The 230686-nt window shown below is 35.7% G+C and carries 214 protein-coding genes, 21 tRNA genes and 3 rRNA genes (2 of these 238 cut by a window edge); 144 read left to right on the plus strand and 94 right to left on the minus strand.

Annotation, left to right across the window (positions count from 1 at the left end; translation table 11 throughout):
* Positions 1 to 689, minus strand: the 5' end (the start) of a protein-coding gene (gene clpB, locus KYG33_RS17730) for an ATP-dependent chaperone ClpB (protein WP_219072148.1). The gene continues 1906 nt to the left of window position 1, outside the view; 689 of the gene's 2595 nt are visible here — the first part of the coding sequence; it begins with the start codon at positions 687 to 689; the stop codon falls past the left edge of the window.
* Positions 690 to 1059: 370 nt separating this feature from the next.
* Between clpB and KYG33_RS17735 the strand changes: the two genes are divergently transcribed.
* The 22 genes from KYG33_RS17735 to KYG33_RS17840 all read left to right on the plus strand — a co-directional run bounded on the left by KYG33_RS17735 (position 1060) and on the right by KYG33_RS17840 (position 19779).
* Positions 1060 to 1638, plus strand: a complete 579-nt coding sequence (locus KYG33_RS17735; protein WP_077413754.1) for a TetR/AcrR family transcriptional regulator — start codon at positions 1060 to 1062, stop codon at positions 1636 to 1638.
* A 172-nt stretch (positions 1639 to 1810) separates the two neighbouring features.
* Positions 1811 to 3127, plus strand: a complete 1317-nt coding sequence (locus KYG33_RS17740) for a phenylacetate--CoA ligase family protein (protein WP_077413753.1) — start codon at positions 1811 to 1813, stop codon at positions 3125 to 3127.
* A complete protein-coding gene (locus tag KYG33_RS17745) occupies positions 3127 to 4212 on the plus strand; it encodes a 2Fe-2S iron-sulfur cluster-binding protein (protein WP_219072149.1) in 1086 nt (361 codons plus the stop codon). Before KYG33_RS17740 ends, KYG33_RS17745 begins: the two co-directional genes overlap by 1 nt.
* Before the next feature lie 91 nt (positions 4213 to 4303).
* A complete protein-coding gene (paaA, locus tag KYG33_RS17750) occupies positions 4304 to 5242 on the plus strand; it encodes a 1,2-phenylacetyl-CoA epoxidase subunit PaaA (protein WP_219072150.1) in 939 nt (312 codons plus the stop codon).
* 111 nt (positions 5243 to 5353) lie between these two features.
* On the plus strand, positions 5354 to 5635 hold the full coding sequence (paaB, locus tag KYG33_RS17755) for a 1,2-phenylacetyl-CoA epoxidase subunit PaaB (RefSeq protein ID WP_039364405.1): 282 nt from the start codon (positions 5354 to 5356) through the stop codon (positions 5633 to 5635).
* 88 nt (positions 5636 to 5723) lie between these two features.
* Positions 5724 to 6473, plus strand: a complete 750-nt coding sequence (paaC, locus tag KYG33_RS17760) for a 1,2-phenylacetyl-CoA epoxidase subunit PaaC (protein ID WP_219072151.1) — start codon at positions 5724 to 5726, stop codon at positions 6471 to 6473.
* A 6-nt stretch (positions 6474 to 6479) separates the two neighbouring features.
* Positions 6480 to 7289 (plus strand): alpha/beta hydrolase, encoded by an 810-nt coding sequence (locus KYG33_RS17765; protein ID WP_077413749.1) that lies wholly within the window; start codon positions 6480 to 6482, stop codon positions 7287 to 7289.
* A gap of 3 nt (positions 7290 to 7292) precedes the next feature.
* On the plus strand, positions 7293 to 7757 hold the full coding sequence (gene paaD / locus KYG33_RS17770; protein ID WP_047373936.1) for a 1,2-phenylacetyl-CoA epoxidase subunit PaaD: 465 nt from the start codon (positions 7293 to 7295) through the stop codon (positions 7755 to 7757).
* A gap of 141 nt (positions 7758 to 7898) precedes the next feature.
* Positions 7899 to 8699 (plus strand): enoyl-CoA hydratase/isomerase family protein, encoded by an 801-nt coding sequence (locus KYG33_RS17775; protein ID WP_047382975.1) that lies wholly within the window; start codon positions 7899 to 7901, stop codon positions 8697 to 8699.
* Between the two features lie 93 nt (positions 8700 to 8792).
* Positions 8793 to 9923: a 3-hydroxyacyl-CoA dehydrogenase NAD-binding domain-containing protein gene (locus KYG33_RS17780; protein WP_077413748.1), complete on the plus strand. Its 1131-nt coding sequence runs from the start codon at positions 8793 to 8795 to the stop codon at positions 9921 to 9923.
* An 18-nt stretch (positions 9924 to 9941) separates the two neighbouring features.
* Positions 9942 to 10169 (plus strand): hypothetical protein, encoded by a 228-nt coding sequence (locus KYG33_RS17785; protein ID WP_077413747.1) that lies wholly within the window; start codon positions 9942 to 9944, stop codon positions 10167 to 10169.
* Between the two features lie 21 nt (positions 10170 to 10190).
* A complete protein-coding gene (locus KYG33_RS17790; protein WP_219072152.1) occupies positions 10191 to 10499 on the plus strand; it encodes a hypothetical protein in 309 nt (102 codons plus the stop codon).
* 9 nt (positions 10500 to 10508) lie between these two features.
* Positions 10509 to 10922, plus strand: a complete 414-nt coding sequence (locus tag KYG33_RS17795) for a PaaI family thioesterase (RefSeq protein ID WP_077413745.1) — start codon at positions 10509 to 10511, stop codon at positions 10920 to 10922.
* A 30-nt stretch (positions 10923 to 10952) separates the two neighbouring features.
* On the plus strand, positions 10953 to 11648 hold the full coding sequence (locus tag KYG33_RS17800) for a DUF6624 domain-containing protein (RefSeq protein WP_077413744.1): 696 nt from the start codon (positions 10953 to 10955) through the stop codon (positions 11646 to 11648).
* A gap of 59 nt (positions 11649 to 11707) precedes the next feature.
* Positions 11708 to 12913, plus strand: coding sequence for a 3-oxoadipyl-CoA thiolase (gene pcaF, locus KYG33_RS17805; protein ID WP_219072153.1), 1206 nt, complete (start codon positions 11708 to 11710; stop codon positions 12911 to 12913).
* Between the two features lie 78 nt (positions 12914 to 12991).
* Positions 12992 to 13585 (plus strand): transferase hexapeptide repeat family protein, encoded by a 594-nt coding sequence (locus KYG33_RS17810; protein ID WP_077413742.1) that lies wholly within the window; start codon positions 12992 to 12994, stop codon positions 13583 to 13585.
* 19 nt (positions 13586 to 13604) lie between these two features.
* Entirely contained in the window at positions 13605 to 14432 is an 828-nt protein-coding gene (locus KYG33_RS17815) for an alpha/beta hydrolase (RefSeq protein WP_219072154.1), read from the plus strand.
* A gap of 119 nt (positions 14433 to 14551) precedes the next feature.
* Entirely contained in the window at positions 14552 to 17047 is a 2496-nt protein-coding gene (gene paaZ, locus KYG33_RS17820) for a phenylacetic acid degradation bifunctional protein PaaZ (protein ID WP_219072155.1), read from the plus strand.
* A gap of 334 nt (positions 17048 to 17381) precedes the next feature.
* Positions 17382 to 17867, plus strand: a complete 486-nt coding sequence (locus tag KYG33_RS17825) for an XAC2610-related protein (RefSeq protein WP_219072156.1) — start codon at positions 17382 to 17384, stop codon at positions 17865 to 17867.
* 133 nt (positions 17868 to 18000) lie between these two features.
* Positions 18001 to 18162 (plus strand): bacteriocin-like protein, encoded by a 162-nt coding sequence (locus KYG33_RS17830; protein WP_156118866.1) that lies wholly within the window; start codon positions 18001 to 18003, stop codon positions 18160 to 18162.
* A 154-nt stretch (positions 18163 to 18316) separates the two neighbouring features.
* Positions 18317 to 19081, plus strand: a complete 765-nt coding sequence (locus KYG33_RS17835) for a DUF4241 domain-containing protein (RefSeq protein WP_219072157.1) — start codon at positions 18317 to 18319, stop codon at positions 19079 to 19081.
* 2 nt (positions 19082 to 19083) lie between these two features.
* Positions 19084 to 19779, plus strand: a complete 696-nt coding sequence (locus KYG33_RS17840) for an SMUG2 DNA glycosylase family protein (protein WP_077413737.1) — start codon at positions 19084 to 19086, stop codon at positions 19777 to 19779.
* Between the two features lie 73 nt (positions 19780 to 19852).
* On the opposite strand, the gene KYG33_RS17845 is transcribed toward KYG33_RS17840, so the two are convergent.
* Both KYG33_RS17845 and KYG33_RS17850 read right to left on the minus strand, forming a co-directional pair.
* A complete protein-coding gene (locus KYG33_RS17845) occupies positions 19853 to 20674 on the minus strand; it encodes a T9SS type A sorting domain-containing protein (protein WP_077413736.1) in 822 nt (273 codons plus the stop codon).
* Between the two features lie 37 nt (positions 20675 to 20711).
* The gene (locus KYG33_RS17850; RefSeq protein ID WP_077413735.1) at positions 20712 to 21263 is read right to left on the minus strand and encodes a phage tail protein; all 552 of its coding nucleotides are present in this window, start codon (positions 21261 to 21263) and stop codon (positions 20712 to 20714) included.
* Positions 21264 to 21515: 252 nt separating this feature from the next.
* Between KYG33_RS17850 and KYG33_RS17855 the strand changes: the two genes are divergently transcribed.
* The 3 genes from KYG33_RS17855 (at position 21516) to KYG33_RS17865 (ending at position 27163) form a co-directional block, all read left to right on the plus strand.
* Entirely contained in the window at positions 21516 to 22280 is a 765-nt protein-coding gene (locus KYG33_RS17855) for an enoyl-CoA hydratase/isomerase family protein (RefSeq protein ID WP_077413734.1), read from the plus strand.
* A gap of 414 nt (positions 22281 to 22694) precedes the next feature.
* Complete coding sequence (locus KYG33_RS17860; RefSeq protein WP_257468829.1) at positions 22695 to 25646, plus strand: SusC/RagA family TonB-linked outer membrane protein; 2952 nt, start codon at positions 22695 to 22697, stop codon at positions 25644 to 25646.
* Between the two features lie 11 nt (positions 25647 to 25657).
* Positions 25658 to 27163, plus strand: a complete 1506-nt coding sequence (locus tag KYG33_RS17865; protein ID WP_077413733.1) for a RagB/SusD family nutrient uptake outer membrane protein — start codon at positions 25658 to 25660, stop codon at positions 27161 to 27163.
* Between the two features lie 150 nt (positions 27164 to 27313).
* Here the strand turns inward: KYG33_RS17865 and KYG33_RS17870 are convergent, their stop codons facing one another.
* Positions 27314 to 27502: a hypothetical protein gene (locus tag KYG33_RS17870; protein WP_077413732.1), complete on the minus strand. Its 189-nt coding sequence runs from the start codon at positions 27500 to 27502 to the stop codon at positions 27314 to 27316.
* Between the two features lie 136 nt (positions 27503 to 27638).
* On the opposite strand from KYG33_RS17870, the gene KYG33_RS17875 reads away from it, so the two are divergent.
* The 11 genes from KYG33_RS17875 to KYG33_RS17925 all read left to right on the plus strand — a co-directional run bounded on the left by KYG33_RS17875 (position 27639) and on the right by KYG33_RS17925 (position 34004).
* A complete protein-coding gene (locus KYG33_RS17875) occupies positions 27639 to 28256 on the plus strand; it encodes a hypothetical protein (protein ID WP_219072159.1) in 618 nt (205 codons plus the stop codon).
* A gap of 4 nt (positions 28257 to 28260) precedes the next feature.
* A complete protein-coding gene (locus KYG33_RS17880) occupies positions 28261 to 28869 on the plus strand; it encodes a hypothetical protein (protein WP_219072160.1) in 609 nt (202 codons plus the stop codon).
* A gap of 12 nt (positions 28870 to 28881) precedes the next feature.
* Positions 28882 to 29172: a winged helix-turn-helix domain-containing protein gene (locus KYG33_RS17885; protein ID WP_077413729.1), complete on the plus strand. Its 291-nt coding sequence runs from the start codon at positions 28882 to 28884 to the stop codon at positions 29170 to 29172.
* A gap of 65 nt (positions 29173 to 29237) precedes the next feature.
* Complete coding sequence (locus KYG33_RS17890; RefSeq protein WP_077413728.1) at positions 29238 to 29528, plus strand: hypothetical protein; 291 nt, start codon at positions 29238 to 29240, stop codon at positions 29526 to 29528.
* 26 nt (positions 29529 to 29554) lie between these two features.
* The gene (locus KYG33_RS17895; protein WP_077413727.1) at positions 29555 to 29887 is read left to right on the plus strand and encodes a hypothetical protein; all 333 of its coding nucleotides are present in this window, start codon (positions 29555 to 29557) and stop codon (positions 29885 to 29887) included.
* Between the two features lie 12 nt (positions 29888 to 29899).
* The gene (locus KYG33_RS17900) at positions 29900 to 30385 is read left to right on the plus strand and encodes a ubiquinone biosynthesis protein COQ4 (RefSeq protein ID WP_219072161.1); all 486 of its coding nucleotides are present in this window, start codon (positions 29900 to 29902) and stop codon (positions 30383 to 30385) included.
* 11 nt (positions 30386 to 30396) lie between these two features.
* Positions 30397 to 30714: a hypothetical protein gene (locus KYG33_RS17905; RefSeq protein WP_219072162.1), complete on the plus strand. Its 318-nt coding sequence runs from the start codon at positions 30397 to 30399 to the stop codon at positions 30712 to 30714.
* 37 nt (positions 30715 to 30751) lie between these two features.
* Positions 30752 to 32122, plus strand: a complete 1371-nt coding sequence (locus KYG33_RS17910; protein ID WP_219072163.1) for a DUF4173 domain-containing protein — start codon at positions 30752 to 30754, stop codon at positions 32120 to 32122.
* Between the two features lie 6 nt (positions 32123 to 32128).
* Positions 32129 to 32818 carry a DUF1361 domain-containing protein gene (locus KYG33_RS17915; protein WP_077413724.1) on the plus strand — a complete coding sequence of 230 codons (690 nt, stop codon included), beginning with the start codon at positions 32129 to 32131 and terminating at the stop codon, positions 32816 to 32818.
* Between the two features lie 72 nt (positions 32819 to 32890).
* Positions 32891 to 33430, plus strand: coding sequence for a hypothetical protein (locus KYG33_RS17920; protein ID WP_077413723.1), 540 nt, complete (start codon positions 32891 to 32893; stop codon positions 33428 to 33430).
* 61 nt (positions 33431 to 33491) lie between these two features.
* Positions 33492 to 34004, plus strand: coding sequence for a hypothetical protein (locus KYG33_RS17925; RefSeq protein WP_077413722.1), 513 nt, complete (start codon positions 33492 to 33494; stop codon positions 34002 to 34004).
* 83 nt (positions 34005 to 34087) lie between these two features.
* Here the strand turns inward: KYG33_RS17925 and KYG33_RS17930 are convergent, their stop codons facing one another.
* The 4 genes from KYG33_RS17930 to KYG33_RS17945 form a co-directional block, all read right to left on the minus strand.
* Positions 34088 to 35746 (minus strand): S8/S53 family peptidase, encoded by a 1659-nt coding sequence (locus KYG33_RS17930; protein ID WP_219072164.1) that lies wholly within the window; start codon positions 35744 to 35746, stop codon positions 34088 to 34090.
* Between the two features lie 252 nt (positions 35747 to 35998).
* On the minus strand, positions 35999 to 36595 hold the full coding sequence (locus KYG33_RS17935) for a hypothetical protein (protein WP_139348461.1): 597 nt from the start codon (positions 36593 to 36595) through the stop codon (positions 35999 to 36001).
* Positions 36596 to 36604: 9 nt separating this feature from the next.
* Positions 36605 to 37054, minus strand: coding sequence for a D-aminoacyl-tRNA deacylase (dtd, locus tag KYG33_RS17940; protein ID WP_219072165.1), 450 nt, complete (start codon positions 37052 to 37054; stop codon positions 36605 to 36607).
* 8 nt (positions 37055 to 37062) lie between these two features.
* A complete protein-coding gene (locus tag KYG33_RS17945; protein ID WP_219072166.1) occupies positions 37063 to 37518 on the minus strand; it encodes a hypothetical protein in 456 nt (151 codons plus the stop codon).
* A gap of 109 nt (positions 37519 to 37627) precedes the next feature.
* Between KYG33_RS17945 and greA the strand changes: the two genes are divergently transcribed.
* The 7 genes from greA to KYG33_RS17980 all read left to right on the plus strand — a co-directional run bounded on the left by greA (position 37628) and on the right by KYG33_RS17980 (position 43554).
* A complete protein-coding gene (greA, locus tag KYG33_RS17950; protein WP_047420150.1) occupies positions 37628 to 38098 on the plus strand; it encodes a transcription elongation factor GreA in 471 nt (156 codons plus the stop codon).
* Between the two features lie 55 nt (positions 38099 to 38153).
* Positions 38154 to 38543, plus strand: a complete 390-nt coding sequence (locus KYG33_RS17955) for an HIT family protein (protein WP_077413717.1) — start codon at positions 38154 to 38156, stop codon at positions 38541 to 38543.
* A 67-nt stretch (positions 38544 to 38610) separates the two neighbouring features.
* Positions 38611 to 39798 carry an ATP-dependent Clp protease ATP-binding subunit ClpX gene (gene clpX, locus KYG33_RS17960; protein WP_077413716.1) on the plus strand — a complete coding sequence of 396 codons (1188 nt, stop codon included), beginning with the start codon at positions 38611 to 38613 and terminating at the stop codon, positions 39796 to 39798.
* 74 nt (positions 39799 to 39872) lie between these two features.
* Positions 39873 to 41855 (plus strand): T9SS type A sorting domain-containing protein, encoded by a 1983-nt coding sequence (locus KYG33_RS17965; RefSeq protein ID WP_077413715.1) that lies wholly within the window; start codon positions 39873 to 39875, stop codon positions 41853 to 41855.
* A 5-nt stretch (positions 41856 to 41860) separates the two neighbouring features.
* Positions 41861 to 42082 (plus strand): hypothetical protein, encoded by a 222-nt coding sequence (locus KYG33_RS17970; RefSeq protein WP_047383050.1) that lies wholly within the window; start codon positions 41861 to 41863, stop codon positions 42080 to 42082.
* Positions 42083 to 42143: 61 nt separating this feature from the next.
* Positions 42144 to 43436: a TlpA family protein disulfide reductase gene (locus KYG33_RS17975; protein ID WP_077413713.1), complete on the plus strand. Its 1293-nt coding sequence runs from the start codon at positions 42144 to 42146 to the stop codon at positions 43434 to 43436.
* A 44-nt stretch (positions 43437 to 43480) separates the two neighbouring features.
* Positions 43481 to 43554: transfer RNA gene (locus KYG33_RS17980), tRNA-Met, on the plus strand.
* A gap of 408 nt (positions 43555 to 43962) precedes the next feature.
* Here the strand turns inward: KYG33_RS17980 and KYG33_RS17985 are convergent.
* The 8 genes from KYG33_RS17985 to KYG33_RS18020 form a co-directional block, all read right to left on the minus strand.
* Positions 43963 to 45261 carry an HlyD family secretion protein gene (locus KYG33_RS17985; protein ID WP_077413712.1) on the minus strand — a complete coding sequence of 433 codons (1299 nt, stop codon included), beginning with the start codon at positions 45259 to 45261 and terminating at the stop codon, positions 43963 to 43965.
* Between the two features lie 45 nt (positions 45262 to 45306).
* Positions 45307 to 45501: a hypothetical protein gene (locus KYG33_RS17990; RefSeq protein ID WP_081996761.1), complete on the minus strand. Its 195-nt coding sequence runs from the start codon at positions 45499 to 45501 to the stop codon at positions 45307 to 45309.
* Between the two features lie 60 nt (positions 45502 to 45561).
* The gene (locus KYG33_RS17995; RefSeq protein WP_077413711.1) at positions 45562 to 47757 is read right to left on the minus strand and encodes a peptidase domain-containing ABC transporter; all 2196 of its coding nucleotides are present in this window, start codon (positions 47755 to 47757) and stop codon (positions 45562 to 45564) included.
* 188 nt (positions 47758 to 47945) lie between these two features.
* Positions 47946 to 49457: a thioredoxin domain-containing protein gene (locus KYG33_RS18000; protein ID WP_077413710.1), complete on the minus strand. Its 1512-nt coding sequence runs from the start codon at positions 49455 to 49457 to the stop codon at positions 47946 to 47948.
* A 787-nt stretch (positions 49458 to 50244) separates the two neighbouring features.
* The gene (locus KYG33_RS18005; protein WP_317619657.1) at positions 50245 to 51201 is read right to left on the minus strand and encodes a DUF3810 domain-containing protein; all 957 of its coding nucleotides are present in this window, start codon (positions 51199 to 51201) and stop codon (positions 50245 to 50247) included.
* Positions 51202 to 51295: 94 nt separating this feature from the next.
* Positions 51296 to 52741 (minus strand): MFS transporter, encoded by a 1446-nt coding sequence (locus tag KYG33_RS18010; RefSeq protein WP_077413708.1) that lies wholly within the window; start codon positions 52739 to 52741, stop codon positions 51296 to 51298.
* A 30-nt stretch (positions 52742 to 52771) separates the two neighbouring features.
* Positions 52772 to 53509 carry a lysophospholipid acyltransferase family protein gene (locus KYG33_RS18015; protein WP_077413707.1) on the minus strand — a complete coding sequence of 246 codons (738 nt, stop codon included), beginning with the start codon at positions 53507 to 53509 and terminating at the stop codon, positions 52772 to 52774.
* A gap of 3 nt (positions 53510 to 53512) precedes the next feature.
* Positions 53513 to 53971, minus strand: a complete 459-nt coding sequence (locus tag KYG33_RS18020; RefSeq protein ID WP_219072168.1) for a GtrA family protein — start codon at positions 53969 to 53971, stop codon at positions 53513 to 53515.
* Positions 53972 to 54334: 363 nt separating this feature from the next.
* Here KYG33_RS18020 and KYG33_RS18025 point away from each other — a divergent pair, with 363 nt between their 5' ends.
* The 13 genes from KYG33_RS18025 to KYG33_RS18085 all read left to right on the plus strand — a co-directional run bounded on the left by KYG33_RS18025 (position 54335) and on the right by KYG33_RS18085 (position 73657).
* The gene (locus tag KYG33_RS18025; RefSeq protein ID WP_047373857.1) at positions 54335 to 54598 is read left to right on the plus strand and encodes a hypothetical protein; all 264 of its coding nucleotides are present in this window, start codon (positions 54335 to 54337) and stop codon (positions 54596 to 54598) included.
* A gap of 85 nt (positions 54599 to 54683) precedes the next feature.
* Entirely contained in the window at positions 54684 to 55535 is an 852-nt protein-coding gene (locus KYG33_RS18030) for a BadF/BadG/BcrA/BcrD ATPase family protein (RefSeq protein ID WP_180565116.1), read from the plus strand.
* Between the two features lie 16 nt (positions 55536 to 55551).
* Positions 55552 to 57843, plus strand: a complete 2292-nt coding sequence (locus KYG33_RS18035) for an NADP-dependent malic enzyme (RefSeq protein ID WP_077413704.1) — start codon at positions 55552 to 55554, stop codon at positions 57841 to 57843.
* A 227-nt stretch (positions 57844 to 58070) separates the two neighbouring features.
* Positions 58071 to 58655 (plus strand): Holliday junction branch migration protein RuvA, encoded by a 585-nt coding sequence (ruvA, locus tag KYG33_RS18040; RefSeq protein ID WP_180565117.1) that lies wholly within the window; start codon positions 58071 to 58073, stop codon positions 58653 to 58655.
* Positions 58656 to 58712: 57 nt separating this feature from the next.
* Positions 58713 to 65747, plus strand: coding sequence for a cell surface protein SprA (gene sprA / locus KYG33_RS18045; RefSeq protein ID WP_077413702.1), 7035 nt, complete (start codon positions 58713 to 58715; stop codon positions 65745 to 65747).
* Between the two features lie 107 nt (positions 65748 to 65854).
* On the plus strand, positions 65855 to 66232 hold the full coding sequence (gene gcvH / locus KYG33_RS18050; protein WP_047383072.1) for a glycine cleavage system protein GcvH: 378 nt from the start codon (positions 65855 to 65857) through the stop codon (positions 66230 to 66232).
* A gap of 25 nt (positions 66233 to 66257) precedes the next feature.
* On the plus strand, positions 66258 to 66584 hold the full coding sequence (locus KYG33_RS18055) for a VanZ family protein (RefSeq protein WP_317043595.1): 327 nt from the start codon (positions 66258 to 66260) through the stop codon (positions 66582 to 66584).
* 1039 nt (positions 66585 to 67623) lie between these two features.
* Positions 67624 to 69140, plus strand: a 16S ribosomal RNA gene (locus tag KYG33_RS18060).
* A 197-nt stretch (positions 69141 to 69337) separates the two neighbouring features.
* Positions 69338 to 69411, plus strand: a tRNA-Ile gene (locus tag KYG33_RS18065).
* Between the two features lie 82 nt (positions 69412 to 69493).
* A tRNA-Ala gene (locus KYG33_RS18070) sits at positions 69494 to 69567 on the plus strand.
* Between the two features lie 203 nt (positions 69568 to 69770).
* A 23S ribosomal RNA gene (locus KYG33_RS18075) occupies positions 69771 to 72529 on the plus strand.
* 143 nt (positions 72530 to 72672) lie between these two features.
* Positions 72673 to 72780: ribosomal RNA gene (rrf, locus tag KYG33_RS18080) — 5S ribosomal RNA — on the plus strand.
* The 16S, 23S and 5S rRNA genes sit together here with 2 tRNA genes alongside, the layout of an rRNA operon.
* A gap of 679 nt (positions 72781 to 73459) precedes the next feature.
* Entirely contained in the window at positions 73460 to 73657 is a 198-nt protein-coding gene (locus tag KYG33_RS18085) for a hypothetical protein (protein ID WP_149835059.1), read from the plus strand.
* 83 nt (positions 73658 to 73740) lie between these two features.
* Here the strand turns inward: KYG33_RS18085 and KYG33_RS18090 are convergent, their stop codons facing one another.
* Positions 73741 to 75369, minus strand: a complete 1629-nt coding sequence (locus KYG33_RS18090; protein WP_077413802.1) for an acyl-CoA carboxylase subunit beta — start codon at positions 75367 to 75369, stop codon at positions 73741 to 73743.
* A 286-nt stretch (positions 75370 to 75655) separates the two neighbouring features.
* Positions 75656 to 76177 carry a GNAT family N-acetyltransferase gene (locus tag KYG33_RS18095; protein ID WP_077413803.1) on the minus strand — a complete coding sequence of 174 codons (522 nt, stop codon included), beginning with the start codon at positions 76175 to 76177 and terminating at the stop codon, positions 75656 to 75658.
* A 170-nt stretch (positions 76178 to 76347) separates the two neighbouring features.
* On the opposite strand from KYG33_RS18095, the gene KYG33_RS18100 reads away from it, so the two are divergent.
* From KYG33_RS18100 to KYG33_RS18110, 3 genes are read left to right on the plus strand one after another with little or no spacing between them, the layout of a single operon-like run.
* Positions 76348 to 77226 carry a DMT family transporter gene (locus tag KYG33_RS18100; protein WP_180565119.1) on the plus strand — a complete coding sequence of 293 codons (879 nt, stop codon included), beginning with the start codon at positions 76348 to 76350 and terminating at the stop codon, positions 77224 to 77226.
* Between the two features lie 13 nt (positions 77227 to 77239).
* Positions 77240 to 78322: a PorV/PorQ family protein gene (locus KYG33_RS18105; protein ID WP_077413805.1), complete on the plus strand. Its 1083-nt coding sequence runs from the start codon at positions 77240 to 77242 to the stop codon at positions 78320 to 78322.
* 11 nt (positions 78323 to 78333) lie between these two features.
* Complete coding sequence (locus tag KYG33_RS18110; protein ID WP_077413806.1) at positions 78334 to 79074, plus strand: hypothetical protein; 741 nt, start codon at positions 78334 to 78336, stop codon at positions 79072 to 79074.
* 432 nt (positions 79075 to 79506) lie between these two features.
* Here KYG33_RS18110 and uvrC read toward each other — a convergent pair whose 3' ends face one another.
* Positions 79507 to 81300, minus strand: a complete 1794-nt coding sequence (gene uvrC, locus KYG33_RS18115; RefSeq protein ID WP_077413807.1) for an excinuclease ABC subunit UvrC — start codon at positions 81298 to 81300, stop codon at positions 79507 to 79509.
* Positions 81301 to 81383: 83 nt separating this feature from the next.
* On the minus strand, positions 81384 to 82145 hold the full coding sequence (locus tag KYG33_RS18120) for a hypothetical protein (protein ID WP_180565120.1): 762 nt from the start codon (positions 82143 to 82145) through the stop codon (positions 81384 to 81386).
* Between the two features lie 129 nt (positions 82146 to 82274).
* On the opposite strand from KYG33_RS18120, the gene hutH reads away from it, so the two are divergent.
* The 3 genes from hutH to KYG33_RS18135 all read left to right on the plus strand — a co-directional run bounded on the left by hutH (position 82275) and on the right by KYG33_RS18135 (position 85874).
* Entirely contained in the window at positions 82275 to 83762 is a 1488-nt protein-coding gene (gene hutH / locus KYG33_RS18125; RefSeq protein WP_219072169.1) for a histidine ammonia-lyase, read from the plus strand.
* Positions 83763 to 83854: 92 nt separating this feature from the next.
* Complete coding sequence (locus tag KYG33_RS18130; RefSeq protein ID WP_077413809.1) at positions 83855 to 84301, plus strand: GNAT family N-acetyltransferase; 447 nt, start codon at positions 83855 to 83857, stop codon at positions 84299 to 84301.
* A gap of 91 nt (positions 84302 to 84392) precedes the next feature.
* Positions 84393 to 85874 (plus strand): S8 family peptidase, encoded by a 1482-nt coding sequence (locus KYG33_RS18135; RefSeq protein WP_219072170.1) that lies wholly within the window; start codon positions 84393 to 84395, stop codon positions 85872 to 85874.
* Between the two features lie 78 nt (positions 85875 to 85952).
* Here KYG33_RS18135 and ygiD read toward each other — a convergent pair whose 3' ends face one another.
* Together ygiD and KYG33_RS18145 are read right to left on the minus strand one after the other, a co-directional pair.
* The gene (gene ygiD / locus KYG33_RS18140; RefSeq protein ID WP_077413811.1) at positions 85953 to 86780 is read right to left on the minus strand and encodes a 4,5-DOPA dioxygenase extradiol; all 828 of its coding nucleotides are present in this window, start codon (positions 86778 to 86780) and stop codon (positions 85953 to 85955) included.
* 80 nt (positions 86781 to 86860) lie between these two features.
* Entirely contained in the window at positions 86861 to 87373 is a 513-nt protein-coding gene (locus tag KYG33_RS18145; protein ID WP_219072171.1) for a YceI family protein, read from the minus strand.
* Between the two features lie 341 nt (positions 87374 to 87714).
* On the opposite strand from KYG33_RS18145, the gene KYG33_RS18150 reads away from it, so the two are divergent.
* From KYG33_RS18150 to KYG33_RS18165, 4 genes are all read left to right on the plus strand, one after another.
* Positions 87715 to 89853, plus strand: coding sequence for a S9 family peptidase (locus KYG33_RS18150; protein WP_180565125.1), 2139 nt, complete (start codon positions 87715 to 87717; stop codon positions 89851 to 89853).
* A gap of 228 nt (positions 89854 to 90081) precedes the next feature.
* Entirely contained in the window at positions 90082 to 91107 is a 1026-nt protein-coding gene (locus KYG33_RS18155; protein ID WP_077413813.1) for an LLM class flavin-dependent oxidoreductase, read from the plus strand.
* Between the two features lie 391 nt (positions 91108 to 91498).
* Positions 91499 to 92911: an inorganic phosphate transporter gene (locus KYG33_RS18160; protein ID WP_219072172.1), complete on the plus strand. Its 1413-nt coding sequence runs from the start codon at positions 91499 to 91501 to the stop codon at positions 92909 to 92911.
* Between the two features lie 44 nt (positions 92912 to 92955).
* On the plus strand, positions 92956 to 93783 hold the full coding sequence (locus tag KYG33_RS18165; RefSeq protein ID WP_219072173.1) for a universal stress protein: 828 nt from the start codon (positions 92956 to 92958) through the stop codon (positions 93781 to 93783).
* A gap of 48 nt (positions 93784 to 93831) precedes the next feature.
* Here KYG33_RS18165 and KYG33_RS18170 read toward each other — a convergent pair whose 3' ends face one another.
* From KYG33_RS18170 to KYG33_RS18180, 3 genes are read right to left on the minus strand one after another with little or no spacing between them, the layout of a single operon-like run.
* Positions 93832 to 96867 (minus strand): AAA family ATPase, encoded by a 3036-nt coding sequence (locus tag KYG33_RS18170; protein ID WP_219072174.1) that lies wholly within the window; start codon positions 96865 to 96867, stop codon positions 93832 to 93834.
* A gap of 3 nt (positions 96868 to 96870) precedes the next feature.
* Positions 96871 to 98076: an exonuclease SbcCD subunit D gene (locus KYG33_RS18175; RefSeq protein ID WP_180565129.1), complete on the minus strand. Its 1206-nt coding sequence runs from the start codon at positions 98074 to 98076 to the stop codon at positions 96871 to 96873.
* 42 nt (positions 98077 to 98118) lie between these two features.
* Positions 98119 to 98316: a hypothetical protein gene (locus KYG33_RS18180; RefSeq protein ID WP_077413819.1), complete on the minus strand. Its 198-nt coding sequence runs from the start codon at positions 98314 to 98316 to the stop codon at positions 98119 to 98121.
* Between the two features lie 75 nt (positions 98317 to 98391).
* Here KYG33_RS18180 and KYG33_RS18185 point away from each other — a divergent pair, with 75 nt between their 5' ends.
* Together KYG33_RS18185 and KYG33_RS18190 are read left to right on the plus strand one after the other, a co-directional pair.
* A complete protein-coding gene (locus KYG33_RS18185; RefSeq protein ID WP_077413820.1) occupies positions 98392 to 98640 on the plus strand; it encodes a VF530 family DNA-binding protein in 249 nt (82 codons plus the stop codon).
* 181 nt (positions 98641 to 98821) lie between these two features.
* The gene (locus KYG33_RS18190; RefSeq protein ID WP_219072175.1) at positions 98822 to 99322 is read left to right on the plus strand and encodes a peptidylprolyl isomerase; all 501 of its coding nucleotides are present in this window, start codon (positions 98822 to 98824) and stop codon (positions 99320 to 99322) included.
* A 186-nt stretch (positions 99323 to 99508) separates the two neighbouring features.
* Here the strand turns inward: KYG33_RS18190 and KYG33_RS18195 are convergent, their stop codons facing one another.
* From KYG33_RS18195 to KYG33_RS18210, 4 genes are all read right to left on the minus strand, one after another.
* The gene (locus KYG33_RS18195) at positions 99509 to 99889 is read right to left on the minus strand and encodes a YchJ family protein (protein WP_219072176.1); all 381 of its coding nucleotides are present in this window, start codon (positions 99887 to 99889) and stop codon (positions 99509 to 99511) included.
* Positions 99890 to 99989: 100 nt separating this feature from the next.
* A complete protein-coding gene (locus KYG33_RS18200; RefSeq protein ID WP_077413823.1) occupies positions 99990 to 100421 on the minus strand; it encodes a hypothetical protein in 432 nt (143 codons plus the stop codon).
* A 2-nt stretch (positions 100422 to 100423) separates the two neighbouring features.
* Positions 100424 to 101257, minus strand: a complete 834-nt coding sequence (locus KYG33_RS18205) for a hypothetical protein (protein ID WP_180565131.1) — start codon at positions 101255 to 101257, stop codon at positions 100424 to 100426.
* 3 nt (positions 101258 to 101260) lie between these two features.
* Positions 101261 to 103402, minus strand: a complete 2142-nt coding sequence (locus KYG33_RS18210) for a M3 family metallopeptidase (RefSeq protein ID WP_219072177.1) — start codon at positions 103400 to 103402, stop codon at positions 101261 to 101263.
* Between the two features lie 259 nt (positions 103403 to 103661).
* Here KYG33_RS18210 and KYG33_RS18215 point away from each other — a divergent pair, with 259 nt between their 5' ends.
* On the plus strand, positions 103662 to 104489 hold the full coding sequence (locus KYG33_RS18215) for a GIN domain-containing protein (protein WP_077413825.1): 828 nt from the start codon (positions 103662 to 103664) through the stop codon (positions 104487 to 104489).
* Position 104490: 1 nt separating this feature from the next.
* On the opposite strand, the gene KYG33_RS18220 is transcribed toward KYG33_RS18215, so the two are convergent.
* The 5 genes from KYG33_RS18220 to KYG33_RS18240 form a co-directional block, all read right to left on the minus strand.
* Positions 104491 to 106380, minus strand: coding sequence for a monovalent cation:proton antiporter-2 (CPA2) family protein (locus KYG33_RS18220; RefSeq protein WP_077413826.1), 1890 nt, complete (start codon positions 106378 to 106380; stop codon positions 104491 to 104493).
* 3 nt (positions 106381 to 106383) lie between these two features.
* Positions 106384 to 106905 carry an NAD(P)H-dependent oxidoreductase gene (locus KYG33_RS18225; RefSeq protein ID WP_077413827.1) on the minus strand — a complete coding sequence of 174 codons (522 nt, stop codon included), beginning with the start codon at positions 106903 to 106905 and terminating at the stop codon, positions 106384 to 106386.
* 198 nt (positions 106906 to 107103) lie between these two features.
* Positions 107104 to 107919 (minus strand): TPM domain-containing protein, encoded by an 816-nt coding sequence (locus tag KYG33_RS18230; protein WP_219072178.1) that lies wholly within the window; start codon positions 107917 to 107919, stop codon positions 107104 to 107106.
* Positions 107900 to 108328: a TPM domain-containing protein gene (locus KYG33_RS18235; protein ID WP_175627188.1), complete on the minus strand. Its 429-nt coding sequence runs from the start codon at positions 108326 to 108328 to the stop codon at positions 107900 to 107902. The genes KYG33_RS18230 and KYG33_RS18235 overlap by 20 nt, the downstream gene beginning before the upstream one ends.
* A 3-nt stretch (positions 108329 to 108331) precedes the next feature.
* The gene (locus KYG33_RS18240; RefSeq protein WP_077413830.1) at positions 108332 to 108937 is read right to left on the minus strand and encodes a LemA family protein; all 606 of its coding nucleotides are present in this window, start codon (positions 108935 to 108937) and stop codon (positions 108332 to 108334) included.
* 73 nt (positions 108938 to 109010) lie between these two features.
* On the opposite strand from KYG33_RS18240, the gene KYG33_RS18245 reads away from it, so the two are divergent.
* Positions 109011 to 109508, plus strand: a complete 498-nt coding sequence (locus KYG33_RS18245; RefSeq protein WP_219072179.1) for a dihydrofolate reductase — start codon at positions 109011 to 109013, stop codon at positions 109506 to 109508.
* A 146-nt stretch (positions 109509 to 109654) separates the two neighbouring features.
* Positions 109655 to 110224, plus strand: coding sequence for a hypothetical protein (locus KYG33_RS18250; RefSeq protein ID WP_047382084.1), 570 nt, complete (start codon positions 109655 to 109657; stop codon positions 110222 to 110224).
* 63 nt (positions 110225 to 110287) lie between these two features.
* On the opposite strand, the gene KYG33_RS18255 is transcribed toward KYG33_RS18250, so the two are convergent.
* The 3 genes from KYG33_RS18255 to KYG33_RS18265 form a co-directional block, all read right to left on the minus strand.
* Positions 110288 to 110920 (minus strand): trimeric intracellular cation channel family protein, encoded by a 633-nt coding sequence (locus tag KYG33_RS18255; RefSeq protein ID WP_077413832.1) that lies wholly within the window; start codon positions 110918 to 110920, stop codon positions 110288 to 110290.
* 105 nt (positions 110921 to 111025) lie between these two features.
* A complete protein-coding gene (coaD, locus tag KYG33_RS18260; RefSeq protein ID WP_076356137.1) occupies positions 111026 to 111490 on the minus strand; it encodes a pantetheine-phosphate adenylyltransferase in 465 nt (154 codons plus the stop codon).
* Between the two features lie 81 nt (positions 111491 to 111571).
* On the minus strand, positions 111572 to 112555 hold the full coding sequence (locus KYG33_RS18265) for a D-alanine--D-alanine ligase (RefSeq protein WP_219072180.1): 984 nt from the start codon (positions 112553 to 112555) through the stop codon (positions 111572 to 111574).
* Positions 112556 to 112711: 156 nt separating this feature from the next.
* Here KYG33_RS18265 and KYG33_RS18270 point away from each other — a divergent pair, with 156 nt between their 5' ends.
* The 5 genes from KYG33_RS18270 to murI all read left to right on the plus strand — a co-directional run bounded on the left by KYG33_RS18270 (position 112712) and on the right by murI (position 118020).
* Positions 112712 to 113803 (plus strand): PASTA domain-containing protein, encoded by a 1092-nt coding sequence (locus KYG33_RS18270; RefSeq protein WP_077413833.1) that lies wholly within the window; start codon positions 112712 to 112714, stop codon positions 113801 to 113803.
* A gap of 73 nt (positions 113804 to 113876) precedes the next feature.
* Entirely contained in the window at positions 113877 to 114950 is a 1074-nt protein-coding gene (locus KYG33_RS18275; RefSeq protein WP_180565136.1) for an RluA family pseudouridine synthase, read from the plus strand.
* Between the two features lie 51 nt (positions 114951 to 115001).
* On the plus strand, positions 115002 to 115952 hold the full coding sequence (locus tag KYG33_RS18280) for a PorP/SprF family type IX secretion system membrane protein (RefSeq protein ID WP_047377725.1): 951 nt from the start codon (positions 115002 to 115004) through the stop codon (positions 115950 to 115952).
* A 51-nt stretch (positions 115953 to 116003) separates the two neighbouring features.
* Entirely contained in the window at positions 116004 to 117128 is a 1125-nt protein-coding gene (gene hemW, locus KYG33_RS18285) for a radical SAM family heme chaperone HemW (RefSeq protein WP_077413834.1), read from the plus strand.
* 61 nt (positions 117129 to 117189) lie between these two features.
* Positions 117190 to 118020 (plus strand): glutamate racemase, encoded by an 831-nt coding sequence (gene murI, locus KYG33_RS18290; protein WP_047382099.1) that lies wholly within the window; start codon positions 117190 to 117192, stop codon positions 118018 to 118020.
* A gap of 56 nt (positions 118021 to 118076) precedes the next feature.
* On the opposite strand, the gene KYG33_RS18295 is transcribed toward murI, so the two are convergent.
* Positions 118077 to 118676 carry a nitroreductase family protein gene (locus KYG33_RS18295; RefSeq protein ID WP_219072181.1) on the minus strand — a complete coding sequence of 200 codons (600 nt, stop codon included), beginning with the start codon at positions 118674 to 118676 and terminating at the stop codon, positions 118077 to 118079.
* Between the two features lie 84 nt (positions 118677 to 118760).
* Between KYG33_RS18295 and KYG33_RS18300 the strand changes: the two genes are divergently transcribed.
* Positions 118761 to 119108 carry a winged helix-turn-helix transcriptional regulator gene (locus KYG33_RS18300; protein ID WP_077413836.1) on the plus strand — a complete coding sequence of 116 codons (348 nt, stop codon included), beginning with the start codon at positions 118761 to 118763 and terminating at the stop codon, positions 119106 to 119108.
* Here KYG33_RS18300 and rsmD read toward each other — a convergent pair.
* From rsmD to KYG33_RS18330, 6 genes are all read right to left on the minus strand, one after another.
* Entirely contained in the window at positions 119105 to 119677 is a 573-nt protein-coding gene (gene rsmD / locus KYG33_RS18305; protein WP_077413837.1) for a 16S rRNA (guanine(966)-N(2))-methyltransferase RsmD, read from the minus strand. The genes KYG33_RS18300 and rsmD overlap by 4 nt on opposite strands.
* A gap of 84 nt (positions 119678 to 119761) precedes the next feature.
* Positions 119762 to 120478, minus strand: coding sequence for a DUF3822 family protein (locus KYG33_RS18310; RefSeq protein WP_077413838.1), 717 nt, complete (start codon positions 120476 to 120478; stop codon positions 119762 to 119764).
* Positions 120479 to 120496: 18 nt separating this feature from the next.
* Entirely contained in the window at positions 120497 to 120991 is a 495-nt protein-coding gene (locus KYG33_RS18315; protein WP_077413839.1) for a Smr/MutS family protein, read from the minus strand.
* 82 nt (positions 120992 to 121073) lie between these two features.
* Positions 121074 to 121571 carry a metallophosphoesterase family protein gene (locus KYG33_RS18320; protein ID WP_047382113.1) on the minus strand — a complete coding sequence of 166 codons (498 nt, stop codon included), beginning with the start codon at positions 121569 to 121571 and terminating at the stop codon, positions 121074 to 121076.
* Positions 121571 to 122020: a hypothetical protein gene (locus tag KYG33_RS18325; RefSeq protein WP_219072182.1), complete on the minus strand. Its 450-nt coding sequence runs from the start codon at positions 122018 to 122020 to the stop codon at positions 121571 to 121573. Before KYG33_RS18325 ends, KYG33_RS18320 begins: the two co-directional genes overlap by 1 nt.
* 86 nt (positions 122021 to 122106) lie before the next feature.
* Entirely contained in the window at positions 122107 to 122571 is a 465-nt protein-coding gene (locus KYG33_RS18330) for a hypothetical protein (RefSeq protein ID WP_219072183.1), read from the minus strand.
* 98 nt (positions 122572 to 122669) lie between these two features.
* Between KYG33_RS18330 and KYG33_RS18335 the strand changes: the two genes are divergently transcribed.
* On the plus strand, positions 122670 to 124214 hold the full coding sequence (locus tag KYG33_RS18335) for a serine hydrolase (protein ID WP_219072184.1): 1545 nt from the start codon (positions 122670 to 122672) through the stop codon (positions 124212 to 124214).
* 268 nt (positions 124215 to 124482) lie between these two features.
* On the opposite strand, the gene KYG33_RS18340 is transcribed toward KYG33_RS18335, so the two are convergent.
* The 3 genes from KYG33_RS18340 to KYG33_RS18345 are packed head-to-tail and all read right to left on the minus strand — an operon-like array spanning position 124483 to position 125834.
* A complete protein-coding gene (locus KYG33_RS18340) occupies positions 124483 to 125124 on the minus strand; it encodes an archaemetzincin (RefSeq protein WP_257468835.1) in 642 nt (213 codons plus the stop codon).
* Complete coding sequence (locus KYG33_RS22525; protein WP_257468836.1) at positions 125111 to 125377, minus strand: hypothetical protein; 267 nt, start codon at positions 125375 to 125377, stop codon at positions 125111 to 125113. Before KYG33_RS22525 ends, KYG33_RS18340 begins: the two co-directional genes overlap by 14 nt.
* Entirely contained in the window at positions 125358 to 125834 is a 477-nt protein-coding gene (locus tag KYG33_RS18345) for a SixA phosphatase family protein (RefSeq protein WP_047377738.1), read from the minus strand. The genes KYG33_RS22525 and KYG33_RS18345 overlap by 20 nt, the downstream gene beginning before the upstream one ends.
* A 115-nt stretch (positions 125835 to 125949) precedes the next feature.
* On the opposite strand from KYG33_RS18345, the gene ruvX reads away from it, so the two are divergent.
* From ruvX to KYG33_RS18375, 6 genes are all read left to right on the plus strand, one after another.
* Positions 125950 to 126366: a Holliday junction resolvase RuvX gene (gene ruvX, locus KYG33_RS18350; RefSeq protein ID WP_047382122.1), complete on the plus strand. Its 417-nt coding sequence runs from the start codon at positions 125950 to 125952 to the stop codon at positions 126364 to 126366.
* Positions 126363 to 126935, plus strand: a complete 573-nt coding sequence (gene def / locus KYG33_RS18355; RefSeq protein ID WP_077413845.1) for a peptide deformylase — start codon at positions 126363 to 126365, stop codon at positions 126933 to 126935. The genes ruvX and def overlap by 4 nt, the downstream gene beginning before the upstream one ends.
* 75 nt (positions 126936 to 127010) lie before the next feature.
* Positions 127011 to 127565 (plus strand): DUF5606 domain-containing protein, encoded by a 555-nt coding sequence (locus KYG33_RS18360; RefSeq protein ID WP_077413846.1) that lies wholly within the window; start codon positions 127011 to 127013, stop codon positions 127563 to 127565.
* A gap of 295 nt (positions 127566 to 127860) precedes the next feature.
* A complete protein-coding gene (gene mazG / locus KYG33_RS18365) occupies positions 127861 to 128628 on the plus strand; it encodes a nucleoside triphosphate pyrophosphohydrolase (protein WP_219072185.1) in 768 nt (255 codons plus the stop codon).
* A gap of 56 nt (positions 128629 to 128684) precedes the next feature.
* Entirely contained in the window at positions 128685 to 129560 is an 876-nt protein-coding gene (locus tag KYG33_RS18370) for a hypothetical protein (RefSeq protein WP_219072186.1), read from the plus strand.
* 39 nt (positions 129561 to 129599) lie between these two features.
* The gene (locus KYG33_RS18375; RefSeq protein ID WP_180565147.1) at positions 129600 to 130418 is read left to right on the plus strand and encodes a hypothetical protein; all 819 of its coding nucleotides are present in this window, start codon (positions 129600 to 129602) and stop codon (positions 130416 to 130418) included.
* A gap of 81 nt (positions 130419 to 130499) precedes the next feature.
* Here KYG33_RS18375 and KYG33_RS18380 read toward each other — a convergent pair whose 3' ends face one another.
* On the minus strand, positions 130500 to 131222 hold the full coding sequence (locus KYG33_RS18380; protein ID WP_077413850.1) for a hypothetical protein: 723 nt from the start codon (positions 131220 to 131222) through the stop codon (positions 130500 to 130502).
* Between the two features lie 296 nt (positions 131223 to 131518).
* Positions 131519 to 135235 (minus strand): metallophosphoesterase, encoded by a 3717-nt coding sequence (locus tag KYG33_RS18385; protein ID WP_219072187.1) that lies wholly within the window; start codon positions 135233 to 135235, stop codon positions 131519 to 131521.
* Positions 135236 to 135261: 26 nt separating this feature from the next.
* Here KYG33_RS18385 and KYG33_RS18390 point away from each other — a divergent pair, with 26 nt between their 5' ends.
* Positions 135262 to 136443: a Pycsar system effector family protein gene (locus KYG33_RS18390; RefSeq protein WP_047382145.1), complete on the plus strand. Its 1182-nt coding sequence runs from the start codon at positions 135262 to 135264 to the stop codon at positions 136441 to 136443.
* 52 nt (positions 136444 to 136495) lie between these two features.
* Complete coding sequence (locus KYG33_RS18395; protein WP_257468837.1) at positions 136496 to 137386, plus strand: bestrophin family protein; 891 nt, start codon at positions 136496 to 136498, stop codon at positions 137384 to 137386.
* A 7-nt stretch (positions 137387 to 137393) separates the two neighbouring features.
* On the opposite strand, the gene KYG33_RS18400 is transcribed toward KYG33_RS18395, so the two are convergent.
* The 21 genes from KYG33_RS18400 to KYG33_RS18500 all read right to left on the minus strand — a co-directional run bounded on the left by KYG33_RS18400 (position 137394) and on the right by KYG33_RS18500 (position 160593).
* On the minus strand, positions 137394 to 139706 hold the full coding sequence (locus KYG33_RS18400) for a GAF domain-containing protein (protein ID WP_219072189.1): 2313 nt from the start codon (positions 139704 to 139706) through the stop codon (positions 137394 to 137396).
* A gap of 213 nt (positions 139707 to 139919) precedes the next feature.
* Positions 139920 to 142385, minus strand: coding sequence for a TonB-dependent receptor plug domain-containing protein (locus KYG33_RS18405; RefSeq protein ID WP_219072190.1), 2466 nt, complete (start codon positions 142383 to 142385; stop codon positions 139920 to 139922).
* Positions 142386 to 142864: 479 nt separating this feature from the next.
* Entirely contained in the window at positions 142865 to 143380 is a 516-nt protein-coding gene (locus KYG33_RS18410) for a S41 family peptidase (RefSeq protein ID WP_232539054.1), read from the minus strand.
* Between the two features lie 143 nt (positions 143381 to 143523).
* The gene (locus tag KYG33_RS18415) at positions 143524 to 143940 is read right to left on the minus strand and encodes a hypothetical protein (protein ID WP_139348466.1); all 417 of its coding nucleotides are present in this window, start codon (positions 143938 to 143940) and stop codon (positions 143524 to 143526) included.
* 475 nt (positions 143941 to 144415) lie between these two features.
* Positions 144416 to 145795, minus strand: coding sequence for an NADH-quinone oxidoreductase subunit N (locus tag KYG33_RS18420; protein ID WP_077413858.1), 1380 nt, complete (start codon positions 145793 to 145795; stop codon positions 144416 to 144418).
* A gap of 152 nt (positions 145796 to 145947) precedes the next feature.
* Positions 145948 to 147441, minus strand: coding sequence for a NuoM family protein (locus KYG33_RS18425; RefSeq protein ID WP_180565151.1), 1494 nt, complete (start codon positions 147439 to 147441; stop codon positions 145948 to 145950).
* 2 nt (positions 147442 to 147443) lie between these two features.
* The gene (gene nuoL, locus KYG33_RS18430; RefSeq protein WP_219072191.1) at positions 147444 to 149357 is read right to left on the minus strand and encodes an NADH-quinone oxidoreductase subunit L; all 1914 of its coding nucleotides are present in this window, start codon (positions 149355 to 149357) and stop codon (positions 147444 to 147446) included.
* Between the two features lie 2 nt (positions 149358 to 149359).
* Positions 149360 to 149689 carry an NADH-quinone oxidoreductase subunit NuoK gene (gene nuoK, locus KYG33_RS18435; protein ID WP_002983557.1) on the minus strand — a complete coding sequence of 110 codons (330 nt, stop codon included), beginning with the start codon at positions 149687 to 149689 and terminating at the stop codon, positions 149360 to 149362.
* Between the two features lie 4 nt (positions 149690 to 149693).
* Positions 149694 to 150191: an NADH-quinone oxidoreductase subunit J gene (locus KYG33_RS18440; RefSeq protein WP_047377753.1), complete on the minus strand. Its 498-nt coding sequence runs from the start codon at positions 150189 to 150191 to the stop codon at positions 149694 to 149696.
* Positions 150191 to 150748, minus strand: a complete 558-nt coding sequence (locus tag KYG33_RS18445; RefSeq protein ID WP_040996950.1) for a NuoI/complex I 23 kDa subunit family protein — start codon at positions 150746 to 150748, stop codon at positions 150191 to 150193. The genes KYG33_RS18440 and KYG33_RS18445 overlap by 1 nt, the downstream gene beginning before the upstream one ends.
* A gap of 152 nt (positions 150749 to 150900) precedes the next feature.
* Positions 150901 to 151965: an NADH-quinone oxidoreductase subunit NuoH gene (gene nuoH, locus KYG33_RS18450; RefSeq protein WP_219072192.1), complete on the minus strand. Its 1065-nt coding sequence runs from the start codon at positions 151963 to 151965 to the stop codon at positions 150901 to 150903.
* 176 nt (positions 151966 to 152141) lie between these two features.
* The gene (locus KYG33_RS18455) at positions 152142 to 153140 is read right to left on the minus strand and encodes a 2Fe-2S iron-sulfur cluster-binding protein (RefSeq protein WP_047382170.1); all 999 of its coding nucleotides are present in this window, start codon (positions 153138 to 153140) and stop codon (positions 152142 to 152144) included.
* A gap of 41 nt (positions 153141 to 153181) precedes the next feature.
* On the minus strand, positions 153182 to 154093 hold the full coding sequence (locus tag KYG33_RS18460; protein WP_219072193.1) for a hypothetical protein: 912 nt from the start codon (positions 154091 to 154093) through the stop codon (positions 153182 to 153184).
* A 5-nt stretch (positions 154094 to 154098) separates the two neighbouring features.
* Positions 154099 to 155457, minus strand: a complete 1359-nt coding sequence (gene nuoF / locus KYG33_RS18465; RefSeq protein ID WP_047382176.1) for an NADH-quinone oxidoreductase subunit NuoF — start codon at positions 155455 to 155457, stop codon at positions 154099 to 154101.
* 96 nt (positions 155458 to 155553) lie between these two features.
* Positions 155554 to 156063, minus strand: coding sequence for a complex I 24 kDa subunit family protein (gene nuoE, locus KYG33_RS18470; RefSeq protein ID WP_047377758.1), 510 nt, complete (start codon positions 156061 to 156063; stop codon positions 155554 to 155556).
* A gap of 91 nt (positions 156064 to 156154) precedes the next feature.
* A complete protein-coding gene (gene nuoD / locus KYG33_RS18475; RefSeq protein ID WP_047494369.1) occupies positions 156155 to 157378 on the minus strand; it encodes an NADH dehydrogenase (quinone) subunit D in 1224 nt (407 codons plus the stop codon).
* A 68-nt stretch (positions 157379 to 157446) separates the two neighbouring features.
* On the minus strand, positions 157447 to 157941 hold the full coding sequence (locus tag KYG33_RS18480; RefSeq protein ID WP_077413862.1) for an NADH-quinone oxidoreductase subunit C: 495 nt from the start codon (positions 157939 to 157941) through the stop codon (positions 157447 to 157449).
* A 6-nt stretch (positions 157942 to 157947) separates the two neighbouring features.
* Entirely contained in the window at positions 157948 to 158508 is a 561-nt protein-coding gene (locus tag KYG33_RS18485) for an NADH-quinone oxidoreductase subunit B (RefSeq protein ID WP_002983540.1), read from the minus strand.
* Positions 158509 to 158609: 101 nt separating this feature from the next.
* Positions 158610 to 158981, minus strand: coding sequence for an NADH-quinone oxidoreductase subunit A (locus tag KYG33_RS18490; protein WP_047382179.1), 372 nt, complete (start codon positions 158979 to 158981; stop codon positions 158610 to 158612).
* 252 nt (positions 158982 to 159233) lie between these two features.
* Entirely contained in the window at positions 159234 to 159410 is a 177-nt protein-coding gene (locus tag KYG33_RS18495) for a hypothetical protein (protein WP_167510753.1), read from the minus strand.
* Between the two features lie 52 nt (positions 159411 to 159462).
* Positions 159463 to 160593, minus strand: coding sequence for a GNAT family N-acetyltransferase (locus KYG33_RS18500; protein WP_219072194.1), 1131 nt, complete (start codon positions 160591 to 160593; stop codon positions 159463 to 159465).
* Between the two features lie 105 nt (positions 160594 to 160698).
* Here KYG33_RS18500 and KYG33_RS18505 point away from each other — a divergent pair, with 105 nt between their 5' ends.
* The gene (locus KYG33_RS18505) at positions 160699 to 161409 is read left to right on the plus strand and encodes a zinc metallopeptidase (protein ID WP_219072195.1); all 711 of its coding nucleotides are present in this window, start codon (positions 160699 to 160701) and stop codon (positions 161407 to 161409) included.
* On the opposite strand, the gene KYG33_RS18510 is transcribed toward KYG33_RS18505, so the two are convergent.
* The 9 genes from KYG33_RS18510 to rbfA form a co-directional block, all read right to left on the minus strand.
* Positions 161406 to 162011: an IMPACT family protein gene (locus KYG33_RS18510; RefSeq protein WP_077413865.1), complete on the minus strand. Its 606-nt coding sequence runs from the start codon at positions 162009 to 162011 to the stop codon at positions 161406 to 161408. The genes KYG33_RS18505 and KYG33_RS18510 overlap by 4 nt on opposite strands.
* Positions 162012 to 162130: 119 nt before the next feature.
* Positions 162131 to 162313 carry a bacteriocin-like protein gene (locus KYG33_RS18515; protein WP_180565157.1) on the minus strand — a complete coding sequence of 61 codons (183 nt, stop codon included), beginning with the start codon at positions 162311 to 162313 and terminating at the stop codon, positions 162131 to 162133.
* Positions 162314 to 162354: 41 nt separating this feature from the next.
* The gene (locus KYG33_RS18520) at positions 162355 to 162519 is read right to left on the minus strand and encodes a bacteriocin-like protein (protein WP_172625753.1); all 165 of its coding nucleotides are present in this window, start codon (positions 162517 to 162519) and stop codon (positions 162355 to 162357) included.
* Positions 162520 to 162580: 61 nt separating this feature from the next.
* A complete protein-coding gene (gene ribD, locus KYG33_RS18525) occupies positions 162581 to 163606 on the minus strand; it encodes a bifunctional diaminohydroxyphosphoribosylaminopyrimidine deaminase/5-amino-6-(5-phosphoribosylamino)uracil reductase RibD (protein ID WP_077413867.1) in 1026 nt (341 codons plus the stop codon).
* Positions 163607 to 163669: 63 nt separating this feature from the next.
* Complete coding sequence (locus tag KYG33_RS18530) at positions 163670 to 165472, minus strand: DUF349 domain-containing protein (protein ID WP_077413868.1); 1803 nt, start codon at positions 165470 to 165472, stop codon at positions 163670 to 163672.
* Between the two features lie 74 nt (positions 165473 to 165546).
* On the minus strand, positions 165547 to 166284 hold the full coding sequence (locus KYG33_RS18535; RefSeq protein ID WP_180565160.1) for a shikimate dehydrogenase family protein: 738 nt from the start codon (positions 166282 to 166284) through the stop codon (positions 165547 to 165549).
* A 61-nt stretch (positions 166285 to 166345) separates the two neighbouring features.
* The gene (locus KYG33_RS18540; protein ID WP_219072196.1) at positions 166346 to 168136 is read right to left on the minus strand and encodes an endonuclease; all 1791 of its coding nucleotides are present in this window, start codon (positions 168134 to 168136) and stop codon (positions 166346 to 166348) included.
* An 80-nt stretch (positions 168137 to 168216) separates the two neighbouring features.
* A complete protein-coding gene (locus tag KYG33_RS18545) occupies positions 168217 to 169422 on the minus strand; it encodes an ABC transporter permease (RefSeq protein ID WP_077413871.1) in 1206 nt (401 codons plus the stop codon).
* Positions 169423 to 169425: 3 nt separating this feature from the next.
* Positions 169426 to 169785 (minus strand): 30S ribosome-binding factor RbfA, encoded by a 360-nt coding sequence (gene rbfA, locus KYG33_RS18550; RefSeq protein WP_077413872.1) that lies wholly within the window; start codon positions 169783 to 169785, stop codon positions 169426 to 169428.
* A gap of 93 nt (positions 169786 to 169878) precedes the next feature.
* Here rbfA and mce point away from each other — a divergent pair, with 93 nt between their 5' ends.
* The 7 genes from mce to KYG33_RS18585 all read left to right on the plus strand — a co-directional run bounded on the left by mce (position 169879) and on the right by KYG33_RS18585 (position 176950).
* On the plus strand, positions 169879 to 170277 hold the full coding sequence (gene mce, locus KYG33_RS18555; RefSeq protein ID WP_126653567.1) for a methylmalonyl-CoA epimerase: 399 nt from the start codon (positions 169879 to 169881) through the stop codon (positions 170275 to 170277).
* Between the two features lie 62 nt (positions 170278 to 170339).
* Positions 170340 to 170413, plus strand: a tRNA-Ile gene (locus KYG33_RS18560).
* A gap of 179 nt (positions 170414 to 170592) precedes the next feature.
* Positions 170593 to 171816 carry a site-specific integrase gene (locus KYG33_RS18565; RefSeq protein ID WP_219072197.1) on the plus strand — a complete coding sequence of 408 codons (1224 nt, stop codon included), beginning with the start codon at positions 170593 to 170595 and terminating at the stop codon, positions 171814 to 171816.
* 381 nt (positions 171817 to 172197) lie between these two features.
* On the plus strand, positions 172198 to 173166 hold the full coding sequence (locus tag KYG33_RS18570) for an SMODS domain-containing nucleotidyltransferase (RefSeq protein ID WP_219072198.1): 969 nt from the start codon (positions 172198 to 172200) through the stop codon (positions 173164 to 173166).
* 37 nt (positions 173167 to 173203) lie between these two features.
* Complete coding sequence (locus KYG33_RS18575) at positions 173204 to 173575, plus strand: hypothetical protein (RefSeq protein ID WP_219072199.1); 372 nt, start codon at positions 173204 to 173206, stop codon at positions 173573 to 173575.
* The gene (locus tag KYG33_RS18580) at positions 173568 to 174317 is read left to right on the plus strand and encodes a hypothetical protein (RefSeq protein ID WP_219072200.1); all 750 of its coding nucleotides are present in this window, start codon (positions 173568 to 173570) and stop codon (positions 174315 to 174317) included. Before KYG33_RS18575 ends, KYG33_RS18580 begins: the two co-directional genes overlap by 8 nt.
* A gap of 47 nt (positions 174318 to 174364) precedes the next feature.
* A complete protein-coding gene (locus KYG33_RS18585) occupies positions 174365 to 176950 on the plus strand; it encodes a P-loop NTPase fold protein (protein WP_219072201.1) in 2586 nt (861 codons plus the stop codon).
* A gap of 150 nt (positions 176951 to 177100) precedes the next feature.
* Here KYG33_RS18585 and KYG33_RS22635 read toward each other — a convergent pair whose 3' ends face one another.
* A complete protein-coding gene (locus KYG33_RS22635) occupies positions 177101 to 177220 on the minus strand; it encodes a hypothetical protein (protein ID WP_219072202.1) in 120 nt (39 codons plus the stop codon).
* A gap of 141 nt (positions 177221 to 177361) precedes the next feature.
* On the opposite strand from KYG33_RS22635, the gene KYG33_RS18595 reads away from it, so the two are divergent.
* Entirely contained in the window at positions 177362 to 181156 is a 3795-nt protein-coding gene (locus tag KYG33_RS18595) for a hypothetical protein (protein ID WP_219072203.1), read from the plus strand.
* Positions 181157 to 181441: 285 nt separating this feature from the next.
* On the opposite strand, the gene KYG33_RS18600 is transcribed toward KYG33_RS18595, so the two are convergent.
* The 9 genes from KYG33_RS18600 to KYG33_RS18640 form a co-directional block, all read right to left on the minus strand.
* Entirely contained in the window at positions 181442 to 181867 is a 426-nt protein-coding gene (locus KYG33_RS18600) for a hypothetical protein (RefSeq protein ID WP_219072204.1), read from the minus strand.
* A 1-nt stretch (position 181868) separates the two neighbouring features.
* Positions 181869 to 182252: a hypothetical protein gene (locus KYG33_RS18605; protein WP_219072205.1), complete on the minus strand. Its 384-nt coding sequence runs from the start codon at positions 182250 to 182252 to the stop codon at positions 181869 to 181871.
* A 2-nt stretch (positions 182253 to 182254) separates the two neighbouring features.
* Positions 182255 to 182719, minus strand: coding sequence for a hypothetical protein (locus tag KYG33_RS18610; RefSeq protein WP_219072206.1), 465 nt, complete (start codon positions 182717 to 182719; stop codon positions 182255 to 182257).
* 9 nt (positions 182720 to 182728) lie between these two features.
* Positions 182729 to 183130: a hypothetical protein gene (locus tag KYG33_RS18615; RefSeq protein ID WP_219072207.1), complete on the minus strand. Its 402-nt coding sequence runs from the start codon at positions 183128 to 183130 to the stop codon at positions 182729 to 182731.
* 470 nt (positions 183131 to 183600) lie between these two features.
* Positions 183601 to 184527, minus strand: a complete 927-nt coding sequence (locus KYG33_RS18620) for a hypothetical protein (RefSeq protein ID WP_219072208.1) — start codon at positions 184525 to 184527, stop codon at positions 183601 to 183603.
* 1 nt (position 184528) lies between these two features.
* A complete protein-coding gene (locus tag KYG33_RS18625; RefSeq protein ID WP_219072209.1) occupies positions 184529 to 184717 on the minus strand; it encodes a helix-turn-helix domain-containing protein in 189 nt (62 codons plus the stop codon).
* Between the two features lie 149 nt (positions 184718 to 184866).
* The gene (locus KYG33_RS18630; protein WP_219072210.1) at positions 184867 to 185724 is read right to left on the minus strand and encodes a hypothetical protein; all 858 of its coding nucleotides are present in this window, start codon (positions 185722 to 185724) and stop codon (positions 184867 to 184869) included.
* Entirely contained in the window at positions 185717 to 189037 is a 3321-nt protein-coding gene (locus tag KYG33_RS18635; RefSeq protein ID WP_219072211.1) for a reverse transcriptase domain-containing protein, read from the minus strand. The genes KYG33_RS18630 and KYG33_RS18635 overlap by 8 nt, the downstream gene beginning before the upstream one ends.
* A gap of 249 nt (positions 189038 to 189286) precedes the next feature.
* Positions 189287 to 189793: a hypothetical protein gene (locus KYG33_RS18640; RefSeq protein WP_219072212.1), complete on the minus strand. Its 507-nt coding sequence runs from the start codon at positions 189791 to 189793 to the stop codon at positions 189287 to 189289.
* Positions 189794 to 190014: 221 nt separating this feature from the next.
* Here KYG33_RS18640 and KYG33_RS18645 point away from each other — a divergent pair, with 221 nt between their 5' ends.
* The 4 genes from KYG33_RS18645 to KYG33_RS18660 all read left to right on the plus strand — a co-directional run bounded on the left by KYG33_RS18645 (position 190015) and on the right by KYG33_RS18660 (position 195354).
* Entirely contained in the window at positions 190015 to 191766 is a 1752-nt protein-coding gene (locus tag KYG33_RS18645; RefSeq protein ID WP_219072213.1) for an alkaline phosphatase D family protein, read from the plus strand.
* Between the two features lie 252 nt (positions 191767 to 192018).
* Positions 192019 to 192582, plus strand: a complete 564-nt coding sequence (locus KYG33_RS18650) for a hypothetical protein (RefSeq protein WP_219072214.1) — start codon at positions 192019 to 192021, stop codon at positions 192580 to 192582.
* A gap of 133 nt (positions 192583 to 192715) precedes the next feature.
* On the plus strand, positions 192716 to 194296 hold the full coding sequence (locus tag KYG33_RS18655; protein WP_219072215.1) for a Na+/H+ antiporter: 1581 nt from the start codon (positions 192716 to 192718) through the stop codon (positions 194294 to 194296).
* Positions 194297 to 194307: 11 nt separating this feature from the next.
* Positions 194308 to 195354: an MBL fold metallo-hydrolase gene (locus KYG33_RS18660; protein ID WP_219072216.1), complete on the plus strand. Its 1047-nt coding sequence runs from the start codon at positions 194308 to 194310 to the stop codon at positions 195352 to 195354.
* A 76-nt stretch (positions 195355 to 195430) separates the two neighbouring features.
* Here the strand turns inward: KYG33_RS18660 and KYG33_RS18665 are convergent, their stop codons facing one another.
* A complete protein-coding gene (locus KYG33_RS18665; protein ID WP_219072217.1) occupies positions 195431 to 196270 on the minus strand; it encodes a DUF4822 domain-containing protein in 840 nt (279 codons plus the stop codon).
* Positions 196271 to 196572: 302 nt separating this feature from the next.
* On the opposite strand from KYG33_RS18665, the gene KYG33_RS18670 reads away from it, so the two are divergent.
* From KYG33_RS18670 to KYG33_RS18690, 5 genes are all read left to right on the plus strand, one after another.
* Entirely contained in the window at positions 196573 to 197286 is a 714-nt protein-coding gene (locus KYG33_RS18670; RefSeq protein ID WP_219072218.1) for a DUF434 domain-containing protein, read from the plus strand.
* A 2-nt stretch (positions 197287 to 197288) separates the two neighbouring features.
* Entirely contained in the window at positions 197289 to 197939 is a 651-nt protein-coding gene (locus tag KYG33_RS18675; RefSeq protein WP_219072219.1) for a hypothetical protein, read from the plus strand.
* Between the two features lie 127 nt (positions 197940 to 198066).
* The gene (locus KYG33_RS18680) at positions 198067 to 199431 is read left to right on the plus strand and encodes an SDR family oxidoreductase (RefSeq protein ID WP_219072220.1); all 1365 of its coding nucleotides are present in this window, start codon (positions 198067 to 198069) and stop codon (positions 199429 to 199431) included.
* An 88-nt stretch (positions 199432 to 199519) separates the two neighbouring features.
* A tRNA-Gly gene (locus tag KYG33_RS18685) sits at positions 199520 to 199591 on the plus strand.
* Positions 199592 to 199743: 152 nt separating this feature from the next.
* On the plus strand, positions 199744 to 200529 hold the full coding sequence (locus KYG33_RS18690; RefSeq protein WP_219072221.1) for a TatD family hydrolase: 786 nt from the start codon (positions 199744 to 199746) through the stop codon (positions 200527 to 200529).
* Between the two features lie 56 nt (positions 200530 to 200585).
* On the opposite strand, the gene deoD is transcribed toward KYG33_RS18690, so the two are convergent.
* Positions 200586 to 201296: a purine-nucleoside phosphorylase gene (gene deoD, locus KYG33_RS18695; protein WP_219072222.1), complete on the minus strand. Its 711-nt coding sequence runs from the start codon at positions 201294 to 201296 to the stop codon at positions 200586 to 200588.
* 261 nt (positions 201297 to 201557) lie between these two features.
* Between deoD and KYG33_RS18700 the strand changes: the two genes are divergently transcribed.
* From KYG33_RS18700 to KYG33_RS18875, 37 genes are all read left to right on the plus strand, one after another.
* Positions 201558 to 201947, plus strand: coding sequence for a VOC family protein (locus KYG33_RS18700; RefSeq protein WP_180565167.1), 390 nt, complete (start codon positions 201558 to 201560; stop codon positions 201945 to 201947).
* Positions 201948 to 202239: 292 nt separating this feature from the next.
* Positions 202240 to 202896, plus strand: coding sequence for a hypothetical protein (locus KYG33_RS18705; protein ID WP_180565168.1), 657 nt, complete (start codon positions 202240 to 202242; stop codon positions 202894 to 202896).
* Positions 202883 to 203464: a DUF4919 domain-containing protein gene (locus KYG33_RS18710; protein ID WP_219072223.1), complete on the plus strand. Its 582-nt coding sequence runs from the start codon at positions 202883 to 202885 to the stop codon at positions 203462 to 203464. Before KYG33_RS18705 ends, KYG33_RS18710 begins: the two co-directional genes overlap by 14 nt.
* Positions 203465 to 203476: 12 nt before the next feature.
* A complete protein-coding gene (locus tag KYG33_RS18715) occupies positions 203477 to 204610 on the plus strand; it encodes an AAA family ATPase (protein ID WP_180565170.1) in 1134 nt (377 codons plus the stop codon).
* The gene (locus KYG33_RS18720) at positions 204583 to 205326 is read left to right on the plus strand and encodes a hypothetical protein (protein WP_219072224.1); all 744 of its coding nucleotides are present in this window, start codon (positions 204583 to 204585) and stop codon (positions 205324 to 205326) included. The genes KYG33_RS18715 and KYG33_RS18720 overlap by 28 nt, the downstream gene beginning before the upstream one ends.
* Complete coding sequence (locus KYG33_RS18725) at positions 205317 to 207695, plus strand: hypothetical protein (protein ID WP_219072225.1); 2379 nt, start codon at positions 205317 to 205319, stop codon at positions 207693 to 207695. Before KYG33_RS18720 ends, KYG33_RS18725 begins: the two co-directional genes overlap by 10 nt.
* Positions 207685 to 209382, plus strand: coding sequence for a nicotinamide mononucleotide transporter family protein (locus KYG33_RS18730; protein WP_219072226.1), 1698 nt, complete (start codon positions 207685 to 207687; stop codon positions 209380 to 209382). Before KYG33_RS18725 ends, KYG33_RS18730 begins: the two co-directional genes overlap by 11 nt.
* The gene (locus KYG33_RS18735) at positions 209375 to 210397 is read left to right on the plus strand and encodes a soluble NSF attachment family protein (RefSeq protein WP_219072227.1); all 1023 of its coding nucleotides are present in this window, start codon (positions 209375 to 209377) and stop codon (positions 210395 to 210397) included. The genes KYG33_RS18730 and KYG33_RS18735 overlap by 8 nt, the downstream gene beginning before the upstream one ends.
* A gap of 185 nt (positions 210398 to 210582) precedes the next feature.
* A complete protein-coding gene (locus tag KYG33_RS18740) occupies positions 210583 to 210711 on the plus strand; it encodes a penicillin-binding protein (RefSeq protein ID WP_077413916.1) in 129 nt (42 codons plus the stop codon).
* A gap of 385 nt (positions 210712 to 211096) precedes the next feature.
* On the plus strand, positions 211097 to 211222 hold the full coding sequence (locus KYG33_RS22540; protein WP_257468843.1) for a hypothetical protein: 126 nt from the start codon (positions 211097 to 211099) through the stop codon (positions 211220 to 211222).
* A 63-nt stretch (positions 211223 to 211285) separates the two neighbouring features.
* Positions 211286 to 211353 (plus strand) — tRNA-His (locus KYG33_RS18745).
* A gap of 8 nt (positions 211354 to 211361) precedes the next feature.
* Positions 211362 to 211435 (plus strand) — tRNA-Ile (locus KYG33_RS18750).
* 74 nt (positions 211436 to 211509) lie between these two features.
* Positions 211510 to 211583: transfer RNA gene (locus tag KYG33_RS18755), tRNA-Lys, on the plus strand.
* Positions 211584 to 211590: 7 nt separating this feature from the next.
* A tRNA-Arg gene (locus KYG33_RS18760) sits at positions 211591 to 211715 on the plus strand.
* 6 nt (positions 211716 to 211721) lie between these two features.
* Positions 211722 to 211793: transfer RNA gene (locus KYG33_RS18765), tRNA-Asp, on the plus strand.
* Between the two features lie 68 nt (positions 211794 to 211861).
* Positions 211862 to 211933: transfer RNA gene (locus KYG33_RS18770), tRNA-Pro, on the plus strand.
* Between the two features lie 6 nt (positions 211934 to 211939).
* Positions 211940 to 212011, plus strand: a tRNA-Glu gene (locus tag KYG33_RS18775).
* 5 nt (positions 212012 to 212016) lie between these two features.
* Positions 212017 to 212090 (plus strand) — tRNA-Ile (locus tag KYG33_RS18780).
* A 4-nt stretch (positions 212091 to 212094) separates the two neighbouring features.
* Positions 212095 to 212166: transfer RNA gene (locus KYG33_RS18785), tRNA-Asn, on the plus strand.
* A 222-nt stretch (positions 212167 to 212388) separates the two neighbouring features.
* A tRNA-Cys gene (locus KYG33_RS18790) sits at positions 212389 to 212470 on the plus strand.
* A gap of 130 nt (positions 212471 to 212600) precedes the next feature.
* Positions 212601 to 212687: transfer RNA gene (locus tag KYG33_RS18795), tRNA-Tyr, on the plus strand.
* Positions 212688 to 212764: 77 nt separating this feature from the next.
* Positions 212765 to 212836, plus strand: a tRNA-Glu gene (locus KYG33_RS18800).
* A gap of 351 nt (positions 212837 to 213187) precedes the next feature.
* Positions 213188 to 213263 (plus strand) — tRNA-Leu (locus tag KYG33_RS18805).
* Between the two features lie 68 nt (positions 213264 to 213331).
* Positions 213332 to 213404, plus strand: a tRNA-Phe gene (locus KYG33_RS18810).
* Positions 213405 to 213508: 104 nt separating this feature from the next.
* Positions 213509 to 213580 (plus strand) — tRNA-Gln (locus tag KYG33_RS18815).
* A gap of 8 nt (positions 213581 to 213588) precedes the next feature.
* Positions 213589 to 213659: transfer RNA gene (locus KYG33_RS18820), tRNA-Trp, on the plus strand.
* A gap of 100 nt (positions 213660 to 213759) precedes the next feature.
* Positions 213760 to 214245: a ribonuclease H-like YkuK family protein gene (locus KYG33_RS18825; RefSeq protein ID WP_077413917.1), complete on the plus strand. Its 486-nt coding sequence runs from the start codon at positions 213760 to 213762 to the stop codon at positions 214243 to 214245.
* 78 nt (positions 214246 to 214323) lie between these two features.
* On the plus strand, positions 214324 to 214695 hold the full coding sequence (locus tag KYG33_RS18830) for a cyclic-phosphate processing receiver domain-containing protein (protein ID WP_219072228.1): 372 nt from the start codon (positions 214324 to 214326) through the stop codon (positions 214693 to 214695).
* Positions 214695 to 215258, plus strand: a complete 564-nt coding sequence (locus KYG33_RS18835) for a DinB family protein (RefSeq protein WP_219072229.1) — start codon at positions 214695 to 214697, stop codon at positions 215256 to 215258. The genes KYG33_RS18830 and KYG33_RS18835 overlap by 1 nt, the downstream gene beginning before the upstream one ends.
* 6 nt (positions 215259 to 215264) lie before the next feature.
* Complete coding sequence (locus KYG33_RS18840) at positions 215265 to 216281, plus strand: RNA ligase, Rnl2 family (protein WP_180565175.1); 1017 nt, start codon at positions 215265 to 215267, stop codon at positions 216279 to 216281.
* 199 nt (positions 216282 to 216480) lie between these two features.
* Entirely contained in the window at positions 216481 to 217425 is a 945-nt protein-coding gene (locus tag KYG33_RS18845) for a peptidase (protein WP_219072230.1), read from the plus strand.
* 180 nt (positions 217426 to 217605) lie between these two features.
* Positions 217606 to 218169: a metallophosphoesterase family protein gene (locus KYG33_RS18850; protein WP_077413922.1), complete on the plus strand. Its 564-nt coding sequence runs from the start codon at positions 217606 to 217608 to the stop codon at positions 218167 to 218169.
* 114 nt (positions 218170 to 218283) lie between these two features.
* Positions 218284 to 218727 carry a 3'-5' exonuclease gene (locus KYG33_RS18855; protein WP_219072231.1) on the plus strand — a complete coding sequence of 148 codons (444 nt, stop codon included), beginning with the start codon at positions 218284 to 218286 and terminating at the stop codon, positions 218725 to 218727.
* 193 nt (positions 218728 to 218920) lie between these two features.
* Positions 218921 to 219472 carry a 3'-5' exonuclease gene (locus tag KYG33_RS18860; protein WP_219072232.1) on the plus strand — a complete coding sequence of 184 codons (552 nt, stop codon included), beginning with the start codon at positions 218921 to 218923 and terminating at the stop codon, positions 219470 to 219472.
* Between the two features lie 775 nt (positions 219473 to 220247).
* Positions 220248 to 220664, plus strand: a complete 417-nt coding sequence (locus KYG33_RS18865; RefSeq protein WP_219072233.1) for a hypothetical protein — start codon at positions 220248 to 220250, stop codon at positions 220662 to 220664.
* 91 nt (positions 220665 to 220755) lie between these two features.
* Positions 220756 to 223452 carry a DUF6493 family protein gene (locus KYG33_RS18870; protein WP_219072234.1) on the plus strand — a complete coding sequence of 899 codons (2697 nt, stop codon included), beginning with the start codon at positions 220756 to 220758 and terminating at the stop codon, positions 223450 to 223452.
* Positions 223453 to 223455: 3 nt separating this feature from the next.
* On the plus strand, positions 223456 to 224799 hold the full coding sequence (locus KYG33_RS18875; protein ID WP_219072235.1) for an SWIM zinc finger family protein: 1344 nt from the start codon (positions 223456 to 223458) through the stop codon (positions 224797 to 224799).
* Positions 224800 to 224924: 125 nt separating this feature from the next.
* On the opposite strand, the gene KYG33_RS18880 is transcribed toward KYG33_RS18875, so the two are convergent.
* The gene (locus tag KYG33_RS18880; protein ID WP_077413928.1) at positions 224925 to 225377 is read right to left on the minus strand and encodes a VOC family protein; all 453 of its coding nucleotides are present in this window, start codon (positions 225375 to 225377) and stop codon (positions 224925 to 224927) included.
* Positions 225378 to 225769: 392 nt separating this feature from the next.
* Here KYG33_RS18880 and KYG33_RS18885 point away from each other — a divergent pair, with 392 nt between their 5' ends.
* From KYG33_RS18885 to KYG33_RS18895, 3 genes are all read left to right on the plus strand, one after another.
* The gene (locus tag KYG33_RS18885) at positions 225770 to 227287 is read left to right on the plus strand and encodes a TROVE domain-containing protein (protein WP_077413929.1); all 1518 of its coding nucleotides are present in this window, start codon (positions 225770 to 225772) and stop codon (positions 227285 to 227287) included.
* A gap of 496 nt (positions 227288 to 227783) precedes the next feature.
* Entirely contained in the window at positions 227784 to 228005 is a 222-nt protein-coding gene (locus tag KYG33_RS18890; RefSeq protein WP_077413930.1) for a phosphate ABC transporter substrate-binding protein, read from the plus strand.
* A gap of 1015 nt (positions 228006 to 229020) precedes the next feature.
* Positions 229021 to 229836, plus strand: a complete 816-nt coding sequence (locus KYG33_RS18895; RefSeq protein WP_219072236.1) for a hypothetical protein — start codon at positions 229021 to 229023, stop codon at positions 229834 to 229836.
* A gap of 458 nt (positions 229837 to 230294) precedes the next feature.
* Here the strand turns inward: KYG33_RS18895 and KYG33_RS18900 are convergent, their stop codons facing one another.
* Both KYG33_RS18900 and KYG33_RS18905 read right to left on the minus strand, forming a co-directional pair.
* On the minus strand, positions 230295 to 230630 hold the full coding sequence (locus tag KYG33_RS18900) for a helix-turn-helix domain-containing protein (RefSeq protein WP_219072237.1): 336 nt from the start codon (positions 230628 to 230630) through the stop codon (positions 230295 to 230297).
* An 11-nt stretch (positions 230631 to 230641) separates the two neighbouring features.
* Positions 230642 to 230686: the final stretch of a helix-turn-helix domain-containing protein gene (locus KYG33_RS18905; RefSeq protein WP_077413933.1), read on the minus strand. It continues 384 nt past the right edge of the window; the window shows 45 of its 429 coding nt (coding positions 385-429); its start codon lies off the right edge, out of view — the gene reads right to left on this strand; it ends in the stop codon at positions 230642 to 230644.

Below are 230686 nucleotides of genomic sequence, written 5' to 3' on the forward strand. Positions count from 1 at the left end.
AGATTTTCAGGAACGTCACCGTTGATAATTCTGTGGGCAATTCCTTCGGCAATGGCTGTTTTACCTACACCCGGCTCCCCGATAAGGATTGGGTTGTTTTTTGTTCTTCTGGAAAGGATCTGTAAAACCCTTCTGATTTCTTCATCACGCCCGATTACAGGGTCCAGTTTGCCTTCTGCCGCTAACTCGTTGAAGTTTTTAGCATATTTATTTAAGGACTGGTATGTTTCTTCTGAGCTAGCAGAAGTTGCTTTACTTCCTTTTCTTAATTCTTTGATAGCACCTTCCAGCAGATTTTTGGTTACACCCATATCTTTCAGCATCTTGGATACTTCAGAGCTGGTCTCCAAAAGAGATAGCCATAAATGTTCAATCGTTACATATTCGTCACCCATTTTCTTAGCGATATTGGGTGCATCCAGCAATACTTTGTTGGCAGATTGTGAAAGGTAAATGTTTCCTCCCTGTACTTTTGGAAGTTTTTCTAAATTTTCACGGTTACGCTCTCTTACTAAATTGGCATCTGCTTCAGATTTTTTAAGTAAGAAAGGCGATATATTTTCATCTACCTGGAAGATTCCTTCAAGGAGATGTTGAGGTTCGATACTTTGGTTGCCCAATTCCATAGCAATCTGTTGTGCTGCCTGGATGGCTTCCTGTGATTTTACTGTATATTGGTTCAAGTTCATATTTTATATATTTTTGGTAATGATTTGTTCAAAGTTTAGTTTTTAAAAAACATCAAGAAACTAAATTTTAAGGCTCAGTTTCTTAATGTCATCAATTATTTAATCATTTATTCGATGACTATATCGCAAAAACTGTTCAATTATTAAATTTATAAAAAAATAGGACAAATTTTCCGGATATTGTATTTTTAACGGAAAATTAACTTGACAAAATTTCCGATTTCGTAATTATTTCTTTGAAATTCATGAACAAATAGTCAGAATCAGGTAAAATAGCCAATCAATGAAACTGAAGTTGAAGAGCCTTGTGCTTTTTATGATCAAAAAAGGAGCAGTTTAAATCAGAATAATTACTTTTGCATTTTACCAGATGGAACTAAAAGAAAAACAGAGAAAAATATTAGACGTAGCAGTAGAACTTTTCAAAGAGAAAGGGTATATGGGAAGCTCAGTAAGAGACCTGGCTACGAAACTCAATATCAAAGCAGCATCGCTGTACGCACATATCCGTTCAAAGGAAGAAATTCTGGAATGGATTTGTTTTGGCATTGCTCAGGAGTTTTTTGATGAGCTTCAGGAAGTAAAAAATACAGATATTACTCCAAGAGAAAAACTAAATCTGTTACTGGATAAGCATCTGTCTGTTGTTCTTAAAAACCGTGATGTCACTCATATTTATTCTAATGAATGGAGACATCTGGAAGAAAAGCTTCCCGAGTTCGTAGAGTTAAGAAAAAATTATCAGCAGGAAGTTGAAAAACTCATTTCTGAGATCTACAGTGCAGAAAACTGGGAACTGAAATCACCATCATTTACAACAAGATTTATTCTTCATACTTTAAACAATTCTTATTTCTGGTTCAAAAGAAGCAGTGATTCTACTGATGAAATCACTGAAGAAATCAGGGAGAAAATCCTTTTTGGATTACTTGGAAACCAGAAGATATAGTCTTTCGCAAGTAGAAATCATTAGTACATTTTACATTATACTTTTTACAAGAAAAGAAATCCCGCGTTACTTTTCTTATTTAGAATCATTCAAAATATGACAAAAGTCATAAAAATTTTGCCAGCTTATAAAATCTTTTTAAATTTACACCTAACAAATGTTAGTTAGTTTTATGGATTTTTCAGTTGAATATCTGGAGCTGGGTCAGTTGAGACAGCTTCAATCCGACCGGTTGATGAGTTTGATCAGCTATTTGGGGGAGAAGTCGGAATTTTATAAAAAGAAATTTGATGAATTACAAATATCTCCACAGGATATAAGGTCGATTGAAGATATCAGGAAACTTCCTATTACTTACAAACAGGATTTAAGAGATAACTACCCATTTGGTTTATTTACCGTTCCTAAAAATGAGCTTCAGCGTATTCATTGCTCAAGCGGAACAACAGGAAAGCCAACGGTGGTAGGATATACAAAAGAAGATGTGGACCTTTTCAGTGAAGTGGTGGCCAGATCTTTACATGCTGCAGGAGCGAAACCGGGAATGCAGCTGCACAACGCTTATGGGTATGGAATTTTCACAGGAGGATTAGGGCTTCATTACGGAGCAGAGAAACTTGGAATGAGTGTTCTTCCTATTTCGGGAGGAATGACGGCGAGACAGGTAGATCTGATTGTAGATTTTAAGCCGGAAGTGATTTGCTGCTCTCCATCATATGCTTTGACTATTGCAGATGAATTTGCCAGAAGAGGAATTTCTGCAGATGAAATCAGTCTTCAATATGCTGTGTTAGGCTCAGAACCATGGACGGAAATTATCAGAGGTCATATTGAAGAAAAATTAGGGGTTCATGCAACCAATATCTATGGGTTGAGCGAAATTATCGGCCCGGGAGTTTCAATGGAGGATTTCGAGGAAAAAGGAGGTTCTTATATCTGGGAAGATCATTTTTACCCTGAAATTTTAGATCCGGTTACCAAACAGCCGGTTCCTTTTGGAGAAGAAGGGGTGTTGGTGATTACAACGTTAACGAAAAAAGCAATGCCGCTTCTTCGTTACTGGACCAATGATATCACAAGCCTTTATTATGATGAAAATGCTAAAAGAACGATGGTGAAAATGAAACCCATTGTCGGAAGAGCAGATGATATGCTGATTGTAAGAGGTGTAAATGTCTATCCAAGCCAGATTGAAGAGGCTTTCTCTTATGTGGAAGGAGTAGTGCCTAATTATTATCTAACGCCTATCGAAAAGGAACATATGTGTATCGCTTTGGATATTGATGTTGAAATAGACGATGAGCTGGTAAAGACGCAGAAAATAGAAGCAAATACCGATGATTATTTTAATTTTGTCGGGAACTTTGGAAAAAACATAGAAAACGAAATAAAAAAACGGGTAGGAATCACAACGAAAGTGAAAGTTCATGCCCAGGACAGCCTGCCAAAGTGCGAAGGTGGAAAAATTAATAGAATACTTAAAAAATAATGAATTCATTTTATAAACTTAAAACAGTTAAAGTTCAGAAAGATACTTCCGAAGCAGTCAGTGTGGCGGTAGAAATCCCTGAAGAACTGAAAGATAAATTCAGGTTCAAACAAGGGCAGTATCTGAATTTCCGAATGATGATCAACGGAAATGAAGAAAGACGTTCTTACTCTATCTGTAATGCTCCGAGCGAGAAAAGCAATACGCTGGAAGTATTGGTAAAGCTGCTTGAAGGCGGAAAAGTATCAGGCTATTTCAATGAGCATCTTCACATGGATGAAATCCTGGAAGTAATGCCTCCGATGGGTAGTTTTAATACCTCTTATCATCCTACAAACGTAAAAACTTACGTTGGTTTGGCTGCAGGAAGCGGAATTACTCCTGTTTTATCCAATATTAAAGAAAGCCTTTATCAGGAACCCAACAGTACTGCTTACCTGTTTTACAGCAACAGAAGTATGAATCATATTTTAAGGAAAGCGGAAATTGACAGATTGGTAGAACATTTCAATGGCAGACTGAAGGTGATTTACCTGGTAAGCCGTGAAAAACATGAAGATCCTGTTTTTGAAGGAAGAATTTCTTCCGAGAAATTGGAACAGTTATTTGAAAGATATACAGATATTGATGTAAGAGAAGCTACCTATTTCATTTGCGGACCTGCAGAAATGATTAAAGGGATTGCAGACTACCTGAAAAAAGATAAAAAAGTACCTGCTATCCAGGTATTATTTGAATATTTCACTGCTCCTGATGAAGAAAATACGGAGGAAATGAGTGATGAATTCAAGGCAATTGCCAATATTGAAAGTATGGTAACGGTAATTATTGATGATGATGAATATTCGTTCCACCTTAATTCTAAAAAAGAGAGTATCTTAGATAAAGCATTGAAAGACAATCTTCCTGTACCTTTTGCATGTAAAGGAGGAGTGTGCTGTACGTGTAAAGCGGAAGTTTTGGAAGGAGAAGTTTTCATGGAGAAAAACTACGCGCTTACCGAAGAAGAAGTAGCCAGAGGCTTCGTTCTTACCTGTCAATGTCACCCGACAACGAATGTGGTGATGCTTAATTATGATGTTTAATTTTTTGTAAAATGTAAAACGTATAATGTAAAACGTATATCGAAAATACATTGTACAACCGACATTTTACTTTAGTACAAAAAACAAAAAAATGGACTTAGAAAAATTTGTACAATATGTACATGACGAAAATAAAGTAGAACCAAAAGATGTAATGCCCGATGATTACAGAAAATTATTGGTTCGTCAGATTTCACAGCACGCCCATTCTGAAATTGTAGGAATGCTGCCGGAAGCCAACTGGATCTCCAGAGCTCCTTCATTGAGAAGAAAAATGGCTCTTTTAGCAAAAGTTCAGGATGAGGCAGGCCACGGTTTATACCTTTATTCTGCAACAGAAACGTTAGGAAACGGAACTATCAGAGCTGATAGAGACGCTACTTATGATGATATGCTGGAAGGAAAAGCAAAGTACTCAAGTATCTTTAATTATCCAACGCTAAGCTGGGCGGATATCGGTGCAATCGGCTGGCTGGTAGATGGTGCAGCCATTATGAATCAGGTAATGCTGATGGGGAATTCTTACGGTCCTTATTCCAGAGCGATGGTGAAAATCTGTAAAGAAGAATCTTTCCACCAAAGACAGGGATATGAGATTCTAATGGCACTTTGCCGTGGTACCAAACAGCAGAAAGAAATGGCTCAGGCTTCATTAAACCGTTTCTGGTGGCCGGCTCTAATGATGTTCGGACCTAATGATGACAGCTCGCCAAACTCTAAGATCTCTATGAATTACAGAGTAAAAAGAGAAAGTAATGATAACCTTCGTCAGAGATTTATCGACGTTACTGTTTCTCAGGCTGAATTCTTAGGATTGACTGTTCCGGATAAAGACCTGAAATGGAATGAAGAAAGACAACATTATGATTTCGGAGAACTTCCCTGGGATGAATTTATGGAAATCTTAAAAGGAAACGGACCTTGCAATAAAAAGCGTATCGAAACCAAGAGAAAAGCTCAAAGAGAAAACTCTTGGGTAAAGGAAGCAGCAGCAGCTTTTGCAGAAAAACAACAAAAAGAAGTAATATAATAATGTAACAATATACCAATGTAGAAATGTAACAATCATTGTCATGCTGAGCTTGTCGAAGCATCTCATTGTTAAACTGGTACATTGATACATTGTTAAATTAATTTGACTATGGCAAATTTAGATATGTGGGAAGTGTTTATTCAAACTAAACCGGGATTATCTCACAAACACGTTGGAATTGTACAGGCACCAACAGCAGAAATGGCTTTGCAGAATGCAAGAGACGTTTATACAAGAAGAAAAGAAGGAACTTCTGTTTGGGTAGTTCCAAGTAAATATATTGTGACTTCGGAAGGTGTGGATAAAGAAGCATTCTTCGATCCGGCTGATGACAAGCTATACCGTCACCCGACGTTCTATGATATTCCAAACGATGTAAAAAATATGTAATCAATAAAGATTGTAAGATGTGAGAGATCAGATACCAGACTTTTGTCAATCTGAAATTTAACGTCTGAAATCTGAAATTTACTAAACAATGAACCCATTATATAATTATTTATTAAAACTCGCAGACGACAGTTTCATTATGGGACAGCGTTTGTCTGCATGGTGTGGTGAAGGTCCTTATTTGGAGGAAGATATTGCATTGACAAACATTGCGCTGGATGAACTAGGACAGGCTAATAACTTTTATGTTTATGCTTCAAGAGTAATAGACAATGGTAAAAGTGAAGACGATTTAGCCTTTTTAAGATACGAACACGAATATGTAAATGCACACTGGACGGAACTTCCAAACGAAGATTATGCTCAGACCATTCTGAAAGTGTACGTTTTTTCAGTGTATCAGAAACTGATGTACGAGGCATTGTCAAACTCTGCAGATGAAGAACTTTCGGCTATAGCACAAAAATCATTAAAAGAAGTAAGATATCATTATACTCATGCTGCATCCTGGATGAAAATCTTCGCACAGGGAACAGAAGAAAGTAAATTCCGTGTCGTAAAAGCAATTGAAGATATCTGGGAATATACAAAAGGTCTTTTTGCCAAAACAGAAGGTGAAGATGATCTTATTGCTTTAAACATCGTTCCGAATGCAGATGCTCTTTACGAAGAATTTCTTGTCATTACGAAGAAAGATTTTGCTGATTTCGGTTTAGAATATCCTGAAAACCCCTTCATGCAGCCTAAATCAAGAACAGGATGTCATACAGAATATTTCGGATTTATTCTTTGTGAGCTTCAGTATATGCAGAGAGTGTATCCTGGATGTACCTGGTAATAAGTCATGAAGAAGATGCTTCTGGGGATATTGGCTTTTTTTCTTGCAGCATATGTGATAGTATGTGTTGGAATCTATTTCTATCAGGAGAAAATTATTTTTTATCCTGAAAAATTACCGGAAAACTATAAATTTAAATTTGAGGGTGATTTTGAAGAAATAACAATCAAAACACAGGATAATAAGCATTTGAACTCTGTTCTGTTTAAAGCTCAAAACCCAAAAGGAGTCATCTTTTATCTTCATGGAAATGGAGGATCAATAAATGGCTGGGGAGAAGTAGCTCAGTTATATCGCAGTATGAATTATGATACGTTTATGCTTGATTATCGGGGCTACGGAAAAAGTGAAGATAAAATTAATAGTAAAGATCAGCTTTTCTCGGATGTTGAAAGTGCTTACAAAGAGCTTTTGAAAAAATATCCGGAGAACAAAATTATTATTTTAGGATATTCTGTAGGAACAGGGCTGGCTGCAAAATTAGCATCAATGCATAACGCAAGATTATTGATTTTACAGGCACCTTATTATAGTATAGAAGATGAAATGAGTCAGAAATTCTCATTTCTTCCGAAATTTCTACTGAAATATAATTTTGAAACTGGTGAATATTTAAAAAACGTTAAGTCGCCGGTAGTTATTTTTCATGGTGATAAAGATGAGGTTATTAATTATAAAGCATCTTTAAAACTTAAAGATAATTTCAAAAAAGATGACAGCTTGATTATATTAAAGAATCAGTCTCACAACGGAATAACAGATAATTTGGATTATCAGAACAGAATGAAAGTAATTCTTGATTCTGATAAAAAATAAAATATGAATCAGCTTTTAGATTTATTAAAAACAATTCCCGATCCGGAAATTCCGGTTATTGATATTGTAGAATTAGGAATTGTAAGAGATGCACAGGTCACAGGTGAAAATACATGTGAAGTAATCATTACGCCTACTTATTCTGCCTGTCCTGCTATGTTTACCATTGAGGAGGATATTATCAAAATGATGAAAGAAAACGGTTGGGATGCAAAAGTAGTGACCAAGATGTTTCCGATCTGGACAACAGATTGGTTAACGGATGAAGCGAGGGAAAAACTCCGTGTCTACGGAATCACACCTCCCGAAAAAGGAGCAGACGAACATCACATCGGAAAACCGAAAAAATGTCCGCGCTGTGGTTCTGAGCATACCAAACAGATCAGCAGATTTGGATCTACCTTGTGTAAGGCATCTTATCAATGCTTAGACTGTCTGGAGCCATTTGATTATTTTAAATGTCATTGATGAGTAATCAACCAATCTGCATAAACTTTACGCCTATGCAAAGCATAACGAAGGATTTGTTAGATTGTCAAATTATTAGACTGTTACATTAATTTATATTGTTAAATTAGTGCGTCGTTAAATAATAAATTAATAAAAACTATGTATACACAACTTGATATTGAAACGCATTTTGACGGGAAGCTTAAAATCGCATATCTTAATCAACCGGAAACAATGAACGCCCTTACCAAGCCGGCTTTATCAGATCTTAGAGATTTTGTTAAAGAATGCAGTGAAGACGAAACGGTAAGATGTGTTGCTATTTCCGGAAGGGGAAGAGCGTTTTGCTCAGGTCAGAATCTGGATGAAGCCTTTGTGGTAGGTAAAGAACACCATGATCATGACATCATTAGAAAAATTGTGGTAGACTATTATAACCCTTTAGTGTTAGAAGTTACCCGTTGCAAAAAACCGGTTATCGCTTTAGTAAACGGTCCTGCAGTGGGAGCTGGAGCAATGTTGGCTTTAATCTCTGACTTCGTTTTAGCGAATGAGAAAGCATATTTTGCTCAGGCATTTTCAAATATCGGTTTAATTCCTGATACAGGAGGAACGTACTTCTTACCGAAACTTTTAGGTAGACAATTAGCCAATTATTTAGCATTTACAGGTAAAAAATTATCTGCAGAAGAATCTAAAACTCATGGTCTTGTCGCTGAAGTTTTCACTGAAGAAGAATTCGTTCCAAAATCTATGGAAATCCTTGAAAGAATGGCGAATATGCCTACAGCTGCTCTTAAGCTTACCAAAAAAGCTTTTGCCAATTCTTATACCAATACTTTGAAAGAACAGCTTGAGCTGGAAGGAGATCTTCAGCAGGAAGCTGCAGGCACAGAAGACTTCATTGAAGGAGTAAATGCCTTTTTACAGAAAAGAAAACCTAATTATAAAGGAAGATAAATTTCGTATTAATGTATTCATGTAAAGTGTATTAATGATTTTTAAAACGATTTACATGAATACATTTTACATTAATACATTGTACAAATAAAAATGAATATTGGAATTATTGGGGCAGGAACCATGGGTGTAGGAATTGCTCAGGTGGCTGCAACAGCAGGCTGCAAAGTAGTTTTATTCGACGCTAATGCTCCGCAAATTGATAAAGCGCTTTCTGGTTTAGAAAAGACCCTTCAAAAGCTGGCTGAGAAAGGTAAAATCTCTCAGGAAAAAGCAGCAGAAATCAGAAACAATATCGTAAAAGGTGAGGCACTGCAGGATTTAAAAGATTCTGATTTGGTGATTGAAGCGATTATTGAAAACAAAGACATTAAAACCAAAGTGTTTACAGAACTTGAAAACTATGTTTCAGAAAGCTGTATACTCAGTTCCAATACCTCATCTATTTCTATCACCTCTCTTGGTGCAGAACTAAAGAAACCGGAGCGTTTCATCGGAATTCACTTTTTCAATCCGGCTCCGTTGATGCCTTTAGTGGAAGTTATTCCATCCTTATTAACAGAAAATACATTAGCAGAAAAAATATACAACCTCATGAAAGAATGGGGGAAGACTCCTGTTATTGCGAAAGATATTCCAGGGTTCATAGTCAACAGAATTGCCAGACCTTACTATGGGGAAGGGCTGAGAATTGTTGAAGAAAATATCGCTACACCGGAACAGGTGGATGACGCAATGAAAACACTGGGGAACTTCAAAATGGGACCTTTTGAATTAATGGATCTTATCGGAGTAGATGTAAACTTTGCCGTAACAACAACGGTCTATAAAGATTATTTCTACGATCCGAAATATAAACCATCATTACTTCAGCAAAGAATGTCTGAAGCAAAACTTCATGGCAGAAAAACAGGAAAAGGTTTCTACGATTATAGCGAAGGAGCAGAAAAACCTCTTGCTCAGAAAGATGATTCTTTATATCAGCAGATCTTTTTAAGAATCATTTCCATGCTGATCAACGAAGCGGTTGAAGCCAAAAGATTAGGCGTTGCTAATGACGAAGATATAGAACTGGCAATGCAGAAGGGAGTAAACTATCCAAAAGGATTATTAGGCTGGGGCAAAGAAATCGGATATACAAAAATCTCTGAAACCTTACAGAGCCTTTACGAAGAATATCAGGAAGAGAGATACAGACAAAGTCCTTTACTGAGAAAATTGTAAAGATTAATAACTTTTATTATGAGTAGGTCAAGGAGAAAAACGCCCATAACAGGAATTACAACTGCTGTGACAGAAAAGGAAAATAAAAGAAATGCTAATCGGAAACTGAGAAGATTAAACAAAATCAAAATTCACAAAAGAGATTATGATTTGTTTCTATTAAGAGAGATATCCAATGTCTGGGGATTCGATAAAGATGGTAAACGTTATTTAAAAGATGCCAGCAAAAGATGTTTAATGAAATAAAAAGAAAATATAATTATTTTCATGAATATAGAAGAATTCAGAGCTGAGCTAGAAACCAGGCTTTTAATTGAGAAACAATACTTAACTCAGGAAGCCTCCTCTGTAAATGCTGAGGAAAGGCTTGAGCTGTTAGGAAAGTTTAATGAAAAATATAAGGAGCTGATTAAAAGATTAGCTATTGAAAATGGAATTGATTTAAACGAATCATATTCCTCTGAAAATTCATCAGACTCAGAAAGTCTTTCATATGAGCAAATCATTCTGGGTAAAACGATGGGTGTTTATGACAGATTATCCGATGAGCTGTATGAAGAAATAACAAACATATAATTAACAGAAATGAATCCAAGACAAGTAGCAGATTATATGTTCAATCAGGATTATTTTTCCCAATGGATGAATATCAAGATGATTGAAGTAAAAGAAAATTACTGTTTAATAGAAATGCCCATCAAAAAAGACATGATTAACGGGCTTAAAACTGTTCATGGCGGCGTTACCTTTGCTTTTGCAGACTCTGCGCTGGCATTTTCATCCAACAATACCGGAGATGCTGCTGTAGCACTGAACTGTATCATCAATTTTACCAAAGCAGGAAAAGAAGGTGATGTTTTCAGAGCAGAAAGTGTGTTGGTGAATGACACGAGAAAAACAGCCGTTTATGACATTCAGATTACCAATCAAAATCAGGAGCTGGTTGCAAAATTTGTAGGAACGGTCTACAAAATCGGGAAGAAAGTAACTGATTTATAAAAACTAAAACCAGACACCAAATTAAACAAAATGAGAAAAATAATTACATTGTTTTTCGGGATTTCAACCCTTTTGATCAATGCTCAGCAGAAAGTAAATGAAACTTTAAAAAAAGAACTTGATGGCATCATGAAAGTGGATCAGGGATACAGAATGCTTTTTGATACCGAGATAACTCCGGAGAAAAAAGAACAGCTGCTGAAAGATCTGAATATTGACAAGGAAGAGTTCAAAAAGAAAAGCTGGCAGCTGGTGGCAGAACATGATAGCCTGAATATAAAGAAAATTGAAAGTATTATTGCTCAATATGGTTATCCCGGAAAAACACTGGTTGGAGAACCTACGAATCAGGCAGCTTGGTATGTAATTCAGCATTCAACCAAAATTGGAAAATATCTGCCTCTCATTAAGGAAGCTGGGAAAAAGAAAGAAATTCCGTTCACATGGGTTGCCATGATGGAAGATAGATATCTGATGCAGGAGGACAAAGAACAGATCTATGGAACGCAGGGAAAAGGTGAAATGACAAAAGATAAAGACGGAAAACAAATCTTTGTCAATTTTGTATGGCCAGTCAAAGATCTTAAAAATGTAAATAAAAGAAGAAAAGAAGCAGGGTTTGATTCCACCTTTGAAGAAAGCGTCCAAAGAATGTATGGGAAGGACTTCAAATATGAACCCTATACTTTAAAACAGGTTTTAGAACTAAGAAATAAAAACAAATAAATAAAAAAGATAGCGTATAATTTTCAAATTATCCATCATCCTATTTTCAAAGTAAAATTATGAACAACGTATACATCATAGACTATGTCAGAACTCCCATCTCAAAACTGCAGGGAGGATTATCAGAAGTAAGAGCAGATGATCTGGCAGCTATTGTGATCAAAGAAGTGGTTGCTAGAAATCCTGAAGTTCCTGTAGGGGAAATTGAAGACGTTATTTTCGGATGTGCCAATCAGGCGGGAGAAGATAACAGAAACGTTGCAAGAATGGGACTTTTACTGGCTGGTCTTCCTTATAAAATCGGAGGAGAGACTGTTAACAGACTATGTGCTTCCGGAATGTCTGCTGTAGCAAATGCATTCCGCTCCATTGCTGCAGGAGAAGGGGAAATTTATATTGCAGGAGGAGTCGAGCATATGACGCGTTCTCCTTATGTGATGTCAAAACCAAGTGCTGCTTTCGGAAGAGACAGCCAGATGTTTGATACCACTTTCGGATGGCGTTTCATCAACCCTAAAATGAAAGAATTGTATGGGGTTGACGGAATGGGAGACACTGCTGAAAACTTAGCAGATATCCACCAGATCAGCAGAGAAGATCAGGATAAATTTGCCCTTTGGTCTCAGCAGAAAGCAACGAAAGCTCAGGAAAGCGGAAGGCTGGCAGAAGAAATTGTAAAAGTTGAAATTCCTCAAAGGAAAGGAGATCCTGTTGTTTTCGAAAAAGATGAATTTATCAAGCCGACGTCTTCTATGGAAGGGCTGGCAAAACTTCGTCCGGCTTTCAGAAAAGAAGGAACGGTAACTGCAGGAAATGCATCAGGAATGAATGACGGTGCTGCAGCTTTAATTTTGGCAAGCGAAGAAGCCGTTAAAAAATATGGTTTAAAACCAAAAGCAAAAATTCTGGGATCTTCCGTAGCAGGTGTTGAACCAAGAATTATGGGAATTGGTCCTGTAGAAGCAGCTCAAAAAGTATTGAAAAGATTAAATCTTTCTCTTGAAGATATGGATATCATCGAGCTCAACGAAGCATTTGCTGCACAGGCGCTGGCTGTAACCAGAAGCTTAGGGTTGAAAGATGATGATTCAAGAATAAACCCGAACGGAGGTGCTATTGCGATTGGCCACCCACTGGGAGTTTCCGGAGCCAGAATTGTAGGTTCTGCCGCAATAGAGCTTCAGAAGCAGGATAAAAAATATGCTTTGTGTACCCTTTGTATCGGTGTCGGACAGGGATATGCAATGGTAATCGAAAAAGTGTAATCAATTAAAAAAGATAAAAGATATAGAGTCAGGAAAAATGTCTGACATCTGAAATCTACTATCTGATCTCTAACAAATATGAACATCTACTCATACCATGGGATTCGTCCCATTATAAAACCATCTGCTTACATTCATCCGCAGGCAGTCATTATTGGGAACGTAGAAATAGGAGAAGAAGTATATATTGGTCCCAATGCGGTGATCCGTGGCGACTGGGGAAAAATTATCATTAAAGATGGAGCCAACGTACAGGAAAATTGTACCCTTCATGTTTTCCCGAATATAGAAACCATTTTAGAAGAGTCTGCCCATATCGGACATGGAGCAATTATTCATTCTGGTCACATTGGAAAAAATTGTCTGATTGGAATGAATTCCGTTGTGATGGACAAAGCCTATATCGGTGATGAGAGTATCGTGGGAGCATTGGCTTTTGTACCGGCTAATTTCAGATGTGAACCAAGGAAACTGATCGTTGGAAGCCCTGCAAAAATTATCCGTGACGTTTCCGACGAAATGATACACTGGAAAACAGAAGGAACAAAACTTTATCAGGAGTTGGCAAGAGAAGGAAAAGAAGCTATTCTGCCTTGTGAGCCTTTTACTGAATATGTTCAGCAGATTCCAACGAAAATTGTTGATTACAGCATTTGGGATGATATAAAATAATGACCATTTAAAATTAAATATGATTAAAAAAATTGCACTTATATGCAGCATGGTGTTGGCGATGAATGGTGTGGTATCAGCACAGACTGTTACAACAAAACCGCTTACAATCGGAGAAGTGAGGACGATCAAGTCCAAAACGTTAAATGAAGACAGAACGTTGAATATTTATCTTCCACAAGGCTATGATAAAACAAAATCATACCCGGTGATCTATCTGTTGGATGGAAGTATGAATGAAGATTTTATTCACGTGACAGGATTAGTACAATTCTTTAATCAGATGTATTCCATGCCGGAAACCATCGTGGTGGGAGTTGCTAATGTAGACAGAAAAAGAGATTTTACTTTTCATACAGATTTGAAGGACTTACAGAAAGATTATCCTACAACAGGACACTCAGATAAGTTTATTGCATTTGTTGAAAAAGAATTAAAACCTTATGTGGAAAGTCAGTTCAAAACCACAGAGAAATACCTTTTTGGCCAATCTTTAGGAGGGCTTTTGGCCACAGAAATCCTTTTGAAAAAACCGGAAATGTTCAACAACTACTTTATCATTAGCCCAAGTTTGTGGTGGGATGACGAAAGCCTTTTAAAACAAGCTCCACAATTACTTTCAAAATCTCCGGATACTAAAAAGTTTGTCTATGTGTCTGTAGGGAAAGGAGAACATCCGGTGATGGTAAAAGATGCCGAAGCTTTCTATGATGTTTTGAAAAAAGCAGGAAAGAAAAACTGGACGTTGGAATATAAAATGATGGAAACAGATAATCACGCAACCATTCTTCATAGAAGTTTATATGAAGGATTGGTGAAGATGTTTCCTTATCAGGAACCGAAATAAATAATAAATCTAATAATATGACAATGTAAGCTGTAATAGTCACACTTGTCATGCTGAGCGTAGTCGAAGCACCTCACTGGTAAACTATTACACCATTACATTGATAAATTAAATATTTTATGGAAAAGTTAAAAAACTATATCTACGGAGAATGGGTAGAAGGTACCGGAAACGGAGTTCCTTTGTACAATGCCGTTACAGGAGAGCAGGTAGCTGTTTCCGATACCGAAGGGCTTAATTTTGAGCAGGCTCTTGACTATGGAAGAACAGTAGGATACAAAAACCTTTCTTCAATGACTTTCTACGACCGTGGTGAAATGTTGAAAAAAGTAGCACTTTACCTGCTGGAAAGAAAGAAAAAATATTACGACTTATCATATAAAACAGGAGCTACACATGTAGATTCATGGGTGGATATTGAAGGAGGTTTCGGAACTTTCTTTACCTATTCCGGATTGGCAAAAAGAATGCTTCCCAATACATCATTTTGGGTAGATGGAGATACTCAGAAAATTTCAGCTAACGGAACTTTCTTGGGAACTCATATTTTAACACCTAGTGAAGGTGTTTCTGTACAAATCAATGCCTATAACTTTCCGGTATGGGGAATGCTGGAAAAGCTTTCTACTTCCTTATTGGCAGGTGTTCCTTCTATTGTGAAGCCATCTCCTTTCGGATCTTATCTTACCAATGCGGTATTTCAGGATATGATTGAAAGTGGAGTATTACCTGAAGGAGCTGTTCAGTTAGTTTGTGGAGAACCAGGAAATATTTTGGATTATGTACAGGATGGAGACTCTGTATTATTTACAGGTTCTGCCCATACAGGTAGAAAATTAAAATCTCTTCCTTCTATTGCAGGAAATGCAGTCCGTTTCAATATGGAAGCAGATTCCCTGAACTGTTCTATCCTTGGACTGGAAGCAAAACCGGGAACTCCGGAATTTGACTTATTCATCAAAGAAGTTCGTAACGAAATGACCACAAAAGCAGGACAGAAATGTACAGCGATCAGAAGAATTATCGTTCCGGAACATTTAATCGGTGACGTTCAGAATGCTTTGTCTAAAGCTTTGGATCAGACTAAAATCGGAAACCCATTAAGCAGAGAAACCAAAATGGGATCTTTGGTGGGAAGACAGCAGTACGAAGAAGTTCTGAGAAAAGTAAATATTTTAAAATCAGAAACAGAACTTGTCTATGACGGAAAACACGAGCTGATAGATGCCAATTATGAAAACGGTGCATTTATGAGCCCGAAACTATTCCTGAACGACAAGCCTTTTGAAAAAAATATCTCTCACGATGTAGAAGCTTTCGGGCCGGTATCTACATTGATGCCGTATAAAGATGCTGAAGAAGCAGCTGCGTTGGCAAAAAGAGGAAAAGGAAGTTTGGTAGGTTCAATCATTTCTCATGACGAGAATTTTATCGCAGAAACCTCTTGGAAAATGGCTTCCCAACACGGAAGAATCTTTGTGCTGAACAGGGATAACGCCAAAGAAAGTACAGGCCACGGTTCTCCACTTCCTACATTAATGCACGGAGGTCCTGGTAGAGCTGGAGGTGGTGAGGAAATGGGCGGACTAAGCGGTCTTCATTTCTTCTTACAGAAAACAGCTATTCAGGGATCACCGGATGTACTGAAAGCAATTACCAAGATCTACCAGCAGGGAGCAGAGAAAAAATTCTCAGACAAACATCCTTTCCAAAAGTATTTTGAGGAAGTGGAAGTAGGAGATTCTTTGGAAACCGCAGGAAGAACTGTTACTGATGCAGATATTGTTAACTTTTCCAATGTTTCGTGGGATCATTTCTATGCTCATACTGATGCAACAAGTTTATCAGGAACCATCTTTGATAAAACGGTAGCTCACGGATATTTCATCCTTTCAGCAGCGGCAGGATTATTCGTTTCAGGTAAAAAAGGACCTGTTATTGCCAATTACGGATTAGAAGAATGTAGTTTCTTCAAACCTGTATATGCTGGAGATACGATCACTGTTTATTTAACAGCAAAAGAAAAAATCAACAGAGGAGTAAAAGGAAGAAACATTCCTTCCGGTGTTGTAAAATGGCTGGTTGAAGTGGTGAACCAAAGAGATGAGGTGGTTTGTGTAGCAACAATTTTGACATTGGTTGCAAAACAATCTCCTTTCATTGATCTGAATGTGAAAAATGTTCAGAAAATGTTGAATGGATTAACAGAAAGCACTCCTGCGCTTTGGGGAAAAATGTCTCCACAGCAAATGATAGAACATCTTGAACAGGCTCTTCTGGTAAGTTTTGGTGAACCTGAAGCAGAGAAATGTTTCACCCCGGAGGAAAATCTTGAAAAATGGCAGGATTCTCTTTACAATCATAGAGCAATGCCAAAAGAATTTACAGCTCCTTTCCTTCCGAAGGATGGCTCACTTCCGGAACCAACACACAGAAATCTGGAAGCCGCAAAACAATCATTCATGGATAACCTGAAGAAATTTGTGATCTATTACAAAGAAAATCCACAGGCAGAACACATGAATTATGTATTCGGAAAACTGAATAAAGAAATGTGGGAACTGATGCACAAAAAGCATTTTACGCACCACTTCCAGCAGTTTGGATTGATTTAACTCAGGAAAATATAAATTTAAAATCCCTTTCAGTAATTGAAAGGGATTTTTATTTCAAATATGACCGGAAATATATAAATTCAGGAATATTTTTTTAATCATGAAACCTTTAAACATTTCTATTGTCTTTTGTTCTTTTTTACTTTTACTCTTTTTTTCCTGTTCTGGAAATCCGAAACCTGATAAAAAAGGTTATTTTTCTGAAGAAAAATTTGTTGATAGCTTGAATGTTGGACGGAAGGGTAAAACCAAAGTCGAGATTGAAAAATTCCGGCATGTCAAGAATGGTGATGTGTTTGTTACCTTGAATTTTTATGATCTAAAAGATATCTGGGTGGAAACTAAAGGTTCAATATTTCATACCTGGGAATTAAAGAACAGTTTTAAATTTATCAAAGATGGAGTAACCGGTTTAGACGTTCAGATAAGTGACTTTAATAATGATGGCTTCAATGATATGACTTACCAAAGCGGAATAGCTGGAAGAGGAGGAAATATTGTAATGACCTTATTTTTATATGAACCGAAAAATAAAGATTTTATCCACATCAAAAATTCAGATAATTATCCAAACCTAAGTTTTAATTCAAAACTAAATTGTATCAATTCTGTAATTTTAACAGGCTCTACCACAACCGCATTTCTAAAAATTAAAAAAGATTCTCTGGATGAATTTGCACGAGTAGATGTTTCTGATAAAATAGTGGCGGAAGAAAAAGATTCTACAGGCAAGTTTAAAATTATTGAAGAAAAACTATTCAAAGGAAAGGATAATGATTTTTATAAAATTTTTAGAAACTACAAGCCTTTAGAATATTGACAGGCTTATTTTATATAGAGGAGGATGTTCATTATTTCAGTTAGTTATATTTTTTTTGCTTAAAAATACCTAACTTTAATAGGCGAAATCCGAAAAGCATATAGAGTAGGAGAAAACATCAAAACTGACCACTATGAAAAACTTAAAAAAACTTTCAAGACATGAGTTGAGATCTCTTAAAGGATCCGGGCCAAACTGGTCTTGTGTCCTTAATCCTTGTCCTCCCGGAAGCTGCTGCCTTCCTGGAAGATGGCCTGATATTGCCAGAGCATGTTATATATGTGCCGATTCTTAGATTTTTTTTTAACCTAAAACAATACATAAAGCTGCAATTCCTCGTGATTTGCGGCTTTATTTTATAATCTTTTGTTAAAAAACCTTTCCTGTTTGATGCACTTAGATTTATTCATTACTTTCAAATCTGAAATCAATTCATAAAATAAAAAATAATGAACGAAAACTGGATACAAAAATGGAAAGAAGTGAAAAATATTCTGGTTTGTCCTACAGATCTGGAAGCGTATTTTACTTCTGATGAAATTCTGGGAAAGAAATTAGAGACGATGGAAATTGGAAATGTTTCTCTTCCTTCCGGAAAAGTGGTAGTAAGAGATCCTTTGGTTTCTTTAAATGCAAATCAGTCACCTTATTTTATTCAGACTCCGAAGGGGAATTTTCCTGTGACTATTGCCGTGGTAAAATCTGAAGATTGGGGGGACAGGTATGCTGTTGTAAAGGTTGAATTTACCAAAGAAAAGCCTGTTATTTACAGAGAAGCATTAGTCGGGATTGAAGAATTGGAGGGGGTAACCGAAGATGATTTTTTTGGTTTCGGAGTAGATGCAGGTTTGGGGTGTATTACTGATAAAGAAGTACTTCCTTTTGTAGATAAATTTGTAGATGGAATAGCTGTCGACAATGTTTATGATGATTATTTCGCTGAGCTTTTCTCACAAAGCTATAAAGAACATCCCAATAATCAGAGGGAAGCAGGTGACTGGATCAATTGGACGGTCCCGGGTACCAGTTATCAGATTCCGATGTTTGCAAGTGGTTTTGGCGATGGTAGCTATCCTGTTTACTTTGCTTATGATGACAATGAAGAAATCTGTGGTTTATACATTCAGTTTATTGATATTGAGTTGGCTTTAAGTGATGAGGATGAGGATGAAGATGAGAGTGAACCTGACAATTTTGTTTTTCTTAAAAACTAAATATGAACAAAACTTTTGCAGACCACATCATTGAATTCAATGAAAACCTTAGTTATAAAGGAAGCCTTCCTGAAGGTTTTGAAGTTTTGAATCCCTATCTGGATAATCCTGAAACATTAACGGTGATGCAAAAGTTTTATCACAAGTATTATAATGATTCCACTCAGCGAAAATTTATGATCGGAATCAATCCCAGCCGTCATGGAGCAGGGGTAACCGGAGTTCCGTTTACAGATACCAAAAGACTTGAAAGTATTTGTGGAATAAAAATGAAATCAGCCCATACCCATGAAGTTTCTTCTGTTTTCATGTATGATATGATTGAAGAGTATGGAGGTGTAGATCTTTTTTACAAAGACATTTATATCAATTCTCCATTTCCGCTGGCTATCGTGAGAAAAACAAAAAACGGATGGCTTAATGCCAATTACTATGATGATAAAAAGCTGTTTGAAGCTGTAAAAGACTTTATGATCGAATCTTTGAAGAAACATATCAGTCTTAGTCTCGATACGTCAGAGGTATTTGTTCTGGGTAAAAAAAATGCTGACTTTATTTTAACACTAAACAAAGAAGCAAAACTGTTTGATACCTTGACTGTTCTTGAACATCCCAGATATATTCAGCAGTATAAATCGAAAGAAAAACAGCTGTATATAGACAAATATATTCTGGCATTGAAAAAACAAAACCCTTAAAAAATATTAAGGGTTTTGTCATTCATGAATTAGAATCTTTATGGGATATGGAACTATATAAAATTTTCTGAATTTAGTTTTTAATAACTTTGGTTGATTCTGTTGCTGTTTTGATAATATAAACTCCTTTTGGAAGCTCTGAAATATTGATTTCATTATTTCCCTTCTGAGTTTGTACTGTTTTCAGCGTTTTACCATCCAGACTGTAGATTTTAGCTTCACTGGCTTTTTCTGTTGTGATAGAAATAGGTCCGTTGGTTGGGTTAGGATAAACAGTCAAGTCTTTTTTAATGCTTTTAGCTTCCGAAGTACCCAATACCAGATTGCTGTCTTTTACCCAGGTGAAAGCATCAATGGCTACATATCGGTATAACCCGTTCGCAGTGATCTGCAGCTCATCAATCACAATGTTTGAATAATTTTGTCCATTTAAATTAGTTAGGTCAATCAGGGTGTATCCGTTCGTACTCCCTAAACTTGTCGCAAATCCGCTGGTTTTTGTTTGGGTAAATTTTGTGACTCCGCTGAGTTTTCCGGTTACAGTTAGTGTTCCTGCTACATTGAGATCGAGGTTCAACGCAGAAAGATACATCCAGAATCGGTTTACTTTAAATAAATTAGAAGTTGTTTTAATACTGAAAGAGGGAGGAGACTGGGTATCGTTGGAATTGTCAATGTATCTGTTGTCATTAGCTGTTCCATTCCAGCCTGTACCTGGGTAATTTCCTTGAATATCGAAAACACTTACATGTGAAATGATATTGAAAATGACTCCATTGTCGGTGAAGCTTGTACTTCCGTGCGATTCCGTTTCAAATTGTTCTGTACTGGTCTGCCCGAATGTGATAATTGAAATGAGCAGACTACAAATTGTTAAAAAAGTAGTGCTTTTCATGATTTTTTTTGTTTTAAATATTAGGTTATTGTGAATATTAATCTCTTGGAGGGTAAATGCCTTCAACGCAGATGATATAATTTAAACCCAGATAAGGAGGCATATTATTCACCGGTAAATTTTGTCCTATAAAGGCAATGCTTTGTCCGTTAATCACGGTATCAGGATTAGAATCATTTACAAAGCTGGATACCACATTGAAATCTCTTCCCACCTGTGTTCCTGAGATCGCAATAGATGATGTAGCAGTAGGTGTTGATGAGTTGGCATTCTTATTAGCTACTTTCAATTGGAATCCACCTGCGATGCTAGGAAGATTTGAGGTTAAAAGAGTATTCTGTGTAGTACCGGATACCACTCCCAAAGGATAGAACTGGTTGGCGTTTACATTTCCTGCTCCTAAGGCCATACGCCCTTTTAAGTTAGGTAACGCAAAAGTACTGATACCATCTCCTCCGTAAGTTGTTCCTAAAATAGAGAATAGGGCTGAATTTCTTGAAATGCTTATTAAGCTTCCGTCGCAAAACATCCAGCCTCTAGGTGCGAAATTTCCTGCAAATAATTTTACAATTCCAATGTACTCTTCCATAATAATGATATTTAGTTTTAAATTTCTTACTCTGTTATGGGCTTTTCAGATTCCGCCTTTGGTTATTATTCTAAGCCAAAGGAACGATTAATAAGAAGGGAGTGCTAGAGTAGAAAATACCAAATTATAGATTCCGTATTTCTACGTAAGGGGAATCTTATAAATGGTATATCTATAATAGAAATTATTATCTTTAAGTTTCTCTGAAAGAGCTGTATTTCGTATTTTTGTAAGAATCCAATAAAAATAAAAATGAGCGAATTTGTAGCATCAGAAATTAAAAATAATATTGCTGAGATCAGTTTCGGAACACCCAAAAGCAATTCTCTTCCGGGAGCTATTTTAGAAAAACTGGCAGAAACCATTCTTGAAGAGGGAGCGAAAGATGAGGTGAAAGCTATTTTAGTAAAAAGTGCAGGTGAAAAAGCTTTCTGCGCAGGAGCAAGTTTTGATGAGCTTTTAGCTATTGAAGAACTGGAAGCTTCCACACAATTCTTTGGTGGTTTTGCAAAAGTGTTGAATGCTATGAGAAACTGCGGAAAAATCGTAGTAGTAAGAGTTCAGGGAAAAACAACTGGCGGAGGAGTTGGAATTGCTTGTGGAGCAGATTATTGTTTTGCAACGAAAGATTCGGCTTTAGCACTTACTGAGATCAATCTTGGAATAGGACCTTTTGTAATAGGACCTTATGTAGAGAGAAAGATCGGAAAGTCACAATTCTCTGCGATGGCTATTGATGCAGACTTCAGATCTGCTGAATGGGCTGAGCAGCATAATGTCTATCATTCCGTATCAGATTCTATTCAGGAGATGGATGAGAAACTGGAGAATTTTTTACAGACTTTAGCGTCAAGAAGCAGTGAAGCTTTAGCATTAATTAAAAAAGTGTCATGGGAGGGAACAGACCACTTCAACGAATTGATGCCGGCAAGAATTCATATGAGCGCAAGTCTTATCCTGGAAGATTCAGCCAAGAAAAATATTCAGTCTATTAAAGAAAAGTTGAGAGCGAAATAAATTTCTTCTTTATTAAAAAAATAATAAGATTCTAATCTATACATGATCCGGCGAAACATTTGTTTCGCCGGATTTTTTTATGTCTTTTGTATTTCAATATTGCATTATTCAAAAGTTATTCTTTAGTATTTGTAGAATTGATTTGGTTTAATTATTTGGGTGTTTTAATATTCTTTTGTTAATTAAATCGTTATTTTGGTTTCTATTTGATGTGTTTTTAACTTATTTTACGACATTTTCTTCTTTTTAATAAACTTATTTAACTCAATTTTAACATATTTTTTTAATAAATAGTCAAATTTTGATTAAAATTTTAAATTGATTAAATTTAATTAATTAAAATATCATTTTCTTTACGTTTTCAATAGTTTTTATTGTATATATTTGCTTTCATACTGTTAAAATATGTTAAATATGAAAATGAAATTAATATTGAGTACTGCTGTGCTGTTCTTTGTAGGAGGACATCTGGTGGAGGCTCAAAAAACAAAACGTGACACAATACCGCAGGATACTAAGATTGATGAGATCGTTGTGGTAGCTTATGGAAGCCAGAAAAGGGAAACTATGGTAGGTTCCAATACCGAAGTAAAAGCTAAACAATTTGCAGACCGGCCCATAACGAGTATCGGACAAGCTTTAGACGGAGCGAGTGCCGGGGTTAAAGTAAGTACCGGTACAGGACAGCCGGGAAGTTCGCCAAGTATTCAAATCCGTGGAATAGGTTCTTATGGTATTACAACAAATCCTTTATATGTAGTAGATGGGACCATATATACCGGTTCTCTTGCTGCTATCAATCCCAATGATATTGCTTCATTCAATATCCTGAAAGATGCTGCCTCTACCTCGTTGTATGGTTCTGCAGCCGCTAATGGAGTTGTTTTGATTACCACAAAATCAGGTAGAAAAGGAAAAGATGCTTTCAACTTTAGTATGAGTACCGGAGCGGTAGGAAGATCAATCCCGGAATATGACAGAGTAAATGTTTATCAGTATTATCCTCTTATCTGGGAGTCAATAAGAAATGGCAGAATGACCTCAATACCTGGTACGACTATAACTGATGCGAATGCTTATGCTACAGCACAGTTGATTTCCGGAGTTTTGAAAACCAATGTTTTTAATGTCCCTGATAATCAGTTAGTAGTCAATGGTGTTTTAAATCCTGATGCTAAACTTAAATATACAGATTTAGACTGGCAGAAACCTTTGATGAATACGGGTTTCAGACAGAATTATGAGTTGAATTACAGTGGAGGGAGTAATACAACGACGTACTTTTCTTCAGTAGGATATACCAATGAAACAGGATATCTTATCAAATCAGATTTTGAAAGATTTACAGCAAGATTGAAAGTAGATTCACAAGTTAAAAGCTGGTTGAAATTAGGAACAAGTATCAGTGGAGTATCTTCTAATGGAAACAATTCCGTGGAAGGTGTGGATAATAATTCCGCTTATATCAACCCATACAGATGGACAAGAACGATGGGGCCTATTTACAGTCCTTATGCTCATGATCCTAATACATTTGCAACCCTTTATGACAGTGCAGGGAACATCGTATATGATCCGGGAAGTGCCAGAGGTGCTGATGCAGCGGCGGGAAGAAACGTAATTCAGGAAACGCTTTTAAATAAAGATCTTTCTAAAAATTACTACATCATTTCCAGAGCCTATGCTGAAATCAAAGTAGATCCGTATCTTACTTTATCTACCAATGTAGGGTACGACATCAGAAATAACAGAAGAAGTACCTATGGAAATAAAATTATCGGAGATGCAGCTCCGGGAGGTTCAGCAGAGAAGTATAGCTTTACGGAGCAGACTTTTACCTGGAATCAGCTTTTAAACTATAAAAGAAAATTCAACGATCATAATTTTGAATTCCTTTTAGGACATGAAAGCTATAAATTCATGTATGAATATCTGTACGGATATAAAAAAGGCCAGATTGTTGACGATAATGATGAGTTGATCAACTTTGTAACGCCTGCAACACTTACTTCCCGTACAGACAATTATAGAAAAGAAGGGGTGTTTTCAAGATTGAATTATGATTACAAATCAAAATATTTACTTTCAGGATCTATCCGTTGGGATGGCTCATCCAGATTTGCCAAAGATGTAAGATGGGATTCATTCTGGTCTGTTGGTGCAGGATGGAGACTAAAAGGAGAAGAGTTCTTAAGTAATTCTAACCTTGTCAGTGAACTGAAATTGAGAGGTTCATATGGTGAAGTTGGAAACGACAGAACAGACAGTTATTATATGTACAAAAGTACTTATACCTTAGGGTATAATAATGCTCAGGAACCTGGAATCTTATTTGGTTTCTTAGCAGATCCTACCATAACCTGGGAAGCTAATAAGCAAACTGATGTAGGGATTGATTTTGGCTTTTTAAATAACAGAATTACAGGATCTGTAGAATACTATAACAGAGTTACTGAAGATTTGATCTTCCCCGTTCCTCTTCCAGTTTCTGCAGGTGTTCCGGATAATACGATCAGTAGAAATGTGGGAACAATGTATAATCGTGGATTTGAATTCAGTATTAATGCGGACGTTATTAAAACTCAAAATTTCACATGGAATATCAATGCGAATGCATCAACACTTAAAAACCAGGTTACAGAACTTACTGATGGGATCACGGAAATCATCAATGGAACGAAGAAAGTTTCTGTTGGACACTCAATATATGATTATTGGTTAAGACAGTGGTATGGAGTAGATCCGGCGGATGGTTCACCTTTATTTCTTGTTGCTGATGCGTTTGCTAATACAACAGCTGCTGATATCAGAACCGTGAACGGTCAAAAAGTGACGACCAATTTTAACAAAGCAAAGTATGATTATTCCGGGACCGCAATTCCTGATTTGTTTGGAAGTTTTGGAACAGCGATTACTTATAAGCAGTGGTCATTGTCAGCAATGTTTACCTATCAGTTAGGCGGAAAAACCTATGACTCCAACTATGCCGCACTAATGTCTGCTTACTCACAAGGAGGGGCTTTAAGTACAGATATTCTGGATAGATGGACTACTCCGGGGCAGATCACAGATGTGCCTGCATTGAACTCGTCAACATATACAAGTTCAAATGCCGGTAATTCATCAAGATGGCTGGTGAGCTCAGATTTTATAACATTGAGACAGGCTACATTAAGTTATAGCTTTGCTCCGGAAACTTTATCTCAACTTGGAGTATCAGGATTAAGAATTCTTGTTTCTGGTGAAAATTTATGGAGTAAAACAGCCAGAAAAGGATTGGAACCAGCTCAGGCAGCCAACGGTACTGCATCAAACAGATATACTCCGGCGAGAGTGGTAACTATAGGATTTAATGTGTCATTTTAAATAATTAAGTAATGAAAAATATCAAAAAGCAATATATAAAATGGGCTGTTGTCCTTTCAGTCTTTACAGGAATGGTTTCGTGTGAGAGCGATTATCTTGAAACAGATCCTACGACTGCAGCCTCTGAAGAGGCGGCTTATTCAAGTGCAGCTAACCTTATGGCGATTGTCAATGGGATGCATAGAGATATGTATTCAAGACAAAATGATAGCCAGGGACAAAATGGTCAGGGAGGTATTATGATTATGATGGATGCCTTGGCTGATGATCTTGTATTTCCATCTACAGGAAATGGTTGGTATGTATCAACAGTGAGATGGCAGGACCAGGTGAATGAAAGTGGATCCAATGATTTTTATCCTTACCAGTTTTACTATGCATTGATCAGAAATGCAAATTTGGTTATTGCGAATGGCCCTTCAGTTCCTGCACCAACTGCCGCGGATGCTGCTACTATTAAAACAGCAATTGGTGAAGCATATGCCTTCAGAGCTTTCTGTTATTATATGTTGGTTCAGATTTATGGTAAGAGATATGTACCGGGTGCTAATAATACACAGCTTGGAGTTCCAGTCAGACTAGTGGCGAATGAAATACCTTTAGCAAGAAACACAGTTGAAGAAGTATATACCCAGATCAACAAAGATCTTAATGAAGCAGCGACGAGACTTGCAGGAGTTACCAGAGCTACAAAATCACATTTCAATGACAAAGTGGTTTTAGGATTAAGAGCTAGAATTGCATTGACACAAGGGAATTACGCTGCTGCTATAACGGCTGCTCAGTCGGCTCGTGCAGGGTTTCCATTGATGGATAATGCTACTTATACTGCCGGCTTTAATAATTTGGCAGGTGTTGGTGAGTGGATGTGGGGAGCTACAATCATAGCAGATCAAGGAGATACATTTTCAAATTTTGGGGCGTATATGTCAAGAAACTTTAACTCAACCAATATTCGTCAGGCTCCAAAAGCGATTAATAGTAAATTATTCCTGTCATTCCCATCTACAGATATTAGGACTAAGAATTTTGATCCAACAGGAGCACATACTGGACTAAGTTTACCTTCAACATACTCTAAATTCCCATACACAGGACAGAAGTTTCTTGCGGCAAGTCAGGCAGACAGTAGAGTAGATGTTCCTTATATGAGAGCTGCAGAAATGTATCTTATTGAAGCGGAAGCTTTGGCCAGATCTGGAGACGAAGCTGGTTCTAAAGCTGTTTTCAATATATTTGCGAAAAACAGAAACATTTCTTACACGGGAGCCACTACAACAGGGGCTGCATATATCACAGAAATTCTTGACAGCAGAAGGCTGGAATTCTGGGGTGAAGGTTTCAGGTTCTTAGATCTTAAGAGATTGAATCTTGGTTTGGATAGAACAGGAGCGAACCATTCTTCTGTAGTTACCAATAACGTAATGACCGTTGCTAATACAGACTTACGTTGGGAATTCCTTATTCCTAGAACTGAGATCAACGCTAATCCATTGATTGTTCAGAATCCGTTATAAAAACAACAAATTTTAATATATTCTGAGAACCTCGCTTTTGGCGGGGTTTTCTTTTTGTTAAAACGAATATCAGTTGCTGCAGAGTCATCACAATTTCCTGATAGAAAGGGCTGTTTTGCTGTACTTTAAATAAATAACAACGGCTTTTGTTCAGGTCTTATATTGAGAATAATCTTCAGGGTTCACCAGGATTCCAAAAAGTGAACAGCCACCCTGGATGGCAGGCATTATGCGGGCTAGTTTTCTTTGCTCTTTTTCAATTTTTTTTACTTCCTCATCACTCAGAGGGATATTTTCCTCCAATTGTACCTGCGGACAGTCTATTGGTATTTCTGACATAGTAAGTCAATTAAATTATATTTTCTTAAAGTTAAGAATTGCCGAAATGGGATATGAAAAAAAGATTAATAAAATTTAAAATAAATAATTGGCAGATTCAAAATAAATTATAACTTTGTAATTCAAAGTTCTTTTTATGAAAGCAAAAAACTATCACGAAGACTTATCTCATATCCGTTCTATGATGGAGCGGTCTTCCAGATTCATTTCTTTAAGTGGGTTATCCGGAGTTGTTGCCGGATTAACGGCAATTATTGGGGCTATATATGTGTATTTTGTTTTTCAGAGGGAAGGAATCAGTTATTTTGATGGAGACAGAAATATTCTCGGTCCGGCTTTGGTGAAAGAGCTTGTGCTGATTGGCATCATAATTCTGATTGTTGCCATCCTCAGTGGTTATATTTTTACCGCCAATAAAAGCAAAAAGAAAGGGGTGAAGATCTGGGATGTTACTACAAAACGGCTTTTGATTACCTTTGCAGTTCCTTTAGTGGCAGGAGGCGTTTTTTGTCTTGCGCTTCTTTATCATCATCTTTTTGTTTTCATAGCTCCGGCTACTCTGATTTTTTATGGATTGGCTCTGGTGGCCGCAGAACGATATACATTAACGGATGTGAAATATCTGGGGTATTTTGAGATTGTCTTAGGACTTATTTCTTTATTTATCCTAGGCTGGGGATTAGTATTCTGGGCTATTGGTTTCGGAGTTTTGCATATTGTTTATGGATTGATTATGCATAAGAAGTATAAGTAATCAAGTGAATAGTTTTTTCAAATATCTACTGATAATTTTTTCTGTAATTGGAGGAGTATTTTTGATGGGTTCTATTGTAACGGTTTTAATGATTGGTTGTGCCTTTGGAAGTTTTGATAAAAGTTATTCGGTATCTGAATTAAAGGATGAATATTATTCAAAAGAAACTGAAATTAAAGATCTGATAAATTATTATAACAAAATCAAACCTAAAAATTATTCTGTAGATATAGAATTTAAAAATGATAAAATATTTGAAAGATTAAGGATAACATCTAAAGATTCGTCCAATGTGATTTATCAAGACTGGAATCTAAATTCTAATGTTTTATTTACAGAAAAGCTTAAAGGCTTAGTAGGATGGAACGAAAGCCAGGTTGCAGTTTTAAAAAATAAATTAGATAAAGCAAACTGTATTTCTGTAGAAGATGGAGAACCTTTAAAAATAGGTTTTAAAAGGAGTGGCTTGGGAATGTTTTCTTTTAATGTTTTTCAAGAAATAAATACTGACCGAAGTAAATATAATGACGGTTGTGAATATGTATTGGTAAACAGAAATTTAGCTTTTCAATACGGAGGAGGAGCGATCGGAAATCAATGCTTTCCCCAATAAAAATTAAAAATTATGATCAAAATAAATCAACTCAATAAAGAATTCGAAAGCCGTGTAAGACTGGGCATCATGTCCGTTCTTATGGTCAACGACTGGGTTGATTTTTCAGAAATGAAGGCTTTATTGGAAATTACAGATGGAAATCTTGCCAGTCACAGCAATGCGTTGGAGAAAGCAGGCTATATTGAAGTGAAAAAAGAATTTGTCGGGAAGAAGCCCAAAACATCTTATCGTGTTACACAGAGTGGAAGACAGGCATTTACCGAACATTTGGATGCTCTTGAAAAATTATTGGGACGATAGTCCTATATTTTTTTGAAAATTAACTTTGAATTACAAAGTACTTTATAATTTAAATTTTAAATAAAATGATAACACAAAAACAAAAAACAGTCACAATTTATGCCTTACCACTGGTTTTATTGTGTATTCCATTGCTGGGGAATCTATTTTCTAAAGAAGTAAACTGGTCAGCTTCAGATTTTCTGATAGCAGGAGCGTTACTCTTTACAACAGCTTTTTTAATCAACATGGTTAGAAGCAAAATTAAAAAACAAAGTCAGAGAATTCTGATCTGCATTTTCATTCTGCTGGCTCTTGCGTTGATCTGGGTGGAGCTTGCTGTAGGCATTTTTGGAAGTCCGTTTGCCGGAAATTAATTGGTTGGATTACTTATTAAAAAAAAATGATGAAAGATTCAGAAATAATAAATCAAAAAATGGTAAAAGGCCAGGAAATTCTATACCTCGGGAAGTCTCTGTTTGCAGTGTTTGTGGTGTTGGGGAGCATGTGTCTTATTGGATACCTGACAACAAAGATGGAAGAATTTGCAATAGGAGGATATATGCTGCTAATTTTTGGAACATATTTGAACTTACTGGCAATACTAGGACTGTTGATCTATGGCTTAGTATACAGATCAAGATTGAATGAATGTCTGAAAGCTATTGGAATTCTTTTGATCAATATACCCATTGCAATTCTTTATACAGCCATAGGACTTAATAGTCTGCATTAAAATAAATACACTATGAAAAAAATACGCGTTCAGTTTCTGCTTTTTGTATACGACAAAACTCAAAAATTATACAGAAAATACTTTAAAAAGAAAAAAAGACAATGGCAGTTCAATGAAAAACAGCTGTTGGAATTTCAGGAAGATTCTCTGGGGAGAAAACTTGGTGAATTTTACAGAAAACATGGGTTTTCAATGATTCCCAAAATGGAAAACCACGATGTACACCACCTGATAACCGGTTGTGGAACCAACTTCGAGGATGAAATTGCCATGCAGTATCTGCTCTTAGGAAATGGTAAATTCAATGCACATCTTTTGGCCGCAATCGTATTAGGAACAATTATTCTGCCTGAATATGTGAAAATTTATATCAGGGCCTATAGAAAGGGACAGAATATGCGCGCCTTTTATCACTGGGATTTTGAAGGATTGTTGAACCAGAAGTATGAACACGTAATGGATTTTATTCAACAGAAAGAAACTGTTGTTCTTCATTAAAACGAATTACCATGAAGAAAATAAAATTCAGCCCGCTTGGGAAAAGATCATTCATCATTTCTTTTCTGTTGGGAACGCTTCTACTGGCTGCATTTTGGTTGCTAAGAGCAGAATTTTTTATTGAGCTTGGCTTTTATTATGTACTGGTAACCGCTGTGATTAATATGTTTATTCTTCTGCATGAGCTTATTATCTATCTTACTGATGTTTCAGATCAGAAAGCATCCGGCAATTCAGTTTTACTTTTACTTGTCAATATTCCGATAACAGTCTTGTATCTCTATATATTGACGCAGTTTAGCTGGCTCGATGAGGTTCTCAAAATCTAACTCTTTTAATCTTTTAATTTTTCAATCTTTAAATATCATGAAAACACATCACTATATATTTCTTACCGCCATCCTTTTTGTCATTGTCTTCTACGATCAGGATATGGGACTGAACCTTGGAATTCTGGGAATCATTTATGCCGTATTAACCCTGTTTAAGACTCCGGAGAAAAATAAAACAAGAACCCTGTATATTCTTTTTGCAACAAGCATTTTATCCAGTATTGCATTTGCGTGGTATGGAGATTTCCCTTCCTTTATTGCGGTGGTCAGTTCGCTGCTTTTGCTGGGATATAAATCAAAGAACAGAAGGCTGAAAATTCTCTTTTTGATTCCGGTTTTTATTGTGAATTGCTGCACTTCATTCTACCGTTTTTTCAGTTTTGATGAATGGCTTCCCAAAAAGAATGTTCCCGGATTGTGGCAAAAGACATTCGCTTTCATTGTCATTCCGCTGGTGCTGGTTTCCGTTTTCTTTGGAATTTATTCCGCTGGAAGTGATCATTTTGCTGCCCTTTTCACAGATTATGAACTGGATATTAATCTGTGGCAGGTATTCTGTCTCTTTGTATTGGGTTTTTTTATTGCCTTCAATTACTGGAACTACGCTGTGGAAAAACTCATCTACAAAAACAACCACTTTTTGGATAATGAGTTTCAAAAAGATTCCCGGATACCGAAGGCTACCTATTCTTTTCTTGATCTCAGTGCCGAAAGAATGAGCGGAGTTATCTCTTTTGTTATGCTGAATATTTTACTGGTCTTTTTTATTATTACTTACAATTATGAACAGTTTTATGAAGCCGTAAAAACACCCGTTCAGCTTTCAGAAGAAACCCATGAAAGAGTGAATGCGGTAATTATGTCTATCATAATGGCTATTCTGGTTATCATGTTTTATTTTAAATCAGGATTTAATTTTGATCCGAAAGCAGGATTATTAAAAATCTTAGCCAAAATCTGGATTTTCCTCAATGTTATCCTTGTCGTGTCAGCCGCTGTTAAAAATTATGAGTACATCGTGAATTATGCATTCACTTATAAAAGACTGGGCGTTTTTGCTTTCCTGCTTTTATCAATAGTGGGTCTTGCTTTGACCTTTATTAAAATTCAAAAGAAGAAAAGAAACATATTCCTTGTCAATACAATGGTTTGGTATTTCTATGGAACCATTTTAGTATGCAGTTACTTCAATTGGGGAGGCTTCATTACTTCACAGAATATGAAAAGAAAAGATTTTGCAGTCAACTACCATTTAACTTCTATCAATTTCAGCGAAAAAGCCCTGTTGAGGTATGCAGAAGAAAAAAATGATCAGAAACTTAAAAAGACCTTGCAGGCGAAAGTGAAAAAAGAAACCTCCAAAACATTCCTTTCAAAGATTATTTACTATCAAACCATTCAATAGCCGATCATGAAAAAGCTCGTTGCCTCTTCAAGGTTTAAAATCAATATGCTGCTGATATTGATGACTGTATTCTGTTTCAGTCTCTCTGCCTTCAGATATTATATAAGTGATACAAAGGTGTTTTTGTTTCTCAACTGGAATCTTTTTCTGGCATGGATTCCTTTATTACTAAGCTCTTTTATCCTTGCTTTTAATATCAAAAGTAAAATATCACTGATCTTTATTATTGTCGTCTGGATTTTGTTCTTCCCCAATTCACCCTATATTCTCACAGACCTCTTTCATCTGAGGGCGAGAAATTCAATACCGATATGGTATGATCTGATTGTCATTCTTTCCTATGCGTGGACGGGTCTGATCTGTGGTTTTATAAGTCTTAATGATATTGAAAAAAGCCTTTCTGCTTATGGTAAGAGAAGCAGTATCAATGGGGTGATTATATTCTTTCTTTTCATGAGCAGTTTTGGAGTTTATTTGGGAAGATTTCTGAGATGGAACAGCTGGGATGTGCTCAATAATCCTTTTGGTCTGTTCTCTGATATTATAGTACGGTTTATTTATCCGCTGGAATATACCAAGACATGGGGTGTTACTGTTTTGATGGGAATTATGCTCAATTTTATGTATTTTACATTTAAATGGGTTGAAACAAATAACGAAAGAGAATTGAAGCCAGAAAATAATTTAGTAGAGTAGGATTGGAACAGTTTTAGCATTTAATAGAGCTCACCAGAATGATATGTTGGTACATTCTTAAACTTAATTATTATGAAAAAAAGCTTATTGTTGATTCCATTGATTATTATTTCATGTAAAAAAGAACCTGCCGTGACAGCAGTTAAGGACAAGGATTCTACAATTGTAACAGAAATGCCGGATTCCGTTGTAAAAGCAGATTCTGCAGCATTGAGAAAAAGAGATTCAATTATTAACAATGCTCCCGCTACCAAAGAAGTTTTGCGTAAAGGCGTAATGAGAACTGAAAAAGAAGGGCAGATCATAAGAACTGCGGATGCTACCCAGCTTCCTTTTACATTGGGAGAAGAATTTAAAAAAGATGATCAGGAATTGGTTTTAAAACTGACCCATTACGACCGCCCGAATATCAAAGCAAAAATTTCAACCAAAGAGAAAGATTTCAATATCCGTTTCAATCAGATCAAACTTCCTAATGGAGACTACGATGGACCTTTCGGAAGAGAAATCACTTATGATACTCCGGGAAAAGGCGAAGTATGGCTGATTATCGGGAAAAGTAATATGGCTTCCGGAAATACCAAGGGAAGTTTTACCATAAGTGTGGAGTAAGACCAAATCAATTTGGTACAATTTCTGCAAACTAAACTATGAAGTTTAAAAATTTAAAATTATGAAAAATATAGTTCTAACAGCAATGGCCGCTTCAGCTGTACTCGTAAGTTGCGGAACCGTACAGTCGCTGGTTCAGAATACATTTCCCTACACAACGAATGTTTTAATTTCTACAGGTGTTCCTGCAGATAAAGAAGTTTCTTCCACTGCAACAGCTACCAATGTACAGACATGGTTTGGAGGAAATAACAATGCAAAGATTAAAGACGTAAGAATTTCAGACGCCAAAATTTCTGTGGCTTCCCCTTCAGGAGGAAATCTGAGTGCATTCAAAACGGTTAAAATATATGTTTCATCCAACGGAACAGGAGAAAGATTGATTGCTTCACGTTCCAATATATCGACCAACTCTTCCAGCTTAAATTTGGATCTGAATGATACAGGATTTCTGGATGAAATTGTAAAAAGCTCAGGATTGACAGTAAGAACAGTCTATGAACTGAAGAATCAAACCTCTTCAGACATGAACATTAAAGTAGCCCTGAATTTCAGCAGCGTTCCTGCGAAATAACCGGATAAAAATTGATAATAAAAACCCTCTTTCAGTATTCTGAAAGAGGGTTTAATGTGAAGTAAAATGTATAAAAAATCTTATTATAGTTTTGTGAATTTCTCAACAACCCTTCTTTGGCCTTCATTAATATTGATGATATATTGACCCATTGGCAGTTGTGAAATATCAATTTTTTCATTAGGCAAAACAGCACTTTTGATCACTGTACGCCCCTGAAGATTGATGATTTCAAAATCCAGCTTTTTGTTTTCTGTACTTTGAATAGCAAGAGTACTGCTGGATGGATTAGGGTAGATTTTTACCTCCAGTGCAGATAATGTTTTTACCGGGGTTGCGAATTTACTTTCCAATTGTAGTATCGCATTTTTTACATTAGGAAGAGGACCGATCTTCTGACCGGTTACAGTTCCTCCCTGAGGAATTCCTGTAGAAATCAAGAGGTTTTTCATCGCAGAGGGTGTCAGGTTCTGACCTGTAGTCTGACGATAGAAAGACTGAATTAAAATAGCTGCAGAAGATACTACAGGTGTTGCAGAACTTGTCCCGCTAAAATAATTATAAGTCCTGTTGTTATCATTATCATATTTGGCATAAGAACCATAGCCTGCAGCAAGAACACTGCTTCCCCAGCCCTGAACATCCACTCTGTTTCCATAAGTACTGAAGCTTAATTTTGAATGGGTGGTATTGGGAGACCCTGCTCCTACAATGATAGCACCGCTATTTCCTCTGGCAAGATAAGTTGCATAAAACGGATCATCCAGATTCTGATTTCCGTTACCTGCAGCGGCAATGATAATAATTCCTGAATCGGTAGCTGCTTTCGTAAGATCCCAGATTACTTTGTCATACTCTGCAGGACAATACTGGCCGTCTTTTCCTCCTGTCTGCATTTCATATAAAATAATGTCGCCTGACTGGGAAGCATTAATAGATCTGCTTACGGCAGATGCTCTGTTGTATCCCACAGTGGTCCATTCCATATATCCTTTTATTTCAGAAGTACTGTAGGCAGCACCCGTAAGCCCGATGTTATCTTTTATTGAACCTAAAATACTCACCACTGCAGTTCCGTGGTCACGGTAGTTATTATTAGCTAATCCTGCATTCGGAGAATATCCCGGTTCAAGCTGTATAGAATTTTGGTTGGTAAGCATCTCATGAGTTTTGTAAAAACCATATTCAACATCCCTTACACGAATATTCTGTCCGGTGATTCCTCTTGACCAAGCATATTTTGCATTGATTCCCGGATTGTCATTCAGGTAAGTCTGAATACTTTCCAGATCAGGTGTGGCTACAAAAGCATTTACCAAAGGAGGTTCAATAGGAGCCGCACTCATCACAGATACATATTCTATTTCAGGGAATCTTTCAAGACTTTGAATGATTTTTTGAGTAGTTTCTTCGTTTTGAAGAGGCAGATCAGCCTTATAAATTCTTTTCAGCTTTTCTACAGATTCTGAGGAGTTTCCAATTGCTTTGCTGCTTCTGGCCATTTCATCAAGTTTGCGGTCTGTAAAATCCAGATCGTACTTAAATGAAATGTTATTTTCTCTTGAAAATCTCTCCAGATCAGCATTTCTGCTGAATGCAGTTTTTTCTGAATTGATGCCTTTTGAAAAGCATACATAGATGATTGAATTTTGATCCTGATTAAGTTTGGGCTGGCTTTCCTGACCAAAAGATAGGGAAGAGCAGAACGCAAACAATGCGAAAAGGTTGATTTTTGTTTTCATACGATTTTGTTAAATGGTTGTAAATCAGTTTTGATTTATCCCAAAAATAATAATAAAATAAAAACAAATCACATTTTTGTGAATTTATTTTTTGTTTTTTTATTTCTCCTTTGTATAAAGACTCTTATCAATTTTTTATGATAAACTTCACCGCTTTTGAAACCTGTGGGGTTGGGAAAATAGACCTTCTATGATTACAAAAAACCATCCAGGATCACTGAATGGTTGTGTTGAGGTATGTAGGTTTAATTTTTAAAAATCATCAAACCAGTTTAATGTGTTCTTATGGTAAATTACTTTCTGCTTATTCATGATCCGGTACTGAATACCCATACTGTCCTGATTGACATTGATGAGTTTTGCTTTCTGGATCGGCAGGCTTTTATCATCTAAATAAGTCTCATTAGAAGACCATACTATTTTTTCTATAATGCTTGAATAAGGAATTCTTGAGATTTGTTTTTCAAAGATTCCTTCTTTCTTGTAAATCGTAATAAGCGGTTTGTAAAGTGCTCCCGGACGTCCTCTTTCCATTCTGTAAGTATCATTCAGGTGAATTCGCTGGTCACAGCCTATAGTTGAAAAATAATGGAGGATGCCAAAAAAGGGAATCATCATAGGTAAAATGCTGAGAACGATTCCTGAGATTAAAAGACCAAAATATACTTTAATCACTTTTTTATTCCAAAACCTGATAATGATAAAAATGGTCATCAACAGCCAGAGCCAGTTAATGATTTTATCAACGTAATATCCGGCGAAGCTATAGTTGTTCAGGCTTAATACTATTCCAAACAGGAAAATTAAAGTCACTGCAAGATAAGCAATGACTATATTTTTGTTACTCATTTATGTCATTTAGCCTTTGGTAACCGAATCCATTACGATCGTGACAGGTCCGTCGTTGACCAGAGAAACCTTCATGTCCGCTCCGAAGATTCCACTTTCCATCTTTAATCCGGATTGCGCTATTTCTTCTTTAAAATAATCAAAAAGAGGTATAGCTTTATCAGGTTTTGCTGCTTTTATGAAAGACGGGCGATTGCCTTTTTTGTAATCTGCAATCAATGTAAATTGGCTGATGCAAAGGATTTCTCCTGAAATATCTTTGACAGAAAGATTAAGTTTACCCTCTTCATCTCCAAAGATTCTTAGGTTTAAAACCTTCTGTACAAGCCAGTCTGCATCTGTTTTTTCATCATTTTCATCCACACCTACCAGCAGCATTAATCCTTTTCCGATTTCACCAACAGTTTTTCCGTCTACTTTTACACTGGCTTCAGAGACTCTCTGTATAACGATCTTCATTTTGTATTCTAATAATAAACATTTAAAGTTTTGCTTGGAGCATCATAGTTGGAAGGGTAGGTTTTAGGCGGCAGAGATGTTTTAGCTCCAGCTTCTGGCTGCCCCGTACTTAAGATCCATCTTGTGTTGTCCTGCGGGCAGATAATAGCGATATTATCCTTTACCTCAAGGGTTGTATTATTATCAGGACATATGTGAGGAGCATTTCTGTCGTATACCTTAAATCCATTTGCAGTTCGGACAATAATCAGTCCTCTTGTTCCGGACTGCTGTTCATTCACATAAATCCAGCCGTTAATATTGTTCAAAGCATAGTAGGCAGGCAGGTTTAGATTAAGGGATACATTAATGGGAGTATTGGGGAAACAGTTCACAGTATCTTCTCTGCTTCCACAAGAGTTTATAGTTAAGTTACTGAAAATCAATATACTGAAAATGGATAAGATTGAAAAAGTTTTTTTCATTTCAATTTAAATTTTTATATATTTGTAAAAATAAAACGATTACAACACGAAAACATTGTCCGGCAAATGTCGGATTATTTTTTTATACTAAAACTAAATTTTGAAAATTATGGCAAGCTATGTAACTAAGGAGGGCCTAGAGAAAATGAAAGCTGAGCTGGAACAGTTGGAAACTGTAGAGAGACCAAAAATCACTCAGCAGATCGCGGAAGCAAGGGACAAAGGTGATTTGTCAGAAAATGCAGAGTACGATGCAGCTAAAGAGGCTCAGGGGATGCTTGAAATGAGAATTTCTAAGCTGAAAGACGTTATCTCTACTTCTAAAATTATAGACGAAAGCCAATTAGATACTTCAAAAGTTTCCATCTTAACAACAGTGAAACTTAAAAATAATGCTACCAAGCAAGAGCAGGTATTTACATTGGTACCGGATAACGAAAGTGACCTGAAGACAGGAAGAATTTCTGTAAACACTCCTATTGCAAAAGGTCTGTTGGGAAAAGCTGTGGGCGAAACTGCCGAAATTACTTTACCAAACGGAAACAAACTGTCTTTTGAAGTATTAGACATTTCTTTATAGTCTGATACAGTTTCTATTTCTAAACTTCTAATATCTACCCCTAACTTCTGATAAAATGAGCACTATATTCACAAAGATCATCAATGGAGAGATTCCCTCCTATAAGATTGCAGAAAATGAAAACTTTATTGCGTTCTTAGATGCAATGCCTTTGGTGAAAGGACATACTTTAGTAGTTCCGAAAAAAGAAGTGGATTTGATTTTTGATCTTGAAAGTGAAGAATACAAAAACCTTTGGGGATTTGCCCAAGAGGTAGCCAAGAAGATCAAAACTGCAATTCCATGTGTAAGAGTAGGAGTAGCGGTGGTAGGACTTGAAGTTCCTCATGCACACATCCATCTGATTCCTTTAAACAAGGTGGAAGACATGAATTTTAGAAATGAAAGATTAAAATTAACGAACGAAGAATATACAGAGATTCAACACTCAATTATTAATTCTTAACAATCAGAAAATCGTAAAAAAGTAATTTTTTACGATTTTCTTTAACATATACATATTATTATATCATATGAACTCAAACCAATGTTCTTTCTGTGGCAGAAAAAGAAATGAAGTACAGATGCTGATTTCTGGCCAGAATGGTTTTATTTGTGAAAATTGTATAGAGCAGGCGCACGCTATTGTAAAAGATGGTGCATCCAAAACAGGATATTCACCTGCCGACAGTATGGCTGAACTTAAAAAGCCAAAAGAGATCAAAGAATTTCTTGATCAGTATGTGATCGGGCAGGATCAGGCAAAAAAACAGCTTTCTATTGCTGTATATAATCATTATAAGAGATTACTCCACGCTCAGGACGAAAACAGAGAAGTGGAACTTGAAAAGTCAAATATCATCATGATAGGTGAAACGGGAACAGGTAAAACTCTTTTGGCAAAAACTATCGCCAGAGAACTGAATGTTCCTTTCTGTATTGTAGATGCCACTATTTTAACGGAAGCAGGATATGTAGGAGAGGATGTTGAAAGTATTCTGTCCAGACTTCTGATGGTCGCAGATTATGATGTGGAAAAAGCAGAAAAAGGAATTGTCTTTATCGATGAGATTGATAAGATCGCAAGAAAATCAGACAACCCGAGTATTACAAGAGACGTTTCCGGAGAAGGAGTACAGCAGGGATTATTGAAACTGCTGGAAGGAAGTATCGTCAATGTTCCGCCGCAGGGAGGTAGAAAACATCCGGATCAGAAATATATCCAGGTCAATACTCAGAATATCCTGTTTATTGCCGGTGGTGCTTTTGACGGAATTAAAGAGATTATTGAAAGAAGAATGAACAAGCAGGCAATAGGGTTCAGTTCTGAGAAAATCAATAAAACCGGTGAAGACGAATATATATTAACAAATATTAATGCAATTGATCTTCGTACTTTCGGATTAATTCCGGAACTTTTAGGAAGATTTCCAATCATCACTTACCTCGATAAACTCACGAAAGAGACCTTGGTAAGAATTATGAAAGAGCCAAAAAATTCAATTGTGAATCAATTTGTGGAACTTTTTAAGATGGATGGTACAGATTTGGTAATAACAGATGGTGCAATTGAAAGAATCGTAGAGGAAACTATTGAAAAAGGATTAGGCGCAAGAGGGTTGAGAGGTACTACCGAAAAAGTTCTAGAAGACTATATGTTTTCAATAGGAGAGGACAAAGAGATCACCTTGACGGAAGATAATGTTTTGATTAATAGATAAAATATTTTTTTTTTAAGAAAAATAATAATACCTTTGCGGGTGAAGATTGTATTAACACACAAATAATTTATACAATGAGAAAAAGTTTATTTGCTATAGGTCTTTTAGCAATTAGTTACTCTGTTCAGGCGCAGATACTATGTCATGTTGACACTAATGCTAATATGTATGTGAGCGAAGGCACCCTAGTTTATAGCGGTGGAGGTGTACAGACAAAAGGTAATGGTCTTTTGGACGTACATGGAAATATCATGGTTGTAGGATCTGCTACGGATAGTTTTAAGACAATTGATGCTGGCGGTGCTGATAAGACTGACGGTGGAAATATCATCTTAAGACTTAATACTCCTGCTTCTTTTGCTACTTCCACGTATGGTCAGCTGTACATTGACGGATTATCCCAATCCAACATTTCAGGTATTGTTACCAAAGAATACAGAACTACAAGTAACGGTACAGGTAATTATTTCCAGCAAGTTGCTTTGCCTTTCTCTGGTAAAGCTTACAATTCATTATCTACTGAAGTTGGTAAAACTTTCAATACCGGAAGATATGACAATCCAATTCTTAAGTGGGATAATGCGAATGCTGTTTCTATTACCACGTTGAATCTAGCTCCTACCTCAACTACTTGGGATGCTTCAGGTTATTATATGCTAAAGGTTAAAAATAATGACTGGAATCCAAGCGCTCCTGCATCAGGAACCGTATTCAATATTAACGGGAAACCATATGCGCCATATGCGGGTGCTGTAACATTACAGAACGCAGGGAAGTCTAATGTGGGAGCCTCTAATGTTGTGTTCGGAACTAACGGTAACGCTCTAAACCAATACAATGAGAAGTACAATACTTATCTTGATGATAGTTTTGAGTTTACTACGAATGCATGGTCTGGAACATTCGGCCAAAATTTTTACCAATTCGGAAACCCTTTCCTTACCAATTTAGATTTAGCTAACATTGGATATACTGAAAGTGTTACAGGATCTGATGGAAATGCTGTGAAAAATATCTGGGGTATTGAATATGACCCAGGTACAATTGTGACTCTTCCAAGTGGTTCTACTTATGCTACATCTGCTAAGGTAGTTACTTTCTTACCTACAGGTGACGGAGTAGCTCCAGCTATTGGTGACGTAGATTTACTTGTAATCAAACCTATGCAGTCATTTAAAATAAAGTTAAGAGACAATACGGCTCAGACTTTAAATTTTAATACACTGAGAAGATTCAAATCTACTGCAAGAACAGCAGGTATCAATTATGATGTAACAGCAGCTAGAATGGCTGGCACTGGCAAGAATATAACCAATACTGTAAAACAGCTTGGTGTAATCGGTCTTGATGCTAATGGAAAAGAACTTTCCAGAACATACTATGTTGTTTCTCCATCATTAACAACAGGGCACCAGATTTCTGCCGCAACTTCAGTTCAGTCTTCAGCGGGTAAAAATATCATCGGTACTTTTGAAGAATCATTGAATGGTGGGTATGATAATAATTATACTAACTATTGGTTATATATTAACGAAGCTAATGAGAGTAACTTCCAGGGGAAAAATGTTAAGTTAGTTAACTACTATCTGGATCAGGTGAAATCTTATAAATTCGAGATCAGAGAAAATGCAGTGCTAATCCCAGCTGGTGCACACCAGTTATCTTCAGGACTTGGGTTCTATTATAAAGCCGAAAACGGAAACTTAATAGAAGCTAAACAAGGAGATGTTATAGCGGTGACAAATGAAGAAGCTAATTTGTATTATGGAGAACCAAGTAATATTACTTTAGCAGTAGATAAAAACAATACTACTGCATCAAGAACACTTGTAGTGTATGATCCATCTATTACAAATTACATTGTAAGATTTGATCCAAAATGGAAAAAAGCAGATATTCAAGTTTATGATATGAGCGGTAAACTAGTAATCTCTAAAAAAGCGGTTGATGCATCCAGAGATTTTGTAATCGAGCTTGATGGCTCAGTTAAAAATTCATATGTTGTAAAAATCGTTTCTGATAAGGGAGAAACTGTTAACACTAAAATCTTAAAATAAACCACATGAAAACTATTAATAAACTAGTATTAGCTCTTTTTCTTTTTGCTATAACTTTAGCAAATGCAGCCCCACCACAACCACAACCAGCTCCAACAGGAAGTGGAAATGGAGGAAATGGTACCGGAGCACCAGCGCCTATTGATATGTACGTATATATACTTGGTATTGTAGCAATTGTATTTATTGTTTACTTTACAAAAAAGTACAAAAGCGTAAAAGCATAAAATTTTATTAAAATAATATTAAACTCTCTGATTAATCAGAGAGTTTTTTTATTTTTACTCTATGAAAAAGATTTATACGCTATCTGCGGTTTTGGCTGCATTTGCTCTGCAGGCTCAATTTACAGTTACCATTCAGACTCCGGCAGACTTTAAAGATCAGGACGCTATTCTATATACATTAAACGGTTCGAAAGATATTATTGTTACCAAAGAACAAAGTAAGAATAGTACATGGACTTTTAAATACCCAAGCAGTTATATGGGAATGATGAAAGTCTATTTCCCGGGCTCTAATAATACAGTAAGCTTTATTTCAGAAAATAAAAATGTCAATGTTAAACTGGATATCCAGAATAATAAAGTTAAAGATGTTACCTATCTGGATGAAGCGAACAACCTGATGAGTAAGCAGCAGGAAGGCTCACAAAAGAAAGAGCTTATTTTGCCGGCTTTAGCACAGATTAAAGAATATTATAAAGATAATACAGACTTTGGAAAAGCACTGAAAACAGAGATCGACAGACTTTCCGGTACTTCCAGCTCTATTGATGCCGCTCAACATCCATTTATTACCTATTATAACACGAATTACAGTAAATTTATTTCCCCTTCACAAGATGCCACCAAAAAAGTAGATCAGGAGGAAATAATCAACTTTCTGGACAAGTCAAATGATATGCTGGAGACTTCCTCATTACTAAGACCAGTGTTAGTATCTTATCTGAACTCCGGAGGAAATACCAATGTTGCTGCTTCTGTTGATAAACTCTTAGACCGATTAAAAGTGGAAACTCCAAGAGGGCAGACTGTTTTATCAGAACTGATCGATATTTTTGATGTGTATGAGATGGATGAGTACAAGAGCAAATATTTGTCACTTGCCAAAAATCTTAAATGTACCATCACTGACAGACTTGCATCTACACTGAAATCGAATGCCAACATTGAAATGGGAGCTGCTTTCCCTAACTATAAGTTCCAGGCACCAGTAAATACTACTGCGAAGTCATTATATGATATAAAGGCTGATAAAAAGGTTATTGTGTTTTGGTCATCCACATGCTCACACTGCGAAAGTGAACTTCCGAAACTTCTGGAAAAATATAATGATCTGAAATCAAAAAATATTCAGGTTGTAGGGTTTTCTTTAGATGTTGACAAAAATTCTTATACTAAAAAGATTGCTGCATTTCCTTGGGTGAATGACTCCGAATTGAGAGGGTGGAACAGCAGTTACACGGATATGTACAATATTCATGCAACTCCGACGTATTTTATTTTAGATGCTAACAATAAGATTATCAACAAACCAGATCATGTTGGTGATGTTTTGGAATATTTTAAGTTAAAATAATTTTGGAGGTAAAGAAATATTTTCTATATTTGCACCACCAAAAAGGCGAGGTAGCTCAGTTGGTTAGAGCGCAGGATTCATAACCCTGAGGTCACGGGTTCAATTCCCGTCTTCGCTACAAAAAACCGCAATCATTAAATCAATGATTGCGGTTTTATTTTTTAGAATAACTGCAAATTTATCTTTTTATTTCTCCCCAATTTTTTCATTTTTTAAAATTATCGTCTTTCAATAGAAAATTAAGGGAACTATCCAGTTTTCGATCTTATCATATTCTTTTATTGGAATGTTTTAAAACAGGAGATCATTGTTTTCCCTGTATTCGCTTTCTTACCGGCTTTTTTTGATTGATCTATTGATGTACGATCGAAACCTCCCTTCGCAGAATAAAGCCCGTAATGAATGAACTATACTACTTTGGATTTTATGTACATTACTTTAAATGGAGCTAATCTGAAGTACTATAATAAAAAAAGCCGTTTTACAATCTGCAAAACGGCTTTTATTTTTTTATCTAAGTTCTTTATCAGACCTGATATCCAAGCAGCTTTCTGATTTGATAGAAGAATCTTTCAATCAATCGAAGATCTTGTGTTACGATCTCTGCACTGCCCCTAAGTTCTTTATCGAATGTAAGCGTTTTGTTGTAACTTGTTTTTAATCCTTTTGGCAAAATAACATCTACATAATAATTTCCTTTATCATCAGGAATAAGAGAGATATTCTGTACTTTTCCTTCGATGATACCATATTCCTGGAATCGATAGTTATCTAGTTTAATCAATACTTTTTCGCCCGGAATGATCTTTCCTGAGTTTACGGTAGGAACAGACATTCTGCCTACCAACTGCTCTTTATTTTTAGGAAGAATAGAAAGAATAGGTTCACCCGATTTTACAAACTGATTTTCACCAAAAAACTGCTGGAAACTGGCAACACCATCTGTAGATGATATAACAAGATAATTCAGTTCCCATTGTTTCAATGATTTTCTCAGTTGCTCAAGAAGCTGTAAAGTTTGTGAAGAGTATGTAATTCTGTCTTTTTCTGTGTTAATGGCCGTTCCGCTTTTAGTTTTATTAAGATTGGAAACCCCTTCATCCATTTGTGATATGGAGATTTTAAGATTTTCAAGATTTTGCTGGGCCTGAAGATATTTGATCTTTTCATTTTCAAGTTCCATAGCAGAAATAACTCCTTGATTGAAAAGTTCCTGAGACCTGTTGAAGTTTTTCTTAGTCAGATCATATTTTATTGATTCCAGGTTTTTCTGTTGTTTTAAGGTAGCAATTCGTATGCGGTATTCAGAAATACTCTGATTGGCTGCCAGGTTTTCCGGAGCATAAGGCTGTAATCTTGTAAAAAGGGCTTCATCCTGAAATGCTTTTGCAAAACTATTGTATTCACCCTGTAATTCTCCCAACTTGAACCTTGAAGCCTGAGCAAGAGGGAAGCTATATAAATTATCAGGAGTAATGGAATCTACCAGTTTTTTCAACTCTAAAATATCCTTATAGTTGGCTGCTGACTGCATTACCATCAGAACATCATTCTTTTTAACTTGCTGATGGTCTTTTATGAATATTTTTTCAATTTTGGAACTTGTCCTTGCTTCAATTTTCTCTGGAGGATTCTGCGAAGTTACAATAATAGGAGCCGGTACAAATTCCGGATATTTTATGATGTAACTCATCAAGAGAATCAGCAGGAGAATAATAAATATAACAGTATTTCCCCAGCGTATCATCCAATGTGGGGGCTGGGTAAGAATATCCTGTACGCTTTCTGAGCGGAGTTCAATATTGTCTAAAACGTCTTCTTTCATTTTTCTAAGATAAAATTTCCCCCAATATTTCAGGGGGAATATAATTTAACCAAATGGGCAATTCCCGTCATACCACGATGGTGGTGAAGTATCAGCATCCGGTGGACATGCAATGTGATGGAGACGGCATGGCATCCAGCTGCCAAGACACCAGGAACCACAGCAATTGTTGTCCGGAATAACTACACCTCCGCTGACAAATGTCAGTTCTTTTCTCGAAAGTTTTTTTAGATTTTTCATGATTAAAATTAGTTTTTGTTTTTCCTACTCTATAAGCTTTTCGGTTCCGCTATATTTTGGCTAGCTTCCTAATTCAAGCTGATTTCTTACAAGTCTGTAATATTCTCCCCTCAAATCTACAAGATCTGCATGACTGCCTTCTTCTACAACTTTCCCCTGATCCAGTACAATGATTTTATCCGCATGTCTTACCGTGGAAAGTCTGTGGGCAATAACCACTGCTGTTTTCCCTTTGAAAAACTGCTCAAGGTTTTCCATAATTACTTTCTCATTATTGGCATCCAATGCTGATGTTGCTTCATCAAACAAGATATATTCAGGAGATTTGTAAACAGCTCTTGCAATGAAGAGTCTCTGTTTCTGACCGCCGCTGACCCCAACACCTTCATTTCCTATTTTCGTATTATAACTTAACGGAAGGCTTTCAATAAATTCCTTGATATTGGCTATTTCTACAGCACGTCTCAGTTTTTGTTTGTCAATATGATCTTCACCTACAGCAATGTTATTGGCAATAGTATCGTTGAATACATAGCCTTCCTGCATTACCACTCCGCAATGATCTCTCCAGTATCTTGGGGAGATATTCTTCATATTGGTGCTTCCGATTCTGATTTCACCCTGGTCAGGATCATAAAACTTCATTAACAGCTTCAACAGGGTTGTTTTTCCACTTCCACTGGCTCCCACAATAGCTGTAGTCTGCTGATAAGGGATCGTAAGACTTAAATTTTCAAAAACCGGAACATCAGAACCAATATAACGGAATGACATATCTTTGATCTCGATGTCTTTCTTTGGAACATCTGTAACATACTGCTCATTTTTATCCTCCTCATCGTCTTTATCATGAATTTCCCCTAATCTTTCAAGGGAAATCTTAGCATCCTGAGTCTGCTTGATAAAGTCGATAAGCTGAAGAAGAGGGCTGTTCAACTGTCCGATAATATATTGTACAGAAAGCATCATCCCTAAAGTAAGATTTCCGCTCAAAACCAGCTTTGCAGAAAGGAAACTTACCAGTATATCTTTCATCTGGTTGATAAAATTTCCTCCAACAGACTGCCATTGTTCTAATGAAAGTGATTTTATTCTGATTTTAAACAGTTTTACCTGAAGAAATTCCCAGTCCCATCGTTTCTGTTTTTCTGCATTATGCATTTTAATCTCCTGCATACCGTTGATAAGCTCAATCACTTTACTTTGTTCCTGAGAGACCTGAGAGAACCTTTTGTAATCAAGTTCCTTTCTCTTTTTCAGGAAGAAACTGATCCAGCCAATATATAATATCGCTCCAACAAGGTAAACAATGAATAATCTGTAATCATAAAACAGTAAAACAATACTGAAGATGATAAGGTTTACCAGTGAGAAGAGGGTGTTTAACGATGAACTTGTAAGCAGCTGCTCGATTCTGTGGTGGTCATTTATTCTCTGCATGATATCTCCGGTCATTCTCGTATCAAAGAAACTTATCGGAAGTCTCATAAGCTTGATAAAGAAATCGGAGATGATGGAAATATTAATTCTCGCCGAAAGATGGAGAAGAATCCAGCTTCGTATGGTTTCAATTCCCATTCTTCCAAGAAATAGCATAATCTGTGCAAGTAAAACGACATAGATAAAATTAATATCCTGGTTCTGGATTCCAACGTCTACAATACTTTGGGTAAGAAACGGGAATATCAGGGATAATAAACTTCCTCCCAGAAGCCCTATGGCCAGCTGGATTACAAGTCTTTTATATTTAAGGAGATACTTGGAAAGAAACGTAAAGCTGGCTTTACTTTCTTCAGCATCAAATTCTGTCTGAAAAAATGCTGGTGTTGTTTCAAGAATCAGAACAATTCCTTCTTCTGTATTTTCGTTTGCATTTTCTCCGATCCAGGATTTGATAAACTCTTCTCTTGTATACGTAATAAGTCCATAACTGGGATCTGAAATATATACTTTATTATTTTTGTCAATCTTGTATACAACCACAAAATGGTTTTTATTCCAGTGTGCTATACAAGGAAAAGAAACCTCTTCTGTAAGGGTATTGAAATCTATCTGGACTCCCATAGACCGGAATCCGAGGTTTTCTGCCGCATCGCTTAGCCCAAGAAGGCTGCTTCCTTCACGTGTTGTTTCGGAAAGGCTGCGAATCTGCTGCAGAGATATACTTTTACCATAATACTTACTTACGATCCTGAGACATGTAGGACCGCAGTCTTTGGTATCTGGTTGCTTATAAAAAGGAAACTTTTTTTTCAAAACTACTACTCATTATAAAATGCCGTCAGCGGGTGACGACATTTACTTTAATTCAATTATAATTCAATGAAATGGTAAACCGGAAATAGTCCCATTTGTCACTGTTTTTCTGCTCTTTTACATCTTATCAGATGTTATTTTTGTTTTTCCTAAGATAGTGAAATTTTCAGATGAATGATATTTATTTACTAAATCTCATCATCTTCTATTAATTCATCAATAAAGAATAAAATATCTTCACGATCATACTTGTCAGGGAATTGATATCCGTTGATGATAAAAATCGGGGTGAAGTTTAATCCTGCGTTACTGTTTTCGGTAGACATCTCTACTAGTGGATTCAGGTTTTCCGATGTTACATTTCCTCCGGAAAGAGCATTGATTTTACTTTCGTCCTTAGTTTCAAACCATTCTTCTACAGCATGTAGGAACTCTTTTTCAGGCTTGTTATGGTAGATATGAGTTAAGTCTGAAATAAGCTGTGTGTATTTTTCAGGAGCTCTTTCGGGACTGTAATTGAATCTCATCTGTAAAGAGATCGTATCAGGGTATTTTTCCAAAAGGCCTTCTGCCAGTTTATGAGCATCCTTACAGAAACCGCAATATGGATTGGATACGATAGAAATACGAAGTTTCGCATCTCTTTTTCCGACAGCAAAAGTTTCGGTATTCTGGAATTCGATTTTTGGATTCTGCTCCATTTGGTTTTTGAACAGCTCATAATTTCTTTTGAATCTAAGGTTTTTCGCATTAGATTTTTGTAGCGCTTCTTTTTGTTCAAGAAGAGTATTGAAATAAATAACGGCAGAGAATACCAGAGCCCATAAAATGACTGTCAATAAAAGTGTTCCCACACTGAAAGACATATTCTCGAAAAATAAACTGCTTACTACTATTTGTGCTGCAAGTATTGAAATAATCAAAAGACATACTCTACAAAACGTTTTTTCTACAAAAGCCTGAATGTATAGAGAATACCCTATTGCAAGGATAGAAACAAAGGTGAATCCTTTTACAATATAAGCTGTAGCCGGTAAAAATAATCCCAGCACGGTAAGTCCTGCAAAATAGATCAGGGAAAAGTCTGCAAATTTTAACCCTAAAATACTGGTCTTATCCTGCTTAATAATTTTATCACATGAGTTGACTGTCTGGCTGGCAGCAGCACCTCCACCACATATACTTCCGATTACGGTAGATGTATTCCCGAATTTCTGATTGAAGATTTCAAGTGAAATATATACTCCAGCCAGAGAGAGAAGATTGAATAAGGCTTCATAAATGGTTTGGCTTATAAATGAATAAGCGAGAACAGCTGCAAAAATTAAATAAAGTACCGGCTTGAAATTGAAGGCCAGTTTATTTTCTGCATTTTCGGTCTTTTCAAATAACAGTACAAAATCAGTTGATTTGGTATAAAGTTCTTCTTTACCGAAGGTTTTTGCTTTTTCTGAGTATACTGAATAATTGCTTCCTGACTTTTTTACAAGAGAAAATGAATTTTCAACAATAGCAATAAATTCTTCCGGAAGTTCGTCCCAATATTCTTTGTCTAGTTCATAAGCATCATTTTTCACCCCCATAAAGTTAAGCGTGTCACTGAAAGCCAATGCAGATGGATAATTGGGATGTGAATTGAACTGGAAAATGAATTCCTGTTTATCGAGTTTTAGGTGGTTAATTAGTTTGTCAAAAATCATGTTAATATTTTTATCTAAAATACACAGATGTTTTAAATATACAAAAATTTTTTTCTTTTATTAGTGAGATATAAACGGCTATTGGTAGATTAGATTTGACTTTCAATATTTTATTTCACAAAATATGGGTTCCAAATTTAGGATATTCTAATAAAATTATATGATTTTATTGCTGCTTAGTGTAGAATTTATTCATAGTATTATTAGATAAAGCAGGAGTTTTGGCTTAGAATACGAAATTTTTCAAATGAATTGGTTTTAAGACGTAAGATGCGGTTTCGCAGGCGGTTGTTTAAAAGTTTTTCAGGGTTATAGTTTACATTCAATTTCATGCGGAAAGCAATGGAATAAATTGGAATAATAAAGGCTATTATTTTTGATCAAAATCTTGACATTTTTACGATATAAATAGTAGAAATATATATAAAATACGGTGGATAACTCCTTTTTTTAAAATGACGAAAACAGGGTAAAAACCGAATGTTTTTTATTTAAACAAATGTTTGATTCTATGGTAATTTAATAGGCTGTACGGGTTTAAACGATGTTTTTCATATCGAATACTGGTGTTGATTGCGATTTGTCAGAATGTGGTGTAAACTCAAAAAAACTTAAAAAATCATAAAGTTTTCATAAAGTTTTAAAAAAGGATGTAAATGTTTTTGTATTTATAAAATATGTCGTACTTTTACATCGCCTTGAATGAGGGAACAAGTCAAGGTAATAAATTTTTTTTCATCATTTGTGTTTTTAGAATCGTATCGCCTGATACGATTCTTTTTTTTATTTATTTTTCATAGTTTAAGAGAAGATCTATAAAGTAAGAATAGGTGACAGAACCTTCCTGCTGATTGCTTTTCAGGAAGAGATTATTGGCGTATCCAAAAAAATCATCCAGCCAGCCCTGATGACTGAGTACAAAATTCTTCTCATACATACGGTCTCTTTTCATTGCAGAAGAATATTGATGTAGAACATTCTTGACGAACTCCGGATCTTCCTCCACAATGAACCTTAAAAGGCTTTTTAAAGTGAAAAACTCAGTGCTGTATCTCAACTCAGGATTACTGGAATGAATACCTATTAAATACCCCACAAAATTAGCCTCCTGTTCTCTGGCAAAACCCAGCTGATGGGAACTTTCATGCGCCGTTGTGAAGGGAATAAATGTGGAAGGTAATTCAGCGTTATATTGAGCTTCAGCAGTAAAGGGATTGTAATATCCCAAAATACCTGTAAAACTCATTATATTTTTGAATAAACTGGGTTTAATATCCAAAATCTGAGTCGCCCTTTTATTTGAAATATAAGAAGGTAATTTTGCCTGTTGATGCAGAATTTCCTGTTGTATAGAATTAAGGTTTGTAATGATAAATACTCCTTTGCTGTCTTCCCGGACAGATTGCCTGGTCAGTTTACATTTTTCAAGGTAAGAGAGAGCCAGTTTTTTAGCCTTTTCCACATCAGGTTCTTTCTGGCTTGAAAGCTTCTTGATGATAGGAGTCTGGAAATACAGCATTCCCCAAAAGATCTGATAGATAAAATAAAAAATATTGATGATGATCAGAGTTCTGAGCATAGAATTATGTCTTCGCTGCTTTCTGAATAGCATGATGCAATAATACAAAAGGAAAGCACCTAATATGATATAAATAAGGTCTCCTGTAGAAAATGGAATCCAGCTGAACAATGCCTGATGGGTTCCTTTTTGAAGTTCAAAAAAGCTTTCAAAAAACGAGATCATCACTCTGGATTTTGAGCAAACATAAAACAAAAGAAATTGGGCAAGTAATACACCTGCCCAAAACCTTTTCTTTTTATATATTGTTTTCGTTATATTAATGACCATTGCCTTTAGATACTTTATCAAGATCAATGCCCTGGGCTTTTAGAATCCCACTCACACGGATCGCATAGAATGCAAGATAAGCAAAACAAATAACCCCTACGATATAACTGAAATGAATATTCGTAATATCTGCAATATATCCCTGTATAATGCTTACAATACCTCCACCCATAATCATCATAATAAGTAATCCTGATCCTTGATTGGTATGTTTTCCAAGCCCGTTAATCGCCAATGCGAATATACATGGCCATAAAGTAGAGCAGAAAAGACCTACACTGGTAAATGCATAGACAGATACCATTCCTTTAGTGAACATTCCTATCAGTAAAGCGGTAATCCCAGCCAAAGAGAAGATTAAAAGCATTCTTGCCGGGTTTCCTTTACTTAAGATATCACAAATAATCATGGCAATAATAATGAATCCATATACATAGAATGGAGACAGGTCATGTTTTGCAATAGCATTTACAAGTAAAAATACACCAAATGCAAGATAAGGAGCTAAGAACCTTAAGATTTTTTTGAATCCGGCATTCACATCAAATGCTTCTACAGCACCTGTCCAACGGCCGATCATCAATGATGCCCAGTATAAAGAGATGTAAGGGGCCACATCTTTTGTTTCAAAGCCTAAGTTTTTTTCCATATAAGCCGGAAGATTACTGGCTGTGGAAACTTCTACCCCTACATACACGAAGATCGCGATCATTCCCATTACCAATTGAGGATATTGAAATGCTGACTTTCTGTGCTCACCCGGAGTTGAATCATCTGTGTTTTCAGTATTCGTTGGAGTTACAGCAGGAAGAGAAGAGAATTTAAGCATTAAAGCCACAAGAGCAAAAGCTGCTCCTAATATCAGATAGGGAGTTTTTACACTTTCTATACTTGCTTCCGTATTGCCTGCGCTTGCAGAACCAAAAATAGCAAATGCAACAATAAGCGGTCCTATTGTAGTTCCTAAGTTATTGATTCCCCCAGCCATTGTCAATCTCTGTGATCCTGTTTCTGTAGGACCTACTTCAATAGCAAGCGGATTGGCAACAATCTGCTGAAGAGAGAAGCCTAAACCTACAATAAATAATCCGGAGATCATTAAAGGGAAAGAATGCATATTGGCAGCCGGGTAAAACAACAGGGTTCCCATTGCTGAAATAAGAAGCCCCACAATAAGGCCGTTTTTATACCCGATTTTATTGATCAAATCCTGTTTCAGACTCTTTGATATGATCATATAAATTAAAGAACCTACAGTATACGCTACATAAAAGCATATCTGTACCAGCATACTTTCAGTTTGAGATAGATTGAAGGCTTTTTGAAAAACGGGGATCAGAATATCATTACTGGCTGCTACAAATCCCCAAAAGAAGAATACAGTAACCAATGGAATGAATTGGGCCCAATTGGTTTGTTTAGAATAATTTGACATATTTATTATAGATTTCACAAACAAATATAACTATTTCCTTTCAACGGAATACCTGATTAAAGTTTTTTTTATTTCTTCGTAAGCCTCTGCCTTTAAGTCTTTTGGCGAATTGGTAGGCTCAATGATACCATTGAAATACACCTTTACTCTTCCAGGATAGCCTTTTGAGTTTTCAAAAGGGAACATTTCCTTGAGTCCGATAAAGGTATAAACAGCGATAGGAGAGTTATGTTTTGAGGACAGTATAAATGCTCCGTCCTTAAAGTCATCCAGGATTATAGAAGTATCGTCCGGTACGCCGCCTTCAGGAAAAATGGCAATACTGTTGCCTTCTTCCATCTTTTCAGCACATCTTCGGTATACATCCGCACGGCTTTTTGCGCTCGTTCTGTCTACCATTACACATATCCTTCTATAAATGGTTCCGAAAATAGGAATCTTTACCAGTTCTTTCTTCCCTACAAAACATATCGGATGGTTTGGAAACATAATGCAGGTAAGCATAATATCCATGATGGATGTATGATTGGAGATAAAAACATAAGGAATACTTTTGTCTTTTTCCTGTTCCGAAAGTTTAATGAGATCATACCGGAAACCCATTCCGTAAAACATTCCGAAACACCAGATCCTGACAAGTTTATAGCCGTATTTATAATGCTTTTTGTTAAAGGATAAAATATAGACAGGGATTCCAATAATAACTGTCAGGAAAAATGCTAACAGCAACAGCCAGAATCTCCAGAGATAATTTAAAATTTTTGTCACAGCCTAACCGTTAAAAATTACTTTCTTTTTTATCGAATAATTCAGAATGGAAACCAGCAATATTGCTGCAATTTTGCTGATCATTTCCGGGCTCAAGGTATAAAAAAATAAATTGATATTATCTTTAAATATGAAACTGTAAAAGACCTGGAAAAAAACTAGGCTGAGTAACGTTGAAAAGAAAGAAACCACCATAAAATAAACAAACTCTTTTTTCTTTGAGTGTTTTCCTCTTTCAAATACAAACCAGATACTCAGGAAATAATTGGTAATAATCCCGCAGCTCGTAGAAAAAATGTTGCTTAAAGGATAATGTATACCATGGAAGTTGATTTCTTTTGCAAAGAAATGCGGAAGATAGGTACTGAAAATCTTAAAGCTGCCTATTTCTACAATCGCACTCAGTCCTCCTGCAATGATGAAGAACAGAACCTGTTTCTGGCGTAAGAGTATTTCTTTCATGTAATGAATATAAAAACTAAATATATAAATACATATTGTATAAGACTGAAATGATTTATATCTCAGAATATAAAGGCTTTACTGTATCCCGGCTGTTAATAACCGTTTTAGAATGCCAATAATGTCAAAGCTTCACAATATGAGTATGCAAATTTATAACTATATGTTAAACACTGAAAAAAGTTGTTAAAATATTTTTTTTAATTAAAATTATTTCTAATTTTAATATTCAGAATGATGTAATAATGACCTGATAATAAATTCATTTTCAACTTCTTGTGTTGATGGTTTTTTCTATCTTGTAGTGCACGATTAAGAGCATATACCCCTACATTTTATGACCCAATTATTAATAATATTTGTATGAAAAGTCAAAACAAATACAGAAAATTCCAGCTTCAACAGAAAAATATTGAAGCTCTTGAGAAAGAAAATTCCCGCTTCAAAAGAGTGTATTCAGAATATGAAAATATGTCAGATGAATTGTGGAATCTTGAAAACTCCAAAGGAGAACCAGTGCCTGATGATTTTATCAATGCAATGGTATTACAGACTTCCTATCTGGAAGATGAAATAGAAGATTGGCTATTGCAGTTCAACGAAAAAAAGACACAGATTAAACATTAATGATTTTAGACAGCTTCCAGGTTGTTTATAAACGCTAATTGAAGATAAATTCATAATTTAGCACCCTTAAATTAAAATCTAAAATATGGTTGCTATTGTAGATAGTGGTTCTACTAAATCGGATTGGGTAATACTTGATGACTTTAAGAAAGTTTTTCTGAAAACAGAAACAATCGGTTTCAATCCGAATTTTATCAACAGAGAACTTATCGCTCCTGAGATACAGAAAAATAGCAATCTGGTATCGGTTAAAAATTCAATTACCAAAGTCTTTTTTTATGGTTCCGGATGTGGTGTCAAAAAAAACTGCGAAACCATAGAGGAAGAGCTGAAGAAGGTTTTTGTAAAAGCAGAATTTATTGTGAAGGAAGATCTGATGGCTGCAGCCTATGCAGCATACAGCGGAAAACCTGCTATCGTGTGCATTCTTGGCACAGGATCAAATTCTTGTTATTTCGACGGTGAAAATGTAAAGATAGAATTACCTTCATTAGGATTTATTATTGGAGATGAAGGAAGTGGCAGTGCTATAGGAAAACAATTGCTGCGCAGATATTTCATGAAAAAACTACCTTCAGACCTTCGTGCCGAATTTGAAGCCAACTATCTGCTTACCGTAGAGGATGCATTGCAAAATATGTATCATACGACAAGACCAAATGCTTATTTGGCAGACTTTACCAAATTTGTGATCGAAAGAAAAGAGCATCCTTATTTCAGGGATATGGTTTTTGAAGAAATGAAAAACTTTTTTGAATACCAGGTAATCCCCTATGAAGAAGCTAAAGACGTTGAAATCAATTTTATCGGATCTATCGCTTATTATTATGAAAATATACTACGTTCTGTAGCTACAGAACTTAATTTAAATGTGGGACATGTTGTGCAGAAACCAATAGAAAGCTTAGTAGATTACCACATTAAATATATACTTTAACAAAAAACCAAATTTTATGTCAAGTAACAACAATCGTGACGAAAAGAACTTCAGCCAGGCCGCGCTGGATTATCATAAAGCAGAACCCAAAGGAAAAATTGAAGTTATTCCATCAAAGCCACACTCTTCTCAAAGAGATTTGTCATTGGCTTATTCTCCGGGAGTAGCTGTTCCTTGTATGGAAATTCATGATAAGCCTGAAACTGTGTATGATTATACAGGAAAAGGAAACCTGGTAGCAGTAATTTCTAACGGTACTGCCGTACTTGGACTGGGAGATATCGGTGCTGAAGCTTCAAAGCCGGTAATGGAAGGGAAAGGACTTTTGTTCAAGATCTTTGCAGATATCAACGTTTTTGATATTGAGATCGATGAAAAAGATCCGGATAAATTTATTGAAATCGTAAAAGGTATCGCTCCTACTTTCGGAGGGATTAACCTGGAAGATATTAAAGCTCCTGAAGCTTTTTATATAGAACAAAAACTGAAAGAGGAATTGAATATTCCTTTGATGCACGATGACCAGCACGGAACTGCAATTATCTCTGCAGCAGCATTGATCAATTCTTTGCAGATTGCGAATAAAGATATTGATAAAGTGAAAATGGTAGTCAATGGAGCAGGTGCGGCAGCTATTGCATGTACCAAGCTTTATATCTCATTAGGATTGAAAAAAGAAAATGTCCTGATGTGTGACAGTAAGGGGGTTATCAACCATAAAAGAGAAAACCTTACCCCTGAAAAACTAGATTTCATCGCTCAGACAGATATTGAAACATTAGAAGATGCTGTAAAAGGCTCTGATGTTTTTGTCGGATTATCAAAAGGAAACGTAATGACTCCGGAAATGCTGTTGAGCATGAACGAAAATCCTATCGTATTCGCTTTAGCTAACCCTGATCCTGAAATTGCTTATGATCTTGCTATTGAAACTCGTAAAGATGTAATCCTGGCAACAGGAAGAAGTGATTATCCTAACCAGGTAAACAATGTATTAGGATTCCCTTATATCTTCCGTGGAGCATTGGATGTACAGTCTACAGGAATTAATGAAGAAATGAAACTGGCTGCCGTACATGCGATTGCTGATTTAGCAAAAGAACCGGTACCGGAAGCTGTAATTTTAGCATACAATGTTCAGAACCTGCAGTTCGGAAGAGACTACTTCATTCCAAAGCCGTTCGATAACAGACTGATCACAAAAGTATCAAGTGCCGTAGCGAAAGCAGCGATCGAAAGTGGTGTTGCCAGAAAAACCATTACGGATTTTGAAGAATATGAGCACCAGCTTTTAGACAGAATGGGAAGAGATGAGAGATTGGTAAGAATGATGCAGAGCCGTGCTAAATCCAATCCGAAAAGAATCACCCTTGGAAATGCTGAAGAATATAACGTATTGAAGGCAGCTCAAATCCTTTATGAAGAAGGAATTGCTTTTCCAAGTCTTCTGGGAGATAAAAAATACATCAAGGAGCAGATGGAGCGTTACGGAATTACGCTGGATGTTCCAATCATTGATCCAAGTGATGACGATCAGAAAGAAAACAGAAAAAAATACAGAGAAACCCTTTGGAAACTTCGTCAGAGAAAAGGAATGAACGAGTACAAAGCGAAGAGATATGTGCGTCAGAGAGATTATTTCGGACCTCTTATGCTGAAACATGGTGATACCGATGGTCTTATCGTAGGATTCTCTAAAAACTATACTTCAGTTTTACGTCCTGTTTTAGAAGTTATTGAAAAAGATAAAGGAGTAGATAAAGTAGCGGCAATGATGATGATCCTGTCTGAAAAGAAACCTATTTTCTTCGCAGATACTTCCATCAATCAGAATCCTACCTCAGAAGATCTTGTGAATATTGCTAAAATGGCAGAGTTTACAGTAAAATCTTTTGCGATTGAACCAAGAATTGCGATGCTTGGGTTTGAAAACTTTGCTGCTATTTCTGAAACTTCCAAGAAAGTGGCTAAAGCAGTGAGCATCCTTCATGAGAAATACCCTAAAATGATTGTAGATGGTGAGATTCAGCCGGATTTTGCAATGAATGCAGATCACCTGAGCGATTATCCATTCTCAAAATTAGGAACAACACCAGCGAATACCTTCATCTTCCCTAACCTGGAAAGTGCTAATCTTTCTTACAAAATTATAAGAGGGATGAAAGTAGCGCAGGTTATAGGACCTATCTTAATGGGATTAAAGCAGCCGGTACACGTTCTTCAAATGCGTTCAAGCGTAGACGAAATTGTAAACCTTGCTACGATTGCTGTTCTTGATGCTCAAAGGAGAGAAAAGAAATCAATCTAAAAATTAAATCGTAATTAGTAATCACTAACCTCTAATTAGATTTTCTTATTAAAAAATGACACTTTAAACCGTGTTGAGATAATAAAAGACTCCATATTTTGGAGTCTTTTGCTTTTATGTTAATTCATTGAATTCTTATTTGAAAATTAAGTTAAAAATCATTCGCACGTTAAATGAAAACATTAATTAGTTTAAATTGCTATATTTGGGAGTTTTAAAAATTAATAATGATATTTTCTTTACAAGGTAACGTTCAAGAACTTACGCCTACCTACGCGGTCATCAATGTACAAGGAGTTGGTTACTACGTGGGAATCAGTTTGATGACCTCACAGATGCTGGTTTTGAATCAGCAGACTTTCTTATTTATCCAGCAGATCATCCGCGAAGATGCTCATCTTCTCTTTGGATTTAACACACGTTCAGAAAAAGAAATGTTCAATCTGTTAATAAGCGTTAATGGAGTGGGTGCTGTTTCAGCATTGATTCTGCTGTCAACATTAAGCCTTGATGAGATCGCTTCTGCAATACTTTCCGGAAACAGCGCGCTGATTCAAAAAGCAAAAGGAATCGGTGCAAAAACTGCTGAAAGAATTATCGTAGATCTTAAAGATAAAGTACAGAAATACAGTGATCCAAACGCGAACATTTCTGTGATGGTAGATAATAAAATTAAGGAAGAATCGTTATCTGCATTAGAAGTTTTAGGGATTCCTAAACGTGCAAGCGAGAAGATTGCGGATAGAATTATAAAACAAAATCCAAGTATCTCGGTAGAAGAATTGGTTAAACAAATCTTAAAAAACATTTAACATTTGGTGGCGAATAGTAAGCATCTTAACATATTTTTGTTCCTGTCGTTCCTGTTTATGTCTGTCAGCACTTTTGCGCAGGTACAAAAAGACACGGCGATTATACGAAAACAATATGAAGTGGCCGACCCTACGAGGTACGAAGCCTATTACGATATAAAAACCGGGATGTACTATGTGTATCCTAAAATTGGAAATACCATAACGGGTCCTCCTACAGCAATGTCTCCGCAGGAGTATAAAGAATATATGCTTGCAACTCAGACTAAGGCCTATTACAAGGAAAAATCTGATAAATATAACCTTCTTTTCAGAAGAGACAGATCAGATGCAAGGAAGAAGGGGCTTATCCCTTCATTGTTGATTAATAACAGGCTTTTTGAAACTATTTTCGGAGGTAATAAAATTGAAATCATCCCTTCAGGGTATGCATCTCTGGATTTTGCCGGACTTTACCAAAAAATAGATAACCCGATGATCCTGCCACAAAACAGGACAAGTTTCACCTTTGATATTGATCAGAGAATTCAGCTGGGATTATTGGGTAAAGTAGGAGAAAACCTTCAGCTAAAGGCTAATTATGATACCCAGAGTGGTTTTGCTTTTGAAAACAGAATGAACCTTGTTTGGCAGGCAAAAGGAAGCTGGAAAGATCTTCAGAGCAAAGGTCTTGGAAATGTTGATAAACCCAACGAAGGAGGAGAAGATAAGATTATCAAAAGAGTTGAATTTGGTAACGTAAATATGCCGCTTTCAACCAGTTTGATTCGTGGTTCACAATCACTGTTCGGGGTGAAAACAGAATTTCAGTTAGGAAAAACATTTGGAACCGTTGTCCTTTCCCAACAACAGGGTGAAGCCCGTAATATTGTAGTACAGGGTGGTGGTGTTATGAATAATTTTAAAGTCAACGCTATTGACTATGAGGAAAACCAGCACTACTTTTTAGGACATTATTTCCTGAACAAGTATGATGATGCCTTACTTAATTATCCACAGATCAACTCAACGATCAATATTACCAGATTGGAAGTTTGGGTATTGGATCAGGGAAACAGTAACCTGGCTTATCAGAAAAGTATAATCGGGATCAGAGACCTTGGAGAAGGTCCTGGCGGAGTTACTTTACCGGATAACTCTCTGAATGGTTTATATGATGCTGTATCCACAGTAGCCGGAAGCAGAGAAGCAGGAAAAAACTATGGTACTCTTTTTCAGGGACAAGTGCTTGGGGCAGATCCTATTCCCTATGATAATGGAGAACAGTTCATATACAATACAAAAGCAAGAAAGCTGAATAGTAATGAGTTTACCTTTCAGCCGCAACTAGGATATATATCACTAAATCAAAAGCTTAATGATCAGCAGCTTTTAGCAGTTTCATACTCTTTTACCGTTAACGGAAGTAATAAAGTATACAAAGTAGGGGAATTTTCTGAAGAAAGTCCTGTATTGGTTACTAAAGTATTGAGAGTAAACAATAAAGTGAATACTCAGTCTCCGATGTGGGACCTGATGATGAAGAATATCTATTCAATAGATGCAGGACAGGTAGCACAAGATGGATTTATTCTTAATGCATATTACAGAGACCCAAAAACGGGAGGTAAGGTAAACTATCTTCCGGATACTCCTGTAAAAGATCAGAACTTACTGAAATTATTTAACTGGGATCGTCTTAATATGAATGGAGACATTCAGAATAATAAAGACGGAAGCAAAGGAGATGGTATTTTTGACTTTGTCAACGGGATTACCATCAGACCGGAAACCGGAAGAGTAATCTTCACGAAAGTACAGCCTTTTGGTAACTATATGCAAAAGGTTTTAGGAGGAACTTTTAATCCTCAATACGTTTTCCAGGATCTTTATACCAAGCAAAAACAAGAAGCGCTCTCCAGTAACCTTGCACAGAGATATACATTGGAAGGTCGTTATAAAGGAGTTCAGGGACAGGGTATTTCGTTAGGCGCAGTAAACGTTCCTCAGGGATCAGTAAAAGTTGCCGCAAACGGAGTACAGCTTACAGAAGGAGTAGACTATACCGTAGACTATATGCTTGGGACCGTTACTATCATTAATGAAAATGTAAAACAGTCCGGACAGGCGATCAATATCTCGTTAGAAAATCAATTAACATTTAATACCCAAAGAAAAAGATTCTTAGGATTAAATTTAGAAAGAAGATTCAGTGAGAATTTTATCTTGGGAGGGACCGTGATCAATTATTCAGAGTCTCCACTTACCCAAAAAGTAAACTTCGGACAGGAAGCGGTAAATAATACCATGGCAGGGATCAACTTGATGTACAATAATCAGGCTCCTTATCTGACAAGACTTACCAATAAACTTCCAATGGTAAAAACCGAAGCTCCATCTAACTTAAACTTTAAGATGGAAGCAGCATATTTGATTCCTGGATTAAATAAGGGAACCAATAACCAATCTTATATTGACGATTTTGAACAGACAACTTCCAAGATATCATTAAAAGAACCGGCAGCATGGAGCTTAGCTTCAAAACCCGAAAAAAATAAATTGCCGCCATTTAACACAATACCTGGCAATGATGACTTAACAAGCGGATATGGAAGAGGATTATTAACATGGTATAATATTGACCCTAGATTCTGGGGTGTTGGAGGGAAAGCACCTTCAGGAATTACACCGCAGTCTGTATCCAACCACGCTTCCAGAAGAGTACAATATTCCGAGATTTATAACAACAGAGATTTCGTAGCGGGAGAACAAACTTTCACCAATACATTTGATATCTCTTATTTCCCTAAAGAAAAAGGACCTTATAACGTAAACCCAGTTACAGAACAGGCACAAAGCAGATGGGCGGGGATTATGAGATCAATCAGTGTTCCGAACTTTGTTACTTCAAACATTGAATACGTGGAATTCTGGATGATGGATCCCTATGCAGATGGTAAAACATTGGGTACTGATCCAAAACTTTTACTTCACTTAGGAAACGTTTCCGAAGATGTTCTGAAGGATGGAAAAATGCAGTATGAAAATGGGCTTCCAACTCCTGGAACACCATCTTCTACTACGAATTCAAACTGGGGAACACAGCCAAAACAACCACCAATCTTATATGCATTCTCTACGGAAGGAGATGACAGACGAGTGCAGGATGCCGGATATGATGGTCTTACTTCTGATCAGGAAGCAATGAGATTCGGAAATACTTTTGTAAACCCGGTAACCAATATTGCTGACCCAGCAGTGGATGACTTCGTATTCTATCTTTCTGATAAATTTACCGGAAGCCAGGCCGCTTCAGTTGTGGAGAGATACAAATATTTCAGAAACCCGGAAGGAAACTCAGAAGCAAACTCTCTGAATGTAGCTTCACAAACTCCGGATGCAGAAGATATTAATAAAGATTATAACCTTGACCAGACTGAAAACTATAATCAGTATGTGATCAAGCTGGATCAGCCAAGCTTAGCATTGGGAGGAAACAATATTGTAGATGTAAAAACAGTAAAAGCAAGCTTCCAGAACGGGCAGTCTGCAGATGTGAAATGGTACTTGTTCAGAATTCCTGTTGCTAATTATGATAAAGCTGAAGGAACTGCAGATCCATCTGTATTAAATAATGTAAGATTTGCAAGATTAATGCTTGCTGGATTTGACCAAACCTCTACTTTAAGATTCGGAACAATGGATCTTGTAAGATCAGACTGGAGAAAGTATACTAGTAACATTGCCAGCACAAATATCCCAGGTTCAGACGAAGGAGTAGGTACTGTGACAGATCCAAATTTTGAAGTAGGTAGTGTAAATATTGAAGAAAATGCACTGAACCAGCCTCCATATGTATTGCCTCCGGGAATTGACAGACAGGTATTAAGTGGTAATGCCGGAGCGCAAAGACAAAATGAAGCTTCACTTTACATGAAAGTAACTGATCTTAAAACAGAAGCAAGGGGAGTATTCAAAAATACTACACTGGATATGAGAAGATACAAAAAGTTGAAGCTATTTGTACATGCTCATGATCCTCTGAACAGAGTAATAGGAATGGATGAGAAAACCAAATTCTTTATCCGTTTTGGAAGTGATGCTACTGATAACTATTACGAGTATGAATCGTCTTTAAACATGACTCCTACTACGGCAACTGCTCCTATGGAAATCTGGCCGTTGGAAAATGAAGTCAATCTTGATGTTCAGAATTTTGTAGATGCTAAAATAAGAAGAGACAAATCAGGAGTTCCTATTACAAATAGAACAATGGATCCAACCTATCAGGAACCATTCAAGAATATTTACATCAAAGGAAGACCAAGCTTAGGAAACATTACTACCATTATGATTGGAGTAAGGAATGCTGATGCAAGAGGAGGAGCTGGAATAACAAGAGTTTTATGGGTAAACGAAATCCGTCTTTCTGAAATTGAGAATGACGGAGGATATGCAGGAAACGCCAGCTTAAATTTTAATATGGGAGATTTGGCAACAGTTAATGCCAATGCATCCTATACATCTGTTGGTTTCGGAAATATAGATTCAAAACCTGCGGAAAGAACTCAGTCTACTCAATCGGCATTCAGTATTAATACCGCTATCAATGTAGATAAATTCCTTCCTGAAAAAACAGGGGTGAAAATTCCTTTAAACTATTCTTACTCACAGACGATTGAAGATCCAAAATATAATCCTCTGGATACCGACGTAGAGTTCAATAAGGCACCAAACAAGGATCAATTGAAAAAAGTAGCGAGAACCTATACTCAGCAGAGAAGTATAGGAGTCGTGAATATGCACAAGGAAAGAGTAAATCCAAATAAAAAGCCTAAGTTTTATGACATCGAAAACGTTTCGGTAACGGCTGTTTATAATGATGACTACTTCAGAGATATTTATACCAAGAGAAATTACAGACAATACCTGAGAGGATATGTTGATTATAACTACACATTTAAACCGTGGGTAATCAAACCTTTCAATAAAATGATCAGTGATACGGCAAAGTCTACGAAGTATTTAAGATGGGTGAAAGAATTCAATTTTAATCCGATTCCTACGAGAATATCTTTCAGAACTGAAATCGACAGAAACTACAACGAACTTGAGTTCAGAAATGTAGAAGCAATTCTTAATGGGGATATGAATAGTAATTTTGATGCGATCAGAAACAGAAACTTCTTCTTCGGATGGCAGTATGGATTAGGATTCAATTTCACGAAATCATTAAAACTGGAAATCAATTCAGCAACCAGAACGCTTAATGACAATCTGGATGTAAATTCAATGGATAACAAATCGATCTTCGGGAATGTGTTCAGAGCCGGAAGACCGGTATTGTATAACCACAGAGCACAGCTGAACTATAAACTACCATTCCAGTATCTGCCTTATCTTGATTTCATTGATGCAGAAGTAGGATATGGATTTACCTATAACTGGGCGGCGAGATCTACTTCATTAACTGGATTTGTAGATCCTAATACGAACCAGACTGCAAGTTTAGGATCTGTTGGTCAGAATACCAATGTTATTCAGGCAACAGCTTCAGCAGATCTTCCGAAGTTCTTTGGCCAGTTTAATTATTTCAAAAATATAAATGCCAAACTTCAGAAGCGCAGACAAGAAATGGACTCTCTGAACAATGTGTATACGAAACAGTGGGAAAAGAACAGATATAGATATAAGAAATATAAATTTAAAAATAAGCTTACTCCACTTCAAAGTGCAGCATTCTTCCTTACTTCTTTCAAACAGTTGAACGTAAGTTATAATGAAACAAATGGAACAGTGCTTCCGGGATTAATATCAGCTCCAAACTGGTATGGATCTGGACAGACACTGGGAGGTCCAACTCTAGGATTCCTTTTAGGATCACAGGCGGATATCAGAAGAACAGTGATGGAAAACGGATGGGTGAGTGGTTCCAATTATATGACAGATCCATATGTAAGAATGTCCACCAAAGAATTGAGGGCAGACTTGCAGATGATGCCGATGAACGATTTAAGAGTTGATCTTAATGTGCTGCATACTTTTAACAGTAACTTCTCACATACAGGATTTAACTATATTAATAATGGAGTTTCAGATCCTGACTTTACATTTGCCAGCGAAATGATAACCTATTCCAACTCTGCAGTACTTCTTAGCACATCATTTAAAGATGGACAGGCAGTTTATCAGGCTATCAGAGAAAATGCAAGAGCCCTTTCACAACAGTTGGGCGGCCCGGGAGCGGTATTGGACAACAATGGATTTGCGAAGCATTATAGTATTGGAAATGCCTATGTATTGATCCCAGCCTTTAGAGCAGCTATGGAAGGAAAATCTGCAACACCAATGACCAATCCTAAAAAAGCAGGATTCCCGTTACCAAACTGGAGAATTACGTATTCAGGATTAAAAAATATTCCTATAATCAGTGGACAGTTCACCAAGTTTGATATTTTACATGGTTATACAGCGACATATACAGCAACAGGTATCCAAAGCAATGTAGATTATCATGGTAACCCGGATGGATACTACCAGACAGTAGATAATGCAGGAAATGTAATCAAAAACGATGGTGACAAGATCAATCCGTATACATTTGCACAGGTAGGATATGTAGAATCTTTCTCACCGCTTATTGGGATAGATGTTACCATGAGAAACAATATGCAGTTCGGGATACAGTACAACAAAACAAGAATGATGGTATTGGGACTGGTAAACCAAACGCTTACTGAAGATGCCAATACAGAATATGTAGTAAGACTTGGATATATTGTTAGAAACTTCAGATTGGGAACAGCCAATATCAGAGGAAGAGGAACAAGAGGGAAAGGAAGTGACCTTAACATCAGAGGAGATATTTCATTAAGAGACAGCAAGACTTCTATTATGAATATTCTGTTGAATGATGCTCAGGTAACAGGAGGACAAAGACTGATGAACATCAAACTTTCCGCAGACTATAACGTTTCCGAAAACCTGAACCTGAGAGTATTCTATGAACAGATGACCTCAAAGTATAAGATCTCCACAGCTTTCCCGCTGTCTACAGTGAGAGCAGGTATTTCTGCCACATTTACATTCGGAGATTCCGGAGGCGGATTCTAAAAATGATATAAACTTAAAAGTCCTTCAGTTTTGAAGGACTTTTTTTATATCCAATATTTGAAGCTACTATATTTTTGAATACATTTGTACAAAATAAAAATTAAAAAATGAACACACCATCAGAATTAAAGTACACCAAAGATCACGAATGGATCAAGATTGAAGGTAACGTTGCTACAATCGGTATTACAGACTTCGCTCAGGGAGAACTTGGAGACATCGTATATGTAGACATAGATACTGTAGATGATGACCTTAATGGAGGAGATGTTTTCGGAAGTGTAGAAGCGGTAAAAACTGTTTCAGATCTATTCTTACCTATCGCTGGAAAGGTTATTGAGTTCAATTCAGAATTGGAATCTCAGCCTGAACTGTTGAATACAGATCCTTATGGAGACGGATGGATTATCAAATTGGAAATTGCTGATGGGGCAGATCAGTCTGAGTTACTTTCTGCAGATGATTACAAAGCTATCATTGGATAAGATTTCAAAAATATTTAGTAAGATATTGCCCATTTATTGGGCATTTCTTACTTATATGCTTCTCAAACCCGGAGAAGAGAACCATGAATATTGGTTTATGTTCAGTGGGATTGACAAAATTTTACATCTAAGTATATTCGCAGCCTTAGGTTTTTCTTTCATTGCTGCATTTCCCAAAATAAAATTCTCATACTTTTTTCAGATCATTCTTATCTATGCATTCCTTACCGAAATTCTGCAGGAAGAAATGGGACTAGGTAGATCTATGGAAACATTGGATATCGTAGCAGATACCATAGGATGTCTATTGGGATACTATATATATAAGATATTAATCAAACGCTTCTTTTAACTTTACTCTTAGAAAAGAGCAGCATTCCTTTCCAAACTTTTTCCCCTATACAGGAACAGTAAGGTTTTCTCAAACTCTTACCCCTTCCAACTATCAAACTTAATCAGGAGCTATTTCCTGCTATCCATTCATACTCCTCGCGCCCGTGCTTTCCCACATCCAATCCTATCCCTCTCAAAGGCAAGCTGCGGGGTACCCATTTCTATCAGGGCTAGGGGTGAGGTTAATGATGAATTATAAATTATGAATTATGAATTCCCCCGAAATACCCTATACTAAATATACATCATCATCTGTGCAAATGCGTGATCTGTGGTTAACCAGTACTCATTCCATAAGAACGCACTATTATCCTGAGCGTAGACGAAGGGAGCCTGTTTTATAAAAGCTTCCCCTTGCACCTTTCCCCCAACCTTCCCTTTATCTTATATATATAATAGAATGTATCTTTCATTACCCCATTACTCATGATTTCTTCTCCCTCAAAGCGCTCCCTTGAATCTCCCAAACAAATGTTTAAAATTTTTCTCTCTGCGTTCCAGCGTATTAGGGTTAAATATTACGGGTGTGTAAAATTTATGTTAAATAAAGTTGTTTTGCGTTGCAATAAGTTGTTATCTTTGCCCCACTGAAAAACGAGAGTAATACAGTAGCGCAGGAGAGCTTTTAGATAAGCATAGACATTATGATACTTCAAAAAGAGGCAGACAAAAAACTTTAATTTTTTTATCAAAAAAAGTTGCGAGTTTAAAAAGAGTTTGTATCTTTGCAGTCCCAAATAAAGGGAGCGCAGGAGTAGAGTGATTAAGGTTTAGGAGAGGGATTAAGGTTACTTAAAAAACTTTAAAATTTTCTTTCAAAACATTTGGTCATTAAGAAATAAAGTTTTACTTTTGCACTCGCAAATACGGAGCGCCACTGACAGAAGAGAGTGCTTCGTTACAAAGCGAAAGATATAAAGATCATTGACATACAATATAACAACCAAGTAAGGAAAAACTAAAGCGTAAAAAAAACTTTGAGTGAGTCAGACAAACATACAATGGAGAGTTTGATCCTGGCTCAGGATGAACGCTAGCGGGAGGCCTAACACATGCAAGCCGAGCGGTATTGTTTCTTCGGAAATGAGAGAGCGGCGTACGGGTGCGGAACACGTGTGCAACCTGCCTTTATCTGGGGGATAGCCTTTCGAAAGGGAGATTAATACCCCATAATATTTAGAATGGCATCATTTTAAATTGAAAACTCCGGTGGATAGAGATGGGCACGCGCAAGATTAGATAGTTGGTGAGGTAACGGCTCACCAAGTCAACGATCTTTAGGGGGCCTGAGAGGGTGATCCCCCACACTGGTACTGAGACACGGACCAGACTCCTACGGGAGGCAGCAGTGAGGAATATTGGACAATGGGTGAGAGCCTGATCCAGCCATCCCGCGTGAAGGACGACGGCCCTATGGGTTGTAAACTTCTTTTGTATAGGGATAAACCTACCCTCGTGAGGGTAGCTGAAGGTACTATACGAATAAGCACCGGCTAACTCCGTGCCAGCAGCCGCGGTAATACGGAGGGTGCAAGCGTTATCCGGATTTATTGGGTTTAAAGGGTCCGTAGGCGGATCTGTAAGTCAGTGGTGAAATCTCACAGCTTAACTGTGAAACTGCCATTGATACTGCAGGTCTTGAGTGTTGTTGAAGTAGCTGGAATAAGTAGTGTAGCGGTGAAATGCATAGATATTACTTAGAACACCAATTGCGAAGGCAGGTTACTAAGCAACAACTGACGCTGATGGACGAAAGCGTGGGGAGCGAACAGGATTAGATACCCTGGTAGTCCACGCCGTAAACGATGCTAACTCGTTTTTGGTTTTTCGGAATCAGAGACTAAGCGAAAGTGATAAGTTAGCCACCTGGGGAGTACGTTCGCAAGAATGAAACTCAAAGGAATTGACGGGGGCCCGCACAAGCGGTGGATTATGTGGTTTAATTCGATGATACGCGAGGAACCTTACCAAGGCTTAAATGGGAAATGACAGGTTTAGAAATAGACTTTTCTTCGGACATTTTTCAAGGTGCTGCATGGTTGTCGTCAGCTCGTGCCGTGAGGTGTTAGGTTAAGTCCTGCAACGAGCGCAACCCCTGTCACTAGTTGCCATCATTAAGTTGGGGACTCTAGTGAGACTGCCTACGCAAGTAGAGAGGAAGGTGGGGATGACGTCAAATCATCACGGCCCTTACGCCTTGGGCCACACACGTAATACAATGGCCAGTACAGAGGGCAGCTACACGGTGACGTGATGCAAATCTCGAAAGCTGGTCTCAGTTCGGATTGGAGTCTGCAACTCGACTCTATGAAGCTGGAATCGCTAGTAATCGCGCATCAGCCATGGCGCGGTGAATACGTTCCCGGGCCTTGTACACACCGCCCGTCAAGCCATGGAAGTCTGGGGTACCTGAAGTCGGTGACCGTAAAAGGAGCTGCCTAGGGTAAAACAGGTAACTAGGGCTAAGTCGTAACAAGGTAGCCGTACCGGAAGGTGCGGCTGGAACATCTCATTTTAGAGCGTCGTAAGACGATAAAAAAACAAAGGTACTTAAATGTACCATGCACTTACTTCAAAGTAAAGCTTTAGTTTTTTGTTTGGTTGGTTATATTAAAAATACAACACCCACTAGAAATTAGTATAGGGAAAGAGATTGAGAAATGAAGAAGAGGAAAAGTATAACTTACTTACTCATTCCCATAACTCATATAAAGTCTCGTAGCTCAGCTGGTTAGAGCGCTACACTGATAATGTAGAGGTCGGCAGTTCGAGCCTGCCCGAGACTACTAATTAAAGCGGCTGGCAAATAGCTTATAGCTGATGGCAAAAATGCCAGAAGCCAGAAGCAAATAGCCAACAGCAACTAGAGGGGAATTAGCTCAGCTGGCTAGAGCGCCTGCCTTGCACGCAGGAGGTCAAGGGTTCGACTCCCTTATTCTCCACAGTTTTGGAAGACTGATTTAAAAGTTACGGATAGAGCCAAAAACAATATCTGTTCATCAGTTGTACAAAAAGAATTTAAGATCATTGACATTAACGGTAAAGACATCACAAAGAGATAACCGAGCACTTTCGAGTGCCGAGTTTATAAAAATATCGATAAATTAAATTTATCAAAAAATACTGAACTAATATAATTATTAGGAAAGAAATCGTTAAGGGCGTATGGCGGATGCCTAGGCTTTCAGAGGCGACGAAGGACGTGGTAAGCTGCGAAAAGCTGCGGGGATTGGCACACACGAATTGATCCGCAGATGTCCGAATGGGGCAACCCGGCTGGTTGAAGACCAGTCACCTCGTAAGAGGAGCAAACCCGGAGAACTGAAACATCTAAGTACCCGGAGGAAAAGAAATCGAAGAGATTCCGTAAGTAGTGGCGAGCGAAAGCGGATTAGCCCAAAAGCTGATATATGTTTAATAGAATGTTCTGGAAAGAACGGCCGTAGAGGGTGATAGCCCCGTATATGAAAGGCATATTTGAGTGATAAATGAGTAGGGCGGGACACGTGAAATCCTGTCTGAATATGGGGGGACCATCCTCCAAGGCTAAATACTCCTGAAAGACCGATAGTGAACAAGTACTGTGAAGGAAAGGTGAAAAGCACTTCGAATAGAAGGGTGAAATAGAACCTGAAACCGTACGCCTACAAGCGGTCGGAGCAGCATTAAGCTGTGACGGCGTGCCTTTTGCATAATGAGCCTACGAGTTAATTTTACTAGCGAGGTTAAGGTATTAAGTACCGGAGCCGGAGCGAAAGCGAGTCTGAATAGGGCGTATAGTTAGTAGGATTAGACGCGAAACCTTGTGATCTACCCATGGGCAGGTTGAAGCTCTGGTAACACAGAGTGGAGGACCGAACCGGTTGACGTTGAAAAGTCTTCGGATGACCTGTGGGTAGGGGTGAAAGGCCAATCAAACTGGGAGATAGCTCGTACTCTCCGAAATGCATTTAGGTGCAGCGTCGTATATAAGTTTATTAGAGGTAGAGCTACTGATTGGATGCGGGGGTTTCATCGCCTACCAATTCCTGACAAACTCCGAATGCTAATAAATGTTCTACGGCAGTGAGGGCATGGGTGCTAAGGTCCATGTCCGAGAGGGAAAGAACCCAGACCAACAGCTAAGGTCCCAAAATATATGTTAAGTTGAAACAACGCGGTTGGACTGCATTGACAGCTAGGATGTTGGCTTGGAAGCAGCCATTCATTTAAAGAGTGCGTAACAGCTCACTAGTCGAGCGGTCCGGCATGGATAATAATCGGGCATAAACATATTACCGAAGCTATGGATTTGTATTTTAGATACATCTGGTAGGAGAGCATTCTATTTGCGCTGAAGCAGTACTGTGAGGTATTGTGGAGCGGATAGAAAAGAAAATGTAGGCATAAGTAACGATAAAGCGGGCGAGAAACCCGCTCACCGAAAGACTAAGGTTTCCTCAGCCATGCTAATCAGCTGAGGGTTAGTCGGGACCTAACGCGAACCCGAAAGGGGTAGTGGATGGACAATGGGTTAATATTCCCATACTTGCTCACACTAAAAAGGGGACGGAGTGCCGTACTTACTGGAGACTGACGGAATAGTCAAGGCCTAGCCTTCGGGCGAAGCTGCTGTAGGGAAAGTGCTTCCAAGAAAAGCCGAAGTGAAGCAACCCGTACCAAAACCGACACAGGTAGTCGAGGAGAGAATCCTAAGGTGCTAGAGTGAATCATGGTTAAGGAACTAGGCAAAATAGTCTCGTAACTTCGGGAGAAGAGACGCCATCAGCAATGGTGGCCGCAGTAAAGAGGCCCAGGCGACTGTTTATCAAAAACACAGGACTCTGCAAAATCGAAAGATGCAGTATAGGGTCTGACACCTGCCCGGTGCTGGAAGGTTAAGGAAGGTGCTTAGGGTTAAACCGAAGGCATTGACTGAAGCCCCAGTAAACGGCGGCCGTAACTATAACGGTCCTAAGGTAGCGAAATTCCTTGTCGGGTAAGTTCCGACCTGCACGAATGGTGTAACGATCTGGGCACTGTCTCAACCATGAGCTCTGTGAAATTGTAGTATCGGTGAAGATGCCGATTACCCGCAATGGGACGAAAAGACCCTGTGAACCTTTACTATAACTTCGTATTGACTTTGAGTAAGTAATGTGTAGGATAGGTGGGAGGCTTTGAAGCTTGCACGCTAGTGTAGGTGGAGCCAACGTTGAAATACCACCCTTTACTTACTTGGAGCCTAACTTCTTAAGGGAAGGACATTGCGTGGTGGGTAGTTTGACTGGGGTGGTCGCCTCCAAAAGAGTAACGGAGGCTTTCAAAGGTACCCTCAGCACGCTTGGTAACCGTGCGTAGAGTGTAATGGCATAAGGGTGCTTGACTGTGAGACCTACAAGTCGATCAGGTGCGAAAGCAGGACATAGTGATCCGGTGGTTCCGTATGGAAGGGCCATCGCTCATAGGATAAAAGGTACTCCGGGGATAACAGGCTAGTCTCCCCCAAGAGCTCACATCGACGGGGAGGTTCGGCACCTCGATGTCGGCTCGTCACATCCTGGGGCTGGAGAAGGTCCCAAGGGTTGGGCTGTTCGCCCATTAAAGTGGCACGCGAGCTGGGTTCAGAACGTCGTGAGACAGTTCGGTCTCTATCTATTGCGGGCGTTAGATGTTTGAGAGGGCTTGATTCTAGTACGAGAGGACCGAATTGAACAAACCTCTGGTGTATCAGTTGTACCGCCAGGTGCACTGCTGAGTAGCTACGTTTGGAAGAGATAAGCACTGAAAGCATATAAGTGCGAAACTCGCCTCAAGATGAGACATCTTTTAAGGGTCGTTGGAGATGACGACGTTGATAGGCTACAGGTGTAAAGACAGTAATGTCATAGCCGAGTAGTACTAATTACCCGTAGATTTATAGCCTAATATGGCGCACGAAAGTGCAGCAAGGTTACCTCTTTGTGAAAGTTTTTATCGAAAATAACCAGGTAGCAGATGGTAGCTATTGGGAAGCAGGTAAAACCTGTATCCTTTTACCTATACCGTGCAACCTTATATACCTTCTTTAGGGTGGTTTTAGCGGTGGGGCTCACCTGTTCCCATTCCGAACACAGAAGTTAAGCCCACCAGCGCCGATGGTACTGCGAAAGCGGGAGAGTAGGCCGCCGCCAGTTTTTATTTTATTTTTAAAAAATCCTTTATCATAAGATAAAGGATTTTTTTTTGCGTTATAGCTATCCCATCCCCATCCCGAAAATCAATATATATATACTGATGAGTAATCAGTAACAGATAATGCATCAATTATCATTGATTACTTATCACTTATGATGGACAGCACCCACTCCAATTGTCACTCCGCAGGAGTCTCAACAATCCAAATCGTCTGAATTATAAGAAACCTGAAGATTCTAATAAATAAGCTTTGATTCCTACGGAATGACACAATTGGAATAGGGTAGATATTTACAATTCAAGGTTTAAAATTTGATCAATTCGAGCCGAATCTCACAACTCATCATTCATAACTTATAATTCATAATTAGACTCCTTCTCCTAGCCCCGATAGTAATAGTTACCCCGCAGCATGCCTGGGAGAGCCAGTGGGATGCAGCGTAGGGCAGCCTGGCGTGAGGAGTATGAATGGATAGCGGGAGAAGGCTTCTGAAATTTGTTAAAGTATTTCCTCATCAATCCTATTTTATCGTATATATAAATCTTACTTAAGAATACTTTAAATTGAAGATGAAAAAATTCTTATTAAATTTCACCATATGTTGAAAAAATAGTATATTAGAAAAGCGTAATCCGAAAAGCTATAATAGAGTAGGAATTATCAAAAACTAAATAACTATGAAAAATCTGGTAAAGATTTCTAGAGAGAGTTTAAAATCACTTAAAGGAAGCGGAGGCCCTGGTTGTCCGGATGATCCGGCATTTGGAATGTGTTATCCTCCGGGATGGCCTAATGGAATCTGTTTGAGCAAATATCAATGCTGTATGAGGCTGGGCGGCCCTATAGAATTTTGTAAAGAAGAATATGGAAACTAATATTCCTATAATTTAAAGATATAAGTAAAAACACGGCTATCTCAAACTGAAATAGCCGTGTTTATTTTATAAATATATTATGATCAGACTTGAATTACTCCTAAGTTGAATTTCTCAGTAATGGGAGCGTGATTAGCCGCTTCAATTCCCATAGAAATCCATTTTCTTGTATCTGCAGGGTTGATGATGGCATCTGTCCATAATCTTGCTGCTGCATAGGTAGATTCGGTTTGCTTCTGATATCTTTTTGAAATTGTATCCAGAATTTCGTTGTGCTCTTCTTCGGTAATTTCTTTTCCTTGTTTCTTTAACGTAGATTCCTGGATCTGAGCAAGTACTTTTGCAGCCTGTGTACCTCCCATTACAGCCAGATCAGCCCAAGGCCATGCAACAATGAGTCTAGGATCGTAAGCTTTACCACACATAGCATAGTTTCCTGCTCCATAAGAATTCCCTGTAATGATAGTAAATTTAGGAACTACAGAATTGGAAACAGCGTTTACCATTTTGGCTCCGTCTTTAATGATACCTCCATGTTCAGACTTCGAGCCTACCATAAATCCGGTAACATCCTGTAAGAAGATTAAAGGTATTTTTCTTTGATTACAGTTAGCAATGAATCGTGTAGCCTTATCTGCAGAATCTGAGTAGATCACTCCACCAAACTGCATTTCTCCTTTACCACTCTTAACAAGCTTTCTCTGATTGGCTACAATACCTACAGACCAGCCATCAACTCTGGCTGTTGCGCAGATAATACTTTTACCGTAATCGGGTTTATATTCTTCGTATTCGGAGTTGTCTACAATACATTTAATAATTTCGTAAGTATCGTATTGCTCAGCTCTTGAAACCGGCATAATTCCGAAGATATTTTCAGGATTTTCTTTAGGTGGGAAGCTTTCTATTCTGTCAAAACCTGCTTTTTCAGTAGTTCCGATAGACTTCATGATGTTTTTGATTCTGTTCAAAGCATCTTTATCATCTTTAGCTTTATAATCTGTCACTCCTGAAATAGAGCAGTGAGTAGTAGCACCGCCCAATGTTTCATTGTCAATACTTTCTCCTATAGCGGCCTTTACCAGGTAGCTTCCGGCAAGGAAAATAGAGCCTGTTTTATCTACAATCATGGCTTCATCACTCATAATAGGAAGATAAGCTCCTCCGGCTACACAACTTCCCATTACGGCAGAGATCTGGATGATTCCCATAGAACTCATTTTAGCATTATTTCTGAAAATTCTCCCAAAATGTTCTTTATCCGGGAAGATCTCATCCTGCATAGGCAGATAAACACCTGCAGAATCTACCAGATAGATGATTGGAAGTTTGTTTTCCATAGCAATTTCCTGTGCTCTCAGGTTTTTCTTTCCTGTGATAGGAAACCATGCACCGGCTTTTACAGAAGCGTCATTGGCAACGATGATACATTGTCTTCCGGAAACGTAGCCAATCACCACTACAACCCCGCCGCTAGGACATCCTCCATGCTCCTTATACATTTCGTATCCTGCAAATGCTCCTATTTCTATGGAATCTGAATCTTTATCGAGAAGATAATCTACTCTTTCTCTTGCTGTCATTTTTCCTTCATCACGAAGCTTTTGAAGCCTCTTCTCACCACCACCTTTTTTGATCTCAGTGAGTAAGCGATTTATTTCAGATAATTTTAATCTGTTTTGATCTTCTCGTTTATTGAATTCAATGTCCATAAAATTTTTAATTTTTTACGCTTAAAGATACTATTTTTATGAGGAATACAAATAGGAAGTAAAACAGTTGTTTAATACTTTGGTTTCTAGTAAATTGTGAAATTTTTAACTAAAAAATATTTTTAAATAATTTATATTTTTTCTAACTTTACAGTAGAGTAACAGAGGTGATATTCTCTGCAAAATACTCTAAGTTCCTAGTTTATTTTTTTAATAGTTTATTATTTGAAGGCCCTGAAAGTTTAACAAATTTTCAGGGTTTTTTTTATTGCTGTTTGTGCGATAGCTAGTAATACTTTCTATATTCTACAATATTCAGGTCGATAAGATGATTCTTGGTTTTTTTATATTTTTTAGCAGGAATAAAGCCTAATTTTTCCGGAATTTTTCTGCTGGCTATATTTTCTTCATCTACAGGATATAAAATATACTTGAAAGTGAAATTCTTTTCCAGGAATTCTATGAGGGCTGTTATGATTTCAGTTCCCAATCCTTTTCCCTGAGAACTTTTTTTTAACCATAGGCCAAGCTCAACAGATTCTTCTGTTATATTATGGATACCGCAACATCCTGTAAAATCACCATCAGAGTCCAGGGCAGCCATTACCAGATCTGTGTTTTGCGACAGAGTTCTTTTGGATTCATTAACGAAGGTAATTATATCCTGTCTGTTACCTTGTGGATTAAAAGGCATGTATCTGGTAACATCATTTGTAAAATGTTCTAAAATATCATCTATATATAAGTCTTTAACAGGCTTCAAGGTTAGACGTTTTGTTTTGATTTCAATATTTGGACTTAATATCATATTGTAATTTTGATCTTTTTACTAAATGAATAGAAAAGGTGCTGTATTAGGTAAAAAACTATTAAAAACTTTATTTATCGTCTTTTTATTAATGTAAATTTATATTTTTTGTAAGATTTATAAAAGCGTATTTGTAAATTTGCACGTTAAAAATTCAAAGGAGATAGGTTATGCATAAATTGGCGCTTTTCAGGTTGCACTTAATTGTATTTTTGTGGGGATTCACCGCAATTTTGGGAAAATTGATTCATGCCAATGCACAGATTCTGGTATTTTACAGAATGCTCTTTGCTTCCATTTTTCTTTTTGTATTTATCAGAGTTTTTAAAAAGGACAGTATAAAAGTTTCCAGGAAAATATTTTTTCAGCTGGCAGCAATAGGTTTTGCTATGGCGCTTCATTGGTATTGCTTTTTTTATTCTATTAAAGTCTCCAATGTTTCTATTGCATTAAGCTGTCTTTCCTTATCTACACTTTTTGCCTCTATCCTGGAGCCTATTATTTTTAAAAGAAAAATTGATATCTCTGAAGTCATTATGGGAACAGTCATTGTTGCCTGTATACTATTGATCTTTAAAACGGAATTTCATTTTAAAGAAGGTATTATTTATGGAATCTTTTGTGCTGTATTCGGGACTATTTTTTCTGTTTTTAATGGTAAAATGTTTGGTAAAACGAGCTCAGGAAACATTATTTTTTATGAAATTTTCTGTGGTTGGTTCATTTTAATGATATTTTATTTGCTTTCCGGGCAAATTTTTCAGATGAATGAAATAAACTACCGGGATTTGGCGTTAATATGCTTGTTAGCTAGTGTTTTCACTGCTTTTCCTATGTTAGAATCGGTGAATTTAATGAAGTATATATCACCTTTCACTTTAATTTTAACAGTTAATTTAGAACCTGTCTACGGAATTATACTAGCTTTTTTTATCTTTGGGGAATCAGAACATATGAGCCCTATATTTTATATTGCTTCAGGAGTTATGATACTGGCTATCATTGTCAATGGATTAATTAAAGCCAGAAAAACTAAAAACTTAAACTAAGCATCAAATTTATATGATGAAAAAATATCTTTTACTTGCATTTTCACTGCTGTTTGGGCTGTCTCAATCTCAGATTATCAGGAAATATTCCAATGAATTCTTAAATATCGGAGCCGGAGCAAGAGGTCTTGCAATGGGTGGGGCAGTAATTACCAATCAGGATGATGTATATTCTCCTATGTGGAACCCTGCAGGTTTGATGTCAGTTGAAAGAGACTGGCAGGGTGCAGCCATGCACGCAGAATACTTTGAGTCTATCGCAAAATACGACTATCTGGCATATGCGAAAGTACTTGAAGAAGGTGTTTTTGGTGTTTCAGTGGTAAGACTTGGGGTAGACAATATTCTGAATACTACCCAAATGATCGACTCAGAAGGGAATATTGATTATGATAAAATTACTAAATTCTCTCAATCCGATTACGCTGCTATCCTTTCTTATGCCTTCAGACCCGGAGGAAATCCAAAATTGGATGTTGGGGTAAATGCTAAAATTGTCTACCGTAACGTAGGTAAATTTGCAAGTGGTTATGGTTTTGGTTTTGATGTGGGTGCTATTTATAAAGCAGATAACGGATGGAAGTTTGGAGGTATGGTAAGAGATATTACTACTACCGTAAACTTCTGGAGTATCAATCAGAAAGAACTTTCAACCGTTGTTAACGGAGAAGAATTCAACCCGGCACCGAAAGATAAACTGGAACTTACAATGCCTAAGCTGAATGTAGGTGCCAGTAAATTATTTGAAATCAATAGCAGTGTATATGTATTGCCAGAAGCAGGGATAAATGTGGATTTTGCTAAAACCGCTTCATTAATTTCCACAGATTTTGCAAGTATCAGCCCTTATGCCGGAGCTGAACTAGGGTATCAGAAAATGATTTTTGTGAGATTGGGGATCAACAGATTCCAGTCGATTACAGATATAGAAGATCTTAAGAGAAAAGTTTCTTTCCAGCCAAGTGCAGGTCTTGGAATAAGATACAGAGGGCTTACACTGGATTATGCGATTACAAATTCGGGGATAGGTGGATCTAACTTCTATTCCAATTTCTTCTCATTGAAACTGGATATGGGAGCATTCAGAAACGATTAAAATTATAGAAAATGAAAAAGTTATCAATATTGATGTTGGCAGTGAGTTCAACAATGGTTTTTGCACAAAAAGTTTCAGACTACAAATATGTTTCAGTTCCTGAAAAATTTGAAACATTTAAGGAAGATTATGGTTTAAAAAACTTTTTCATCAAAGCTTTGGCGGGGAAAAAGTATATAGTACTTCCGGTAATTAAAGATAACTGGCCTGCAGAAGCTAAAAGTAATTTCTGTAATGTGGTGAATGCTGATGTTATTAATGATAAAAATTTATTTAAAAATAAAGTAATAGTACAGTTTAAGGATTGTAATAATAATTTAATACTGGAATCAAAAGGAGGGTCAAAAATCAAAGAATATGAAGAAGGATTACAGGATGCAATAAAAGAAGCTTTAATAAAAATCCCGCTTTCAAATCCTGTTGCATTCTTACCCGCATCTACTAAAGGTCAGAATACATCTCCTGAACCTGCCGTATCTGTTGCATCTACGACTACTCCTGAAGCGAATAGCTACTCCAATGGGAAACTTGATCTTCAAAAAATACAGATTGATCCTAATCAGTTTATCCTAGCAAAGTCTGGCAGCTCTGTTCCATTTGCAGCTTTTAAAACCACTTCTAAGAACTCAGTTTTCATTGTAAAGCTGGCTGATGGAAATACGACACTTGGATATTTTGAAAATGGAAGTATTGTGATAGATATTCCACAGGCTGACGGAAGATATTCCAAAGAAGTTTTTGTGGCAAAATAATCTGAAAATAATAAACATAAAAGGCTCTTAAAAAAAGAGCCTTTTATAATATATATGCTGATGTGTTTTTCATTTTTTCGAAAGTTTGAAAAGGTTTGTGTTTGGGCTTTCTACAAAAAACATATACTATACAAATACGAGAGATAAGTCATCATCTATAATGGTAATGAAAATGTAGAAAAATTTATAAAAAGAGAAAAAATTTCATAATATTATCGTTGTTAGTTGATAATACTAATTTATGAAAAAAATACATATAATACCATTTTTAAATAAAATATTTATTTATTTCTGTTTTTCATTGTAGTATTTCTGTTGTATTCAACAAAATATTGGGCTTTTGTCCCTTTTTGATGAAATAGGAAATGATGGTGAAATGCTATGAAAACGGCCTTTTAGTTGTGAAAATTTAACTGTCTGTACCAGAGTTTATCAATTGGCATTAAAAAACTCCCAAATTACTTTAGCTTTACTTTTCCCTAAAATCTCTTCCAGAGTTTCCAGATTAGCTTCTTTGATACGTTTTACAGACTTCAGTTTAGACAGAAGTAGTTCAATAGTTTTTTCTCCAACACCGGAAATTTCTTCCAGTTCAGATTTAATAGTAGAATTTTTCCTTCTGGTTCTGTGATGCTTTACCCCAAATCGGTGAGCTTCATCACGTACACGCTGTAGAATTTTTAAAGTCTCGGATTTTTTATCCAGATATAAAGGAATAGGGTCTTCAGGAAAGAAAATCTCTTCCAGTCTTTTGGCAATACCTACAATGGTAATCTTTCCGTAAAGTCCCAACAATCTCAGGCTCTTTACTGCAGAAGACAGCTGCCCTTTTCCTCCGTCTATCAGAATCAGCTGGGGAAGATCTTCACCTTCATCAAGCATCCTTTTGTAACGGCGGTAGATCACTTCTTCCATAGTCGCAAAATCGTTAGGCCCTTCCACTGTCTTAGGATGGAAAATTCTGTAATCTGCTTTACTCGGTCTGCCGTCTTTGAAAACAACACATGCTGAGACAGGATTTGTTCCCTGAATATTTGAGTTATCAAAACCTTCAATATGTCTCGGCTCAACCGGCATTCTGAGAAGTTTCTGCATTTCAGCCATGATTCTGTTGGTATGCCTTTCAGGATCTACAATCTGAACCTGTTTCAGTTTTTCCAGACGATATTCTTTAGCATTCTTTTCAGAAAGCTCTACAATTCTTTTTTTATCTCCAACCTTAGGAACAATCAGTTTTACATTAGGAATTTCTACAGACAAATGAAATGGTAGCAGCACTTCTTTGGAATCAGAAGAAAACTTCTGACGGATCTCGATCAATGCTTCTTCCATAATATCTTCATCTGTTTCTTCAAGAATCTTTTTGATCTCAGTAGTAAAACTCTGAATGATATTTCCATTTCTGATTTTAAAGAAATTGACATATGCTGCCGTTTCATCACTGGTCATCCCGAAGACATCTACATCATCAATATTAGGGTTAACTATCGTATTCTTAGCCTGGTAATCTTCCAGGATATCCAGTCTTTCCTTAATGATCTGAGCCTGTTCAAATTGAAGGTTGGAAGCCAGTTTCATCATTTGATTGACCAGATAATCTTTAGCTTTGCGGAAATCCCCTTTGATTATTCCACGGATGGCATCTATCTTTTCATCATATTCTTCCTTGCTTTCAAGATCTTCACACGGGCCTTCACAGTTTTTGATATGATATTCCAGGCAGACTTTATATTTTCCTTCCGAAATCTTGGCCGGAGAAAGATTCAGATTGCAGGTTCTGAGCTTGTAAATATGCTTGATGGTATCCAGTAAGATCTTTGCAGGACGCACTTTTGCATAAGGACCATAATATTCGGATCCATCTTTAATTACATTTCTGGTTAGAAAAATTCTTGGGAAATCTTCATTCTTGATGCATATCCACGGATAGGTTTTGTCATCTTTCAGCATGACATTATAAAACGGCTGATGTTCCTTGATCAGATTATTCTCCAATAAAAGTGCATCATACTCACTGTTTACAATTGTCGTTTCCAATCGTTGGATTTTACCGACCATTATTTTGATCCTGTATCCGGAAAGGTTTTTGTTGAAATAGGAGAGAACCCTCTTTTTAAGATTTTTAGCTTTCCCCACATACAAAAGCTGTTCATTTTTATCATAATAACGATAAACGCCGGGTTCGGATGGTAAGGTTTTGAGCTGTAGTTCTAAAGAAGGATTCATGTAACAAAATTAAGGAAACTTTCCCTATTTAAAAAAGAAAACCTGCAGATGGATCTACAGGTTTTTTATAAGGTCAAATTATTTTATCCGTTTGTTATTGCAGTATATTCACTTATAAGAAAACTGAAGTAATCCCATTCCACTGAGTTTTTAGGATACTTTTTCATAAAGTCCTGATTGTCTCCAAAAAGGAAATCATAATTGTCTTCGAAATCATCTTTGTGAAGCCACATCACTTTATCTCCTTTCTTTACATAATAAGATTTGATAACCCCACCTCCAAGTTGTGGAGAGCCCATTACAGAAAAACCTGTTGTTTCTTTAGCCCTGGGATCGTGATATACTGAAATAATATCATCAAAACCAGGATTGATTACCTGCATCAGGAATTCCTTATCATCTTTTTTGTTCTTTAAGGAAACAGTCTGGTTTACAAAATAAATTCTGTCGTTGTTGGTGTTTTTAGTCAGCTTCTTAGTGCCAAAATTTCTGATGTTTCCCATATATTTGGCCACTTTAGCAATCTTTTCTGCATTGCTCGGATATACATACATCTCGTTGATCTGATCAGCATTAAATGTAGTATTCTTTTTTGTTACACTGTCTTTGATAGCTACTTCGTAGATCTGCCCTTTTTTGGTTTCAATCTTATTACAGAAACCTTTGTATGTAGTTCCGTCTTTTAAGATAATTGTAGAAGTTTTCTTAGGCGATGGAGCATTAAAACCTTCATTGAAAAGGTAAGTTTCCATTTTTTTGATGTCCTCTTTAGAATATTTTACTTTCTGGGCGAAAGCTGTTGTGCTTGCTACACATAAAGCAAGGAGTAGAGTTTTCAGTCTCATGTATTATTGTTTTTAATTTTGGGCTAAAAATAGTAAAATAATTCCCTTGTTTATATAAAAATATAGAAGATTGAAATTTAGCTTTTCCAATTATTGTTAAATGCGTAATTTTAAGAAAATTTTTTAGAAATGATATACGGAGTAGATGTTTTTACTTTCCATGATGTTCTGGAAATCTGTAAAAAGCCAAATAAAGCCAAGCTTAACAAAGCCGCAAAAGAACAAATCTTAAAATCACAGAAAAACGTACAGAAAATAGTAGAGTCTGACAGATGTGTGTATGGAATCAATACCGGGTTCGGACCCTTATGTGATACTAAAATATCAGCAGACGAAACAGCTCAGTTACAATATAATCTGATCATCTCCCATGCAGTAGGAGTAGGAAAACCGATTGACAAAGAACTTTCCAAGATCATGATGATTGCTAAAGTTCATGCCCTTTCAAAAGGATTTTCAGGAGTTTCTCTTGAAGTTATTGAAAGAATGATTCTGATGCTGGAAAAAGATATCATCCCGGTGGTTCCTGAACAGGGATCTGTAGGAGCTTCGGGAGATCTTGCTCCTTTGGCCCATCTGGTGCTGCCATTGCTTGGTTTAGGACAGGTTTGGGAAGGAGATCAGGTTTCTGAGACCATGGAAGTGCTGAATAAACATGATCTTGAAGCATTGGCTTTAGGACCAAAAGAAGGATTAGGACTGATCAACGGGACACAGTTTATCCTTGCCCATGCGATCAAAGGACTTGAAAAATTCGAATACTTATTAGATCTTGCAGATATGACTGCTGCAATGAGTATTGAAGCATACAGAGGTTCTGCGAGCCCTTTCAAAAAAGAGCTTCACGAGATCAGACCTTTTGAAGGCAGTAAAAAAGTAGCGGCAAGAATGCTTAAATTCTTAAAAGGATCAGAAAATATGAAAGCTCACGAAGATTGTGAGAGAGTTCAGGATCCTTATTCCATGAGATGTGTACCACAGGTTCACGGAGCCAGCAGAAATGCTTTTGAGCACCTTAGAAGTATGGCGGAAACAGAGTTGAATTCCGTAACAGACAACCCGATTGTATTAAGTGCCGAAGAATCTATTTCAGGCGGAAACTTCCACGGACAGCTGATGGCTCTTCCTTTAGACTATGCTACACTGGCGGCTGCAGAATTAGGAAATATTTCTGACAGAAGAAGTTATTTATTATTAGAAGGAAAATACGGTCTTCCAAGATTATTGACGGAAAGCTCAGGATTAAACTCAGGATTTATGATTCCTCAGTATACTTCAGCTGCTTTGGTTACAGAAAATAAAACATTATGTTTCCCTGCATCGGCAGACTCTATTCCTACAAGTTTAGGCCAGGAGGATCATGTTTCTATGGGAAGTATCTCAGGAAGAAAATTCAATCAGGTTCTTGGAAATCTTGTGAACATTTTGTCTGTTGAGCTCATGTTTGCTGCTCAGGGACTTGAATTCAGAAGACCGGCGAAATGCTCTAAAGTAATTGAAGAAAACTATACAGTTCTTCGTTCCAAAGTTGCTAAACTTGAAGATGACAGGCTGATCGGTAAAGATATGCTGGCAATAGCGGAATTAATTAACGAAAGAAAATTTGTTGTTAACTAATCTAAAATATAATAAAAGCTTCCGAAAGGGAGCTTTTTTGTTTTCATAAATGTCTTAATTATTAAATTTTTTGAATCTTTTAATCAAATAAAATGCACATACTCAGAACAGATTCTACAAATCCAGACTTTCAAAAATTAGTAAAATCTCTTGACGCTACTTTAGCAGAACATAATGGAGAAAATGATGATTTCTTCAGTCAGTATAATAAAATCGATACTATCAAAAACTGTGTAGTAGTTTACATAGATGATATTCCGGCAGCTTGCGGGGCATTCAAACCATTTTCCGAAGATACAGTAGAAATAAAAAGAATGTTTACCGATCCGGAATTCAGAAAAAAAGGACTAGGCTCAGCCATTGTAAAAGAGCTGGAAAACTGGGCAGCAGAATTGAATTTTGAAAAAGCCGTTTTAGAAACGTCCCAGGATCTTAAAAGTGCTATCTCAGTGTACGAAAAAAACGGTTTTTACAGAATACCCAACTACGGACAATACATTGGAATAGAGCAAAGTGTCTGCTACGAGAAAGAATTGTAATTTAATATTCATGTAATGGTAAATTCATTTTTTTTCAGTTTTTAATTCCCGTCAAAGTGTTATATTGTGGAACCAACCAAAATTATAACATATGAAAAAAACTGTATTCCTACTGGCAATATTTTTTGCCTTAAATTCGTGTTCCAGAGAAGAACTTCAGAACGAAAATGTAAAAACAGAAATGGCTCAGAAAGATCCACTGACGGCAAAACAGATCAATGAACGGATCAATCAGGCTATTAAAACGGATGGTGCTTTCAATTGGAAGAATGAATCCGATCATTTCGTATGGAGTGCTATTTTCCGTGGGAACAAAATGGTATCCATAGGTTTTGGAGCTTCTAAGGATGACTTTGACAGAAGTAAATCCCCAAACAACAGTGAAATGGAAAAGGAGGTCCTTTCTGTCATCAAAAAATATGAAGGAAAAGAGGAAAGAAATTTCCTTCTTCTTTCAGATCAATATGTTAATCAGATGGATGTTGTGATTGAAAAAGAAGAAACCATTACTGCTCTTCGACAAATGAAAAACATCCGATACGTAGAGCCGGCAGATTATCATTATTTTGAATTTGAGGCTCAATATAATGCAGCTGCAAAATCCTCTGGAAGCGGTTCATCAGGATGTGGTTTTTCATCATCAACATTAAGTACAGCAGACTACACATCTACAACACCAAGCGCAAAAATTCCTTGGGCTTTCACAAAACACAACATTCCTGAAGCATGGAGCTACAGTACAGGAGCAGGTGTTACCATTGGACTTATTGATACAGGAGTTTCTCCGGAGCAAACTTTATTGGGAGGAAGCTTTAATAATGGTGCTTCTTCAGGAAGAACAATCAGTAAATTGGGAGTATATAACTCAGATGGATCCGGAGATCAGTGCGGACACGGAACAAAAATGGCTTCCGTAATGACAGCTCCAAGAAATAATGCAGGACTGCCGGTAGGAGTAGCTTACAATGCCAATCTGATCGCTTACAGAGCCGCGGAAAATGTTGTTTTGGAAACATCCAGCGAGCAGACTGCTGTAAAAACGGCTTTTACAGAATTGGGTAATAACACCAGTGTAAAAATCATTTCAATGTCTATGGGACATATTTTCTCTGTCGGGAAAATTGAAGATGGTGTTAAATATGCTTATTCTAAAGGAAAACTAATCTTCTGTGCCGGAGGAACTTCTACCAGCTTTACCAGTTTTGTGGGGGTGATTTTCCCTGCATCAATGTCAGAAACCCAGGCGATAACAGGAGTAAAAGAGAATACTTCCAATCAGAAATGTGATGTTTGCCACTCCGGAAGTCAGATCGACTTTACTTTCCAGATGGAAAGACCTTCAGGTAATACTGTTCCTGTTTTGAGTTATTACAACGGGCAGGCAGATTATGTAGGTGGTTCTTCAGTAGCTACAGCAGCTACAGCGGGAATTGCAGCTTTAGTCTGGGCTAAAAATCCATCATGGACAAGAGATCAGGTGCTTAACAAGATGAGACAGTCTGCAGCCTACTATCCAAATGTTAATTCAAGCTATGGCTACGGAAACATCAATGTATTAAAAGCAGTACAGTAAATAATACTACCTTTATAAAAGAAAAGGAAATATCTCAGCTGAGGTATTTCCTTTTTTATTTTTAATATCCGATTATGATTATCCAATCCTTACACTCGTCATACTCAGCGAGCCTCCGATAAGCTCATCGTTGAATAAAGTAAGCTCTTCAGACTGATCTTTAAGCCCCAAAGTATATAATAAAGGAAGATAATGATCAGGGGTAGGAACAGCATACTGTAAGAAAGTTCCTTGTTTCTGATAATCAATAATATTTTGAAAATTACCGTCAAGAAGCCAGTTGTTGGTTTTTTCTCTGGCTTCTATTGCCCAGTCCCAGCCGGCACCTACTGTATTAATATTTTTCCAGTCGATAAGGCGGAGGTTATGAACGATATTTCCGCTTCCGATGATCAGAATACCTTTTTCACGAAGCTTATTGAGTCTTTTCGCAAGATCATAATGATACTGCGGAGGCTTTGTATGATCAATACTCAGCTGAATCACAGGAATATCTGCATCAGGATACATATGCTTAATGACGGACCATGCACCATGATCCAGTCCCCAGCTGTGATCCTCTTCCACATCAACAGGGAGAAGGAGCTCTGCTGTTTCCTTTGCTAATTCCGGACTTCCCGGGACAGGATACTGCACATCAAAAAGAGCTTTTGGAAACCCATAAAAGTCATGGATGGTTTTCGGCATATCCATAGCGGTTACAAAAGTTCCGGCTGTATACCAATGAGCAGAAATACAAAGAATTGCATTAGGTGTTGGAATTTCTGAGGCAGCTTTTCTGAAACCCTGCACAAATTGATTCTCTTCAATGGCATTCATTGGTGAGCCGTGCCCAAGAAATAAAACAGGCATTCTCTGTGTGCTTTTAAAACCGTCGCTTATGTTTTGAAGATCATTGAGGTTCATAAATATTGAAGATTATAAAAAAATAAAAGGTTCAAGGCTTTTAGAAAAATCCCTGAACCTTTTATAATATATGTTATTTATTAAGCCTGTTTTACAAACTGTAATTCACCAGCTATTTTTACATCATCACTTACCATTACACCTCCTGCTTCAAGAGCTGCATTCCAGTTTAATCCGAAGTCTTTTCTGCTGATTTTTCCTTCAAAAGAGAAACCTGCTTTTGTATTTCCCCATGGGTCTACATTGATTCCTCCGAAATCTACGTCAAGATCTACAGGTTTTGTAATTCCGTTGATGGTAAGATTTCCAACGATAGAATTGTTTAACGCCTGAGATTCAAAAGTGATTGTAGGATGTACTTCAGCGTTGAAGAACTCTGCAGACTTTAAGTGATTGTCTCTGTCTGTATTGTTTGTGAATACAGAATCTGTTTGAATTGTAGCTGTAGTTTTTGCATTTGCAAAGAACTCATCTTCAGATTCAATTTCAGCGGTGAAGGTTCTGAAGCTTCCTTTTACATTAGAGATCATCATGTGTTTTACTTTGAAAGTAATTTCACTATGCGTAGGGTCTAAGATCCATTTTGTTGCCATTGTATTTTGTATTTTTTGTTTGTTATAATGATGCAAATTTAGGATAGGATACCTATACAAGTCATTGATATAGGATAAGAAATGCATTTTTCTACATCAGTAGTCAATTTTGCTTCGCAAGTGAATGGTGAATGACTATAGCTGTCTCAAAATTTAAAAATTGACAAGCGGAGCGTATTGACAATTCACGATTGACCTATTTTAATACCTATAAAAATTCTACTATTAAGTTAAGAAATAATTTCTTTGAAAGCATGAATTCTAATTTATGAATGTTTTAATTTAACATTTCTTAACGGATGATTTTTATTTCTTATTTTTGATGGATTCAATTTTATACAATGAAATTACATAATTTTTCTTTATTGATGCTGGTTTTAGGCAGTTCAGCATTTGCCCAGACCCAGAAATTTACCATGGCAGAGGCTGTAAATGGGATGAGAACAAACCTTGCAGTGAAAAATATTTCCCAGTTTTCATGGGCTGCAGACGGAAAATCATACATCCAGGCAGTGAAAGGTGGTTATTTGATTACAGATTTGAAAACCAACAAGCAGGATACTCTGATCTCGTTGAGCCAACTGAATAGAAACTTATCCAATGATAAACTGAAGGCAGTTCCTGCAATCAAATTTACAGGAAATTTCAATGGATATTTTACAACAGGCGGTAAAATGTCATGGATTGAAAAATCAGGAAATGACTGGAAAGTAAAAAGTACAGCTGCTGTAGATCAGGATGCCGCGAATGTGAAAATGTTTGGTGACGGCCAGACTTTTGCCTTCACAGCAAAGAATAATTTATTTGTAAACAGAAATGGAAAAACCATTGCTGTAACCAATGAAACCAATGAAAATATTATCAGCGGGCAAGCTGTTCATAGAAATGAATTCGGAATTGATACAGGAATTTTTCCTGCTCCCAATTCTGAGAGTGTAGCATTTTATAAAATGGATCAAAGTATGGTTGCTGATTACCCAATCATTGATTGGTCTGTAACGCCAGCTGTGAATCACAATATCAAATACCCAATGGCTGGTCAGACTTCTCATCAGGTAACATTAGGTGTTTTCAATATTAAAACTCAAGCTACGACTTTCTTAAAAGTTGAGGAAGAAAAAGATCAATATTTAACAGCCGTTACATGGAGTCCGGATTCAAAGTATATTTTCGTAGGAGTTCTGAACAGAGGTCAGAATCATATGAAAATGAATCAGTATGATGCTGCAACCGGAGAATTGGTAAAAACATTATTTGAAGAAACAGACAGCAAATATGTCGAGCCGCAGCATCCACTTACTTTCTTCCCGAATTCCAATACAGACTTTATCTGGCAGAGTCAGAGAACAGGATACAATCATTTGTTCCACTATAGTTTAGAAAAAGGACTGGTAGCACAAATCACAAAAGGTGACTGGCTGGTAACGGATATCTTAGGATTCAATGAAAAGAAAAAGGAAATCTATTTCACTTCCACAAAAGAAACTCCTTTAGAAAGACATTTATATAGAATCAACTGGACTAATTTCAAAATGCAGAAACTAGACAGTGCGGAAGGAATGCATGCCGGAACTTTGAGCAATGATGGAAATTATCTGTATGATGCTTACAGCAATGCCAATTCACCAAGAGTTGCCAATATTATCAATACTTCTAATTTAAAAGCTACCAATATCCTTACTTCTGAAAATCCGTTAAAGAATTATCAGAGACCGGAAATTAAAAATGTAGAGCTAAAAGCAGATGACGGAACTCCTTTGTATGGGAAAATCATCCTTCCAACAAATTTTGATCCGAATAAAAAATATCCTGCCATTGTTTATCTGTATAACGGACCGCACTTACAGTTGATCACAAACAGCTTCCCGGCTTCCGGAAACCTTTGGTATGAATATATGGCTCAGAACGGATATATTATTTTCACCATGGACGGAAGAGGTTCTTCCAACCGTGGAATGAAGTTTGAGCAGGCTGTATTCAGAAACCTGGGAACTACAGAAATGAACGACCAGATGAAGGGAGTAGAGTACTTAAAGTCTCTTCCTTATGTAAACGGAGATAAAATGGGAATCCATGGATGGAGTTTTGGAGGATTTATGACAACAAGCTTCATGCTTCGTAAGCCGGATGTATTCAAAGTAGGAGTAGCTGGAGGACCGGTAATCGACTGGAGCATGTATGAGATCATGTACGGAGAAAGATATATGGATACTCCACAGGAAAATCCACAGGGATATGCAGCTGCTAATCTTTTGGATAAAGTTCAGAATCTGAAAGGAAAACTACTGATGATTCACGGGGCACAGGATGATGTAGTAGTATGGCAGCATTCTATAAAATTCATCAAATCTGCTGTTGATAACGGAGTTCAGTTAGATTACTTTACATATCCGGGGCATCCGCATAATGTGATCGGGAAAGACAGAGTTCATCTGATGCAGAAGATTACAGATTATTTTGATTTATATCTGAAGAAATAATAAAAAAATCCAGTCTAGTTTTAGGCTGGATTTTTTTGAACATTACCTTAACATTGTTGTATTATGCTTAATTGAGATTGCTTCGCTTTGCTCGCAATGACAATGTTGTGTTATTGGTGGAAAATTAGTGTTATTTGTGTTTGAAAAAACAACAACTTTTCGATCTTACCAAACATCAATGTTTTTGATTTTTCATAGTGGTATTTTTGTATCACTAAAATCAACAATATGGAATTAGGAATAGGAATGTTCGGTGATCTGGCATTTGACCAGTCAACCGGAAAATATAGAGATGCAGGAATTAAGATCCGTGAAATATTGGATCAGGTAAAATTGATGGATGAGGTGGGAATTGATGTTTTTGCAATGGGAGAACATCACCGTCCGGATTATGCTGTTTCCTCACCGGAAATAGTATTGGCAGCTGCAGCAAGCATTACAAAAAATATAAAACTAGCCAGTGGAGTTACTGTTTTGAGTTCTTCGGAGCCGGTAAAAGTATATGAAGACTTTTCAACACTGGATCTGATTTCAGACGGAAGAGCCGAAATATTTGTGGGCCGGGGAAGTTTCATTGAGTCATTTCCGTTGTATGGCTATTCTTTGGATGACTATGAACAGCTATTTGATGAAAAGTTAGAATTATTACTGAAAATCAATTCTGAGGAAAATGTAAGCTGGTCTGGGAAACTTCGTGCTCCTATGAATAATCAAACCGTGTATCCAAGAGCAAAGAATGATGGAAAACTTTCAATCTGGAGAGCTGTAGGAGGAACTCCGCAGTCTGTTTTAAGTGCAGCACAATTGGGAATGCCTTTAGTGGTAGCCATTATTGGAGGAATGCCGATTCAGTTTAGAAATCTGATCGAATTCTATAAGCAGGAATACCAGAAAGCGGGACATGATGTTTCAAAAATGCAGATTGCCGTTCATTCACATACTTTTGTGAGTGATGATCAAAAAGCAGTGGACGGGTATTTCCATAATTATAAATCTCAGATGGATAGAATAGGGGCTTCCAGAGGTTGGGCCCCTTACACAAAAGCACAGTATGATGGCGGAAGAAGCAAAGACGGCGCTTTATTTATCGGAAGCCCGGCAGAAGTAGCAGACAAAATCGCTTATATGAAAGAGATTTTCGGAATTACAAGATTTATCGGACATATGGATGTGGGAGATCCTGCTCATGAGGTGATGATGAAGTCTATTGAATTGTTTGGGAATGAAGTGAAGCCTGTTATACAAGGATTATAACAAGGAAGTTTAGAGATATAAAAAAAGGAGACCAGAAAAGGTCTCCTTTTTACTTTGTTTTATATTGCAAAGAATCTTATTTTTTAAATATAATAAACTGTTAATCATTTATTAACATCGTAATCTTTTAAACTTCATTTCTTTACATTGATGAAACAAAGCGATAGCTATTAATGATTGACCTGTCTATAATCCGTATGATACAAACTTTGTATTGTATTGGTGGCAAACTGTTTATTTCCACAGCCAGTTTGTTCAAAAGGTTTTTTGGATATTCTAAAATCCATTGCTATTCAGGATATCGTTCTTATTATCCCTTTCTGATGGTTTCATTTCTCAATATTCTGGATGCTCTGTTGATCCAGTTATTACAAAATCTAAACAAAAAACCATGCTTTTAAACAATATTCTATTTTTTTCAGTGGATCCGGATCTCAGTACAGGTCTTGTCATTATTTTCATCCTGTGTCTTGTAGCTGTAGTGGCTTTTGAGTTTGTAAACGGTTTTCATGATACCGCCAATGCTGTGGCTACTGTAATTTATACCAAAGCTCTTAAGCCCGTTATCGCAATCCCTTGGTCAGGCTTTTGGAACTTTCTGGGAGTTTTTACAGGGGGAATTGCTGTTGCGATGGGAATCTTAAAATTGGTACCTATGGATACGCTCATAACGCTGCCAATTGCTGTGGGAGCCTCTTTGGTTCTTGCTGTTCTACTGGCTTCGATCATCTGGAATCTGGGAACCTGGTATTTTGGAATACCATGCTCCAGTTCTCATACCCTGATTGGTGCTTTAATTGGTGCCGGCTTAGGATTTACCTGGTATTATGGCGGAGGAGTGAACTGGCATAAAGCAGAAGAAATTGGGATGTCACTTATTTTATCCCCTATAGTAGGATTTTGTTTAGCTGTTTTGCTGATGTGGTTTTTTAAATATGTAATCCGTTATAAAACGCTTTTTCATATTCCAACCGGAGCTAATGACAAACCTCCTTTGGTGATCAGAGCCATTTTAATAACAACCTGTACTTTAGTAAGCTTTTTTCACGGCAGTAATGACGGACAAAAAGGTGTAGGACTTTTTATGCTGATCCTGATTGCTTTCATGCCTGCCCAATTTGCAGTTAATCATGATATTCCTAATGATAAGATTATTTCTATCCTGAACACAACGGAACGTACATTACAGGCAACAGCTGCCCGGAATACTCGAAATACAGCAGAATTTAAGACATTGAATCTGGCCGTTGAAAATGTAAAAGAAAATCTGATCCATAAAAATGAAAAAGACAAAGCCACTACTTATAAATTCCGGAAACAGATAGACAACCTTGTTGATTCTCTAAAAAAGCTGAATGAAAATAAAACCATAGCTATTGACGAATCCAGCAGAGCAATACTTACCAGCCAGATTTCTGAACTTAAAAAATTAACCGAATTTGCTCCTCTATGGGTGATTATTATTATCTCAGTATCTCTCGGGCTGGGAACTACGATAGGCTGGAAAAGAATTGCAGTAACTATTGGTGAAAAAATAGGAAATGAACATTTGAATTATGCTCAGGGTGCATCCAGCGAAATTGTTGCTGCATCTACTATCGGTATAAGTACATTTCTGGGATTACCGGTAAGTACCACGCACGTTTTGTCAAGTGGTATAGCAGGTTCTATGGTCGCTTCCGGTGGTAAAAGTAACCTTAATCCGGCTACATTAAAAAGTATCGGTCTTGCCTGGGTACTTACTTTACCGGTTTCTATTGTATTATCTTTACTGTTATTTATATGTTTCCATCTGTTTATTTAGTGGCAGATTTTTAGTTCAGTGATTATTATTAAAACCGAAAAAAAATGAAACAAATATTAGTTGCCTCAGACTTTTCCAATAACGCAGGTAATGCGCTGTTGTATTCGCTCTCCCTCGCCAAAACTTTAAAGATGAAAGTAACGGTACTGAATGCCATTCATCCTACGGAAGGCATCAACAATAGTACATACAACGCCATTTTTATTGAAGATTACTATGCAAGAAAAAGATCCGCTCTGAAAGAATGGACAGAAACTTTCTGTAATAATGACGTATATAAAGACATTCCGGTAAAAACCGTTTGTGATGTTGGCTTTTTAAGAAATGTTATTACCAAATACATAGAATATAATGATGTATCGTTTTTAGTCATGGGAATGACGGGAGCTACGGGCATTAAGGGAATTATAGGAAGCAATGCCAGTTTAGCCATTAGCAAAATGCGGATTCCAACATTAATAGTTCCTGCGGAAAGTATACTTCATCCAACACCTGTTATCACGCTGGCTGCAGATTATAAAACCACAAAACTATCCGTAAGGGATGTAAAGGCATTGAACCAGATCCTTAAAGTTTCCGATCCTAAAAAATTGGAAATACTTCATATTTCAGACAAAGATACAGCTGCAAGAGCTATAGAAAATGGTGAAAAGAAATTAAAAGATCAGCTTTCTTCTGTGGAAATCACCTTTCACTACGTTGAGGATGATAAACCATCAAGCGGAATTATTGATTTCATAGAAACCAATAAAACAGATATTTTATGTCTTGTAAAACACAATCATAATATTATTTACCGATTATTTTCCGGTAGTACTGTAGACGAGATCCTGAACAAATCTGTAAAGGCTGTATTGATTCTTCATGCATAAATGTTCAAGCCAGCCTTAGTTTAATTTCTTTTGAGGTTTAAAGATTAATTATATAATCTCAATCAGACTTCCTCTTTCCTCGTCTTTAATGATATTGAGAGCTGTAGGAATTTTCTCTTTCAGCTCTTCAACGTGCGAAATAATTCCTACAATCCTGTTTTCTTTCATCAGATTGGTGAGGGTTTCAAATACAATATTCACAGATTCTGTATCCTGAGTTCCAAAGCCTTCATCAATAAAGAAGAAATTTTTATCTGCCTGTGCATTGGCCTGAACGCTTTCTGCCAGTGCCAGAGCCAGACTTAAAGAGACCTGAAATGCCTGCCCTCCCGACAGCGTTTTTACGCTTCTGCTTTTCCCTTCGTTGAGGTAATCAATGATCTCGAAATCGTTATTTTCATTAAGCTGCAGACTCAGCTGGTTTCTGGTCATTCTGTGGAAACGCACATTCGCATGATCACAAAGTTGTCTCAGATAAATAGATGAAACATATTGTACAAAACCTGCTCCTTTAAACAGGTTCATCATTATTTTTAAATTCTCTGAACGTTTCTGAAGTTTTGCCAGTTCTTTCAAAAGGTCTTCTTTTTTTACGAATTCTTTTTCCAGTCGGTCTATTTCTGCAGTTTTTGTTACTACAGAATCACTTATTTTTTTCTGTTCACTTTGCGCTTCACCGAACTGTTGCTCAGTCAGAGAAAACTGTTCATTATCGAATGACAGTCCCTTCAGTTTTAATTCCAGTTCTCCGATGAATTTCTTTAAAGCTTCAAAATCAACTTTAAAGTTCTGAACTTTTGTTCTCACCAGTTGAATATTGATTTCCTGAAGTAAAATATTTTCAACTTCTTTGAACTCTGTAAAATTTTGAGCTGCCAAAGCTTTAACGATAGCTTCTTCATTACCGAAAATTTCCTTCTCGAGTTCTGTGATCTGTTTTTCAGATTGGTTGACAATGGCTTTTTGCTCTGCCAGTTTCGGAGAGAGAATCTTTTCCTGCTGTAATGCCTTTTGGTAATTTTCTTCGGTTTCCCTGTTAGATTGTACCAACTTTTGATAAGCGTCTTCAATCTCAGCTTTTTCCTTTTGAGCATACCTATTCCAGTCAAGAATTTTAAGCCCAGAACGGCTGATATTGATCTGCTCCTGTTTTGAAACTTCTTCCAAACGGAAAGCCTCGAGGGCACTCTTATACTTTTCCAGCGTTTTGGTTTCTTTTTCCAGATTTTCTCTTTCCAAAGCAATGCTTCGCTCCGTTTCCTCAACCTTTTTTTCTAAAGTAAATGAGTCTGAACGTTTTTTATCAAACTCTTCTTCCTGATCCGGGGAAAAAGGCTTCCATGAGAAATTCAGAATATGATTTTCAATATCTTTCTGAATCTGCAGGATAATTTTCTGTTCTGAAAAAAGTTGTTCCTCAAAGATTTTTTTTCGGTCCAGAATTTTATCAATTTCTGCTTCCTGCTTTTGAAGACCAGCTGTTTCCTGTTCTACGGATGTTATTTTCTCCTGAATTTCCTGCAGTTCAGCATTCACATCATGAAATTCCACAATATGCGGATGTTCCTTAGAACCACAAAGAGGACAGTTTTCCCCATCATGAAGCTCACTGGCAAAACGGGAAAGCTCTTTTTGTATTTTGAGATGATCCAGTTTCTGAGAAAGTTCCTTTTTCTTAGTTTCTAAGGCTTCTTTTCTGATTCTGAAGTCTTCTTTATAATTTTCGTTGTAAGCAAAAGGTTTTAATTCTTCTGCAATTTCTCCGATCTGTTTTTGATGTTTCTCAATCTTTTCGGTTTGTTCCTGAAGTGATTTTTTTAAATTTTTTTGTTGAATAAACCAATTTCCCACTTCAGATAACAATGCGGAATCCACTTTTTGTTCCTTCAATAGTTTCACCTGTGAAGAAAGTTCATCAATCTTCTTTTGAATCTTCTCCTTATTGAGATCTACTTCTTTTACTTTTTCGGAACCTTTCTGGGTTCTTTCATTCAGAATTTTGATTTCCTCAGTAAACTTCAGAACCTGAAGGATAAGGTTCATATCATTTTCTTGAATTTTGGACTGTTCCAAAGCTTTGAACTGCGGCTCAAGAATGGAAAGTTGTTCTTTTATAACGATAAAGGCCTTTTCAGTTTCCTGCCATGCTTTAATTTGTTCTTCTCTCTCGTTCCGCTTCTCCGAAATCTCTTTTGAAAGCTTATTTTTCTCAATAATCAATGGATTGAAGAGTCTGAAAATACGGTCATATAATTCCGCTTGCGCTTCCAGCGCATCCATCTGAGGTTTCTCTTCAGAGAGTCTGCTGAATTTTTCCTTATTCTGCTGTAAACTGTCAAAATCGCTTTTTAAGTTTTTCAGCTGTTGATAAGTGTTGGAAATCTTTTCCAGTTTTTCATTGGATTCCGAAAGTAGTTTCTGTTCTTCAGTCAGCTGTTCTTTCTGAACTTTGATCTTCTCTTCATTGATTTCTTCAAAACCTTTTAACTGACCTTCAAGCTGATCCAGTTCAGATCTGTTTTTTACATGAAGTGCAGAAACATTGTTCTGAAGGTCAAATTTTTGAAGATTGAAGATCTCCTTCATCATATTTGTTCTTTCTGCAGCACCCAGTTCAAGGAATTCTTTGAACTGTCCCTGCGGAATAATGATGGTTCGCTTAAAATTGGAATAGCTTAACCCAATGATTATTTCTGCATTAGAGTGATCCAGAGGAATCCATTTGCCATTACTATTTTCATAGAAAGTAACTGCATTAGGCTTTACTTCTTCAAATTTTTTGGAATTTCTCTTAAAGTCACGGGTAGCACGGAAAAGCTTATTCTCATAATTTATAAAATCAAATTCTATATAAGAGCTGTTTGATTTTAAATTCATCATGTTATAAGCTCTTTTATCACGCATGTTCAGACGTTCCGTTTCTCCGTACAAGACAAATGAAATGGCTTCAAGAACCGATGATTTTCCAGAACCCACTGCCCCGAAAATACCAAAAAGTCCCGCTTCAGTAAGGTTTCTGAAATCAATGGTCTGGCGCTCCTGGTACGAGTAAAGTCCTTCGATAGTTAGTTGAACAGGGATCATGGCTTATGCATTTAAAATTTCGTTAAACAAATTCATCAGTTCTTCATTGGCTTCCTGCCCGCCGTTTTTGGATTTAAAATAATCTTTAAATAATATATCAATATTCTGATTTAAATTGATTTCGTGGCTCTGCTCTTCATCAAGCTCCCGGTTTTTGACTTTTGGAATAAGGTGAACAATCCCGTTATGAGACTGATAAATTAATCTTCTTTCATCAGCTGTTAAAAATGTCTCACTCTCAAGGGTAAGTTCTATAAATGTATTGGGATTTTCTTCCAGCCATTGAACAGTATCTTCAATGGAAGTAAATGTTTTTCTGACTAAAATTCTTCCGCTTTTTAGTATTTTTTTCTCGTAAGACACTGTTTTTCCCGGCTCAGCATCAATAATGGAAACATACTTTTTCTGCCCGGCTTCACTGAAGCTGTAACAAAGGGGAGAAGATGAATAAATCACAGGTTTCTCTTTCGTTCCGATATTCTGAAACCCATGGAGATGGCCCAGTGCCGTATACTGAATCTGCTCAGGAATACTGTCCGAAAAAATCAGATCTGCATTTCCGATTTTAATAGGTTTTTCTCCTTCCGGTTCTTCCAGAATTTCTGCACCTCTTTTATTTATATATAAATGAGCGGTCAGAATATTGACTCCAGAATCATCACAAAACTGATCTGCAAGGTTTTTCCATGTTTCTGAAAGCACTTTATTAATTTCTTCCTCTTTATTTTCACCAAAATATTCCTTTAACCGGATTTCATTTGCGAAAGGAGTATGAAGAATTCTTACAGGAAAATCTATTCCTCCGATTTTCAATTCTATAAAACCTGCCTTAGAATTTGAAACTTTGAAATATTCCGTACTAAAAAGTGTAATCTCGGCTTTAGGATGTCCTATTAAAATAATTCCGCATTCACGAGCCAGAGGATCTGGAGCATTGATTAGGCTGGGAGAATCATGATTTCCGGAAATAGCAATCACAGGACGTTTTCCATTTAAAGATAAACGTTTCAGGGTTTTATAAAAAAGCTCAATGGCTTCTACACCTGGATTAAAATTATCAAAAAGGTCACCGGCAACAAGAATAAGATCTGCGTGTTCCTCATCGGCAATGCCTATAATCTCTTCCATTACCAGGATTTGCTCTTCCATCCGTGAAAAGCGGTCCAGTCTTTTTCCCAAATGCCAGTCGGCGGTATGCAGAATTTTCATAAATTTATTATTGTTTAAAGTAAGTTGAGTAATAAACCATTTTTATAGTTGATTATCAGATTCTTTTGCTTTGAAGTCTTCCCGGATTTGCTTTAAACGTGTTTTCCTTTCTGCTTCTGCATTTTGTATTTTCCGTTTTTTCTGATCAATTTGCTTTTTATTTTTTTTCCTGTTTGCTTCGTTGTTTTTGCTCATATTGGTTGGTAACGAATAATTTTTATGGGTAAGAAATAGCTTCATCAAAAATACTAAAGATTAAGAGTTTAAACAATTTTAGTGGCCAGGTCTGATAAAATGTTTTAATTTTACTGCGTTATGGAAGAAAAATCAAAAGATCCTTTACATGGAAAAAGGCTTGATGCTATTCTTGAAGAACTGGTAGAGTACTACAAAGGATTTGAGAAATTGGGTGAGCAGATCAATATTAAATGTTTTACAGATAACCCAAGCATCAACTCGTCTCTGAAGTTTCTAAGGAAAACACCTTGGGCAAGAACAAAAGTGGAAAGTCTGTATCTTTTTATGCTGAGACAGAAAAAAAGAGATGAGACCAGAAAAAAATAAAGGCTGGAAGTTATTGAAGCTATTATGGAATTAATATAAAGTAAAAGGAAGATATATTTTCTTTATGCCTTTCATAGTTTCCTTCTTCCATCTCCTGGCTTCCAGGCTCATTGAATCATTTCAAAAAATAGTATATTTGTAACATTAATCGTGAAACGAAATCACGAAAAAAAGAAAAAATATGACAATTGAAAACAATCACGTTGTAGCTGTACGTTACATCCTTCACACTATCGAAGCGGACGGAACTAAAGTTCTTGTAGAAGAAACAACAGCAGAAAATCCACTTACATTTTTGTACGGTGTAGGAATGATGATTCCAAAGTTTGAAGAAAATATCTTAGGTTTAAAAGTTGGTGATAAAGCTGCTTTTGTTATTCAGCCTGAAGAAGCTTATGGTGAAAGACAGCCAGACGCTATCGCTCAATTGCCGATTGAGATGTTTAAAGAATCAGGAACTCCACCTATCGGAGCTATTTTACCTTTGTCTGATAACCAAGGGAATAATTTCCAGGCTTTTGTGGTAGAAGTAACACCAGAAGCTGTAGTAGCAGACCTTAACCACCCAATGGCAGGAAAAGTGTTAGATTTCGACGTAGAAATTTTGAACACACGTCCAGCAACAGAAGAAGAATTGACTCATGGTCATGCTCACGGAATTGACGGAAACGAAGCTCACTAAAAAATAATATAAATGTCCGGTTTTTTCGGACATTTTATGAATATTTATCCAATATTTTTTGGATAAAAGATAAAAAAATCCCCACAAAACTATCTGTGGGGATTTTTATTATTGGTGCGTAATATTGGGGATTCTATACGCAAAGAATTATTCTACATTAAATTGTTACCAACAAATCAGGCTCTATCACTCATCCAAAAATTCTCCTGAAACATAATACCAGCGTTCGTGCATTTTCTGAAAAAGCGAAAACTCATGATGAAGCTGTGGATGTCCGTTCTGGTCTGTATAATAAGCCTTAAACTCTACCTGGTTTAAAGCAGGAGTACGGATGATTTCCAGTTTTGTCCATTGGTTGATTTCTCCCCATTCCTGAAGATCTTTCTTATTGTGGTATTTTCTTTTTCCCGGAAGGGTAGTCTCCATCAGATATTCACCATTCGGGATGGCAAAAGCAGAGAACCTTGAACGCATCAGAGCTTCGGCAGTAGGAGCATGTTTTTCTCCGGTATGATAAGGCTTGCAGCATTCTTTGTATGATTTTCCTGAACAGCAGGGACAGTCCATATAGTGTATTTTAAATGTTGAACTGCAAAAATAATGAATATCAATAGAAATGAATTATAAATAAAAAGAAGCACTCTTAAAGAATGCTTCCCGTTATCTTTTACTGATTGTCTTCGTCAATTTTAGTATCTACAAAGCTGTAATTTTCAGTGGCCATATCCAGAGCCTGCTCTTTTGAATTAAATTTTACATGGGATGGATCTAAAACCTTGTATGTATAAATATCCGTTTTCCCTGAGTTAAAATGAAGTTCATGAAATTCTCCTTTTTCAATCCACCATTGCCCTCTTTCGATAACTTGTCTGACGTCGCAATTCTGGATAGCGGTGAAAATAAGCATAAAAGTGCCGTCTGCTTTTCTTTCCATTACCCAGCGCTTTTCCATACCTTCTACCTGCTGGTCTTTCTCGCTTCCTTTCCACAGACCCACAAGTTGGGGATCTATTTTATTGGCTTGTGGTTTTGCATGGCCTTTTTGAGCATACATTGCCCCAAAGACAACTAATAATGTTGCCGTAATGATTTTTTTCATGGTTATTTAAAAAATAATGTGAGAGGAACCCTGCTGTTTACTGTTATTCCCATAGTTTTGGCAGGAACCCATTTTGTTTTTTTTATAAACTTTTTTATTTCGTTGATAAAGTAGGATGAGTACTTATAATTTTTTTTATTTTGGAAGGTAAGATCAATATCTATATCTGAGACCGTTCCGTTTTTGTGTAGGGTAAATTTCGCAGAAATAGAAGAATAAAAGTCTTTGTCTTGCCGGTATTCAAATTCATCGGGATAGTGCACATTTTTCCAAAAGTCTTTTTCATAATCTTTAAAAAAGTCTCCGTAAGATTTGCTGCCCGGATACCTTGAAATGGTATCACATTCTTCAAAATCATAGACTTTGTCAATGTTTTTTTTAACATATTGTACGTCTGCGATATGTCTCAAAGAATCGATGAACTTTGGGCCAAACTTTCTGTCAATTTCCTTTGACATTGCATCTTCATAACAATTTTGCAGCTCCAGAGGAACCGTGCAGTAGTACAGGGCACTTCCAACATCGATATTCTTTTGTTTCAAAAGAACATCCATTTCAGCATTGCTTCTGTAGCTTTCTACCATTCCGAAGTAATGAAAATAAACAAGCTTGCCTTTTTTAATGTCTGCTTGTGCTCTTGCGGTTTCAGCAATACATTGTGAATCCAGATACTTTCTCTCTTCTTTAATGTATTCCTCTAATTCCTTAGAGATTGTTGTATCAGATTGTTTTTGAAATAAAGATTCTGACCTGCTTTCAAATCCTTTGTTTTTTAATGAAAAGCAAGTCAGAATGATTAATGAGGACAATACTTTTATACCTGTATTGAGTATCATAGATTATTTTATAAATCCTCTGTTTCTTAATAATGGTTTGATATCCGGATCGTGTCCTGTAAAGTCTCTGAATGCCTGATTCAGATCTACAGAATTTCCTACGGAAAGAATATATTTTCTGAATCGGTCACCATTTTCTCTGGTTAACCCACCGTTTTTACTGATCCATTCCCATGCATCATTATCCAACGTTTCAGACCATAAATAAGCATAGTATCCTGCAGAATATCCACCTCCCCAGATGTGTGCAAAATAAGGAGTATGGTATCTTGGCGGAACCGTTGCCAAATTGAATCCATGGCTGGCCAAAGACTGCTTTTCAAAATCTAAAACAGGAATAAACTGGCTGTCGTTGCTTACTGTATGCCAATCCATATCAAGTTCAGCAGCAGAAACCAATTCAGTAGTCATGTATCCCTGATTAAAAGTAGATGCCTTTTTGATTTTGTCTACCAAAGCCTGTGGAATAGGTTGCTTAGTCTCATAATGTACAGCATAATTCTTTAGAACAATAGGATCTAAAGCCCAGTGCTCATTGATCTGAGAAGGGAATTCTACAAAGTCTCTTGGTACATTTGTTCCTGAAAGAGAAGGGTATTTCTGGCTTGCAAACATTCCGTGAATAGAGTGACCAAATTCATGGAAGATCGTTGAAACATCATCATAACTGATTAATGAAGGTTTTCCCGGAGCCGGTTTCTGATAGTTATAACAGTTAACGATTACAGGTTTTGTTCCTAATAAATAAGACTGTTCAACAAAATTACTCATCCAAGCTCCACCGTTTTTAGAATCTCTTGTGTAGAAATCCAGATAGTAGATGGCGATAGATTTTCCATCATGATCAAAAACTTCGTAGGTTACTACATCAGGGTGATAAACCGGAAGATCTGTTCTCTTTTTGAAAGTCAGTCCGTAGAATTTTTCAGCAGCGAAGAAAACTCCTTTTTCAAGAACCGTTGTGATTTCAAAGTAAGGTTTTATTTCACTTTCATCAAGATCAAACTTAGCTTTTCTTACCTGTTCAGCATAGAAATTCCAATCCCAAGGCTCTACTTTGAAGCCTCCTTTTTGCTGATCAATAAGATCCTGAATATCTTTTGCTTCACGTCTTGCTGTTTCCACTGCGGGAGTAGCAATCTGGTTCATCAAATTAGTAGCAGCTTCAGGTGTTTTTGCCATCTGGTCCTGAAGTTTCCATTCAGCAAAGTTTTTCTTGCCTAAAATCTGAGCTTTTTTCAATCTCAGTTTAGCAAGTTTTTCAATTGTTGATCTTGTATCGTTAGCATCTCCTTTTTCAGCTCTAGTCCATGAAGCTTTGAACAGCTTTTCTCTGGTAGTTCTGTTTTTTAAATTTTGTAAAAGGGGCTGCTGTGTTGTATTTTGTAAAGCCAGAAGATATTTTCCAGGCTGTCCTGCCGTTTTTGCATCAGCTGCTGCCGCTGCAATTTCATCAGCAGAAAGTCCGTCCAGTTCTTTTGCATCAGAGAAAAATACACCTCCCTGCTTTCTTGCTTCCAATAATTTATTAGAATATTGTGTAGAAAGAGAAGCCAGTTCCTGATTGAGCTGTTTTAGCTTTTCTTTATCAGCTGCAGAAAGATTTGCCCCTGCAATTTCAAAATTCTGCTTATAATATTGTACCAGTCTTTTGCTTTCAGAATCTAGACCATCTTCTTTGATGGACTGTATTCTTTTATAAAGATTTTCATTCAGGTACAGTTTATCAGAATGGGCTGCAAAAATAGGTGCATATTCTTCGTCTAAAGCCTGCAAAGTAGGGTTAGTATTTGCACCTGTAAGATTTGAGAATACAATTTGTGCTCTTCTCAATACTTCACCACTTTTTTCCAATGCAACGATTGTATTTTCAAAAGTAGGAGCAGCCGGATTGTTGGCAATTTTTACAATTTCAGCTTCATGCTGCTTCAAACCATATTCAAAAGCAGGTTTGAAGTGCTCATTTTTGATTTTGTCAAACTCCGGAGCTTCGTATTGAAGCTTGCTTTTCTTCATAAAAGGATTAGAAGATAAAGAGGGATCAGGTGCGGGTAGCTCCTGTTGAATATCGGTCTGTTTCATTGTAGTACAAGATTGATTGAACGCCAAGGCAGAAATTAATAATACCGATGAAATATTCTTCATAAATATAGTTGTTATTAAAGCATAAAGATATTAAAAACTTGTATCATAGGATCAATTTTGGCAGAGGTATTTACTGAAGCCGTTTTGTGAGTGATTTTAAAATGAATACGTTAGGCATTTCAGGGCACATCAAGTTCTTTCTGAAAAAATCTGGATTGCAGGTAATTGCAGTATTTTTAAATGTAATGTAATATTTTTTATAAATTAGTTGTTATTTAATTAAAGAAATCAACAAAAATAATCGACAAAAGAAATAAGCATGAAAACAAAGACTTTATTTATTTTTTCAGCCTTAGCGGCATTAGCCTCATGTAATGATAAACATGAGAACAGAAACAGAGATAGAGATGATGACAGAAGTAACTGGGTAGAGAAAGTCGTGAACAAAGAAAGTGGTCCGATACAGCATAAAGAATTTAACGGAGATTTTGATGAAATTCAGGTTTCCCAGGCGATAGAAGCTGAAATCATAAAATCTGAAACAGAAAAAGTAGAAATCTCAGCACCTCAAAGTATCATCAATGAAATTCTTGTAGATAATGATGGCGGAAAGTTGCACATTCATTATAAACCTGGTATCAGAGTGATGAATATCAGCAAAGTGACTGCTAAAATTTATACAAAAGACTTTAATAAACTTCTTGCTGATTCAGCTGCAAGAATTATCATAAAAGATAAATTTACCCAGGAGAAAACAGATGTTGAAGCATCAAGTGCAGGCAGTATTTCCGGAGATCTGGAAGCTAACGATATGGATATTAACATAAGCAGCAGCAGCAGCTATGATGGTAAAATATGGGCTGTTAACCTTGATATTGAATCTTCATCAGGATCTACTCTTGATATTTCAGGAAAAGCAAAAAAAGCGGATATCAGTGCATCTTCAGGCAGTAGTGTTTCTGCTAAAGGAGTTATCGTTGATGATGTAGAAGCAGATGCATCCAGTGGGGCAAGTATTCATATCAGTGCTGTTTCCAGTGTGAAGGCAGGTGCTTCATCCGGTGGAAGTGTGGATATTTCTAAAAAAGGCGAGCTTAAGAATGTGATTAAGGATGAAAGCAGCGGTGGCAGCGTAAACATCCAATAAACTAATCCTGGGATTCATCCTCATCTTCTTCATCGGTGGATGAGGATCCTTCCCAATTTTTATTATCAAAATTAAGATTGTCGTAGGCTAATAATTCCTCCTCTCGCTGGAGGATTTCTTTTGTAGTAAACAGCGTAATGTCATCATCATTTTCCTTCATTTTGGCAAGTTTTCTGATGGATGCCTTATCAATAGCCATAAACCTTTGCCCCATACGTCTCGCTGCATATTTTCTCATTCCTGTTTCATGAAGTACATCAACGGCCATATCAACGGCTGTTCCTAATGTTTCACGGTAAATATGATTGACTCCACTGTTAAGATATTCATAGGCGTCAATTCTGTTTTTTGCCCGCACAAAAATTTTAACACTAGGATAATGCTCACGGACAAGTTCTGCAATGAATTTATTATCATCCGGATCATCCAGACATAAAACCAAAATTTCAGCATCTTCAATTCCGGCAGCCCGCAAAATGGGTATTCTGGTAGCGTCACCATAATATACTTTAAAACCATAACTTCTGAGCAGTTTTACACGATCAGAATCACGGTCCAAAACAGTAGCTGATATTTTATTAGCCTTTAAAAGACGTCCCACAGTACTTCCGAAATGTCCAAAACCTACAATGATAATTTTCTTTTGAATTATATCATTGTCGAGAATGTTGTAATCATTTTCTTCTTCGGGAATTTCTTTAATGAATTTCGGAGTAATAAACTTGTCATTAATGATCAAAAGAATGGGAGTAATACACATGGTAATTGCAGTAACAGCCATCATTTGAGCGTTCATTTCAGGACCTAACAGATAAAGATCCGAGGCATAATTGAGGAGTACAAATGCAAATTCTCCCACCTGGGATAGTGCAAATGCATAAAAAAAACTTTGAGGAGTATCTATCCTGAAAAACTTTCCGATAGTATATAAAACAACAAATTTTACAGCCAGCACAGCAAATACAGTGCTAAAGATAAATAAAGGGTCTTTCTGGATAATATTAAAGTTAATGGTTGATCCAACGCTAACGAAGAAAACGGCTAACAGCAGTCCTTTGAAAGGATTGATCTGCGCTTCCAGCTCATGACGAAACTCACTGTTGGCAAGCATTACCCCGGCAAGGAAAGCACCCAATGCAGGAGAAAGTCCGATGACAACCATCAATTCGGAAACACCAATAACCAGGAACAGGGAGGAGGCAGTCAGCAGTTCTGTCATTCCCGATTTTGAAACATAGCGTAAAAAAGGAACAAAGACATATCTGCCCAATAAAATAAGCAGAGCTACTCCAAAAATTACAGTACTGGCCTGCAGCCATTCCGGCAGCTTTTGGATCAGAATCTGAATTTCATTATCATGATGCTTGGCTTTATAATTAGCTACAAGAGGGAGTATTGCCAGAATAGGAATCACAGAAATATCCTGAAAAAGTAAGGTAGAGAATGAGGCTTCTCCAGCTGTGGTCTTGAGATTGTTTTTTTCCTGTAAAGTCTGCAGAACAATTGCCGTAGAAGATAATGCAAAACACATGGCAATGGTAATTGCTTTATCTACTCTCCAGCCTACACTGATGAACACTAAAAAAAGCAATAAAATAGTAAGTGCCATCTGAGAAAGTCCCAGTCCCATTATTTTTTTTCGCATTTCCCAGAATTTCCGCGGCTCCAGTTCCAAACCTACCAGGAATAAAAGCATAATGACTCCAAATTCGCTGGCATGCATGATGTCATCCACATTTTTTCCTGTAAGCCTGAGTACATATGGACCGATAATGATTCCTCCTAAAATATAACCGATTACAGAACTCAACCCTAATTTCCTGGCCAATGGAACCATGATAATGGCTACACCCAGGAAAATTAATGTGTTCATCGCTAAGCTGGATTCCATAAATTATTGATTGAGGAGTTCTGTAAATTCTTTTTTATGCAGGATAATTTCTTTTTTAGACAGCTTATTGGCTTCGTATACGATCTTGATATGTTTGATATCTGCTTTGAAAACTTTTAAGGAAACAATGAGTCCGCTGATCAACTCATCGATTGTATATTGATAAGTGCCGGTTTTGCTGAAAGATCTTTCTTTTCCCCCGGTGGTTATCAGAATATAGACTTCTTTTCCTTCCAGAGGATTGTGTTCGCCTTCTTTAAGCCAGTCTCTGTCGAAAACTTCATCAATCCATAATCTGAGAAGAGGAGGCATTCCAAACCATATTAAAGGAAACTGGAAGACAAAGCGTTCATAATTTTTAAGGCGTTTTCTTTCTCTGAAGGCTGCAATATGAAAATCAGGATATTCTTCATAAAGATCTCTTAGGGTATAATGCTGGTGGCGAACGTAGAAATTGATGAGCTCTACATTCGAATTGGAGTGCTCCAGATAAGGGTGTGCAAATACTACCAGCGTCTTCTTCATAATCCTGTTTTCAGTAAATATAGCGAAAAAATATTAAATAAAAGATAGTTTTTATGTGGTTTTGTTAATTTTTTAATATGAAAAAATCAATTTAACATTAAGAAAAGGTAAAGAATTGATGATATTTTCGGTTTTTAAATAAAAAATCAGGTCGTGATGACCTGATCTGTTTATATATTTTGAAAATGATTGACTGATTTACCATCCGCCGGATGCACCACCGCCTCCGAAACTTCCGCCACCGCCGAAGCCTCCAAATCCGCCGCCACCACCGCCGGAACTTCCACCACCAAATCCGCCACCTCCAAAACTGCCAGGGAATGGGAAGAAACCACCTGGATAATTTCTGCGTCCTTTTCTTGTAATGATCACATCATCGTCATCGTCATTATTTCCACCACGTCCGCCTCCTCTGTTACCGAAAAGTATAGCAATAATGATGAAAATAATAAAAGCGATAATAAGAACTTTAAAAGCGCTTCCATTACCGGAAGGAGCCGTTATTGCTACAGGTTTGAATTTGCCCTGAACAGCCTCCATAATGGCTGAGGTTCCTCCATTGATCCCTTCATACCAAAGACCCTTTTTGAAGTTGGGTGTTACAATATAATCTAAGATCTGTCCTGCTACTGATGCGGTAAGGTATTGTTCTACGGCACGTCCCTGTTGGATAGACATTGTTCTGTCTTCTGTTGCAATAAGGAAAACGACGCCGTTATCTACTCCTTTTTTTCCGATTTTCCATTTCTGCCCAAACATGGTTGCCAGAAAGTTGACATCTTCTCCTTTGGTAGAGCGTATGATCACTACTTCAATTTCCGTTGAGGTAGTATCTGCAAACTTGATCAGCTTATTATTCAGGGCATCTTTTTCCTGTTGAGAAAGCAGATTGGCTTCATCAAAAACAGGATAAAGAACGGCCGGTTTTTCAGGAATAGTGTATTGTGCTGATACAAAAGTGTAAAAGCAAAGCAATAAAAATGAAAATACTATTTTAAGAGAACGTAATTTCATTTGAGAGTTGGTTTGGATTTTCTCCTTCAACAGGAAAATATTTTTTGAGTTCAAGTCCTGTTTCCAGGATGGCACTTTTCAGAGCCTGGTAATAATGTCCTTTGGCAAATTCAGCAGTAATATAGTCGTGAAGATGATCCCAGTAAGATTGTTTTACCTTTTCATGGATTCCGATATCTCCAATGATGGTCAGATATTTTTGTTCGAAATTGACATGGAAAAGAACAGCATTCCTTTCAGCGGTTTTGTCCATATCGAGTTTTTTGAAAACCTCAAATGCTGTTTTAGCATCCCGATTATCTGTATTGGAATCAATATGTACCCGGATCTCTCCTGTAGAATGATCTTCCGCAGACTGAATCGCTTCCACTAGGGAAGCGATCTGTTGATTTGTTAGGAAATTACCCATTATTTATTTGAATACTTCAGGGGCTTTCTGAGCTCCTGCTTCAGCTTTGAAATAAGGTTTTTCTTTAAAGTTGGTGAAATTCGCCAAAATATTATTTGGGAAAGTCTTGATAGAAGTGTTGTAATCCTGTGCAGCTTCGTTGTAATAAACAGTTTCTGTTCTGATGCTGTTTTCAATAGCGGTATATTCTCTTTGGAAGTTGATATACTGCTGGTCTGCTTTTAAGTTAGGATACGACTCTACTACGGCCATCAATCGGCTCAATGCTCCTGATAACTCACCTTGTGCTGCCTGAAATTTAGCAATATCAGCCTCAGTCATGTTTGTAGGGTCAATGTTGATAGAAGTAGCTTTAGAACGTGCTTCTACAACCTGCGTTAAAGTTTCCTGCTCAAATTTTGAATACGATTTTACCGTTCTTTCCAGGTTAGGAATAAGGTTCGCTCTTTTCTGATACACAGTTTCTACGTTTGACCATTTTGTGTTGACCGTCTGTTCTTTGGTTACGAAATTATTATATCCGCTTTTTCCCCAAAAGAATAGAACAGCAACAATGATAAGGAGGGCGATACCAATTGTTCCAGCGCCCAGACATCCTTTATTTTTCATAGTTTATTTTTTTAAATTTTTTGTGCTAACCAAATATACAAATTATGTGCTAATTTTGTAAAAAATTATTTGAATGACAACAATAGTGGTGGCAATGGGAGAGAAAAATGAAATTGGTTTTGATAATCAGTTGCTTTGGCATCTTCCTAAAGATTTAAAACATTTTAAAGATATTACTTCAGGGCATCCGATTATAATGGGAAGAAAAACATATGAAAGTATTGGGAAACCTCTTCCGAACCGTACCAATATTGTTGTGTCAAGAAAGAAAGACTGGTTTGAGGAAGGAATCCTTATTGTAGGAAGTATAAAGGAAGCATTGAAGTTTGCTAAAAAGATTGATGAAGAAGTTTTCGTTATTGGTGGAGGAAATATCTATGAACAGACTATGGAGGTTGTAGACAGGCTTGAAGTTACTTTGGTGAAGGCAGATCTTGAAGCTGATGCATTCTTTCCGAAGATAGATCCGAAGATCTGGAAAAAAACAAACGAAATCTGTCATGATAAAGATGAAAAGAATAGCTATGATTTCTGTTTCCAGACGTTTGAAAAAATAAAAAAAGAAGCATAAATGAATCGTGAATTTTTGCTTCGCACAGTGAATCGTGAATTTTCACATTTACAAAAATTAACAAGCGCAGCGAATTGACCATTCACAATTGACTTTTTGAACTTTAAGCCTTAAATTTATTATCTTTGCACTTCTAAAATTTAATAATGAATAAATACATAAAAATTGCAATAGCAGCAGTTCTTATCCTGGCAGGACTTTATCTGATGATTTTCACAAGAAATCTTGGATGGGGTATTGTTGTTTTTCTTTTAGCAGCATCCCCGATCTTATTATTCTTTAAAAATGAATATATCCTGTTGGCATTCTGGCAACTGAGAAAACAGAATATGGAAAAAGCCGGCGAGTGGCTGTCAAAAATAACTGATTATAAAGGACAGCTTCATAAAACTCAATATGGATATTTTCACTATTTATTAGGATTAACACAAGCTCAGGATCACCCTGCAAAAGTAGAGCCTTTCATGAAGAAAGCTTTGGAATATGGTTTGAATATGAAACATGACAGAGCAATGGCTACTTTAAATCTTGCAGCAGCCGCTATTTCTAAAGGAAGAAAGCAGGAAGGGCAGAAGCTATTGGAAGAAGCTAAAAGATTAGACAGTGCTGGAATGATGACTGATCAGATCAAAATGATGAAAGATCAGCTGAAAATGCCAACCATGCAGAAGCATATGCACAACCCTAATATGAGAAATAGAGGGAAATTCTTCTAGCTAGAAAATATAAAAATAAAAAGCACCTGTTTCAGGTGCTTTTTTTATGGGTAAAAATATGTTTTACATTTCCGAATTCTGATCATAACCATAAAATTTAGGCATTTGCCAATGATATTTTACAGCAAAAGTTCGGATCGCAACAATCAGGATAATGGTGAAAACCTGTATAAAAGTATAGGAGAGTGGAGTATACTTGGTCATCAGCAGAAATGCTGCTCCTCCCACGATACATGCGGTAGCATAAATCTCCTTTCTGAAAATCAATGGTATCCTGTTGAGCAATATATCCCGGATAATCCCTCCGAAACAACCTGTTATGGTTCCTAATGCAATACAGATCATAGGATGTATACCTGCATTTAAACCTTTCTGAACTCCGATAATGGTAAATAACCCAAGACCAAAGCTGTCGAAAATAAATAAGGTTACTTTAAAGTTTTTCTCAAGAGATTTGAATATCATGGAGAAAATACTGGTCACCAGGATAAGGGTACACATCAGGATATCATGCATCCAAAATACAGGAATATCAAGCAAAAGATCTCTTACAGTTCCGCCTCCCACAGAAGTTACAAATGCAATAATAAGCACTCCGAACGGATCAAGCCGTTTCTGCATGGCTGCAAAACTTCCAGACATGGAAAAAGCAATGGTCCCCAGGACTTCTATAGCAAAATTGAACTGTTCGTGCATATCTATTATAAATGGTAAATGATAATTGATGAATGATTTTTTGCTTAAGCAAATTCTTGGCCATTGTATCAATTATCATTTATCGCTTATCAAATATTGTTGTGTTTATTTCTCCACTCTTACCGAATCCGGAACCATCAGCTCATATTCGCCGCCGTGGGTGATAATTTCCCTTACGATGCTGCTGCTGATGAAAGATTTTCCTGAGGAGGTCAGTAAGAATACAGTTTCCAGTTTTTTGTGGGCTAATGTTCTGTTGGTATGAGCAATTGCTTTTTCAAACTCAAAATCGGCAGGATTTCTTAACCCTCTTATAATGTATTGAGCATTTTTTTCAAAACAGTAGTCTACCGTTAACCCTTCAAACGAATCTACTTCCACATTGGGAAATTCTGCTACGGAGTTCTGGATAAATTCCATTCTTTTTTCAAGAGGGAACATGTATTTCTTCTGAGAATTCTGCCCTATGGCAATGATTAATTTATCAAATAATGGGGCCGCTCTTTCTATAATATCGTAATGTCCTAGTGTAATCGGGTCAAATGACCCTGGGAAAACAGCAATTTTCATGTTGTACGAGTTATGATTTTGATTAGTGAATTATCTGCTATAGACTTTAAATTAGCTTCTAGCATTTAATTTCTAACTTTTTTATTTATTTAAAGCTTTTTCAACTTCATTTCCGCAAAGATCCATAATGGAAATTCCATAGTGTCTTGCCTGTTGTGGGAGAATACTTGCAGGAGAGAATCCCGGATTGGTATTCATTTCAAGCATATAAGGAATTCCATTCATTAAAATATATTCGCTTCTTGAGAAACCACTCATTCCTAATGAATTGTATGCTCTTTTAGCAATTTCTTCCACTCTTTTTGTGGTTTCATCATCAATTCTTGCTGGTGTAATTTCTTCAGAAGCACCTTCATATTTTGCTTCATAATCGAAAAATTCGTTGGTAGGAACAATTTCTGTAATTCCCAGAACAATGGTTTCTCCTTTAAAATCAATAACTCCTACAGAAACTTCCATTCCATCCAGGAAACTTTCAATCAGGATTTCATTATCTTCTTTGAATGCGATTTCAGTAGCGGCAATCAGTTCAGATTTTTCTTTTACTTTAGTGATTCCCAGAGAAGATCCGGACTGGTTAGGTTTTACAAATAGCGGTAGATTCAATTCTGATACAATCTTATCTACATTGATTTCTTCACCTTTTCTTAAATAGATGCTTTTCGCGGAAGGAATTCCATACTTTGATAATACGGCAAGAGTATCTTTCTTATTGAATGTAAGAGCGCTCTGGTAAAAATCACATCCGGTATATTTTTGACCTATTGCATCCCAGTATGCCTGAAGAATTCCGTTTTCTCCCGGAGTCCCGTGGATGATATTGAAGCAGGCATCAAATTTTAAGGTTTCCCCATTATCTAAAGTTACAGAAAAATCACCTCTGTTGATCTCGTATTTTTTATCATTTTCTCCTAAAAAATACCATTCATCTTTAAGGACTACTACCTTATATACATCATAGAGATTTCTGTCTAAAGAATCATAAATCAATTGTCCGCTTTTTAAAGAAACGACATATTCATCAGAATAGCCTCCCATTACTACGGCAACACTTTTTTTGTTCATAACCATATAGTATCAATTAAGGCAAATTTAAACATTTTATGTAATGCAATATGGGAAATCCGCAAATTTTAAGATCAAAAATGAATTGTGTTAAATAAAAAGTCCATTCTAAAATTATTAGCTATATTTGCGGTTATAATTAAAGTATTTTTAAGTATGCTTAAATCACTTTTCAATTGGAAAGTTTTACTGAATTTAGTAATAGCCATCGGTGTTTTTGCAGGGTTGGTATGGCTCACATTTCGCTGGTTGGAACACCATACAAATCATGGTCAGGAAATACCTGTTCCTAATATTGTAAATAAATCTATACATGACGCTGTTAAAATTTTAGATGATACAGGATTGGAATATGAAGTAGACAGTGCCAACTATAATCCTAAATTCAGACCATTCCAGGTTCTTCAGGTTTATCCTGCACCAGGTTCCCGTGTAAAGGACGGAAGAACAGTACACCTTACAGTAAACCCGAGAACATGGGCTCCGATTGCCGTTCCGGATGTTATCAATAAATATTCAGGCCTTGCATTCCAGAGACTGGATCAGGTGGGTCTTAAGATTGGAGATACCATTTATGAACCGAGTATTCAGAAGGATGCCCTTTTAAGAATTTTATATAAAGGAAATGCGGTAAATCCGGGTGCTCGTTTACCTAGATTCTCCATTATTGATGTAGTAGTAGGTTCAGGACCTATGAGAAACATTTCCATTCCAAATGTAGTAGGACTTACGGTGAAAGAAGCGAGAGCTGTTATTACCAAAAGTATGTTTGAAGTTGGACTGGTAGAGCATGAAGATGGAAGCAAAGACGAATCGGATATTATTTATTATCAGGATCCTGCTTCAGGAGATGTTCGTGATCAGGGAATGCAGATTGACCTTTGGGCCAGTAAGAAAACTCCGGCAGAGCTAAGAGCGAAAATAGAGCAGCTGAATTCTATTTACCGTATGAAGGTAGATACTTCACTTCCTCCGGTACGATATGAAGAAGTACATAATGAACCAAGTTATGATGCTCCTGTAGTGCCTGCTCCGGTACCTAGAAGAGAAACTCCAAAGCCTGAAGTGCCAAAAAATGAGACACCTAAGACACAGACAACGACTTCTAAACCTGTCACTTCAGCAACTGAGAAGCCTAAAACTTCTACTGCTGCTCCTGCTACAGGACATACAGCTAAACCGGCTGCTTCAACAACGACACAACAGCCTGCTCAAAAGCCGAAAGCTAAGAAGGTAGTCGTAGAATAAAATCAGATTAATATCAAAAATACAGGCTTCAACTGCAAAATGTTGAGGCCTTTTGTGTAAAAAAAGTAAAACAATGTCAGAAGATAACGACGATTTTTTAGATGAAGAATTATTAGATTCCAACAGTATTGAAAACATCGATATTGACGAGGAAAATAAAGGATTGTATGAACATCTTAATATCACTGTTGACAGTAAACAGGAACCATTAAGAATTGATAAGTTCCTTTTGATCCATAGGCAGAATTCTTCAAGGAATAAAATTTCACAGACCTGCAGAGCCGGAAATGTAGTGGTGAACGGAACTCCTGTAAAACAGAATTACCGTGTGAAACCGGGAGATCAGATTTCGGTGCTGCTTACCCATCCTCCAAGAGAGAATGTCATTGTTCCGCAGGATATCCCTGTAAATATCATTTATGAAGATGATGACCTTGTGGTAGTAGATAAGGAAGCAGGAATGGTTGTACACCCGGGATTCGGAAACTGGGACGGAACATTGGTGAATGCGCTGGCTTTCCATTTTGAAAAGAATGGAGTAAAGTCTGATCTTGACAGAGTAGGGCTTGTTCACAGGATTGATAAAGATACCTCTGGACTGCTGGTGATTGCCAAGAATGAGTATGCATTGAGCTTTCTGGCAAAACAATTCTTCAACAGAACTACCAAAAGACTGTACTGGGCTTTTGTGTGGGGGAATCCTCAGGATGAAGAAGGTACAATCAGAGGCCATATCGGAAGACATCCTAAAAACAGAATGCAGATGTCTGTCTATGAAGATGGCAGCCATGGAAAACACGCAGTAACCCATTATAAAGTCCTTGAAAGATTCAAATACATGACATGGGTAGAATGTAAACTTGAAACGGGAAGAACCCATCAGATCAGGGCGCATTTCAAACATATCGGGCATACTTTGTTTAATGACGAAAGATATGAAGGACATACGCCTCTAAGAGGGATAAATCTCCCAAAATATAAGCAATTCATTAAAAATGTTTTTGAAATTTTGCCACGACATGCCCTTCATGCCCATACCCTCGGATTTATACACCCAACGACTAAAAAGGAATTATATTTTGAGAGCCCAATGCCCAAAGATATGGCGGATGCCGTAAAAAAATGGAGAAATTATTTAGAAAACTAAAAATATATTGAGAATTTTTTTATATTTGTTGAATTGAAATCAAGATTTGTTATGAGAAAACTATATGCTATCGTATGTTTAGCTCTTTTGTCAAATGCATACAAAGCACAAGAATCACTACCATACTATCAGCAATATCTTTTGGATGGTGAGTTCCTGTTCAACCCAGCTCAATACGGAAAAACAGATTACGTACAGCTCAACGCCAATTATCAACAACAATTTTCAAAGTTCAACAATTCTCCGAATGTTCAGTCAATCGGGATTAATGCGAATATCTTTGATAGAGTAGGTGCTGGTATTTCTGTGTTCAGAGATAGCAACGGACCTATTTCTGCAGGAGGGATTACAGCTGGTGCTTCATATTTTATTCCTCTAAGTAGTGAAGGAGACAGAAAAGACCAGTTCTCTTTCGGTACAAGTGTTAACTTCTATAACATGAACTTTGATTATTCTAAAATTAATACTGAAGAAGGAGGCGACCCGTTATTGAGAGGTGAAGAAAGTAATATCTTCATGGTGTATGCAAACTTCGGTTTGGCTGCTACCTATAGAGGGCTATTCGGGGGTGTTTCCGTAAATGATATTGCATTAAGTAATGATGCTTCTATCGTAAACAACTACGAGCCTTCTCCAATTAAATTCTTCTTAAACTTAGGATATAACTGGAACATTGCTGATAATATTACAATAGCACCATCAGCATTAATCAACCTTAATACAAACTCAACGAGAATGATAGACTGGAACCTTATGGCTACATTCTCTAATGATATCAACGCATTCTCTTTCGGGGTAAGCTACAGAACGGTTCAGAACAGATTTGACAATCAGAACCTGAGTATCTCTCCAATTGTAAAAGTGAGATTCAACAAATTCATGATCGGAGCAACTTATAACCTTGGAATATCTGATATCCAAAGCTATGGTGGAAACAGCTTCATGATTGGTCTGGGTTATAACTTTGACAACTTTATTAATGCTAGAGGATTTAGATACTAATTAATTTAATTTAAATAAATTTGAGCTCTGAAAAATTTCAGAGCTTTTTTTATGATATATATTCACATTCCGTTCTGTAAACAAAAATGTAGTTATTGTAACTTTCATTTTTCAACATCCCTGAATTTCAAAGATGAAATGCTTCGTGCAATGAAAACCGAAATGCTGCTCAGAAAAGATGAATTACAGAACAGAACGCTGAAATCCCTTTATTTTGGCGGAGGAACACCCTCTATTCTATCCGTAGATGAAATCAATTCCTTAATTGATGAAGCGTTACGGTATTTCAGTTTTGAAAAAGATATTGAAATTACTCTGGAAGCCAATCCGGATGATCTGGATAAAAGTTTTTTAAAACAATTAGCCGGAACACCAGTGAACAGACTGTCTATTGGTACTCAAAGTTTTTTTGAAGAAGATTTAAAATTAATGAATAGGGCCCATACTGCTTCCGAGGCAGAAGGTTCTATCAAACGGGCACAGGATTTTGGCTTTGAAAACCTGAGTATTGATTTGATCTACGGTTCACCAACCTCCAATCTTGAGATCTGGAAAGAAAATCTGAATAAAACAATTGCATTGGAAGTTCCTCATATTTCGTCCTATGCTTTGACAGTAGAGCCCAAAACAGCTTTGGAAAACTGGATTTCAAAAGGAAAGGTGAAAAGTCCAAAAGAAGAAGAACAGAACAGAGAATTCTATTATCTGTCTGACTTTTTAAAAGATAATGGCTTTGAACATTATGAAGTTTCCAATTTTGCCAAGCCTGGATTCTACTCCCGTCACAATTCTTCCTATTGGAAATATCAGGAATATCTGGGAATAGGACCTTCGGCACATTCTTATAACGGATTTGATGTCAGAAGCTGGAATGTAGCTAATAATCAGCAATACATTAAAAAGCTTAATGATAAACTGTTGGCCAAAGAGGAAGAAATTCTTTCTAAGGAAGATCAGTTCAATGAAATGATCATGATTGGCCTGCGTACGATCTGGGGTGTAGATCTTAGGAGTTTAAAAAATAAATTTTCAGATAGATTACTGGAACATTTTCAGACTGAAATCAAAACGAAAATAGAAGAAGGTATTTTAATTATTGAGAATGACCATTTAAAAATCCCTGAGAAGCATTGGTTTATGGCAGACGGAATTGCCTCAGATTTGTTTATTGTATAATGTTTGTATGTATACAGATATGCCATAAAATTCACTATTTTTGTATAAAATTTCAGTTCATTTGAAAACTAAAAAACAAGATTATTCACATCTTTCACCAAGCCAGCCTATCGGAATTTTCGACAGCGGGGTGGGAGGCCTTACCGTTGCCAAAGAAATCAAAAGACTTCTGCCTAATGAAGATCTGATTTACTTTGGAGATACAAAGCATCTTCCTTACGGAGAAAAATCCAAGGAAGCAATCATTGAATATTCTACAAAGATCACCAATTTTTTGCTGCAACAGAACTGTAAAGCGATTGTAATTGCCTGTAATACGGCAACAGCTAATGCTTTAAATGAAGTGATGCAGTCTGTTGCAGGAAAAGTTCCTGTTATAGACGTTATCAATCCCGTAGCAGAAAAAGTATCTTATGAAATCCACAATAATGTAGGAGTTATTGCGACCAAAGCTACTGTGAATTCCGGACTTTACAAAAAGAGTATCCGAAAGCATAATAAATGGATCAAAGTGGATGAATTGGCAACGCCATTGCTGGTTCCTGCTATTGAAGAAGGATTTAAAAACCATCCGATCACTCATGCTATTATTTATAATTATTTAAGTAATAGTAAATTAAAGAATATTGAAACACTTATTTTGGGCTGTACCCATTATCCTCTTCTAATTGATGAAATCAAACAGTATTACGGAAACAGAGTCCGTGTTATTGACTCTCCGAATATTGTAGCGAACCATCTGAAGATTATTTTGGATAAGTACAACCTTTTAAATGATAATAACCCCAAACCGAATTATCACTTCTACCTTTCCGATCTTACCAAGAATTTTGAAAAGATCTCTAAGAAGTTCTTTGGGAAAACAATAGATTTAGAATTGAAAGTATTATAAATTAAAGCCTGCCTCATATTGAAGCAGGCTTTTTTAGTATATATTGGTAAAGAAAATTAAGCCTCTACAATTACCTTTTCAGCTTTCAGTCTGGTTTTTGGATTAAATTTAGGCTGATTGGTGTCTGTTTCATCTCTTTCCCCGATAGCGACTGCGAACAATGTTTCGTATTTTTCATTATTCAGGATACCATCATATCCTTCGGGTTCAATTCCTTCCATTGGAGTTGAGTCGATTTCCATATCGGCACAGGCAGAAAGCAAGACACCTAGTGATAAGTAAACCTGGTGTTTTAGCCAGGATTTAATTCCATCTTCTCCTTTAGACTTTACAAAGTTATTGTAATAAGCAACAGATCCTTCCGGAAGGACACCTTCGATCTGCTTTTCAAAATCTTCCGGATTTTTAAGAGCCTGGAAAACGATTATATGGCTGCTGTCCAGAATTTTTTCCTTATTAAAATAGGATTTGTCTGCCAGTTGTTTCTTGATTTCAGGATCTTTTATAAAGATAAAATTCCATGGCTGGCTGTTAATAGATGAAGGACTGAGATGTAAAATCTCTTGTAAAGTTGCGATCTGTTCTTCACTGATTTTTCCCTGTGGGTTATACTTTTTTACAGTATACCTGTTTTTCATTTTGTCTAAAAAGTTCATAATTTTATACTATCATTTTTATAGTTACAAAATTAATTTAAGTTTATTAACTTTGCAATAACGGTAAAAAAGGATAGTATAAAAATGTATACAATAGATGATAAAGCATACCCATGCTGCACCAGTGTAACCATGAGGTTTATAGGCGGAAAATGGAAGGCTGTGATTTTATTTCACCTGATTGATGGTGCTAAAAGATATAATGAACTAAGAAAAATAATCCCTACCATTACGGAAAGGACACTCAGCCTTCAGCTTAAGCAGCTGGAGGAAGATGATATTATTGACAGAAAAGTGTTTACAGAAAAACCTCCGTTAATGGTTGAATATACCTTGACAGATTTTGGAAGGACTCTTCTTCCCGTATTGGAAGCAATTACAGACTGGGGAAAAACAGCTCCGGAAAGATCAAAAAAAATAATCAGGAATTAAAGTTCCTGATTATCTTCTTTATTCGGTTCAAAAAAACTGAAACTCACGTTTCCGTATTTTCGGGTATCTATTAGGTTAGGATGTTCAAGCTTCATACGGCTTTGGTGCTCCACGATGAGAACTCCGTTTTCTTTCAGGTATTTATTGTTTAAAACCAGAGAAATCAATTCATAATACTTCTTCTCTTCCATTTCAAAAGGAGCATCAGAGAAAACAATCTCAAAAGATTTTTTATTTCTGAATTTTTTAAGCCAGTCAAATACATCACCTCTCTGTACATTGATCTGAAGTGCCATGTCAAGCTCAGAAGCGGTAGTGTTGATAAATGCCGTATGCTTTGGATTCATTTCTACAGAGGTAACACTTTGGCATCCTCTGGAAGCAAATTCAAAGGTAATAGAGCCAATTCCTGCAAAAAGATCAAGCACGGAGATCGACTGCATATCGTATTTGTTTTCCAGAATGCTGAATAAAGCCTCTTTCGCAAAATCGGTGGTAGGCCTTACATCAAAGTTTTTAGGGGCGGCAATTTTTTTGGCTTTCCATTTGCCTGATATTATTCTGAACATATTGTTGTTAGGGTTTAGGTAATAGATTATAGGTGGCAGGTGGTTGTGTTTTGGGCTTTAACCCTGTTCCCTGCGGCCTGCAACCTAGTTAAGTATAAAATTCTTGTTTGGAATATTGTCAAAAACAATTTTCAGATTTTTAACAAATTTCTGAAGTTCGGAAATGAATGTTTCATTTTCCGTAGTTTCTCCATAAGCATAAAAGCTGGTTTCATTGATTCCAAAACCTATCTTACTCAATGTGAACATAATGAAGTAAAGGAAATCTACTTCTGAGTTGACATCAAGGTTATTATAAAGGATTATTTTTTTATTGTCAATCGCAAAAAACTCACATTGGTTATGATAAAGATTGATATGAATTTCCTTGTTGGTTTTATTATTAATTGAACTTAGAAACTTTTCTCCGGAGAAATTAAAATGAACCGGTATCGCAAGCTCTTTTATTTTTTTATAATAATTTTTCGGGAAAGTATAATAAAACTGGATATTGAATTTTTTGTTGATAGAAAGCATCAGTTCTTCCCGTTCTTTATCTGCAGGAGCATTGAAGGCTATAAGATCAAATCCAGCCTCGTGCTCAGAAAAACCTTCAGGCATCAGAGTAAAATGATTAAATGCTGAAATCACCTGGATCTCATCATAGCGCTGCTTAATAAGAACTTCGTCCAGCTTTTGCTCAATAAGATTGGCTGGGGTCTCTTCAGTAACGAAATAAGATTTTTCCTCCAGAATGTTTTTGTTTTTAACAATCTGGCAGATCAATCCGTCTTTGGTAAAAAGTAAATTAAGTACGTTCATATTTCAATTGCTGCAAATTTAGTGAAATTCTACCATTACCGCACCCGATTGATGGTGAAGTATTTCCTTATTATAAAAATCAATATTGACCTGGCTTTCCAATACATCCCAAACCATCCTCTGCAAAGTCCCGTCACCAATGCCATGAACAATTTCCAGTCTCTTCAGGTTGTTCTTTCTGCAAAACCCGATCACTTCAATCAGTTTTTCCTTTTGGATAAACAATCTTTCAAAGCTGTCATAGTCATTGGGATTCTTTACCAAATTATGAAAATGAAGGTCTAAAACCAAATGATTTTTCTGATGTTTCTTAGAAATGATTTTTTTAGGTTCTGCTTTTCTTATTACTCTGATATTTTCATAAAGATCAGAATCCTTAGGAACCAGTTTTTCTTTAGGATATTGGTGGGTAAAGCCATATTCATCTTTAAAAACGACAATATTTCCCTTCACGGAAGTTACCACTCCGCTTAAATCTTCATCTACTACCGAAACCTTGTCGCCGATTTTCATATTTTAAGACTTGTCTGAATCAATTATTGTACAAAGGTAGAAAGTAAAATGTATGAAATCAAACTCCTCTACACTTAAACACTCAAACTCTCGGTCCAAGTTCAATAATTTCCAGATCTTTGATTTCCTCACCGTCTACCACAAAGCGCATCATCGTCCTTACTTTATGCCAGCCCTGTTTTCCACAGGCACCGGGATTAAGGTGCAGCAGGTTGTTTTTCTCATCATACATCGCTTTCAAAATATGCGAATGTCCCGAGATAAATAATTTAGGTGCTTTTTCTGCTATTTCTTTTTTAGTAAGTGGAGTATATTTTCCGGGATAACCTCCGATATGAATCATCAAAACCTCCAGCTTTTCACAAAAGAAACGGTTGACCTCCGGAAATTCAGCCTGGATTTTAGCATCATCAATGTTGCCGTAGACTCCTTTCAGAGGTTTTATCTTTTCCAGCTGCTCAATGACGTCAAGATTTCCAAAATCTCCACAATGCCATACTTCGTCAGCCTGAGAAGCGTATTCCAGGATCCGGTCATCAATATAAGAATGCGAGTCGGAAAGGAGAAGGATCTTTGTCATTATCTAAGGGTTCTTTCTGTAATATTTTCGTGGTATTTATCTTTGAATATCGCTATACGTTCAGGATTCAGTTCTCCGTCATGATTGATTACTCGTTCTTTTAATAACCATTTTACCAGCTTTTCCATACCTTTTTTAGAATTCATAAAATTGGCAATTTTGGCTATATCTGTTGATTCTACTTTTGTTTTTTCAGGCAGAAAATTCAGGATAAAATAATCATCACTTACATAGCTTGGAGTTTCATTGTCCATATATCGGTAAAGAAGAATCTCTTCATCATCCTTCATAGAAAAGAATGAGTATTGAGCCACATTGATTTTTTCAGTTTTCAGAATCTGCTTTCCATCTAATAAAACTTTATCATCTTTGATGGTGACGTCCTGAGAAAAATATAAATTACAGCTTATCATCAGGAAGAAGAAAGTCAATAATCTGTTTACTGCCATTTTTTGATTTTTTTTAAGACTGCAAATATAAGAAGCTTTAATAAACTTATCAGATCTGATTCCTTTCAGAGAATAATGTAAGGATATCAGTCAGTAATATTTTTTGTTCTTCGGATAGAATCCAGTTTCTTTTCTATATCCGCACTGAAAACCTTTTTTAGTTTCAGTTGATTTTCCGTAAGCTTTGAAATAACAAAAGTACCGGTCATATTCGTATTGGAAGGAAATACTAAAGTTACTGTAGAATCTGAGGCTTTTTTCCAGCTCCCGATGTAACGGTCTGGTTTTTCATTTTTAGTAACCGGTTCTTCCAGAGTATCATATCTTAATGTAGATTTAATCAGGTTTCCTGTGACTTTTCCATTTTTCTGAAATCTGATTCCTTCTCTTCTTGCCTCAAAACCATCCTGCTTTTCGTAGGTATAAATATAAGTATCCATTTTACTGAGATTCCAGGTTTGTAAAAGTAAAGGATTGGAAGTTCTGTCCTGGGCTTTGATACCACTGACTGCGAAAAGAGAGAAAATACAGATACAAATAGTCTTTTTCATGAATACAACGGGTTTATCAGTAAAATATGTAAACTTTTAACCATGCTAAAATTAGCATCACTTAATATTTAGTAAATTTGGGAAAATTAAAATAAACAATGAAACAGAAACTTTCTTTTTTCATTTTTCTTTTGACCGTAGGACTGGCCAATGCGCAGGTTGAAGAAAAAAAACTGGACGAGCTGATCCAAAATACCCTGAAAACCTTTGATGTACCTGGAATGTCCGTGGGAATTGTAAAAGATGGAAAAATGATTTATTCCAAAGGTTTTGGAGTACGTTCTCTTACGACCAAACAGCCTATGGATGATAATACATTGGTGGGAATTGCTTCCAATTCTAAAGGTTTTACATGTACAGCATTAGCAATCTTAGCAGATGAAGGAAAACTGAACTGGGATGATAAAGTTTCAAAATATATTCCTGAGTTTCAAATGTATGATCCTTACGTTTCTCAAAATGTAACGATAAAAGATCTTATTACGCACAGAGCCGGATTGGGCCTTGGACAGGGAGATCTTATGTTTTTTCCGGAAGGAGGGAACTTAACGGTGAATGACATTGTTCATAATGTGAGATACCTGAAACCTGAAAACCCTTTCAGAACAAAATTAGATTACAATAACATCATGTTTATTGTTGCCGGAGAAGTAATTCACAGAGTTTCAGGATTAAGCTGGGCAGAATTTATCGAACAGAGAATTATGAAACCTGTAGGGATGACTTCAAGCTTTGGGAGCTATAACAGAGCAAAGTCTGTAACGAATAAAATTGATGCACATGCTCCTGTAGACGGAAAAACAATTGCCGTTCCCCACGACTGGAATGAAACAGCAAATGCCGCAGGGGGAATTATGAGTAATATTAAGGATATGACAGTTTGGGCAGAATGTCTGTTGAATAATTTCACCACCAAGGATGGGAAAAAATTAGTTTCAGATAAAAATGTTCAGCAGCTGTGGAATCTTCAGATCCCTGATAGAGTAGCGGCAAAAAATCCATATGATACAAGCTTCTACGGATATGGTTTAGGCTGGTTCCTGAGCGATGTTAAAGGACATAAGCAGGTACAGCATACCGGTGGATTAATCGGAACTGTTACCCAGTTTACTTTAATTCCGGATATGAAGCTGGGCATTGTAGTATTGACGAACCAGCAGTCCGGAGCTGCTTTCAATACCATTACTAATACTGTGAAAGATTCTTATCTTGGCGTAGCAGACAGAAACTGGCTGAAAACATATGGAGACAGAATGTCTAAGATGGAAGCTGATTTTAATAAACAAAAGAAAGATGCTTTTGTAAAATCAGAAACATTTAAAAAAGAGAAATCTCTTCAGCCAAAAGCAGAGCAGTTTATAGGAACTTATAATGACGTATGGTTTGGTGATGTGGAAATTGCGCAACAGGGAAATACTTACAGAATTTCATGCAAAAACTCTCCAAGATTAAAAGGAGAATTGCTTCCTTATTCTAACAATTCTTTTATTATCAAATGGGATGACAGAAGCTATGATGCAGATGCTTATATTATTTTCAGTTATGATGAAAACGGAAAGGCAGAATCTGCAAAATTAAAAGCGATTTCTGATGTGACAGATTTCAGTTTTGATTTTGATGATCTGGATTTGAAGAAAAAATAAAAGATAAAAACATAGAAAAATATTCAAAAGATCGGGCTTTGGTTCGTTCTTTTTTGTTTGTTAACCACGAATACCACTAATATATTCACGGATGACACTAATTTTAATAATAATTGAAAATTAGAACTTATATAATTCAATAGGAACAGGCTAAAGCCCGTTTTTCTTATATACAATGTAGCCAAAACTTAACCACCCCGTCAAAAAATAATTTTTTTGCCACCCCTCCAGAGGAGGGGAATATGAAGTCTGTAAAAGGAATGGTAGTTTACTGTACAAGATTCAGATCCTGATTTGCTAAAGTAAGCTCTGTATTAAGGTGTTGTTTTTCAAAGAATTTTTTTAGTTCAAGAAGTCTTTTCTTATTGTCATAATGAATGCTTGAATTCAGTTTCCTTTGACACAATGAGCAAGCTCTTGCAAGGTGATAATCTGTTTCTGTAAGTGAATTGGTTCCATTCATCACACAGTTGGCATTCAGACAATGGCTGATTCCGAGCATATGCCCGATCTCGTGGGAACTGATTTTTATTAATCTTAAAAAAGTTTCATTGAAATTGGAATCGGTTAAATGACCATTTGCAAATCTGTACATAGAGGTTACCCCTACACCTTCTTCATAAGAAGCCAGCCCAAAAACGTAATTCCATTCTGGTTTCGGGAAAAGATCTTTCTCTGTAATTCCCATCAGTACTACAGCATCTTTAGGTTTTCTTTTGATCAGAATGCTGTCCAGTACATAACCTGCCAGAACTTGTTCGTGTCCTTCCTTTGAAATTCTTTTGACTTTTTCAGGAAAGATCGTATTGGGTAAAACGGGAAGGATTTTTATTTCCAGCTGGAAATATATTTTTAAATATTCTTTGGTGAGTGCTATTTCTCTTTTCTGAAGTTCATCAAAAAGTTCCAATGGGTTGAAGATAAATAGTATTTTTTCCAGGTTCAGGTTTTATTTTTTTTAATTTCTGAAAATCTTCAAATGTCTGGAAATGCTCATCATGGTTATACCGCCAGCTTCCGGGTTTTGGAGAAGCCGGGAGTTTTATATCATTCAGTGCAGTCGATTCAAAATAAGATTTCTTCTGTTTCTGACATGAAAAAAGAAAGATGAATAGAGCTGCATAAAAAAAGAGAGATGTAACGTTATATTTTCCCTGGTTCATAAAAGAACAGAAGTTTCTTTTTGGCACCGTCAAATTCTGACCACGATTCACAGTCTACTTCAAAACCAGCGACTCCGCATGTGGGAAAATGAAAAATATCTTCAGAAATGGAATTGGCAAAATTTGAAATTCCATTATTGTGAGAGAAAAAAGCAACTGAATTCAGGGTGTCATCCAGGTCATAAATTACAGATTCAAAACTTCTTTCCGAAGGATTGTACAATTTTTCATCAGTAGAACAGTTAAGTTGATAAGCCTGATTAAAAATTTTACACGTATTCAGTGCACGTACCGCGGGGCTTGACACAAAGTGATCGATGGAAATATTATTGTTTTTAAGGAATCTGGACATGTGCATAGCGTCTGTCAAACCTTTGTCTGCCAATGGTCTGTCAAAGTCCTCCGTTTCCTCCGGCCAGTCGCTTTTTGCATGTCTTACGAGGATGAGTTTCTTCATATAATTGTTTTTTGGAAGATTAAAATTATAAAAAAAATAATGGAATAAAACATGATTTATATAAAAAAACTGCGTTATGAATAAAATCAGTAAATTTTACTAAATTTGCAGACTTATGGGACAAATCCTTGCAATTGACTACGGAAAGGCTCGTTGTGGTATCGCTGCAACAGATGATATGCAGATTATAGCCAGTGGGCTGGAGACTGTAGAGAACCGTTTTTTAATGGAATTTTTGAAAAAATATTTCAATGAAAATAAGGTAGATGAAGTGGTAATTGGGCTTCCCATAGATTTGAAAGGAAACGTTTCGGAAATCGAAACTGATATTTTAAAATTCATTGAAGAATTTAAAAAAGAATTTTCGGATATTGCGGTCCATCGTTTTGATGAAAGGTTTACTTCCAAAATGGCTTCGTTTTTTATTTCTCAAAGTGGAAAAAACAAAAAAAAGAGGCAGGAAAAAGGATTAATAGATAAAGTAAGTGCAACCATCATATTGCAGAATTTTTTAGAACAAAAATTAAGATGATTTTACCGATAAGAGCTTTTGGGGATCCTGTTTTGAGAAAAGTGGGAAAAGATATAGACAAAGATTATCCCGAATTACAAGAATTGATAGATAACATGTTTGAAACGATGTACAGCGCAAATGGCATAGGTCTTGCAGCGCCTCAGATCGGTTTGGATATCCGTATATTTATAATAGATGTGACTCCTCTTGCTGAAGATGAGGATTATGAAGATATTAAAGATGAGTTGGCAGAGTTCAAAAAAGTATTCATCAATGCCAGAATTCTTGAAGAATCAGGTGAAGAATGGAAGTTTAATGAAGGCTGTCTTTCTATTCCGGATATAAGAGAAGATGTAAAAAGAAAAGGGACAATCGTTATTGAATATTATGACGAAAATTTTGTGAAACATACAGAAACTTTTTCCGATATTAGAGCCCGCGTAATTCAGCATGAATATGACCACATTGAAGGGGTACTGTTTACTGATCACCTGAGTGCTCTGAAAAAGAAACTGGTAAAAGGTAAACTGACAAAAATCTCTCAGGGTGACGTAAGCATTGGTTACAAAATGAGATTTCCAAAATAATTTAAACAAGGATAAAAGAAATAATATAAAGCAAAAAGCTTAGAGCTGATTGCAGAATTTACAAAAAATAAAATTATGCTGTTAGAAAAAATAATTTCAATTTCTGGAAAGCCAGGACTTTACAAATTAGTTTCTCAATTAAGAAACGGATTCATCATTGAAGATGTTACCACTAAGAAAAAAGTAAGTATTGGAAACTCAAGCCAGGTAAGTTTGTTGGATAATATTGCCATGTTTACATTTGAAAAAGAAGTTCCTTTGTTCGAAGTTTTTGAAAATATTGCTAAAAACAATGATTATAAAGAAACAATTTCTCACAAATCTTCTGATGCAGATTTAAAAGAATTTATGGTGTCTTCTTTACCTAACTATGATACAGAAAGAGTATATGCTTCTGATATCAAGAAATTGGCTCAGTGGTACAATGTTCTTCATAAAGCGGGATATATTACTCCTGAAAGTTTTGTAAAGGCAGAGCCTGAAACTTTGGATGGAGAGCCTGCAGAAGAATTAAACATTGAAAAAGAAGCTAAAAAAGCTCCAAAAGCAGAAAAACCTGCTGCACCAAAAGTAAAAGCTACTTCAGCTGCAAAATCAGCTCCAAAAAGTACGCACAGAAAACAAGGATAATTCATTCAATTTGAATTAAAAATACAAAGTCTTGTCAGGAAATTTCTGACAAGACTTTTTGTTTTTTTATGATGTAGCAGATGACAGATAATAGGGATTAGTGAATTTTCTGCTAAGTTCAAATTTCGTCTGTATCTTTAAACATTAAACATTAAACATTAAACATTAAACATTAAACCCTAAACCTGTAACCTCTTGCATTCCATATCCACAAACTCTTAACTTTCACTCCAAACCACTACCACAGACCCAAAATATCCCTTACATTTGTACAAGATTGAATTTTTCATTACTTATGAATACGAAACAGGAGAAACTAGAGGCCTTCGGAAGATTACTGGATATCATGGATGATCTGCGTGAAAAATGTCCGTGGGACCAGAAACAGACTTTAGAGTCACTTCGTCATCTTACCCTTGAAGAAACCTATGAACTTTCAGATGCTATCTTACAGAATGATCTGCAGGAAATAAAAAAAGAGCTGGGAGATGTTCTGCTTCACCTGGTTTTTTATGCTAAAATTGGTTCAGAAAAAGAAAGTTTTGATATAGCAGATGTGATCAATTCCCTTAATGAAAAGCTGATTTTCCGCCATCCTCATATCTATGGAGATGTTGAAGTGAAAGATGAGGAAGAGGTGAAACAGAACTGGGAAAAATTAAAACTAAAAGAAGGAAATAAATCTATTTTGGGTGGAGTACCGAAAAGTTTGCCGAGTTTGGTAAAAGCTTACAGAATCCAGGATAAGGTAAAAGGAATCGGTTTTGAATTCCATGATGCTGAAGATGCCTGGAAAAAAGTAGATGAAGAGATTCAGGAGTTTCATGCTGAGACTGATCTCAATAAAAAGGAACAGGAACTTGGGGATGTATTTTTCTCACTGATCAATTATGCAAGAATTTCAGGAATTAATCCCGATTCTGCTTTGGAAAGAACCAATCTTAAGTTTATTTCAAGATTTCAAAAAATGGAAGGACTTGCTGAGGAACAGGATTTAAAATTGGCAGATATGTCTCTTGAAGAAATGGATGTTCTGTGGGAAAAGGCAAAAAAACTTTCATAGCTCTTTATTGGAACAATTAATGCTTCTTACATTCAATTAAAAAAATAAAAATAAATATGTTACGTTTTCTTATTTTACCTGCTTTGCTTCTATTGAGCTGTAATCCAAAAGCTCAGAATTCTCCCACTAACGAGGATGAATTGAAAGTCCAGTTTTCCCTACCTAAGAAGTTGAAGGAAGTCTCCGGAATTGCTTTATCAAAAGATAAGAAGACCATTTGGGTGATAGAAGACAGAGGGAATAAAAATGCAGTATACGGCATCAATGATAAAGGTGAAATGTTGGCAAAAGTGCCTGTAGAAAATACAGAAAATACAGATTGGGAAGACATTATATCAGATGCTCAGGGAAATATTTATATCGGAGATTTTGGTAACAATGATAATAACCGTACCGATCTTGCTATTTTAAAAACTGATCTTACCATCAGTACACAGACAACAACAAAAGTTGTTCAAACCACAAAATTCCATTATCAGGGTCAAACGGAATTTCCACCCAAAAAATCAAACCTGTTGTACGATTGTGAAGCTTTTGTAGAAATGGATGGTAACTTCTACTTATTCACAAAAAACAGAAGTAAGGGTTTTGACGGAACTTTCCTTGTATTCCAGGTGCCCAATAAAGAAGGTGATTTTGAAGCAAAATTAATCGGAAAACTAAAACTTCAGGGTGGTTATAATGATGCAGCCATTACTTCAGCTACGATCAACAGTACAAAAGATAAAATTGTATTGCTGACGCATAAAAATGTACACGTTCTTACAGGCTTTACGGCCAACGATTTCAGTGGTGCAAAAATTCAGAAAATTTCATTGAATCATAATTCCCAGAAAGAAGCCATTGTTTTTCTTGATGATAAAACAGTTATGATTGCAGACGAGAAAGGGAAAAATGAAGGGGGGAATGTATATACGTTTTCTTTAAACTAAATTTTATATTTTTATAATAAATATACTAACTAATTAACCATGAAAAAATTGTTTTACATTTCACTTGCATTAAGCCTGTTCTCATGCAGCAGCAGTGATGATACCCCAGCGGATACTCCACCGCCTCCTCCGGTTATACAGACTGAAAAAGCTTATGTTAATGGGGTAGATGGTATCGGAACACCTAATCCTAAAGAATTTTATGAATTTACTTATGAAAATGGAAATTTAACGAATGTTAAAGGAAGGTTTTATAAAATATTTATGCAAATGGAGGATATGTTTTTTGCCGATAAGATTACTACACTGTCTTACAGTAATAATAAAGTAATCTTAAGTGAATTGGAAGGAGCAAATTTTCAAGGCTATCAGGAATATCGTTTTACCATGGATAATAACAAGCCTGTAAAACAGGAACATTATTATGTAAATAATGTAACCGGCCCTGGTTCTGTAGCTGACACCAAAACTTATACTTATGAACAGGATAAATTAAAAAAGATTTATTGGAAATTTGAAGGTCCTGGTGGTTATGAATATTTCACAACCTATTATTATAGCAATAATAACCTTACTAAAAGTGAGGTCATAGAAAAAATAAGTGGAATAGATAATAAGTTAACTACGATTACATATTCTGATTTTGATAACGCTGCAAATCCATTTAAAAAACTTTATCTGCTGAATAATGAGTTGTATGAGAAAAGCTTATCTGCTAATAATTTCAGAAAAAAAGTATCCGTCACGGAAAATTTAAATCCGGCTAATGGCAATATTCCTCCAAAGACAACAACAAAAATATGGAACTATAAATACGATGCTAACGGACAGGTATTATTATTCTTTCCAATACTATAAAAAATCAAATAAAACCCCACAGAGAAATCTGTGGGGTTTTTGAATATATGAATGTATTGAAGTGATTGACATTTTTACGTCTTATGGAGTAAGGTAAGAGATATGGATATTTCCACTTGATAGCCTAAAATCCTGAGTATATCGGCAGCGTATTCTGAAGGTTTCTCCTGTATTGAAAAAGTTAATGGATGAAAGATTATGGTTCAATCCTGTAGTGCGTTCTCCATGGCCTGTAGATATGCCTGCAAGCGTTGTAAGTGCCGGCGAAACTTTTTGGATATAAGAATTTGCTGTTCCTGCAGTTTGTCCTGACGGATTTAGATTAAGATCATAGGTTGCATAAGGAACAATATTATAAAACCCGGGTTTTACCACTGTGAAAAGTCCTGTTGCTGAGTTATAAGTTAAATAAGCTGTATCAATCTTATTGCTCACATTGAAGACGTAGGTTTGTGAATAACTTTCATGAATGGTGATTGGAGTAGAGTGTGTTCCTGTATAACTGCCGCTGGATGGGCTGATATCTGTTTTGTTCCCTACATACACAACTTTTAAGAAATTTTCAGATTCAATTGTTTTCCATACCGGAGTATTTCCGGCTCCGTTTGACATTAGGACCTCACCTTTGTTTCCTGAATTACCTTTAGTTCTGTCATCGCCGCCTACATTCAGGTCTTTAACAACCTGTAGTGAACCGTTGACATGTAAAGTATGTTGAGGTGTTGATGTTTTAATCCCTATCTGTGCATTTAAATGTATAAACAGGGTAAATAATGCCATATACAATAGCTTCTTTTTCATCATTTGTTGATTTTTTTATTGCTACAAATATAAAATGTTTTTAAAATGTCTGTTTTTTAAAGAATTGATAAACATATAAAGCTATGTGTGGTGTTGACCTATATAGCTGAAAATATGGCTTTTATTTAAAAGCCATATTTGTTTTATTAATGAAAAATGTAAGCTGAAAATTAGGATTATTAAATTTAATTAAAATTGGATTTTTTTTGAATATTCAACTGTAATTAGTTTTAATAGGTTTTAAAGAATGTTTTGTATCTGTCTTAAAATTGTAATACTGATGATGAAAATTTGATTATTTAAAATTTCATTCCTAACCCTGCGGAAAGTCTTCCACCATCTGAACCATAGAAATAATTCAGTCTTGCAGACATCATTTCTACAATGCTCAGCCATACACCGGCACCGGCAGATTGGTGCCATTTTCTGGAATTTTCACTGTCATTCCATACACGGCCGATATCATATCCGATAAGAATTCCCATATTCGCAGGAATAATATTGTTTCTTACTCTCCCGAAATCCCATCGTATCTCTGAATTATTGGTAAAATATGATCTTCCTGAGAATCTTTCGTTTCTGAAAGCCCTCATCCCATTGTTACCTCCAATTGCAGCCGCCTGATAGAATTCAAAATTGTTATTATTGATCCACATTACGTTACTGGAATTGGCAAAAACAAATTTTCCTTTCTTATCAATTCTATGATCAATGGCAAGCTTTCCTTTTACAGTCAGGAAGTTTTTATTAAAGTCGGAAAGAGTTGCTTTCCAATCGGCATTAAGCATAAATTCCAGTCCAAGAGTAGGGAATGCTGTATTATCTGCATTTTTATAGCCAAATGTATAATTGGCTCCTACAAACTGTTGGCTGTTAAATACACCTGGTCTTACGTCCGGTGACTGGTTGATGAAGCGGTCAGCCTTTCTCTGGACTTTATTATCTTCAAAGGTTAATTGAAACTGATGACTCAGATTCATCCAGCTTTTCTGAGAGATAGAAGGTGCAAAGTTGAATTTTGAAATTCTGGCTCTGTTGTATTCTCTTTCTGTATCTTCCTTATCATATTCACTTTCATTGGAAAGGCCAAAGAAGTTTTGAGAAAACCTTGGAGTCGTATAAAATGCATCCAGATTGAAATCCCAACCTGAGATAGCCTTTTTAAATACTCCTTTATAGGTAAGGCTGAATCCTGCAGTAGCAGTATAAAAATTAGCTTTTAAGCTATGTCTTTGGGTATAAGGATCACGGATGAAGTTATTGACTGTATAATTGGCCAGAACGCCTACAATGACACCGTCATCCGGGTTATAGTCCAGGTTTGGATATCCTGCAAAGGAATTGTATTTCGGGTGTTTATAATTATAGCTGTTGATGTCATAATCATCAGTGATGTTTTTGGTTGCATTGCCAGCGTTATAAGTATTCTTCTGAGATTTAAAATCATAAATCTTCACTTTTCTTCCATCAGCAACATTATAAGTATCATGATTATATCCACCAATCAGCCGGATGTTCATTTTAGGGTTTCCGGTTCCTGCCACTTCATAGATATCATCATCTTCAAGTCCGTAGATCCACAATTCTTTTGTTTTTGAATCATGATAGGTCTTTTCAAAAACCAGCTCATTCTGATCTTTGTTCTTGCCCAGTTTATATTGCTGTACAAGTACTGAATGTCCGTTTTTGGTGATGACAAACTTATCAGGATTTACAGTTCCTGCCAGAGATACTTTTTTCTGTAATACATCATAATACTGAGCAGCGTAGCTCTGAAGTTTTGTTTTTCTTACTTTCAGCTTTCTCTGAATTTCAGCAATGGTATTGTCCTGTACCTCTTTCGGAAGATTATGGAAAGCATCATCAATATCTACATCAGTAAGATGTTCCTGAATATATTTTGCCTGAGTCTCCCATTCTGTCTGATCAGCTCCTTTTAAAAAGACCAGATCCATCGGGTAGGGTTCCATAGCAAGCCACTTGACACTGCTGATATCTTCAGTAAAGGTTTTCATATGGCGAATTGCCGGAACATTCATAATAAGCTTAAATGCAGCTCCGTCATATTTGCTGAATGCCTGATCTCTGTCTTTAGGGATAGGCTTATACACTACTTTGTCACCCGCTTCATATTCTGCCCATTTCCACTGATCCGAGTGTCTGTCCCAGTCACCAATAAGCATGTCAAATAATCTGGCTCTGATGTAAGATTCTCGGTCGACAGAATATTTATTGCTTTTGCTGAGGTTCTTCAATACATCATCCGTGGAAACGATATCTTTTGCATTACCGAGATAAGCCAATGTTTTAGGGTCAGAAGAAAAACGTTCTTCAATCATGTACATTTCATCTCCATAATTCTCGTTATATCTCCCTAAAGCTTGTTGTTTAGGAATATAATAGAGTTTTGGATTACTGTGCAAAATATTCAGTTTCTCTGACATATTTCCAATCGTAAACGGAGTAAATGGGTGATTGGTCGTATAAAAATCCAACAAGAATTTTTCAGGGAAAGTATCGGTGAGCTCTTCACCCAATGTACTTTTTGTGAAAGCCATATTGTTGAGAAAACGGATGGCGCTTTTTTTCACTCCACGCATCACAAATTCCTGTCCGTCCGCTGATTTCAGTCGCAAGCTGTTGGACTGGTTTCCTCCACCTTCTCTGAAAGGGATATATCCGCCGTTTAATTCTGAAAGATTGGCAGTTGGAGCTTCAATCGGAATTCCATAATAATACCTGTAATGATCTCCCCAAAGCCAGCGGTAAAATTTTCTTTTTTGAGTAAGCTGTACCGGGTAGATGGTTGAGGAAAATGTCTGCGGAAAAGAATTGGGAAAATTATTGATAAATACATCCGGCTTGGAAATTACTGAAATATGAGTCAGTTTTTGAAGCTGTGCATCTTTTGTAGAAAAATATTCAACATCTGTACTTTCATCTTTTCTGAAATTTAAAACAGCAAAACCACTTCCTCCGTAAGAAAAATCAGTTTTTTCTATAATGGTAGACGGGTCTGTTTTGGAACCTGCTCCACTGATGATTTGTCTAAGGTTTCCGTCTTCGTGGTACTGTAGATTATGATCATGCCCGGAAACGAAAATAATATTTTCCTTATCCTGAACGATGCTTTTCAATCTGTTGGCCAGATCAGCATAATGCTGGTTATTGATATCTTCAGGACTGGCTCCTGAAGAACTTCTTAAAATATTGATTATACTTGCAACACCGGGAACAGGAATCTTACTTTTTAAAGGAAAAAGATGGGATTTTGCAGAATTAAAACCTGCATGGGTCCCACTGCTGATAATGGGGTGGTGTAAAGCAACAATGATTTTTTTACCCTGATTTTTAATGATCAGATCTTTAAATTCTGTGAAAAAATCCTCGCGGGTTTTGATATTACAGTTTTTATTGATTCCCGGGTAATTGTCCCAGTTGGCAATAACCCATTCTGTATCAACAGCTATGAGCTTAATGTCTTTAGAAACGTTGATATCATCAATAGGACATCCGTTTTTAGGCAGAAAAGCTTTTTTGTCGTCGAGGTATTTTTTTACCAGTCCTTCCTGAGCGTTCAATCCTTCCAGTCCGTTATACCAATCGTGATTTCCGGGAATTACCAATGTTTTACCTTTGAAATTCTTCGTTATGGCAAGTTGATTTTCCAGTTTATCTTTGGCTGAAGCATATTCTTTATCTGTTTCTTTAGGCATCCCGTTAGGATAGATATTATCTCCCAAAAAGATCAGCATAGAGTTGCTGTCGACAGAATCCAGTTTGCTTTTCAGTAAACTCAGTGTTTTTTGTGCATGAGGTTCATCTGCGTTTCCTGCATCTCCAATCAGAAAAAGTTTAAAATCATTCTCGGATTTTATCTCAGAATCTTTTACTTCAAATAAGTTTTTGCCCTTTTGTACGTTATATGTAGCACAGGAATAAAGGGCTCCTGCGGACATTACAGTTCGAAGAACAATAGAAGTATTTTTTAGATGAGTTTTAAAGGATAAATTCATAAATTTACATTAACAAAATTTCAGGAATGAGCATTCTACAAAAAGCTAAAAATTATGTTGAAATCTTATTCAAAGATAAGTTATCTTCAGTATATTTTTATCATAATTTTATCCATACTGCCTATACGGTCAATAAGGCTGAGGAAATCATGAAAAATACTCCTGTCTCTCAAGAGGATCAGGAGAAAGTACTCGTAGCATTATGGTTTCATGATACCGGGTATATAGAATGTGCACTGAACCATGAAGAAAGGAGTGTGGAGGTAATGAAAGCTTTTTTACAGGAGGAAAATTATCCAGAAAATTATATCGCGGATGTTGAAAAACTGATTCTGGCTACGAAAATACATTATGAACCTCAGAATTTACTGGAAAAAATTGTAAAAGATGCGGATTTCAGTCATTTTGCAGGTCATGATTATAACGATATTTCTGATGCTTTGAGAAAAGAATGGGAGCTGACGAATGTAAGATGTTTCTCTAATGAAGAATGGAATGCCGGAAATCTGGATATGCTGAAAAATAAGCATACTTTTTATACAGATTATGCAAAAGAAAACTGGGAACCTCTAAAAAAGAAGAACATTAAAAAGATCGAAAAGAAGCTGGAAAAAGAAGAAGAGAAGAAAGAGGAAAAAAAGGAGAAGGAAAATTCAGAAGGTAAAAAGGATAAAGAAAAATCTGACAGAAGTGTAGATACGTTGTTCAGAGTAACGCTTAACAACCATACAAGACTGAGTGATATTGCAGACAGCAAAGCCAATATCCTTTTATCTGTAAATGCCGTGATTATTTCGGTTTGTCTTTCTGTACTGGTTCCCAAGCTGGATACCCCAAAGAATGCCCATCTGATCCTTCCGAGTTTCATTTTGTTGCTATCTAGTGTGCTAACGATTGTTTTTGCGATATTATCTACCAAACCTAATGTTACCAAAACAACCTTCACTGCTAACGATATTATCAATAGAAAAGTAAATCTGCTTTTCTTTGGAAATTTTCACCAAATGCAATTTGATGATTACCACAATGCCATGAAAGATTTGATCAAAGACAGAGATTATATTTATGATTCTATGGTAAAAGACCTGTATTATCTTGGAAAGGTTCTTGATCGGAAATATAAGCTTTTATCTATCACTTATAAGGTCTTTATGGCGGGGATTATTATTTCTGTTCTGTCTTTTGGAGTAGCATTTCTTAGTCTTTAATTAAACAACAAATACACAAATGATAGTAAGACAGCGTACAAATTGGCTGAAAATGTTATTTATATGGAGAGGCTCTGTATTAAAGAAAATTGTTGTTCAGCTAAGCATTATCACGCTGTTTTCTCTGGCTATCTATATTTTCAAAGGAAGAATCTTTGATTATAAAGTACATCTGAATCCTACGATTTTTACATTGATAGGGCTGGCTCTTGCTATATTTATGGGGTTCTGTAATTCTGCGAGCTATGATCGTTTCTGGGAAGGGCGGAAGCTTTGGGGACTTCTTGTTATTGAAACCAGATCTTTGACGAGACAGATTTTATCGTTATTGAACGACTCTTCTCCCGAAGCTAAAGAAGAAAAAGAGAAAATCATTAAGCTTATCTCCGCATTTTCCTGGTCGCTGAATTTTCAACTGAGAGATAAATCCGGAACAGAACATCTTGAAAGGCTTCTTTCTCCTGAGCAACTGGAAGAGGTGAAGGATAAAAAATTTATTCCAAGTATTATTCTGGGATTTATTGCAGACTGGCTGAACGAACAGAATAAAAAAGGAAATATTGATACCATTGTAATGACTGCCATGGATCATCAGTTGAATCAGTTTTCTAATATTTCCGGTGGTTGTGAGAGAATTTACAATACTCCGTTACCCTTTGCTTACAGTGTTCTTCTGCATCGTACTGTATATCTGTACTGCTTCTGGCTTCCTTTCGGACTGGTAGATTCCCTGGGGTGGATGATGCCTATGATTGTTCTGTTAATCAGTTATACCTTTATTGCTCTTGATGCCATTATTCAGGAGATTGGTGAGCCTTTTGGTGAGGAAGAAAATGACCTTGCGCTGAACAGTATCTGCCGTACGATTGAATTTTCTATTTTTGAACAGGCGGGAATTCCTCAAGGTGAATTGAAGAAGCCGGATACTTACTTTATAGATTAAATAACTTCTATTCCTGTGGAAGTGTAAAAGAAACTCTCAGTGCCAGCAATCCTGTAATTCCCTGAAGATCTTCAACCCTTAAGAATTCTATATCATTTTGTAGTACTCCTTTCTTCTGGAGTTTGGAAATGTAGTCGAGGTATTCTTTCTGATTTTCCATTCCGAAATAGACGATGGTGATCTTTCCAGGAGCGGTGATGCGTTCTGAAGAATCTTTCACATGGGCTTTATCCAAGCGTTTTTTGATAATTTCGTAATAGGAATTGTAAGCTCCGTCTACATCAAAACGTTTTTCATCCATTCTGAAACGGATGTCTATTTTTTCATTATAGACAAAGATCAGTGAGGCGATATCCAGCTGTACGGGAAGATATTTTTTGAATGAGTGAAATTCAAGTTCCATTTTACAGATAGTTTTCAGCTGCCAGTATCTCAGTTTGTGAACAACTTTTGAAGTATAATGAAGCTCAGGTGCGATGGTGGTGCCAATGTAAAGGTTATGCTCTACACCATCAGACTTAAATCTTTCATAGTAGTGTGGGAAAATTTCCTGTGCTTTTATCTGAGTTTCGTCCAGCATATCTGCCAGTTTTCGGTTCACCAGAGTGATAGAATCATCCAGATTTTTTCTGTGGTGATAAAAAAGGTCAGTTGGCGTAAAGATGTGTGAAAAATAGTCTTTGATCTTCGCCTTTATTTCCCTTGAGGTTCTTATTTCCAGCTTCCCTTGTAAAAAAGGATGAATTTCTTCCCTTAATAATCGTTGAAAGCGTTGTTCTGTATCAGCTTTGATCTCATTGTTGAGTTCATTTTCAAATACATCCAGTGCCAGCAAAAATTTTTCTGAATCGGAATTGGTGAGTATAAAAATCTCATTCAACCATTCAATCTGCTGATTAAGATCCTGAAGCATCAGGTTATAACGCTTTTCCGAAGAAGAACGGATATCCGAAACACCAAACAGCGGAGTAAGGTTTTTGAAAGCAATCTGCTTTAAGGTATATATTTTCTTACCGAGCGATGCGGTGAAATATTTTTCGGCTTCATTTCTGAATTTCCACACCACACTGTCGTGGATGGTTGTATATTCACGCTGGATAATAGCTTCTATCTGATAGTTTTTCTCAAAGTAGAATCTGTTCAGAGAGAAAAGAACCATATCAGTGAAAAACTCCAGTTTTTTAAGTTTTAAACCATTAAAACTTCCGGCAATAGGAGAGGTAAACTCCATAATCGCAAGGAGTTCACCGTCTTTCATGATAGGAATTACCATGAAACTGTTGACATTATTGTCCTTTAAAATACTGAAGGAAGGGAGTTGTTTTACACTTTCCTCCAGGTTGTTTACATTGGAAACAACTACAGGCTTTGAATTATGATTTAAATTATTAAACGTACTCTTACGGGTATCTTCATCAAAAGCATTAATCCAGAAATCCAGAATATGATTTGTAAGAAGACTCTCATAAATTGGGAGTTTATCCAGTTTCTGTTCTTTTTTATTAAAAGTCATCAGCCCGAAACTCAATTCCGAAACATCAAAATAGGATTTGAAAATTTCAGTCAGATTTTCATTAGGATTCAAATTTTCAGGATCAATCTCTATCATGCTTGATTTCAGATCAGAAAGTGCCACTTCCGAGGTACAGTCTACTAATGAAATGATAGTGAAACCTTTTAATATCCATGATTCTGAAGGGAAATACTTTTTCCACAACTTAAAATCATCCAGGTTTTCCAAAAGCATATCCAGCACATCATCAGATGGGATTTTAGCATCTTCTGTGGGGATAATTTCGGTAAAATCTGAATTTACCGTAATCTTATAATGTTTCATGATTCCCTGTTTATTGGGAATATCATAATAGAACGGAATAGTGCTTTTAATATCTTTTTTGAAGTAGCTCTGAAGAATCAGGCAGCAGCAGAATACATAGAACTCATTGTCTGTAATGTTTCTGAGCTCTATTTCAAAGTCTTGTCCGGCATCTCTAAGAATATCTTTAAACCTTTCGGTATAATTGAATGTGATATTGGAAAGAGGAATACTCGCTGCTTTTATTTCATTTCTGGTAAGACCTGTTGGGAAAAGATCTGCAAGAAGCAGTCTGATGAGGTCTTCATGCTGTTCGAGAAAAGCGGTGTCCTGAAAACCTTCTCTAAGCTCTTTATAATTTCTGGTGCTCTCGATCAATGATTTTGCATAGTTGACTCTATACTCTAATCTGTCATTATACCGGATATGTTCCAGAACATCCAAATATTTTTTGAATGATATATAAACCTGAAAAGGAGAGTCTTTTTTATAGAGATTAGCCAAGAGCTGAAATTTAAAGTAAAGTTATGAAAAAAACACTATTTACAAATGTGTTTTGAATGGGTATAAATGATGATTCCCTTCTTTTTTGTTTAGGTTTCTGTAAATGTTTTTATTTTGAGTCATTTAGAAAGCGCAGATAGATGTTTTTTTAGAATTTGAAAAAAGTTGTCCTAATTATTCAGGACAACTTTAGTATTTAAAAATATATGAATGTTAGAATTTAATATTATATCCCATTATAAACTGTGTTCCAAAAATGCTGAAATGCTGGGCATCATAGCTGGACTGCTGATATCTTCCGTTGAAGGTAACGGTATTATAAACTTCATCATACGCTGTATTTGCCGGTAGATTCCGCAGTTCCCATTTAGGCAGAACATTAAAGACATTCAGAATACCGAAGTTAATGGTATTTTTGCTGTTGATATTGTAGTTGATGGTAATATCCGTAGTAATTCTTGGTCTGAATCCCAGATAGGATTGTGATTCGGCATTAGGATCATTCCAGGCCAGATTAGCTCCCGGCATACCGCTGTTCGCATAAGTAGCTTTTCCAAACAAAGTATTGTTGAGTGATATATTCCATTTTTGAATGGTATAATCTATACCGAGAACAGCTTTTAAAGCTGGTCTGGAAGTGGTGGCTAATGCTTCCTCGGTTCTGTTAAAAGGAGCAGAAAGGTTAAGCCCGTTCAGCTTGTCTGAATTCTCCGTTATTTTAGAATGATTCATATTCAGGGCAAGATTAAAGGCAAGTTTGCCTTTGGCCAGATCTATATTTCTATAATTGGCGACAAGGTCCAGACCTATAGTTCTTGTGTCTACACCATTGATGAAAAAACTTGCGGCGTTCACATTGGTAATTCCTATATTGTTTAAAGGATCTAAAATTGTAGTTTTATCACTCATTCTGGAGCTTAGTAAGATTCTGTCATACACATTGATCAGATATCCGTCGATGGTAATAGAAAAATTTTTATTGGGCTGGATTCCCAGTCCTAAGGTAAAATTAAGGGATTTTTCAGCATCTAAATTGGGGATTCCTACTGCTTTAGCTTCTTTACCTACATTATTAAACAGACCCTCTGTAACGATATTACCGTTAGCAAAAACATTCTGAATAGTAGAAAGATATACCTGTTGAAGAGTAGGAGCGCGGAACCCTGTAGAAACAGATCCTCTGGCGATCAGTTTTTTTCCCATGATGTTTTGTCTTGCACTGAGTTTCCAAACCACTGAGTTTCCAAAATCGCTGTAATTTTCAAAACGTGCAGTGGCATTAAATGTTGTGGCCTCGGAAATATCAAAGGCTGCATCTGCATAGACGCCAATATTATACCTTGAAAAAATTCCGGAATTTTCTGGTGATGATCCCGGAAAAGAAATGGATCCTGTTTGATAATAAGAAGCAGGATCTCCAGTGTAGATTTCATATTCCTCTTTTCTTGCTTCAGAACCGAATGCCAATGCAATATGTTCTGATAATCTTTTGGAAACATCAATATTCCCGATAATATTATTAAATCTGAAACCACCGGGCCTAAAATTAATAGGACTGGATGCTCCTAATGCTGCATTAAAGGTATTTCCTACTGTATATAAAATTTTATTTCCCCCAAAAGTTGCGCTCAGGTCTATATTCCATTCGCTTTCTGTTTTGGTTTTGTATCCCAGTGTGGCTCCGTAATCGGTAAGGTCTCCAATAAATGTAGGCGTAAAGCCGTCGGGTGAATTCAGAACATTGGCGGGATTTACCCAATAAGGTGTTCTGTGATTGGCAAAACTGCTTACCTTTTTGGTGGCAAATGAAGCATTTGCATACAGGCTGGAGCGGTCAGATACCGGTATGGAAGTATTTATCAAAAAACTTATGCTGTTCTTTTTGGGGTATGCATTTTTATTTTGAGCGTCAGGATATTTGGCTAAATAAGCATCCACATCACTTTGACTGGCTCCAAATGTTTGTGCATCCCAGTAAGCATTTACCTTTCCGTTTCTGTAGGCATAATCATTATTCTGGAGATTGGTGGAAAATGTAAGAAAGCCTCCGTTCTTAAATGTAGAGCCAGTGATCAAATTAAAATTTTGAGAAAAGCCGTCTCCTTTTGAGTACAGCCCCAGATTTGCACTGGCTTCTGTAAAGTTTATTTTATCTTTTAATATGATATTGATAACTCCGGCAATTGCGTCAGAACCATATTGGGCAGAAGCTCCGTCTCTCAGGATTTCTATTTTTTTGATGGCAATAGACGGAATAGATGATAAATCAGCTCCCGTTTCTCCTTTTCCAATTGTATTCTGAGTGAAGATGAGAGAAGACTGATTCTTTCTTTTTCCATTAATCAAAACTAATGTTCTTGATGATCCCATATTCCTGATTTCAAAAGGATCCAGCAATGAAGTAGCATCCTGCACTGCGGCGCTGGTAGAATTAAAGGATGGAATCCTGTACTGTAGTGCTTGTCCTACAGAACTATGGCCGGACGATTGAATGATAGCTGCATCTATATTATCAATAGGTAGAGGAGTGGAGATACTCGATCTTGGAGTAGTTCTGGTGCCAACCATCACTACTTCGTCCAGCTTTTTCGCGGTTACTGAATCTTTTTCCTGTGCTTGTGCCAAGCCTATTGAGCATAATAGAAATGCGGCAGCGGCATTGTTGTTGATCTTCATCATTTCAAGTTTTTTAATTGTATTTTGTTGTAAATTCAAAACAAATGTATTGATTGTAGTATTGTTTTTTATGTTTTATTTTAACTTTTTTTAATACAATATTTTTATTGAAATTTAATAATTGTTATTTTATTTTAAATATAAATGAAATAAAAATATATAATTGATAATTTTATATTTTTAGTATTCATTGCTTAATTTTTTTTATAATGCATAGCATAGTAATTTTTTGAAATATATTGAAATAGTTAATGTATTGGATAGTTAAAATGCATGTTTTGCATACAATAAAGATATAGGTACCAAATAAATAAAACCTTCCAGAGTCAGCTGGAAGGTTTTATATTGATTCCTTATAATATTGTTTACAATCCGAACATATTCGCAAAGAAATCAGGGAAGATTTCCAGAATGATAATCAAAGCAATGACAACTACTGTAATGACGTCGTAAGTAAGGGTTACCTCTTCTCATAATTTATATTACCTATTAATAAACGTTATAGCTTTTTGAATAAGAGGATCATCTCCTTTACGGATCGACTGTAAGGTTGGTTTGACCTGAATATCAATAGAAATACCTGTTCTCTGGGTACCTTTTCCATTCGGGTAATATATTCCCAATCCACTTATGGCGGTCATTATTCCGCCTGGAAGAGGTATCTCACAAAGATCTCCGTCTGTGCCGGCTGTTTGTGAACCAATTACAGCAGATTTGAGAGCTGTTCGTAAAACCAACGTAAGAAATTCTGATGCACTTTGTATGGTTTCATCCACTAAAATAGCTATTTTACCTTTGTAATAATTGCTGTTTGCTTTTCCAATTTTTGCGTTTCCGCTCATCTCAAATTTTCCCAGATGCTGCAATGATGTTGCTGTAAATTTTGCAAATTCTTTGGAGGTAGGAAAAAAATAATCAGAAATTATGGAGGTTGAAAATTCTTTAGGATAGCATCGGAGATCAATGATAATTCCTTTTTTATTCATAAATTTTTTCATGACCGTCTGGATCTCATCTTTCGTGATAACAGCAGGATAAATATAACCGATATTCTGATCAAATTCTTTATAAATAGGAAGTTCATCCTTGGTATGGACTAGCTTTGGAATATAGTTTTTTAAAACACTGTCCCAATTCTTTCCTATGATGTCTTTGTAGGGGAAAAAGTAATTGATACTTCTGAACTGTGATACTTCAGATATCCCCAGTTTTTTCCAAGCTGATACAGATTATTGATTTGTTGGTTATTGAGACTGTCTATTCTGAACTGAGAATCCAGAAAGAATTCATCAGGTGATTGGGAGAGATTCTGGGAGGATAAGTCTCCAACATTTTTTCCATCTATATAAAGTTTAAAACTGTCAAACCAGACTTTTCCTTTCCCTTTAAGGAATCCTCCAATTATAATTTTATCTGTGTCTTTAGGAATTACAACGTTGATTGTATATTTTTTCCAATCTGCTGCCCCTTGAATGTTTTCTGTTTTTACGTTTTTAGATTCAAGTTGAATTTCCTGTTGATCTTCAAAAGTTATAAACAAGCCTGCAGAGTTTTCCACATTTTCTGTTTTGATATAGCCTGCCAGCGTTACTTCTTTTCCTCGGTAGCTGTTGACAAGAATGTATGCGATTCCTCCTGTACGTTCTGTCGTGTCAGATTGAACGCTTACAGATTTTTCCCTGAATGAGATAGGATTGATTCTATTTTTACCTTGTTGTTTCCCCTGCTGAACCAGCCGTCGGGTAACGGATTATTTCCTGTTCTTGATTCAAATCCGAAATTATAATCTTTACTATTTTGAGAGTAACCGCTGATTGATAATAGCGCAAAAAATATGATGCAAAAAATGTTTTTCATATTCAATTAAAAGAGGGAGGATAAATTTGACAGAGGTAAAAGTTAAAAGTATGCGGAGTTTCCTGGTTTTGTTTTTTCAAATATAAGCTTTTGTTTTTATCCGGATATGACCACTGTTTTATAATAAAAAAGCACAACTGAATAGCTGTGCTTTTTTATATTGTATAATTCAGATTTTATAATCCGAACATTCTTGCAAATAGATCCGGGAAAACCCCAAGGATAATAATTAAAACAATTATTATTACTGCAATGATATTGTAAGTAAGTGTTACTTTTTCTGATGATTTGAATGTAGATTCTTTAAAGAAGAACATTGCGATGATCAGCCTTAAATAGTAAGCAATAGACAAGGCAGAACCCAATACCGCTACCAATACTAAGAAAGCTGCACCGTTCATAGCCTGGGAGAATAAAGCAAATTTACCCATAAACCCAGCTGTTAACGGAACCCCTGCCATTGAAAGCATAGAGATTGCTGCTGCTGTTGCTAATAAAGGTTCTGTTTTCGCCAATCCTTTAAATGCTCCGAAAGAAGTTTCTCTTTTTAATTTCTCTACCCAGATCAGACACATGAAAACTCCTACTGTAGATAAAGAATAAGCAAATAAATAGAATGCTAAGTTATAAGTAGAAAGGCTTGTCATTCCGAAGAATACCAATCCGATATATCCTGCATGAGATACTGAAGAGTATGCCAGCATTCTTTTTGCATTTGTCTGAGCAAGACCCATAACGTTTGCTAAAAGTAATGTAATGATTAAGAATACTCCTAAAACGTTGATCCACTCATGAGTCACTCCAGTGAAACCAAGCGTCATCAATCTGAATAGGGCAAAGAATCCTGAGATTTTTACCACACTCGCCATGAAAGCTGTGATCAGTGAAGGAGAGCCTGCATATACATCAGGACTCCACATGTGGAAAGGTGCTAAAGCTACCTTGAATGCCAATGCACAAAGAATAAGTAATACTCCTAGGATAAACATTACATTCCCTGAATTAGCTACTCCAAAATCATGAATCTTGTACAGATCAAAACTTCCTGCACTTCCATAGATGAACGCAATCCCGAACAGTAAGAAACCTGTTGCAAATGCACCCATAAGGAAATATTTAATAGAAGCTTCATTGGATCTAAGATCAGTTTTGTTAGCTCCAGCCATTACATATAATGGAATAGAAAGGATCTCAATTCCTAAGAACATCGTTACCAGGTTCTGGTATCCGAAAAGGATGATCCCTCCACATAATGCAAATAGCATCAATGCATATAATTCTGACTGGTGGCTTCTATGGTTGCTGAACGCAAAACCTCCCAGAAAGAATAATAATAATGTTGTTACGATTGATATTTTAGTGAATAATGCGGTATTGCCACTGTACTCATACATATGCTTGTAATGGTCGAAGAACGAACATTCCGGCATAAAACTTACGTACAATGCGATGATTAATCCCAAAATCCCAATGTATCTTGCGAATTTTCCTTGTTCAAAAACTCCTGAAAATAACGCAATAACTGCCGTTAGGAAAACAATAATTAAAACACTCATAATATAGATTTGAGGTGCGAGATCTGAAGTTTAAAGTTTAAGGTTTTGAGTTTAAAGTTCCGGGTTCAAAAGTTCCCATCCCTAATCTCTTCGTCTTTTATCTTTATGCTCTCTAATCTCTTAATTTTTTAATTTTTAAATCTTTTAATTTTTTAGTTAGCCATCGCCATGTAGATAAACTTCACTGAACTACTCACCATGTCGATTACCGGTTGTGGGAAAATACCTAGTAAGATCACAAAAACCGCTAAACTTGCCAATACAGAAAATTCTACTCCTGACAAATCTTTTGCTGTACTTAAAACGGCTTCATCTCCTTCTCCAAACATTGCTTTTCCGTAGAATCTCAATAAATACACCGCACAAAGAATTACCGTAAGACCAGCAATTACTGCTGCTGTCCCATTAAAATCATAAACAGATTTCAACAAAATAAATTCTCCAATGAATCCATTAGTTAATGGAACTCCCATTGAACCTAATATAATGATCAAGAACAATACAGCAAACTTAGGCGCTACTTTAGCTAAACCACCCATTTGTCTGATGTCTCTTGATTTAAATCTCTTGTATAAAATATCACAACAGTAGAATAATCCTACCACGTTGATACCGTGAGCGAAAGTCTGTACCAATGCTCCTTCAGTTCCTTCTACATTGAAAGTTCCTCTTAGCGTAACTACTGCAGAAGCGAAGATCCCTGCCACCATCAATCCTACGTGAGAGAAAGATGAATACGCAATGATTCTCTTCATGTCCGTCTGGATAATGGCAATCAATGCTCCGTGAACAATACCTACAATTGCAAGAATGATCACAATCTGCCCTGAAATTCCTGCTATCGGAAGCGGAGTGATTGGAAGTAAATAACGCAATACACCATATACTGCCATTTTAAGCATGATCCCTGATAACAACATTGATCCTTGAGTAGGAGAGTAGGTATAGGTATCAGGCTGCCATGTATGGAAAGGGAATACCGGTAATTTCACTGCAAATGCAAAGAAAATAAACCAGAATACCACAGTCTGTTGTACTTCGTTCAGTTGTGCATTGTATAGATCTGTTAAAGCGAATGATGCTGAGTGGTTGTACACATAGATCAATCCGGCTAACATAAATAATGATCCAACGAATGTATATACGAAGAATTTCGTAGTGAATTCGAACCTCTTATTCTCTTGTCCCCAAAGTCCGGCAATGAACCAAATTGGAATCAAAGTTACTTCCCAGAAAATGTAGAACAGCAATCCGTCTAAAGAAGTGAACACTCCTACAAGCCCGAACTGCATCAGCAGAATCAATCCGTAGAATGTATTTCTGTAGTTTACATTTTCGTTGAAAGATGATAAAATAATAATTGGAGCCAGAATATTGGTCAATAATAAAAGAAGCATACTCATCCCATCGATACCGAAGTGAAGAGAACTCTTCATAAATTGTGACCAAGGATAATTGATCTCATGCTGCAATACACTATCTACCGTCGGAGTAAAATCGAAATCCGAAAGTATATAAAATGTAAGAAGCATTTGTACCAATGCAATTCCCAGTGCCAAATATTTGCTGGAATTACTCTTCCACGCAAAAACTAATCCCGAACCTACTAGAGGTAATAGTAATAATGTTAATAATAAACAAGACATTATTATTGTAATAAAAAGTTAACAATTAATATAATTCCCACAGCTAAAGACATGATAAGAATATACGTCTCTACATTTCCGTTTTGAACACGCTTCATAGCTTTTCCGCTGTCTTCAGCACCATCACCTACAAAGTTTACAAAACGGTCTAAGATACCCTTATCAAACATCTTTCCTCCGCGTCCTAATCCTTCAACAGTTTTTACAATCAATGCGTTGTAAAGTTCGTCAACGTATAATTTTTTAGCAGAAAGCTTTTCCCATCCGGTATAGCTTTCTTCTGCAACAGCCATTTTTTTCTTCTTCACGTAGGTGTTTCTAACGATAAACCATACAGAGAAGAACATAAGGATTGTTGCTGCTAATAAGATCATTTCAGTATTGAAATCTACTCCTGAAAGAGTAGCTTTCATCTGGCTGTAGCTTTGTTCCGTAAGAACTGGCTTTAACCATTCCATCAGTTTGGCATAATGTCCGTGACCGATGAAGTGTGGCAGATTGATGAAACCTCCGATTACAGAAAGAATAGCCAATACGATCAATGGTAATGTCATATTTGACGGGCTTTCATGTAAGTGGTGTTTCTGCTCTTCAGTACCTCTGAACTCTCCGTGGAATGTCAAATAATACAGTCTGAACATATAGGTTGCAGTCATTGCCGCTAATGCAAATAATATTACCCAGTAAACAGGGTTTTTAGCGAAAGCTGCGACTAAAATTTCGTCTTTAGAGATCATCCCTGATAGTAAAGGGAAACCTGAGATGGCTAATGTTCCGATAAGGAATGTAGCGTGGGTAAGAGGAATATATTTTTTAAGACCTCCCATGAAACGCATATCCTGTTCGTTGCTCATTGCATGGATTACAGAACCTGCACCCAGGAATAATAAAGCCTTAAAGAATGCGTGTGTCATTACGTGGAACATCGCTGTTGTATACGCTCCTAGACCTAAAGCAATGAACATAAATCCAAGCTGTGAAACGGTAGAGTAAGCTAATACTTTTTTGATGTCGTTCTGACGAAGTGCATAGAATCCTGCCAAAGCAGCCGTTAAGAATCCGATGAATAAAATTCCTCCCTGTACTGTAGGTGCCAAAGTAAATAAGAAGTTTGATCTTACTACCAAATAGATCCCTGCCGTTACCATCGTTGCCGCGTGGATCAACGCTGATACAGGAGTAGGCCCGGCCATCGCATCCGGTAACCATGTATATAATGGAACCTGAGCAGATTTACCGGTAGCACCGATAAATAAACTCGCTGTGATAAAGATAATCACTGTTCCGTCCAATTCAAATTTTGAAGCGTTTTCTGCTACAGAAAGATAATCTACAGCATTGGTCTGAGAAGCAATCATGAAAATACCGATCAATAACGCAAGGTCACCAATTCTGTTCATAATGAAAGCTTTTCTTGCTGCTTTACCGTATTCTTCGTTAGTGTACCAGAATCCGATCAACAGGTAAGAACAAAGACCTACACCTTCCCATCCGATGAATAAGATAAGGTAGTTGCTTCCCATTACCAAAAGTAACATGGAAAAGATGAAAAGGTTCAGATAAGTAAAGAACTTATAGAATCCTTTGTCATGACTCATATATCCGATAGAGTATAAGTGGATCAGTGAACCGATACCCGTAATGATCATCACCATCATTAAAGAAAGCTGATCAATCTGGAATCCAAAATTGATTTGAACTCCATTGACTCTAAACCATTCAAAAGCTTTTACGATTACAGGCTGGCTTTCAGAATTGAAATTCATAAAAAGACTTACAGCGATACAGAATGATCCGAAAACCATTGCCGTAGCCAAAGATCCAACCAATATTTTTGGAAGATTTTTCCCGAATAAACCGTTAATAAGAAACCCTAAAAGTGGTAAAAGTACTATTGCATATACTAGATTCTCCATTCTTATCCTCTTAATTTATTAAATATACTCACATCTACAGAACGGGTATTTCTATACAGCATAGCAATAATTGCCAGACCTACTGCTACTTCAGCAGCAGCCACAACCATAATGAAGAAAACTAAAAGCTGTCCGTCGCCGTTGCCTTTATACGCTGAAAAAGCTGCCAATAAAAGGTTTACAGAATTCAGCATAAGCTCTACACAGCCCAGAATCACAATAGCATTTTTTCTAAGCAATACTCCCATTACTCCCAAACAGAACAATACTGATGAAAGAATGATGAAGTAGTCCAAAGGGATGCTTTGTATAAATGTATTTACTTCTCCCATAATTTTATAAATCTTTTTTACCGATTAATACCGCGCCTACAATACCTGCCAAAATTAGGATGGAAGCAAGCTCAAACGGTAAAACATATTCATTAAACAAAAGTCTACCCAGATTTTTTGTAAGACCAATACCTCTGTCTACATTTTCAACAACAATGTGTTTGTCCTGTACACCTCTGAAAACTCCTAGTACACCTACTAAAAGAAGACCTGCTGTAAAAACTCCAACAAACTTTAAAGTATTGTTCTTCTTACTTTCGTCTCCTTTATTAAGATTAAGCATCATCAGGATGTAAAGGAAAAGTACCATGATGGCACCTGCGTACACTATAATCTGGATAATTGCCAGGAACTGTGCATTTAAAAGAATGTACATTCCTGCAATTGAAAACATTGTAACAATCAATGACAAAATAGCATAGAGAGGATTTCTTGCAAATACAAAATAAACTGCACTTGCCACTGCTAAAAACGCCACCAAGAAAAATAAAAACTGATCCATTATTTTACCGCATTTTTTTGTTTCTCGGATTGTCTTGTCGTGATATCAATCCTTTCATTTATTTTTTCAACTAGTTTATCTTTTCCGTAAATGAAAGAACCTCTGTTCGTTTCCACATCTACTAGTCTATCAGTAAGATAGATGGCAGATTTAGGACAGGCTTCTTCACACATTCCGCAGAAAATACATCTTAGCATATTAATTTCATATACTGAAGCGTACTTTTCTTCTCTGTAAAGACCTTTTTCCTCTTTTGTTCTTTCAGCAGCAGTCATCGTAATGGCTTCTGCAGGACAAGCTACCGCACAAAGTCCGCAAGCTGTACATCTTTCTCTGCCTTCTTCGTCTCTTTTCAGAACGTGCTGGCCTCTCCAGATGGTTGTTCTTGGCTTCTGTACTTCCGGATACGAATATACTGCGGGAGCACCCTTTATCACGGTTCTTACAGCATGCTTAAATGTAATCCCCATCCCAGTAAAGATAGCAGGAAGGTAGATTTTTTCAGCAAGGGTCATTTCTTTATTGGAAACAACTTTTGATCTGTTTGTAAGTTTCATTTAATTATAGATATTAGATGTTAGACACCAGATTTTAGACTAATCTTGTCTGTTATCTTAATTATTTAATATTGATGATTGAATATGATAGGCTAAAGATAAAGCTTTGATTTCATAATCAAATTTTCAAATCAGCTCATTTTCAAATTTTCTTAGTTTGCAAATGCTAAAATTACAGCTCCTGTAATTAATAGGTTTACCAATGCCATCGGGATTAATGTTTTCCATCCCAAGTGCATTAACTGGTCGTATCTGAATCTTGGAAGTGTCCATCTGATCCACATGAAGATCAGAATTCCGATTACAGTCTTCGTTAAGAATGCTACGATACTTAAGATTCCTGCAGTGTTCTCACCCCAGTTCTGAGTTACCCATTCAATACCAGGATAGTTGTAACCTCCGAAGAAAAGAACTACCATGAAAGCGTTAGAGATAAACATGTTCACATATTCCCCGAACATATATAAACCTAATTTCATGGAAGAGTATTCTGTAGAGTATCCTGTTACCAATTCAGATTCACACTCAGGTAAATCGAATGGGTGTCTGTTGGTTTCAGCCAATGCTGCTACAAAGAAAACAAGGAAAGCGATCGGCTGGTAGAAAATATTCCAGTTCAACCCGGAAACCCAAGGAATTATACCCCATAATTTCCCAGTAGTCTGGCTTTCTGTGATTTCTTTTAAGTCTAAACTTCCTGTCATCATAATGATAGAAAGAAGTGCTAATCCCATTGCCAATTCGTAAGAAATCATCTGAGAAGAAGCACGGATAGCACCTAGTAATGAATATTTGTTGTTTGAAGCCCAACCTCCGATCATAATTCCGTAAACCCCAATTGAAGCCATTCCGATGATGAAAAGTACACCAACATCAATGTTAGCTACCTGAAGATCAAAAGAAGTACCTGCAATATTTAAACTTTTACCCCAAGGAATAACAGCTCCTGTAATCAATGAAATAAACATTACCAAAGCAGGTCCTAATACGAAAAGGAATCTTTCTGCATTGGCCGGCGTAAAGTCTTCTTTGAAGAAAAACTTTCCACCATCAGCAAGAGGCTGCAGTAATCCGAAAGGTCCGGCTCTGTTGGGACCAATTCTATCCTGCATGATAGAGGCTACTTTTCTTTCTGCCCAGGTAGAGTAGGCTGCAATCGTCAGTGATAGCAGGAAAAGTGCTAGTACAAGTATAAGTTTAAATGTAAGTAAATCCATTTTTTATTTTAAATGTTTGAAGATGGGAGCTGGAAGCTGGAAGTTTATCACCTCGCGGCATCAACTCTTCATCACATTACCAAATTTTTTTATATTTTTTAAAACGATTGAAGTTAAAAGTGGATTGTAGGTTTATTATTAAAACTTCCAACTTCCGGCTTCTAGATCCAACTATTTTATTTTTCGTCTTTTTCACTGATTTCTTTAGCCATAGGATTGTCTAAAACTCTTAGCTCATCCTTAGGTTTTTCGTAGTGGTTCAATGAAATTACAGAGTGTCTGTCGATATGTCTAGGACCTTCGATGTTCCAGTCTGATAATGCTTTTCTTTCGAAACGGCATGTATCACAGATGAATTCTTCCACTTCACCCCATTGGTCTTTTCTTGCAGTTACTCTTACGATTTCGTCACCTTTCATCCATACTACAGCTTTTCCTGAACACTTATCACATTTACAAGAAGCGTTCATTGGTTTTGTAAACCATACTCTGCTTGCAAAACGAGCTGTTCTGTCTGTTAATGCTCCTACCGGACAAACGTCGATAACATTTCCGATGAAGTCATTGTCTAAAGCTTTATTTAAATAGGTTGAAATTTCAGCGTGATCTCCTCTGAAAAGAATACCGTGTTCTCTTGTTTCTGTAAGCTGGTTTGCTGTCAATACACATCTTGCACAAAGAATACAACGGTTCATATTCAATTTGATGTTCGGTCCAAGATCATCAGCTTCGTAAGTATTTCTTTCAAATTCTGTTCTTGTACTGTCTACACCATGCTCATATCCTAAGTCCTGAAGATGACATTCTCCTGCCTGATCACAGATAGGGCAGTCCAGCGGGTGGTTTACCAATAAGAACTCGGTAACCGCTTTTCTTCCCTCCTGAGCTTTCTCAGAAGTAAGGTTTTTTACTTCCATCCCATCCATTACATTCGTTCTGCAGCTTGCTACCAATTTCGGCATAGGACGAGGATCTGCTTCAGACCCTTTAGAAACTTCTACAAGACATGTTCTACATCTCCCTCCACTGGTCTCTAGCTTGCTGTAGTAGCACATAGCGGGAGGTACAGATTTTCCACCGATTTGTCTTGCTGCTTCCAGAATGGAAGTACCAGGCATCACTTCAGTAGTCTGTCCGTCTATAGTTATTTTGAATTTTTTAACTTCTTCGCTCATATGATATGCTTTAAGCTTTATGCGTTAAGCAATAGGCTTTGTTATTTATATTTCTTAGTATTAAATGTATATCCAATTCCTCCTAGAACCTGTCCGAAAACAAAGTCCTGGCGTGCTTTATCAGGTTTGTTATTCAATGTAGTTTTAATATCCCACATATTAATATAACCTGCTTTTCCTTCTAGTCTCAGCATCCAGTTTTTCCAGAAAACTAAGTTAAGACTGGATCTGATATCGGTTCCCATACCTGCAACGTGAAAACGGTCACTTCTTTCATTTCCAAAAAGTTTTACATTACTTTTCGGAAACATAAATCCGATTCCAGCTCCATAAGACCATACTAAATCTATATTCTTCTTATGAACAAGGTTTTTGTATTTCTCAAGACCTAAGTTTTCATAATTAAGTCCATCTGTATGTTCGAAAGTAAGGAACTTCTCATCTGCAAGATTTACCTGTCCGTTTTGAACCATTGCTGCATATTCAGGATCTGAAATATGTCCTTTGAAGCCCACAGCCTGGTTTTGGTCCATTACATATTTCATATGGTCTATCCCAAGTACCAGCGCTAAATTGTCTTTAATAAAATATCCTATTCTGAAATTATACTGTGTTACAGTAAACCAGCTTGGATCAAAATAGACAATTCCAAATTTTGTAGGTCTGTCTTGTGCCCTTACATTATTCAGTTGAAAATCGTATCCGTTTCCGGTAAAATGAATATCAGAATTGCTATAAGCCGCTCTGTTCCATCCATAAAATACGAAAACCTGACCTTTTTTGCTTAATGGTAATGGCTTTTCTTTTTTTTCAGCTTTAATTTGCTGTTTCTCACTCGCTACATATGACAAATCCTCTTCAACGGATCTGTTATAACTTGCAGTATCTGTTTTCTTATTCTGTGCAAATACAAAATTCGACATCATTAAGCCGACAACCAATAATTTTTTCATTTTACCTATGCATTCTTTTCAACAGCCGGAATAGGATCTGCATAATGTGCTAATCCATAATTTTGTGTCTGAGACAATTCTGGGTTTTTCACATGCCACTCAAATTCATCTCTGAAATGACGGATTGCTGCTGCAACCGGCCAAGCTGCTGCATCACCCAATGGACAAATCGTGTTTCCTTCGATTTTTCTCTGGATATCCCAAAGCAGATCGATATCCTCCATCTTTCCTTCTCCTTTCTCGATTTTCTTTAAAATCTTGTACATCCATCCCGTTCCTTCACGGCAAGGAGTACATTGTCCGCAGCTTTCGTGATTGTAGAATCTTGCCAAAGTCATAGTATGATCTACAATACACTGGTCTTCATCCAATACGATGAAACCTCCTGAACCCATCATTGTTCCGGTAGCGAAACCACCATCTGCCAATGATTCATAGTTCATATATCTTGGCTCTCCATTCACTGTTCTCAGCAACAAATTAGCAGGAACGATAGGAACAGAACTTCCTCCGGGAATACAAGCCTTTAATTTTTTTCCGTCTTTAATACCGCCGCAATATTCATCAGAATAGATGAATTCTTCTACGGTAATAGTCATATCGATTTCGTATACCCCCGGTTTGTTGATGTTTCCACAAGCAGAAATTAATTTCGTACCTGTAGATCTTCCCACTCCGATTTTAGCATACTCAGCACCTGTTATATCAATGATTGGAACAATTGCTGCAATAGATTCAACGTTATTTACTACTGTTGGTCTTTCCCAAAGTCCTTTTACAGCCGGGAATGGCGGTTTTAATCTTGGGTTACCTCTTTTTCCTTCAAGGGATTCAAGCAATGCAGTTTCTTCACCACAGATGTATGCTCCACCACCTCTCTGAACATAAATTTCACAATCGAAACCTGTTCCCAGGATGTTTTTACCTAAAAATCCTGCTGCTTTGGCTTCTTCAATAGCTTCTTCAAGGATATCAGGAATCCATGAATATTCTCCACGGATGTAGATATAAGAAACATTAGAACCTAAACAGTAAGAAGAAATTAGCATTCCCTCGATCAATAAATGAGGAAGGAACTCCATCAGATATCTGTCCTTGAATGTTCCAGGCTCAGATTCATCTGCATTGACAACAAGGTGTCTTGGAACACCTTCAGGCTTCGCCAAAAAGCTCCATTTCATCCCAGTTGGGAATCCTGCTCCACCACGACCTCTTAATCCTGAAGCTTTTACTTCTTCAAGAATTTCGTCAGGAGTCATTTTCAAGGCTTTTTCAGCTGCTGTATAACCTCCCTGTTTACGGTACGTTTCAAAGTAGCGAATACCTTCTATATGTGCGTCTTTAAGTAAAAGTTTTTTACTCATTGTTTATTATGCTTTTAGCTATTGGTTTGTGGCCGTTAGCTTTTTATAATTATTTTAAAAATTAACTGATTTTAAATCCGGGATTCAAAATCTTTATTAGTCTAAAGCAAGTTGTCCCTGTCTGCAAAGTTCAAGGATTTCGTCTACTTTCTCTATTGTTAAATTTTCATGAAAGAATTTTCCTAACTGCAGCATTGGTGCATATCCGCATGCTCCAAGACATTCAGCAGGCTTTAATGTAAACATGCCGTCTTCAGTAGTTTCTCCATCCTTAATATTCAGTTTTGTTCTGATATGGTCAAGGATTTTTTCACTTCCACAAACCATACAAGGCCCTGTTCTGCAAACTTCCAAAACATATTTACCTACCGGCTTCATATTAAACATGGTATAGAAAGTAGCCACCTCATATACTTCAATCGGCTGGATACTTAATAGTTCGGCAACATAATCCATCACAGGAACATCTAACCATCCTCCGAATTCTTTCTGTGCTAAGTGAAGTACAGGAAGAAGAGCTGATTTTTGTCTTCCTTCAGGATATCTTGCGATAATTTTATGTACCTGTGCTAAACTTTCCGGTTTAAAAGCTATTGTTTCGCTCATTTTTGAAATTTTAGATTTTAGATTTTAAATTCTAAATGAATAACGGTCTAAAATCAATTTATAATTTATAATTCAAAATTTATAATTCCAGTTATGCGTCTAATTCTCCCGCAATAATATTCATACTACACATCGTTACAATGGCATCTGAAATTACAGAACCTGTAATCATTTCAGGATATGCCTGATAGTAGATGAAACATGGTCTTCTGAAGTGAAGTCTGTAAGGGCTTCTTCCTCCATCACTTACAAGATAAAATCCTAATTCTCCGTTTCCACCTTCTACAGCGTGGTAAACTTCTCCTTTCGGTACATCAGTTTCTCCCATTACAATTTTAAAATGGTAGATCAATGCTTCCATTTTCTGATATACATCTGCCTTTTCAGGAAGATAGAAGTCAGGAACATCCGCGTGGAATGGTCCTTCCGGAAGATTTTCGTATGCTTGTTTGATGATTTTTAATGATTCCCAGATTTCCTGTTGACGAACCATGAAACGGTCGTAAGTATCTCCTGAAGTTCCTACAGGAATAATAAAGTCGAAATCTTCATAGGAAGAATAAGGCTGTGCAACTCTTACATCATAATCTACTCCTGCTGCACGTAAATTTGGACCTGTGAAACCATAGCTTAATGCTCTTTCGGCAGAAATAGCTCCTGTACCGATGGTTCTGTCCATAAAAATTCTGTTTCTTTCTAATAAAGTACCGAATTCTTTGAATCTTGCCGGGAAAGTCTTTAAGAAATCCTGTAATAACTCATGAAACTTAGGCGTGAAATCTCTTTCAAAACCTCCGATTCTTCCCATATTGGTTGTCATCCTTGCTCCGCAGATCTGCTCATACATATCATAAATACGTTCTCTTTCGATGAACATATAAGTAAGACCTGTAATGGCTCCTGAGTCCATTCCGGTTACTCCGTTACAGATCAGGTGGTCACCGATTCTTGCTAATTCCATTAAGATAACACGCATATAGTCTACACGTTTTGGAACTTCAACGCCAATCAGTTTCTCTACTGTCATGTGCCAACCTAAGTTGTTGATGGGTGCAGAACAGTAATTCATACGGTCAGTAAGGGTAGTGATCTGAGAGTAGTTTCTTCTTTCAGAAATTTTCTCAAATGCTCTGTGGATGTATCCTACCGTTTGCTCAGCGTGAAGAATTCTCTCCCCGTCCATCGTTAAGATATTCTGGAAAATCCCGTGAGTAGCAGGGTGGGTAGGTCCTAAATTGAGGGTATACAATTGTCCGTCAATCTGTTCCTTACTTTCGTACTGGTTTAGTATATTAGATAATGAGTTATCTTTCATAATATATAATTGATAATTGATAAAGGATAATTGATAATGAATCAACCATCAGTAATCATTTATATTTTTTATCTTCCGAACATATTATCGTCCTTATCGGTTCTCGTACCGTCTTCAAGGCGATATTCTTTCAACATTGGGTGGTATCCAAGATCTTCCATATTCAAAATAGGTCTAAGATCCGGGTGTCCTTTAAACTTAATCCCATAGAAATCATACGTTTCTCTTTCCATCCAGTTAGCTCCGGCATAGAGCTCAGTAAGAGAATCTACTTCGATATTTTCTCTGGACATGAATATTTTCAGACGTAATCTGAAATTGGCCATCATATTATGCAAATGGTATACAACGCCTATTTCCTTTTCAGGGAATTCAGGGTAATGAATACCACAGATATCCGTAAGGAAATTAAATTCCAAAGACGAATCTTTAAGGTAGTGAATGATTTTCTTACTATCTTCTTTCTTCACCTCAATCGTCAGCATTCCGTAAGGTTCTGAGCTTGAAATGACAGATTCCGGAAATTCTCTTGTGATTGCTTCTAATACAAATTCGTTCGTCATTTCCGTTTAGTTGCTTATGTTGTAAGAATCTAATAATTTCTGATATTCAGGCATATCTCTTCTTCTGATGCTTTCACTTTCTGCAAGAGCCTGTACCTGCATTACTCCTTCAATGATCTGTTCAGGTCTTGGAGGGCATCCAGGAACATAAACATCCACCGGAATAATCTTATCGATCCCCTGAAGTACAGAATATGTATCAAAAATACCACCGCTGGAAGCACAAGCTCCAACTGCTACTACCCATTTCGGCTCTGCCATCTGGGTATAAACTTCTTTCAGGACTGGTCCTAATTTCTTTGATATAGTTCCACAAACCATCAGCATATCTGCTTGTCTTGGAGAGAAAGAGTTTCTTTCCATACCAAATCTTGACGCATCATACGTTGGGTTTAGGGTAGCCATAAACTCAATACCGCAACAAGAGGTAGCAAAAGGTAACGGCCAAAGTGAAAACTTTCTTGCCATCCCGATTACACTGCTCAGTTTTGTTGCGAAAAACCCTTCTCCTTCATATCCTTCGGGAGCAGGTGCATCTGTTCTTATTACTGGTTTTTTATCTGACATTTTTAGTAAATATTTAAAGATTAAAATATTTAAAGATTAAAAAATAAGACCTTCACAATCTTTAAATTACTTAAATAAATTCAATCTTTTAATGTTAAAATTTATTTATCCCAATCCAGCGCACCGCGTTTCCAAACATAGAAAAACGCTACGAAGAATATCGCAACGAACGTAAGTACAGCAAGGAATCCCTCCATGCCGAATTCTCTAAAGTTTACTGCGTAAGGATAAAAGAATACGATTTCAATATCGAATAGTACGAACAATACCGCGGTCAGGAAGTACTTGATAGAAAACGGTGTTCTAGCATTTCCTTCTGCAGGAACTCCACATTCCCAGCTTTGGTTTTTTACAGAGTTTCCTTTTTTCTGCTGTGGTCCCAAGAAATGTGCCCCAAGCAAAGAAACAGCTACAAATCCTACTGCTACACCAGCCTGGATAAGGATTGGAATATAACTTTCAGGTAAATTCATTTTTGCATTATTATCTCAATTTGCAAATTTAGCGAATAAACAAGAAAGCATGAAATTTATCAGCTTAAATGTCGGATGAAAATGAGTTAAATCGGTAATTTAGAATCAATAAAAATTAGCTTTTGGTGATTGTTTTCTTAATGTGTTTTTCCCCTTTTTTTGTAGCAGCTCCCCAAAAATATAGCTCATCCTACGTATTGGATATATTTTAACTGAATGAAATGCAGATTTAATAAAAATTGGCTTTATATTTTATTTCTTCATTTTTCTTAGAACAGAATATGCCATAAAAGAGATGTATCCAAAAAGAATACTGGCAAAAAGGATATTGATGACGGTATTCGTCCTATCATCCTGCGATTGAAAAAAGAAGTTATAACTGATAAATCCGGCAATTAAAATAGCGAAAATGATAAGTTGTGGTTTCATAAAGTTCAAAGTTTAGAGTTTAAAGTACTTTTTACATTCTATAAATACAGTATCATTTATTCACTTCCATTGAATAGGTTCTTCTTCTCTTATGATTTACCGGATTATAATCCTGCCATAGGAGCTGCACACTTTTATTTTCTTCAAGTTCAGGATTAGTTTCTGCGAAATTGATTCCCATACTGGTAAATCGTACAAAAATTTCTTTGAAGATAATTGCCGTTACGCCACGTCTTTGATATTCAGGGTGAATCCCGATAAGGTAAAAATTGGCTCTGTCATTCTTTTTGCCTGCTTGTAGGAAATGCCACCATCCGAAAGGAAATAATTTTCCTTTTGACTTTTGTAAAGCTTTAGAATAAGAAGGCATCGTAATTGCGAAAGAAACCAGCTGCTGATTTTCATCCACTACGCAGATCACATAATTTTTATCAATGAACGGGAAATATTTCTCTTTGTATGTTTTGATCTGTTCCTCAGAAATTGGAGTATAAGTAGAAAGATGCTTATAAGTTTCATCCAGCAGCTTAAACATAGGTTCTACATACGGGAGGATTTCTTCCTTTGATTTGAATTTAAGAACGCTGAGTTTGTATTTCTGAGCAATCAGTCCACTGAATTTTTCTACTTTTTCAGGAAGTATTTTCGGGAAATTCATCTCATATTCTACCCATTCTTTTTCTTTGGTTAATCCAAGATTTTCAAGATGTTTAGGGTAATAGGCATGATTGTAAATTCCAATCATTGTTGCCAGTTTATCAAATCCCATTGTCAGCATACCGGCTTTGTCAAGATTGGTGAATCCCATAGGCCCTTCAATCTTATTGATGTTATGTTCTTTGGCATAATCAATGGCAGTCTGAATCAATGCTTTAGAAACCTCAATGTCATCGATGAAATCTATCCAGCCAAAGCGTACTTTTTTGATGTCTAATTCTTTTTCCTCCTTGTGGTTTATAATTACTGCGATTCTTCCCACTACTTTACTGTCTTTTACGGCCAGAAATTGCTTGGATTCGGAATAGAGGAATGCCGGATTTTCATTTGCATCCCATATTTTTATTTCGTCTTTGATAAAGGATGGAACATAGTACGGATTATTTTTGTACAGATCCATCGGAAATTTTACGAATTGCTTTAGTTGACCGGCTGTTTTTACTTCAATAATTGAAACCTTAGACATAACTTTTGATGGTAATTTAAGGACAAATATAAATAATAATATCTTATACTTTGGCACAGTTTTTACATCATTATGGATAAAAATTAAACACAAAATCTATATAAAATGGCGGGTTATTATATCATTATTGGTATTTCAATGTTGGTGAGCTGGTGGGTTTCTTCCAGGTTGAAATCAAAATTTGAATATTATTCCAATGTGCACCTTCGAAACGGCCTTTCGGGGAAAGAAGTAGCGGAAAAAATGTTGAGGGATAACGGGATCAATGATGTTCAGGTAATATCTGTTCCCGGGCAGTTGACGGACCACTATAATCCGGCAGATAAAACAGTGAACCTTTCTGAAGGGGTTTACATGCAGAGAAACGCAGCCGCAGCCGCAGTAGCAGCGCATGAATGCGGACACGCAGTACAGCATGCCGTAGGATACTCTATGTTGAATTTACGTTCAAAACTGGTTCCTATTGTTAATATAAGTTCCAATCTGATGCAATTTGTCATTATAGCGGGTATCGCGGTAATGGCAGCATCAAGAACGATGGAAAATCCCAATGGAAATACAACAGTTCTTGCCATTGGAGTTGCTATGTTTGCTGTGACAACACTTTTTGCTTTTGTAACACTTCCTGTGGAGTATGATGCAAGTAACAGAGCTATGAAATGGCTTAAAGATACAGGAACTGTAACTGCAGAGGAATTTGTAGGAGTGCAGGACAGCCTGAAATGGGCAGCAAGAACTTATGTGGTAGCAGCCTTAGGATCTCTGGCACAACTTCTTTACTGGGGATCATTACTTCTTGGTGGAAGAAGGGATTAATCATTAAATTCAAATGAAACATATTGCATCTCGGAGAGTTTTTCCGAGATGTTTTCTTTTTGTGCAAGCTTCAGTGAGGCAGTAAGAATACAGTTTTCGTTGGCATCAAAATTCAAAACCTTGGCATCAAATTTTGAAAGCAGAGTGAATATTGTATTCTGCTGATTAAAATTAAACTGAATCTCTATTTCCGTTTCCAGTTCACGGGTAATGATTTTAGCTTCTTCCAATGTAATCTTTGCAGATTCCTTATAAGCTTTTACCAATCCCGAAACCCCTAGTTTGGTTCCTCCATAATAACGGACTACAATTACGAGAATATTGGTGACCTCATTTGCCAGCAGCTGATTGTAAATAGGTAATCCGGCACTTCCGGAAGGCTCGCCATCATCATTGGCACGGTAGTTCTCACCATTTAATCCCATTCTGAAAGCATAACAGTGGTGAGTAGCTTTCGGATGTTCTTCCCTTATTTTTTCCAGCGCATTCTTTAATTCCTTTTCATTGGTTACCGGGAACGCAAATCCTATAAACTTGCTTCCTTTTTCCTTTAAAAGAGTATTTTCTATGGGTTTTTCTATGGTTTTGTATTCAAACGTCATTGTGTATTCCGGCTTTAATTATGCAAAAATATTAAATGCTTTAGTATTCTGCATCATGATCATAAATTAAGCCGTCAGAATTTGACGGCTTATATATTTTTGAATGTAAAATTATACTGTTACATCACATCTCCACAAAGGTCCATTGGAATCAGACACATATAGCTTGTTGGACCGCAAAAATCCTGAGGGCATTTGTCTCTGCATCTTGTAGGTTGTCCATTAGGGAGTATACATGTTACAAAAACCCCTCCTTTAATGGTTTTCATACTGGCTCTGGATACTTTTTTCAGGTTATTCATTATAATAGTTTTGTTGGATTAATTGATATAATTTAACAATATTAGCATTGGAATGTTCCATCTGCCCAAGGCGGTGGGCAGCTCATACTTGAAGGCGTTGCACAGCAATGCTGTAATGAAGGCGGATAGAATGAACAGCATTCAGGAGCGTTTCCTCCGTTTACTTTCTTTAAACTCTGTCTTGAAACTTTCTTTAAATTTTTCATAGTAATTTTTTTGTGTAACTAATGTAAAGAAATTATTTCATTCGATGGTGATAAAGTGCTTTTATTTTAGTCTGAAGAAAGAAACTGTATTGTCTCTGAAATTTTCAATTGCAGTGGGTGTATGATTGAATTCAGGTGCTTTTGTCCCGTTTTCAAGGTTCAGATTTTCATTTTTGATGACAATGGCTTCGTCCCAAAGACCAGCATTGATGAACTGCTGTAGCGTAAAACGGCCCCCTTCTATAATCACAGACTGTATCTGTTCTTTATACAATGCTTCCATAAGTTCAGGCAGGAAATTATTCCTGTTGATTTTAATAAATTGAATAGATCCTTCGGTGTCTTCTTTTACTGAATTTAAAACCAATGTCCTTGCTTCATTATTATAAATGTTGAAATTGGACGGAACTTTTAAATCAAAATCGATCAGAATTCTTACCGGGTTTGTTCCTTCCACATTCCTTACAGTAAGACTTGGGTTGTCATTTAAGGCAGTTTGGGTGCCTACCAGAATAGCATGTTCGTCAGCTCTTAACTGATGAACAAACTGATTCACCAAGGTGTTGGAAACAGCTGTTGGTTTAAAGTCTTTATCCAAAAAGCCATCACCGGATTCTGCCCATTTTAGGATAATGTAAGGTCTTTTCTTTTCATGGTAAGTGAAAAACCTTTTATTAAGTTCAATACATTCTTGTTCAAGAATTCCTGAAACGGCTTCAATTCCAGCATCCAGGATAATTTTCTTTCCTTTACCATTGACTTTATCATGAGAATCCATCGCACCAATAACCACTTTTTTAAATCCTAATTCTTTAATCTTTAAAGCACAAGGTGGAGTTTTTCCGTAGTGTGCACAGGGCTCCAGGGATACATAGATGGTAGATTCCGCAATAAGATCTTTATTTTTAACAGAGTTGATGGCGTTGATCTCAGCATGGTTTTCTCCAGCTTTATGATGGTAGCCTTCACCAATGATCTCTCCGTTGTGTACGATTACACTTCCTACAAGAGGGTTGGGATAGGTGTTGCCAAGAGCTTTCTGAGCCAGCTCAATACATCTTTTGATATACAGTTCGTCGTTGTTCATATTTATAAAAAGAAAAAGCGAAGACAAATTGCTTTGCTCCGCCTTTATTTATTTTGTTATCTGTTAATCTCCGCTGATGATGCTGTGGAGATTCTGCTTTAATGTTTCCAGATGAGCTTTTTTCTCATCAATGGTGTTGTAAGTATCTCTTAAAAGAGGATTTTCCCTTGATGGTTTGTTGAAGAAAGAAAGGTTGTTTTCCAGTTTTACAATTTCACCTTCAAGATCAGAAATCTGGTTTTTGATCTTTCTTGCTTTGTCAGTAAGCTGGTTTTCAGATAGACCTTCTTCTTTCAGTTCAAGTTCGTTGATTTTGTTTATTTTCAATTTCTCTCTTAATGTCTTGTTGAATTCAGAGTTGATTGAAATTTTATCTCTCGGAACTTTACCGATGTTGTTCCATGATGTTTTGATCTGCTCAATTTTTTCGATACTGCCTTCTTCATTGGAAACCAATTTCAATTCATCAAGAAGCACTTTTTTGTTTTTATAATTTTCTTTCCAGTTGTCGGTGGAAGTATTGCTTTTCTCTCTGTAGTTATTGAAGAACGCATTACATGCATCACGGAATTCATCCCAGATTTTGTTGGTCATGCTCTTTGGAACGTGGCCTACTTTTTTCCAGTCTTCCTGTAGTTTTTTGAATAATGGAACTGAAATATCCCATTCTTCATTGTTCATATTGTCCTGTGCCGTCTGGATCAGTTTTAATTTCTCTTCAAGATTCGCTTGCTGTGAACCTTTCAACGATTTGTAATAGTTATTTTTCGTTGTATTAAAACCTCTCAGCGTTGTTTTGAAATCATTCCAGTTTTGATTGGATAATTTTCTTGGAACGCTTCCGGTTTTTAAGAATTCAGAACGCAGATCTTCAACTCTTTTGATGGCATTTTGCCAGTAGTTGTGATTAGGAGTTTCTGATGGCTCAGACAGTTTCTTGATTTCAGCGATGATTTCGTTTTTCTTTTCAAGATTTACGGTCTGTTCCTTTTCAATAGAAGCAGAAAGCTCAGATTTTCTCTCATGAATTTTGTTGGAAATTTCTTTGAATTCTTCCCATGTTTTTTCACGGAATTCCTCTGCAACAGGCTCAGCTTCTTCCTTCCAAAGCTTATGAAGATACTGAAGTTCATTTAAAGCCTTTTGGATCACCGGTTCATTTTCCAGCTCTTTGGCACGGGCAATAATATGTTCTCTCTTTTCCAGATTGTGGCTGTATTCCTGCTCCAGAAATTCTTTATTCAGATCCAGCATCTGATAAAATTGGTTCAGGTGGTGGAAGTAGTTGTTGTTAAGAATTTTGAATTCAGATTTTGCAACCTGTCCGGCTTTTGACCATTCTTCTTTAATTTCACGGATGGATTTAAAAAGATTGATTCCCGGTTCAGAACTGGTATATAGATTTTTAAGTCTTTCGATAATGCTTTGACGGTGTTCAAGGTTTTTCTTCTGCTCTTCTTCCTGTCCTTTCTGGAAGCTGTCATGTTTTTCCCTGAAAATATTAACCAATGCAGAATATTTATTCTGAGAAGGATGTTCATAGCTGAAATTTTCAGCAGGATTTCCGGCTTCTACATATTCGTGCTTTTTATCTTCCACTTCATCATGGATATAGTGACTTGCTTTTTCTCTCAACAGGTTGAATCTTTTGAAATTCTCACCGGCGTTGGGAGTGTTGATGATTTTTTCCATTTCCTTTAAAGCATCAGTAAGGGAAATTTCTACCTCTTCATGTTCTTCCAGGTGCTCTGCATCCTCTTCATGTCGGTTTGCATCATGAGAAACTGTGTTTTCTGATGTTTCCTGAGATACTTCGTTAGGATTGTTCTTTTCTTCGTTTTCAGAAAGATTGTTTTCTGTAGTCATAGCAAATCTTTTATGTGAGTGGCGTTTATATCCTTTAAATATAGCTTTAAGGCCAATTAAAGCACTAATTTATGTTATTTTTTTTGAAAATTCCAAATTTCCCAAGCTTTTTCTGCTTGCTGTTCAAGCATATAATATCCATTCACTGTCTTTGCTCCTTTTTCAGAGGCATTGATGATGAATTGAGTGTAGTTGGGATTGTAAATCAGATCGATGATCAGGTGTTCAGAAGAAAGCCCGTCAAAAGGAAAATTCAGGCAGTCTGTAACGTTCGGGAAAGTGCCTACCGGGGTACACTGAATGATTATTTTGTGTTCCGCAACGGTTTCTTTATCAAGGTTTTCAAAATTGATTTCCGTCCTTCTGGAAATAGTTACAGAAGGAATATTTTGTTTATCTAAAGCATATTTTACAGCTTTTGCAGCACCGCCGTTTCCTAAGATCAGTGCTTTGTCCTGTGAAGGGGTTTTGTGTAAAAGAAGAGTTTTTTCAAATCCGTAAGCATCCGTATTATAACCTGTTTTTTTGCCATCCTGGATAAGAACGCAGTTTACGGCACCTATTTTCTCCGCTTCATCGCTTAATTCATCAAGATAATCAATGATTTTTTCTTTGTAGGGAATGGTAACATTGAATCCTAAAAGGTCCGGAGAAGCAAAAAGGTTTTCCACTTCATTGATTTCGTTCAGATCAAAAATATCATAGGAGAAGTTCTTTAGCATGAGCTTTTGGAACTTATTTTCGAAGAATTTTTTAGAAAAAGAATAGGAAATATTTTTTCCTATCAATCCTAATTTTTTATTGGAATCCATATATCAAAAATAAAAAAAAGACCGGATAAATCCGGCCTTGGTTTGAAATATTTTTTAAGAATTAATCTACGATAAATTTAGTAGAGAAATTATCTGTTTTCAGGATGTAAGTTCCTTTTACAACACCTTTAAGGTTAATTTTATTTGAATGTTTGAAAGGATTAACGATTGTTTCAATTAATTTTCCGGAAAGGTCATAGATATCGGCTTTTGAAATTTTGCTAAGATTTTCTCCTTTTACAAATAATTCATTGTTTTTTACCGGGTTAGGGTAGATAGTGAATTCTGATTTGCTTTTTTGAGTTTCAGCAGTTCCTAATGTACCGAAACATGCCCAGCTAAGGTCATCCAGAGCAACTCTGTTGGAAGTAGAAGAATTGGTCAGCTTAATGACAACGTTTCCGCTTACGTTGATATTGTTAATGGTAGTTGTAGTGACAACGGTACTGTAAGGAATAGTTCCTACATTAACATCGTTTACAAAAACATTGAAATATCCTGCACTTCCTGAGAATTTTAACTGTGTTGTTAAAGTTAAATTCTGGATTCCGCTTGAAAGTGTTGAACTTGTTAAAGAACCATTTCTGATGGTAATGGCTTTATTATTAATGGTCTGGTCAACTCTTGCGTCTGTAGCAGTCCATGAAATTCCGTTGTTCGTCCAGTTGGCTGTCAGATAAGTATTCGCTGCACCAGTGATCATTTCAAAATCTTCTGTTCCACAGCTTCCACCTCCTGCAGGCGTGTCAAGAGTAGTTTCTATAGCTGTTGTACTTTGTGGAGATGAGTTTCCGAAAGCATCTTTAGCAATTACATAGAAAGTATATTGAGTAAGTGGAGCTAATCCTGATACGACAGTAGATGTTGTTGTACCGGAAACATTAGCTTTTAATGCACCGTTAGCGTAAACCTGATAAGAAGTTACTCCTACATTATCTGTAGCGGCTGTCCAGCTTACAGCAATAGAGTTTGAAGTTGGATTGTTGGCAACAACGTTAGTTGCTGCTGTAGGTGCTTGGTTATCAATTACCGGAGATCCCCAGATTTGAGTAACATATTCAGGGTGATCAATGAAAGGGTTTCTGTTTCCCTGATAAGTATAAGAAGCATTGTTTCTTGCAATTTCTTCCGCAGATACAGGATCCATTGCATTCCATGCTAAATATTGATTCAATGCCCAAGGCTGTAGTCCCGGGAATGCCGTGTTTCCAAGCATATCACCGGTAGTGAAATTAGAAAGTTTGTCTTCGTATCTTGTCACAAAATAAAGGAACATTCTGGCAATATCTCCTTTGAAAGCATCAATAGGCTCAAATACAGTACCTGAGTATCCTGGTGATACGGATGTACCTAGTTTTGATCCGTTTTTAGAGATGAAAGAAGTAGCACCAACAACTCCGAAAGGGTAGTTGGATCTCATTCCGTTTACTTTTCCATCGGTAGCACGGATAAAATGAATATCAGCGACCATAGGAGAAGCACTGTTGAATAAACTCTGAGGTATTACGTGCTCTCTGTTGTAGCAGTCACCTTCATTAGCATAGCCGTTAGATCCGCATTGATTGGTTCCCAGGATGAAATTATACTGATCCGGTCCATTTGGATTTTCAGAATAAATATCCAGAATAGTTCCGTCATTTTCATAAAAATAATCACGGTCTGTAGTGGCATAGCCTGTCCATAAACCGCCATATCCATGATCAACATGTCCATTGGTGATAATATTTTTAAGAGCTGTTTTAAGAGCTGCACCTGTTAATCCTGCTGGTTGATTATAATATCCTGCGGGAGCTTGTGCAAAACCGCCGATAAATGTTATACTTAACAGTAAAAAAGATAAAATTCGTTTCATTTATTTAAAATTGGGGCGTAAAGGTACAAAAAAATGAAACCGAAGTATATTAACTTAATGTAATATATAAACTTAGTAGATTAGTTTTTAGTAATATATTCTTTGCTGATTTTTGAGAAAAACCATGAAATAGTGATTCCGAACAAGGAAGCTGTAAGGGCTACAATAAGATAATTTTTTCCTACAATTTTTACCGGGAACGGCAGAACTTCATTAGCTCGGAAGAATCCTGTGTAAAGCTGGAAGTAGCAAAGTGCTGTTCCAAGAATCAATCCGGTAATCACCCCCGAAACAACAATCAGGAGACCGGTGTAGAAATAGGTTAATCTCAAATGGCTTAAAGGAAAGCCTAGAGAAATAAGTGATTTTGCCTGTTCTTTTTTATCAAGCTGAAGGATAATGATTGCTCCGGCAAGATTAAAGGTGGTAATGAAGATAACCAGGGCAAAAATCAGGTAGATAAAAAGTTTTTCGGTGTTGATCATTTTCCAGAAAGCAGCATTTTCTTCTTCCTTGGTTTTGATCTCAATATTTTTGCCGAGAGAAGAAAGCAGGCTTTGTTTTACAGCATCTGCATTTTCCGGATTTTTTAGTTTAATGACAATCTGGTATGCTGACTTTTTGGGAAGGTTAAGTAACTCTTCCGCAAGCTCAATAGGAGAGATAATATAATTGTCCAGCTGATCTTTTCCAGGGAAAACACCGGTTACTGAAATATCTCTTTTATTATAGATGTCTTCTTCTTTATTGATAATCCCTGTTCCCGGTTTGGGCATAAAGACTGTCGCATAATGGTTGGAAGAATCCACAGGAATTGAAAGTCTGTTATCCAGACTGTTTTCCATTAATACTTCATTGGAATATTTGAAGCTCGGATAAGTTCCGTAGAAAACATCTTTATTGATCGGGTTTACTTTGACGTAAGCAGAATCAACGCCTCTTAAATAAGCAATATCTCCTTTTCCGTTGAAGCTGATGTATACTTTTTCTTCAATAACACGGGAGAAGCTGCTCACTTCTTTATGGGTGCCTAATACTTTATTGACGGTATCCAGATTCTTAATAGTTTTTCCGGAAACGCTTTTTAAAGTAAGGTCAGCATGAAGATTGGAAATAAGGTCTTTATTCAGATCCTCAAGACCTGAAAAAACAGAAATAATGACGAACATTGCAGTCACAGCAACCGTCATGGCACCCACGGACAGCCACGTAATAAACGTAACCGCGGTACTGCCTTTTTTAGCTAAAAGGTATCTGGATGCTATGTAAAATGCAATATTCTTCAAGATTTATAAAACAGGATTGTCGCCTTCACCTCTTAATTCTCTTTCCAGTTTTTCAACATCATCCAGAGCGGTGTCAAGATAGAAGTTAAGCTGGGGAATGATACGTACCTGTTTTGACATTTTCTGTCCGATGAAGTTTCTGTATTGAGCTTTGTTTTCTTCAATCTCCTTCATCACAGCGGTACGGAATTCCTGTGGGAAAATGCTTAAATAAATCTTAGCAATTCCTAAGTCAGCAGTTACTTTTACATCTGAAACAGATACTAAAATACTCTGTTTGCTTTCTGAAGCCTGTTTGCGGAAAAGCTCTGCGAAGTCTTCCTGAATAATCTGTGCTACTTTTCTTTGTCTGTTACTTTCCATAATTTCTGCAAATTTAGTACTTTTGTTTGAATTGATACTTTGAAATTCAACTGGAGTATCAAATTTACGATTTAATTATATTTATTAGTATTTATGAAGCTAGAACATATTGGTATTGCCGTAAAGTCTTTAGGAGTTTCTGATGAGCTTTTTGCCAAATTATTGGGAAAAGAATCCTATAAAAAAGAATCCGTAGAAAGGGAAGGGGTTGTAACTTCTTTCTATGAAACAGGAGAAAGTAAAATTGAGCTGTTGGAAGCCAGTAATCCTGAAAGTCCGATCTCAAAATTTATCGATAAAAAGGGCGAAGGCATCCATCATCTGGCATTTGGGGTTGAAAATATTCTGGAAGAAGTGAAAAGACTGAAAAAAGAAGGATTTCAGTTTATCTCCGAAGAACCCAAAGAAGGTGCTGATAATAAATTAGTTGTCTTCCTGCATCCAAAGTCTACAAACGGCGTACTGGTAGAACTTTGCCAAGAAAAGCAATAAAAAATTTTGTAGTGAAAGAAATTTTACTATTTTTGCAAACACAAAATTTAACCAAGTTTTGAGGTCCTATAGCTCAGTTGGTTAGAGCACCTGACTCATAATCAGGTGGTCCCTGGTTCGAGCCCAGGTGGGACCACGTAGACTGAAAACAGTTAAAAATAACTAAACACAGTTAAACAGTAAATCCTTGTATTCATAAGTAATACAAGGATTTTTTTGTATATTTACTTTCAAGATTGTTCAATTATATTCATGAAATAGTGTCCTCTTTAGTGTCCCCAATGCAAATTAAAGTGTCCCCTAAACGTAAATACTATGAAAATTAACTTTTATCTAAAAGAACCGAACTCAATAAAAGATTCATTAGTTCTGGTTACAATCAGCCTAAATGGAAAAAGACCGAAATTTTCCACAACTTTAAAAATCACTCCTAAATACTGGAATAAAAACAACCAGAGAATTAAAACAAATGCCCCGAATGCATTAAATTTTAATAAAATGCTGAATACAATCCAAGCTAAGATACTGGATTTGTACACAAGAAATTTTTTAGAAAATGATAAATCTATAACAACTAAATTTTTTGATGAGGTTAGCACTTATCTAAATGGAAAATTTGAAAACTCTGAAACTGATTTGACAGTTGATAAAGCATTTGAGAAGTTTTTAGAAATACAAAAGTCTAAACTTAAAGAAGGTACACTTAAAGCATATACAACACTTAGAAATCATTTAAAATCCTATTCGGTTACTATTAGTAAAAAAGACCTATTATTTGATGATTTAGATATTAAGTTTTTTGATGGTTTTATGAATTATTTACAAATGACTTGTAAGCAAAAAACTAATACAAGGTCAAAGCAAATTAAAAATATTAAAGCTTTTCTAAAATTTATGTTTAATAGGAATTACCATACCAATAAAATTTTTGAAACATTGGAGAGAGAACATGAAAAAGGACAATTTGTAGATTTTATTGAGTCTGATTTTGAAAAAGTATTTAACCTTGACCTTAGCAATGATAGTCACTTAGACATTACTCGTAGGTTGTTTTGCATTAGTTGCCTCACAGGATTGAGGCACTCGGATGTTTTAAATATAAACTATAGAAACATAAAGGAGGGTAAATACCATTTCAAAAATACCAAAAAGAATAGACCTGACATAATTGCCATGTCAAGTAAGGCAGTTTCCTACATAAAAGAATTTAATGACCTTTACGGTGTAGGTAAGGGATATACCAATCAAACGAGCAATAATCATCTAACAAAAATCCTTATAAAAGCTGAGGTAAACAATGAATTTCTTATCAATGAGAAAGACTATAAAGGAGAAATAATTGCAATTACGAAACCTTTGTACGAATGGATTACCTTTCATTATGGCAGAAGATACTTTATTATTGGATGTCTTAACAAAGGTCTGCAACCCCTTGAAATCATGCAAATAACGGGGCATGAGGATTTTGGTGTTTTTCAAAATTATGTAAAGTTTGCTGATAATGATTCTGTTGAAAAACTAAACAAAGCTTGGGATTAATGTTTTGTTGACATTCAGGTTAAAAGCTTTTCTTAGATTTAAGAAAGGCTTTTTTGTTGCAGTGAAAAAATAAGTTCAAAAATTTAAAAAATAGGTTCAAATTCCTAGCACATTATAAAAGGTCTAAATTTTAACGGGGGTATATCAAAAATTAAAAAAGAAGGGAGGGGATATTATCCATATTGGTAGTTGTACGATATATAAAATTGGGTCTTCACATTCTGAAAAGAAACAAGGTATTCAAAAATAATTTTATGAAATCTAAAAATTCTATTAAAATAGATTTTTTGGCAGTCTATATTTTTTATTAACCCTGACTTTTTGTCACTTGATTGTGAAGGGTATGTTAATTGACTATCAATTTAGTATAAATCATAAAACATGGCAACACTTTTACAATCTATTCAAACATTACTTCAAAACATTACTGTAACGGACAGGCAAGAAGAAAACATATCTTCATCAGTAAATAACATTACATCAACACTTGAGAAGGATGATGCTCTTTTCCTAAAAGAATCTTTTTTAAATGGTTCGTATGAAAGAGATACTATTGTCAGACCTTTGCATGATATTGATATTTTTGCTGTTTTAAATGAGGAGGATTGGACTGAGGATAATGGAGATTTACCAAAGCCACAGTCCGTATTGTCTAAAATCAAAAATTATCTTGACAAACAGCATGATTACAAAGGAAAAGTTAAGCAAGATAGACCTTGTGTTACTGTTGAACTAAGTGATAAGTCTTTTGATATTTTACCTGCTTTTGAATTTGGTACGGGTTATCGAATACCAGATTATGACTTATTGTCATGGACATTATCTTATCCAAAAACTTTAACGGATAGTTTAAATGATGCTAACAAAAATTATAGTTATAAGTTAAAGAGCATTATTAAGATAATTAAGTACTGGAATCGATTAAATGATAAAATTATACCGTCATATCATGTAGAAGAAGTTGCAATTAAGATTTTGAATTTCACAACATTTGAAAATTATGAAAATTCAATAAGAACATGGTTTAATGAGGCACATCATCATATTGAAGATAGTAAATTTAAGTCATATCGGGAATATGAAAAATTTATCAACAAACTCGACAAAACAAAAAATAAGTTAAATGAGGCATTTGGTTTTTTAGAAAATAATAAGGAAGCAGATGCTAAAAGAGTTTGGAAAGAGGTTTTTGGAAAAGAATTTCCAATTGTTGATGAAGAAGAAGCAAAGGCATTTTCTAAATCTTTGAGTGAAGGTAGCTTAAAAATTGCAGGTTCTGGTTTATTATCGACTACCTCAGGAGCGTCATCTATTTCAGCATCTAAAGGTTATTTTGGAGATGTACTTTAAAAGGCAAAAGTACAATTCAGATGTACAGATAAGAGCAATGAAACAGAAATACCCACAGTTTACATATAAAAAAGAGGGTGATAGTATCGTTTTTGAAGGTAACTTACAGGTAAAACCAGAGTTTCCTGTTTACACTATTTCTATTTTATATAGAGGAAGCCTTCCACCAATTGTAAAGATTATAAATCCTCAATTAGTTGAAAAACCTCCACATGTTTATAGGAGTGCAGACAATAAATTATGCTTATACCATCCAAAAAATTTCAAATGGATAAAAGAAAAATTCATTGCAAAAGAGATTGTGGAATGGACAGCTGGCTGGCTTTATTTCTATGAGGTATGGTTAGAAACAGGTATATGGTATGGACCAGAAGCTCACGAAGATATTGAAAAATTAGATTATGAATAGAATAGTTCCTCACAAAGTAAATTATGATACAACAGGCTTAATAACAAAAATTCAATTTTGGTTAATGATATTAGGTACAATTGCATCTTTAGTTACAATAGTACCTAATCTACCTGATTATGTTAAAGAGTTAGTGGATATAGTTATTTGTATTATTTCAATTATATATTTTGTTTTAGAAATAATCTTCAATAAGCTTTTTATCAAAGCTGAGCAATCTCGTATAGATGATTATATAGATAATGGTCTTAATTCTCAACTCTCCGAAGAGAATTCAGAGAATTATTATACTAATGAAGAAATAGAAAAAGGTATTTATAAATTAGGTGTCAATGGATATGAAAATGCTTTTTTTTCAAAAAACGTTGTAGAAGTAATGATAAAAAAGCAAATACCAATATTTACAGGAGTACTTCTGATATATCTTATTTCTATTTTTTTTATAGAAAAAGAATTATTAACAAAAATATTTCAGTTAATATTACCTATTTATATTGTTAAGGACTTTTTAAAACTTTGCTCGTTTAGTTCAAGATTACAAAGTATTTTAGATTTTTATAAAAAAATATTTACAACTATAAAACTTGAAGATAGAGACCCTTTAATAATTAATAATATAATTTCTTATGAAAAATTAATATCTTCTTATAGTATGCAGCTAGATTCTAAAATTTTTCATAAATTAAATGATGGTTCATCTCAAAAATGGAGTGATTTAAAAAAAAGGTATAAGATTGAATAAAAAGTGAAAAATATTTACGAAAAAATTAAACTTTATATAAGTTGATTATGAAATATTTAGATAAGGTTTTGAAATTTATTTCAAATTTCAAATTAATTTTAATAGTTCTGGGAGTATATTTTTCATTAGAAAAAATTATAATTCCTATATATAAAAAAGTCTTAATAGAAACTTTTCTTTCAAAATTCACAACCTCCCCAGTAAATGATTTGATAATTATTTTCTTGGTGTTTTTTTTAATTTTATGGACTATAAGTAAGATTAATAAAGGGTTTTACATTAGAAATACAACAATTGTTCATATAGTTTTAGTATTATTTTTTTATTCTTATATAAGAATTGTTTTTAATGATAAATTACTTTCTTTTTATTTATCTTCCCAAATCAAATATTCAGATATTTTATTTTTTGTTTTAATCTCCCCAATTTTAATTAAAGGTTATTTTATTTATAAAAATTGGAAGAAACCGACGAATGAAGAAAGCGATATTACATTTTACAGTGATAATCCCTTAACCCATTCATCTCAAGATGTCTTAAGAAGAAAGGAAGTAGTCTTAAAGGCAGTTCGATTTATTAAAGGAAATCATTCGGATAATTCAATTGCAATCGGTATTGTTGGTAGATGGGGAGAGGGAAAAACAACTTTCATGAGCTTTATGGAAGAATCCTTTATTAATGATGAAAAGTTTATTATAGTACATTTTAAAAGTTGGTTAAATATTAGCTTAAGTTCTATTATTAGTGATTTTTTTAATACAGTAGAAAAAGAAATCAAACCATACAGTATCGATGTTGCAAAAGAGATGAAAAAATATGGTAAATCGGTATTGTCAATACATAAAAATTCAACTACAGAATTTATTTTGAATTCTCTTAATGTAATTTCTGACCAAAATATTTCTGAAAATTTTAAAAACGTTGATAATTTATTGGAAAAACTTGATAAAAAAGTTATTATTTTCTTTGATGATTTAGATAGATTACAACCCAATGAAGTTTTTGAAGTATTAAAACTGATAAGAAATACTGCTTCATTTAAAACATTTAATTACGTTGTAGGTTACGACAAAGAATATATAATTAGAGCATTAGAAAAAAATAATATTCCAAAGCCAGAAAGTTATTGCGAAAAAATATTTTTAAGTGAGTTTCATCTACTTCCTGTAACAAAAAATCAAATTATTTCTTATCTGAAAGAAAATCTAAAGAAATATTTTAATGAAGAAACAAATGAATTGGAAAATGTTTTTGACAGTTATGAGATGTTTTCGAAATATTTTGTTGGAAATGTTTTTAGTTCAATCAAAACTCTAAGAGAAGCTAAAAGATTTTTGAATGACTTCTCAATAAGCGTAAATTCTATAAAAGACGAAATAGATATTAGCAACTTTCTAATAATTAAACTAATGAAATTTTCTTATTATGAAGTTTATTTTCAAATATTTGCAAACAAGAATAAATACATTGGTTCATCAGATAGTAATACAAGATTTGGAGGTGGAATTAGACAAATAGGTTTAAGAAAAGATGATAAAAATACAACACAAGATTTTAAAGAATCTATCTTATTTCAAGATTTAAAAAGTTTTAACATATATAGTGAAGAGCAATTAGATGATATTCGTGCATTATTTCAGGTTTTATTTTTAGAATCATTACAGAAGCCTTTATCGTTTGGATTTAATAATAACTATTTTAAATATTTCAGAGATGAATTAGGAGAATCGGAAATACCAGATAAAGAATATAGAAACGTTATAAAATCATCTTGGGGAAATATAATTATCCATCTAAAGAAATGGGAGGAAAATGGTCAACTGTTTGGAATTTTAGCTCGTTTGTATCATACTGATACTTTAGATTTTAGTAATGGAAGAGAATATGAAAACTATATTAAGATGCTATTCCTATTGGAAAATATGACTTCTGAAAGAGAAGATTTAAAATATTTTCACATAGACTATGATTACATATTTGCTTGTTTATTTAATCATACTACTGCTATTTGCCAAAAGTTTTATGAAAACAAAAAAGAGGATTTCACAGATTTTATAAAGAATCTATTATATAGTGCAGAATTTCCCTATACTTTTGAAATGAGATTTTGCAAATATATTTTTACAAGAATTTATGAGCCTGCTAATTTTGATATTTTATCTAAAGAGGATTTAAAAGAATTTATTATCTATTCATTTGGTGAAATAGTTAAGACATTTAGTTACGAAAATAATATGATATTTGATGCTTTCTGGAGAAGTGTAATTAAAGAGCATCAGCCAGACGAAAATCAAAGCAATATGTGGCATAATGTAGAAGTTGTCTTACCTGAAGTTAAAGAACTCTTTAAAATTGCTATACAACGATTTCCAGATGAATTTTTAGTTGACATGGTAGAAAAAGAACGAGGATGGTCAGATGAAAGATATACTAGGAAAAAAAATAGAATCAGTGATTTTGTTCTAAAGATATTTGACAGCTATGATGATTTTATAGAATTCACAAGAAATAATATTGATAGCCAGACAAGTAGATTTAAGGATGAGTTTTTAGATTTCTCACAAAATACTCTTCCAAACAACGAATTTATTAATTATGAATTTACATATGAACCAGTAAAATCATCTTTATGACTAACTTATTACGATAAATAAATTCTGAACACATAAAATTTAATACGACATATTTTGTCGTTTCATCCTTCCTATATTTGGATAAAATAAATTGATATGGAAAAGAATTTAAAAGTCTTGATTTATTGAAATATCAAAGAAATCTCTAAGCTAAATTTTTAAAGCTATACAAAATACAATAGCAGTCTTAAAGGTAATATTGGTTCTGCCATTTCCAATTTTGGAAATAGCGGTTTTCTCCAAAACACATAGTAAAGCCAAATCAGTCAAAGAATAGCCTTTGGATTCTCTGATGCCCTTATCATTTATATTAATTCTAGCAGTAACAAATTATAATTTAATGCTAAAGGTTCATTGTTATATTTTTTAATTTTTAGTTTGAAAATTGTAATTTGCCATCAAACTAATACAATGAAGAGATTATTTAATACACTTAAAGGGGAATATTTAGACCTGAAAGCATTTACTGATAGTTATTATTTAGATTTTTTGTCAAGAATAATATTTTTTCTTGGCTCTAAGAAAATTAATCTTTTAACAAAAAACAATAAAAACATTAACAATTTAGAAGACCTCACACCTTACATTTCTGAAAAGGAAGAAGATAATTATAACTTACAAACTTATCTTGAATCATTAGAGTGGGGAATATTAAATCAAAATGTTAAAAATATTGCTGTTTCAGGTTCATTTGGCACAGGGAAAAGTACCATATTGAATCTTTTCAAGAAAAAAAATCCTGAATTTAAAGTTTTAGATATTAATTTGGGAAAATTTGAAGAAAAAAATAGACAAACTGAAGTTGATATTGAAACAAGCATTGTTCAGCAAATACTTTATTTTGAAAAAAAGAAAAATCTAAGAGATTCTAGGTTTGAAAGGATTACTTATGATAAGTTTATCTTTCTCAAAGTGATTTTTTTTATATTTTGGGCATTTTCTATCCTTTATTTATTTTTTGATAAAATATATGAGAAGGTATATTTTATAAACAAGAGCGAAACTTCGTATTATATTTATTTAATGAAGTTTACATTTATAATTGGTGTTTTCTTTATTTCTAAAAAGCTTTTTAGGCAAATTTTTAAATTGAAAGTAAGTAAAATTAGTTTTAGTGATGCCGAATTTGTTCCTAAAGAAAATGATATTTCGATTATAAACAAACATGTAGACGAGTTAATATACTTTTTTGAAAAAACAAAAACTTCCGTTGTCTTTATTGAAGATATTGATAGGTTTGAAGATGCTGTAGAGGTTTTTATAAAATTAAGAGAATTAAATATTATAATAAATAATTCAAAAGATATTCTTCAAAAGGTGACCTTCATATATGCTGTTAAAGATGAACTATTTAGTAAGAATAATGAAAAAACAAAGTTCTTTGATTTGATTATTCCAATAATTCCTGTTGTTGATTACAGTAATTCTAACACTCAATTTATCAAAAGACTTAAAAGTGATTTTATTGATAAAAATATTCTAATGGAAGATATTATATATAATATTTCTCCATTCATAAATGATATGAGAAGTTTAATCAATATTATTAATGAATTTAAAACCTACCATAAAATTAAAAACAAAGAAAATGATAAAATAGATTTTAATAAACTATTTTCTTTAATTGTTTTAAAAAATATTTATCCAATTGACTTTAAAGATTTACAAAATAAAGTTGGATTATTTTATGAAATTTTTGATAAAAAAAATGAGTTTTATAAGGAAACTGAGACGAATTTAACAATAGAGTTAGGCTTTTTGAGAGCTGATAAAGGAAATATAGTATCTGAAAAACAGCAAAGTATTGCTGAATTACGACGAATCTATATTTCTGAAATTTCAATTCAAACATTTGGAGCTACTCACTATCATTTAGATAATGAAAATGTGACTCTTAATGATTTTATAAATGATGAAGTTTTTACAAAAATTGTTGAAAATGATAAAATATTCTATACTAAAGATTACAAATTAAAAAATCTTGATTTTACAGAAATTGAAAATGTCATTGATTCCAAAACTAGATATAAGGATAGAGAAAGGAGAATACGTGATAAGCAAAATGATAAAATTATATCCATAGATTCTGATATTAAAAATATTCAAAACAAATTAAGCAATTTAAAAAACTCATCATTAAACGACCTTATTATTGAGGCTGGTAGTGAGGAAACTGAAAAATATTTTTCAAAGGCAATAAAAAATATTGCTGAGAGAATGATAGAGAATTCAAAAGAGGAGTTTGCAAATGATTTAGAAAAGCAGAAGGGTATTGACTCTATAATTTCGAAGTTAACCCCAAATTATAGCCTTCTTAAAGTACTAATTATAAATGGTTATTTAGATGAAAATTATTCTACTTATATATCTTTGTTTTATCCAGAATCAATAACTGAAAAGGATAATGATTTGAAGGTGAGAATTATTGGTAACAATGAGACGTTTTTCGATGAAAAAATTGACAGACCAAAAAACTTTATTGCAGAGATTGTCGTTGATAATTTTAAAAAAGAATCAATCTTAAATTTTGATATCCTCGATTACTTAATAGAAAATTATAGAAATAACAAAATTATAGAAAATAAATTTATTGAGTTCATAAAAAACATATCTAATACTAAAGATAAGTCAGTTGATTTCATAAATAGATATATAATATATTCTAGAGATAAAGGTAGAGATTATACATTTATTAATAGTTTTTCTTCACAATGGGATGGTTTTTGGGAATTGATTTACATAAAAGATGAATTTAATTTAGAAGAGAAAAAAAGAATTTTTGATACTTTATTTAAAAGCAGTAATGTAGAGAAACTTAAATCTTTAAACAAAACAGAGAAAATTAAAAGTTTCCTTGTTGACTATGACGATTTTGTACTTAGAAATTTTAATAGTGAATATAAAACTGAAGTTTTTAATAAGTTAAAATCATTAGGAATTATGTTTAATAAAATTAAATATAAGACTCATTTACATGATTGGATTTATGAAATTATGATTAATAACTTGTATCAAATTAACAAATCCAACATAGCTCTATTTCTGGAAAAATATAATGAAAATAATGAAAATGATTCAGCTTTGATAAGTCCCACTTATAGCATTATCAATAATTCAGATTGTACTTTTTTAAAGGATAATATTGAAGAAAATATAAATGAGTATATCGAGCAAGTTTTACTGCATTTAGACGCTGGGAATGAAGAAGGAGAGTCAATTGAAAAATTACTCAATTCAGATAATGTGAAAGAAGAAAATAAATATCTTATAATTGAAAATTTGAATTTCAAATTGTTAAGTATTTCCAAAATTAATGATAAAATATACTGGGGTTCATTGATGATTCTGGAAAGAGTAGAAGCAAATTGGAAAAATGTTCTTTTATATTATAAGATGGGTTCTAGTATTGATGATGTATTGACTGATTTTTTAAACGATAGCTACAATGATTTAAAACTTTACTGTATTGATGAACCACTGAAGAATACTGACGATGAAATAAACTTGGAGTTAATTAATCGTTTCAATGTTGATTTAGTAAATAGTAATATTTTAGACGTTACATTTAGTAATTTAGTTTCTTCTATGACTATGAATTTTGAAGAAGTTTCAATAATTGATAGGATTGATAGAATGTCAGCTCTTATAGAGCATGATATAATTGTACTTAATTCTTATAATTTATCATCGTTATCAGTAGAAAATATCCATCTATTGTGTACTAGGAACGAACAAACTTTATCTGAAATATATTCTTCTTTGGACATTCCAATAGAATCATGGGAAGAAATATTTAACTCTAATATAAGTGGTAATTTAAAAATTGATATTTTAAAATTTCTTACTGAACAAGAAATGTATGATTATAATGATATAAAATTTTTGACTGTTATAATTGAGAATTTCAAATCTACGCAATTTCATATATCTTTAAAGTATTTTATTGATAATGTATTATTGTCTGCGATTGAAATAAAGGAAAAAATTTATCTTTTGAATTTAGAAAGAAATAATATTAACAGTTTAAATATGAAAATATATTTAGAAAATTTAGGTGAACCATATTCCAAAATACTTCAAAAAGAAAAAATAGAAATTGAAAATTCTAGCGAAAATGAAGTTTTAATGAGGAAACTTAAAGATTTGGGATTTATAAAACGAACATATTTGAAGAATAATGATACAATAATAACAGTTAGTTTTTAAAATGTATGCTTAGCTTTTATTTAAATTTTCAAGGAAAAATTATAGATATATTGTAAGTTTTTTATTTAATGTTGTATAAAATTTTCTGCCTTTTGTAAAGAGAAGTTGTTTGACTATCAATTATTTAAACTAAAAATAAAGCTTTGAAGTTGTTACATATATATGAAAACCTAGAATCCCCTCTAAAATCGAGGGGATTAATCTTTTTTGAAATGCCGTATAATACCTATGTATCTTTCTAAATGTATTCAAATTATAATAAAGCTAATATTTTTGAATTTCTTTTTATTTTCGTGTATTCTGCTTGGACTTATAAAAATGAAAGTTGCTGATAACTTGCCCAATTTTACTTTGAAATAATGCTTTGCTGGGCTTATCAAGTTTCAATTTGGAAGTAGTCTCCTTTACTGTAATGACGATACAGTATCCCATAATATTAATAATTTTGATGTAATTCAGATATGCTTTGTTACCTTGAATTTTATTTAATTCTATTAATTTGCTAAAATAATTAGGGTTAAAGTATTTATATGATATATTGTAATCATGTCTAATAATAATATTTCCAACAACCTTTTTTAAATCAAGAGAATTATCTCTTCTCCATTCATGCTCAATACAATCTAGCAAATACGGATATTCCTGACCCAATGAAAAGACTTCATAGTCAAAAATTAATTTTAAATTAAACAACGAAATGTAATTTGACATATTAATATGATAAAATGCTTATTTTTATTGTGCTCTTAATTTTGTATTTCAAATAGCTTAATATCTCTAAATAACCTGTGTTTTTTAGATAGTACCCCTTGTCAATGCTACCATTATAATCAACAAATCTTTTATACATATAATCAGTTCCATTTTTGTCATATATAGTCCAATTATTTATGCATATTTGCTTTATAACGTTAATTTCTAATCCATCTATACTTTTTTGCATATAGTTTATATCTCCAATGACAACTTTGAATTTACTTTGGTTTTGCTTGTAAATATAATTTAGTTCGTATCTGTCAATACTGTTACATTCAAATATTTGAGATTTGTAGTAGGCACAAATTATTATAAAAACAAATAAAATTAAATTTTTCATGTTTAGTCTGTAAGGTTAGTATAATAGTTAAAATACCTTCCTTCATTGTTATTACAAATAACAGACTGTGCTGAACCATTTAAACACATTACGGTTGCAATTTCTCTATTTCCATAATAGAATTTAAAGAATTCAGAATTTCCATTCTTGTTATAATATCCTCTATTAAATTTATAATCAGTGCGATAATTTCCTTCAAATACCGATAATTTGCCATCACCAATGTAGTTAAGGACACATGTTATACAATTCCAATCAATATTGAAACTAATAAAAATTTTAACTCTGTTGTTTGCAATCTTATCGTAAAATTCTTTAGTATCAGCATCCATTTTGTATTTAACAAATGATAGTTTATAGCCATTAAATTCCGTAACAGAATTTCCATCTTTTTTCACAATAAATCCCTGAGAATACAGGAATGAGAATGAATGTAAAAATATTATTAAGAATAAAATCTTTTTCATCAGTTTAGGTTACTCTTTGTCTAAGGTAATATTGTTAACTCCGTTCACCCATTGTATTTGAGTTGAACTAACTTTTTTAAACTTATAAGAACCACTGGATGCACCTGCTGTAATTACAAAATTATAGTCAGTATCTGTAATTGTTTCATCAACTTTTGCAGTCTGCCCATTATTTGCAGTTTGTGTTAGAATTGCTTTATAGCTCGTCCCATTCATGACATAAATAAAGTCATCGTTTGTGAACTTATAGTAAGATGTATTACCAACTTTCCAAGACCCTTGAATCCAGGTAGGAGGATGAAAGTATTGAGTTGTTATGGGGTTGTTCTGTTGAGATGTTGAATCATCATCACCGTTAGAACAGCTAACGAAGGAAACAGCCATTAAGACTGTAAGAAATAAATGTTTCATAAATTGAATTTTATTGTTCATAATTTTTTAGTTATAAACAACAAAAAAGCAAGTGGACTAATTTTCTCGCAAATCTTGAAAGGTCGGCAAACCTAGAACAATAAGCAATAGTAATAGCCACTTGCCATATAGCAAGTGTGCTAAACCTATTTTTGCCATTGTTCTTATTGTAAATTTGCCGTTTATCAAGAAAGCAAAAAAAGTTTACACTTTTCTTTTCCGTTGAAGTAAGTGACAAAGATATTAATTCAAACTGAATCTTTCAATTCTATTTCTTGTAAAATTCTCACTGGCTAAAGTCAAAAACTTATCAGTGCCTCACTTGTGAAAAATGAGGTTATTAATACTGAAACAAAAAATATTAAACAATTGAAAATCTAGAGAAACTACAATGCTATTTGGAAAAGCATTAAAAAAGAAAGAAACTGCAAATGATTGATATTTTATTATATACAATCACTGAAAACCAATCATGCAACTTGATTAATAATACTACAGTCGTAAAACAACTCATTAAATTTAGCTTTTATCAGCTCTGTAAAGTACATTTCTGTTGTGTTGAGGTTATTTTGTTTTATCATCTCCTTTAGCTTTGCTTTATCTCTGCAAAGGTTATTTCTTCCTCTTTTGTGTTTCCAATAAGAAGGCTCTAACCTATTGCCTAAATCGCTTATAAATTCAGTACTTAAATCTTTTCTTTCAAATCTATTGTCAACAAGTGTAAAGCCTTTAAAAGATTCCAAAAACTTTGAATAAAGCAATAATATATTCTCCCTTTTTTTAAGGTCATTTAAGGCATAAATTCCAAGTTTCTTTAACTCACCTGAACCAAGCACAATTTCTATTCTTAAAAGGTTATTTTCAAGACCATATTGTGTTTTTTTATCATAGACCTTCCATGCTAAATTATTATGCTCAAACTTCTTATAATTCATAGCATTTGTCGATTTATTAATTGTTGGAGCTTTATGCTCGAATAAAAGAAAATTATGATTTAAGTAATACTTTGGTTCTTTATCAACAAGCAAGTTAAATCCAAATTCTAGACTTTGTAGATAACCATTATTTAAATTTAAACCTTTGAAATCTATTTCCAGTTGTTCAATGGCTTCCAATAGAGAACAGAAAGTAAAATCGTTGTAATTTTGATTCCCTTGTGTTTCTCCATAATTGTTGATGTTGAAATACTTATGAATGGAATTACCTAATACTGAATTCTTTTCAGTTACCCTCAATTCTATATTATTGATTTTCTTTTTAAGTGGGTATATTATCACATTTTCATCACTCTTTTGAGTTTTTCTAATCCATGATGAATGAGTATAATTTCCTGTTGATTGCAAATATTTCTCACATAATTCTTGTGAGTAAAGTTTAATTGTAAAGTTGTCTACCATGTTAATAAGTTTTTAGTGAATCGGTTAAAAATTTTTCTACATCTTCCATTCTAAATAATGGGCTTTTTCCACTCATTCCATAAGGAATAAGTCTACCGTTTTTTCGATATTGCCATATCGAAGTTCTGCCTCTTTTTAAAATTTTCTCTAGGTCTTCTAGTGTTAGAAGTTCTTCATTCTTGAAGTTCATATTATATATTGTTTTTAGTTGTTAAATTAGCATATAGCTATTGCTGTATTGTAATTACTCTGCAAATATAATTCACAAAAAATGACACCATCAATGCATTGCTATGATGGTGTTATAACTGTGTAATGAAGATTATGAGACTTTAACTTTTATTCTTGAAAAATAATTTCTGTTATCACTCCTGGGGCAGTTTCTCTAGTAAGATAATTAGTAATATTATTGAGTGAAGGATTTTTAAATTCATTTTTATTTTTCTTGTTTTCAAAGAGAAAATAATTATGAATAAATTGCTTAGAAACAGCTTTACTACTTACTATTACTTTTTCATTGTGCATTTCTTTAAAGAAAGTGATAACGGAGTTAGCAGGGCAAGAAAATTTTATGCCCTCACTTATATTTTCTCCGTTTAAAAGTTTTGGGAGATTTTTTTTCGAGTCTTCTAATATGAAGATGTCAAGAGATTTGATAAACCTCTCCAAATATTTTTCTTGAATAATAATACATGGTTGGGCTTTAGAATTTTCATTGATTTGTTCTATATGCCTTTTTAATTCACTTTTAGGCTCGTCAAAAAAAAGTTCTAAGGAAACATTTTTAAAAGGTTCTAGTTTAATTTGAGATTTTATTAGGTTCTCGTTATTTTCAAAAGTTTTTTTATTAGATAAACAACTGGCAATATAAAAATTTCTTTCATTAAACATTCTTAGAACTCTCATAAAGCTACAATCCCAAAGCTTACTGGGTTCAATATCCAAATTTAATTCGTTAGATGGTGGAATTCCTATTTTGCCAATTCTTTCAAAGTTTCGATAGGCTTCCTCTTGCCAAAAACCAGCCTTTTCAATCGCTTTATCCTCATTCTCTCTAACAAGATTTATAACATCAAGATTTAATAATTCTTCTAATTTTAAAGGAAAATTATTAAGAGGTAGTTTTTGGTTATATGCTTCATGAAAAAATTTTGGAAAGCCGAAAATCTCCATCAAAATATAGATGTCGTTATTCATTTTTAATTCTTTTTAGAACTTCTTGTAGTGAAAAATTAGGTGGGAGAGGTTTGTATTCCTTACTGGTATTGATAGATGATTTTATTCTTTGAAAATCCCTTAATTTTTTGATAGAAATTTCTCCCACCAAAATAGTATCATTAATACCACCTTTTAACCGCATAATATCTTTTATTGCTGTTTCTTTTGGCTGTGTTAGTCTTGTGTCTCCATAATTGCTAGTGTTTACTTGTGCTACATAACAATGTAAATCTCTTGAAGATGATTCAACAATATTAGAAAAGTAAGGTATGTCTTTATTCCATTCAATAGCCACAAGCAAATCTATTTTGCCTTTTAATGCTTCTCTATGAGTTATATTTGCCATCTCAAAACAGTAACAAACGGAAAAGTATATATTTTTCCAATTAATGATTTCATATCTATTTGGAGTAGATTTTGGGACATTAAGATGATATTTATTTATAGTATGCTCTTCAGCTGGAGAGTAGTTATTTTTTAATCTTAAAATTATAGTTGCGTCTTTTATTCCATTTATTTCAAATGGTAATATAGTAGCAACATAATTAAATGAAGTATTATTAATAGTTAGATGTTCTAAGCCTGAAACTATTGCTGTTTGGTTATCTACCGCATATCTAGAAATAGTAGATAATAAATTAAAAGGGATAAAACACTCTGGGAATAAGAGTATATCTGTTTTTTCCTCTCGTGATTTTTTAAGAATTTTTGATAACTTGTTATATCTATCAGTTGATAAATTAGGTTTACCTAAAATACTACTTAATATATTTTTTTCAAGGATTTCAGTGTTGGCAAATGAGATTTTAGGTTCATGAAGAACTTGATTTGAATTTATTCTAAATTCGTTTAACAGAAAATTATCATTCTCATTTATTGGTTTAATTTCGAATAATGATTTTTTTAACTTTTCATCAATTTTATAATAAGCTAAATGATTTGTATTTCCTTCAACGTACAAATTATAGGCAACTTCTAAATAATTTTTATAACTTATAATCTCCTTATCTTCAATTACTTCTTCATTTTCATCAAGTACATGCTGTATTCTTCTTTCTTCAATATCATATAATACGTTTGTTTCTACATATCCATCATTATTTAAAAGAAATGGATTGTTACTAAAATTATTGAAACTTTGAAAAGAGGAAGCAATACAACATTCCCAAAATTTAATTGGTCTAGGAGATTGTATTAATAATTTTTCATTAATAACGAATGATTTAATATGAGTATTTCTATCAACTAAGTTGATTTCGCCCTTTGTACTTAAATTTGTATAGTTTAATAAAGGTATTATAACATAATGATGTCTCAGCATGTTTGATTTTCTAAACCGTGTTGCAATAATTGAATTTGGTTTAGTAAAATGTATACTATTAAAAAAAATAGTATAATTGTTTTTCTCAAAATCTTTAGATTTAAATTCATAATTCTTATCGCTTTCGTAATCTTCATTAAAAAATTTTAAATTTAATGATACTGATAATTCATAAGCACAAAACAAATATTTAACTAAAGTTTCTCTAACATTTGAGTATTTAACATCAAAGGAGTAAATGTTCGTATTATTATTGTCTGATATTTTGTCTATCTGTTCTATACAATGAAATAAAAATTCTATAAAAGGTTTAGGAAGGTCATTTACGACAAAAAGCGTAAATATTTTTTCCCATAATTTATAAAAAGTTAAACAATTTTCTCCTTTAAAGAATTTTAAAATTTTAGCTTGTTCAGATTCAGAAATTTTGCTTTGTTTTCGCAAAGCCATGTTTATTTTATGTGATAAATAGACCGATAGACCAAACCTATCCTCTTTATAATCTTTTAGTGTCCTAATTTTTCCTTCGGTACCATCATATAGAAGATGATATGCATTTTCTTCAAATTCAATTAGATTGTCTTCATCATTTGGCATATCTCTAAATTCGCTCGATTTTTCCTCAATTTCCTTTTTTAATTTATCAATAACGATACTTGATTCATTTTTATCAAAATAATATAATAGTGTTTTCTCACTCTGACAATATAATGATGGATATTTGTCTATTTTAAAAACTCTATTTTCATAGTTTTGACATGAGCCTACGTTGTCTTTAAAGGGGGAGTTTACTAGATTTATTAATGGGTGAAAGTTGTTAAGAATATATAATTCTACTTCAGTCAAATCTTTTTCTCCAAAATCAATTTTATATGATGAATCTTTTTTTGCAGAAATATTTTTTTTGTATTTTTGAAATGAAAATTTATAATCACTTAAATTTTCATCCTTAAAGTTTAGAGGGTTAGGGTCTGCTAGTACTAATAAAATATCATCTACATATCTACCATAGTATGCAGGTTTGAATTTTTCAATAATAATTTTATCAAAATCTTTTAAATAATCATTAGCTATGACAAATGAGGATAATAACCCTATTGGTAGAACGAATTTTTGAATTTCTCCTTTTTCATTTTTAATTTCATTAGAGAAGTCATATGGAACCTTATATTGAGTTATAAGTTTTTCTGTAAAGTTAATATGAACTTCTAATAATATTTGATTTAAATTATAATGTGCATTGAAAACTCTAGAATTCTTTTTTGAATTAAAAAAAGTTCTATCTTTTCTTACAGAATAAAAATAATCTTTAATATCTAAGTTTAGAAAAAGAACATTTTTGTCTTGATTTAACAAGTTTTTCGAAGTACTAACAGCATCATCTCTCCATTTCTGATACTGACTGAAATAGGGTTTAAATAATCCTGAACCTTTAACAATTCTATCTCCTTTTATATTTAACAGTAATCTATTACCAATACATTCAGGAGTTAGCTTAGCATCAAGTTTAACACCTTCCTCTAAAATCCATAAAACCGATAAGATGTGAATTTCAATAGGAGCATTAATAAATGCTGTAACTTTCTCTAAAGGGTATCTGTCTTTTGTTCTTATGTTAGAGATTATTCTTTGTGATTGATTTTCATTTGCGAATTTTTTTGGATAAAAATTTATCTCAATTTCTTTTATGAATTTGTTGAAAAATTCTGGTTCATCATTAAATTTATTCAGCCTATCGGTTATTATTTCTAGTTTTTCTTCAATAGAGATTTTTTTGCCCTTGTTTTCACTACTTCGATAATTCATGTAATCATTATTGAAAAACATCTTAAAAAAATCATTTGGGTCTTGTGTTAAATCTGTTTCAAATTCAACCAATTGCTCTCTTAATAATAAATCTCCAGAATCATAATAAATATATGTTCTTAATTTTGTATACGCTTCTTTAATTTGTGATACTTCAAATGGCATTTTAGTTTTTTTTACTTAACTCAAATATATAATTGTTTTTATTGAATCTGATAATTAAAAGGTTTATATTTGTAGTATGATAGTTGAATATAAATGAAAAACTGTCATCTATAGTGTACACTATGATTATTTTGTGTTTTGTATACACTTAATAATCAATAAGATAATTATACAAAGGAGTAGTCCAGGTGGGACCACAGAAAATCAACCGCTTACATTATGTGAGCGGTTTTTTTATTTAATAAGATGTTATTTAATAATCAAAACCGGTAGATTATACCTGTCAAACTTGCTTATAATACTAAGAAAATGATTACTTTCAGCCGGAGTTGCCCAGCCGGAGGCTCTATTTTGAAGTCCCAAACTATTTGAATCCAGAGAAATTTCGCTTTCAAAAACTAATGTATTGTTTGAGTAGACATACATCTTACTTTGTATTGTTGAAACATCCGCACTGTTATATTTGAATTCACAATTAAGCAGATTTTCTATTAATGATGAATTACTAGATTGTAAAACTCTCCATTTCGGGATTGTGGAATCTATATTTTTTCTGTCTTCATGGGCTAAGACAATATATACAACTACATTTTGAGAATTTTTTAATTCAGGAATATCCTTTAATTTAAATATTTGATCGGGTTTAAAATTAATAGATTCTGGATCTTTTATAGCTGCTAAGGATATTATCATTGGGGTATAGAAAAAATATCCTATGACTAGAAGAAATAGTGAAAGAACAATTTTTTTTGTCATGCAATTTTATCATAGTTATTAGTATCGTGAATGTAATAAAAAGCAGAACAGCTTTAGAAAATATTTGAACAAATTCTATTTTTCTTTTCTGAAAAGAGATATTTTACAGCTTTAAATTTCCTATGCATAACATTAAACATTTGTTTAAAAAACGATAAAGGATAGTTAAAACTCAGTTAACAGCCTTCTTCTACAGATACCGTTGCTTTGCAAAAAAAGTAATGATGGAAAACAACAACCAATTCAACAGAAGAAGATTTCTTAAAAATTCACTATTAGCAGCCGGAGGAATTTTTATTGCTCCTTTGATTGAAAGCTGCAGCGACGATTTTACTGAAAATGGAAATGCTCCTGACGATCTTAAAAACGGAGGCTTTGAATCCGGAGTAGCAAGCTTTGATCCAAGTGCAACAGGTATTATCATTTGGACAAGGTATTCTAAGGGAGCTGATGCGGAAATTACATGGGAGATCAGTAAAAACAGCAACTTTTCAGAAGTGGTAAGAAGAGGTCAGGCCAATGCAACAGTAGTCAATGACTTTACGGTAGCGGTGGATGTACAGAATATCTCTTCCAATACCAAATATTACTACAGATTCTATAATATCAAAACGAAAGAAGTGAGTGTAACAGGGGAAACCCTTACTCTACCTTCGAAATCAGATGCTGTAAACGAAGTGAAAATGGCAGTGGTATCCTGTTCAAACTTTCCTGCAGGACTTTTCAATGTATATGGAGCGATTGCAAAGTCTGAAGCTGACGTAGTGGTACACCTTGGAGATTACATCTACGAATATGCCCCGGGGCAATATGGAACAAATCCTTATACCAATCAGCTAGGAAGGGTTCATCAGCCGGCTAAGGAAATTCTTAACCTCAGTGATTACAGAGAACGATACAGGCAGTACAGAGGTGATAAAAATCTTCAGCTTCTTCACCAGAAGAAACCATTCATCTGTGTTTGGGACGATCACGAGTTTGCCAATGATACCTATAAAACAGGGGCAGAAAATCATCAGCCTAATGAAGGAGATTTTCAGGCAAGAAAAATGGCTGCTTTTCAGGCGTACAGCGAATATATTCCTCTTAAAACCGGGAAAGATATGAGAATTTACAGAAGCTTCAATTTCGGAAATATCGTTTCCCTTTATATGATGGATACAAGGGTAATCGCAAGGGATAAGCAGATGGAATATTCCGATTATCTTGATAGTATGGGGAATTTTAATCAGGTACAGTTTAAAACAGATTTCCTGAGTACCAGTAGAAAACTGATCGGAAGCGAACAGATGTCATGGCTGAGTTCCCAGATCAATGGAGATACTGCAAAATGGAAAGTACTTGGACAGCAGATTTTAATGACTAAAATGATGGTTCCGGCAGAACTTCTGATGTTACTGAATCAGATTTTGGCAGAAATAGCACAACACGGAAGCGCACAGCCGGCTACCATGCAGGCACTTCAGAATACGATCACTCAATTAATTATTCTTAAGACAAGATACCAACAGCAGGATCCGACATTGACTCCTCAGGATATTGCCAGAATCACAACTACTTTACCCTATAATTTAGATGCCTGGGATGGATATTTCATGGAAAGAGAACAGCTGTATTCCGTTCTTGCAGGAAAAAATGTAGTGGTATTGGCAGGAGATACCCATAATGCATGGTTAGGAAAATTAACCGATGCTCAGGGAAAATTTATCGGAACCGAACTGGCTTGCAGCTCTGTTTCTTCTCCGGGATTAGAAGGATATCTGGGAATCACATCTGATCCTGCAAAAGCAATAGAACTGGCTCAGGCATTTTCATTACTGATTGATGATCTTGATTATGCCAATCTCTATAAAAGAGGGTATCTGCATGTGAAATTTACTACCGGAAGTTCCGTGGCAGAATGGAGATTTGTAGATAACGTCATTTCCGATACGTACAATACAACGACAGAAAAAACATATACAATCTCATAGTTTCAATTTAATTATATCTTATTTTCAATTTGGTAGAAAGAGTCACGGTGTGCCACCGTGGCTCTTTTATATTATTAGCTTTTTTCGTATCTTGAACAGATGCAAGAGGATGTAAGAAAAGATTTTTTGCCGTTAGTCTCTAAGCCATGGTGGTTCATGACCTGGTTAACCAGAACATTGGCTGTACTTTTATTATTGGTGATGTTTTTAGTGTTATTAGTATTACCGGTTATTATTTGTAAAAATATTGTAATGCTTGTTATAGTATCAATATTGTACTATCCGGCCTTAGGTTTTGGTTTATATCGTTTTATTCTTTATCAGAAGACGGTCACAAAAAGAGTAGTTAAAAGGATTGTGGTTGATGATAAAGGAGTTCATTATGAAAGAAAAAATGGAACGACAGATCATATTCTTTACCATAATCTGGAAAAATATCACCTTACCGATGAATATGATGTAGATCTTAGCCCCCGAAATAAAATCTATGTATTAAAAGTAAAACACAATGGCTCTGTAACAGAGGTAGATTTTGATGGAGTGGATGCAGATTACAGCTGCTATATTGTAAATCTCAGAGCTTTGCGGAGAAGATATATTCAGGGAATCATTTACTTCAGACCAGATCTGCGCATCAATCCTTCTGTTTATACTGCATATAATATCAATCCAGTAGATTTTACATTCGATAAAAAAAAGTATGGGACAGCGTTTGCGAAGGCTTTAGCCGTATTGATCCTGTTAGGTTCAATATTGGGATGTATTATGCTGGGACTGGTTAAATGGCTTTCTAAAGATCAGATTTATTTACACTAAGAATCATCCGGTAAGAATTTTACAGCCGATTAAATTTATTTTCACTTCTCAAAATCTTATGCTTATATTTATTTTTCTTTTAAATTTTGTTATTCGATAACAGAGACTTGATTTAAAATTAATTGAAAAAGCAATGGTGGAAAATTTTATTTATTATTTAGGATTGGTCCTTGTCATTATCGGGGCCATTATGCTGGCCAATCGATTGAAAGTAGCCTATCCTATCATACTGGTTATTGCCGGACTTCTTATTAGTTTTATCCCTGGATTGCCGGTATTAAAAATAGATCCTGAACTGATTTTTATTATTTTCCTGCCTCCGCTTTTATACGAAGCAGCCTTTGCCGTATCCTGGAAGGAAATATGGAAAATGAGGCGGATCATTACCAGTTTTGCATTCATTGTAGTTTTCCTTACAGCAATCACTGTTGCTTTTGTAGCGAACTCATATATTCCCGGCTTTTCACTGGCATTAGGTTTTGTGTTGGGTGGAATAGTATCACCACCGGATGCGGTAAGTGCCGGAGCCATTTTAAAATTTGTAAAAGTTCCTAAAAATCTATCTACTGTTCTCGAGGGTGAAAGTTTGTTCAATGATGCCTCCTCACTAATCATCTTCAGGTTTGCAATGTTGGCGGTGGCTACAGGGCAGTTTATATGGCAGGATGCAGCCATTAGCTTTGGATGGATGGTTTTCGGAGGGTTGGGAATAGGAGTTGTATTGGCTTTTGTATTTCTTGAAATTGAAAAGATATTCCCTACTGATGTCAATATGGATGCTATACTAAGTCTGGTTGCTCCCTATGTGATGTACATTGCTGCAGAAGAAGTTCACTCTTCAGGAGTACTTGCAGTAGTAAGTGGTGGATTATTTCTTTCCGTAAGAAGACATGAGATTTTCAGAACTTCACAATCCAGATTAAGAGGTTCCAATGTCTGGGAAAGTTTTGTATTTCTGATCAACGGAATTGTATTCTTACTCATAGGACTGGATCTGCCGGAAATTATGGTAGGTTTAAGCAAAGAAGGAATAAGTCTGTCTGATGCTGTCGGTTACGGATTGTTGATTACAGCGGTACTGATTATTGTGCGTTTGCTTTCTTCTTTTGGTGCCGTTTTCGTAACATTGATTATGAGGAATTTTATTAATGTAGCCGATAGAAACCCCGGAATGAAAGCTCCATTATTGATGGGCTGGACGGGAATGCGCGGGGTAGTTTCTCTTGCAGCAGCGTTATCTATTCCTGTAGTGATGGAAAACGGACAGCCTTTCCCACATCGTGATCTTATTCTCTTCATTACTTTCATTGTAATTCTTGCCACTTTGATTATCCAGGGACTTACCTTACCTGCTTTAATCAAAAAACTCAATTTATCTGATGCCGGAGGAGGATATTTGTCTGAGGAAGAATCTGAACATTTCTTAAGAAGAGAAATGCGCAAGGTAGCCTTCAGGTATCTGGATGAAAATTATAAAGAAAGAAGAAGCGAAAATGAATATTTTAGCAAACTGATGGACCGCTGGGAACAGGAAGATAAAGAAGACTCTATTCATAAGCTATCTGAAGAAGCGAAAGCCATTTATTTTGAAACCCTTGAACAGCAAAGAATCTGGCTTCGGGAAGAAAACAGACGCAACCCGAATATTGACGAAGAATATATAAGACATTATCTAACAAGACTGGACCTTGAAGAAGAAAGGCTCAGAATGTAAAAAATAAGGGAATGAATTTAAAAAAGCAGCTCGGGCAGTTTCCCGATGAAAAAAGAAAAGAATATTTCAATACACTTCCCAATTATCTTAATGGGAGGTTTCAGAATATATTGACAACACCTTCCTTATTAGAAGGAGAAAGCATGACCAAAGTACTTTTCCACACCCTATGTAAAGTGGAAAATACTTCACCCAAAACTGCACTTCCATTTGTAGTAACGGATCTAGAGAACCTTCAACCCGAAGAAAATGTTTTGATATGGTTCGGGCACAGTTCCTATTTCATACAGGTAGATGGTAAAAAATTTCTGATAGATCCCGTTTTCAGTGGAAATGCTTCCCCAATGCCGGGTTCCATAAAAGCTTTTCAGGGAGCTGATTATTACAAGCCGGAACATATGCCGGATATTGACTTTCTGCTTATTTCCCATGACCATTGGGATCATCTCGATTATACAACCGTTCAGGATTTAAAAGATAAAGTAGGAAAAGTCATTTGTGGTTTGGGTACGGGCCAGCATTTTGAATACTGGGGCTGGAGTTTTGACAAAATCATCGAAAAAAACTGGTGGGAAAGCATAGACATTGCAGAAGGTTTCAGAATCACGCTCACTCCGGCAAGACACTTTTCCGGAAGATTGCTGAACCGTAATATTTCACTCTGGACTTCTTTTGTTTTAAAAACACCTACGAAAAAATTGTTTTTGGGTGGTGACAGCGGTTATGGAAATCATTTTACAGAAATTGGAGACAAATACGGACCGTTTGATCTGGCCATCATGGAAAACGGACAGTACAACGAAAAGTGGCCGTATATTCACACGTTGCCGGATCAGCTTATCACAGAAATTAAAGAATTGAAAGCTAAAAACTTCATTCCTGTCCATAATTCCAAATTCAAGCTGGCACAGCACATTTGGTATGAACCTTTGGAACTGGCCTCAAAACATGCAGAAGAAAATAATATACCGATTACGCTTCCTATGATCGGAGAAAAAGTAAATTTAGATCAGTTGGGAACAATCTCCTGGAAAAAATGGTGGGAAGATTATATGTAATATTCTTTCTCATTTTAAAATAAAAAACCTGCCCATTACTGAGCAGGTTTCTTCCTTCTTATCAAAAAAATAATCACTACAAAGGCTCCTTATGGTTGACCTTAGTATGAATAATATCGTAAAATACAGATGGATTAGCTACATCTGGGGTAATTCTGTACGTAAATGTAGTTTCATTCAGAAGCAGAATATCCACAACACGGGTAAAAGTAGGTGTGGTAAGCGTTCTCTTCTTCCCATCCGGAGAAATAGACCATGTACCTTCAGATCTCAATACATCATTTAATCCGAAAATTTTAAAAGTTCCGTTAGCTTTGAAGTAAGAATATCCTACATATCCGGCAACACTGGCATCATTTAATGCAACATTATTTCCGCTTTTATCCTTAGCACCAGTCGTTTCCCATGGTGTGGAAGCTAATGTAAGCTGTCCATTAGTTGGTTCTGCATGAGAAGTTCTCGTATGGATGATGTCATAATATACAGACGGATCGCTGGAGTTAGGACGGATTCTGTACGTAAATTCATTTCTGTTTAAAACAAGAATTTCAACATCACGGGTGAAAATAGTCGTCCCATCCGGGTTCAATGCGGCAATAGTTCTTGTCTTTCCCTGTGCATCTACAGACCATGTTCCCATTGATCTCAGCACATCCGTAAGATTGTAAATAGCAAACTTTCCGTCTGCTTTGAAATAAGCAAAACCTACATATCCGGCAACACTGGCATCTGTAAGTGCTATACTATTTCCACTTTTATCCTTAGCTCCGGTAGTTTCCCATGGAGTAGATGATAGTATCTGTGAGGGAGTCTGCTGTTCAATAATAATCTCATTATCATCACTTGAACATGCAGTGAAAGATACTGATAACAGCACAGCTGCAGACAGATAACATAATTTTTTCAGTGTATTCATAAGGGTATTTTTTAAGTCTTTGCAAACTTATTCCTAATAAATATCAAAACTTTGTACAAAATATCTCTTTTGTTGTAGAAAACATAACAGATCAGGAAATAGAATGAAAGAAAGTGGTATTCACATGTATTTCTATTTAATAATCTCCATATTGATGTCAAAATAGGACTTTTGAATCGGCATAATTTCCCTCTTTTGGAGGGGTGGCGAAAATTCGAAGAATTTTGACGGGGTGGTTTTAATATCCCGAATAAAAATATATTTCTTACCATAAAAATTCATCAAAAATTCTATTTTTGAGTATGAGTAACAGAAACCGCGGAAAAAATACGGGCGATGATCCCCTGTTCGGTTCAGAGAAGCAGATCCGTAAACTGAAATTGGCTGTTGAGGATATGCGGTATCTTCTCACCAGAGAGTACCCGGAAAAAGCAGCTTCTGAACTGGTTGGAAACAGATATAGATTGAAAACCCGTCAGATACAAGCTTTGCGGGGAGCTTCAGCATCAGATTTACAACTTTACAACAGAAGGTTGAAACACGTGGAAGCTTTAGATTTAAAAGGAAAAACGGTTTACCTTGACGGTTTTAATGTCCTGATCCTGCTGGAAAGTCTGCTTTCCGAAGCTTATATTTTCGAAGGACTGGATGGCTGCATCCGTGATCTTTCCGGTGTTCATGGAACCTATAAAAGAGTTAATCAAACCCTGAGAGCAGTGGAATTGGTGGCTGCTTTTCACCGAAAAAATAAGATTCAGAAACTGGTATGGATTTTTGACAAACCGGTTTCCAACAGCGGAAGAATAAAACAGATTATTCTTGAATTTGCAGAACAGCATCAGCTCAATTGGGAAGGTGATCTGCAGTACAATCCCGATAAATTCCTGGCGGAAAGTTCAGAAATCGTTATTTCTTCAGATGCCTGGATTCTGGATCACTGTAAAGAATGGTTTAATTTGATTGGATATTTGATCACAGAAGAAAGCCTTTCTGTTAATCTCATCAAAACGAAGTAAATATGAATCTGTTTCAACCTTATATTTCTCTGTTTTCAGAAACATGGAAAAGCAAGTATAAAGCTATTTTAGCAGAAGAACATCTGGAAACTCTGGAGAAAAATATTCATAAGTTTAAGGAAAATATTTTAGAACTTCACCGCCCTTATTTTAATGAAGAAATAATCATTGACAGAAAAGAAAGCTTTGAAAAATTCATTGATATTCTTGAAAGTAATGATGCAGATGAGGTGAAAACAAAACTTCTGGAAGCAATTCCGTTTGAACATTGGCTGAATATTTTAGGCCAAAGATTAACCTCCGCAAGCATCCGCGATGAAAGTGCGATCCCACCTTTAAAAACAATCCTGATCAATGCTTGTCAGGAATCTTTCAATAGTGAAATTACCATTGCACAGAGAGCCTGGGAAAAACATATCGGAAGAATGGATGATGATTTCTGGGGCGAAATCAAAGGAAACAATCAGCAGAAACAGGAGAAAGTAATGATGAAAATTCATGATATCCTTGACAACAGAACCTGGTGGAATGTTTTTTTTCATTACAAACATAAACTGGTTTTTGAAATCAGGGAAAAAGAAGGCCACGGCATCCGTTGGAGCCATGGAGGAACAAAATTAATTGGGTTTCTCGAAAAATTTATCAACGAATAAATACAACATAAACATCTGTGTCATCTGCGAAATCTGTGGAAAAATAAAAACTATTTTTCATCCTCTTTTAACTGCGTAAAAACATTGCGCATTATACTTCTAGTTTTGCAGATATAAAACGGAAGCTATGAACAAATCAGATCAACAGTTTTCAGCCGAAGAATGGGAAACATGTCTCAAGGTTTTGAATGCTCTGAAGGAAGATCCTTTCATGAACCCTGATAACAAAATATTTTCAGGACTGATTACTAAGATTCATAAGAACGCCAAAAAACAAAGCCGTTATGAAAACTACTCTGAGATGAAGTTTCATGATCTGGCTGTAAATTCCAATTCTGTATTGATGCAGAAGGCTTTGGCGGGAATTTCTGCTTATTATGATAATGAAAAAGAAGAAGTACAGCTCACAAAACTTCAGATTCCGAAAAACTGCTACTGCTGTAACCAGAGCTATCAGTATGCACACTCTTTTTATTCCAGATTATGCCCTGTTTGTGCCACAGAAAACTATGAAAAACGTTTTGAAACGGCAGATCTTACAGGAAGAAACGTAATTCTGACAGGAGGAAGAGTGAAGGGAGGTTTTGCCACCGCATTGAAGATGTTGAGAAATGGGGCCAATTTGGTTTTGACAACCCGTTTTCCGGCACTGGCACTGGAATTGATGCAGCAGGAGGCAGATTATGATAACTGGAAAGACAGACTATGGATCTATGGTCTGGATTTAAGAAATCTGAAGGCGATTCAGGATTTTATAGACTTCTATAAATTTAATTTTGATACACTGGATATTCTGATCAATAATGCAGCTCAAACCATAAAATATCCTGATGAATACTATCTTCCGATTATAAAACGTGAGAAAGAAAAACTGATAGAATTTAAAGATATTCAAACCCTGATTCCTAATCAGACGGAAATTTCAAGTGAAACAGCAAAACTGGAATATGCCCATAATGAAGATACTCAGATTGCGCTTACCCGTTTTGGACAACCGGTGGATAACAGAGAAAAAACCAGCTGGAATTCTACTTTGGAGGAAGTTTCTATGTATGAACTGGTAGAGGTAAACCTCATCAATCATATAGCTCCTTATTTTCTGATCAAAGAACTGAAGCCAATGATGAAAAACTCTGCGTTTAAAGAGAAATTTATCATTAATGTTACTTCATCAGAAGGAATTTTCAGCTACGAGAATAAAACGGTTTTTCACCCGCATACCAATATGACAAAAGCAGCTTTGAATATGATGACTCTGACGTCTGCAAAAGAATTTGAAAACGATCAGATCTATATGAGTGCCGTAGACGTAGGATGGATTTCTACAGGAGCTAAGGAAAGTCTTAGAAAGAAACAGTTTGAGATGGGATACATTCCGCCGCTGGATTCAGTGGATGGTGCAGCGAGAATTCTGCATCCTGTCATAGAAGGAATAAAAGGAAATTACCTGAGTGGAGTTTTATTGAAAAATTATAAAGTTAATCCCTGGTAAAATCCATACGGAGATAATAGTAATAATGGAAAAATACATTTTGCTAAAATGAGTTGCAGGTTCGATTCCTGCTTATCTCCCAACTATTGAAACGGTAGCTCAACGGAGGAGTGTTGGCCGTCCACGTAAGAGGTTGCGGGTTCAATTCCCGTCCGTTTCACAAGAGTACACAGTTCACAAGGAGAAGCTGTACTCCCAAAGTAAATTGGAGATAATAGTTTAAATGGAAAAATAATTCCTGCACAGAATGGTTGCGTGTTCGAATCACGCTTATCTCCCTAAGAAAATAGTGTGTAATAAAAATTAAAAACAATGAACATATACATTGATATTGGCATTAATCTGACCAATAAACAGTTCTATAATGAACACGAAGAAATTATCAACCGAGCGTTGAACCATGGTGTAGAACATATGATTCTTACAGGAACCAGCGTAAGAGGAAGCAAAGAATCTGCTGAGATTGCAGAAGAATATCCGGAAATTCTATTTTCGACAGCGGGAATTCATCCTCACGATGCCCAATCGTTTAACGGCGAAAGTATCGGGGAACTCAGGAAATTATTAAAACAGGATCATGTGATTTCAGTAGGAGAGTGCGGATTGGATTTTGACCGTGATTTCTCTCCGAGACCCATTCAGGAAAAATGTTACAAAGCCCAGCTGGAACTCGCTATAGAAGTGAATAAACCCCTTTTTCTTCATGAAAGATCAGCGTTTAAAAGATTTAATGAGATCACAGATGAATATCTTTCCCAATTACCTGAAGCTGTTGTACATTGCTTTACGGGGACATTGGATGAAGCGAAGCTCTATCTGGATAAAGGATTTTATTTAGGATTCACAGGCGCAGTCAGTGATGAAAAAAGATTTAAACACCTGGAAAATGTTATAAAATATGTTCCTCTCAACAGGATGATGATTGAAACGGATGCTCCTTTTATGCTTCCGAAAAATATGCCCAGAATGCAGAACAGGCGCAATGAACCCTCTTTTTTACCTTATGTAGCACAAACGATTGCCCATCTGAAGAAGATAAGCATTTCCGAAGTCGCAGACGAGACCACAGAAACGGCCAGAAATTTTTTCAGACTATAAAAAAGAGCTCTACTGATAAAGTAAAGCTCTTTTTTTATAAGCAGAATAGTCTTTTCTTACAAACTCTTTATTGCTGATTCCAAAGCTAGTTCCATCATTGGATTCAAAGCTTTTTCTCTTTCGTCAGCAGAGATTTTTTCGTGTGTCGGAATGATATCCGTTACTGTAAGAATAGTCGCTGCATTTTTTCCTAAGTGTTGAGCATTGGCAAATAAACCGAAGGCTTCCATTTCTACTGCAGGACAGTTATATTTTGTAGCAATTTCCGGAGTCGCAGGATCTTTTCTGTAGAAAATATCACTACTGTGGATATTGATTGCTTTAGCATTTAAAGATAAATCTTTAGCTGTTTCATTGATGGTAGTAAAGATATTCCCCTGGTGAGAAAGGATTTCATCTTCAATTCCCCATGCATATTTGGCATAAGTACTTTCGCTGGCTGCTTTATCAATATTTAAAATATCAAAAAGTTTAAGATCTGTATTGTAAGCACCACAAGTCCCGATTCTGATGATCGTATCTACTTCATATTCTGTATACAGCTCAAAAGAATAGATTCCGATACTTGGGAAACCCATTCCACTGGCTCCTACAGTGATCTCTTTGCCTTTATAAAGACCTGTATAATAAAAAATTCCTCTGGTTTTGCTTACCAGTTTAGCATTTTCTAAATAATTTTCAGCAATATACTGTGCACGAAGCGGATCCCCCGGCTGCAATACTACTTTAGCAATTTCTCCTTTTTTTGCACTGATGTGAATACTCATAATGTTATTTTGAATGAGCAAAGATAATAACTTTTAGATTGTCTCCATGATTACGATAATGGAAACAATGAAGCCATCTTATATCAACAGAATATATAAGATGTTATCAATAAATACCTTAAATAATATTATATATGGAGTCTTTTATATAATTCAAAACGTAATCTGGTAAATACAAAGCAATAAAAGAATAATACGGAGCAGGTGTGGTGAAATCAGTCAGGCTAGTTTTGCAGTGATAAAACAATAAAATTTTTAGAAATGAAAATAGAGCATATTGCCATTTGGGCTAAAGATCTTGAAAAATCCAGAGCATTTTACCAGAAATATTTCGGAGCCGTTTCCAATGAAAAATACCATAATCCTGTCAAAAATTTTCAGTCTTACTTTTTAAGCTTTGAGAATGGCTGCCGTCTTGAAATCATGACCAGACCGGATATTAAAGAAAGCGAAAAATCTTATGAAGCTCAACAGTATGGAATCATTCATCTTGCATTCTCTGTGGATAGTAAACAAAAAGTAGATGAACTTACAGAAACATTGAGAAAAGATGGATATGAAGTAGCCGGAGAACCTCGTACCACCGGAGATGGATATTATGAAAGCGTAATCCTTGACCCGGAAAAAAATATCATTGAAATCGTAGCCTAATCCGTCATTGCGAGGAGCTTCAGCGACGAAGCAATCTCATATAGGTTGGAAAACGCAAAGGCAAAAGATTTTATTTCCGATAAAATTCAATACGAAGAATTGTAATTCTAATAAAGCAAATCACTGCGAAGTATCTATGCTGAAAATCTCAGATTTTCTTGCGCATTAAAACAGTATAACATTTATCATCTTTTGCGCCTTTGCGTTTTCCCACCCTTTAATTCCATATTTAACACGAATCTTCTCCTCAAAAATTTTATTCTCAACGAAATAATTTTATTTTTGTTAGATCATGGAAACCAAGTCACCGTTTTTAGACACGATCTTTTTGCTTCGTAAGGAAGAATGTATTACGCTTTTCTCAAGCTTACAGCAAATTTCCCCTCAGGAAGAGGTGGAAGCAGGAGATTATTTTGAAACAGAATTTGAAAAAGAAAGACAGGAGTTTCTATCCGACCAACTTACTTGTAACAAGGAAACTGCCGTCTGGGCCGCAAAAATTCTCTATCACAGCGCACAGCTTTATCTGATCAGAGAAAATACAGAGAAAAATATTGTAAATCTTATTCCCGCATTTAAAGGAAGCCGGGACGTTTCTTCTACCTTATCCGCAGACTTATCACTGAGGTTTCTACCACAGGTCATTGTTGCTTTAAACTCTGTAGATCCGGAAGATCCTTTGATTGCCATGCTGGAAGATATTCTGACACAGTTTCACTATTCAGGAATAGGGTACGATCTCGATCTTAAAAATGTAAATTGGAAGGAAGAATTGAAGGACAAAACTTACAGAAAATTATATCTGGAAAGAATTGTTGAGAAAAAAGATTATAAACTGGCGGAAATTCCGTTCATTAATAAACTAATAACTGCCGAATTCGGAATATACAAAGATGCATTCTGGCGGGAACTAAAAACGATAACCGAAGACCACAATGAAAACGTATGAGAAAGTATTTGAATTTTTAACTGACCCCACAAAAGAAACCTTCCTGAAGTGCCGTGAACTGGTGATCAATGATCCTGAATATGATCCTTATTCCGAAGATATTGAAAACATCCAGAATTTACTCAATGAAGGAAAATTTGAAGAGGTTATACCATATGTAAATGTCAATATTCTATTAAGTCCGAGAGCACATATTTATAAATGTTTTGCGTACAAGGAACTGGGCGATGAAAAAGGAAAGAATATTGAAATGACAATCGCTCAGATTATTTTTGAATGTCTTGAAAAAACAGGAGACGGAACTAAAGATTCTCCCTATATTATTACAAGAATTTCGGATGAAAGAGATTTGATCAGACATCATCTCAATAAACAGGATGTATCACAAAATCTGGTCAAGGATGGAGATAAGATCATGGATGCGCTAACACTCGATGATGGAACTCTATTATACTTTGACATCAAAGATCCTTATCAGAGACTTGCTTTTTCATTCAGTAAAAGAAATGAACAGGCGGAAAGTAAAGATGAAGAGAAACCTCAAAAGAAAAAATGGTGGAAATTTTAATTTTTTAAATCAATGAATCAGAATATAAATCAGCTCAATACAGTTCTTAACTACGTAAAAGAAACTTTTGTAGGCAAAAATGATGTCGTAGATCTGTTGGGAATATGCCTTTTGGCAAGAGAAAATGCCTTTTTGTACGGTCCTCCGGGAACAGCAAAATCAGCTATTGTCAGAACATTGGCAAAAACAGTGAAAGACGGGAAAAACTTTGAATATTTATTAACCCGCTTTACAGAACCAAACGAAATCTTCGGCCCTTTTGATATCAGAAAACTGAAAGAAGGAGAACTTCTAACCAATACAGAAGGAATGATGCCAGAAGCTTCCATGGTCTTCCTGGATGAGATTTTTAATGCGAACTCTGCTATTCTGAATTCCCTTTTGATGGCACTTAACGAGAAGATTTTTAAAAGAGGAAAAGAAACAAAACACTTACCTGCACTGATGTTTGTAGGAGCAAGTAACGTTCTTCCGGAAGATGAAGCATTGAATGCATTATTTGACCGTTTTCTGGTAAGAATTAATGTAGATTATGTAAATCCTGAACTATTACAACAGGTACTTTTAGCCGGAAGAAAACTGGAAAACCAAGAAGAAACTGAAGTTCCCGAGATTTATGCCGATGAGATCAGGCAGCTCCAGAGCCTATGCCGGACAATAGACCTTAAACCCATTTATGAAGTATATCTGAATACCATTATGAGTCTTAGAAATACAGGAATTGCTATTTCAGACCGTAGAGCCGTAAAGCTTCAGAACCTGATTGCCGCAAGTGCCCTGATCTGCGGAAGAAAAGAAGCGGTGCTTTCTGACCTTTGGGTGTTGAAGCATATCTGGGATACAGAAGAACAGATTGAAATTCTGGAAGGAATTATCAACAGAACCATAGAAAAAGACGAGCACCCAGATTCCCATCCACAGGCTATGCACAACAAAACACCCAATCCTGAGGAAGTCATGAAAGATGTGACAATTCTTGTAGAAAAATGGAATGGCGGAATGCTGAGCTTTGAAGAACAGAATGTAATAAAAGATAAACTGAGATATCTGCAGACCCGTTGCGACTGGATCAGAAATCCGGAACAGAAACAGTATATCCAGCAAGAAATTGAAAGCTTATGGCAGAAAATCCTTCAAAGCGTTTAAAAGAATTCTGGGCAGAACTTCCCCGTGCTGATGAAGACTTTCTGGGCTCTATCAGAGACTGGAAAAATGTTCAGATCGCAGTGGATGAAGAAACAATCTGGCTGAAAGGCTTTACTGACGAACAGGTAGAAGCTCCGGAAATACAACAGTTACCGGACTTTATCCTGTATGAACTTCGGGAGGGTCTTTTATTCAGGAAAGAGGCTTTGGTTCCAAGTAAAAAAATGAGGACAGCATTGCTTTGGATACCTATAGACAAGGCATTGCAGCTTACTTTTCCGCCTTCCAATCAAAACTATTTTGGAATTCATGAACAGGTTCAGGTAAGAGTAAAAGAAAGCAATGAAGAGCAGCCGGTGATTGCTTTACTGAGTAATATTACTGATATTAAAGAAAGTATCGCTGCATTACCTAGGTTTAAACTAGAAAAAATAAAATGGACTATTTTAGGAGATAAAGCCCTGTTTATAGGGATTCCATTATTAAGCTTTCCCGGAAAAACATATTGGACAAAAGACAGGCATTTATTGCCGGCCGGGTTGGATTTTGAATTTAAAAACCTAAGCACACTTTTACAGCAGAAATATAATAAAGATCTGGAAGGATGGTTACTTTGGGATGAAAATGGAAATTACCTTTTAATAAAAGAAATAGATTTCCGCCCATTGTCCGTAAGCTCATTCCGTCTTACAGAAAAATCAAAAGAATGGAATTAAAGGCCTATTTCCAGTCCTACGAAAATTACTTTTGGGAATGGAAAACTGATGAAGATGTTCCTGGTGATTCCGGGTATCATGACAACAATCTCCTCTCGGTACCGGGAGTGGGAGCGATAGCGTACAGGCCCTATGTGATGGAGATTCTCAAAGAACTTCAACCACAGGGATGGCCTCCGTTTGGAGCCCTGCTTATGGTTTTATATGCGATGCAGGATGGTTATATTGATTTTGCCGGCCCTTTGAGACGCACCGCTGAGTTTTACAGCATTGGAAATTTTGATTTCAATGCAGAAAAAGAAATTCAATTTCTTGAAAAAATACAATCACTTCCTAATGTTTATAAGCAGAAGCAAAACAGAATTGTATTGCTGCAGACTTTATTCAGCAATGGCCACAACAGAATATCTTCAGTAAATGCTGAAGCAAATATAAGAATCTATTATAAGCGGCCGCATGAGCTTGTTTCCAGTGCAGAAAAACAACATGCTGGTCCCTCTGTTTTAAACAAAGATTTAAGCGCATTGAATCTGAACGAAAAGTTTCCTACAGTACAATCCATCATTGATGCGATGAAGGGACTGGTTGAAGAACCTGAACTGGATGATGAGGTCATAAAAGAAGAAACAACGACGGATACTGATAAAGATTTTATCAAAGAATTAATTGAAGAACCAAAGACATTTCAGGTAGGAAGTCTCATCAAAAGAATATGGAGTGGTCTGAAAATTCCGATGCGCCACCTTTCTCCCGGAGAACAGCCTATCGGAGGAATTTCTGATATGACCAACAAAGGTGATTTTCACAGGATGCTTCTTTCTGAGTTTGCCAATGAAGATGATATATTCATGAATCGGGTAGCCAATAATGAAGCTCTTTACATTCAAAGAGAGATTCCGCCTGAAGAAAATATTTTTGAAAGAATTATCCTGATAGATACTTCCCTCAGAAACTGGGGAACTCCAAAAGTTTTGGCTTTTGCCTCTGCAATTGCTGTTATCAAACATCCGAAAGCCCATTCTGAATGTAAAGTTTTTGCTTTAGGACAGTCAGGAGTTCCGATTGCGCTTAACAAAGTGGAAGAAGTGGTGGAAAACCTCAATCAGGTAAGTCCGGTTTTGGAAGTGTCAGAAGCATTGGAAAGTTTTTTTAACCAGGAACATACTGAAAAAGATATTGAAGTTTTCTTCATTACCCATCAGGAGAATATGGAGGATGAAAAAGTTCAGCGAGTAGTTCTTCAGAATAGAGACAGACTAAAGTTTCTGGTGACTACAACATCAGATGGGGAAATTAATTTTTATAAACATCATAAAGGAGCCAGAAAACATATTCAGAAAATAAAACTTCCATTGCAGGAACTATGGGCCAATCCGCCACAGCAAAAACGGTCTGTTCAGAACTTCAATGGAAAGAAAACCGATCTTCCACAAAATTATCCGATTTTATTCCCAACCCCTGTTAATAAGATCGCTAAGTTTTTATATGAAGGAGAATTTTTTATTTTGAGTTCAAAAAAGCAATTATTGAAGACTTATCTTTCTGATAATTATTACGACAAACATTCCTATGATTACTATAAAACACATCATGGCTGTGAAGTGTTGTTTGATAATATTTCCATAAAACCAAAAGGACAGTTTGCCCTTGCAAAAGACAAACAGCAGCACTTTATTCTGTGCCAGTATCAGTCTGATCAAAAATTAATATCAAAGCTTAATCTGAATACAAGAGAATATTCTGAGCAGAATCTTACAGGAATGAATATTCCGGAGTCCTACAAACTGATTTATTTTGGGCGGAGTTTTTATCTGCATCACCCGGACAATTCTACCCACTATAAAATAAACAGAGATGGAAATATTTCTGTGGAACCTATTACCGGAAAAGATAAAGAATTTGAAAAAAATAATATAAAGGCCGAAGCGGAAGTTGCCAAACTGAAGGGAAGCGGATTGAAGATTATCAATAATTTCAACAAAATAGGAATCAATCAATATGAAAATCTGGTTATTTCCGGACATGAATTGTACAGTGCTTCAGAAAACACACTGGATTTTTCCAAAAATAAGTACGAGATTAAAATTTTTGCTGAGCAGAATAAAAATAAATTTACATTCCCCGACGGAAGCGAAATTATTACAGATTCACGGGGAATGCTGACTTTCCGGAGCAGCAATAAGAGTATTGAAGAATTTTTCCTTCCTTCCACATCTCATGGATTCCTCTCTTTGGCAACCTATACTGAATTTGGCGGATCAGAATATTATCTTCCGGAACATGCCCTGTTGAAAGTAAGAACAATGGACGATATGTGCGACAGGTTTTTGAAACCGTTTATAGAACAGATTTTGGATTATGGAGCTTAGAATAAAACCTTTCCCGAAAAATAATTATCCCAAAACGGGGCTTTTGATCAGAGGCTCTTCACCTGTGGTATGGCTTCAGGAAATGGAAATGCTTGGAATTAATGTAAACCAGATAAGATCTTATGCAATTCCTGCAGACAATCCCAATGTACTGTATGGTTGTTTCCTTGTTTTTACTGACAATGCTCCGCAGGAAATAGGCAGAAATGCTTACTTTCAGTGTGTAGATAACAGGCTTTTCATTCCTGAAAATACTACTTTTTATCCCAAAATAAATCCGGAAGACTGGGCGCAGCTTGATTCCCGTTTTCTGATTATGCATCCCGAATTCGGCCTGGTAAAACTATCTGAGGAAATCGACTGGATTTCATTAATTCAACAGCCCGGTATTATAGACGAAAGCATCAGAAAACCACTGAACGGAGTTTCAATTCCTCAAAAAATAGAAAGCTATACCGTTGAAATTGATGACGAAAAAGTGATGGAAGCATTACAGCCAAAGCAAACCGAAGAAGAATGGATGAATAACCTTCCGTTTGACCTTAAAAAAGTAATGGCCGGGAATAAAAAAGAAATAGAAAAGTACTTACAATACATTGAAAAATATCCTGAAAGAGCAGTAGATCTAGGCGTTTCTCTGGATGTTATGGGAACTTCCAGAGGAGATGGCTTTGGCAAATTTACCTGGCTGGAAGGATTATTTGGCGGAGGTTCCGGAGGTAAAACCGACAGTGCAAGAACAAGAAATTTACGCAGAATTTTCTGGGCAGTAATTATCGTGGCTATCGTCTTAAAGATTGCGTTGCCTTCAGATAAAAATAATCCCGATCAGGAAGAAAATACAGCCTCTTCCGGGAAAATTGCAAACAACGCTGTAAAAGCACCTTCTGATATGATTGCTTTCCAGTCCGGAATTTCTGAAATTGATCTGAAGATAGATTCTATATATCATCAGGAGAGAAAAGAATTGTCCAAAGAACTTATTCATGCCGGGATCATAGAATCCAAAACAAAAGAAGACAAGGAGAATTATAAAAAAGCTGGCGGAAGAGAGGTCAGTGAAATAGGAAGAGACATTGGAAAGCTTGTGAATAAAGAAAAACAAAGCAGAGATTCTCTTAAAACCATTTATACCCAAAAGATTACAAAACATCTTGAACAAAATACAGAAAAACTGAAACGTAAAATTTCAGATTCTCTAAAACAGTATACCAAAGGAAAACCTGTAAACGGAGAAGTCGTAAAATTCCTTCTGAAAAAGAGAAAAGCTTTGATGGCTGATTCCTTGGGAAAACTTTACGGTACATTTGATATTGTAGACCCTTCTTCTGCTTCCATTGACAAATCAAAAGTGAAAGCAGTGGGAACGGAAGGAACTCCATTGGAGAATAAAGCCCCGGTTTCAGATATTATGTATATGGTGATCCTGATGATTGCAGGAGTAGGTTTGTATTTGTTTTTATTTAAAAATAAATCATTAAATCTTGGTGGTGATAATGTGCCTGTATGGGTAAAATTTATTTTAATAGCAATCCTTGTGGTGATGCTGGTGTACTTATTTTATCCATTAGTAAAAATGTTTGGCTACAATTGGTTTGTATGGGTTCTCGTAATCTGTGTGATGCTTCTCCTTTATCGATTGTTCAGAGATGATAAAACCATTTTAAAATCCGATGATGATGAATAAACAGAAATTTATAGACAAATTTATGGCAGCATTCCTATTGCTGGCTATATTTAAGGTCATCGGAATCGTTGCCCAGTTATTTCATGAAAGCTTTTGGAGTGTAGTCGGAACATTGGCTATTTTCTTAATTGTAGCCGTTATTATCCTTCTCGTGATCACTTCTTTAAAAGATAAAGAACAAAACAACAGAAATTCAGCAGGAAGAAAAGGTGGAGGAAGCAGCAGTTTCTATCTGGAAAATTCACTTTTTGACAGAATACGAAGCAAATACGAAGAACTCGCTGAAAAATATATTGCTGAAAACGATTATAAAAAAGCAGCCAGAGTCTATATGAATCTGCTGCAGGATAATTACAGAGGTGCAAAAACACTGGAAAATGGTGGATTCTACAATGAAGCAGCCGTAGTCTATCTTAAAAAGCTGAACAACAAATCCGATGCTGCAGCCTGCTATGAAAAAGCAAAGCAATACAAAAAAGCCATTGACCTCTATAAAGAAATGGAGCAGAAAGAAAAAGTAGGCGATCTCTATAAAGAGATCAATGATCTTAAAAATGCCCACAACTATTATCAGATGGTTGCAGATGACTATACCGTCAATAATCAAATGGTGAAAGCTTCTTTGGTATACCGCAAAAAAATGGAGAAAACGGAAGAAGCACAAAAAGTACTGCTGAAAGGTTGGGAAGAAGATAAAGATGCATTCAATTGTTTGAATAACTACTTTGCCAATATTTTTGATGTTAAAAAATTGGAATCTGAAATTCAGCATTTATATCAGAAAACTCCGGCTCACAAAAAGATCACTTATCTGGAGGCTCTGAAATATGAATTCAAAAAAGATCCCAAATTGCATACAGCAACCAGAAACATAGCCTATGAAATAATTGCAGAGAAAGTAGCCACGCGTTCAGAAATTGTCAATGAACTGAAATACTTTAATCCCGATGATGAAGTGATTCTGAAAGATATTTCAAGATTCAAGACAGGAAGAAATAAAATGTTTAGAAATTAAAGAAAAGATATAGAAGTCGCTTCATCAAATCAATTTTAATTGATCTCTCCTAGTTCCTTTAAAATAATCATTTAAAGGAATAAAAACTTTGCGGTTAAATAGATATCAACCCCTGGTTTTATTCCCCATCCTTGTGACAATTACAAAATAATACCAAAAAAGATTTATCTTTGCCCCAGAAAATTATGACAATACAAAGAGCACATATCAATGCAGAACTATGCGAAAGTCCTTCTATAAAAGGGTTATTCGGGTATGATGAGATGATATGGAATGAGGCGAAATGTGCTGACTTTGGAAATTATTTACTGTAAACTTGTAAAAAATTAATCAAAATACAACAGAAACGCCTCGGAAAACCGAGGCGTTTTTTGTTTTTTAGGTCAGAAATTATTTAGAATGAAAAAAAATAACTATAAACATGAAAAATTTTTAATAAACAATGAAACTTTAATACGATAAAATAGAGTGATAAGCAACCCGGTGAGAGACAGTCATTTAGGTAATTAAGATATCTGCAAAATATTGCGGACAGAAATTCTCTATTCTGAAAATTAAGTATAATCAATTGATTATCAATAATTTAAATCAAAAATTTATTTGCAGATTCCAAAAAATCATATTTACTTTGCAACCGAAAATTGAAAGCAACAGGTTTTCAGGATTCAATTAAAAATAATTTAAAACAAACAAAATAAAATGAAACAGTTACACAACATATTCAATCAATATTCAAGACTATTCGGACAGGATCCGGCAGGTGTTGCATGTATTCTTGAAAGTGGAATTGTGGATAAAAGGTGCTTATATACGTGGGTCAGCTAATGATCTCTTACGTTAAAATATATGAAGCGCCTCCCGAAAAGAGGCGCTTTTTTTTATGGTTTCTTTAGCTTATTTGGTAAAGCGCCGGTCTGTGGAACCGGAGAACAGGGTTCGATCCCCGGAGATACCCAAAATATAAAATCCCATGGCTCAAATGGTTAGAGCATCGACCTGATACGTCGAAGGTTGAAGGTTCGATTCCTTCTGGGATTACAAAAATGTGATTTGTGAAATTAAAAATTGACAAGCGAAGCGAATTGAAAATTGACTATTCACAAAATTAAAACAATCTCATAGCTCAAATGGTTAGAGCACCGGTCTTTTAAACCGGGGGTTGAAAGTTCAAATCTTTCTGGGATTACTATAAAGGTTCCGTAGCTCAACCGGATAGAGCATGGGTTTTCTAAACCCAGGGTTAGAGGTTCGAAATACAAAGTATTCGTGAATGCTATAAAGTAAAGTATGAAATTCATGAACAATCCTCTCGGAATCACAAAAAGGTCTATTGAGGTAATGGCTAACCTGCCCGACTGTCTCTTGGGCACTGCGAGTTCGATTCTCGCATAGACCGCAAAGATTCATAAAAGATTTCGGTTCCGACTGTCTCTCGGAAAAGAATTTTAAAGTGAATCTGCAAAACTGGAAAGATAACGGTGGTTGTTTACCCGTCTTGGACGCGGGAGGTCGCAAGTTCGAATCTTGCTTTCCAGACAATTTGTTCCATTAGCATAGTGGTAAGTGCATTCGGCTTTCTACCGAACGACAAGGGTTCGATCCCCTTATGGAATACAAATGATTTCGTAGCTCAAGTGGTTAGAGTATCGGTCTGATACACCGAAGGTTGAAGGTTCGAGTCCTTCCGGAATTACAATGATTTTGTAGCTCAATGGTAGAGCACCGGCCTGTTAAACCGGAAGTTGAAAGTTCGAATCTTTCCAAAATCGCAGGTAACTAATTGTTAATTGTTTCAGGAGAAAAAGTAAAAGTTTGTCGAGAGCAGAAGATCTTTACGCCAAACACAGAAAATACTGACAAACTTTTTCTGATCTCTCCAAAGACAGTTAGAATTGAAGATATCATTTATAAATTTTTAGGTAAAAATAAAGTTTGTCGAGCGCAGAAGTTCTTATATCAAACAAATTAAGACAGACTTTATTTTTTAATCTGATGGTTCGCCGAAGTGGAAGAGTCGGGGCGGTCTGCAAAACCGTTGTGTAAACTGAGTGGGTTTGAATCCCATAACCATCTCAATAAACTAAAATGAGATTAGTTCAGGAGAAAAAATAAAAGTTTGTCGAGCATAGACGATCTTATATCAAACAAAAAAATAATGACAAACTTTATTTACTCCACATAGAATTAATTACTCATGAAATCAGGAAGTACGCCGAAGTTGGAGAGTCGGGGCAGACTGTAAATCTGTTGCTTCATTGCTGAGTAGGTTCGAATCCTACTACTTCTACCAGCCACTGATAATGTAATGGCAGCATGCAGGAAATGTACTCTTGTTGTTTAGGTTCGATTCCTGGTCAGTGGGGTTAAGCTCTATTCGTCTAACGGTGAGGACGCCTGCCTTTCGAGCAGAAAATAAGGGTTCGATTCCCTTATAGAGTACTGGATGTGAATAGCTGGTCAATATTGAATCGATATAATACCATGAAAGTTCAGATTTTTTTAAAAATTGGCCAGTTACCATTCACAAAAAAAATGAAGAAAAGAGAAAAGGTCTGTCAAGAGCAGAAGATCTTTAGTCAATAAAAATAGACAGCCTTTTACTTTTAAAAAAAACAAAATACATTAGGAAATGAGAAAGGTTTGTCAGGCGCAGAAGATCTTTACAAATACTAGCAGGCATAATTTATAAACAGACAGAGCTTTCTCAAACCTAAACACAATATGATAAGCAATGAATAGTGAGCAATAAGTAATAAGCTGTACAAAAATTACTCATTATATATAAATGCCGCGGGAATGGTGGAATGGCAGACACTCTTGACTTAGGATCAAGCTTTTGGGGGTTCGAATCCCTCTTCCCGTACCAAAAAATAATAAGCAATGATACCGGGTGAAAATTACTGATTACCAATTACTCATCACTTATTGTAATCCGGAAGAGTGGTGTAGAAGGTCTGCACGTTAGTCTGAAAAACTAGAGGTACAGGTTCAATTCCTGTCTGTTCCACAAAAACATGAATGATAAGTAATGAGCAATGAGTAATCATTGATACCTGACTAGTTTCTGGCATTACTCATTACCAATTACTTATTACTCATTAATTTAAATACTGATTCATAGTGTAATAGGCAGCACACAAGATTTTGATTCTTGGAGTTTAGGTTCGAGTCCTGATGAATTAACAACGTTTACTCTGATAGTGTAATGGCAGCATCTCAGTCTCCAAAACTGATGGTATCGGTTCGAGTCCGGTTCGGAGTGCAAAAAATAGAAATTAGAAACTAGAAGTTAGAAATTATGACAGCTAGTGATCATTTATCAATTATCAACAATCATTTATGAATTAAAACATGTAGAAAAAATGGAAACGCAACAACAAACATGGCAGAATATGAACGGAAAATTTTTCCACAACTCTATCACACAGCTGGTAGAAGAAGCCATCATCCGCGAACAGGCAAACGGACACCGTCTGAAAGTATGTGTAGGATCAGACTCTCATGTGTACGGAGATGCCATCAGTTATGCTACGGCAGTAGTATTTATTCGTGAAGGAAAAGGAGCGTTTACCTTTATCAGAAAAGAAAGAGAAATACAGAATATCAGTATCAAGGAGCGAATGCTGAATGAGGTCAACAAATCCGTTGAAATTGCATACGCGATCTGTTCTGTGTTGGATACTTATGGTGTGGAAATGGAGGTACACGCAGACATTAATACCGACCCCGATTTTAAATCCAATGTCGCATTAAAAGATGCAATGGGATACATTCTGGGAATGGGATATGTGTTTAAAGCGAAACCTTTTGCCTTCGCAAGTTCCAATTGTGCTGATATGATGGTTTAAACAGATAAGAAGTCAGAAGCTGGAAGTTTTTAGCATTATAATATTTAAGTATCAAGCTTCTAATAAATTAACGAAACAATGGAAATGACAAAAAGATTATTATTTCTGGATGATATAAGATATCCGGTTGAGGCATATCATTATACCAAACAGGAGATTTTCATCAGAAGTGACTGGCATATCGTTCGGAATTACGAACAGTTTGTCAACAGGATTTTGGAAAAAGGACTTCCGGAAATGATTTCTTTTGACCATGACTTGGCAGATGAACACTATTTGGAGCCGAATTCTCAGGAATTTGTCGAAAAAACAGGATATGACTGCGCCAAATGGCTGATAGAATATTGTATGGATAATTATCTTGATCTTCCAAAATTCTATTGTCATTCTATGAATCCTGTAGGAAAGGAAAATATTCTTAGCCTTTTAAAAAACTTTAAAAAACTGTAATGGACATTTTTAGATTTATTCAAGATATAAAAACTCATCTGAAACTCACATTTGATGACGTGGACAGATGGTTTAAAAAAGATAAAAAAACGTTGAATTATCAACCTTCAAACGGAGGTTGGACGATTCAACAGATTTTAGAACATATTTATCTTACGAATTTTTACTTGTTAATCCTTATTGAAAAAGGTTTCAAGAAAGCAATGAAAAATTCTTTGAATCTTGACCTTGAATCTGAAATTAAAAACTACAGTTTCAATAAGGAAAACTTTGACACGGTAGGCGAACATGGCGCTTTTGAATGGATAAGACCGGAACATATGGAACCGAAAGGAGAAATGAATCTGGATGAAATCAGAAGTCTGATTACTCAGCAATATCTTCAGTGTTTACAATATCTGGAAGTAATGGAAAATGGTGAAGGTTTCTTGTATAAAACAACAATGACGGTGAATGAACTGGGGAAAATTAATGTATATGAATATATTTATTTTCTGTCACTTCATGCCCAAAGGCATATTACCCAGATGAAAAAAAACGAATCAGAAACGATTAAAAACTAAAACAAAATGATTTTCAAAACATATAACTCTATAGAAAATGCTTACCAGGCCCGCGTGATCGAACAGATCAGAATGCAGGGTTTTGGGGATGAGGTTTTCATAGTACAGGAAAAAGTTCACGGAGCTAATTTCTCTTTCTTTACCGATGGAAAGGAAATTAAAATTGCGAAGAGAACTGCTTTCATCGAAAAAGATGAGAAATTTTTCAATGCACATCAGATGTTGGAACGCTATAAAAAAAATGTAATAGAAGTGTTTCAAAAAGTGAAAACGATTTACCCGGATGTAGAAACTGTAGTGATCTACGGTGAATTGTTCGGTGGCGGCTACAAACATAATGAAGTGGAACCCGTAAAAGATACTGTGAAGGTACAGAAAGGTATTGAATATGCCCCTCACAACGAATTTTACGCTTTCGATATCAAGTTGAATGGAATTACCTATTTGGATACAGACGTTGTCAATCAGATTTTTGAGGAGACAGGATTTTTCTATGCTAAAATCTTGTTCCAGGGAACTCTTGAGGACGCTTTGAAATTCCCCAATGTTTTCAATTCAAAAATTCCAGCTTGGCTGGGACTTCCTGAATTGGAGAACAATATGTGTGAAGGTACCATTGTAAAAACTTTGAAAACCAAATACTTTGGAAACGGTGCAAGAATTATTCTGAAAAATAAGAATGAAAAGTGGGTCGAAAAGTCCAAAATGGTTAAAAAAGAAGGTAAAACTGTTCAGAAACAGGTTCATTTCAGTGATAAAGCTCAGGAGATCTGGGAAGAAATCCAAAAATATGCTACAGCCAACAGATTAAATAATGTGGTAAGCAAAATCGGCGAATTCCAACCTAAAATGATAGGAAAGGTAATTGGTCTTTTTTCACAGGATATTTTAGAGGATTTCCAAAAAGACTTTCCGGCAGCTTTCACAGCTATTGAAAAAGACGAGCAGAAAAGGATCAATAAAAAATTGAATTCTTTAGCAATTGATTTTATAAAAGAAGAGTTGATGACTCTTAAAGTGTAGTTTCGGTAATTTTTTACCGAAACTTTTTTATGTGTAAACTTAACCATCAAAATAAGATAAGTATCAAAAATCTTTGATTTTTACTAAGCAGCTAGTTTGTCATTCCGATAGGAATCTCGATAGATAAAAATAGAGGTTAGATTCTTTCAGAATGACAGGCGTTATGGATATTTTTTATGGTTCAAAAAAAGAAAAAACTATGTTACAGGCAGAAATAAAAAGTCTTTTAAAAGAAGACATCAGTATATTGATCAAAGTCCCTAACTCAGGAAAGTACTATTTGTGTGATTGTGGAGAAGCGAGTTTATTGACTGTGAAAGAGGTACAGTCTACATCAGCCATCTTCATCAGTCATACCCATATTGATCATTTTTCAAATTTCGATGGAATTTTCAGGTATCAGATCGGAAGTGGAGAAAAAGTGGTGATCAGTGGACCAAAAAATATTCATCAGCAGGTTGAAGCAAGGTTAAAATCTTACACCTGGAATTTGATCGATGAAAAGGCAATTGCATATGAAATTCGTGAGATTGTTTCAAAAGATGAAATTAATATCTACGCCCTTCATCCGCCACATTGGAATGTGGAACTAATTAATACCCAAGATTTCCTTTTTGAAGACGAATATGTAAACGTTGATTTTGCTATTCTGGATCACAAAACAGATTCCATCGCTTATCTGTTTAAAGAAAAAGATTCGGTAAGCTTTAATGAAAATATTTCCGGCTTTAGAAAGGGAAAGTGGATCAGCGAGTTGAAGACCGCTTTTGAAAATAATGATGGAGACAAAGAAATTGAAATTGAAGGAACTGTTTATAACGCAGCAGATCTCTTTCATTTGTTAACCCGAAATACCGGATACAAGCTTGGTGTCATCATGGATCATGCGGCAGAAGAAAACAATTACGAAAAAATAAGAACTGTATTTGGAGGAGCAGATCTCGTGTATATTGAAAGCTTTTATAAAGATACAGATCAGGAATTTGCAAAGATCAATTACCATAGTTTTGCTTCTGCATCAGGAAAAATAATGAATGAATGCCAGGTGAAAGATGCAGCCCCGATTCACTTTTCAAGAAGATATACGGAGCGTGATCAGGAAGAAATTGAAACTGCTTTTTATAAAGCATTTCGTAAGAATTAATTAAAAATATTTATTAAACAAAAACTATAAAATCCACAGATTGCATATACGTGTAATTGCCATTCTGACGAAGGAAGAATCTCTTTCAAAATGAAGATAGATTATCCACTTTTCCACAGACTCTCAGACTGTATTTGGAATGACAGTGGGAATGTTGTAGTTAAAAACAATTAAAAAAAAATGAAACCCAATATATTTTTTACAGCTGACCATCATTTTGGTCATGAAAATATTATAAAATTTTCAGAAAGACCTTTTGAATCTCTGGATCATATGAATGAAGAACTCATTAAAAGATGGAACAAAAAAATTCAACCCGGTGATACAGTCTACCATTTAGGAGATATGAGCCTTGGGAAACCAGATTTTACAAAAGAGATTTTAGATAGATTGAATGGTAATATCCATCTCATCAAAGGTAATCACGAAGGTGCTGCTCTCACATATCCCAAGCGGTTTGCTTCCATCAGAGATTATCACGAACTGAAAATTGATGAAGCAGATAACAGCAACGGAAAACAGAAAATTATTCTTTTCCACTATGCTATGCGTACCTGGAATGGCTCACACCGCGGTGTCTGGCAGTTATACGGCCATTCACACGGGACATTGCCGGATGATGAGATGGCACTCAGCTTTGACGTAGGAGTAGACTGCCACGATTTTTACCCGGTTTCCTACGAAGAAGTCAAAGAATTGATGAAAAGGAAAAAGTGGACACCACCATTTGCTCCAAGAAATTAATTACAAGTAATAAGTAATGATTTGATGGAAGGAAAAATGAAAATAATATTTCATTGCGTATTGAACAGCCTTCATCATACATTTTACTTTTTGCATTGTACATTTTACAATAACATGAAAACAACCAATGAGATCATAATTATTGATCTGGAAGCTACGTGCTGGGAAAACGACAGAATTCCCATCGGGCAGAAAGTCGATATTATAGAAATAGGGATTTGCAAATTAAACTTAACATCAAAAGCAATTTCCCAAAAACAAAGCATTTATGTAATTCCTGAAAGATCAGAAATCAACAGATTCTGTACAAAACTGACCGGAATTACTCCTCAATTGATAGAAGAAAAAGGAATTTATTTTGAAGAAGCCTGCGAAATGATCAGAGATCAATACCGTTCTGCGCCACTTACATGGGCAGGATACGGAAACTTTGATGGAGAACAGATCATAGAACAGTGTGACTGGCTTGGAATAACAAACCCTTTTTCAGAAAACTATATGAATGTGATGCATGAATTCAGAAGACATTTCAGACTGCACAAACAAATAGGGCTTTAAAAGCCTTGAGCTATCTGAATATGGACTTTGAAGGCACCCATCACAGTGGAGCAGATGATGCTTACAATACAGCCAGAATTTTAAGTAAGATTCTGTAAATAATTAGGATGGATGACTGAAGCTGGGAGCTGGAAGTAAATCACATGCTGTAAAACTTCCCTCTTCCATCCTTTAACAATTAAATTTTAAACAAGTGAAAACAACAGAAAACATATTAATAGTAGACCTTGAAGCAACATGTTGGGAAAACTACCCGCCAAGAGGTCAGGAAAGCGAGATCATCGAAATTGGGGTATGCATCATGAATGCAAAGACCGGTAAGATCTCCAAAAATGAAGGGATTTTAATAAAGCCCCAATACTCAAAAGTAAGTCCGTTCTGTACGGAACTTACTACTCTTACCCAAAATATGCTGGATGATGAAGGAATCATGCTGGATGATGCATTCGATATTCTGAGAGCAGAATATGATTCAGAAGAACTTACATGGGCGAGCTACGGAAACTACGATCTGAATATGCTTCAGAACCAGGCAAGAAGGTTCTATACAGATTATCCTATGAGTGATGACCATATCAATGTGAAAACATTATTCGGACAAACTCATCCTATCATCAGGAAAAGTGTTGGGATGAAAAGGGCTTTGGGTGAATTGGGTATGACTTTAGAAGGTACACACCACAGAGGAGTGGATGATGCCAAAAACATTGCAAAGATTCTGCATTGGTGTCTGAAGAATTATTAAATAATCTGAAGTTACAACAGATCAATTTAAAAATGAAGACTGTCTCAAAGCATGAGACAGTCTTTTTTTATTTTGTAAGTGTATAAAATTTAATGAATTACCATCCTGATTTTGATATTTTAAATAAAATTAACGTATCTGTGCAATATAATGGTTTCATCACAAGGTATTATAAATTCTAAAATTAAGACACTAAACAATGTGTAAATATCAAAGTAGAGAGTCTTTAGACACTTTTTTATTAATATATCTTTAAACAGGGAATTGTTTTTATGTTGTCAAAGTGATGGTATCAGTTGTTTTATTAACTTAATATTTTGTTAAAAAATTCACTTTAATGGGATAATTTACTGTCTGCCAGTCATTTTTTTATATTTTAGCTGATAAGAATGAATTTATGCTTATTGATGGTGTTTTTGAGATAAAAAAATTAAACTATAAAATAAAGGAAATTACTCCTTTTCTTAAAAAGCTTACACCAAAAGGTAAAAAAGAAGTTGCTGTTCTTTTAAAAAAATATAATAATAAAAAACTGAGCCGCAATACAATTTGTGTATTGGCTTCTTTGATTTGCTGCAAAGCGGGAAATGAGTACAATGACAAATCCGGATATGTTGTAATACCGGCTTATTTTGTCGACGAATTCTTTGAAAATCACCTTCTTGAAAATACCTCTTTTTTGAACAATTTATTCAATTCTTATCGTTGTGTTTATCATAATGGCCTGTTTAAAATTTTATATAAGAGACTTTGTTTTTCAGATTCTTTTTTTTCAATGAAAAGCAATGAAATTTTATCAAGTGCTGTATATCAATATAATACCAAGGAAGGAATAGCGTTTCCGGATGTTTGGATGAAGCTGAATTCATCTTCTCTGCAGATGCATTATTTATTCCTCTCTTTGGGACTGTTTAATAAATACGAAACACTCTCTGGTACGGCTTTTGAAGCCTTATTAAACAATACAGTTTCGGATGATTTTAAGAAACAGAGATTAGAAATATCAATCGGTAAAAAGGTCAGTTTTGAATGGACAATAGTAAAGATACTTACAGAAAAGTTTTTAAAACTTATCAACCTGATTACCAATCGAAATATAGCTTTCAGAAAACTGCTGATCCCCATTCTTTCAGCTGTTGAGAAATCAATTTTTAATGTTAAAAGCTCTCCAATTTTTGTTATGAACTGGTAAAGCAGAACCAGACCAAGACAATTATCGGACTGCTGGAAGAATGGAAAAAATGAATAACCTGAAACAAATTTATACATCAAATTAGAAGCGCATGAAAGAAAGACTTTATGAGATCCTTAATGAGGAAAAGATACATGAGATTATCCCTTTTCTAAAAGAACTTAGTATTGAAGAAAGGAAAACCCTGGTGCCCTCTATAAAGAAAATGGACAGGGAAATCAGTAAAATTGTAATGACTAAAAACTCCTACCACACGGCAGGATCTGTAAGCCAACATTCCATTATTGATATTGCTTCATTTGTCTGTATGGATAAAAAGAATTTCGGTAAAAACTACTGGAGTCTTTTCCGTAATGCAGAACAGACCGAACAGATTCTGGAGTGGGGCTGCCCAGAATGGTTTTCAGACTTTATCAATGAATCCGTAGAAGCTGAATTTACAGCGTTTAACTATAAAGATATTTTAGGATGGACAGAAAAAGGCTATGTACAGCCCAAACCGGAATTGCTGGGACATCATCTGAGTAATTATCCGGCTGAACTGGACCGTCATCCCGAAACCCTTAATACCCACTTTTGGTACTTATGTGAATATCCTTCCAAATCTTTACCTTTCCGTAAAGAATGGTTTCCTATCGTTCAGAAACTGATCACAGAAAAAAAGATTGAAAGAAAAAGATTTTTAAAAGAATGCCTTCTGGCTTCCAACAGAAATTTTAATAAAAATGTCACGGGCTGGTTTATGGATGCATTTACATCATTAAAACCAACTGAAGAAGAACTTTCTGAGCTGCAGGATGAATTGCTTGCAGGGTTGGCCTCCTCACAGTCAAAAGCTGTGAATACCATATTATCACATTTGAAAAAAATTGTGGGAGTTCCTGATTTTAAGAATGATGAGTTTTCCCATTACCTTCCGAATCTGCTGAGCTCGGAAGTAAAAACAGTGGTTGTTTCCAGTCTGGTACTGACCGAAAAAATATTTCAGAGAAAGAAAATAGATCCTGAAATGCTGGGAATGGCTCTAAGTACAGCATTTGTCAGCAAAGATGATGGCGTACAGTCAAAAGCTGCGAAAATTATCCTTAAATATATTCCGGCTTCAGAAAATATGATAGAAGCTCTTTCACACTATTCGGATAATATACTGACTAATGTACGTCCTCTTCTTATAAAATATATTGAAGAAACACAACCGGAGCTGGAGGCAATAGCTTCAGAAAAACTATCCCTGACTCCAGAAGAAAATGCGGTGAAAGTACTTGAGAACTTTGAAGACCTGATGTTTTATCTTCCTGTGGCCATGGATGATCCGTACAGTCATCATTGTGATATTGCTTTGGCTGGATTTATCCGCTTTGCCGGTGATGTAAATGCTGAGTCTGTGAAATTAATAGAACCTGTATTTTTGAAAGCCTGTAAAACAATTGCGAAATGGGAAGTTCCCTATCTGAATGTTTTACTATGCAATGCTATTATCAACTATGGTTTGGATTTACTGGAAAAATATCCGATTCAGCTTAAAAACCTGGAAAAAATTTACCATAAAACCAAAGATGAGGAAGCCGAAAGAGAATCTTACTCCAATTATCAGAAAAAATTGGGACCGATTGAAAATGTAGGAGCAGATTGCCCCGCCAGAATCGCGTTTAAAGAGCTTGCTATTTATGCGTATGAAAAAATAAAGTCAGGAGATAAAATCCCGCTATTGTTCCCGGTTACCCATGCTCCATGCTGGATTTCCCCTGTTACACTGGTGGAAAGATTAGAGAGCTATCAGAATAATAATATCGTACCTCATCATCTTGATATTCAGCTGGCATTGCAGCGTTGTGCTTTAGACAATACTTCAGAAGCTGTGATAGAAGTTGAAAAAAGATTAAAGGGAGAATATAAAGAACTGTTACTTTTCTTCTTTGGCAAAAATGCCAGACCGGAAGGAAAATTTGAACACCCTTCATGGTGGATGACTGCGGGAATTACCCGTTCGCCGGAAATTGTGTTTGAAGAATTCAGCAGTTTCGGATATGATGATATTCCTGTAGAATTCTTTTCAGGGACTTACAAATGGAAAACCATTGATAATAAGAAAAACTCATACTATCCTGTAGAGCTGAAAATTGTTCTTCCCAAATATCATCTTGTAAAAAGGAAAGATCCTTTATTCGTGGAATATTTCATTGCCGAACAGAAAGAACTTACCGAAATCCCTGCATTGATGCTGTGTTTTCCGAACACTCCGGCAAATGCTTTGGCAAAAGTAATCAAGCACTGCCTTTTCTTTTCAGGAATTGCCGAAGTTTATGAAAGAAGCCTGGTTTTGAATACTGCGAATGCGCTTTATCAGATCAAAAAACCTTTGGATGAAATCGGGTATTTGTTCTTAGGAACTATTTTCCTGGACAGCGATAAAACGATCCGTGGTACAGCAGCTGAAATTTGGCTGGAACACGTTTCTTCCCAAACGATGGATAATGCATGGTTAGGAAGAGTAATCGGTCTCCATGAAAAGCTGGAATGGGCTCCTGTTAAAAGATTGACAGATCTTATACAGCATCATATGCTGAATGTAAGTAAGAACCATAATATTGCTCTGGAAGAATTGATTTCCAATATATTGCTTCAAATGGAAACGCCGGTTACCAATCTGAAAAAGATTCTGGAAATCTACCATGAAGTATTGGCTTTGAATCACTCAGAAGCCCATAAGGAGATAATCGGGAAACTGGATAGCTGGAAAGAAAATTCAAGTCTGAAAAAAATCTGCAGTCTTCTTCTGAAAAAATAGATTATGGAGGGTACGCTTATTTACAACTACTCAGGAGTATCCTCTTTAGTAAGGAAAGATGCGCTTGAAGAACTTTTTCTCGCTAAATACAGCGAGGTACATAAAAATACCGATGCACCATGTTTTTTCTGGGGAAATGTCGGGCAGCCTTTTATTTTAGCACGCTGTCTGATTACACTTTCTAATATTGTGAAATCCAGCTTTAACCTGTCTCCGTTTCAGATGGCGCTTCTCAAAGATCCGATAGTAACAGCCGGAAATCAAAGATTGCGCTTTGAAGGTTTTTCTCACTGTGCAGGAGTCTACGCAAGAGTTGACATACTGCCTGATGGTTTGGAAGGAGAATTCCTGGAAAATGGAACTACGAATGTCGATTTTAACCAGTCTATGATAACTGCTCTGGGAAGTATCCGTCCGAATGAAAAAATTATGCTTTCCGTAGGTGAAAAAGAAGTGGCTCTGTATAAAGAAGAAGAAAAAGTAATAGAAAGAAAAGTCCCTTTGCCATCAAAATGGATTAAAGGATTGGGAACTGTTCAGATATATTTGTCGGAATCCGAAAAACGTTATACTTTCAATAAAATTCAGACCCAGCAGCTGTTCCGGGGAATGCCGAAAGGAACTATAAAGTCCGATTATTATCTGATTGTGAGAGGAAATAAACCCTTTTTTTCTCCGGTAAAATCTGCAGATGCTGTTTGTATAGGCGGGCTTCACAGGCTTCGTCTTTTAGAGCCTCTGCTTCCTTATATTGATTCTATGCAGGTTTTTCCACATTCTAATATGCAGTCTACAACATGGCAGCTTTATATGGGACATATCAGATTCAGTTTTTCTTTGTCAAGAGAAAGCTGGAGAGGTTTCTCAGGAGAAGGAGCTGTTCTGGAAAGCCTGATTTCTGAGGTTTCTGATGAGTGGACTGATGCTTTGGATAAGTATGCTTATGCCAATCAATCTTTTAATCCGGATAGATTTGCTTTGGAAGAGAATATCAGTTTTGACAGAGCTGAAAATATTACTGGAAGACTTGCTGCAATGGGATTACTTGGCTACGATCTTGATGATCATGAATTTTTCTACCGCAGACTTCCTTTTAAATTGAGCCGTATTATTGGCCTCAACCCCCGTATAAAAAATGCCGAAAAGTTGATAGAATGCGGAAAAGTAGAAATTTTAAATAACAACAAAGAAAGAACAGAAGCCAGAGTAGAAGGAACCGGTGTGCACCATACAGTAATCATTGAAGAAGAAAAAGAACGCTGTACCTGCGAATGGTTTAGTAAGTATCAGGGAGAAAGAGGTCCCTGTAAACACGTGTTGGCAGTGAAGAAACTGGTAAACAGTTAAAAAGTTCTCCTATCTGATTTTATTATCTTGTTGACAGTAGCAGGGACACAAAAATTTTGTATCCCCTCATAACTTTGATTTCTTGTGCCTGTGCGTTATTTCAGTAGCTGACAGGTATTTTCATCTCAATCTTTTACCTGTCTCATCCATTCCTCATAGCTAAGTACCCCCAATTCCGGTTTACTTTCTCCTTCAAGAATAGAGATAAACTCAAGCTGGTTTCCATCCGGATCATTGAAATAAATAGCCAGTGCCGGCATCCATGCAAATACCATTGGTTCAACACTTCCATTTTTTAAGAAATTGTAGGGCTTTAAATCTTTATTTTCTAAAAACTCCACTGAATAGTTTAAAATATCTTCCTTACTGCTGGAAAAGGCAAAATGTCTGGTCTGAAGATTCTCCTTCTGCTCCCACAATCCCAACATAAATTCTTTCTCTTCTCCAACCCATAAAAAAGCAATAGGTCTTGTTTCATCTCTATGAGCCAGTTTCAATCCTAATACTTTCGTATAAAACTGTATTGCATTTTCCAGATTGCTCACCTGGACATGAGTTTCATATATTCCCTTAATCATAGCTTAATTTTAATGACAAAGCTAGAAAACCCTTTCTGAAAAACAGATCAGAGATGATTTCTTTAATGAAAATGAATGATAGAAGGATTTTATAATTAGGGATTAGAGATTAGGTTGTTGGTAAATATCACTATCTGTTTTCAAAATCAATTCAATAGAGGTGGGCTTTAACCCGCCTTACAAGCAACTCATTCATCCGGCTTCAGCCAAAATTTAAAAATCTGCATGAATTTTTTAAAAATATTCAATGTATTAGATCTAATCCCCAATTAAAGAAAAAAAACAAAGAAAAATTTTCTACGCAAAAAGGTTGCGCAATACTGTTTTTACTTTGCATCAGAAATCAGAGAGGAAGTACCAATCTTTCCAATGTTTAACCAAAAACAGTAACCATGAAATTTAATTTTTTTAAAAAAGAAACTAAAGTAGTATTGAACTACGAAGGTGAAAAAGCATATGCGATGACACCTGCCGAAGAATTGTATAGTGCTGTTGTTACAACAGGACTTTCAGATACCAACTATGAAAAAGGAAATGACAGATTGAAAAGAATCCAGTCTCTGATCAAAAAAAATGATCCCGAATTTGTAGCTAAACTGGCGGTGTATGCAAGAAAAGATATGTATTTGCGTTCCATTCCATTGGTATTGACTACCGAACTGGCGAAGCAGGCTTCCGGTACGGATCTGGTAAGTAAAACGGTAGATAAAGTAGTACAGAGAGCAGATGAAATTACAGAATTACTGGCGTACTACCAGCTTGCAAATAAAAGAACAGATACCAAAAAACTGAACAGACTGTCAAAGCAGATTCAGAAAGGTTTGGTAAAATCATTTAATAAATTCGATGAATATCAGTTTGCAAAATACAATAGGAAAGCAGAAGTAACTCTGAAAGACGCACTCTTTCTGGTTCATCCGAAAGCTAAAGATGAAAATCAACAATCTGTTTTCAATAAAATTGCCAATAATACATTGGAAACCCCTTATACATGGGAAGTTGAACTTTCTGTTTTGGGGCAGACGAAATTTGCAGATGATACAGAAAGAAAACTGGCTTTCAAAAACAAATGGGAAGAACTGATCTTCAGCAACAAATTGGGCTATATGGCAACCATGAGAAACCTGAGGAATATCCTGGAAGCCGGAGTATCATCTGATGCCATGAATAAAGTCTGCAGATATCTTTCTGATGAAAGAGCAGTATCCAATTCAAAGCAGCTCCCATTCCGATTTCTGGCGGCCTACAGAGAATTAAAGACTATAGATTCTCCTTATTTGGCTTCAGTATTGGAGGCATTGGAAGATGCTGTGGTAGTAAGTGCTAAAAATATCAAAGGCTTTGGTTTTGATACTTCGGTAGTTATCGCTGCGGATGTATCCGGTTCTATGCAGAAAGCAGTTTCCAATAAAAGTAAAATTTTGCTGTATGATATCGGTTTGCTGATGTCTATGAACTTGCAGTCACAATGTAAAAATGTGGTAACAGGTATCTTTGGTGACCGTTGGTTAAGAATTCCAATGCCTAAAAACGGTATTTTAAGAAATGTAGACGCATTTTATAAACGAGAAGGTGAAGTAGGCTATTCTACCAATGGTTATCTGGTCATCGAAGATCTGATCAAAAGAAAAGAACAGGTAGATAAAGTAATGCTTTTTACCGATACTCAGATGTGGAACAGCATTGGAAGCAGAAACTCTTTTGAAGACCTTTGGAATAGATATAAAGCCATCGCTCCTCATGCAAAACTGTATATTTTTGACCTGGCAGGTTATGGCCAACAGCCACTTGATGTCAGAAAGAATGATGTATACCTTATTGCAGGTTGGTCAGACAAAATTTTCGATGTGCTGAATGCTTTGGAAGACAAGAAATCTGCAGTGAAAATGATTCAAAAAGTAGTGCTGTAGTTGGCACTGCTTTTAAAAAATAACATAATAAATCAGTTGTAAATCCGTACGAGTTTAGAATTTTTATAGAGTTGAGGTTATTTTTAGCAAAAGTTTCCAAGTCTTGAATTTTTGGTTCTTTTGCTTCAAGGCGAAACGAACAAATGTTTAAATAAAAATAAACTACGTAAAAAGATTGCGTACATACAATATAATTTTGCAGTGTTAATACTATCGGTGCCGTTAGAAAGACATCCTTCGATTCCAAAAACAGACAGAGTCTTTCATATGATTGCCCGCTAGCTAACCAATGCCGTTGATAAGAGTTTCATCGTCAACTTCCAATTGAATATCAATTATTCTTATTATTAACTTGCTTGGTTTTTAATAAAAACATAACTACGTAAAAAGAATGCGCAGTAGCTATCTAAATTTGCAAAAGAAAAAAATAATAACCATGATTCATCATAAACCAAATCTGAAAGAAGCACTGTATTGAGGTTAATACTCAATACTTATGAAAAAAATTAAAGTGGTAAGACAAAAATTCGGATTCAATGAATATGGATTGATTGACTTTCCGAAGAAAATTTCCGGTGTACAGATTTCAAGAATTATGCACGGAGATGATATGGGTTGTTCATACTGTTTCCCACACGGTTATGAGGTGGTGAATGCAAAGTATACAAAATTCCAGCGAAACTGGAAGAAATATAGAAAAACTCAATGGAAAAATTAAAATCAGGTGCCGTTTTGGAATCATACTTCGAGTTAAGTCTTCAGATGTAGGTTCAATTCCTGCCATACCTGTTGTAAACGGAATGTAGCTCAAAAGATAGAGTAGAAGAAAAAGAAAAGATTCCGCCGTTTTGCCCTGATTATATAAAAGAGTGCCGTAGAGAATACTTACTTCGGTATAAGTTGGTTCGACTCCAGAATGTAAATGATCTTATATCAGTCTTTTTTGAACCTGGCTTCTTTTATTTAAATCACACTCATGAAAAAATAATAATAAAAAGGGCGAAATTTCCAGCGATGACAGCTATGGAAATGTGACATAGGAAACGGAGGCGTTAAAAAAATAAACTTTGCGAACGTTAAGAAAATTCTATTGTTTGAAGCGCGACACAGTAAAGGAAACGAAGAACTAATGGTAAATTCGCGCAAGTTTAGAATTTTTAGAGAGTAGAGATTATTTTTAGCCGGAGTTTCCAGGTCTTGAACTTTTAGTTCTTTTGCTTCAAGGCAAAACGAACAAAATTTAAATAAAAATAAGTGCGTAAATGGAATGCGCAGTGACAATATAATTTTGTAAAAAGAAAACGAATAACTATGAATAAACATAGAAAGCAAGTGTCGTAAAACAGAGTTACTTCTTTAGGGGCGGTAATACAGGTTCGAATCCTGTTCTGCAATCGCAGATAGTAGAAATGGTAACACCCCGTATAAGGCTCTGTTTGATTTAATTACCTTACTAAAATAAAAATCAAGTGTCGTCTTAGAATCATACTTCGAGATTGAATAAACATTGGGTCGCAGGTTCGAATCCTGCCTTTTCCCTCGAAAAGGAGAGGTAGCTCAGCAGGTAGAGCAAATGCACGGAAGATTCTGAAAAACATTACCTTGATTTACATAAAAGAGTGCCGTAGAAAAGGCCTACTTCGGTTTAATTTGGTTCGACTCCAGAAGGTCATGAAAGTGATCTTGTATAAGTCTTTTCGAGTCTTGCCTCTTTTATTTTAAAACTAATAACAATGGATATACCAAGTAATCTGACCGAATTTTTATACTGGGTCAAAGAACGTACTGAAAAACTATGGTTGGTAGATGATGAAAATTGTCCCAAAGGATTTTACGGAGCCAGATGGCAAGGGCTTTCTGAGGAACAGATTGACGATATTGAGAGAAAATATGAGGTCAGTTTTACTTCTGAACATAGAGAATTTCTAAAGATTCTTCATGCCATCGACAAAAAAGAAATTGTTGAATACGAAGATGAAGGAGAGCTGATTACAGAAGAATGTACCTTCTTTTATAATTGGCTTGAAAATGAAGAGGAAATTATCAGTCAAATAAAATGTTTTTACAAATGGGTGTGGGATGATATTATTAGTGTGAATTATGTTTGGCTGAAATCGTGGGGAGTAAAGCCTAATTCTTTAGAAAGAAAAAAAGAAATATTTGACGAGTGGTTTTCGAAACTTCCGCAGTTATTACCTGTTAGGAATTCAGCATGTGTTGTAAACAATGAGAACTTAAAATGGAATCCTGTAGTAAGCGTTAGTGGTTCGGATGTTAACATTCTGGGCTGGGATTTCAGAACTTATTTGCTATATGAGTTAAGAGAGCATCTTAATATTTATACAGATGTATATGATGAAGAAGATCAAATGTTCTACCCTGAAATTATTGATGAGGTACAACAAATATTTAATGAAAATTATAAATATGATGAAACTAAAGACATTCCTTATTTAAAGGAAATGATTCTTTACTGGTCTTCCGGATGGAGAGGGTTTGGGTTAAGTTATCACCCTGAAAATGCCAGAGTTCATCCTATCGTTAAATAAAACATATATAGCTGAGGAAGAAAAATAAAACAAACAAGTGCCGTAGAAAAATGCTACTTCGCTCATCACGACGGGGTCACGGGTTCGAGTCCCGCCTCTTCCACAGAAAAAAACACGATGTACATAGGAAGAGTAGCTCAGTTGGTTAGAGCACGACTGCATTATTCGGTTGTTGCCTTGTTTTCATAAATCAGAAGCCGGAAGTGGGACGTTGAAAGATCTCTTTGTATATAATTTTCTATAAAGTCAGATCGATTTTCAGACTTTACCCTCTTTCTTCTCCCCACTTCCAGCTTCTTTATAGTACGATTATAAAGTGTCGTTAGGAAAAAATTCATCGTAACGCAATTAAGGGAGGAATAGCGAAGCCGGTCACTCCGGCAAGGTTATCCGGTTCGACTCCGGCAAACGAAAGCCCGGTTTTTTCCTTATCATTACCTTTAAAAAATGCCGGTAAATTATTTACCGGCACTTTTCATGGTATTAAGCTCTTCTTCAAACATGAGTTTCCATTTTGAAAGAGTAGTTCTGCTTATCTTATATTTTCTCGACATATAGCTTGTTGAATGACCATGCTTTTTCTGATACTGAAGCAGTTTTAACATAGTATGCCTGTCATAGGTTTTAAGTTTTTGATTTTCTCTGGACTGTTTGAACAGTTTTTCATTGAACTTCAGAACATCCTCACTGGTATTCAGTTTTTCAAGAAGTTCTTTGATTTTTGGGTCTTTCAGCTTTTCAGGATATTCCATCCTAAGCATATCCTGATAAATTTTTTTGTAATTGGGGCGCATGTCTTATCTGTTTATCCGTTTACATTATCGCTCTTCTGAAGCCATCTGTGAAGAGT

This window comes from Chryseobacterium sp. D764 (assembly GCF_019317325.1).
Taxonomy (GTDB): domain Bacteria; phylum Bacteroidota; class Bacteroidia; order Flavobacteriales; family Weeksellaceae; genus Chryseobacterium.

Coding starts and splice junctions, on each gene's coding strand:
- KYG33_RS17735 (WP_077413754.1), top strand. CDS start 1,060: ATGGAACTAAAAGAAAAACAGAGAAAAATATTAGACGTAGCAGTAGAA.
- KYG33_RS17740 (WP_077413753.1), top strand. CDS start 1,811: ATGGATTTTTCAGTTGAATATCTGGAGCTGGGTCAGTTGAGACAGCTT.
- KYG33_RS17745 (WP_219072149.1), top strand. CDS start 3,127: ATGAATTCATTTTATAAACTTAAAACAGTTAAAGTTCAGAAAGATACT.
- paaA (WP_219072150.1), top strand. CDS start 4,304: ATGGACTTAGAAAAATTTGTACAATATGTACATGACGAAAATAAAGTA.
- paaB (WP_039364405.1), top strand. CDS start 5,354: ATGGCAAATTTAGATATGTGGGAAGTGTTTATTCAAACTAAACCGGGA.
- paaC (WP_219072151.1), top strand. CDS start 5,724: ATGAACCCATTATATAATTATTTATTAAAACTCGCAGACGACAGTTTC.
- KYG33_RS17765 (WP_077413749.1), top strand. CDS start 6,480: ATGAAGAAGATGCTTCTGGGGATATTGGCTTTTTTTCTTGCAGCATAT.
- paaD (WP_047373936.1), top strand. CDS start 7,293: ATGAATCAGCTTTTAGATTTATTAAAAACAATTCCCGATCCGGAAATT.
- KYG33_RS17775 (WP_047382975.1), top strand. CDS start 7,899: ATGTATACACAACTTGATATTGAAACGCATTTTGACGGGAAGCTTAAA.
- KYG33_RS17780 (WP_077413748.1), top strand. CDS start 8,793: ATGAATATTGGAATTATTGGGGCAGGAACCATGGGTGTAGGAATTGCT.
- KYG33_RS17785 (WP_077413747.1), top strand. CDS start 9,942: ATGAGTAGGTCAAGGAGAAAAACGCCCATAACAGGAATTACAACTGCT.
- KYG33_RS17790 (WP_219072152.1), top strand. CDS start 10,191: ATGAATATAGAAGAATTCAGAGCTGAGCTAGAAACCAGGCTTTTAATT.
- KYG33_RS17795 (WP_077413745.1), top strand. CDS start 10,509: ATGAATCCAAGACAAGTAGCAGATTATATGTTCAATCAGGATTATTTT.
- KYG33_RS17800 (WP_077413744.1), top strand. CDS start 10,953: ATGAGAAAAATAATTACATTGTTTTTCGGGATTTCAACCCTTTTGATC.
- pcaF (WP_219072153.1), top strand. CDS start 11,708: ATGAACAACGTATACATCATAGACTATGTCAGAACTCCCATCTCAAAA.
- KYG33_RS17810 (WP_077413742.1), top strand. CDS start 12,992: ATGAACATCTACTCATACCATGGGATTCGTCCCATTATAAAACCATCT.
- KYG33_RS17815 (WP_219072154.1), top strand. CDS start 13,605: ATGATTAAAAAAATTGCACTTATATGCAGCATGGTGTTGGCGATGAAT.
- paaZ (WP_219072155.1), top strand. CDS start 14,552: ATGGAAAAGTTAAAAAACTATATCTACGGAGAATGGGTAGAAGGTACC.
- KYG33_RS17830 (WP_156118866.1), top strand. CDS start 18,001: ATGAAAAACTTAAAAAAACTTTCAAGACATGAGTTGAGATCTCTTAAA.
- KYG33_RS17835 (WP_219072157.1), top strand. CDS start 18,317: ATGAACGAAAACTGGATACAAAAATGGAAAGAAGTGAAAAATATTCTG.
- KYG33_RS17840 (WP_077413737.1), top strand. CDS start 19,084: ATGAACAAAACTTTTGCAGACCACATCATTGAATTCAATGAAAACCTT.
- KYG33_RS17845 (WP_077413736.1), bottom strand. CDS start 20,674: ATGAAAAGCACTACTTTTTTAACAATTTGTAGTCTGCTCATTTCAATT.
- KYG33_RS17850 (WP_077413735.1), bottom strand. CDS start 21,263: ATGGAAGAGTACATTGGAATTGTAAAATTATTTGCAGGAAATTTCGCA.
- KYG33_RS17855 (WP_077413734.1), top strand. CDS start 21,516: ATGAGCGAATTTGTAGCATCAGAAATTAAAAATAATATTGCTGAGATC.
- KYG33_RS17860 (WP_257468829.1), top strand. CDS start 22,695: ATGAAAATGAAATTAATATTGAGTACTGCTGTGCTGTTCTTTGTAGGA.
- KYG33_RS17865 (WP_077413733.1), top strand. CDS start 25,658: ATGAAAAATATCAAAAAGCAATATATAAAATGGGCTGTTGTCCTTTCA.
- KYG33_RS17870 (WP_077413732.1), bottom strand. CDS start 27,502: ATGTCAGAAATACCAATAGACTGTCCGCAGGTACAATTGGAGGAAAAT.
- KYG33_RS17875 (WP_219072159.1), top strand. CDS start 27,639: ATGAAAGCAAAAAACTATCACGAAGACTTATCTCATATCCGTTCTATG.
- KYG33_RS17885 (WP_077413729.1), top strand. CDS start 28,882: ATGATCAAAATAAATCAACTCAATAAAGAATTCGAAAGCCGTGTAAGA.
- KYG33_RS17890 (WP_077413728.1), top strand. CDS start 29,238: ATGATAACACAAAAACAAAAAACAGTCACAATTTATGCCTTACCACTG.
- KYG33_RS17895 (WP_077413727.1), top strand. CDS start 29,555: ATGATGAAAGATTCAGAAATAATAAATCAAAAAATGGTAAAAGGCCAG.
- KYG33_RS17900 (WP_219072161.1), top strand. CDS start 29,900: ATGAAAAAAATACGCGTTCAGTTTCTGCTTTTTGTATACGACAAAACT.
- KYG33_RS17905 (WP_219072162.1), top strand. CDS start 30,397: ATGAAGAAAATAAAATTCAGCCCGCTTGGGAAAAGATCATTCATCATT.
- KYG33_RS17910 (WP_219072163.1), top strand. CDS start 30,752: ATGAAAACACATCACTATATATTTCTTACCGCCATCCTTTTTGTCATT.
- KYG33_RS17915 (WP_077413724.1), top strand. CDS start 32,129: ATGAAAAAGCTCGTTGCCTCTTCAAGGTTTAAAATCAATATGCTGCTG.
- KYG33_RS17920 (WP_077413723.1), top strand. CDS start 32,891: ATGAAAAAAAGCTTATTGTTGATTCCATTGATTATTATTTCATGTAAA.
- KYG33_RS17925 (WP_077413722.1), top strand. CDS start 33,492: ATGAAAAATATAGTTCTAACAGCAATGGCCGCTTCAGCTGTACTCGTA.
- KYG33_RS17930 (WP_219072164.1), bottom strand. CDS start 35,746: ATGAAAACAAAAATCAACCTTTTCGCATTGTTTGCGTTCTGCTCTTCC.
- KYG33_RS17935 (WP_139348461.1), bottom strand. CDS start 36,595: ATGAGTAACAAAAATATAGTCATTGCTTATCTTGCAGTGACTTTAATT.
- dtd (WP_219072165.1), bottom strand. CDS start 37,054: ATGAAGATCGTTATACAGAGAGTCTCTGAAGCCAGTGTAAAAGTAGAC.
- KYG33_RS17945 (WP_219072166.1), bottom strand. CDS start 37,518: ATGAAAAAAACTTTTTCAATCTTATCCATTTTCAGTATATTGATTTTC.
- greA (WP_047420150.1), top strand. CDS start 37,628: ATGGCAAGCTATGTAACTAAGGAGGGCCTAGAGAAAATGAAAGCTGAG.
- KYG33_RS17955 (WP_077413717.1), top strand. CDS start 38,154: ATGAGCACTATATTCACAAAGATCATCAATGGAGAGATTCCCTCCTAT.
- clpX (WP_077413716.1), top strand. CDS start 38,611: ATGAACTCAAACCAATGTTCTTTCTGTGGCAGAAAAAGAAATGAAGTA.
- KYG33_RS17965 (WP_077413715.1), top strand. CDS start 39,873: ATGAGAAAAAGTTTATTTGCTATAGGTCTTTTAGCAATTAGTTACTCT.
- KYG33_RS17970 (WP_047383050.1), top strand. CDS start 41,861: ATGAAAACTATTAATAAACTAGTATTAGCTCTTTTTCTTTTTGCTATA.
- KYG33_RS17975 (WP_077413713.1), top strand. CDS start 42,144: ATGAAAAAGATTTATACGCTATCTGCGGTTTTGGCTGCATTTGCTCTG.
- KYG33_RS17985 (WP_077413712.1), bottom strand. CDS start 45,261: ATGAAAGAAGACGTTTTAGACAATATTGAACTCCGCTCAGAAAGCGTA.
- KYG33_RS17990 (WP_081996761.1), bottom strand. CDS start 45,501: ATGAAAAATCTAAAAAAACTTTCGAGAAAAGAACTGACATTTGTCAGC.
- KYG33_RS18000 (WP_077413710.1), bottom strand. CDS start 49,457: ATGATTTTTGACAAACTAATTAACCACCTAAAACTCGATAAACAGGAA.
- KYG33_RS18005 (WP_317619657.1), bottom strand. CDS start 51,201: ATGATCTCGTTTTTTGAAAGCTTTTTTGAACTTCAAAAAGGAACCCAT.
- KYG33_RS18010 (WP_077413708.1), bottom strand. CDS start 52,741: ATGTCAAATTATTCTAAACAAACCAATTGGGCCCAATTCATTCCATTG.
- KYG33_RS18020 (WP_219072168.1), bottom strand. CDS start 53,971: ATGAAAGAAATACTCTTACGCCAGAAACAGGTTCTGTTCTTCATCATT.
- KYG33_RS18025 (WP_047373857.1), top strand. CDS start 54,335: ATGAAAAGTCAAAACAAATACAGAAAATTCCAGCTTCAACAGAAAAAT.
- KYG33_RS18030 (WP_180565116.1), top strand. CDS start 54,684: ATGGTTGCTATTGTAGATAGTGGTTCTACTAAATCGGATTGGGTAATA.
- KYG33_RS18035 (WP_077413704.1), top strand. CDS start 55,552: ATGTCAAGTAACAACAATCGTGACGAAAAGAACTTCAGCCAGGCCGCG.
- ruvA (WP_180565117.1), top strand. CDS start 58,071: ATGATATTTTCTTTACAAGGTAACGTTCAAGAACTTACGCCTACCTAC.
- sprA (WP_077413702.1), top strand. CDS start 58,713: ATGTCTGTCAGCACTTTTGCGCAGGTACAAAAAGACACGGCGATTATA.
- gcvH (WP_047383072.1), top strand. CDS start 65,855: ATGAACACACCATCAGAATTAAAGTACACCAAAGATCACGAATGGATC.
- KYG33_RS18085 (WP_149835059.1), top strand. CDS start 73,460: ATGAAAAATCTGGTAAAGATTTCTAGAGAGAGTTTAAAATCACTTAAA.
- KYG33_RS18090 (WP_077413802.1), bottom strand. CDS start 75,369: ATGGACATTGAATTCAATAAACGAGAAGATCAAAACAGATTAAAATTA.
- KYG33_RS18095 (WP_077413803.1), bottom strand. CDS start 76,177: ATGATATTAAGTCCAAATATTGAAATCAAAACAAAACGTCTAACCTTG.
- KYG33_RS18100 (WP_180565119.1), top strand. CDS start 76,348: ATGCATAAATTGGCGCTTTTCAGGTTGCACTTAATTGTATTTTTGTGG.
- KYG33_RS18105 (WP_077413805.1), top strand. CDS start 77,240: ATGATGAAAAAATATCTTTTACTTGCATTTTCACTGCTGTTTGGGCTG.
- KYG33_RS18110 (WP_077413806.1), top strand. CDS start 78,334: ATGAAAAAGTTATCAATATTGATGTTGGCAGTGAGTTCAACAATGGTT.
- uvrC (WP_077413807.1), bottom strand. CDS start 81,300: ATGAATCCTTCTTTAGAACTACAGCTCAAAACCTTACCATCCGAACCC.
- KYG33_RS18120 (WP_180565120.1), bottom strand. CDS start 82,145: ATGAGACTGAAAACTCTACTCCTTGCTTTATGTGTAGCAAGCACAACA.
- hutH (WP_219072169.1), top strand. CDS start 82,275: ATGATATACGGAGTAGATGTTTTTACTTTCCATGATGTTCTGGAAATC.
- KYG33_RS18130 (WP_077413809.1), top strand. CDS start 83,855: ATGCACATACTCAGAACAGATTCTACAAATCCAGACTTTCAAAAATTA.
- KYG33_RS18135 (WP_219072170.1), top strand. CDS start 84,393: ATGAAAAAAACTGTATTCCTACTGGCAATATTTTTTGCCTTAAATTCG.
- ygiD (WP_077413811.1), bottom strand. CDS start 86,780: ATGAACCTCAATGATCTTCAAAACATAAGCGACGGTTTTAAAAGCACA.
- KYG33_RS18145 (WP_219072171.1), bottom strand. CDS start 87,373: ATGGCAACAAAATGGATCTTAGACCCTACGCATAGTGAAATTACTTTC.
- KYG33_RS18150 (WP_180565125.1), top strand. CDS start 87,715: ATGAAATTACATAATTTTTCTTTATTGATGCTGGTTTTAGGCAGTTCA.
- KYG33_RS18155 (WP_077413813.1), top strand. CDS start 90,082: ATGGAATTAGGAATAGGAATGTTCGGTGATCTGGCATTTGACCAGTCA.
- KYG33_RS18160 (WP_219072172.1), top strand. CDS start 91,499: ATGCTTTTAAACAATATTCTATTTTTTTCAGTGGATCCGGATCTCAGT.
- KYG33_RS18165 (WP_219072173.1), top strand. CDS start 92,956: ATGAAACAAATATTAGTTGCCTCAGACTTTTCCAATAACGCAGGTAAT.
- KYG33_RS18170 (WP_219072174.1), bottom strand. CDS start 96,867: ATGATCCCTGTTCAACTAACTATCGAAGGACTTTACTCGTACCAGGAG.
- KYG33_RS18175 (WP_180565129.1), bottom strand. CDS start 98,076: ATGAAAATTCTGCATACCGCCGACTGGCATTTGGGAAAAAGACTGGAC.
- KYG33_RS18180 (WP_077413819.1), bottom strand. CDS start 98,316: ATGAAGCTATTTCTTACCCATAAAAATTATTCGTTACCAACCAATATG.
- KYG33_RS18185 (WP_077413820.1), top strand. CDS start 98,392: ATGGAAGAAAAATCAAAAGATCCTTTACATGGAAAAAGGCTTGATGCT.
- KYG33_RS18190 (WP_219072175.1), top strand. CDS start 98,822: ATGACAATTGAAAACAATCACGTTGTAGCTGTACGTTACATCCTTCAC.
- KYG33_RS18195 (WP_219072176.1), bottom strand. CDS start 99,889: ATGGACTGTCCCTGCTGTTCAGGAAAATCATACAAAGAATGCTGCAAG.
- KYG33_RS18200 (WP_077413823.1), bottom strand. CDS start 100,421: ATGAAAAAAATCATTACGGCAACATTATTAGTTGTCTTTGGGGCAATG.
- KYG33_RS18205 (WP_180565131.1), bottom strand. CDS start 101,257: ATGATACTCAATACAGGTATAAAAGTATTGTCCTCATTAATCATTCTG.
- KYG33_RS18210 (WP_219072177.1), bottom strand. CDS start 103,402: ATGAAGAATATTTCATCGGTATTATTAATTTCTGCCTTGGCGTTCAAT.
- KYG33_RS18215 (WP_077413825.1), top strand. CDS start 103,662: ATGAAAACAAAGACTTTATTTATTTTTTCAGCCTTAGCGGCATTAGCC.
- KYG33_RS18220 (WP_077413826.1), bottom strand. CDS start 106,380: ATGGAATCCAGCTTAGCGATGAACACATTAATTTTCCTGGGTGTAGCC.
- KYG33_RS18225 (WP_077413827.1), bottom strand. CDS start 106,905: ATGAAGAAGACGCTGGTAGTATTTGCACACCCTTATCTGGAGCACTCC.
- KYG33_RS18230 (WP_219072178.1), bottom strand. CDS start 107,919: ATGAAATTACGTTCTCTTAAAATAGTATTTTCATTTTTATTGCTTTGC.
- KYG33_RS18235 (WP_175627188.1), bottom strand. CDS start 108,328: ATGGGTAATTTCCTAACAAATCAACAGATCGCTTCCCTAGTGGAAGCG.
- KYG33_RS18240 (WP_077413830.1), bottom strand. CDS start 108,937: ATGAAAAATAAAGGATGTCTGGGCGCTGGAACAATTGGTATCGCCCTC.
- KYG33_RS18245 (WP_219072179.1), top strand. CDS start 109,011: ATGACAACAATAGTGGTGGCAATGGGAGAGAAAAATGAAATTGGTTTT.
- KYG33_RS18250 (WP_047382084.1), top strand. CDS start 109,655: ATGAATAAATACATAAAAATTGCAATAGCAGCAGTTCTTATCCTGGCA.
- KYG33_RS18255 (WP_077413832.1), bottom strand. CDS start 110,920: ATGCACGAACAGTTCAATTTTGCTATAGAAGTCCTGGGGACCATTGCT.
- coaD (WP_076356137.1), bottom strand. CDS start 111,490: ATGAAAATTGCTGTTTTCCCAGGGTCATTTGACCCGATTACACTAGGA.
- KYG33_RS18265 (WP_219072180.1), bottom strand. CDS start 112,555: ATGAACAAAAAAAGTGTTGCCGTAGTAATGGGAGGCTATTCTGATGAA.
- KYG33_RS18270 (WP_077413833.1), top strand. CDS start 112,712: ATGCTTAAATCACTTTTCAATTGGAAAGTTTTACTGAATTTAGTAATA.
- KYG33_RS18275 (WP_180565136.1), top strand. CDS start 113,877: ATGTCAGAAGATAACGACGATTTTTTAGATGAAGAATTATTAGATTCC.
- KYG33_RS18280 (WP_047377725.1), top strand. CDS start 115,002: ATGAGAAAACTATATGCTATCGTATGTTTAGCTCTTTTGTCAAATGCA.
- hemW (WP_077413834.1), top strand. CDS start 116,004: ATGATATATATTCACATTCCGTTCTGTAAACAAAAATGTAGTTATTGT.
- KYG33_RS18295 (WP_219072181.1), bottom strand. CDS start 118,676: ATGAACTTTTTAGACAAAATGAAAAACAGGTATACTGTAAAAAAGTAT.
- KYG33_RS18300 (WP_077413836.1), top strand. CDS start 118,761: ATGTATACAATAGATGATAAAGCATACCCATGCTGCACCAGTGTAACC.
- rsmD (WP_077413837.1), bottom strand. CDS start 119,677: ATGTTCAGAATAATATCAGGCAAATGGAAAGCCAAAAAAATTGCCGCC.
- KYG33_RS18310 (WP_077413838.1), bottom strand. CDS start 120,478: ATGAACGTACTTAATTTACTTTTTACCAAAGACGGATTGATCTGCCAG.
- KYG33_RS18315 (WP_077413839.1), bottom strand. CDS start 120,991: ATGAAAATCGGCGACAAGGTTTCGGTAGTAGATGAAGATTTAAGCGGA.
- KYG33_RS18320 (WP_047382113.1), bottom strand. CDS start 121,571: ATGACAAAGATCCTTCTCCTTTCCGACTCGCATTCTTATATTGATGAC.
- KYG33_RS18325 (WP_219072182.1), bottom strand. CDS start 122,020: ATGGCAGTAAACAGATTATTGACTTTCTTCTTCCTGATGATAAGCTGT.
- KYG33_RS18330 (WP_219072183.1), bottom strand. CDS start 122,571: ATGAAAAAGACTATTTGTATCTGTATTTTCTCTCTTTTCGCAGTCAGT.
- KYG33_RS18335 (WP_219072184.1), top strand. CDS start 122,670: ATGAAACAGAAACTTTCTTTTTTCATTTTTCTTTTGACCGTAGGACTG.
- KYG33_RS22525 (WP_257468836.1), bottom strand. CDS start 125,377: ATGAACCAGGGAAAATATAACGTTACATCTCTCTTTTTTTATGCAGCT.
- KYG33_RS18345 (WP_047377738.1), bottom strand. CDS start 125,834: ATGAAGAAACTCATCCTCGTAAGACATGCAAAAAGCGACTGGCCGGAG.
- ruvX (WP_047382122.1), top strand. CDS start 125,950: ATGGGACAAATCCTTGCAATTGACTACGGAAAGGCTCGTTGTGGTATC.
- def (WP_077413845.1), top strand. CDS start 126,363: ATGATTTTACCGATAAGAGCTTTTGGGGATCCTGTTTTGAGAAAAGTG.
- KYG33_RS18360 (WP_077413846.1), top strand. CDS start 127,011: ATGCTGTTAGAAAAAATAATTTCAATTTCTGGAAAGCCAGGACTTTAC.
- mazG (WP_219072185.1), top strand. CDS start 127,861: ATGAATACGAAACAGGAGAAACTAGAGGCCTTCGGAAGATTACTGGAT.
- KYG33_RS18370 (WP_219072186.1), top strand. CDS start 128,685: ATGTTACGTTTTCTTATTTTACCTGCTTTGCTTCTATTGAGCTGTAAT.
- KYG33_RS18375 (WP_180565147.1), top strand. CDS start 129,600: ATGAAAAAATTGTTTTACATTTCACTTGCATTAAGCCTGTTCTCATGC.
- KYG33_RS18380 (WP_077413850.1), bottom strand. CDS start 131,222: ATGATGAAAAAGAAGCTATTGTATATGGCATTATTTACCCTGTTTATA.
- KYG33_RS18385 (WP_219072187.1), bottom strand. CDS start 135,235: ATGAATTTATCCTTTAAAACTCATCTAAAAAATACTTCTATTGTTCTT.
- KYG33_RS18390 (WP_047382145.1), top strand. CDS start 135,262: ATGAGCATTCTACAAAAAGCTAAAAATTATGTTGAAATCTTATTCAAA.
- KYG33_RS18395 (WP_257468837.1), top strand. CDS start 136,496: ATGTTATTTATATGGAGAGGCTCTGTATTAAAGAAAATTGTTGTTCAG.
- KYG33_RS18405 (WP_219072190.1), bottom strand. CDS start 142,385: ATGATGAAGATCAACAACAATGCCGCTGCCGCATTTCTATTATGCTCA.
- KYG33_RS18410 (WP_232539054.1), bottom strand. CDS start 143,380: ATGAAAAAATTTATGAATAAAAAAGGAATTATCATTGATCTCCGATGC.
- KYG33_RS18420 (WP_077413858.1), bottom strand. CDS start 145,795: ATGAGTGTTTTAATTATTGTTTTCCTAACGGCAGTTATTGCGTTATTT.
- KYG33_RS18425 (WP_180565151.1), bottom strand. CDS start 147,441: ATGTCTTGTTTATTATTAACATTATTACTATTACCTCTAGTAGGTTCG.
- nuoL (WP_219072191.1), bottom strand. CDS start 149,357: ATGGAGAATCTAGTATATGCAATAGTACTTTTACCACTTTTAGGGTTT.
- nuoK (WP_002983557.1), bottom strand. CDS start 149,689: ATGGGAGAAGTAAATACATTTATACAAAGCATCCCTTTGGACTACTTC.
- KYG33_RS18440 (WP_047377753.1), bottom strand. CDS start 150,191: ATGGATCAGTTTTTATTTTTCTTGGTGGCGTTTTTAGCAGTGGCAAGT.
- KYG33_RS18445 (WP_040996950.1), bottom strand. CDS start 150,748: ATGAAACTTACAAACAGATCAAAAGTTGTTTCCAATAAAGAAATGACC.
- nuoH (WP_219072192.1), bottom strand. CDS start 151,965: ATGGATTTACTTACATTTAAACTTATACTTGTACTAGCACTTTTCCTG.
- KYG33_RS18455 (WP_047382170.1), bottom strand. CDS start 153,140: ATGAGCGAAGAAGTTAAAAAATTCAAAATAACTATAGACGGACAGACT.
- KYG33_RS18460 (WP_219072193.1), bottom strand. CDS start 154,093: ATGAAAAAATTATTGGTTGTCGGCTTAATGATGTCGAATTTTGTATTT.
- nuoF (WP_047382176.1), bottom strand. CDS start 155,457: ATGAGTAAAAAACTTTTACTTAAAGACGCACATATAGAAGGTATTCGC.
- nuoE (WP_047377758.1), bottom strand. CDS start 156,063: ATGAGCGAAACAATAGCTTTTAAACCGGAAAGTTTAGCACAGGTACAT.
- nuoD (WP_047494369.1), bottom strand. CDS start 157,378: ATGAAAGATAACTCATTATCTAATATACTAAACCAGTACGAAAGTAAG.
- KYG33_RS18480 (WP_077413862.1), bottom strand. CDS start 157,941: ATGACGAACGAATTTGTATTAGAAGCAATCACAAGAGAATTTCCGGAA.
- KYG33_RS18485 (WP_002983540.1), bottom strand. CDS start 158,508: ATGTCAGATAAAAAACCAGTAATAAGAACAGATGCACCTGCTCCCGAA.
- KYG33_RS18490 (WP_047382179.1), bottom strand. CDS start 158,981: ATGAATTTACCTGAAAGTTATATTCCAATCCTTATCCAGGCTGGTGTA.
- KYG33_RS18495 (WP_167510753.1), bottom strand. CDS start 159,410: ATGAAACCACAACTTATCATTTTCGCTATTTTAATTGCCGGATTTATC.
- KYG33_RS18500 (WP_219072194.1), bottom strand. CDS start 160,593: ATGTCTAAGGTTTCAATTATTGAAGTAAAAACAGCCGGTCAACTAAAG.
- KYG33_RS18505 (WP_219072195.1), top strand. CDS start 160,699: ATGGCGGGTTATTATATCATTATTGGTATTTCAATGTTGGTGAGCTGG.
- KYG33_RS18510 (WP_077413865.1), bottom strand. CDS start 162,011: ATGACGTTTGAATACAAAACCATAGAAAAACCCATAGAAAATACTCTT.
- KYG33_RS18515 (WP_180565157.1), bottom strand. CDS start 162,313: ATGAATAACCTGAAAAAAGTATCCAGAGCCAGTATGAAAACCATTAAA.
- KYG33_RS18520 (WP_172625753.1), bottom strand. CDS start 162,519: ATGAAAAATTTAAAGAAAGTTTCAAGACAGAGTTTAAAGAAAGTAAAC.
- ribD (WP_077413867.1), bottom strand. CDS start 163,606: ATGAACAACGACGAACTGTATATCAAAAGATGTATTGAGCTGGCTCAG.
- KYG33_RS18530 (WP_077413868.1), bottom strand. CDS start 165,472: ATGACTACAGAAAACAATCTTTCTGAAAACGAAGAAAAGAACAATCCT.
- KYG33_RS18535 (WP_180565160.1), bottom strand. CDS start 166,284: ATGGATTCCAATAAAAAATTAGGATTGATAGGAAAAAATATTTCCTAT.
- KYG33_RS18540 (WP_219072196.1), bottom strand. CDS start 168,136: ATGAAACGAATTTTATCTTTTTTACTGTTAAGTATAACATTTATCGGC.
- rbfA (WP_077413872.1), bottom strand. CDS start 169,785: ATGGAAAGTAACAGACAAAGAAAAGTAGCACAGATTATTCAGGAAGAC.
- mce (WP_126653567.1), top strand. CDS start 169,879: ATGAAGCTAGAACATATTGGTATTGCCGTAAAGTCTTTAGGAGTTTCT.
- KYG33_RS18565 (WP_219072197.1), top strand. CDS start 170,593: ATGAAAATTAACTTTTATCTAAAAGAACCGAACTCAATAAAAGATTCA.
- KYG33_RS18570 (WP_219072198.1), top strand. CDS start 172,198: ATGGCAACACTTTTACAATCTATTCAAACATTACTTCAAAACATTACT.
- KYG33_RS18575 (WP_219072199.1), top strand. CDS start 173,204: ATGAAACAGAAATACCCACAGTTTACATATAAAAAAGAGGGTGATAGT.
- KYG33_RS18580 (WP_219072200.1), top strand. CDS start 173,568: ATGAATAGAATAGTTCCTCACAAAGTAAATTATGATACAACAGGCTTA.
- KYG33_RS18585 (WP_219072201.1), top strand. CDS start 174,365: ATGAAATATTTAGATAAGGTTTTGAAATTTATTTCAAATTTCAAATTA.
- KYG33_RS18595 (WP_219072203.1), top strand. CDS start 177,362: ATGAAGAGATTATTTAATACACTTAAAGGGGAATATTTAGACCTGAAA.
- KYG33_RS18600 (WP_219072204.1), bottom strand. CDS start 181,867: ATGTCAAATTACATTTCGTTGTTTAATTTAAAATTAATTTTTGACTAT.
- KYG33_RS18605 (WP_219072205.1), bottom strand. CDS start 182,252: ATGAAAAATTTAATTTTATTTGTTTTTATAATAATTTGTGCCTACTAC.
- KYG33_RS18610 (WP_219072206.1), bottom strand. CDS start 182,719: ATGAAAAAGATTTTATTCTTAATAATATTTTTACATTCATTCTCATTC.
- KYG33_RS18615 (WP_219072207.1), bottom strand. CDS start 183,130: ATGAAACATTTATTTCTTACAGTCTTAATGGCTGTTTCCTTCGTTAGC.
- KYG33_RS18620 (WP_219072208.1), bottom strand. CDS start 184,527: ATGGTAGACAACTTTACAATTAAACTTTACTCACAAGAATTATGTGAG.
- KYG33_RS18625 (WP_219072209.1), bottom strand. CDS start 184,717: ATGAACTTCAAGAATGAAGAACTTCTAACACTAGAAGACCTAGAGAAA.
- KYG33_RS18630 (WP_219072210.1), bottom strand. CDS start 185,724: ATGAATAACGACATCTATATTTTGATGGAGATTTTCGGCTTTCCAAAA.
- KYG33_RS18635 (WP_219072211.1), bottom strand. CDS start 189,037: ATGCCATTTGAAGTATCACAAATTAAAGAAGCGTATACAAAATTAAGA.
- KYG33_RS18640 (WP_219072212.1), bottom strand. CDS start 189,793: ATGACAAAAAAAATTGTTCTTTCACTATTTCTTCTAGTCATAGGATAT.
- KYG33_RS18645 (WP_219072213.1), top strand. CDS start 190,015: ATGATGGAAAACAACAACCAATTCAACAGAAGAAGATTTCTTAAAAAT.
- KYG33_RS18650 (WP_219072214.1), top strand. CDS start 192,019: ATGCTTGTTATAGTATCAATATTGTACTATCCGGCCTTAGGTTTTGGT.
- KYG33_RS18655 (WP_219072215.1), top strand. CDS start 192,716: ATGGTGGAAAATTTTATTTATTATTTAGGATTGGTCCTTGTCATTATC.
- KYG33_RS18660 (WP_219072216.1), top strand. CDS start 194,308: ATGAATTTAAAAAAGCAGCTCGGGCAGTTTCCCGATGAAAAAAGAAAA.
- KYG33_RS18665 (WP_219072217.1), bottom strand. CDS start 196,270: ATGAATACACTGAAAAAATTATGTTATCTGTCTGCAGCTGTGCTGTTA.
- KYG33_RS18670 (WP_219072218.1), top strand. CDS start 196,573: ATGAGTAACAGAAACCGCGGAAAAAATACGGGCGATGATCCCCTGTTC.
- KYG33_RS18675 (WP_219072219.1), top strand. CDS start 197,289: ATGAATCTGTTTCAACCTTATATTTCTCTGTTTTCAGAAACATGGAAA.
- KYG33_RS18680 (WP_219072220.1), top strand. CDS start 198,067: ATGAACAAATCAGATCAACAGTTTTCAGCCGAAGAATGGGAAACATGT.
- KYG33_RS18690 (WP_219072221.1), top strand. CDS start 199,744: ATGAACATATACATTGATATTGGCATTAATCTGACCAATAAACAGTTC.
- deoD (WP_219072222.1), bottom strand. CDS start 201,296: ATGAGTATTCACATCAGTGCAAAAAAAGGAGAAATTGCTAAAGTAGTA.
- KYG33_RS18700 (WP_180565167.1), top strand. CDS start 201,558: ATGAAAATAGAGCATATTGCCATTTGGGCTAAAGATCTTGAAAAATCC.
- KYG33_RS18705 (WP_180565168.1), top strand. CDS start 202,240: ATGGAAACCAAGTCACCGTTTTTAGACACGATCTTTTTGCTTCGTAAG.
- KYG33_RS18710 (WP_219072223.1), top strand. CDS start 202,883: ATGAAAACGTATGAGAAAGTATTTGAATTTTTAACTGACCCCACAAAA.
- KYG33_RS18715 (WP_180565170.1), top strand. CDS start 203,477: ATGAATCAGAATATAAATCAGCTCAATACAGTTCTTAACTACGTAAAA.
- KYG33_RS18720 (WP_219072224.1), top strand. CDS start 204,583: ATGGCAGAAAATCCTTCAAAGCGTTTAAAAGAATTCTGGGCAGAACTT.
- KYG33_RS18725 (WP_219072225.1), top strand. CDS start 205,317: ATGGAATTAAAGGCCTATTTCCAGTCCTACGAAAATTACTTTTGGGAA.
- KYG33_RS18730 (WP_219072226.1), top strand. CDS start 207,685: ATGGAGCTTAGAATAAAACCTTTCCCGAAAAATAATTATCCCAAAACG.
- KYG33_RS18735 (WP_219072227.1), top strand. CDS start 209,375: ATGAATAAACAGAAATTTATAGACAAATTTATGGCAGCATTCCTATTG.
- KYG33_RS18740 (WP_077413916.1), top strand. CDS start 210,583: ATGACAATACAAAGAGCACATATCAATGCAGAACTATGCGAAAGTCCT.
- KYG33_RS22540 (WP_257468843.1), top strand. CDS start 211,097: ATGAAACAGTTACACAACATATTCAATCAATATTCAAGACTATTCGGA.
- KYG33_RS18825 (WP_077413917.1), top strand. CDS start 213,760: ATGGAAACGCAACAACAAACATGGCAGAATATGAACGGAAAATTTTTC.
- KYG33_RS18830 (WP_219072228.1), top strand. CDS start 214,324: ATGGAAATGACAAAAAGATTATTATTTCTGGATGATATAAGATATCCG.
- KYG33_RS18835 (WP_219072229.1), top strand. CDS start 214,695: ATGGACATTTTTAGATTTATTCAAGATATAAAAACTCATCTGAAACTC.
- KYG33_RS18840 (WP_180565175.1), top strand. CDS start 215,265: ATGATTTTCAAAACATATAACTCTATAGAAAATGCTTACCAGGCCCGC.
- KYG33_RS18845 (WP_219072230.1), top strand. CDS start 216,481: ATGTTACAGGCAGAAATAAAAAGTCTTTTAAAAGAAGACATCAGTATA.
- KYG33_RS18850 (WP_077413922.1), top strand. CDS start 217,606: ATGAAACCCAATATATTTTTTACAGCTGACCATCATTTTGGTCATGAA.
- KYG33_RS18855 (WP_219072231.1), top strand. CDS start 218,284: ATGAAAACAACCAATGAGATCATAATTATTGATCTGGAAGCTACGTGC.
- KYG33_RS18865 (WP_219072233.1), top strand. CDS start 220,248: ATGAAAAGCAATGAAATTTTATCAAGTGCTGTATATCAATATAATACC.
- KYG33_RS18870 (WP_219072234.1), top strand. CDS start 220,756: ATGAAAGAAAGACTTTATGAGATCCTTAATGAGGAAAAGATACATGAG.
- KYG33_RS18875 (WP_219072235.1), top strand. CDS start 223,456: ATGGAGGGTACGCTTATTTACAACTACTCAGGAGTATCCTCTTTAGTA.
- KYG33_RS18880 (WP_077413928.1), bottom strand. CDS start 225,377: ATGATTAAGGGAATATATGAAACTCATGTCCAGGTGAGCAATCTGGAA.
- KYG33_RS18885 (WP_077413929.1), top strand. CDS start 225,770: ATGAAATTTAATTTTTTTAAAAAAGAAACTAAAGTAGTATTGAACTAC.
- KYG33_RS18890 (WP_077413930.1), top strand. CDS start 227,784: ATGAAAAAAATTAAAGTGGTAAGACAAAAATTCGGATTCAATGAATAT.
- KYG33_RS18895 (WP_219072236.1), top strand. CDS start 229,021: ATGGATATACCAAGTAATCTGACCGAATTTTTATACTGGGTCAAAGAA.
- KYG33_RS18900 (WP_219072237.1), bottom strand. CDS start 230,630: ATGCGCCCCAATTACAAAAAAATTTATCAGGATATGCTTAGGATGGAA.